We start from the raw sequence: 230,686 nt of genomic DNA on the forward strand, positions 1-230,686 counted from the left end.
CAACTCGCCCTGGATGAGGGTGCGAACGATCTGCGTACCCAGCCCCGAGCCGACCTTGCCCTCGGGCAGACCCACGCCGTTGTCGCGCACCTTGACCGTGAGCTGCCCGTCGGTGCGCTCGGCGTTGATCTCGACGTCGCCGTCGCGCCCGTCGAGGCCGTGCTCGACGGCGTTCGTCACGAGCTCGGTGAGAGCGAGGGCCAGTGGCGTCGCGTACTCGCTCGGCAGCGCACCGAAGCTGCCGGTGAACTTCGGCCGAACGGTGGTGTTGTGACTCGACGCGACCTCGGCGATGAGCAGCAGCACGCGGTCGAAGACGGTGTCGAAGTCGACGTTCTGGTTGAGCCCCTCTGACAGCGTGTCGTGCACGACCGCAATCGACGCGACGCGACGCATGGCCTGGTTGAGGGCGTCGCGGGCGACGTCGGTGTGAGTGCGACGCGCCTGGATGCGCAGCAGCGAGGCCACGGTCTGCAGGTTGTTCTTGACGCGGTGGTGGATCTCGCGGATCGTGGCGTCCTTGGTGATGAGCTCGCGTTCCTGGTGGCGCATCTCGGTCACGTCGCGGCACAGCACGACGGCGCCGACACGCTCACCGCGGTCGCGGAGCGGGATCGCCCGCAGCGACACGGTCACTCCGCGCGCCTCGATGTCGGTGCGCCACGGGGCACGGCCGGTGACGACCAGGGGCAGCGACTCATCGATCACGATCTTGCCGGCGAGCAGGCCCGTGGTGACCTCGGCGAGCGACTCGCCCTCGAGCTCACCCAGGAAACCCATGCGGTTGAACGCCGACAGGCCGTTCGGGCTGGCGAACACGACGACGCCGTCGACGTCGAGCCGCAGGAGGCCGTCGGATGCCCGGGGAGCCCCGCGACGCGGACCCGTCGGCGCCCCGAGGTCGGGGAAGTCGCCCGCCGCGATCATCGCGAACAGGTCGTTGGCGCACTGGTTGAAGGTGAGCTCCTGGCGGCTGGGGGTGCGCGCCTCGCTCAGGTTGGTGTGCCGCGTGATGACGGCGACGGGGCGCTCGCTCACGTCGGGGCGCGACGCCCCGAGACGGCGCAGCACGGGCACGGCGCGGACGCGCGTCGGCGTCTCCTCGTACCAGTCGGGCGCAGCCGAGTCGACGATCTGCGACGAGTCGAAGGCCTGCTGCACCTGGGAGCGCCACTCGGGGCGCACCTCCTGCCCGACGAAGTCGCGGTAGAACAGCGTCGCCGAGCTCGACGGACGCGCGTGCGCGACCGCCACGAAGCTGTCGTTCTCGGTCGGCACCCACAGCACCATGTCGGCGAACGCGAGGTCGGCGAGCAGCTGCCAGTCGCCGACGAGCAGGTGCAGCCACTCGACGTCCGCCTCACTGGAGCGGCCCTGGGCGAGAACGAGTTCACTGAGCGTTGACACGGGATCAGCCTATCCGGCCCCTCTGACAGGGCCGACCAGGGGCCCGGGTGACCCGAATTCAGGAGCGCAGGAACTCGAGTTCCTGCGTTCGTGACCGATAATCGACTCATGGACGACCACGCCGACCAGCCCTACAGGCAGTTCCTGACGGTCGAGCGCGTGGCCGAGATCCTCAGCGTGGGCCTGGACGACGTCGAGGCCCTGGTCGGCACCGGCGAGCTTCCTGCCATCCGGGTGGGCTCCCCCGGCTTCTGGCGCATCGAGGTCAGCGTGCTCGACGCGTACATCGCCGGCCGGTACGAGGAGGCTCGGCGAGCGGCCGTCTTCGACGGGTTCGACTTCGGGAGCGTCAGCGAGATCGATCCGCCGTCGCGCTGAGCCCATTTGCTGCGGCCGGCGGTCGCACCTCCCGGTCGGAACTGTTTGTCCACAGGTTTCGACAGGCGGGCGTGTCGCACCATACGAATGTCATATGTTGATGCTATGCCCGCTCGCAAGCGGCGCTCACACCGTTCACGAGCGAGAGCAACGACATGCCCCAAGCCGCCGCCGCGCCCCTGCGCACCTCAGCCGCCCCGATCGACGCCGACCCGTTCTTCGCACCGCAGCCGACACGTCGCGAGTCGTTGCCTGATCCGGCCCCGCTCGCCGAGAACCTGGCGCGGTGCGTCGTCGAGATCCTGGCCGGGGCGCGCGAGATCGAGCAGATCGCCCGCTGGGTGACCGACGACGTGTACTCGCACGTGCTCAAGCGAGTCGTGCTGGCGGCCCGGGCCCGGAGCGCCCGCGGCGAGGTACCGCATCGGCCGGCGTTCCGTGTCGGGAGCGTGCGGCTCGACGAGCCGTCCGACGGGGTCGTCGAGGCCGTCGTCGTGATCCACGGTCGGGCGCGCAGCCGCGCCGTCGCGCTGCGGCTCGAGGGCCTCGACCGGCGCTGGCGCGCGACGGCCGTGCACGTGCTGTAGGGCGGGCGCGGGCGCGCCGCCGATCCGGCGGGTTCGTTCCGATTCCGCGGGCTCAGCCTCACGGCCGCTCCCCCACGCGCGCCCGCACCCGCCAACACGGCACACCCCGCCGCTCATCCGGCGGGTCCGCGCCGATCCCGCGGGCCCAGCCCTACGGCCGCTCCCCCACGGGCGCCCGCACCCGCCAACACGGCACACCCCCGCCGCTCATCCGGCGGGTCCGCGCCGATCCCGCGGGCCCAGCCGCGCGGCCACTCCCCCACGCGCGCCCGCACCCGCCAACACGGCACACCCCCGCCGTCCGTCCGGCGGGTTCGCGCCAATCTGGCGGGCCCAGCCGGACGGAGGCTTCGCCCACGCCCCCGCACCCGCCGAAACGGCAGACCCCCGCCGCTCATCCGACGGGTTCGAGCCGATCCCGCGGGCTGAACCCCTCGGCACGGGCCGGCGCCTCGGGCCCGCACACCCCGCGTTCCGGCACCCGCCCTAGGCCGCGGCGTTGCGCGCACGCCGCATCGCGGGGTCCAACCCCGTCCTCGCCGCAGACACGCAAGGCGCCCCGCCCGCCGCCCACACGCACACCGGCCCCGCCCCACGCGAACGCGGAGACGGGGCCGAACGTGCAAGCGACGCGATGTCGCCCTGCGACTACTTGCGCTTGGCCTGCGAGCGACGCTCCGAGCGGTTCGCCGGCGGAAGCGTGTCCGTCGTCGACTGCCCGAAGGCGCCGCGACCGGCGGGCTTGCCGTCGCCGCCCGAGGCCTCGGGCGAGCCGGAGGTCGCGCGTGCGGCGGCGATCTCGGGGTCGGCGTTTTCCTCGACGAGCTGCTGCTGGCGCTGCGCGCGAGCCGTCTCGGCCTTCTCGATGCGGCCGCGCTGGTCGCGGACCTCGACCTCGCCCTCGGTGTTGGGGGCCGAGAAGTTCAGGACGGCGTCCTTGTTCTCGCCCTCGCCCAGGCCCTTGGCCGCGATGATCGGACCGTGGTCGTGACCCTCGTGGCCGACCTGCGACTGCACCTCGACCTCGAGGTTGAACAGGAACCCGATGGACTCCTCGCGAATTGCGCCCATCATGTTCTGGAACAGGGCGAAGCCCTCGCGCTGGTACTCGACGAGCGGGTCGCGCTGGGCCATGGCACGGAGGCCGATGCCGTCTTTCAGGTAGTCCATCTCGTAGAGGTGGTCGCGCCAGCGGCGGTCGATCACCGAGAGGACGACCTTGCGCTCGAGCTCGCGCATGGCACCGTCGCCCAGCGACTCCTCACGGCCCTCGTACGCGACCTTGGCGTCTGAGAGGATCTCCTTCGCCAGGAACTCGCGCGTCGCCTTGGCCTTGGAGCCCGCCTCGGTGATGACCTCATCGATGGTGATGGAGACCGGGTAGAGCGTACCCAGCTCGGTCCACATGGCGTCGAGGTTCCAGTCGTCGGGGTTGCCCTCGCCGGTGTGGGTGTCGATGACCTCGTTGACGACGTCGTCGAGGAACGCCTCGGTGCGGTCCTTCAGGTCGTCGCCCTCGAGGATGTGGCGGCGGTCGGAGTAGATCGCCTCACGCTGGCGGTTCAGCACGTCGTCGTACTTGAGCACGTTCTTGCGGATCTCGGCGTTGCGGCTCTCGACCTGCGACTGCGCCGAGCGGATGGCGCGGCCGACGATCTTGTTCTCGATGGCGAGGTCGTCGGGCACGTTGCCGCGACCCATGAGACTCTCGGCGGCACCCGAGTTGAAGAGGCGCATGAGGTCGTCGGTGAGCGACAGGTAGAAGCGGCTCTCGCCCGGGTCGCCCTGACGGCCGGAGCGGCCGCGCAGCTGGTTGTCGATGCGGCGCGACTCGTGGCGCTCGGTGCCGAGCACGTAGAGCCCGCCGGCCTCGCGGACCTTGTCGCCCTCCTCCTCGACGGACGCCTTCTGAGCGACGAACACGTCGTCCCAGGCGGCCTCGTACTCGTCGGGAGTCTCGACCGGGCTGAGGCCCCGCGAGTTCATCTCGGCAACCGCCAGGAACTCGGCGTTGCCGCCCAGCATGATGTCCGTTCCGCGGCCGGCCATGTTGGTGGCCACCGTGACGGCCCCGAGGCGACCGGCCTGAGCGACGATGGCGGCTTCGCGCGCGTGGTTCTTCGCGTTGAGCACCTCGTGCTTGATGCCCTTCTTCGCGAGCAGCTTCGAGAGGTACTCGCTCTTCTCGACGCTCGTCGTGCCGACGAGCACGGGCTGGCCGGCCTCGTGGCGCTCGGCGATGTCTTCGGCGACCTGCTCGAACTTGGCCTGCTCGTTCTTGTAGACCAGGTCGGTCTGGTCCTGGCGCTGCATCGGGCGGTTGGTCGGGATGGCGACGACACCGAGCTTGTAGGTCGACATGAACTCGGCGGCCTCGGTCTCGGCGGTACCGGTCATGCCCGAGAGCTTCTTGTAGAGGCGGAAGTAGTTCTGCAGCGTGACGGTCGCGAGAGTCTGGTTCTCGGCCTTGACCTCGACACCCTCCTTGGCCTCGATCGCCTGGTGGATGCCCTCGTTGTAGCGGCGACCCGACAGGATGCGACCGGTGTGCTCGTCGACGATCAGCACCTCGCCGTTGATGACCACATAGTCTTTGTCGCGCTTGAACAGGGCGTCGGCCTTGATGGCGTTGTTGAGGAACGAGATGAGCGGCGTGTTGGCCGACTCGTAGAGGTTGTCGATGCCGAGGTAGTCCTCGACCTTCTCGATGCCGGGCTCGAGCACGCCGACGGTGCGCTTCTTCTCGTCGACCTCGTAGTCGATCTCGGGCTGGAGGCGGCGGGCGAGCGTCGCGAACTCGGCGAACCAGCGGTTGGCCTCGCCGGACGACGGCCCCGAGATGATGAGCGGCGTGCGGGCCTCGTCGATGAGGATCGAGTCGACCTCGTCGACGATGGCGAAGTAGTGGCCGCGCTGCACCATGTCCTGTGCCTGCCAGGCCATGTTGTCGCGCAGGTAGTCGAAGCCGAACTCGTTGTTCGTGCCGTAGGTGATGTCGGCCGCGTACATCTCGCGGCGCTCCTGCGGAGTCTGGCCCGCGAGGATGCAGCCGGTCGTCATGCCCAGGGCGCGGAACACGCGGCCCATGAGCTCGGACTGGTAGCTCGCGAGGAAGTCGTTGACCGTGATGACGTGCACGCCGCGCGAGGCGATCGCGTTCAGATAGGCGGCGGTGGTCGCGACGAGGGTCTTTCCCTCACCGGTCTTCATCTCGGCGATGTTGCCGAGGTGAAGGGCCGCACCGCCCATGAGCTGGACGTCGAAGTGGCGCATGCCCAGGGTGCGGCTCGAGGCCTCGCGCACCGCGGCGAACGCCTCGGGCAGGAGGTCGTCGAGCGACTCGCCGGCGGCGTAGCGCTCGCGCAGCTCGGCGGTCTCGTTGTGGAGCTCTTCGTCGGTGAGCGTCTTGAAGTCGTCTTCGAGGTCGTTCACCGCCTTCGCATAGGCCTTCAGGCGTCGAAGGGTACGACCCTCGCCGACGCGAAGGACTTTCTCGAGAACGTTGGCCACGGATACTCCCGGTTGGTGATGAGCGGAACGCTTGGCGTTACCAGCCCGTGATGGTAGCAAGCCTAATAGCCGAACCCCTGGGAGGCCGCCACGCGGGCGGCGTCCCAGGGGTTCGGGTCGAGCGGTCGAGCGTCAGCCGACGAGGCCGCCGCGGATGGCCATCTCGGTCTCCTGGTGCGTGGGGGCGGAGTCGTCGAGCGCGATCACGCCGTAGTCCCAGCCCTTGCGCCGGTAGACGACGCTCGGCCGGCCGTCGTTGGCCGAGTCGGTGAACAGGTAGAAGTCGTGGCCGACGAGCTCCATGTAGTAGAGCGCGTCGTCGACGGTCATGGGCGTCGACGCGAACGTCTTCTCGCGGATCACGACGGGGCAGTACTCGTCTTCGGCGGGCTCGACGGCCTCGTCGACGGTGGCGATCGCGCCGGTGCGCACCTGCTCCAGCGTCTCGGCCGACGCCGGGATGATGCCCGCGCGGCTGAAGTCGGCGGCGGCGGCCTCGTGCAGCGAGGTGGGCCGGTGCTGGCCGCGATGCACCTTGCTCCGGTCCTTCGCTCGGCGGACGCGCTCGAGCAGCCGGGCGATGGCCAGGTCGAATGCGACGTACTTGTCGGATCCGCTCGACTCCGCGCGGACCAGCGGGCCGGGGCCGATCAGGGTGAGCTCGACGCGGTCGTCTCCCGACGTCGAACCGGATTTCTCGTTGTGCCTCGACACCTTGATCTCGAGCGCCAGTGCTCGGGTGGCGAGGGAGCCGACCTTCTCGGCTTTCTCGGTGGCGTACTCGCGGAATCGATCGGTGATACCCACGTTTCGACCCGTTACGGAAATGTCCATGACGTTCCTCCAGCCACTTCAGCGTGCCGCCGTTCGTGTAGGCGGTAGTGCTTTCACGCCTCGTAGGGCCACCGTAGTGACGTCGGCACCGCGATGTCACGACCTGTTCACCCATTCTTCGCACGCTCCTCGAATTCGCACCTGCCACGCAGGCGGCACCAATACGCTCGGGGTCCGCGCGTCGATTCCGCCAGGTGATCTCCCCTCACGATCCGGCGCTCGAAACGTCGTGGTCACGATCGCCCGCTCAGGATCGCCCACTCAGGGGCACGGCTGCCAGCGCGCACACCCCGACGACACGAGCCCCGGCCTCCCGGGCGGCCCGGCAGGCCTCGGTCAGCGTGGCCCCGGTCGTCATCACGTCGTCGACGATCACGACGCTCCGGCCCGCCCAGCGCGTCGAGCAGACGAGCCTTCTCGATCGGTGGCGCTCGGCCCGCCCGCGTCCTTTCTGCTGAGCGGAGCTCCCATGGCGCAGGAACTCGAGGCCCCGCCGCCCGGGCACAGCCCCCGCCGCTCGAAGAAGAAGCTCGACGGGGTCGCACCCGCGCCGTCGCCGGCCCGAGCGCGACGGGGGCACCGCGAGCGCCACGAGGGGGTGCGCGTCGTCGGGGGCCTCGGCCGCGAGAAGGGCCAGCGCGCGACCGAGCGGCGGAGCCAGAGGCCGGGCCAGGCGGAGGCGCCCGCCGTCCTTGAAGGCGAGCACGGCGTCGCGGGCGGAGCCGGCGTAGACGAGCCCGGTGGCGCATGGGGTCGCATCGGCCAGGGCGTCGAGGCGGGGCAGGGCGGCGGCGAAGCGCGCGCGGCAGCGGCCGCACAGGTCGATGTCGGGCGCACCGCAGCCGGCGCAGTCGACGGGGGCCACCAGGGCGAGCGCGCCACGGAGGGAGGGCGCGGCGCGGACCCAGAGGGCGAGGAGCAGGGGCAGGAGGGGCATGTCTCGATGGTGCCGGCCCCGAGTTCCTGCGCCCCGAGAAAGGGCCTGCCTGTGGACAGACGAGAGCCTGTGGACAGAGCCCGGCTAGCGCTGCGTCGCCAGGAGGTCGGCGCTGATGCCCGTGTCCTCCCAGCCGTTGCCACGCGGCTCGAGCAGGGTGCCCGACGCGGTCAGCACGCGGACGCCGTCGGCGCCGTTGCCCCCGACGAGGTTGACAGCCGTGCCGCTCGGGGTCCCGAGGTCGGTGCTCTCGCCGCCGACATCGTGCTCCGAGACCAGAGACGATCCGGTGCCGCTCGTCGACAGCGTGCCGATCGTGAGCTCGTCGACCCACGTGACCGAGACCGGGCTGCCCGCCGGCGGCGTCAGCTCGAGCGGGTTGCCGAGCGCGGTGGGCATGTGCTTGGCGTCGCGCTGGATCGACGCCACCAGGAGGCGGGTCGTTCCGGCGTTGTCGAGCAGGATCGCCACTCGGGTGCCGTCACGCGACACCGTGAAGCCGACGAGCTGCTGGTCGCTCGGCAGGTCGGTCGAGACCGGGTGGGCCACGCCCTCGGCGTCGTACGCGATCATCGAGCGCGGGTCGTCTGTCTGCGCGCTCCAGACGAGTCCCTGGCCGTCGAGCGTGGGCGCGGCGAGGCCCGACCTCGAGTCGACGCGGCGCGAGACGCCCTGGTCGGTCACGACGAAAGTGCCGTCGGCGGTGCCGACCGCGGCCGTCTTCTGGTCGGTCGAGAGCTCGACCGACGTCGGCTTGAGGGCGACGACGGCCTTCGACAGGCCCGCGACGGGAGAGACCGACGATGCACTGGCCCAGCCGAACGCGCCCTTCGACAGCACCAGCGGCCGGGCGTCGACCTGCGGGTCGGTGAGGGCCGCGCCGCCGGTGTCGTTGGGGATCGAGAGGTTTGCCCCGTCGGCCGAGATCTCGACCGCGCTCACCGTCGTGACCGTCGAGAAGCTCGCCACGAGCTGGGCGCGCATCCGCGAGCGCTCGGTCGCGTCGAGGCCCTCCACCCCGCTCGACAGGTCGACCCGGGCGGTGCCCGACGACACGGTCACGGCCCCCGGACCGAGCTTGGCCTTGGCCGGGAACGCCGACTCGACGGCTCCGTTGAGCCACGGTGACGGGCCGCCGAGAAGCGCCTCGACGATGTGCGTCGTCGGCGACGTGCGCGCCAGGAACCACCGCTCGTCGGGCACCAGGTAGGTGAACGTCGGATCGTAGAAGTAGATGGCGTGCGGCCGGAAGACGAGGTCGAAGTTCGCCGTCGACAGCACGATGCCCGACGGCGCCCGGCTGATTCGCCACTCGCCGCCGACCTTCTGGAAGGCGAACTGCAGGCTGACCGTGTCAGACGGCTGCGCCTCGGCGTAGTGCCCCTCGGCGTCGACCGACGCGACGCTCTGCACGGTGTAGGTCGCGGCGCCGTCTGTTCCGGCGGCGAACGTGCCCGAGCCCTGGCGGACGACGACGCCCGCACGGGGATCCCACTTCTTCGCCTCGGTGCTCGTGAGGTACTGCCGCGCCACCTTGTAGTCGCCCTGCGAGCCGGTGCCGGCCTCGATGAAGCCGCGAAGGATCCGCTCCTGGTCGCTGCCGGCGATCGGCCCCGACGGCAGGTACTCGATGTCGCTCTCGATCTTGTTGCTGATCGGGTCGCCGGTCTCGACCCCGCCGGTCGACGGGATCGTGGCGCAGCCGACGAGCACGACGACCGAGGCCGCCGCCACGAGCGCTGCCCGGACCGCCCGCATCATCCGGCCTCCTCCCCGCCCGGGAGCGTCAGCGGGATCGGCGCCGCTGCAGCGATGCCCACACCGGAGCGCCGCGGCAGCGTGACCACGAAGCGCGTGCCGACGGCGACCGCCGAGCGCACCTCGAGGCGGCCGCCGTGCAGCGCGGCGTCCTCGCGGCTGATCGACAGGCCGAGTCCGGTGCCGCCGATGGTGCGGCGGCGAGATGGGTCGGCTCGCCAGAACCGGTCGAAGACGCGCTCGGCGTGCTCGGGCAGCATGCCGGCGCCGTGGTCGTCGACCGCGATCGCCACCGCGTCGGAGTCGCTGTCGACGGTGATCTCGATCGACCGGCCCTCGCCGTGCTCGATGGCGTTTCCGACGAGATTGCGCAGGATCCGCCGAAGTCTGCGGGGGTCGACGTCGGCCTCGAAGTACCCGCCCCGGGCATCCACCGACAGCACGCTGCCGGCCCCCTCGGCCAGAGGCACGAACTCGTCGACGGTCTCGCGCACGAGCCGCACGATCGCCACCGGCTCGGTCTCGAGCTCGACCGCACCCGCGTCGAACCGCGAGATCTCGAGCAGGTCGGCGAGCAGCAGCTCGAATCGGTCGACCTGGGTGTGGAGCAGCTCGGCCGTGCGCGCCGAGGCCGGGTCGAACGAATCGCGGTTCTCGTAGAGCACGTCGCCGGCGAGGCGGATGGTGGTGAGCGGCGTGCGCAGCTCGTGCGAGACGTCCGAGACGAACAGCTGCTGCATGCGCGACAGGTTCGCCAGCTGCTCGATCTGCCGCTGCATGGCGTCGGCCATGCCGTTGAACGACCGGCCGAGGGTCGCGATGACGTCCTGGCCGGCCTCCGGAATGCGCTCCTCGAGCTGCCCCGCGGCGATCTTCTGGCTCGTCTCCGCGGCGAGGCGGATCGGGCCGACGACTATCCGGACGACGACGTAGGTGATCACGGCAATCAGCAGCACCAGTGCGATCGAGCCGATGGCCAGCGTCTGCTTCATGAAGTCGAGCGTCTTCTGCGCGTCGCTCAGGTCGGAGACCAGGTACAGCTCGTACTGGCCGGCCGTCGGCACCTGCAGGGTCGACCCGACCGCGAGTCCCGGCTGACGGCCGGTGCTGGTCGTGAGCGAGACCGGCTGCAGGTGGATGCGGTCGGTGTCCTCGGCGACGGCGTTCCGCAGCGCCTTCGTGATCGACGCGCTCGGGAAGTCGGGGCTGGCGATGTTCTGGATCGTCTGCGACGTCGACTGGCCCGGGGTCCGCAGGATGGCGATGCTCGTGCCGCCGGGGCTCGAGGTCGCCGAGAGGATCGCGCTCTGCGCCTGGTTCTGCAGCCCGTCGAGCTCGACCTGGTTGCCGCTGTCGGTCGAGGTCGCCGTGTCGAAGATGTTCTGCGCGAGCTGGGTCGCCCGCTGCGACTCCGACTCGATCTGCGTGCGGCGCTGGTCGTAGACGTTCGTGCCGATCGAGATCGAGATGGAGGCGCCGATGACCGTGACGGCGATCCCCGACAGCAGCACCGTGATCAGGATGGTGCGGAACTCGAGCGACTTGCGCCACAGGCCGAGCACCCGGCCCGGCCAGGACCGCCAGTCCGAGAAGGTCCGCCACGGCGCAGCCGGCATGACGGAAGCGCTAGACACTGGCGCCGGCGCGGTACCCGACGCCGCGCACCGTGCTCACGATCCGCGGGTTGTCGGGATCGTGCTCGACCTTGGCGCGGAGGCGCTGCACGTGCACGTTCACCAGGCGGGTGTCGGCCTTGTAGTGGTAGCCCCAGACCTGCTCGAGCAGCATCTCGCGCGTGAAGACCTGCTGCGGCTTTGACGCGAGGGCGAGCAGCAGCTCGAACTCCAGCGGGGTCAGGTTGATGACCGCGTCTCCGCGGCGCACCTCGTGCGCGGCGACGTCGACCGTGAGGTCGCCGACGGCGAGGGTGTCGCTCGACGGCTCGGCGATGGGGCGAAGCCGCGTGCGGATGCGCGCGACGAGCTCCTTCGGGTTGAACGGCTTCACGACGTAGTCGTCGGCGCCCGACTCGAGGCCCCTCACGACGTCGCTCGTGTCGCCCTTCGCCGTCAGCATGATGATGGGCACGCCGCTCTCGGCGCGCAGGAGGCGGCAGACCTCGATGCCGTCGATGCCCGGGAGCATCAGGTCGAGCAGCACGAGATCCGGCGTCGTCTCGGCGAACGCCTCGAGAGCCCCGCTGCCATCGGCGCAGAACGACGCCTCGAACCCATCGGCACGGAGCACGATGCCGATCATCTCGGCCAGGGCTGGGTCGTCGTCAACCACCAGGATGCGGGGGGTCATGGTCTCCACGGGTAAGAAGCGCCGCGCGATGCGGGTCGCTCCACAGTAGCGAACGGCGCTGGGATCGCCACAGGCAAGGCCATCGGAGGCGCTCAGCCTTCAGCTCCGGTGTCGGCGGCCTGTGGTTTCATGGTTCAAAGCACGGACGCACGCACCACGGGGGATCCATGAGCACGGACGCACCACGCAACGCCGACGAGGGCTCGCCCTGGGCGGCGCCGGGTGGCGCGTCGCCGCGGCCGAGGGGTGTGCCGGCGGTTCCGCCCGTTCCTGCGCCCGCCGCCCCGCCCGCGCCGCCTCCGGGCTACGGCCAGCCCGCGCCGCCTCCGGGCTACGGCCAGCCCGCACCGCCCGCCGGAGTCGCGCCTCCCGCCTACCCTCGGCCTGGCGGCATGCCGCCCGCCTATCCACGGCAGGGTCCGCCTCAGGGGCCGCCGCCCGGGTGGGCGCCGCCGCCGAAGCCGGGCCTCGTGCCGCTGCGGCCGCTCACGCTCGGCGACATGCTGGGCGCCGCGTTCCGGGTGTTCCGGCGGAATCCGCTGACCACGTTCGGCACCGCCCTGCTCTTCTCTCTCGGCTCCACCGTCATCGTCGCCGGTGTGGGCGCGCTCATCGTGGTAGGCGCGGTCGGCCGCTACCAGAGCGCCCTCCCCCAGGACCGCGACTCGATCCTTCCCGGCACCATCGCCGGCGGCGCGCTGGCGCTGCTCGTGCCCGTCTTCTTCCAGGTCGGGGTGCAGGCGATCCTGCAGGGCGTGCTCGTGCTCGAGACCAGCCACCAGATCGTCGGCGAGAAGATGCGTCTTCGCGGGCTCCTGCGCCAGGCCCGGGGCCGGATCTGGGCGCTGATCGGCTGGGCCGCGGCCATCAGCGGCGCTCTGCTCGTCGGGATCGGCATTCTGGCGGGCGTCGTCGTGCTGCTGGTCGTGGGGGTCGGCCAGGCCGCCGGCATCACCGCGGGCGTGCTGGTCGGCGTCTTCGGCAGCCTCGGAATCGTCGTGCTCGCCGTCTGGGTGGGCACCAAGACGGTGCTCGTGCCGAGCGTGCTGCTGCTCGAGCGCCTGGCCTTCCGCGCAGCGATCGCCCGGTCGTGGCGACTCACCCGCGGCAGCTTCTGGAAGACGTTCGGCATCATCGCGCTCGTCGCCGTCATCGTCTCGGTCGCGTCGAATGTCGCGAGCGCGCCGGTGTCCTTCATCGGCGGCCTGGCCGGCGGGCTCCTCGCCCCGAACGGCAGCGACGACTCCAGCGGCGCCGTCGTCTCGTACGTCCTCATCCAGGTCGCGTCGGGTCTCGTCGCGCTGGTGGTGGGCGCCATCGGCTCCGTGATCCAGTCGGCGACCGTGGCCCTGATCTACGTCGACCTCCGGATCCGCCGCGAGGGGCTCGACCTCGACCTCGTCCGCTACGTGGAGCTGCGCCAGCACGGCGTGACGCCGCTGCCCGACCCGTACCGGCCCCCCGGGGCCCCGACCGCTCCCCCCGGAGTCGCGTGAGCGCCCCGCTCTCGCCTGGTGCCGACGAGGCCCGCAGGCTCCTCCAACAGGAGCTCGCCAAGGCCGAGTACCAGAACGCCAAGCCGGGCCTGCTCGACCGTGTCGCCCAGTCGTTCTGGGACTGGGTCAACTCGCTCGAGTTCGGCTCGGTCAAGGGCGTGCCGGTGCTGGGCATCCTCGTCGTGCTCGCGATCGTCGCCGTCGTGCTCCTCGTGGTGTTCCGCGTGTACGGGGCGCCGCGACTGAACCGCAAGGCGTCGGCCGCGTCGACGCTCTTCGGCGAGAACGACGACCGCTCCGCCGCCGACCTCCGAGCCGCGGCCGCCCGCGCTGCCTCGGCCGGCGACCACGATCTCGCGGTCGTCGAGGCCTTCCGCGCGCTGGCCCGGGCGCTCGACGAGCGCGACGTCGTCTCGACCAGCCCGGGCACGACCGCGCAGGCGTTCGCCGTGAGCGCGGGCGAGGCGTTCCCCGACCTCGCTGGGCGGATCCTCGACGCGTCCGGCTCGTTCGACGGCGTCCGCTACCTCGAGCGCTCCGGCACCGCAGCCGAGTACGAGCGGGTGCGGGAGCTCGACGGGGCTCTCGAGACGGCCAGCCCGGCCCGGCCGATCGGCGTGCCCGCATGACCGACACCGCGACCCGGCCGCGCCGTACGGAGGCCCCCGGCCCGCGGGTGCCGGTCGTCGTCCGCACGCGGATCCTGCTCGGGCTCGGCGCCGCCGTCGTCGTCGCCGTCCTCGCCCTGCTCGTCGTCGGCGGTCTCGCCGGCACGACCGGCAGCGCCCTCGACGCAGCCAGCACGCAGCCGAGCGGCGCCAAGGCGCTGGTCAGCGTGCTTCGGGGTCAGGGCATCGACGTGACAGTGACGACGACGCTCTCGTCGACTGCGGCTGCCGCGGCGGACGACCCCGCCGAGACGACGATCTTCGCCCACGACTCGAACGGGTACCTCGACGCCGACCAGTGGCGGCGCCTCGCCGGCGCCTCGTCGCACCTCGTCGTCGCGGCCCCGGCGCAGACGGCCCTCGACGCCGTCGCACCCGGCGTCACCGCGTCGACGAAGGAGCTGACCGGCACGCTCGCGCCGAGCTGCGACCTTCCGGCACTCGCGCAGTCGAGCCGTGTCACCGGAGACGGCAGCCGCTACACCGTGGCCGCCGGCTCCGACGCCGACCGCTGCCTCCCCGCCACGAGCGGCGGCGGCTACGGCCTCGTCCAGCAGCCGTTCGAGGGCTCGACCGTCACTGTCGTCGGCACGACCTCGGCGCTCAGCAACGAGAAGGTCGCCGACCTCGACGACTCCGCCTTCGCGCTCGCGCTCCTCGGCGACTCCCCCACGCTCGTCTGGTACCTCCCCTCCGTCGACGATCTGCCGAAAGGCACCGGCACCCTCGCCTCGCTCACACCCGGCTGGGTCACGCCGAGCATCGCACTGATCTTCGCCGCCGGGATCGCGGGCGCGTTCTGGCGGGGCCGCCGACTCGGTCCCCTCGTCGTCGAGAACCTGCCCGTCGTCGTGCGGTCGACGGAGACGACCGAGGGCCGGGCGCGGCTCTACCAGCGCGGCGCCTCCCGGGTGCACGCCCTCGACCAGATCCGCGTCGGCGCCCTGTCGCGGCTCGCCCTCGCGGTCGGGCTCGGGCGGGGGGCCGACGTCGACCAGGTGGTGCGGCGGGTGGCCCAGTTCCTGCGCGTCGACCCCAAGCAGGTGCGCCACGTGCTCGTGGATGCCGTGCCCGGAGACGACGCCCACCTGATGGCCCTCAGCGACAGCCTGCGCGACCTCGAAGCCGCCGTCGCGCGAGCCGTGCGGCCCGGGGCGAGACCATGACGCGCCCGACCCGGCATCGCCCGATCCGAACCAGCACCCCGCCCCTTCGACGGAAAGACTCATCGGCATGACAACGACCCCCACGAACTCCGACCTGCAGCAGTCGTTCGCGCGAGTCCGCGAAGAGGTAGGCAAGGCCGTCGTCGGCCAGGACGGCGCCGTCTCGGGCCTCATCGTCACTCTGCTCGCGTCGGGCCACGCGTTGCTCGAGGGCGTTCCCGGCGTGGCGAAGACGCTGCTGGTGCGCGCTCTCAGCCACAGCCTCAGCCTGGAGACGTCGCGCGTGCAGTTCACGCCCGACCTCATGCCCGGCGACATCACGGGCTCGCTCGTCTACGACTCGAAGTCCGGCGAGTTCGAGTTCCGGCAGGGGCCGGTCTTCACGAACATCCTGCTGGCCGACGAGATCAACCGCACGCCGCCGAAGACCCAGTCGGCGCTGCTCGAGGCCATGGAGGAGCGCCAGGTCTCGGTCGACGGGGTCTCGCGGCCGCTGCCCGTGCCCTTCCTGGTAGCGGCGACGATGAACCCGGTCGAGTACGAGGGCACCTACACGCTGCCCGAGGCGCAGCTCGACCGGTTCTTGATGAAGCTGACGCTCGGCCTGCCCGCCCGCGACGCCGAGGTCGAGGTGCTCGCGCGCCACGCGGCGGGCTTCTCGCCCCGCGACCTCAGCGCCGCCGGCGTCACGCCGGTGATCGGCGAGGCCGACATCCTGGCGGCGCAGGCCGCGGTCCGCCAGGTCGGCGTGCGGCCCGACGTGCTCGCCTACATGGTCGACCTGGCCCGGGCGACCCGCGAGAGCCCGTCGGTGCGGATCGGCGTCAGCCCGCGCGGATCGACGGCCCTGCTCGCGGCGTCGAAGGCGTGGGCGTGGCTCACCGGGTTCGACCACATCACCCCCGACCACGTGCAGGCCATGGCCATGCCCGTGCTGCGCCACCGCCTGCAGCTGCGCCCCGAGGCCGAGCTCGAGGGAGTCGACGCCGACTCGATCCTTGGCTCCGTGCTGCAGCAGGTGCGGGTGCCGCTCTAGCCATGGTCGTGACCGGATGGTTCGTCCTGCTCGTCGCCCTCGGCGTGGTGCCGATCCTCGTCGCGCCCAGCCCCTGGGTGCTGCTGGCGTGGATCGTGCTCTGCGTCGTGCTGCTCGTCGTCGACGTGCTGCTGGCGGCGTCGCCGAAGAAGGTGCGGCTCACGCGCGACCTGCCGGGCTCGATCCGCCTCGGCGAGAGCGCCACGTCGACGCTCTCGGTCTTCAACGAGAACCGGCGCAGGATCCGCGGAACCATCCGCGACGCCTGGCAGCCATCGGCCGGCGCCTCGCCGTCGCGCTTCCGTGCGGGCATCGACCCTGAGCGCCGGGTCGTGCTGACGACGGGCCTCACGCCGTTCCGGCGGGGTGAGCGCCGCGCTTCGGCCGTGACCGTCCGCACCCTCGGCCCCCTCCGGCTCGCCGGGCGCCAGGCCACCCACCCCCTCGCCGGAGCCGTGACCGTGCTCCCCCGGTTCTCGTCGCGCAAGCACCTGCCGTCGCGGCTCGCCCGCCTGCGCGAGCTCGATGGCCGCACCAGCGTCATGGTCCGCGGCCAGGGCACCGAGTTCGACAGCCTGCGCGAGTACGTCCGCGGCGACGACGTGCGCTCCATCGACTGGCGCGCGACCGCCCGCCGGAGCGACCTCATGGTGCGCACCTGGCGGCCCGAGCGCGACCGCCGGGTCGTGATGGTCGTCGACTCCGGGCGCACCAGCGCCGCCCGCGTCGGCGACGAGCCCCGCCTCGACACGGCCTTCGAGGCGGCGCTTCTGCTCGGCGCCCTGGCGACGCGCGCCGGCGACCGGGTCGACCTCGCGATCGCCGACCGCCGCGTCCGCGCGAGAGTGCAGGGCGCGAGCGGGGCCGACCTCCTCTCGCAGATGGTCTCGGCCATGGCGCCGGTCGACCCCGAGCTCGTCGAGACCGACTGGGCCGCTGTGCCCGCGCTCGTCCGTTCGATCACGACGCAGCGGTCGCTCGTGGTCCTCTGCACGACGCTCGACACCCCTGGCGCCGCGCGCTCGCTCCTCGCCGCCGTGCCGCAGCTCGCCAGTCGGCACCTGGTCGTCGTCGCGAGCGTCACCGACCCGGCGCTGACCGCGCTGACGACGGCGCGCGACACCCGCGACGACGTGTACCGGGCCGCCGCCGCCGAGCGCGCGCTGCTGGACGTCGCTCGCGTCTCGGCCGCCCTGCGGCAGCTCGGGGCCGACGTCGTCACCGGGACCCCCGCCGACCTGCCGCCCGCCCTCGCCGACCGCTACCTCGCCCTCAAGGCGGCGGGCCGGCTGTAGCCGCGCCGCCGCCGCCGCACCGCGGCACCGCCGCCACGCCCGCCGCAGCCGCGCCGCCGAGATGGCCGTCGCCGTCGCCCGCGCCCACCCCACCCGACGCCCAGGGCCACCTCGCGCCGCGCGCCGCGCCGCCGCCGCGCCCGCCGCTGCCGCCGCAGCCGCGCCGCCGAGATGGCCGGCGCCGTCGCCCGCGCCTGACCCACCCGACGCCCAGGGCCACCTCAACGCCGCGCGCCGCGCCCGCCGCCGCCGCGCCGCCGCGCCCGCCGCCGCCGCCGCCACCGCCGAGATGGCACGCCTCACGGCAGGAGGGACGGATCTCGCCCCGACGTCAGCCGGAGACCAGCCGCCGCGCCCCCGCCTCGAACTCGTCCAGGTCGCCGGTCTGGCCGGCACGGTGGGCGCGCCCCCCGACGACCCACTGGTAGACGAGGAAGGCCGCGAGCGCGACGGTCCCGATCCCGATCTTGATGGCCCACGGCCACGGCTGGCGGGTGACGAACCCCTCGATCACGCCGGAGACCAGCAGCGACAGCATCAGGCCGATCGCGATGGTGAACAGGGCGCGGCCGTCTTCGGCGAGCGCCTGCCCGCGGGTCCGGGCGCCGGGCGCGATCCACGACCAGAAGATCATGAGCCCGGCGGCCATCGACACGAACAGGCTGTACAGCTCGAGCTGACCGTGCGGGGCGATGTACAGGAAGAAGTAGTCGAGACGCCCCTGGTCGGCCATGATGCCGGCGGTCAGCCCGACGTTCTGCGCGTTGGTCAGGAGGATGTACGGCACGAACAGGCCGGTGATGCCGAACGCGATGCTCTGGGCGGCGATGAACGCGTTGTTGGTCCACACCTGACCCGTGAACGACGATGGCGGGTTGTCGGAGTAGTAGTCCACGAAATCGCCGGTCGCGAACTGCCTGCGGAACTCCGGTGTGCCGAAGGTCGCGAGCACGGCCGGGTTCGACGCGGCCCAGGTCGCGAACAGCACGGCGACGACGACGGTGACCCCGGCGGTCACGAGCGACAGCCAGCGCACCCGGTAGAGCGCGGCGGGCAGCTGGGCGACGAAGAACGCGGGGATCTGGGCGGCGAGGTTGCGGCCGGCCCCCGTGAAGCGGAGGCGGGAGCGGCTCAGGGTCAACGAGAGGCGGTCGGCGGTGCCTGACGTTCCTGCGCTCGATTTCATGGCCGAGAGCTGGGCGGCGCCCGACTGGTACAGCTCGATGAGCCGGTCGGCGTCGTCGCCCTCGAAGCGGCGGCGCCGGGACAGCGCGTCGAGCTCCGCCCAGTCGGCGGAGTGGGCGCTTGCGTAGGCGTCGAGATCCATTCTGATTAGATACTAGGCATGGCTGGTCGTCGCGTCCGCAAGGACTCCCCCGTCGCGTTCGACGCATTCGCGCCCGACGACGACGAGCTGGTCACGGGCGAGGCCGTCGGGCTCGACGTGCGACCGGCGTCGTTCGTGCTGCGGCTGGCGGGTGTGGCCATCGACTACGCCGTGTACTTCCTGGGGCTCATCGGACTCCTGATCCTGCTGTCGCTCGCCGCCGAGAACAGCCTCGTCGACGACTCGACCGCCCAGGCGCTCGTGATCGTGTCGCTCGTGCTGGCCCTCATCGTCGCGCCGACGGTCGTCGAGACGGCCACGCAGGGCAAGTCGCTCGGCAAGCTCGCGGTGGGCGCCCGGGTCGTCCGACTCGATGGTGGCGCCATCGGGCTGCGCCACGCGTTCATCCGCGCCCTCGTCGGCATCCTCGAGATCGTCGCGACCACCGGCGGAGTGGCCGTCGTGGTGGGGCTCCTGAATTCGAGGTCCCGCCGCCTGGGCGATCTGCTCGCAGGAACGTACGCCCTCAACGAGCGGCCTCCGAAGGCCGGGCGCGTGGTCTACGCCGTCCCGCCCGAACTCGAGGCGTGGTCGCGGATCGCCGACGTGGCGAGGCTTCCTGATTCGCTGGCTCGGCGCATGTCGTCGTTTCTGCAGCAGTCCGGGGCGATGACGCCCGACAGCCGCATCCGCGTCGCGTCGGGTCTCGCCGCAGAGGCGTCGGCGTTCGTGTCGCCGCTGCCGGAGGTCGCGCCCGAGCTGTTCGTCGTGGCCGTGTCGGCCGTGCGCCGCGAGCGCGAGTCGCGGGCGCTGGCGGCCGAGGCCGCGAACCTCGAGCGCCTGTCGCCGGCGCTGACGGGGCTGCCGGCGGGGTTTCCGAGGCGCTGATCCCGGCCTTGCCCGTCCGGGCGCTATACCACGATCAGGACTCGGCACCATTCCACCAGCCCGCGACACCACGATCAGGACTCGGCACCACGCAATGCGGTGGTGTGGAGTCCCGATCGTGGTGCGGTGCCAGGGGGTCCGGGCCCATCGACGCCGCCGCGCGGCTAGAGAGCGCGCCGCAGCCGCAGGCTGTTCCCGACGACGACAAGAGACGACAGCGCCATCGCCAGCCCCGATACGACGGGATTGAGCAGGCCGAGCATCGCGATCGGCAGCGCCGCGACGTTGTACGCGAACGCCCAGAACAGGTTGACCTTGATCGTGCGCAGCGTCTTGCGCGCGACGACGAGCGACTCCGCGATCAGGCGCGGGTCGTCGCGCACGAGCGTGATGTCGCCGGCCTCGATCGCGGCGTCCGAGCCGCCCCCGAGCGCGATCCCGACGTCGGCCCCGGCCAGAGCGGCCGAGTCGTTGACGCCGTCGCCGACCATGGCCACCACGTGGCCCTTTGACTGGAAGGACCGCACGGTGTCGAGCTTTCCGCCGGGCAGGACCCCGGCGACGACGCGCTCGATCCCGAGTTCCTGCGCCACTCGCCGCGCAGCGCCCTCGTTGTCGCCGGTGACCAGCACCGGAGTGAGGCCGAGTGCGCGGAGGTCGGCGATCGCCTGGCGACTGGTGGGGCGCACGGTGTCCGACACCACGATCACGCCACGGGCGAGGCCGTCCCAGGCGACGACGACCGCGGTCGCGCCGCTCTGCTCGGCGGTGTCGACGGCATCCTGAATCGACGCGTCGAGCGTGACGCTCCACGCGTCGGCGATCCAGCCGGGCCGGCCGACCGCCACGAGGGTGCCGTCGACCAGAGCGTGGGCTCCCTGGCCCGGCGCCGACCGGAACTCCTCTGATTGCGGACGCAGGAACTGCCCGCCCTCGCCGGCCTCCACGATCGCGCGCGCCACCGGGTGCTCCGAGAACCGCTCGACCGCCGCTGCACGGGCGAGCACCTCGGGGTCGACCTCGTTGGTGACGGCCATCAGTCCCGTCGTCAGGGTTCCGGTCTTGTCGATCAGGACGGTGTCGACTGCGCCGGCGCGCTCGATGACCTCGGGTCCGCGGATCAGGATCCCGCGCGTGGCGCCGAGACCGGTGCCGACGAGCAGGGCGGTCGGAGTCGCCAGTCCGAGCGCGCACGGGCAGGCGATGATGATCGTCGCGACCGCCGCGGCCACGGCGACGGACGGCGCGGAGCCGGTGAGCAGCCAGAGCACCAGCGTCAGGAGGGAGAGCCCGATGACGACGGGGACGAAGACTCCTGAGATGCGGTCGGCGAGGCGCTGCACCTGCGCCTTGCCGGTCTGGGCGCTCTCGACGAGGCTCGCGATGCGGGCGAGCTGCGTGTCGCTGCCGACGCGCTCGGCGCGGACCGTGAGGTGGCCGCCGGCGTTGAGGGTTCCGCCCGCCACGACAGCGCCGGGGGCCACTTCGACAGGAACGGATTCTCCGGTGAGCATGCTCACGTCGACCGCCGAGGTTCCTGAGACGACCACGCCGTCGACCGGGATCCTCTCCCCCGGGCGGACGGCGACCACGTCGCCGACCTGCAGGGCCGCGGCGTCGACCGTGGTCTCGACTTCATCGCGCACGAGAGTCGCCGTACGCGGGGCGAGGTCGAGCAGGGCGTGCAGGGCGCGGCCGCTGGTGACGCGCGCCTTGGCCTCGAAGTAGCGTCCGGCGAGCAGGAAGACCGTCACGACCGAGGCGACCTCGAGGTAGACGTCTCCGCTGGCCGACCCGGACCGCCCGAACAGGCGCAGCTCCATGTGCATGCCGGTCATCCCCGCGTCGCCGAAGAACAGGGCGTAGACCGACCAGCCGTAGGCCGCCGTGACGCCGAGCGAGATAAGGGTGTCCATCCCGACGCCGCCGTGCCGAGCCTGGCGGACGGCCATCGAGTGGAACGGCCAGGCGCCCCAGATCGCGACCGGGCTCGCGAGGGCGAACGCGAGCCACTGCCAGTCGGCGAACTGGAGCGGCGGGACCATCGACAGCACGAGGACGGGCAGGGCCAGGATCGCCGACACCACGACGCGCTGCCGCAGGTCGTCGGCGGAGCCGTGGTCGTGCTCGCCGGAGGCGTGCTCAGACGCGGCGTGTTCGGGCGCGGCGTGCTCGGGCGCGGCGTGTTCGGGCGCGGCGTGTTCGGGCGCGCGGTCGCCGGACGTGCCGCGGCCGGGCTCGACGGGCGTCGAGGCGCCGCGGTCACTGTGGGTCGCGGTGGCCCCGCGATCCTGCGCCCGGCCGTCTCGGGTCGGCCGCGACGGAGCCCGCAGCACCCGCGCGCCGTAGCCGGCGGCGGCGACAGCGGCGAGTGCGACGTCATCTGGCGCCTCGGACGGGAGCTCGACGCGGGCGCGCTCGGTCGCGAGGTTCACGGATGCGGTGGCTCCCGGGATGCGGTTGAGCTTCTTCTCGACGCGAGCCGCGCAGCTGGCGCAGGTCATCCCCTCGATGCTCAGGTCGACGTGGCGGCGGTCGAGGTCAGGGGTGCTCGGCGTGGTGCCGTCGACTCCGGGCGTCACGACCGGGCCGCCAGGGCGTAGCCGGCCTCGTCGAGGGCGGCACGGACGTCGTCACCCGGGAGAGGGGCGGCGCTGGTCACGGTCACGGCGCTCGAAGCGCCGGGCTTCAGGTCGACGTCGACCGAGGCGACGCCGTCGAGGGCGCCGAGCTCGGACGAGACGGAGTGCACGCAGTGGGCGCAGGTCATGCCGTCGACGAGGTACGTGGTGGTGGTGGTCATTCGGGTCTCCTCCGAAGTGATGGGGTCGCGCGTCACGAGCGCACGAGGCGGGCGATGGCGGCGGACGCCTCCTTGACCTTCTGGTCGGCGATGTCACCGCCCTGGCGCGCGGCCTCGGCGACGCAGTGGGCGAGGTGGTCGTCGAGCAGCTGGAGCGCGACGGTCTCGAGGGCCCTGGTCGCCGCCGACACCTGGGTCAGGACGTCGATGCAGTAGGTGTCTTCCTCGACCATTCGCTGCAGGCCGCGGACCTGCCCCTCGGCGCGTTTGAGGCGCTTGATGATGAGCTCTTTGTCGCCGCTGTAGCCGACGTGCGCGCTGTGGTCGTGGGTGGTGCTGTGGTCCTGGGTGGTGCCGTCCATGTCGTTCCTCCATACCCCCTAGGGGTACCGCCACCCTACGCCTCCGCACCGTCGAACGGTACCCCCCGGGGGTACCTGCCACCGCCCGCCCTCCGAAATTCAAGGAGAAATGTGCGCGCGGCGCCGATGCGAGACGGATCGGCGGCCTCCGCCGCAAATATCTCCTTGAATTTCGGCGGAGACGCGGGCCCGACGACGAAGCCCCCGCCGACGGCGGGGGCTTCGGAACGACGCGGACCGCGCCTACGCCCGGATGAGCGCCAGCACTGCGTCGCGCACGCGCTCCATGCCCGCCGGCGTCGCCGCCTCGGCGTTCAGGCGCAGCAGAGGCTCCGTGTTCGACGGGCGCACGTTGAACCACCAGAACTCGCCGTCGTCGAACGAGCCCGAGACGGTCAGCCCGTCGAGCTCGTCGAAGTCGCCGACACCCGTGTAGGCATCGACGATGCGCGCGTAGGCCGCGGGTACGTCGTCGACGACCGAGTTGATCTCGCCCGACGCGGCGTAGGGCGTGTACCGGTTCGTCAGCTCGGAGAGGGGGGCGTCGCCGCCGCCGAACTCGGCGAGCACGTGCAGCGCCGCCAGCATTCCGTTGTCGGCACCCCAGAAGTCGCGGAAGTAGTAGTGCGCCGAGTGCTCGCCGCCGAAGATGGCGCCGGTCGACTTCATCTCGTCTTTGATGAGCGAGTGGCCGACGCGGGTGCGCACGGGCGTGGCCCCGGCGGCCTCGATGGCCTCCGGCACGGCGCGCGAGGTGATCAGGTTGTGGATGACGTTGATGCCCTCGGTCGGCGACGCCGCGCGGACGCGCGCGATCTCGCGGACGGCCACGATGGCTGCGACGGCCGACGGGGTGACGGCGTCGCCGTTCTCGTCGACGACGAAGCAGCGGTCGGCATCGCCGTCGAAGGCGAGGCCGAGGTCGGCGCCGTGCTCGACGACGGCCTTCTGCAGGTCGACGAGGTTCTTCGGCTCGAGGGGGTTCGCCTCATGGTTCGGGAAGGTCCCGTCGAGCTCGAAGTAGAGCGGCACGATCGTGATCGGCAGCGCGGGGAGGCCGGCGGCGGTCTCGAGCACGGCCGGGACGGTGAGGCCGCCCATGCCGTTGCCGGCGTCGACGACGATCGTGATCGGGCGGATCGTCGACAGGTCGACCAGCGAGCGGAGGTAGGCGGCGTACGACTCGAGGGCGTCGAAGGGGGTGACGGCGCCGGGCTCGGCGACTGGCTCGATGGCTCCCGCGCCCAGGTAGGCCGATGCTCGATCGCGGATCGAGGCCAGGCCGGTGTCGAGGCTGATGCCCTGGGCGCCCGCCCGCGAGAACTTGATGCCGTTGTAGGTGGCCGGGTTGTGGCTCGCCGTGAACATGGCGGCGGGGGCGTTCATCGAGCCCGACGCGAAGTACGTCTCGTCGGTCGAGCAGAGGCCGAGCAGGGTCACGTTCGCCCCGCGGGCGGTGGCGCCGCGGGCGAAGGCGGCGGCGAACTCGGGCGACGAGTCGCGCATGTCGTGGCCGACCACGATGCCGGCGTCGCCGAGCGTCGACGGACCGATCTCGTCGGCGAATGCGGCACCGAACGCCTCGACGATCTCGGGCGTGAGCTGGCTGCCGACGAGCCCTCTCACGTCGTACGTCTTCACGAAGGCGGAGAGGTCTACGGAGGCGTCAGATGTCATGCCCCAAAACTACATGCCGCACGACCTGCCACCCCTGCGGGGCCGACAATCTCTCGGCATGCACGGCGCACAGGTCGTAGCCGTGCGGCTCGACGGTGCCCGACAAGGGGCCCACCACCGCCATGGAGTCGGCGTAGTCGTAGGTCAGGGTGGCCACGGCCTCGTTCTGGCACGTGACCTTGCTGCAGGGTCGCCCGTTCATCGAGATCCAGGGTACTTGCCGCCGCCGACACTCGCCGACGGATGTCTCGCGACGAAGGCGGCGACTACCATGAGCGAATGGCTCGATCCCGAAGCGTCCGCGTCACGGGACGCTCCACGTTCCGCGACCGCCACGGGCGGGGCCTGCGGTCATCGGCGGCGGGTCCGCACCTGCCCTTCCTGCAGACGCGCATCGACCTCTTCGACGACATCGTCGGCGCGGCCGCGCAGTACCTCCGGGAGCTCTGGCCCGACGACCTCGCCGACGTGACCTTCGAGGTCGCGGGCCTGCCGGGCGAGGGGTCCGACGGCCTCGTGCGCTACCGCGTCGATGCCCGCCGCCGCAGCATCGTGCTGTACCGCCTGCCGATCGAGCGCCTCGCCAAGCCGCGCGAGCCGCGGGGCACGCAGGACGCTGCATGGGACCACCGCATGACGATCGAGGGCTACGTCTTCCGCGCCGTCGGCGAGCTGATCGGCAGAGACCCCTGGGACCTCGCGCCCGACCGCTACCGCGACCGCTGAGCCTGTCGCTGCGATCGCAGGCAGCGGGCGCAGGCAGCGCAGGAACCAGCCGATCCGATCAGGGGTAGACCGTGACCGGCCGCGACACCGCCGTCGGCGACTCGAGCGCGTACGACGCGATCTGCGTCGACGAGTTGAAGCTGATCGACGCCCGGAGCCCGTCTCCGTCGCGGATCGAGCCGACGGCTCGCGCGTTCACGGCGCGGGTCACCGATCCTCCGGCCGGCACTGAGAGCGTCACGGTCGCCTTGCCCCGCACTGCCAGCGACGTCGTCACGGCCCGCGAGGTGGGGTTGGCGAGCGTCAGCGTGGCCTCCGGGCCCGCCGGAACGGTGAACAGCGTCTCGCCGTCAAGGGCCGGGGCGGCCGCCGCCCACGAGAGGTCGGTGACTCCCCCGGCGCCGATGGTCGACGAGCGGACTCCGGCCACGATCGGCTGCGACGACTGGACCGTGGCCGTGTAGGTGCCGGTCTTCAGACCGTCGAGCGGGATGTCGTCGACCTGGCCGGCCTCGGCCGTCTCGGTGAAGGTCGCGCCCGTGCCGTCGGCCGTGCGGAGCTGGATCGAGAGGTCGGCGTTCGCGTCGCCGGGCACGAAGACGCGCAGGGCGGTGACGAGGTCGCCGTAGCCGTCCTCGGCCGCCTTGGCCTGGAGGGCGTCGCCACCGCGCACGACGATGCCGGGCACCGTCACGGTCGACGCGGGAGCCGCCGAGGCGCTGACGGTGTCGAGGCCGCCGGCCCGCAGGGTGCGGACGACGCTGACCTGGAGGTCGGCGACGATCTGGCCGCCGGTCGAGGTCACGTGGACGACGGGCGAGGTGAGCCCGGTCGCGAAGCCCGAGAGCGGCACGACCTTCTGGCTGTTGGGGGCGACGACGATGCCGGTGAGGCCCGGACCGTCGACCGTGCCCGACTCGCCGAAGACCGACAGGTCGACGGTGGAGTTCACGTCGGTGGGATTGACCAGCGAGATCAGGGTCGTGCGGCCGGTGTCCGTCGAACCGCCGACGAGCCAGGTCGAGCTGGTGGGCTCGGCGCACGACGAGGCCGCGAAGCCGGTGAGGTCGGAGGTCGCGGACGACGCGCTCTGAGCGGCGGCGACCAGGGGCACCGTCGTGGAGCCGCCGGACGCGGCCGTGACGAGCAGAGGGTCGGAGCCGGTGCCGTCGGCGCCCGCGAGCGTCTTCGTGGTCGGGGCGTCGCCGCCGCCGGCCGCCGTCACGGTCGCCGCGGTGCCCACGGCCGACACGGAGGTCGCCGACGCGCCGGAGTCGCCCGAGAGACGCAGGAGCGACCCTCCGCACACCCGCTGCTGGTCGAGCGCGACCGGCGTCACGATGCGCCCGGCGGGGGTCTCGCTCAGCGTCGGCAGCGGCACCAGGACCGCCGCCGCGACGACGGCGCCGCCGACGGCGAGCGCCACGACGCCGAGGCCCAGGCGGAGTCCGGTCGACTTGGCGGTTCGCCTACTCATCTCGCTCCTCGTCGAAGGTGGTCGCCGGCTGCTCGGCCTCGGGGGCGCCGGGGCGCACCCGCCGGCGGCGCGGCGCGGTCGGGATGGCCAGCAGCAGCGCCGAGCCGAAGATCAGCGCCCACGACGTGAGCACGATCGGGCGCAGCGGCCCGCCGGTCGGGTGCCGGGTCGTCCGCTCGGTCGCATCCACGTACCGCCAGAGCTGGCCGGACGACGTGTCGGCGGCCTTCAGCAGCAGGGCGTTGCTGCCGAGCACCTGGGCTGCGCGCTGGTTCAGTGCGGCGGCTGGATCCTGCTTGTTGGTGTCGTCGAGCAGGACGAAGCCGACGCCGAGCTCCTTCAGCACCGGGGCCGGGTCGTAGCCGCTGCGGCTGACCAGGTTGCCGGCGAGGATGGTCAGGTCGCGACTGGTCGACGAGAGCTGCTGCTGCGTCGAGTCGAGCGTCGACTGCTGGTCGAGGGTCTCGCCCTGTCCGCGCTCGAGCGACACGGCGAGCGTGCCGTCGGGCTGCGGGGTGAGCACGAGCGTGCCGACGTCGGGCTTCGCCACGGCCTCGGCTGTCACGTAGGCCGAGAGGATCCTGCCGTCCGAGGGATGGATCAGGGCCGTGCCGCCGAGCGTCGCGATCAGGACCGGCACCGAGGCGGCGACTCCGAGCACGGCGAACAGGAAGCCGAGCGGCGGCGTGAACCGCGGGATGCGGTCGAGGCTGACGACAGCGGCGCCGATCATGCCGAGGAAGTACAGGCTGAGGCCGCTGCCGGCCCAGACGCCGGTCGTCGAGCTGCCGACACCGGTGATCGCGAGGTGCGTCGCGGCGACCGCGGTGGCGTAGCCGAGGAGCGCGACGGCGAGGCACGCGATGGCACGGCCGCGGGTGGGCAGGAAGACCGAGACGACGGCGAGGATGCCCAGAGGCAGGAGCGCGAGCGCGACGAGGAAGGCCATCGTCGCACCGCTGATGCCAGCGCCGGCGACGAGAGCCGTCCAGCCGTTGAGGCCGGTCTCGGGCGAGCCGAGCAGGAGCTGCAGCGGCGACGCGGCATCGGCCCGCGACGGCGCGCCGGGGTCGGCGAAGAGCGCCCACCAGGTTCCGCGCGAGACCTGCGCGATGGCCAGCGGCACGAACAGGGCGAGGGCTGGCAGCGGGATCCCGAGCATGCGGTGCGTGCCGCGGGGGCGGGTCGCGATGGCGCCGAGCCACCCGATGACGAGGGCGGGCAGCAGAGAGGGGGATCCTGCCGCGATCAGGGCGAACAGGATCGACGCCGCCGCGCCCGCCGACCACGAGCGGTGCGACGCCACCATCGTGACCACCAGGAACGGCAGGAGCGCGTGCGCGACGAGGGCCCCGAGGTGGCCGGTCTGCATGGCCGACAGCACGGGCGGCGACATCGAGTAGACGAGCGCGGCGATGGTCGGCACCCAGGTGCGGCGCGTGATCAGACGGGCCGCGAACCAGGCGCCGAGTGCCGAGAGAGGCAGCGCGACGAAGTAGAACAGCACGATGCCGAACGACGGCGCCCAGAACGTGATCGTTCCGAGGATCGCCACGAGCCCGGCGAACGGGTCGGAGGGGCCCACGTAGCCGGTGCCGATCTCGTGCCAGCCGTAGCCGACCGAGTTCCACAGCGATGCGACCGTGGTGCTGACCGGGAGCAGCCCGCCTCCGGTGATCGCCTGCGCGCTCAGGAAGGGGAAGAAGGCGACGATGCCGACGACGGCGGCCAGCAGCGTGATCCAGAGGCCGCCCGAGCCGACGAAGCTGGCGCGGGGCGTCGCGGAGTCCTCGATGCCGGCGAGCTGCGCGTCGCGCTCGTTGACGCGTCGCTCGCGTACCTGCGTGACGGTTGCCCGGAGCGGCCGGATCGCCCCCCAGGAGGCGGTCTTCGTGCGCCGGAGGTTCGCGCGCGCCCGGGTGATGCGCGACCCGCCGAAGGCCGTCGCGAACGCGGTGCGGAACTCCCCGATCGCAGCACCCGGGTTCTTCACCAGGAGGTGCCAGAGCGAGCGGACGAAGGCCAGCGGCACCAGGCTCAGCCAGTGGAGCGGCAGAGCGGCGAGCGGCGCGTAGACGAGGCGGCGGTGCAGCTGAGCGGCACGGGTCAGTCGCGCCTGCCGGGCGTGGCCGCCGGGTTCGCGACCGAAGTCCTCCGGTGGCCCCGCCGACTCGACGCGGGCGGACGGCACGAGCACGACGCGGTGCCCGGCGAGGCGGGCGCGCGTCGAGAAGTCGAGCGAGGCGTCGATGTGCGGGAGGCCAGGATCGAAGCCGCCCAGGGCAGTCCAGACGCTCCGGCGCACGAGCATGCCGCCCGCGGCGACGCCCAGCACGTCGGCGTGCGAGTCGTGCTGCCCCTGGTCGAGCTCGCCCGCGACGAGCGGCATCGAGCGGCCGAGCACGGTGACGGTCTCGCCGAACTCCGAGATGACGCCCGGCTCGGACTGCCGCATGAGCTTCGGGCCTGCCACGGCCACGGACGGCGCGACCTCGACGGTGGCGAGCAGCTCGGCCAGCGCCACGGCCTCGGGAGCGTTGTCGTCGCCGAGGATCCAGAGCCACTCGTCGTCGCTCTCGGGAGCCGGACCGAGCACGCGGACGGCGTGGGCCACGGCGGCGCCGATCGAGGTGACGCCCGGCGCGGAGACCATCTGGGCGGCGCCGCTCAGAGCGAGGCGGCCGGCGTCGGAGTCGGCGGGCGATGCATCGACCACGACGAGCGCCTCGGGCGGTCGCGTCTGTTGCGACAGCCCATCGAGGGTTCTGTCGAGGGAGGCCGCACCGCTCGGCGCGACGAGGATCGCTGTGACTCTCGGCTGCATGACGGTGAGACTCTAAGTGCCCCGCAACGCCGGACGGCGCACCCGGTGGGCGCGCCGCAGCGATTCATAGGTGGGGATCAGCCCGGTCAGCCGAGTGCCGGACGACCTAGGCGCGCCGACGAAGCTTCCTGCGCTCGCGCTCGGACAGCCCGCCCCAGATTCCGAAGCGCTCGTCGTTCTGCAGGGCGTACTCGAGGCACTGGGCCTTGACGTCGCACGACGTGCAGATCTTCTTGGCGTCGCGCGTCGAGCCGCCCTTCTCGGGGAAGAACGCCTCGGGGTCGGTCTGTGCGCAGAGCGAGTCGGCGTGCCAGCCGAGCGGGTTGGCCTCTTCGTCGACGACCGAGGCGCGACGGACTCCGGGGACGCCGAGCGAGACCGGATCGACGTGCCAGTTGTCGGGAACGGTCGAGCCGGTCGTGCGGCCGCCTGAGAGGAGGGCGTCGGCCTGAGCCTCGAGCGACGGGACGGCCGAGAGACGAGCACCCTTGTCGTGCGACCCCTGGTCATGCAAGCCCTGGTCATGCGAGCCCTGGTCGTCTGAGCCCTGGCTGTCTGCCCTGTGGTCGTGGATGGCCATTGCTCATCTCCCCTCATGCTGCCACTCCCCCGCTGGGGTGACACCTGTAATTACACTCGTGTAACTAGGGGTACGTCAAGTCGAGCATCATAAAACCCTCGACCCCCGAATGAGGGTGATTTGACTCCCGGGCGTGTCGCGAGTCGCGAACCTCGGGCGTGTCGAACGGGGTACAGCCTGTTCCGGGGCGCGGCGCGCGATTCGATCGCAGGAACTGCCCGCGCCGTCGGCTCAGGCCGCCGCCTGCCTCGCCGCCCACGCGCTCTGCACCATCTCGAGAAGGGTGTGCCGCATCTTCCAGTCGAGGTCGCGCCCGGCGAGCACGCCCTCGGCCACGATGCGGTCGGGATCGCCCGGACGGCGCGCCGCGATCTCCGGGGTGAAGGCGATGCCCGTGCCCTCCGCCATGGCGTCCATGATCTGCTTCACGCTCGAGCCGTCGCCCGAGCCGAGGTTGTACGCCGCCTCGAGAGTCTCGCCGGCGTCGAGCCTCCGCGCCGCCGCCGCGTGCGACACGGCGAGGTCGGCCACGTGCACGTAGTCGCGCACGCAGGTGCCGTCGGGAGTGCCGTAGTCGTCGCCGAAGATCTTCGGCGCGCGGCCCTCGAGCAGCGCCTGGAACACCAGCGGGAACAGGTTGTGCGGGCTCGCGTCGTACAGGTCGGGCTCGCCCGAGCCGACGACGTTGAAGTAGCGGAGGCTGGTGTGGCGGAGGCCCGTCGCGACGCCCTGGTCGCGCAGCAGCCACTCGCCGATCAGCTTCGACTCGCCGTACGGCGACTCCGGCGACTTGGGCGTGCCCTCGGTCACCACGTCGGTCGGCGGCACGCCGTAGACGGCCGCGCTCGACGAGAAGACGATCCGGTCGACGCCCTTGGCCGCCATGGCGGCCAGCAGGACGGCCGTGCCCGTCACGTTCTGCTCGTAGGTGTGGAGCGGACGCTGCACCGACACCCCGGCGTACTTGTAGCCGGCCACGTGCACCACGCCGGTGACGCCGTGCTCGTCGATGGTGCGCTCGACCAGCGACTGATCGAGGATCGTGCCCCGGACGAACGGAACGCCCTCCGGCACGAACGACTCGATGCCGCTCGACAGGTCGTCGATGACGACGGGCGACAGCCCCTCCTTCGCGAGCGCTCGAACGACATGCGAACCGATGTATCCGGATCCCCCGGTAACCAACCAAGCCATGGGCCAAACCTATCGGTACCGCCGCGCCCGATGCATGTGGCAGGATGTGAACTCCCGACGAACATCCGCCACGCTCCCCTGGAGGCCCCGTGCTCCGCTCCGTCGCCGTCCTCGCCGTCGAGGGTCTTCCGCCGTTCGAGTTCGGCGTCGCCTGCGAGGTGTTCGGCATCGACCGGCGCGACACCGGCGGGCCCGCGTTCGACTTCCGCGTCGTCACGGCGCGGCCCGGTCGTGTGAAGACCAGCCTCGGGTTCGAGATGGTGATCGAGCGCGGGCTCGAGGAAGCGCGCGGAATGGACCTCGTCGTCGTACCCGCGCACGGGGTGGACGCTGTGGAGCCGGAGTACCTCGAGTTCCTGCGCCGGGTGCACGCCGAAGGCGCGATCATCCTCAGCATCTGCAGCGGCGCCTTCACGCTCGCGGCGACCGGCCTGCTCGACGGCCGCCGGGCCGCCACCCACTGGATGCACGCCGACACCCTGCACGAGCGCTATCCGCTCGTCAGCGTCGATCCCGACGTGCTCTACGTCGACGAGGGGTCGATCGTCACGAGCGCCGGCACCTCGGCGGGCATCGACGCGTGCCTGCACATCGTGCGGCGCGAGCTCGGCGTCGGCGCCGCCAACGCCATCGCGCGGCGCATGGTGATCCCCGCTCAGCGCGACGGCGGGCAGGCGCAGTTCATCGGCGCGCCGATCGCCGAGCGCTGCTCCGACTCGCTCGCCGCCGTCATGGACTGGATGCTCGAGAACCTCGACCGCGAGCTCACCGTCGACGAGCTCGCCCGCCGCGCGCTGATGTCGCCCCGCACCTTCGCCCGGCGGTTCCGCGCCGACGTCGGCACCACGCCCGGCGCCTGGCTCAACCGGCAGCGGCTGCTGCGCGCCCAGCACCTGCTGGAGGCCACCGACGACACCCTCGAGGCGATCGCCGGCGCTACCGGCTTCGGCTCGGCCGCCGTGCTGCGGCACCACTTCGCGCGGGTGCTGCAGACGACGCCCACGGCCTACCGACGGGCCTTCGGAGAGCGCCAGCTCGCCTGACCGCTCGCGCCCGCGCGCCGCCCGCCCGGCTCAGCCCGCCAGCCGCAGCACGTCGACGAGCACGTGCCGGACCATCAGCAGCACGAGCAGCGCTCCCGGCAGCGTGGCCCGGAGCAGCCACTTCCGCCTCAGCCGACGGCCTCCCGGTGCGACGACGACGCGCGGCACGGCTCCCGGCCGGGTGTCCGCGTAGCGCTCGGTGCGGCGGCGGGTCGCGCCGCCGACGCGCGATACGAGGTCCTCGATGGCGAGCAGCGTCGCCCGCTCTCCGACCCGGAACGCCGTCGGCGCCGACAGGAGCAGCGAATCGTCGATGAGCTCGACGTCGAAGCCGGCCGCCTCGTCGACGAGGAGCGCCATGAGGTCGGGCGTGAGCACGTACAGCAGGTCGGGGCCGTATCCGTCGGGTGCGTAGACGGTGAAGTACCGCCCGAAGTCTCCCTCGAGCTCGATGCGCTGGCCTGCCTGGTAGCCCGCCCGGCCGAAGCGGCGCGGGTGGGTCCGGCCGGCCCGGACGGACTCGAGCACGACGTGGGGCACCCTCCGGTCGAGCCGCACGCGGATGAAGCCCCAGGCGCGCCCCTCCCGCCGGATCGTGATGCTCTCGGGACTCAGGACGATGTTGCCGAACTGGAATCCGTGCGCCCGCTCGAAGTCGAACACGTCGCGGGTGTGGGCGGTCGCCCCCTCGTGCACGAGCGTGCCGGTGAGGCGCGGGACCGGCGCCCCGAAGGCATGCGCGCCCCCGTTCGCCTCGGCGAACCGCGCGAAGCGGACCCTCCGTCGCCAGTGGTTGCTGAGCCGGGTGTCGCGCCGGATCATTCCGACCAGCGCCACGATGAGCGCAGCGCACAGCGCTTCGACGATCAGGATGCCCGCCAGGCCGAGGAGGGCGTCGCCGAGGCTGCGCCCGACCCACCGGACGCCGGGGTCGCCGAACACCGCGACATCCACGAGCGCCAGCGCGAGCCCGGCGACACACGCGATGACGACGCACGCCACGAGGAGGGCCGGCACCGTGGCGATCATCGTCCGGAGCGGTACGACCGTATCGGGCCGGACGTGCCTGGTGCGCCGTCGGAACTCCCGCACCTCGCGCCGGGTGGGTCGCCGATCGAGCTCGCGGTAGTCGAACCGCGCCGCAGCCCTCTGATCGACCCCCGTCACCACCCCATCGTGCCGGGGCGGCGACTTCGCCGCAGGTCCCCGTTAGGGGTGCGGGCGCAGGAACTGCGGCTACGCCGCCGTCGCCACGAACGCCTCGCCCGTGCCCGTGACGGCGAGCCGCCACTCGTCGGGGGTGACGTACACCGACTCGCCCGCGCCGAGCTTGATGTTGCCGTCCTGGCCCTTGAGGTGCAGCTCGCCGCTCGTGACGAAGACGATCGACGGGCCGCCGAGCTGCACGACCGCTCCGGCGTCGCCGGGGGTCACGTGCAGCAGGGCGAAGCCGACCTCGGTGGGGTCGAAGCGCTCGACGCCGGGACCGACCGCGACGGGCTCGAGGGAGGGCGCCGGGAGCGGCTCGAAGTCGAGCACGCGCATCAGCTCGGGAACGTCGACGTGCTTGGGCGTGAGTCCGCCGCGGAGGACGTTGTCGGAGGGCGCCATCAGCTCGACGCCGAGGCCGCCGAGGTAGGCGTGGATGTTGCCCGCGGGCAGGAAGAGCGCCTGGCCGCGCTTCAGCGTGACCCGGTTGAGCAGGAGCGCCACGACGATGCCGGGGTCGCCCGGGTAGTCGGCTGCGAGGTCGGCCAGGGTCGCCACGGTGGGCGAGATGGCGGCGTGCGCGCCGGCGTTCGAGACGGCCGCCGTCGCCGCGGCGCTGACGGCCTCGATCAGGGCCGGGGCGTCGTCGCCTTCGAACAGCCACGCCACGGTGGCCTCGAGCGAGTCGGCGAGGTGGGCGCGGAGCGGCTCGAACGCTCCCGACGAGTCGTCGAGGGCGTCGACGTCGGCGAGGGTCTCGGCGACGGTGCGGAACCCGCAGAGCGCGTCGAACTCGTCGCTGAGCGCGTAGATGATCTCGGGCTTCGGAAACGGGTCCTTGTAGTTGCGCTCCGTCGCGATCAGGGGCACCCCGGCGCGGTTCTCTCGGTCGAAGCCCTCGCGCGCCTGCTGCGGAGTCGGGTGGGCCTGAATCGACAGCGGCTTGGCGGCCGCCAGGATCTTCATCAGGAAGGGCAGATGGCGGCCACCGGCGCCGAGCGCCCGCTCGGGCTGTGCCGCGATCCAGTCGGCCAGAGTGTCAGCGCCGTCGACCACCGCGGGGTTCACGACGATGCTCGGCGACCCGGGGTGGGCGCCGAGCCAGAGCTCGGCCTCGGGCTTGCCCGTCGGCTTGCGGCCGAGCAGGTCGGAGATCGCCGTCGTCGAGCCCCACGCGTAGTCGCGCGGGACGTTGGTGATGGCTAGGAACATGTCTGACCTCATCGAGACGGGGTGGTGGGCCATCGCTTGGCCCCCCTCTACAAACGGGCGCGACCGCGCCCACCTGGGCGTTGGACAAAACTACCAAGGCCGTTGGCAGTCGTCCTGCATCGGCCTATCGTCGCCTCCGGATCGGCCGACGAGGGCCGGCCGCCGACACGAGAGCAACGGAGCACGGATGTCCGACACGACCCTGACCCAGCTGGCGCCGCTCGCCAGCGATTTCTACGGCTACGAGAGCCTCCTCAGCGACCAGGAGAAGTCGGTGCTGGCCGAGCTGCGCCAGTACCTCGAGGCCGAGGTGCGGCCGCTGGTGAACGACTACTGGGCCCGCGCGGAGTTCCCGACGCAGATCATCCAGAAGCTCGCCGACCTGAAGCTGTTCGGCATGCCGTGGGACGAGACGAAGCCGTTCGAGAACTCGGCCGTCTTCCGCGGCTGGGTCGCCCTCGAGCTCGCTCGCGTGGATGCGAGCGTCGCGACGTTCGTCGGCGTGCAGAACGGCCTGACGATGGGCTCGATCGCCGTCTGCGGCTCCCCCGAGCAGCGGGCGGAGTGGCTGCCGCGGCTCGCGAGCGGCGAGCTGATCGGCGCGTTCGGCCTCACCGAGCCCCTCTCGGGCTCCGACTCGGCGCAGGGCCTCCGCACCGTCGCGACCCGTGACGGCGACGACTGGATCCTTAACGGCTCGAAGCGCTGGATCGGCAACGCCACGTTCAGCGACATCACCGTCATCTGGGCGAAGAGCACCGAAGACGGCCAGGTCAAGGGCTTCGTCGTCCCGACCTCGACGCCGGGCTACACCGCGGCGAAGATCGAGAACAAGCAGGCGCTCAGGATCGTGCAGAACGCCGACATCACCCTCGAGAACGTGCGCGTGCCCGAGTCGAACCGCCTCCAGAACGGCAACTCGTTCCGCGACACGGCCAAGGTCCTGCGCCTCACTCGCGCCGAGGTCGCCTGGGCGGCCGTCGGCAACTCGATCGGCGCCTACGAGGCCGCCCTGAAGTACGCGTCCGAGCGCGTCCAGTTCGGCAAGACGATCGCGAGCCACCAGCTCGTGCAAGACCTGCTCGTCAAGTCGCTCGGCAACATCACGGCCTCGCTCGGCATGGTCGTGCGCGTCTCGCAGCTTCTCGACGAGGGCACGCAGCGCGACGAGCACGCCTCGCTCGCGAAGTCGTTCACGACGTCGCGCATGCGCGAGACGGTCGGCTACGCGCGCGAGATCCTCGGAGGCAACGGCATCGTGCTCGACTACGACGTCGCCCGCTACTTCGCCGATGCCGAGGCCCTGTACAGCTACGAGGGCACCCGCGAGATGAACACGCTCATCGTCGGGCGCAGCATCACCGGCCAGGCGGCCTTCGTCTAGCCGGCTCGGCTCGCAGGGCGTCGGCGCCATGGGCCGACCCGGTAACCTGAGGCGCATGGCCGTCACCCAGCCCCTGCCGCGCGCCGACGTCGCGCCCCGCGGGCCCTCGGCCGAGCACACCGGCTTCGCCACCGTCGTCTTCGGCGTGCTGTTCTTCGGCGACGCGCTGCGCAACTCGGTCAACTGGGCCGGGTGGGCGGTCGTCTGCCTGGCCGTGGTCGTCTGGGCGGTCGCCCTCCTGGTCCGCAACCCCCCGCGTCCCAGCCGCTCCCCCGCCCTGCTCGGCCTGCTGCTGCTGTGGATGATCGCGTCGCTGATCTGGTCCGACTACCGGGCGGGGTCCCTGCTCGGCATCGGCACGCAGCTGATGACGACCGCTGGCGCCGTGGCGGTCGCGGTCACCGTGTCGTGGGAGGGCATCGTGAAGGCGCTCGGCCGCGCGCTCCGGGCGATCGTCGTGCTCTCCCTTCTCTTCGAGCTCGTCGTCGCGCTCTTCGTCCGGCAGCCGTTCTGCCCGATCTACGTCGACTGCTCGGGCTCGCACCCGGCCGCGTTCTACTGGACCCGCGACGCCCTCTTCACCGGTGGCCAGATCCAGGGGCTGCCCGGCAACAGCAACCTGCTCGCGATCTACGCCCTGCTCGCCCTCGCCGTCACGGCCGTGCAGTGGCACGCTCGCTCCATCGAGCGGCGCCAGGCCTGGGTCGGCATCGCCGCATCGGTGCTCGCGCTCGGCCTGACCCGCTCGTCGACGGTGTTCGCGTGCCTCGCCGTCGCCGCACTCGTCTTCGGCTTCGCGGTGCTGGCGCGCCGGGTGCGGCTCGGCCGGCGGTGGATGGTCGCGGTGCTGGCGGCGCTGGTGGCGGGAGCGCTCGCGGCGGCCGTGTCGGTCGGCTGGGGGCTGATCCTGCGCGTGCTGGAGAAGAGCCCCGACCTCACCGGCCGCGGCACGATCTGGAAGTCGGTCTACGAGCTCGCGATCCAGCGGCCGGTCGTCGGCTGGGGCTGGACCGGCTGGTGGCAGCCGTACCTCGAGCCGTTCAAGGGGCTCGCCGTGCGCAACGGGGTCGTCTACCTGCAGGCGCATAACGCCTACCTCGACGTGTGGTTTCAGATCGGCTGGATCGGGCTCGCGCTCTTCCTCGCCGTCATCGTCACGACGACGGCCCGTTCGTGGTGGTGGGCCACCGACCGGCGGATGCTCGGCCCGGGCCGCCCCGCCCCGTGGAACACGCTCGACCTGCTGCCGATGCTGCTGATGTCGATCATGCTCGTGCACGGCCTCGCCGAGTCGCGCCTCAACGTCGAATGGGGCTGGGCCCTGCTGGTCGTCGTCTGCTTCGCCACGCGCCGCGACAACTACCGCTGGTGGTCGACTCCCGCCCCCGACGCTCGATGAGCCAGGCCGCACCCGTCCGCGACCCGCTGCGCCGCTACCTGTCAGCGTGGATCGGCTTCTCGGCCGGCGGCACGTTCAGCCAGGCGCTGACCGTCGCGATCCTGCTCTATGCGCTCGGCATCCACACGGTCCGCGCGCTGATCGGCTGGCCGGGATCGATCGCCGTGCTCGCGACGCTCGTCGTTCTGGCGGGTCTCTCGCTCTTCGGGGCGCGCAACCGTATCGAGTGGCACGGGATCCTGCCGGTGTCGGTGCTCGCGCTGTTCGCCTACTTCGTCGTCTCCATCTTCTGGAGCCAGTACACCTGGGTCTCGATCGGCGGCGTCTTCTACGCGCTCGCGTTCGGCAGCCTCGGCATGTACCTGGCGCTCGGCCGCGACCTGGTGCAGGTGATCCGCGCCACCGGCGACACGCTGCGGATCCTGCTGACAGTGTCGCTGTCGCTCGAGGTGCTGTCGGGCATCCTGATCGACCAGCCGATCTCGTTCCTCGGCATCCAGGGCAACCTCGCGAACGGCGGGCCGATCCAGGGTGTCGCCGGAACTCGCAACTACCTCGGGTTCCTCGCCGCTCTGGCGCTCATCACCTTCGCGGTGGAGTGGTTCACCCGCTCGATCACGCTCGGCGTCGGCGTGGCATCCGGGGTCCTGGCGCTGCTCACCCTGTTCTTCGCGAGCTCGCCCGTGACGTCGATCGCCGTGCTCGTGCTCGTCGTCGCGGCGATCGCGCTGCGCTTCCTCCGGCAGAGCCCGCCCGAGCGGCGCGCCCTGATGCAGGGCATCCTCGCCTTCCTGGTGGTGCTCGGCGTGGTGCTGGCCTACGTGGGGCGGCACCGGCTCATCGCCGCGCTCGGCGCCACCAGCGACCTCGAGGTGCGGCTGGCCCTGTGGACGAGGATCCGCGAGCTCATCCCCTTCCACAGCCTCGTCGGCTGGGGCTTCGCAGGGCAGTGGCCGACCGACGTGTTCCCGTTCTTCCTCCTCACCGGGCCGACCGGCCGGGCATCCGAGACCGGGCTCGGCGCCTTCTTCGACACCTGGCTGCAGGTGGGGCTCGTCGGCGTCGTCATGCTGCTCGCCGCCGGTGCCCTCGCGTTCACCCGCTCGTGGCTGACCGCCTCGACGCACCCGATCGTCGCCTACACGTGGCCGGCGCTCGTCCTGCTGCTCATCGCCGTGACCGCCTCCGCCGAGAGCTACCCGCTGTTCGAGGGCACTCTGCTGCTGTTCGTCGCCATCGCCACGATCTCGGCGCGCAAGCGCTCGTGGCGACGGCACCTCACCCCGTCGTAGCCGGCGCCGACGCCGCCGACCCGCATCGGCGGCGGGTGATCGCCGCCGCGGCGGGGACCTTCTGCCGCCGATGCGGGTGGGCCGCGCCTAGCGGACGGTGACGGCGCGGCACACGCCGAGCCGCGGGTTGGTGCCGCCGGTGGTGTCGATGGCATAGGCGCACACGGAGTGCTTGCCGGCGGCGGCCGTGAGAGTTCCTGCGAAGCCGTGGAGGGAGGTGGGGAGCGAGTTCGCGCGCTTGACGTCGGGGCGGGAGCCGGAGGCCGTGAGGCGCGGCCGGGACGTGCCGTCGACGTAGACCGCGACCTGGATCGACGCCGCGGTGTCGTCGGGGTCGAACGCCCAGCCGGAGACGCGGATGCCGCCCTTCACCGCGGTGGCGGAGTCGAATCGCCCGACCGGCTTCTGGTCGGTCGTGACGGTGGCGCACCGGATCAGGGCGTTCTTGCCCGTCGAGCCGGGGGCGTTGAGCGCGTAGACGCAGACCGAGTGGGTGCCCTGCGTCGTCGGGACAGTCACCGAGTAGCCGTGCGACGCCCCGTAGGCCGGGTAGGCGCGGCCGATGTCGGCTCGGGTGAGGTCGGCGACGGAGGCGGTGACGCGCTTCTTGTCGACGTAGACGGCGACTCGGACCGGGTCGATCGTGTCGCCGTCCGCAGCCCAGCCGCTGACCGTCAGGCTCTTCGGCGTGAAGGAGACGCTGTCCAGGCGCCCGGTCGGGACGGACGGCAGCACGGAGACCGTGGTGCAGGCGCCGAGCTGCCGGTCGGCTCCCCGGCCGGTGTTGACGGCAGTGAGGCAGACCGTGTGCGCTCCGGCGGCGGCGGCGAGGGTGGCCGCGAAGCCGTGGTCGGAGCCGACGGCCGGGAACGCCTTGGCGACGTCGGGTCGGGCGGCCGACGCGGTGAGCGTCTTCGCGGCCGTGCCGTCGATGGTCACTCGGACGGGGATCGCCCCGGCGATCTCGGGGTCGGCGGCCCAGCCGCGCACGGCGACTCCGCCCGGGGCGGCCCGGACGGAGTCGACAGAGCCCAAGGGCGAGGGGTCGGCGACAGTCACCGGGGAGCACGAGATGAGGCTGGTGGCGGCGTTGGCCCCGATCGCCGTGGCGCACAGGTCGTAGGTGCCGGGATCCGCGTCGAGGGTGGCCGAGAAGCCGTGCTTCGAGCCCGAGCCCGGATAGGCGGATGCCACGTCGGCGCGGGTGGCGCCGGCGGTGACGGTCTTCGCAGCGGTGCCGAACGAGAGGGCGACCTTGATGGGGGCGGTGGTCGAGGTGTCGAGCGCCCAGCCGCGAACGCTCACCGTGCCGAGGCCGCCGGCGGCCGAGTCGAGGTGGCCGGCTGTCGTGGCGACGGGGCCGGTCGCGGTCGGCGAGCCGAACCACTTCGTGAAGTAGGTCCAGAAGTTGCGGTTGCCGTAGGCCGAGCAGCTGTCGCCGGTGCCGTACAGGTTCGCGAGGGCGGCCGCGTTGGGCGTGTACGGCGTGTAGTAGTACAGGTTGGCCGTCGCCTGGTTGGCGATCCTGACCTGCTTGGTGCCGCACGGCGACGACGGGCTGTAGCGGACGGCGACCGTCTTGCCGGGCGTGTAGGTCGTGAAGGCCGCCGAGGTGCCCGCCGGGTTGGCGTAGCGCTTGAACTGCCAGGCCGCCCGGTAGATCTGGTTGTAGATGCCGGCGTAGGTCGGGTCGCAGCCGTTGCCCGTGTCGGGGCACGCGTAGCCCATCGCCCGCTCGATCGCGTACGACGAGGGCGCCGTCGCTCCGACGAGGCCCTGCTCCTTCTGCAGGCTCACCAGCAGCACCTCGGGGTTGATGCCGCAGGCGATCGACACCTTCGCGATGATCGTCGAGACCTTCTCGTTCGGGGCCCCCTTGTAGGCCGAGCACATCGCGTCGGCGGCGCGCGACGTGGTCGTCGCCGTCAGCACGGTCAGGCAGCGCGAGTTGGCGCAGGTGCCGGTCTTGCCGGTCAGGAAGCTCTGGATCTGCGCCGCCGTCATGGCGTCGGAGTCGAAGAACACCTGGTCGCTGATGATGTTGCCCGCGTCGAACCGCGAGGCCACCGGAATGTCGGCCGTCGCGGGCTGCGCGGTCAGGAGCTGCCCGGTGAGCAGGGCGGCCACTGCGCTCGCTGCGACGGCGAGCGCGATCAGGCGGTTCGGCGGCCTCACTACGGCACGGTGACGGTGGAGCACTTCAACGTCGGGTTGGAGCCGTGGCCCGACGGGTCGATCGCGTACACGCAGACCTTGTGCGAGCCCTTCGACGCCGAGAGCTTCTTCGTGAAGCCGTGCTTCGTTCCGATGCCGGGATGCGCCTTGGCGACATCGGCGCGCGACGTGCTCGCCGTGGTGCGCACACCGCGGCCGTCGAGGTAGACCGCGACCGGGATCGACTTGGTCTTGACGTCGGGGTCGTACGCCCAGCCCGAGACCGTCACGGCGCCTTTCGACGGCGTGATCCTGTCGACGACGCCGACGGGCTTGTAGTTCACGACGACGGTCTTGCACGAGCCGATGCGCGAGTTGGGCCCGGTGCCGACGTTGATGCCGTAGACGCAGACCTTGTGCGTGCCCTGCGCGGCGGGCACGGTCACGGAATAGCCGTGGGCCGAGCCGTAGGCGCCGTAGGTCGTGCCCACATCGGTGCGGGTGGTGGATGCGACGGCGGTCTTGTGCGCGCCGTCGACGTACACGGCGACCTTGATCGAGGCGGCGGTGGAGCCGTCGATGGCCCAGCCGCTGGCAGTGACGCTGGTCGTCGTCGTGGCCACGGCCTTGTCGAACGAGCCGACCGGGTTGGTGCCGAGCGACTTCGCGGTGGAGCAGGAGGTGAGGAGCGCGTTGGCGCCCTTCGCGCCGGCGTTGATGCCGTAGACGCAGGTCTTGTACGAGCCCTTCGCGGTGCCGATCGTCACGTCGTAGCCGTGCGCGGCGCCCCACTTGGGCATCTGCGTGGCGACGTCGGGCCGCGACTTGTTCGCGGTCACGACGGTGACCTTCGACCCGGTGTAGACGTGCACCTTGATCGACTTGTAGGTGTCGGGGTCGATCGCCCAGCCGCGGACCCGGATGCCGCCGGGCACCGTGGTGACCGAGTCGACATAGCCGTTCGGCGACGACAGCAGCGTGGCCAGGGACGACGGGAGCGCCAGGCCCTTGAGCTCGTTCATGGTGCCGTTGAAGACGTCCGAGTCGCCGGCGAACGGGCCGGTCGAGGAGTACTGCCAGATGGTCCAGTCCGACCAGCTCGCGCCGATGCCGACGGGGCCCTGCGAGAGGTCGCGGTCGTAGCTCGGGACCATCAGGGCGTTGGCGCCGAAGGCCTTGCTGTTGCCGGTGCAGTCCTTCCACCAGTAGTAGCCGGCGTAGATCGCGGGCGCGCGGCCCGTGAGCGACTTCATGGTCGACGAGAAGGTCGAGATCCACGAGACCATCGCCGCCTGGCTGAGGCCCCAGCACTCGCCCTTCGCGCCGCCGTACTCGATGTCGAGCAGGGGCGGGAGCGTCTTGCCGTCGGCCGACCAGCCGCCGCCGTTGGCGACGAAGTACCTGGCCTGCGCCGCTGCCGAGGCGTCGGGGTGGGCGAAGTGGTAGGCACCGCGGAGCAGGCCAGCGGTGGCCGCGCCGGCGTACTGCTTGGCGAAGGTGTCGCTCTTGTAGGTCGTGTTCTCGGTCGCCTTGATGTACGCGAAGCGCGCGCCGTTCTTGTACTGCGTCGCGAAGTTGACGGTCGGCTGGTACGCGCTCACGTCGAGGCCCATGATGCTCGTCTTCGAAGCGCCCGAGACGGACGACGTGGTGACCGCCTTCGACTGCACCCGCAGCGACGAGGTCGGCGACGTCGACGCGCCCGGTGCGTTCGGCTCGCTCGGCTCGTTCTCGGCGATCGTCGAGCCCATGGTGTGGTTGCCCTCGGCGTCCTGGACCGAGAGCGACGGGTCGGCCGCGAGCGAGGAGTCGGCGGGGGCGTCCGCGGTGGCCGACGCGTCATCCGTCGGCTCGGCCGAGGCCGACGCGGACGGCGCCGCCGACGGCGAGTCGCTCGCCGGCGCCGAGGCGGTGTCGGTCGGCGTGGCCGAGGGCGACGCGGTGGCGGCGGGCGCGGCCGTCGCGGTGGCCGCGCTGGTCGGCGTCGGAGTGTCGGCGAGCGCGACGTCGAACCCGACGAGGGTCGACGCGGCCACCGTCAGCGCGGCGACGATGCCGAGCGCGGGGCGGAGCGTCGACCTCACCGGCGGTGCCCGAGCGTCGGCGCCCCGATGGGCGTGGCGGTGGGGTACGTGAACACGGTGGTGCCTCCCGAATGGCATCTGGCATGTAGGTCAGGCTCGGAAGAACCCCTGGTGATCCCAGTGTTCGACGCCCGAACGTCGACCTGCGAGGGGCTCTTCCGAGCACTTGACTTCTCCACCGTAAGTCACATCAGTCACAACCGCCAGGGCCGCGGCGTCCCCCGATAGGGGGCGAATCGGGGGACGCCCGCTCAGCTCGCGCCAAGGCTCAGCGCAGTCGGCTCTCCACCTCTCGACGGGAAGCTCGCAGGAACTCGGGGCGCTCACGCCCCCGCACCGACCTCGACACAAGGGAGGGCACCTCCCGCGCGATCCTCCCCCACGAAGCCCGCGGCAGATAGGCGCCCCCCGGTCCAACCAGGTCTTTCAGCATCCGGACGAGAGTGCGCACCGCGACCCGTCCCACCATCCCGGGGCTCCCGTTGCGCAGCACGACGGCCAGCCGGTTGCGCATGCTCTGCCGGCGGATCAGCTCCGAGCCGCTCGACGACGAGCCGGCGTGGAGGTGCACGATCCGAGCCTTCGGGGCGAAGCCGATGCGGTATCCGGCGAGCCGCAGGCGCCACGAAAGATCCAGGTCTTCGTAATACATGAACAGGGTCTCGTCGAAGCCGCCGACCTCGGCGAGGGCGGCCCGGCGGATGAAGGCGGCACCCCCGCTGAACCCGAACGGGTCGGCGTCCGGAGAGCCGTCGGCGGCGGAGACGTCGGCCACGGGGCGAAGCCAGTCGCGGTCGTAGCCGTTGCCGTCGCGGGTGAGCTCGACGCCGGTGCCGTTCATGAGGCTGAGGCCGGAGGGCAGTTCCTGCGCCCCGGCCCGTCTCCAGGCGGTGCCGTCGAGGCCGACCAGCACGTCGTCGCCGCGGCCGGAGGTGCGGACGAAGAGGCCCTCGAGCACGACGGCGGCGCTGACGGCGGCGACCTCGGGCCCGCCCGCATCGAGCGCCGCCAGCCCCTCGCGCAGGAAGGCGGGGTCGGGCACGGCGTCGTTGTTGACCAGCACGACGACCTCACCCGAGGCGGCGGCGATCCCGCGCGTGACGCCGCCGGCGAAGCCCGAGTTGGAGGCCTCCTCGACGAGCACGACGTCGGGGTGCGCCGCGCGGAAGACGTCGACGGCACCCGGCACCGCCTCGTTCTCGACGAGGACCACCTCGTACGGCTCGTCGATCTCTTGCGCCGCGAGGGCGTCGAGCGCCCGCAGGGTGAGCTCCGGCTGCTTCCAGTTGACGACGACGACGGAGGCTCGCATCCCCCCAGTGTGCCTGAGCCCCGTGCGGCGGGCGGACGACTCACGGGGGCGCTTGACTATAGTGAGACCGCCTCTCGGGGCCGATCCGTCTTGTTGTCAACGTGTTTGGGGCATCTCCTTGTCAGTATCCACTTCGAGTGTCGTCTCCGTCGTCATCATCAACTTCCGCGGCACCGACGACACGCTGGAGTGCGTCGCGCGCCTCAACGAGGTCGACTGGCCCGAGTCGCAGCTCGAGATCGTCATCGTCGAGAACGGGTCGGGCGACGACAGCGAGGAGCGACTCCGCGCCGCTCTGGGGGCGCAGAAGAACGTCACGCTGATCGTCTCGAAGGAGAACCTCGGCTTCACCGGCGGCTCGAACCTCGGCGCCCAGAAGGCGCGCGGCGAGTTCGTCGCCTTCCTCAACAACGACGCCAAGCCCAGCGTCGACTGGATCCGCGCGGCCCTCGGCCAGTTCGGCGTCAGCCCCAAGGTCGCCGCCGTCGGCTCGAAGGTGCTCGACTGGGAGGGCAAGGCCATCGACTTCGTCCAGGGCAGCCTCACCTGGTTCGGCATGGGCTACAAAGACAAGGTCACCGAGGTCGACACCGGCGAGTACGACACCCCGCGCGACATCCTCTTCGGCACCGGCAGTGCGCTGTTCGTCCGCAAGGCGATCTTCCTCGAGGTCGGCGGCTTCGACGAGCGCCTCTTCATGTTCTACGACGACGTCGACCTCGGCTGGCGCCTGAACCTGCTCGGCTACCGCGTGCGCTTCGCCCCCGAGTCGGTCGTCTACCACAAGCACCACGGCTCGATGAAGTCGTTCGGCGAGTACCGCGAGATGTACCTGCTCGAGCGCAACGCCCTGATCCTTCTGTTCAAGAACCTCGACGACAACAGCCTCGCGAAGTTCCTGCCCGGCGCCCTGGCGCTGCTCGCGCGCCGCGCCGTCGCCAAGAGCGGTCTCGACTCCGAGATGTTCGACATCCGCCGCTTCACCGGCGCGGCCGACGAGTTCGAGCGCGACACCCCGGTCAACAAGGACACTGTCGCGGGCCTGTTCGCCCTCGACCAGTTCGTGACCGAGCTCCCGTCGCTGCAGGAGACGCGCGACGAGCTCCAGTCGCAGCGCCAGCGCACCGACGGCGACCTGTTCCGCCTCTTCGGCGACATCTTCCGGCCGCTGTTCGCCGACAACTACTTCCTCGACGGCCTGCACTCGATCGTCGACGCGTTCGGCATCGTCGAGCACACCCAGCGCCGCCACATCCTCGTCATCACCGGCGACGCGATCGGCGAGAAGATGGCCGGCCCGGCCATGCGCGCGTGGAAGATCTCCGAGGCGCTGTCGCAGCACAGCGATGTGCGCCTGCTGACCTGGAACGTCGCGAACCGGCAGTCCGACAAGTTCGAGGTCGAGCGCGTCCGCCTGCAGAACGAGCGCGAGATGAAGGTCCACGAGGAGTGGGCCGACGTGATCTTCTTCCAGGGCCACGCGCTGCACCACTTCACGACGCTCAAGCACTCGAACAAGATCATGATCGCCGACCTCTACGACCCGATGCACCTCGAGCAGCTCGAGCAGGGTCGCGAGTGGGGTCTCGCCCAGTGGAAGAACCAGGTGCAGTCGTCGACCGACGTGCTCAACGAGCAGCTCCTCCGAGGCGACTTCTTCCTCTGCGCCAGTGAGCGCCAGCGCCTGTTCTGGCTCGGCCAGCTCGCCGGCCTGGGCCGAATCAACCCCGAGAACTACGCGGCCGACGAGAACCTCGAGAATCTCATTGCGATCGCGCCCTTCGGCATGGACTCCACTCCCCCGCAGAAGACCCGCAAGGCGATCCGCGGCGTCGTGCCCGGCATCGGCGAGGACGACAAGGTCGTCATCTGGGGCGGCGGCATCTACAACTGGTTCGACACGATGACGCTCGTCCGCGCCATCGCCCAGCTCGCCGAGCGCCGACCGAACGTCAAGCTGTTCTTCCTCGGCGTCGCGCACCCGAACCCCGACGTGCCCGAGATGGCAATCGTCTCGAAGACCCGCGAGCTGGCCTCGCAGCTCGGAGTGAGCGGCAAGAACGTGTTCTTCAACGAGCAGTGGGTCGCCCTCGACGACCGCCAGAACTACCTGCTCGAGGCCGACGCCGGCGTCTCGACGCACTACGACCACATCGAGACGACGTTCTCGTTCCGCACGCGCATCCTCGACTACATGTGGGCCAACCTGCCCATCGTCACGACGCGCGGCGACAGCTTCGGCGACCTCGTCGGCTCCGAGGGCATGGGAGTCTCCGTGCCCGAGCGCGACGTCGACGCCCTGGCCGCGGCCCTCGAGTCGATGCTGTACGACGACGCGGCGATCGCCGAGGCGCGCAAGAACGTCAGCCGCATCCGCGAGGAGTTCACCTGGGAGCGCGCCCTCGCGCCCCTCGTCGAGTTCTGCCGCGACCCGCACGTCGCGCCCGACCGCGCCGCCCTCGTGGGCGAGCCGCTGTCGGCCCCGTCGCGAGGCAGCGTGGTCCGGCCGGTCAAGGGCCGCTCTCCGATGACCAGCGAAGAGAAGTTCCACCGCATCGCCAACGGGCGCCACGGCCTCGGCCGCGACATCGCGCTCGCTCGCTTCTACCTCACCGACGGCGGCATCAGCGGCCTGCGGACGAAGGTCCAGACCCGGCTTGCCACGACCCGGGCCAGCAAGTACGGAAAGTAGCTGCGACCGCCTGAGGCGCTCCCGGTTCCCCGGCACAGGGGGCCGGGGTAGAGTTTCCAGGTTTTCCAAGGATGAGGTACGACCCATGACCACCATCACGCCCCGCCCCCCGAGGGTGTCCGAGGTGACCCTCTCGGCGGCTGCCCAGGCGGCCAGCCGCTACGAGAAGCTCAAGGCCGAGCCGATGGAGGTCGCCGGGCAGCCGACGGGAGCCTTCACCGGCTTCTTCGGCACGATCCGCGACGTGATCGCGCACGGGCGCCTGCTCGACCTTCTGATCCGCCGCGACCTCAAGTCACGGTACAAAGACTCCGCGCTCGGATTCCTCTGGACCCTGATCCGCCCGATCACGCAGCTCGCGATCTACTACGTGATCCTCGGCAACATCCTCGGCGCCGCTCGCGGCATCGACAACTTCGCCGTCTACGTCTTCTGCGGCCTGACAGTCTACAACCTGTTCAGCGACATCGTCGCCGGCTCCACCGGGTCCATCGTCGCCAATGCCGGCCTGATCAAGAAGGTGTACGTCCCGCGCGAGATCTACCCGCTTGCGAGCGTCGGATCAGCGCTGTTCAACTTCGGCATCCAGCTCGTCGTGCTGCTGATCGCGACCGTCGTCTTCGGCGAGTTCCCGGCGCACCTCGACCTGCTCTACTTCTTCCCCTCGGCGCTGCTGATCCTGATCTACGGCCTCGCCCTCGGCCTCCTGCTCTCGGCGGCCAACGTCTTCCTCCGCGACATGGGCTATCTCGTCGAGATCGTGCTCATGCTGCTCATGTGGGCCTCCCCCATCGTCTACGCGTGGTCGACGGTCGCCACCCGCCTCACCGGGTCGCGCGAGTGGCTCCTCCACATCTACACCGACAACCCCATCACCCTGGCCGTGCTCGGCTTCCACCGCGCCTTCTGGCTCGGCGGCGCCGAGAACGACTACCCGGCCGACATGCTCCTGAAGATGGGCGTCGCGGGCGTCATCGGGCTCGTGCTCGTGTACGTCTTCCACCGCGTCTTCTCGCGGCTCCAGGGCAACTTCGCGCAGGAACTGTAGGCACCCCATGAGCATCGACACCACTTCGAGCCGCCCGGCCTCGCGCACCCCGGCCTCGGCCGACCACCCCACCGTCGTCACGATCGAGAACGTCTCCAAGAAATTCGTGATCCGAAAGGACAACTCGCTCAAGGAGCGCATCGTCACGCTCGGCCGCACCGGCCGTCGCAACTCCGAGGAGTTCTGGGCGCTCAAGAACGTCAACCTGACGATCCCCGCCGGCTCGACGATCGGCCTCCTCGGCCCGAACGGCTCCGGCAAGTCGACGTTGCTCAAGGCGATCGGCGGCATCATCGAGCCGACGACCGGCTCGATCAAGCGCCGTGGTCGCCTCGCGGCGCTGCTCGAGCTCGGCGCGGGCTTCCACCCCGATCTCACCGGTCGCGAGAACGTCTTTCTCAACTCGGCGATCCTCGGCATGTCGCGCGAGGAGACCGAGGCGAAGTTCGACGACATCCTGAACTTCGCCGGCATCGGCGACTTCATCGAGACGCAGGTGAAGTTCTACTCGTCCGGCATGTACGTGCGGCTCGCCTTCGCCGTAGCCATCCACACCGACCCCGACGTGCTCCTCGTGGATGAGGTCCTCGCGGTCGGCGACGAGGCGTTCCAGCGCAAGTGCATGGACAAGATCCACGAGTTCCAGGAGCAGGGCCGCACGATCATCCTGGTGAGCCACTCGCTCGGCCAGGTGCAGGAGCTGTGCGACCGCGCCGTCGTCCTCGCGAAGGGCGAGGTGCAGTTCGAGGGCAGCGCGCGCGAAGCCGTCAAGAACTTCCGCGACATCCTCGAAGACCGCCGCGTCGCCGAGGCCACGGCCCAGGGCGAGGCCAAGGCCGAGATCACGCCGGGCAAGGTGCTCTCGGGCACCGTCCGCGCCGAGGGCCGCGCCGAGGGCGAGGACTTCCGCCCGGGCGACAACCTCATCGTCACGATGGAGTACAGCCACGAGACTCCGCTCGACCGCTGGAACGCCGGCTTCAAGATCGAGAACAATCTCGGCCAGCCGGTCTACGGCACGTCGAGCAAGTTCCTCGGGATCACCATGCCGCCGATGCGCGGCACGGCCACGGTCGAGTTCCGCCTCGAGAACGTGCAGTTCGGCGGGGGCGCCTTCTTCCTGCACGCGTTCTTCGCCGAGCCCGCGGGTCCGCACATTGCCATCAAGCGCGAGGCCGCGCGCTTCGTGATGGCCGACGACCCCGACGGCGAGGGCACCGTGCGCGTGAGTTCGTCGATGCGGCAGATCGCCGGCTGATCCGGTGACGCCGCCCGACCCTTCGCGCGACACGGCACCGGTCCTGCTCGACGCCACGTCCATCCCGCCCAACAAGGGCGGCGTCGCGCGCTACCTCGCCGGGCTGCTCTCGGGCCTCACCGACGCCGGCGTGCGAATCCACGTGGCGGTGAAGCGCGAGGACGTCGCGTGGCTGCGTCCGCAGGCGCCGGAGCACCACTACGTCGAGGTGCCCGGCATCGTGAGCGCTCGGCCGGTCCGCCTGGCCTGGGAGCAGACCGGCCTCCCGCGGCTCGCGGCCCGCTTGGGCGCGACGACGATCCACTCCCCCCATTACACGTTCCCGATCGCGGCCCGGGGGCGCCGAGTGGTGACGATCCACGACGCGACGTTCTTCAGCCGTCCCGACGATCACGGCCGCCTCAAGCGCGTGTTCTTCACGACCTGGATCCGGCTGGCCCGCCGCCTCGCCGACGTGGTCGTGACGCCGAGCCGCGCGACCGCCGACGAGATGCAGCGCTTCGCCGGCAGGGCCCGCCGCGTCGAGGTCGCCCTGCACGGCGTCGACCCCGAGGTGTTCCACGCGCCGACGCGCGAGGAGGTCACGCGCTTCGCGCGCGGGCTCTCGCTCGACACGGCCAAGGGCTGGATCGCCTTCCTCGGGACCGTCGAGCCGCGAAAGAACGTCGGTGCGCTCATCCGCGCCCACGAGGCCGCACGGCAGGCCGACCCCGGCGTGCCGCCGCTGCTGGTCGCCGGAGGCCTCGGCTGGGACGAAGACGCGGCGGCCCTCCTCACCGCCGCAGGCAACCAGGCCGCCGCGCCGGTCCGCTACGTCGGCTACCTCGACCTGGACGACCTCGCGGCGTTCCTCGGCGGCTCCAGCTTCGTCGTCTACCCGTCCAGCGCCGAGGGCTTCGGCCTCCCAGTGCTCGAGGCCATGTCGACGGGCGCGGCCGTCCTGACCGCTCCCCGCCTGGCGATCCCCGAGGTCGGCGGCGAAGCCGTCGAGTACGCAGAGCCGACCCGCGACGGCATCGAGGCGGGCATCCTCCGCCTCGCGGGCGACCCGGGCCTCCGGCGCAGCCTGTCGGCCGCCGGAGCCGAGCGTGCCAGACTGTTCACATGGAAGGCATGCGCCGAGGTTCACGTGCGGGCCTACGGAGTAGACCCTCATCTGACGACCACCCCCCGGCGGGTCGCGCGATGAACACCGCCTCCGTCGCCATCGTCACCGTGAGCTACAACTCGGGCCGGTACCTCGACGACTTCCTCGCCTCCGCGACCCGCGCGACCGAGACGCCCTGCCCGATCGTCGTCGCCGACAACGACTCCCGCGACCCCGACGAGGCGCGCCGATCGACCGAGGCCGTCGGCGGCACCTTCCTCGAGCTCGGAAGCAACGACGGCTACGGCTCCGCCGTGAACCGCGCCGTCGAGGCGCTGCCCGCCGACATCGAGTGGGTGCTCGTCTCGAACCCCGACGTGATCCTGTCGGAGGGCGTCGTCGACGCGCTCCTCGAGGTCGCGACGGCCGACGGCGAGATCGGAGCCGTCGGCCCCGGAATCCTCGAGACCGACGGCGAGTTCTACCCGTCGGCCCGGCGCGTGCCATCGCTCCGCACCGGCCTCGGCCACGCGCTCTTCGCCAACATCTGGACCTCGAATCCGTGGAGCCGCTCCTACCGCAGCGACGGCGACCACGAGTCGCGCCGCACGACCGGCTGGCTGTCGGGCGCCTGCCTGCTGGTCCGGCGTCCGCTCTTCGACCGCCTGGGCGGATTCGACGAGGGCTTCTTCATGTACTTCGAAGACGTCGACCTCGGCTACCGCATCGGCCGCGCCGGGTTCTCGAACGTCTACGAGCCCCGCGCGCGCGTCACCCACGTCGGCGCCCACTCGACGCGCGAGTCGTCCGACATGATGCGACGAGCCCACCACCGGAGCGCGTACCGCTTCCTCGCGTCGAAGTACCGCGGCTGGTATCTCCTGCCACTCCGGCTGGCCCTCCGGGCCGGGCTCGGAATCCGTGCCAGGATGCACGGACGCCCCAGCGCCTGAGCCTGCGTCTCGCATGCCGCCGGCGCCGGCGGCGCATGCAGCACGCGCTGCGGCAGCAGGCCGACAAGACACCACGCCAGCACAGGCCCTAGAGCGAATACAGGGAGCTCCGATGAAACTGGTCGTCACCGCCATGGTCCGCGACGAGGCCGACATAATCCGCCAGTGGGTCGACTACCACGTCGCCCAGGGGGCCGACGCGATCATCGTCACCGACAACGGCTCGATCGACGGCACGGCCGAGATCCTCCAGGGCTACGCCGACAGGGGGCTCGTCGACCTCCGCCACGACCCGGTGCAGCGCAAGCAGCAGGGCACCGTCGTGACGCAGATGGCGAGGGACGCGTACACGCAGCACTCCGCGGACTGGGTCGTGAACGCCGACGCCGACGAGTTCCTGCGCCCGGTCGATCGCTCGCTGACCCTCCGAGACGTGTTCGAGCGCATCGACACCGGGCTCGGATCGTTCACCGCGCCCGTCGTGAACATGGTCGGCTCCATCGCGGAGTCGGGCGCTGGCATCGACCGACTCGTCTGGCGCGACGAGCGCTCCAACGACGAGCTCAAGGAGCGCGGCGTGCTCGCCCAGCCGACGCACAATGCCATCCACGTCGGCGCCCCCGACATCACGGTCGTGCAGGGCAACCACTTCGTCAGCATCGCCTCGGGCGGCCAGCCGCCGGCCGAGCTCGCCGTCGAAGTCGTCCACCTGCCCTGGCGCTCGTGGAAGCAGCTGAGCAACAAGGTCGAGATCTCGGGCCGCGCCTACGAGGCGAACCCGACGCTGATGCCCAGCCCGAACCACCACGGCATGCTCGACTACCGCCGCTACCAGGAGGGCTCGCTCTTCTACTACTACGCCGCGCGGATGGTCACCGAGGCCGAGGCCGTGACGGGTCCGTTCACCCGCGACGAGAGCCTCGGCGAGTTCCTCGCCGGGCTGGACGTCGATCGGAGCGCCTACCCGGCCGACGTCGGGGCCTCCGATGAGCGGACCGGCCGGGCGAGCGCCGTGGGCGTGCTCCTCACGGCACGCGATGCCGCAGCCAGGCGCGATCGCGACCGCGCGCAGCACGCCTACGAGACGTCGTCGGCCCGGATCGCCGAGCTCGATGCGCACGCCAGGGGCCTCGAGCACGAGCTGGAGGTGGTTCGAGCCGAGCTCGCCGCCCAGCGCGCGAGAAAGGTCGTGCGCATCGTCGACCAGCTCGGGGATGCCGCGAGGCGCATCCGTCGCTGACCCCCATGTAAACTCCTTGAGGTTTACCCCGCAGCGATCGGCCGTCCACGGCCCCGCGATCGAGGCCGCGCCGCCGGCTCGCACCGAATCAGGACTCATACCCGCGTGAAACTCTTCATTCAGATCCCCTGCCTCAACGAGGAGACGACGCTTCCCGCCGTCCTCGAGTCGATGCCCACCGAGATCCCCGGCATCGACGAGATCGAGATCCTCATCATCGACGACGGCAGCACCGACCGCACCGTCGAGGTCGCCAAGTCGTACGGGGTGACCCACTTCGTGACGCACACGCGCAACATGGGTCTCGCGCGCTCCTTCCGCGACGGGGTCGACTACGCCCTGCTGCACGGAGCCGACATCGTCGTCAACACCGACGGCGACAACCAGTACCCACAGTCGATGATCCCCGAGCTGGTTCAGCCGATCCTCCGCAAAGAGGCCGAGATCGTCGTCGGCGACCGCCAGACGAAGACCATCGAGCACTTCTCGGGCTTCAAGAAGGCGATGCAGCAGCTCGGCAGCTGGGTCGTCAGCCGTGCGGCGGGCCTCGACCTGCCGGACGCCGCTTCCGGCTTCCGCGCGTACTCGAAGTACTCGCTGATCCGCCTCAACATCGTCACGCAGTTCAGCTACTGCATGGAGACGATCGTGCAGGCGGGCTACAAGCGCCTCGCGATCACGAGCATCCCGATCACGACGAACGCCAAGACGCGCGAGTCGCGGCTGTTCTCCAACATCTTCCAGCACATGTTCCAGTCGGGCTCGGCGATCGTCCGCGCCTACCTCATGTACCGCCCGGTCGCCCTCTTCATGTGGATCAGCGCCGTGCTGGCCGTCTGCGGCCTCATCCCGTTCATCCGCTACCTCGTGCTCCTCGCGACGCACGACGCCGGCCAGAACATCCAGTCGCTGCTCCTCGGCCTCCTGCTCATAGTGAGCGCCCTGCTCTCTCTCGTCATAGGCGTGGTGGCCGATCTGACGAGGATCAACCGGACCCTCGCCGAGGAGAGCCTCGACTACCAGAAGCTGCAGCGCTATGGCGACTGACAGGTCGCCCCGCTCCGAACGCCTCACCATCGCGGTCATCACCGCCTCCTTCGCGCTCCTGCTCGCCCTCTGGGCCGCCCTGACGCCGATGTTCCAGGCTCCTGACGAGTCGACGCACTACAACTCGGTCGTCCGCCTGGCTCTCGGCGAGGGCTGGCCGGCCCCCGGCGACGCCCGCGTCACCCAGGTCGTCCGCGCCATGGAGCAGACCGCGCCGAGCGTCGCGCCCGCCGACCGCCCGACGTTCAGCGAGCTGCAAGACCAGCACCCCGGCCTCACCAAGACCGTCGACCAGATGACGCAGCACCCGCCGACCTACTACGCGGTCGGCGCCGTGCTGCTCAAGGTCATCCACTTCGGCGACCTGCGCTGGGACATCAGCGTGATCGCGCTGCGCCTGATGGACTGCCTCCTGGTCGCGCCTCTCCCCCTGCTCATCTGGGCCACCGTCCGCCGCCTGACGAAGTCGCCGAAGATGGCGCTGGTCTCGGCGATGGCCCTGTTCGCCGTGCCCGAGCTGGCCTCCATCGGCTCGTCGATCACGAACGACTCCGTGCTGATCCTCGCCGGCGCGGTCGTCGCCTGGCTCGGCTCGCGCATCCTCACCGGCGACCTGCGCTGGCGCACCGTCGTCTGGCTGGGCGTCGTGCTCGGGGCCGCCGCCCTGGTCAAGGGCACCGCCCTGCCGCTCATCCCCTTCGCCGCCCTCGTCGTGCTGCTCGGGGGCCGCACCGAGCTGACCTGGGGCCGCCGCCTCCTGCGCGTCGTCGTCACCGGCGGGGTCACGGCGCTGATCGGCGCCTGGTGGTGGCTCCGCAACCTGCTCGTCTACCACTCGCTCCAGCCGTCCGGGCTCGATGCGGTGCGCCCCGGCTCGCCGTTCCCGGAGGGCCAGACACGCAACTTCGGCGCCTTCTTCAACATCCTCTGGAACGGCCTCTCGGGCACGTTCTGGGGCCAGTTTGGCAAGGCGCGCTACCCGATGACGCCGATCCTCGTCGACATCCTCACCGTGCTCGTGCTCTTCGGCATCGTGGCCTACGGATTCCGGCGCAGGACCTGGCTCACCTCGACCCTCCTCGCCCTGATGCCCGGCATCTACCTCGTCTCCCTCGTCGCCAAGTCGTGGGGGACCTACGGCCACACCCAGGGCATCTACGGCGTGCAGGGCCGCTACCTGTTCCCCGCGATCGTCGCCGGCATCGCTCTCAGCGCCATCGCCTGGCGGACGCTGGTCACCGAACCCCGCTCGCTCCAGCGTTTCGGGCGCATCGTCAGCGTGGGCTCCGTGGCGATCGGACTGTACGGCCTGTCGGTGGCGTATCGCGCCTTCTATCAGCAGACCAACCTGGGTGTGACGCCCACCGGTCTGAAGCACCTCTTCTACGTGACACCGGTCGGCCGGGTCGGCCTCGCCGCGATCCTGGTCCTGCTGTTCGTCGCCGGCGTGCTCGCCCTCGTCCGTGTCTGGCGCACCTGCGCCGTCACACCCCGCGCCCGGGCGGCGGCCGCGGCCGCATGAGCGCGCGGAGGGGGGCCGCGCGCGCCGGGGGGACGCTGGCCGAACGCCGCTCCACCCTCGCCGTGATCACCGTCTGCTGGGGCCTCGTGCTCGTGCTGTGGGCCGTGCTCACCCCGATGTACGGGGCTCCCGACGAACCCGCCCACGTCGACTCGGCCATCCGTCTCCAGGGCGAGCACACGTGGCCGGCCCCCGGCTCCGCCCACTACCTCTCCGGAGTGCGCCACTCGATCAACGACGAGATCGCCCTGCCGGCGGCCGACCGTTCGACGTTCGGCGAGCTTCTCACCGCGAACCCCGGCTACAGCAAGGTCGTCGACCAGATGACCCAGCACCCGCCGCTGTACTACGCGGTGGCCGGTCTGGTGCTCAAGGCGATCCACTTCGAGAGCCTGCGCTGGGACCTCGTCGTCACCGCGCTCCGCCTGTTCGACGTGCTCCTCGTGCTCCCCCTCCCGCTGCTCGTCTGGGCGACGGTCCGCCGCCTGACCCGGTCGCCGAAGCTGGCCGTCCTCGGCGCCATGGGCCTGTTCGCCGTTCCGCAGCTGCAGCAGATCGCCGCCTCGGTGACGAACGACGCGCCGATGATGCTCCTCGGAGGCGGCCTGACCTGGCTCGTCGCGCGGTACCTGACGGGCGCCCAGCGCTGGCGCGACGTCGTCGCGATCGGCGTCGTCCTCGGCGTGATGCTCCTCACCAAGGGCACGGGCCTGCCCGCCGTCCCGTTCGTCGCAGTGGGGATGCTGATCGCGGCTCCGATCGTCGACCGGTGGGGACGCAGGATCCTGCACGCCTTCGTCGCCCTGGCCGTCGCCCTCGTCCTGGGCGGCTGGTGGTGGCTCCGCAACCTGTACCTGTACCACGACTTCCAGCCCTCGGGCCTGGCCGACGTGCACCCGACAGCCGTCTGGCCTCCCGGCAAGGGTCCCGACCCGGGCGTCTTCCTCACCAACGTCTGGAACGGAGTGCCGGCCTCGTTCTGGGGCAAGTTCGGGCTGCTCCGGTACCCGATGCTGAACGTGGTCACCGATACGCTCACCGTCCTGGCGGTCGGCATCGTCATAGCGTTCGCGTTCCGACGGGGAGTGAACCGGCGGACGGCGCTGGCCCTGGCCGTCATGCCGACCGTCACGCTCGCGCTCCTGCTGTTCAACATCTGGCGGATCTTCGACCGCACGGCGCGCATCTACGGCACCCAGGGCCGCTACTTCTACGTCGCCATCGTCGCGCTGCTCGCCCTGAGCGTGATCGCCTGGTCGGCCGCCGTGACGAGCGAGCGCATGCGGCGCCTCGCCGCGCGGGTCGTGACCATCGGCGCCCCGGCCCTCACCCTCTACGGCCTGTCGGTCGAGTACCGCGGCGCTTTCGAGAAGTCGTACCTCGCCGTCGACTACGACGGCCTCTACACGTGGGCCTACTCGACCCCCGTCGGCCCCGAGGGCATCGTCCTCGTGCTCGCCCTCGTCGCCGTCGCCCTCGTCCTGACCATCATCCGCACGACGCGCGCCGCACTCGAACGACCGCGCCCCGATCTCCCGAGAGAGGCCCGGCCCGCTGTTGTCTGACCTGACCGACACCCGACCCACCACCAGCCGCCTGGCCCTGCGACTGCTCCGCCACGACCGCCGGGTCGCTATTCTGGGCGTCGCCTTCGTCGCCCTCGGCTACCTCGCGATCACCGGCTTCGCGACGATCACCATCCCGTGGATCGGCACCGGCGACAGCTACGACCACCTCGACTACGTCTACCAGGTGACGCTCGGCCACCTCCCCCAGCCCAACGGCCACCAGTGGACGCCCGGCAATTACCCGGGCGAGGGTGCGATCGGCCGCCAGTACGCCTCGGCGCACCCGCCCTTCTACTACTTCCTGATGTCGCTCCTTGCCGGCCAGCAGCTGGTCGACGGCCACTGGCACGTCGCGGTCGAGATGATCCGCCTCGCGAACGCCTTCTTCGGCCTCGTCGGCCTGGTCACGACCGCCTTCTTCGGCTGGATGATCGGCGGCCGTCTCCGCGTCCGCCTGGCGATCGGCCTGCCCGCCGTCGCCACTGCGACCTTCTCGTACCTGCGTTTCTCGTCCGACGTCTACAACGACCTGCTCGTCACGGCGCTCTCGCTCATCGCGCTCACGCTCGCCACGCGCACTCTGATGCGCGGGCCGTCGTGGCGGGTCACTCCCTTCCTGGCCGTGGTCGGCGCGCTGGCCATCGGCACGAAGGCGACCTATGTCCTCACGCTCGGCGTCGTCGCCGTGGCCATCGTCGCCGCGGCGCTCGTCCACCCCGCCGGCCGCAGCATCGGTCGGTCGATCGGCCGCATGATCGGCCACCTCGCCGTGATCGGCGCCGCTCCGATCGCCGCGTTCGGCTGGTACTTCGTCGCCAACTACCTGCGCTCCGGCGACTGGTACCGCTCGAGCGTGCAGACCGCGATCGGCGAGCGCTCCAACCGCACGCTGATGGACAACCTCACCGACCCGAGCTTCTACCTGATCGTGCCGCAGGGCCTCGTCGGCCGTGGGCCGGCCGCGTTCGTCGAGACGGCGCAGGCGTGGTCGATGGTCATCTTCTTCGCCGCCTTCGCCGTGACCCTGATCGTGACGGTCGTCGCCCTGGTGCGCCGCTCATTCCGCTGGAGCACCGTGCGCGTGCTGATCGTGATCATGCTGCTCGGCCACCTCGCCGGCTCGTACCTCCTGCAGCTCAGCCACTCGATCGGCTACGGCGCCTACAACTGGCGCTACTTCCTGCCGTCGACGATCTCGATCGGCCTCGTGCTCGGCATCGGCGTCATCGCGATCGGCCGCCGCAGCGGCGCGATCGCCGCACCCGCCCTCGTCATCGCGCTCTGGGTGACGAACTGCATCTCGTTCGTCACCTACTCGCTCGTGCGCGGCGACGTGCCCAAGACCGGTCAGGGCCTGGTGAAGGACGCCGGCGCGCTCGCATTCGCGAACGGATTCCCGGGCTGGACCCCCGCGGCCCTCCTCGCCGTCGCCGCGATCGGAATCCTCGGCGTCGGAGTCGTCCTCTGGCGCTACCGCGAGGCTCCCCTGCCGACCGACGAGGCCGTCGCCGACGCTCCGGCCGCCGCCCGGGCCGACTGACCGCAGCCCGGTGACCACAGCCGCTCCGACCGCCGCCGCGATGCGTCCGCGCGCCGCGCGCGACCGACGGCGGCAGCACCGCGCGGTCCTCGTCGGCGTGGCACTGGTCTCGATCGGCTACCTCGCGATCACCGGCTTCGCCAGCGCCACCCTGGCCTGGACCGGCACCGTGGACAGCTACGAGCACCTCGACTACGTCTGGCAGGTCCTCCACGGCCACCTCCCCGGCCCGCTCGGCCACGAGTGGACACCGGGCGCCTACGCGAGCGAGGGCAACGACGGCCGCCAGCTCGCCTCAGCGCACCCGCCCGTCTACTACGCGGTCATGGCCGTGCTCGCCGGCCCGTTGCTCGAGTCGAGCCACTGGCACGTCGCCGTGGCCATCATCCGCGGCGCCAACACGCTCTTCGGCCTCGGCGGCCTCCTCGCGGCCGCCTGGGTCGGCTGGATGGTCGGCCGCCGCCATCGGGTGCACCTCGCGATCGCGCTCCCAGCCCTGGCCGGGGCCCCCTTCGCCTACCTCCGCTACTCGAGCGACGTGTACAACGACACCCTCGTCGCGGCCCTGTCGATGGCGGCTCTGGCGATCGCCGTGCGGCTGGTCGTCGCGGGGCCGTCCTGGCGATTCACCGTGCTGCTCGCGGTCGTCGCCGCGCTGGCGCTGGGCACGAAGGCGACTGCCGTCCTGACCGTCGGGGTTGTCGCCGTCGCCCTCGTCGCCGCCTGCATCGTTCACGCCGACCGGCGCAGCCCTTTTCTCACGGCCCGCGCGGCCGTCATGCGGCTCCTGGTGCTGGGCGGCGTCCCCGCAGCCGCATTCGGCTGGTTCTACGTCCGCAACGCCGGGCTCAGCGGCGCCTGGTACCGCTCCACCGAGGTGAGCCAGGTGAGCGGCCGCACCCGCCGGGGCCTCGTCGACGTGCTGACCGACCCCGACTACTACCTGATCATCCCGCGCGGGCTCATCGGACACGGCACCGCGGCCTTCGGCGACATCGCCGACGCGGCCTCCCTGGCGGTGTTCGCCGTGGGAGCGGGGCTGACCGTGGCGGCGGTCGTGGCGCGCAGAAAGAGGGTGCCGGAACTCGGGGCGGCCCAGTTCCTGCTCATCATCATGTTCGCGGGACACCTGCTCGGGTCGTACCTGCTCCAGCTGAGCCACTCGGTGGGCTATGGCGCCTACAACTGGCGCTACTTCCTGCCGTCGTCGCTCTCGGTCGCGCTGCTGCTCGGCACCGGAGCCTCGCTCTTCGGGCGGCGCGTCGCCGCCGTGGTCGTCCCCGTGGTCGTCGCGGTGATGTGGGCCGGGAGCAGCATCTCGTTCGTGCTCTACGCGCAGGAGCGCGGCCATAAGGTCGCTCCGACCGGCCGCGGCTTCCTTCACGACGCCGGAGCAGCCGCCTTCGCGAACGGCCTGCCCGGCTGGCTTCCGACGCTGCTGCTCGTCCTGGCCGCCGCCTCGATCGCGGGCGTCGGTGCCGTACTGTGGCGCTACGCCGTCGCGCCGCACCCGGCCGCCGTGCCGGTTCGCGCCTCAGTCGTCTCGTAGCGCCCTCGCGGCACCACGATCGGGACTCCGCGCCAGTCTGCCGTGCCGTCGCACCACGATCGGGACTCCGCGCCAAGGAACATCGTGGCGCCCAGTCCCGATCGTGGGCGGCGGCGAGACGTCAGCGGCTCCGCTTGCCGCGGTGGTGGTCGGTGTCGCGGTCGTCGGCGTCGTCTTCCTGCCGTCCGCGCTCATCCCGCCGCGTACGGAGAAGTCGGCGCGCCAGCGGCCCACGATCGCGACATGACACCACTTCGAATCGTGGTGCCATGTCGCGATCGTGGGTCCGGGATTGCGCGACGGGGTTCCCAGCCGCCGGACGCGCGCCGAGGCTAGAGGCCCGCCCGCACCACGTCGGCGATGAGGTCGGCCTGCTTGAGCGAGCGCGCCTTCACCTCGGGCAGGTGCGTGGCCAGCTTCGCGGCGACGTCGTCCCGCGAGGCGAGCAGCGCCTCGTAGCGCTCCCAGAGGTGCGTTGGCGTCAGCTTGTCGTGGCCGAACGCCCACTCCTGCAGCTCGAACATCTCGAGCACCTCCTCGTACTTGTGGCCCCAGCCGATGACGAGCGTCGGCACCGCCATGGCGAGCGACGACACCATGGCGTGGAAGCGGCTGGCGACGAAGAACGAGCAGCGGCCGATGAGGTAGCGCAGCACCTGCGAGGGCAGCTCGCGGTCGATGAAGACCACGTTCGCCTTGTCGGCGACCTTCGAGTAGATCTCGCGGCAGAGCGGGAGGTCGTTGTTGTGGGTCGCGTCGGTGCCGGTGCGGACCGAGTGCGGCACGAGCAGCAGCTTCTTGCCCGACGCGGTGACCTGGTCGATGAACGTCACCATCTGGCCGACGTAGTCGCCCTCGCGCGCGTCGACCTTCTTCTGCAGCACGACGCTGGGGCTGAGGCCCACGACGGACTCGTCGAAGATCGACAGGTCGATGCCCGCGGCGACGGCGGCCGCCTCTTCCGAGCCGTCGAGCTCGAGCGAGAACGCGTAGTCGGCGCCGGCGAAGGTGTTGGTCAGGCGCAGCTTGTCGGCGTAGCTCTGCGTGATGCGACCGCGGGTCACGACGGTCGCCGCCTTGGGCAGGAACGTCCGGGCGACCAGCCGGTTGATGCGGTTGCGGAAGGGGCCGACGGCCTGCGCGCACTTGAACACCGGCGTGCCGACATTCAGGGCGGGCAGGATCGACGCCACGTTGTAGATCAAGAACTTCTCGCGCCCGTCGGTGAACGTGATGCCGCCCTGGTCGAGGAGCACCTGCGACTCGGCGAGGGCCTTGACGGCCTTCGAGCGGGACGTGATGAGACCGCGCAGCGGCGGCAGGAGGCGGTAGGCGAGGGCGGCCGAGTTGATGTTGACGCCGAGCGTGCGCGGGCGCGCATCGACGATCTCGAGGTTCGGGTACGTGTTCTGCTCGCGGTCTTCGCGCGGGTACATGCTCAGCAGGGTGAACTGCACGCCGGGCAGGCGCTGCTCGAGGGTCGCGATAGACGACTCGAGCATGGCGGCGGCGCCCTTGTTGCCCGAGAGCGCGGAGCCGATGACGGTGACGTGAGGGGTCGTGGAGGTCATGAGACAGATGGGCCTTTCGGGAGCGTGAGGCGCAGGGCGCCGTACTGGAGGGCGATGACGGCGTCGGCGACCGTCGACAGGAGGCGGCTGAGCACCGAGATGATGACGGCCTGGCCGCCATCGATGCCCAGGCCGACGAGGCAGACGTAGAGGACGGCCTCGCGCACGCCGATTCCCGACGGCACGAAGATGATCAGGATGCCGATGGCGCCGGCGAGGGCGTAGGCCGCCGCGAGCGGAAGCCACTGTCCCGGCGTGATGGCGGTGACGCTGGCGGCGCACAGGATGAACCCGATGCCGTTGATGACCCGCGGTGCGATGTAGGCCGCCGAGAACCCGAGGCTCTGGAGGGGGCGCAGGAAATACTGCTCGGGAAGCGGCGACTTGAGGAAGCGCTTCGACGCGATCGACATGATGCGGTGGAAGATCTGCGGCACCAGGATCGCGATCAGCGGGACCAGGACCACGACGACCCCGACCACCGTGAGCGCGTTGTTCTCGACGAGGGTCGGCCCGATGGCCAGGATCAGGATGATCGCGCTCGGCACGATCGACGCGATCTGGAGGAAGACGTTCTCGTAGATGAACGTGATCAGGATCAGCGTGCGCGGGAAGCCGTTGCGCTGCCCCCACGTGACCTTGCTCAGCACCGAGCCGATCTGCCCGGGCACGTACTTGAGCAGCCAGGACAGGTCGTGGACGGCCATCGACTGCAGGGGGCCGACATGGGCGCCCTTGTCGGAGAGCCGGTTGAGGATGGACCCCCAGAGCACGCCCGACACCGGGACCGCCAGGGCGAAGAGCACGATCGCAGCGACGTGCAGCCAGCTCAGGTGCAGGTGGGCCGCTTGGACGGCTGACCAGTTCTTCGACAGCGACCGCGCGAACAGCACGGCCACCACAGCGACCACCACGACCGTCAGAAGCCGCGAGAGGAGCTTGCGCCGCTTCTTCTTGGCCGCCTTGGCCGGATCGATCTCGGGAACGACGGCGCCGGTGGAGTCGGCCGTCACCGCGCGAGGTTGTTGTAGCTGCGGAACGTGTCGAGTTCTTTCTTCTGCGAGAACGGGACGAGTCCCTCGGGGTGCGCGTAGCCCACGGCGATCAGCATGATCACGCGGTCGGAGCCCGACAGGCCGAGGGTCTTCTGCATCTTGCGCTCGAGCGGCTCGAAGTCGGGCCAGTTGATGACGCTCGACGAGAGGCCGAGCGTCTCGAGGCCGAACATGAACGACATGGACGCGAGCGACGCGTCGACGTAGATCGCGTGGCGGTCGCGCGGGCTGAAGTAGCTCTCGAGCTTTCCGACGACGACCACGACCGTCTGGATGTTGTCGGCGTAGCCCGCGGTGCCGAACGGGATGTTCGAGACCCTCTTGACCATGGCCGGGTCGTCGAAGACACGGAACTCGTAGGGCAGGCGGTTGCACGCCGTCGGCGCCTGGCGGGCGACGAGGAGCGCCTTGTCGACGAGGTCGCGGGGCACCGGCTTGTCGTCGAAGAACCGGACCGAGCGGCGCTGGTTCGCGAGGTCGACGAGCTCGTCGTACGAGACGTTCGACGAGAGCTGCTTCGGGCGCGGCACGTTGCCGGTCGTGGAGGGCACGTAGTCGGTGCCCTCGAAGGAGGCGCGGGCGTCGTCGACGGCCTTGTCTTTTCCGGTGGCGGAGACGCGGAAGTACTCTTCGAGCACGTTGTGCGCCCAGTCCATCTCGGCGATCTCCATGGTGCCGGGCGACAGCTTGCACTGGTTGGCCGCAGCCTCGTAGAACTCGATGGTCTCGCCGATGTAGTCGCGAGCGAACACGTCTCGGCGGGGCCGCATGATGAGGCCCTTCTCGATGCGGTGGACGTTGCGGCGCAGCTCGACGCGGGTGAGGCGGTCGCGCTTCTTGTTGCGGTAGTAGTCGCGACGCCCCTGGAGGGTCGCGGCCTGCTCGCGGTTGAAGGTGATGAACGACACCAGGAAGAAGAAGTGCGTCAGGATGCGGCTCGACCCGAAGGTCTCGAGGAACGCGCGGTTGGTGTTCTCGTAGATGCGGCGGATCGAGCGGATCGCCAGAAGATCCTTGGCGATCTTCTTCAGTCTGTTCAGCATTCGTCTCCTTGAAACCTAGGCCTGCAGGAGATTCTGCAGGTAGACGCCGTAGCCGCTCTTGGCGAGCGGAGTCGCGAGGGCGGTGAGGGCCGCGTCGTCGATCCAGCCGTTGCGCCAGGCGATCTCCTCGATGCAGCCGATCTTGTGGCCCTGGCGGTCCTCGATGACGCGGACGTACTCGGACGCCTGCATCATCGACTCGAACGTGCCGGTGTCGAGCCAGGCGGTGCCGCGGTCGAGAACCTGCACCTGCAGCTCGCCGGCCTCGAGGTAGCGCTCGTTGACGGTCGAGATCTCGAGCTCGCCACGCGCGCTCGGCTCGATGGTCTTCGCGATCTCCACGATCTTGTTGTCGTAGAAGTAGAGGCCCGGCACCGCGTAGTTGCTCTTCGGCGCGGTCGGCTTCTCTTCGATCGAGACGGCCTTGAAGTCGTCGTCGAACTCGACCACGCCGTACGCCGTGGGGTCGGAGACGTGGTACGCGAAGATCGTGGCGCCCGAGACGTCGGTGTTCTTCGTGAGGCTCGTGCCGAGGCCGACACCGTGGAAGATGTTGTCGCCGAGCACCAGCGCGACGCTGTCGTCGCCGATGAAGTCCTCGCCGATGATGAAGGCCTGCGCGAGGCCGTCGGGCGAGGGCTGCACGGCGTACTCGATGCTCATGCCGAGGCTGGAGCCGTCGCCGAGAAGCGACCGGAACTGCTCGTCGTACTCGGGCGTCGTGATGACCAGCACCTCGCGGATGCCCGCCATCATCAGCGTCGAGAGGGGGTAGTAGACCATGGGCTTGTCGTAGATGGGCATCAGCTGCTTCGAGACGCCCTTGGTGATCGGCCAGAGCCGGCTGCCGGTGCCCCCGGCCAGGATGATGCCCTTCATCGGGTCTGCTCCTTCGGGGTGGTGAAGGCGGCGTTCAAGGACGCGTAGTACTCGCGCATGTCAGCCCACGTCGGCAGGAGCCCGGAAGCCGCCGCCTCGGCAAGCGACGGCGCGTCGGTGTCTTTCGGCGAGAGCAGGGCCTCACCGGCCTCCTCGGGGAAGACCAGGGCGATGTCGGCGTCGAGCGGGTTGATGCCGTGCTCGCGAGGTGCGTTAAAGACGTCGGTCACGAGGTAGCTGACCGTGGCGTCGTCGGTGAGCGCCACGAAGCAGTGGCCGAGGCCCTCGGAGATGTAGATCGCCTTGCGGTCCTTGTCGTCGAGGAGCACGGTGTCCCACTTGCCGAATGTCGGCGAGCCGACGCGGATGTCGATGACGTAGTCGAGCACGGCACCGTGCGTAGCGGTCACGTACTTGGCCTGGCCCAGCGGGACGTCGGCGAAGTGGATGCCGCGCACGACGCCCCGCTTCGATACGGACGTGTTGGCCTGCCGGAGGTCGATGGGGTGACCGACCACCTCGGCGAGCTTGTCGAAGCGGTACCACTCGAGGAACACGCCGCGGTCGTCGCCGAACTGCTTGGGGGTGATCTCGTAGCTGTCTGGGATCGTCAATTCGCGGATCTGCACCCCGGAAGCCTACCCCGACGCGCCTCCTGAACGCGGTTATCCACAGCCGCCGCACCGCACCGCTAGGGCAGGAGGTGCCCCGCGGCGGTGAACAGGCGGTACCACTCCTGACGCGTCAGGGGCAGGTCGCTCCCGGCGGCCGAGTCGCGGACGCGCCGCGGGTTCGTGGTGCCGAGCACGACCTGCATGTTCGCAGGATGACGCGTGATCCAGGCGACGGCGATCGCCTCGGGCGCGACCGAGTAGGCCGCGGCGAGCTCGTCGATGACGTCGTTGAGCTCGGCGTAGTGCTCGCGGTCGCCGAGGAAGACGCCGTCGAAGAAGCCCTTCTGGAAGGGCGACCACGCCTGCAGGGTGATGTCGTTGACGCGCGAGTAGTCGAGGATGCCGTTGTCGCGGTCGATCGACTGGTCGAGGCCGTTCATGTTGGCGCTGACGCCGGCCGCGATCAGGTTCGCATGCGTGATGCTCAGCTGCACCTGGTTCACGAGGAGGGGCTGCGTCACCGACTTCTTCAAGAGCTCGACCTGCATCGGCGTGTGGTTCGAGACGCCGAACGCGGACACCTTCCCTGCGGCCTTGAGCTCGTCGAACGCGGCTGCGACCTCGTCGGGCTCGACCAGGGCATCGGGGCGGTGCAGCAGGAGGATGTCGAGGGTCTCGATGCCGAGCGCCGTCAGCGACTGCTCGGCCGACTCGACGATGTGCTCGCGCGAGAAGTCCCAGAAGCCGTCGCGGATGCCCACCTTCGACTGGATGATGACGCTCTCGCGCTCGGACGGCGACAGGGTGATCGCGTCGCCGAAGCGCTGCTCGCAGACGTGCGGGGCGCCGCCGTACACGTCGGCGTGGTCGAAGAAGGTGATCCCGGAGTCGCGCGCGGCGCCCACGAGGGCGCGGATGTCGTCGTCGCTCATCTCGGTGATGCGCATCAGGCCGAGGATGATGTTCGATGCGGGGGCGGTCAGGTCGGGAAACGTCGTCGTCTTCATGTCGCCATCATGGCCCACCCCGCTCGGGGAAGGCGCAGTTCCTGCCCCCTATCATTGGACGGATCGACGCTCGCGAACCGAAAGTATTCACCATGCGCATCCTCGTCACCGGCGGAGCCGGCTTCATCGGCTCCAACTTCGTCCGGCGCACTCTGCAAGACGCCTACCCCGGCCTGGAGGGCGCCGAGGTCGTCGTCCTCGACGCACTGACCTACTCGGGCAACCTCGAGAACCTCGCCCCCGTGGCCGACTCGCCCCGCTACACCTTCGTCGAGGGCGACATCCGCGACGGCGCCCTGCTCGACACGCTCTTCCCGACCGTGGACGCCGTCGTCCACTTCGCGGCCGAGTCGCACGTCGACCGGTCGGTGCGCGACGCCTCGATCTTCGTCGAGACCAACGTGCTCGGCACCCAGCAGCTGCTCGACGCGGCCCTCCGCAACGACCTCAAGCGCTTCGTGCACGTGTCGACCGATGAGGTCTACGGCTCGATCGCCGAGGGCTCGTGGGCGGAAGACCGCCCGCTCGAGCCGAACTCGCCCTACTCGGCATCGAAGGCCGGCAGCGACCTGCTCGCGCGCAGCTACCACCGCACGCACGGCCTCAACGTGTCGATCACGCGCTGCTCGAACAACTACGGGCCGTACCACTTCCCCGAGAAGGTCATCCCGCTCTTCGTCACGAACCTGATCGACGACAAGCACGTGCCGCTCTACGGCGAGGGCAACAACATCCGCGACTGGCTGCACGTCGACGACCACACGCGCGGCATCGCGATGGTGCTCGTCTCGGGCGAGGCCGGCGAGATCTACAACATCGGCGGCGGCACCGAGCTGACGAACAAGGAGCTCACGCAGCTGCTGCTCGACGCCACCGGCAAGGACTGGTCGTACGTCGACCGCGTGCAAGACAGACTGGGCCACGACCTCCGCTACTCGGTCGACATCTCGAAGATCCAACGCGAGCTCGGCTACGAGCCGCAGGTGCCGTTCGAGCAGGGCCTGAAAGACGTCGTGCAGTGGTACCGCGACAACCGCTCGTGGTGGGAGCCCCTCAAAGAGCGCGCGGCGCTCGCGTGAGCACCCGGTCCCTCAGTGCTCGACCGATGAAGTACCTCGTCACCGGCGCCCGAGGCATGCTCGGCACCGATCTCGTCGAGGCCCTCTTCGGCCGCGACGTGACCGTGCTCGGCCGCTCCGACCTCGACGTGACCGACCGCGACGCCGTCTTCGCGGCCGTCGAGGGCCATGACGTCGTCTTCAACGCCGCCGCCTACACCAAGGTCGACGACGCGGAGGAGCACGAGTACGAGGCTCTCGCGGTCAACGGCGTCGGCGTGCGGCTGCTCGCCGAGGCGACCGCCGAGCACGGCGCGAAGCTGGTGACCATCTCGACCGACTACGTGTTCGACGGCACGGCCACCGAGCCGTACGACGAGTACACCCCGCTCGACCCGCTGAACGCCTACGGCCGCACCAAGGCCGTCGGCGAGACCGCGGCCCTGGCCGCGAACCCCGAGGGCACCTACATCGTGCGGACCGCCTGGCTCTACGGCCAGCACGGCCCGAACTTCGCCGCCACGATGCTGAAGCTCGCCGCCGGCCGCGACACGGTCTCCGTGGTCGACGACCAGGTCGGCCAGCCCACCTGGACGGCCGATCTGGCCGCTCAGCTGGTCGCGCTGGTCGACGCCGATGCTCCGGCCGGGGTCTACCACGGCACCAACTCGGGTCGTGCGTCGTGGTTCGACTTCGCCCGCGCCGTCTTCTCCGAGGCCGGACTCGATCCGGAGCGCGTGCTGCCCACCGACAGCGCCGCCTTCGTGCGCCCGGCCGCTCGCCCCGCCTTCAGCGTGCTCGGCCACGACGCCTGGGCCGCCGCCGGCCTCACGCCGATGCGGCCCTGGCAGGAGGCCCTGGCGCAGGCGTCGGCCGAAGGCGTCTTCGCCTCCTGACGACCGTGGTCGACGCGCGGCAGCACCCTCGGGCGGCCTTCCGGCCCGAGATCCAGGTGCTCCGCGCGTTCGCCGTGGCGGCGGTGGTCGTGTACCACTTCTGGCCTGCGCGCCTTCCCGGCGGCTTCGTCGGCGTCGACGTGTTCTTCGTGATCTCGGGCTTCCTGATCACGTCGCATCTGCTTCGTGAGCTCGCATCGACCGGTCACGTCCGGCTCGCGTCGTTCTGGGCGCGGCGGGCGAGGCGCCTGCTGCCGGCGTCCCTGCTCGTGCTCGCGGTCACGGCCCTGGCGACGCTCGCCCTCGTGCCGCGCGCCTACTGGCAGCAGACGTTCCGCGAGATCGTCGGGTCGGCGCTCTACGTGCAGAACTGGGTACTCGCCGGCGACTCGATCGACTACCTCGCCAGCTCGAACGCGGCCTCCCCCGTGCAGCACTTCTGGTCGCTCTCGGTCGAAGAGCAGTTCTACCTCGTCTGGCCGGTGCTCCTCCTGATCGTCGCCGTGTGGGCGGGGCGGGGTCGGCGGGCGGCGGGCCGCGAGCAGCGCGTCGTGTGGCGCGCCGGCGTCGTGCTCGGAGCCGTCGCGGTCGCGTCCTTCGCCTGCTCGGTCGTCCTGACCCGCAGCTCCCCCGGCCTCGCCTACTTCGCCACGACGACCCGGGCGTGGGAGTTCGCCGCCGGAGGCCTCCTCGCCGTGGCGGCAGCACGAGCTGCCGAACCACCGGTTGCAGGAACTCCGGCCCCCGCCGTCCCCCTCCGCACCGTCGCCGCCTGGGCGGGCGCGGCCCTCCTCGCGGCGTCCCTCGTGCTGATCGACGGAGCGACGCCGTTCCCCGGCGTCGCCGCCGCCCTGCCCGTGGCCGGCACGCTCCTCGTCATCGCCGCTGGCTCCGCCCCCTGGTCGCCGTCCGCGCTCCTCGCTCGCCGACCCGTCCTCGTGCTCGGCGACCTCTCGTACTCGGTGTACCTCTGGCACTGGCCGGCCCTCGTCGTGCTGGGGTTCCGGCTGGGTGACGGCCTCACCTGGCCGCTCAAGCTCGTCTGCCTCGTCGGAGTGCTGGGCCTCGCCTGGCTGAGCGCCCGGTTCGTCGAGCACCCGGCGCGCCGCGCGCGGTTCCTGACCACTGCGCGACCCCGGCGCACCTTCGCCGCCCTCGCGGTCGCCGTCGCCGTCGTGGCCGTCCCCGTGGCCGTCGGCGGCGCCGCGCTGCAGCGGCAGGCGACGGATGCCGTCGAAGCCGCGCAGGCGCAAGCGGGCGCCGGGAAGCCCTGCTTCGGAGCGGCGGCCCTCGACCCCGGGGCATCGTGCGGTGCGCCGCCGACGACGCTCAGCCCCGACCCGGCGCTGGCCGCCGACGACCTCCCGCCCGCCTACGAGCAGGGACGCCGCTGCCTGCCGCCCGAGTCGTCGACCGCCGTCGTGGCGTGCACCTCGGGCTCCGGGTCCGTCCGGGTCGCCCTCGTCGGCGACTCGCACGCCGCGAGCTGGGAGCCGACGATCCGCGCGGCCGGCGTGACGCGCGGCTGGTCGCTGACCACCTACCTGCACTCGGGCTGCCCGTTCACGACCATCACCGAGTCGAACCCGAACCCGACGTACGTCGCGGCGTGCACCACCTGGAACACGACGCTCGCGGCGACGCTCGCCGACGACGAGCCCTTCGACATCGTGTTCGTCTCGCACTCGCAGCACGTGCCCGATTCCGCTGCCGCGGCGGCGGCCGAGGTCCGCGGTTACTCGGAGGCGTGGCAGCCGCTGCTGAGCCGAGGAACCCGGGTGATCGTGATCGCCGACACCTCACGGGCTCCGGCCGACGCGCAGGCGTGCCTCGAGACGCACGCGACCGACCCGGGTTCCTGCTCTCTGAAGAAGGCGGACGCGTATCTCGCGCCGGACGCCATGCTGGCCTCCGTCGAGTCGACCGACGGGGCCGAGGCCATCGATCTGACCGACCGGGTCTGCCCCGGCGACACGTGTCTCACGGCGATCGGCGGCGTGGTCGTCTACCGCGATACGCACCACCTGACGGCCACCTACGCGCGCACTCTCGGGCCGGCCCTCGGCCGTGCGTTCGACCGGCTCGCGACCGGGTAGCGCCGCGCCACAGCAACCCCCAGGTTGGCGGTCGGCGGGCTGATACTGTCGACTCGCCCATCCCGTCGAGCGTCCTGAGGAGTTCGCCATGCTGACCCTCCGCGTCGTGGTCGACCAGATCCTGGCACCGGTGCCCGGCGGCATCGGCCGCTACACCGAAGAGCTGACCCGCGAGCTCATCGCGACCGCCCCGCGCGGCTGCGACGTCGAGGGGATCGTCGCTGCGCACCCCCAGGAGGCCTACGACCGGCTCGACGACAAGCTCCCCGGGCTCGCCGGCATGTACCGCTCCGTGCTCGGCCGCCGCGAGCTGTCGATCGCCTGGCAGACCGGCGTGATCGGCCTCCCCGGCCGTGGCATGGTGCACGGCACGAGCCTGATGACGCCGCTCTACAAGCACGATCGCGAGCTGGCGCCGGCCACCCAGACGGCCGTGACGATCCACGACACCGTGCCGTGGACCAACCCCGACACCCTCACCGCGCAGGGCGTCCGCTGGCACAAGGCCATGGCGAAGCGCGCGTACCGGTTCGCCGACGCGGTCGTCGTGCCGACCCACGCGGTCGCCGGCGAGCTGTCCGAGCTCTTCCCCTTCGGCGACCGGCTCCGCGTCATCGGCGGCGCCGTGTCGACCGACCTGGCCACCCCGCCCGATGCCGATGCGATCGCCGACGAGCTCGACCTGCCTGAGCGGTACATCCTGAGCGTCGGAACCCTCGAGCCGCGCAAGGGCGTCGAGCCGCTCCTCGAGGCGCTCGCCCACCCGGACGCCCCCGACGTGCCGCTGCTCATCGTCGGCCCTCCCGGCTGGGGCGATGTCAGCGTCGACTCCGTCGTGGCCCGACTCGGCCTGGCACCCGACCGCGTACGCGTTCTCGGCCGCGTGCCCGACGCGTCGCTCGCCGTGCTGCTGGAGCGCGCCTCCGTCTTCGTGTTCCCCTCGCTCGCCGAGGGCTTCGGCCTCCCGCTCGTCGAGGCGTTCAGCTTCGGCACGCCGGTCGTCCACTCCGACGCGCCCGCGCTCGTCGAGGTCGCCGCGGGCGCCGGGGTCATCGTGCCGCGCGACGACACGGCGGGGTACCCCGAGCGGCTCGCGCAGGCGCTCTTCCAGGTCGTCAACGACACCGACCTCGCCGCCCGTCTCGGGGTCGCAGGGCTCGACCGGGCGCGCGCCTTCAGCTGGCGCGACTCGGCCGAGAAGGTGTGGCAGCTGCACGCCGACCTCTAGGGGCGGCGCGGGGCTTCGCAGCCTAGAGCGACGCCTTCAACCGCGCGTTCTTCTCCTCGACGAGCTCCGCGAGCCCGGTCGCGTAGTCGGCGAGCCGCGCCGAGATCGCGGGGTCGAACGCCCCGAGGATCCGCGCCGCCAGGATGCCCGCATTGGCCGCCCCGCCGATCGACACCGTCGCGACGGGGATCCCGGCCGGCATCTGCACGATCGAGAGCAACGAGTCGAGCCCGTCGAGCTTCGCCAGCGCGACCGGCACCCCGATCACCGGAAGGGTCGTGAGCGACGCCAGCATGCCCGGCAGGTGAGCGGCACCGCCGGCGCCGGCGATGATGACGCGGATACCGCGGCCGGCTGCCTCGCGCCCGAACGACACCATCTTGTCGGGGGTGCGGTGCGCCGACACGACCTCGACCTCGAACGCGATGCCGAACTCCGTGAGGATGTCGGCGGCGGACTTCATGGTCGCCCAGTCGGAGTCGCTCCCCATGACGAGGGCGACGACGGGGGCTTCTGCGTTCATCTCAGGCACTCCCCCAGCCTACCGAGCCGCCCCTCCTCGAACTCGCTCGACGAGACAGAGCGCGGGCGCAGGAACTCCCGGCGCCGCCTACCCCTCGAAGTGCGCCGCGGCGGCCCGCGCCGCGACCACCACGTCGTCGAGCTCCGCACCGGTCGCCGTCACGTGACCCACCTTGCGGCCCGGCCGCGGCTCCTTGCCGTAGTCGTGCACCTTGGCGCCGGGTTCGTCGGCCATGAGCGCCAGCAGGCGGTCGGCCATGCTGCCCGTGGCAGGGCCGCCGAGGACGTTGACCATGACCGACCACGCGGCGTGCGGCGTCGTGTCGCCGAGCGGCAGGTCGAGCACGGCGCGCAGATGCTGCTCGAACTGGCTGGTGGTCGAGCCGTCGATCGACCAGTGGCCGGTGTTGTGCGGGCGCATCGCGAGCTCGTTGATGAGCAGGCGGTCGTCGGTGGTCTCGAAGAGCTCGACGGCGAGGACGCCGGTGACGTCGAGCTGGGCGGCGACGGTCGTCGCGATCTCGGCGGCCGTCTCGGCGACGCGACCGGTCGAGCGCGGGGCCGGGGCGATGACCTCGGCGCAGACGCCGTCGCGCTGGATCGACTCGACGACGGGCCACGCGACGATCTGTCCGCTGGGGCGCCGTGCCACCGACTGGGCGAGCTCGCGCCGGAACTCGACGAGCTCTTCGGCGAGCAGCGCGCCGCCGGTCGACAGGTCGGCGAGAGCGGCGAACCAGTCGGCGACCTCGTCGGGCGACGACACGACGCGGACGCCCTTGCCGTCGTAGCCGCCGCGCGCGGTCTTCACGACGGCGCGGCCGCCGTGCTCCGCCAGGAAGGCGCTGAGGTCGTCGGCCGTCTCGAGCCGGGCCCAGTCGGGCACCGGCAGGCCGAGGCCGGCGAGGCGCTCGCGCATGACGAGCTTGTCTTGCGCGACGAACAGGGCCTCGGGCTTCGGGTGGACGGCGACGCCGGCCTCGACGAGGGCCGCGAGCACGTCCTGCGGCACGTGCTCGTGGTCGAAGGTGATGACGTCGACGTCGCGCGCGAACGCGAGCACCGTCTCGGCGTCGTGGTAGTCGCCGACGGCGGTCGCCGCGAGGCGGGCCGACGAGCCCTCCGTCTCGGCGAGGACGCGGATGTCGAGGCCCAGGTGGACGGCCGGGGGCACCATCATCCGGGCGAGCTGGCCGCCGCCGATGACGCCGACGCGCAAGGAGGCAGCCACGGCTACGGGCGTCCCAGCCCGCGGACCTCGAAGCCGGCGGCGCGCCAGGCGACGGCGTCCAGGCAGTTCCTGCCGTCGACGACGCGCTTGCCCGCGACGACCGACGCCACGGCCGCGGGGTCGAGGTCGCGGAACTGCTGCCACTCGGTGAGCACCAGCACGGCCTCGGCGCCCTCGATGGCCTCGTCGACCGAGTCGACGACGGTGAGGTCGGGGTGGCTGCGGAGGGCGGTGTGCTTGGCCTCGGGGTCGTACGAGCGCACGTCGGCGCCCGCTGCGACGAGCTTCTCGACGACGTCGAGGGCCGGAGAGTCGCGCACGTCGTCGGAGTTCGGCTTGAAGGCCAGGCCCAGCACGCCGATCTTGACGCCCTGGAGGTCGCCGACGAGCTCGCGCGTCAGAGTGACGACGCGCTCCCGGCGGCGGAGGTTGATGGCGTCGACCTGGCCGAGGAACGACAGCGTGTCGGTCAGGCCGAGCTCGTCGCCGCGGGCGCGGAAGGCGCGGATGTCTTTGGGCAGGCAGCCGCCGCCGAAGCCGAGCCCGGCGTTGAGGAACTTGCGGCCGATGCGCGCGTCGTGGCCGATCGCGTCGGCGAGCTGGGTGACGTCGGCGCCGGTGGCCTCGGCGACCTCGGCCATGGCGTTGATGAACGAGATCTTGGTCGCCAGGAACGCGTTCGCCGACACCTTGACGAGCTCGGCGGTGGCGTAGTCGGTGACGATGCGCGGGGTGCCGGTCGCGAGCGCCGTCGCGTAGACCTCGTCGAGCACCTCGGTCGCCTTCTCGCCGGCGTCGCCCGAGGGCACGCCGTACACGAAGCGGTCGGGCGCCACGGTGTCTTGCACCGCGAAGCCCTCGCGCAGGAACTCGGGGTTCCAGGCGAGCGACGCCCCCGCCCCCGACCCCTCGACCACTGCCGCGAGCCGCGCCGCCGTGCCGACCGGCACGGTGGACTTGCCCACGACGAGGTCGCCCTCGCCCAGGTGCGGCAGGAGGCCGTCGACGGCCGCGTTCACGTACGTCAGGTCGGCGTTGAAGCTGCCCTTGGTCTGCGGCGTGCCGACGGCGACGAAGTGCACCGTCGCGTCGTCGGCGGCCGCCATGTCGGTGGTGAAGCGCAGGCGCCCCGTGGCGATGGCGCGCTCGAGCACCTCGGGCAGACCCGGCTCGAAGAACGGGGCCCGGCCGGCCTGGAGCTCGGCGATCTTGGCTTCGTCGACGTCGATGCCGACGACGTCGTGGCCCAGCTCTGCCATGCAGGCAGCGTGGACGGCTCCGAGATAACCACATCCGATGACTGAAATACGCACGCTACGACAGTACTGGACGTCCTCTGACAATCGCGTCAGGGCACCTGCGACGCGCTAGGCCGACGCCCGCTCGGCCCGACCTCCGCTACTGCCAGACAGGCGGACCGGCATGCGGCGCGGACTGCTCCTGCTGGCGCATGCGCGCGACGGCGCTGAGGTTCTGCTCCATCAGGTCGTGCAGGGTCGACTGCACGAGGTCGGCGGTGGGGACGTCCCACAGCACGACGGGCCGGTCGAGACCGGTGTTGATGAGCACGTCGCCCGAGCCGAACAGGCTCTGCACCGCGTTCTTGCGGACGGTGAGATCGTAGCCGCGCGTGTGCATGAGCTCCTGCCGGGTGCGCACGAACAGGCCGCGCCGGATCACGATCCGCCGCGTCGTGATCGTGTAGTGCCGGCCGAGCCACGCGAGCAGCGGCAGCAGCCAGACCAGCGCGATCAGCACCAGCGCGGCGATCGGCAGGGCGCTGTTCATCCACGGCTCGGGCAGGGTGCCCCCGAAGAAGCCCGTCGCGGCGCAGATCGCGATCAGCAGGACGGACGGCCAGAACAGCACGCGCGAGTGCGGCCGCAGGCGTGCGATGACCTCCTCGCGGGCCGGCTCGCCGGCGCCCTGCGGCTGCTCGCCCGACTCCGCGGGCGCGCCGAACGCCGCGAACGGGTTCGGCTCAGCGGACGACATGGGTCATTCATACCTCAGGTGCGTGACGTCCCCGGCGGCCACGGCCACCTCGGCGCCGGAATCATCCTTGCGGACGACGATCCGCCCCGTCTCGTCGAGACCGGTCGCGGTGCCGTGCATCATCTCGCCGCCGGGCAGCTCGACCCGCACCCGCCGCCCGACGGTGTCGCACTGGGCCTCGACGACGGAGCGCACGTCGCCGCCTCCGGCGAGCAGGTCGACGAGCCGGCGCAGCTCGATCAGGTAGGCGGCGAAGACGGCGTCGGCGATCTCCTCGGCGCTTCCGGCGGCGCCCTCGATCGCGAGCGACGTCGAGGTCGGCGTGGGCAGGGCGTCGGGAGGGATCGTCAGGTTGATGCCCGACCCCATGACGACTGCCGCAGGAACTCCGGACTCCCAGACGAGGTCGGCCAGCAGGCCCGACACCTTCCACCCCGACACCTGCACGTCGTTCGGCCACTTCAGCGTCACCGACCGCTCCGGCAGGAGGTCGGCCACGGCCGTCCGGAGCGCGGCGCCCGCGAGCAGCGAGAACCAGCCCCACGCGTCGACGGGGAGCACGTCGCCCGACGGCGTCCGCGGCCGCAGCAGGACGCTGGCGGCGAGGCTCTGGCCGGCGGGCGCCTGCCACGAGCGGTCGAGGCGGCCTCGGCCCGACGTCTGGGCGAACGATACGATGACGGCGAAGTCGGGGAGCCCGGGCGCGGCCTCGACGAGGTCGGCGTTGGTCGAGCCCGTCGTCGCGCGCAGGTCGACGACGGAGGCGACGCCTCGGGTGATCGGCAGGATCCCGCTCACGACGTCGCCCCGAACCCGCGCAGGGCGGCCTGCACCCGCGCGCTCCGCGTGACCGCCCCGGTCAGCCGCTGCTCGGCGGCGGTGCCGCGGTAGTCGTAGATCGCGAACCGCCCGCAGCGGACGATCTCCTTCGGCGTGCCGAGATCGGTCACGGTGTCTCCCCAGTAGTCCAGGTGGCCGTTGTCGTCGGGTTGCTCGGCCACGACCACGTAACCTACCCGGGCGCTCTCGGCGGGAGCCAGGTTGGCCAGCCATGGGTACACCGACAGGTCGGAGTTGACCTGCACCAGCTCGACCCCGTCGCCGGCGTAGGCCTGCAGCCCGCGGACCGTCCAGAACTGGCCGGCACCGGAGATTCCGTCGCGCGCGGCCCCCGAGGCCGTCGCCCACTGCGTGAGGCACGAGGCCCCCGGCACGGCCGGGTCGGCGGCGGCGCGGGCCACGGCAGTTCCTGCGCCTGCTCCCGTCGCGACGAGGGCGGCCGCCAGCACCCCGGCCCCGATGGCCCCGAAATTCAAGGAGAAACCAGGCCGGCGGCGCGCAACCACGGGCATCCCGGCCCGTCGCTGCAAAAATCTCCTTGAAATTCGGGAGGCGGGGCGGAGTGAGGCGGGGCGGAGTGAGGGCGGGCGGAGGGAGGCAGGGCGCGGCGCGGCGGCGAGCACGACGACCATCGCGACCAGCGGCACGACCACCAGCGGCTCCGCATACCGGGTAGAGATGCTGCCGATGACCAGCAGCCCCGCCGGCACCGCCGCGACGGTCGCCGACCCGATCAGCAGAGCCAGCGTCCGTGCCGACCGCTCGCGGCGCGCGAGGGCGACCACGGTCGCGACGACAGTCCCGGCGATCAGGACGGCCGCGAGCACCAGCTCGACGAACCCGCCGAGCGTCTGCGCCTGAGTCAGGAGGCTCTGCCGCGCGAAGGCGAGGCTCGCCGCCTGGCCGTCCCAGCGGAAGTACTCCTCCTTCTGCGCGATCAGGAACCTCGAGAGCGGAGTCCTGCCGGCGTAGCCGAGGCCGCTCCCGGCGATCAGGATGCCGGCCGCCAGCAGCGCGCGACGCCAGCGGCTGTGGCGCACGAGCGCGAATGCGGCGAGCGCGAGAATCATCGGCGCGGTGCCCCACAGCACGAAGAGAGGGTTCGAGAAGGTGGCGAGCGCGGCGACGATCAGGAGGGCGGCGGGCGGCCGGTTCCTGCGCCCGTGCCCCGCGCTGATCTGCAGCACGAGGCCGATCGCCGCCACCAGCGCCAGGAGCGTGCCCGAGTAGTAGGTGGTCGTCAGAAAGAGCGAAGCGATCTCTCCTGTGTTGCCGCCCGGCCGCGACTCGAGCAGGCAGGCCGCGGTGAAGACGGCGACTCCGGCGAGGGCCGCGAGCACGGCGCGAGGCCGCGACCGTGTCACCCGGCCCGCGACGAACCGCAGCAGGGCGTAGAGCAGCACCACGTTCAGGACGCCGTTCAGCAGCAGCGCACCCGCGACGCCCCGGGTGACGGCCGCCGACGCGAGGTAGAGCGGCAGTTCCGGAAAGGCGAACAGCACCGGCGACATGCCCCACTGGAACGCCTCGCCGCGCTCGACCGACCGCACCAGCAGAGGCAGCAGCACGCTGTCGCCATCCGAGAGCAGCAGAGCCCGCTTGGCTCCCGACACCGCGTGCCCGAGGGCGATCAGGGCGCAGGAACTCGCGAGAACGACACCGAGCACCTCGATCGCGGCGCTGCGCAGTCGGATCGGGGCCACCCCGGCACACTAGCCGCTCTGCCCGGCCGTCAGGCGCCGGTTGGTTAGAGTTGTCGCCGTGACCGACGAAACCCCCACGACCGACCGCCTCTCCTCCACCGCCGGCAGAGTCGCCGACCTCCAGCAGAGGTTCGACGACGCCGTCACCGCCCCCGAGGCGATCGCGCAGGAGAAGCAGCACAAGCGCGGCAAGAAGACGGCGCGCGAGCGCATCGAGGGCCTGCTCGACCACGGCTCGTTCGTCGAGCTCGACGAGTTCGTCCGTCACCGCACCACAGCCTTCGGCATGGATGCCAAGCGCCCCTACGGCGACTCCGTCGTCACCGGCACCGGCACCATCGGCGGGCGCCAGGTCGCGATCTACTCGCAGGACTTCACCACGTTCGGCGGATCGCTCGGCGAGGTCGCCGGCGAGAAGATCATCAAGGTCATGGAGCTCGCGATCAAGACCGGCGTGCCGATCATCGGCATGCTCGACTCGGGCGGCGCGCGCATCCAGGAGGGCGTCGTCGCGCTCGGCAAGTACGGCGAGATCTTCAAGCTGAACACCGCGGCCTCGGGCGTGATCCCGCAGATCTCGATCATCATGGGCCCGGCGGCCGGCGGTGCGGTCTACTCCCCCGCGCTCACCGACTTCGTCATCATGGTCGACAAGACCAGCCAGATGTTCGTCACCGGCCCCGACGTCATCAAGACCGTCACCGGGGAGGACGTCGGCTTCGAGGAGCTCGGCGGCGCCCTGACCCACAACAAGGTCTCGGGCGTCTCGCACTACCTCGCCTCCGACGAGGACGACGCGCTCGACTACGTCGCGGCCCTGCTGTCGTACCTGCCCGACAACAACCTCACCGACGCCCCGGTGTTCGACGTGGCTCCCGAGATGGAGATCACCGACGCCGACCGCACGCTGAACACGCTCATCCCCGACTCTCCGAACCAGCCGTACGACATGCTCACCGTCATCGAGCACATCGTCGACGACGGCGAGTTCCTCGAGGTGCAGCCGCTGTTCTCTCCGAACATCGTCATCGGCCTCGGCCGCGTCGAGGGCCGCTCGGTCGGCATCATCGCCAACCAGCCGAACGTCATGGCCGGCACGCTCAACATCGACGCCGGAGAGAAGGCCGCGCGCTTCGTGCGCTTCTGCGACGCGTTCTCGATCCCCATCCTCACGCTCGTCGACACCCCCGGATTCCTGCCCGGCACCGACCAGGAGTGGACCGGCATCATCCGCCGCGGCGCCAAGCTCCTCTACGCGTATGCCGAGGCCACCGTGCCGCTGGTCACCGTCATCACCCGCAAGGCGTACGGCGGGGCCTACATCGTCATGGGCTCGAAGCAGCTCGGCGCCGACATCAACCTCGCGTGGCCGACCGCCGAGATCGCCGTGATGGGCGGCCAGGGCGCCGTCAACATCCTCTACCGGTCGGAGATCAAGCGGGCGACGGACGCCGGCGAAGACGTCTCTGCCGTCCGCACCAAGCTCGCGAACGACTACACCTACAACGTGGCGTCGCCGTTCCTCGCGGCGGAGCGCGGCGAGCTCGACGGCATCGTCGAGCCGGCCGCGACCCGCACTGCCGTCATCAAGGCCCTGCGTGCCATGCGCACCAAGCGGGCGTCGCAGCCGGCCAAGAAGCACGGGAACATCCCACTGTGAGCGAGCAGCCCTCTCCGCCCGACGACCCGACCATCCGCGTCGTCTCCGGCAACCCGACACCGGAGGAGCTCGCGGCCGTCACGGCCGTGCTCAGCGCGTTGGCGGCCGAAGCCGAGGCCGAGAGCGCCGCGCGTCGTGTCCCGGAGGGCCAGACCGGCTGGGCCGAGTCGCAGCGCGCGCTCCGCGCGCCGCTGCGCACGGGGCCCGGGCAGTGGACGCGGCACAGCGCCTGATCGACACAGCGCCTGATCGACGACACAGCGCCCAGGTACCCCGTTTCGGTCGTCCCTGGCGATTTCGTACCCCGAAATTCGCATTCCTTTCGACCACGTGCGGCAGACATCCCCACAACGGGGGGCATCGGTTCGAAACGAACCGGACTGTCTGCCCCCCGGTGTCCCCCTAAATGACGACTTTTGGCAACACGCTCAGTTCGGCATTATTACTTGTGCTAGGTGTCTCTCTCAGAGTTACACCACCGAACAGGGGCCGCTACGCGGCCAGGGCTTACTAGGGTAAGCAAGCCTGTGACTGTTCGGGGGCGAGTCAGGGTGATATTCGGGTTGTCGCCCTGACTCGGGGGTTTTGCGAAGGGCCGGACTGGGTGTCCGGCCCTTCTGCAGTTAAGCGGCACGCTCGGGCGGGTGCCGCTTCGCGGGGTCCACCCCAGCCCCGCCGGATCGGCACAGCCCCGCCGTCGCCGCGCCGGGATCGTGCCGTTCCGTCGGGCTTACCGCCCGGTGGCGGCAGTGGCGGCGGGTTCGGGGCGGGCGGCGGCGGCGGTGTCCGGGGCGGCGCCGAGGTCGGCGGGGCTCCCGAGTTCCTGCGCGATCAGGCGTCTACGGCGTCAGCGGGCACGGACGAGCGCGGGATCTGCAGCCACAGGCTGACCTCGTCTTCGTCGTCGTCGTCTTCGTCGTCATCGAAGTCCTCGCCGTCGGCGTTCGACGAACCGAGCGCGCTCGACTGGAGGTCTTCGGAGCTGAGGCCGACGACGGTCACGGCGTACTCGCTGCCGGGAGCCACCGTGCGGATGATGAGGCGGTCGGCCGACGAGTCGCGGATCGCGCTGGCGAGGGCGGCGTGGACGCGGGCGAGCTCGCCGTCTTCGAGGTCGTCGATCCCGCCCTCGTCGAGCAGGCTGACGATGGTGCCGCGGCGGCGCGCTGCCATGACCTCGTGGCGCACGTCGTCGCTGAGCAGCCGGCGTCCGCGGATCTCGTCGCGGATCGCCCCCTCGAGGTTGAGGCACTCCTGGCGTTCGGCCTCGGTGAGGTCGCCACCCGCGGCGACGATGCGCTGCAGCATGGGGCGGGCGGTGCGGCCGGTCTGGAGCAGCCGGAACTGGCGCTCGTTGACGTGGGCCTCCTGAGCGGCCTGCCAGTCGGCGGCCTCCTGCTCGGCCCGGATGAACTCGCGGGTGTCCCGGCTGGCGCGGGCCAGGGTGACCTGGAGAGCGTGCGAGATGCCGACCCAGCTCACGCTGCCGACCACGCCGAGGCTGGCGACGTCGGCGAAGGTGCCGCTCCAGACAACCGAGTGCACGACGAGGAATCCGACGCCGGCCCAGGCGAATCCGTGACGGCGACGGGTCGACACGATGACCATGAGGGTGCCGACGGCGGCGACGTACCAGGTGGCGTAGCCGTTGCCGCCGGGGCGGTGCGGGTCGAGCTGCGACGCGACGGCGAGCGGAAGGATGATCGAGACGGCGAGGCACAGGCATGCGATCCACACCGGCATGGTGAGGCTCTTCGACTTGTTCGGGTACAGCGCGACGATCGTCGCCGCGGCGTAGAGCGCCATGCAGATGAGCACCGGCACCGGGTTGCGCGGCACCTCGAGCGACACGAAGGCCAGCAGCAGGTGGTATAGCGAGAAGATGCCGGCGAGGCCGATAGGCAGCCAGCGGGGAAGCTTGACGTTCACGAGATCTCCTGCTGGACGGTTGCGTGCTCGGGGATCGAGCGCTCGGGGATGGATTCGGCGGCGTCTGGCTCTTCGGCTCGCGGCGCCTGCCGCGGCCAGGCCAGGTCGATGACCGTGCCGGAGCCGGTCTTGGTGTGGATGGTGGCCTCGCCGCCGGCGTTCGACAGCCGCTCGGTGATCGAGACGCGGACTCCGAGCCGTTCGCCCGGGACGGCTGCCGGGTTGAAGCCGGAGCCGGTGTCGCCGACCTCGACTCGCACCCGGCCGCCGGCCCACTTGAGGCTCACCCACCGCGACACGTCGTCGCCGCCGGCGTGCTGGACGCTGTTGACCACGGCCTGGACGGCTGCCGAGTAGAGCGCCTCAGCGGCCCCGGCCGGGATGGAGTGGTCGTCGAGGCCTTTCGAGCTCACCTCGACCTCCGCGCCGAGCCCGTCGATCAGGACCTCGATGCGCTCCTGCATCGACGTCAGCGACGTCGACGACTCGTCGAACGGGGTGACGCTGGCCGAGGTGGTCAGGTGCGACATCGCGTTCCGGGCCATCGTCGTGGCGAGCGCCATCTCGTCGGGCGAGTAGGCGCGCGCCGCCGAGATGAAGGTCGTCAGGACGCTGTCGTGGACGATCGCGTCGACCTGCACGCGCTCGAGCTCGGTCGCGTGCTCGCGGATGGCTCCCGAGTACCGGGCGACCGCCATGTTCTGGGCTCCGTCCACTGCGGCGGACGCCTGCCGCAGCAGGATGATCAGGATCAGGACGGCGCCACCGAGGATCACCGAGTAGATCGTGTCGAGCGAGGCCCAGAACGGCAGGAGGCCGCCGCCCGACGGCGTGAGCTCGATGAGGCCGTAGATCGTCGGCGCCAGGATCAGATAGACGGTGGCGATCCAGCGCGAGAAGGCGATGGCGGCGGCCGAGGTCGCGACCGAGATGAGGTAGTACAGCCAGGGCGACTGGGGCAGGACGGTCGTCGGGTCGCGCACGGCGAGCGGCCAGGTCACGAGCGCGACCAGGAACGAGATCGCGACGAACGCGGCCGCGGTCTCGATGCCGCGCATGAAGACGCTCGCCACGCCCACGGCGAGGATGCCGCCGAAGACGGCGATCGAGATGATCCAGCCCCAGGCGGGCTGCATGCTGCCCTGCTGCGCGATCAGGGAGGGGATCGACTGGAGGCCGAAGACGATCCCGAGTGCGGCTAGAGCGCGCGCGAAGATCTTGTCGAGCAGCGGGCCGCTGATCGGGTTGCGTGTGGGCCTCGGTCGGAACGCAGGAACGGAGGAGGCTCCGTCAGCGGCCATCGCCGCCGTCCGCATCGAGCCCGGGCAGGATTCCGTCTTCGACGGCCCGGCGCAGGAGGTCGACCTTCGTCGGGGCCGGGCGGCCGACCTCGACGTACTTCACGCGGATGCGGTCGAGGTACTCGCGCGCGGTCGAGTAGCCGATGCCGAGCTGCTGGGCGGCCAGCTTGAGCGGCAGACCCGATGCATAGAGGTGCAGGATCTCGCGCTCCCGCCGCCCGAGCTGCGCCTTGGCGAAGTCACGGTCGGCGTCGATCGCGCTCGCCCACTCGAGGTTGTTCAGGACGTCGCCGCGGGCGACGGTCGCGACGGCGGCCATGACGGTCTTGGTCGCGGACGACTTCGGGATGACACCGGCGGCGCCTGCGGCCAGCGCCTCGCGGACCGATGCGACGCGGTCGGCGATGCTGTGGACGAGGACGGCCGAGCCGGTCGCCTGCACGCGCTTGACGTTCTCGGTGACGGTCGAGCCGTCGCCGAGGGAGAGGTCGAGCACCACGACGTCGACCTCGCGCCCGGCGAGGTTGTCGACGAACTCCTGGACGCCGGCCGCCGTGAGGATCACGGTGAAGCCCTCGTTCTGGCACGCCGCCTGAATGCCGAGGCGCACCGACTCGTGGTCGTCGACGATGGCGACGCGGACGGGAGCGGCGCTCCGGGGTGTGGGAGCGTTGCTCGGGTCAGTCGTGGTTTCTGGCACGATCATCCTTCGTTCGATGGACGCGTCGGGTCCCTGATTTCCCCGGGCGTCCACCCGGAATTCTATCGGGATCGGTCACTCTCGACGGGCGAGGCGCACCACGGTTTCAAGATGGTGGGTGTTCGGGAACAGGTCGAAGGCACGAATGCCCTCGACTGCGTAGCCGTCCTCCGCGAAGAGGGCGACGTCCCGAGCGAGCGCGACCGGATCGCAGGCGACATAGATCACCTGCGCGGGCCCTGCCGACGTTATCCGCCCCACCACGTCTTTCCCAGCCCCCGATCGGGGTGGGTCGAGCACGATCGTGGCCTTGGCCAGGCGGTCGCTCTCGCCCTTGCTGAGCTTCGTGGCGAGGTCGCGGATCCAGCGCTCGACGCGTCCGGTCTCGGCGGTGGCGCCGATCCACTCCTTGAGATTCTCGGAGGCGTGGTCGGTCGCCCGCGGGTCGCTCTCGACGCTGGTGATCCGGACGGCCTGGCCGAAGCGGTCGCCGACCGCGGCGGCCAGCAGGCCCACTCCCCCGTAGAGGTCCAGGTTCATGGCACGCGGGTCGAACAGGTCGGGGTCGATGAGGTCCTGGACGGCTGCGGTGAGCGTCGTCGCCGCTCCATGGTGCACCTGCCAGAAACCGCCGTCGTCGAGGCGGAACTCGCGATCGCCGACGCGCTCGACCACTGTGGTCCGCGCCTGCTTGCCGATGATCAGGCGGGCGCCGCCCTCGCTCGGCTCGAGCACGTCGACGTGCTCCTCGCCGGCGAACAGCTGGTCGAGAGGCGCGGCCTCCTCGACCGCCGCGGTGGCCAGGGGGAGGTCGTCGACGGCGACGACCGTGTGCGAGCGGGCGGCGTACGGGCCGGGTCTGCCCGCCTCGTCGACGTGCAGGCGCACGCGGGTGCGCCACCGCGTGCCCGAGACGCCGTCGTCGCCGGCGAGGGGCTCCACGACGACCTCGGGGGTGATCCTGCCCATGCGCTCGAGGGCGTCGGCGAGGACCTGGCGCTTCAGCTCGCGCTGGTGATCGAGGGTGATGTGGCCGAACTCGGCGCCGCCGGCTCGCTGCGACGGATCGCGATCGATGGAGGCCGCCGACCAGACGTGCTCCTGGCGGTGCGGCGACGCCTCGAGCACCTCGACGGCGTCGGCTCGCCAGAACGACTTCTTGCGGTCGTCGGTGATGCGGGCGCGCACTCGCTCGCCGGGGATCGCGTCGCTCACGAAGACGACCCGTCCGTCGAGCCGCGCGACGGAGATCCCGCCGTGCGCGATGGAGGTGACGTCGAGGTCGACGTCCTGGCCAGTGAGTTCACCCATGCCTCCTATTGTCCACGCGCGCCCCTCGCCGCATGCGCCAAGCTGGTCGCATGACGGTCCGCCTCTACCTCGCCAGCACCTCCCCCGCCCGCCTCTCGCTCCTGCGCGCCGCCGGCATCGAGCCGGTGCTGATCTCCCCCGGCGTCGACGAGGACGAGGCGGTCGCCGTCGAGTCGCTCCGGCTCGGCCGTCCCCTCGATGCCGTCGAGACCGTGTCTCTCCTGGCGCGCGCCAAGGCCGAGGCCGTGATCGGCGCCACTGTCGACGGCGAGCCGATCGACGGCTTCGTGCTCGGGGGCGACTCGGCGTTCGAGATCGAGGGCGACGTGCTCGGCAAGCCGCACGAGCCGGCCGTCGCCACCGCGCGCTGGGCGCAGATGGCCCGGGTCGGGCACGGCGTGCTGCACTCGGGCCACCACCTTCTGGACCATCGCGGCGGGGTTCCCCACCAGGGCGCGTCAGCCACGGCCTCGGCCCGGCTCACCTTCGCCGACGACCTGACCGACGCCGAGATCGCCGCCTACGTCGCCTCGCGCGAACCGCTCGAGGTCGCCGGCGCCTTCACCATCGACGGACTCGCCTCGGCCTTCATCACCGACATCGAGGGCACGCCGTCTGCGGTGGTGGGCCTCTCGATCCCCGTGCTCCGACGTCTCTTCCGGCAGCACTTCGGCGTCGAGTGGCACGAGCTGTGGCCGACGGACTTGTAGACCACCTCTTGTGCCGATTGCCCGTTTTTGTGCGGGGCATCCAAAGGGGGTGCATTCGGTACCCCTAGGCTTGGTTCTCATGCCGCGTATTACAAAGGTGCTCATCGCCAACCGTGGAGAGATCGCAGTCCGGGTCATCCGCGCCGCGCGAGACAGCAGCATCGCGTCCGTCGCGGTCTACGCCGACCAAGACCGCGACGCGCTCCACGCCCGCCTCGCCGACGAGGCCTACTCGCTCGACGGCACCACGAGCGCCGACACCTACCTCGTGATCGACAAGATCCTCTCGGTGGCCCGCCGCTCGGGCGCCGACGCCGTGCACCCCGGCTACGGATTCCTCGCCGAGAACGCCGACTTCGCCCGCGCCGTCATCGATGCGGGGCTCGTCTGGATCGGCCCCTCGCCCGAGGCGATCGAGCAGCTCGGCGACAAGGTGTCCGCTCGGCACATCGCCGAGCGGGTCGGAGCGCCGCTCGCTCCCGGCACCCTGAACCCGGTCTCCGGCGCCGACGAGGTGCTCGACTTCGTCGACACGCACGGCCTCCCGGTCGCCATCAAGGCGGCGTTCGGCGGCGGCGGTCGCGGTCTCAAGGTCGCCCGCACCCGCGAAGAGGTGCCCGAGATGTTCGACTCCGCGACCCGCGAGGCCATCGCCGCCTTCGGTCGCGGCGAGTGCTTCGTCGAGAAGTACCTCGACGAGCCCCGGCACGTCGAGACCCAGTGCCTCGCCGACCAGCACGGAAACGTCGTCGTCGTCTCGACCCGCGACTGCTCGCTTCAGCGCCGCCACCAGAAGCTCGTCGAAGAGGCGCCCGCGCCCTTCCTCACCGACGCCCAGCACGACGCCCTCTACGCCGCTTCGAAGGCGATCCTCCGCGAGGTCGGCTACGTCGGCGCCGGCACCTGCGAGTTCCTCATCGGCAAAGACGGCACGGTCTCCTTCCTCGAGGTCAACACCCGCCTGCAGGTCGAGCACCCGGTCAGCGAAGAGGTCACCGGCATCGACCTGGTGCGCGAGCAGTTCCGCCTCGCCGAGGGCGGCGTCCTCGACTACGACGACCCCGAGCCCGTCGGCCACTCGTTCGAGTTCCGCATCAACGGCGAAGACCCGGGCAGGAACTTCCTCCCGGCACCCGGCCCCGTCCACGTCTTCAAGGCGCCCGGCGGCCCCGGCGTCCGCGTCGACACCGGCGTGCAGTCGGGCGACGAGATCTCCGGCGCGTTCGACTCCCTCCTCGCCAAGCTCATCGTGACCGGCGCCTCGCGCGAGGACGCCCTCGAGCGCTCGCGCCGCGCACTCGACGAGTTCGAGGTGGCCGGCCTGCCGACCGTGCTCCCCTTCCATCGCGCGATCGTCTCCGACCCCGCCTTCGCCCCCGCGGGCGGCAAGCCGTTCTCCATCTACACGCGCTGGATCGAGACCGAGTTCGACAACACGATCCCCGCCTGGAGCGGCGAGGCCTCGGCCCCGTCCGTCGCCGGCGAGCGCTCGACGGTCGTCGTGGAGGTGGCCGGAAAGCGCATCGAGGTGACGCTCCCCGCGTCGCTCGGCACCCGCTCCGCCGACCCGGTCGCGCCGAGCAGGCGTCGCAGCGGCGCCCGCAGCGGTGGCGCCGTCGCCACCGGCAACGCGGTCAAGGCGCCGATGCAGGCTACCGTCGTCAAGCTCGCCGTCGAGAACGGGCAGAAGGTCGTCAAGGGCGACCTCGTGCTCGTGCTCGAGGCGATGAAGATGGAGCAGCCGGTCGCCGCCCACCGCGACGGCGTCGTGTCGGGCATCGACGCGACCGTCGGCGCGACGGTGTCGTCGGGACACGTGCTGCTGAGCATCGAGGACTGAGCGGGGCGCGGGCGGCGCGGTGCTGGGCGCTCGTGTGCCCGTTCCTGCTGTCGTGCCCGTTCCTGCTGTCGTGCCCGTTCCTGTCGTCGTGCCGGTCCTGTCGTCGTGACCGTTCCTGTCGTCGTGCCCGTTCCTTGTGTAAGGACGCCGCGCGCCTTCGCCAGGAGCGCGCGACCGTTCTGCACCGCCCACAAGGCAATCCGCCCCGTGTTCGTCCCTTCCCGAGGACGACCGTCGCGAGAGTCCTTGCGAACTGCCGTACTCACGACGCCACGTTCGCCACGGCATCCAGCACCATCCGCTCCACCCACGGCCACTGGTCGCGCACGTGCTCGGCGGTGAAGCGCAGCGTCACGATCCCCTGCGCAGCGGCTTCGGCATCCCGCCGTCGGTCCTCGCCGAACTGCGCCCGGCTGCCGTGGAACGCGAAGCCGTCCACCTCGACGGCGACGCGCGTGCCGAGCAGGCGCAGGTCGACGTGCCCGACCCGCGACAGCGAGGCCTGCCGCTCCACCACGTAGCCGAGCCGCTCGAGGCGCAGCCGCACGATCGTCTCCAGCCCGGACTGCGCGCCCGGCCGACACCGCTCGATCGCCCGCCCAGCTGACGGAGTGAGCCCCGATGCGATTCGATACACCGTCTCCTGCTCGACGAGACCCGTCGTGAGCGCGCTCTCGACGGTCGCGGTCGCCGTCTCGAGGTCCGCCCAGCGGAGCACCTGACGCAGGCAGCGCTCGGGCGACACGCGCCAGGCCCAGGCGACGTCGCGAGGGTCGTCGTTCCAGTGCACGACCACTGTCCGCCCCTCGATCGTCCGGACCGAGCGGAGCTGCTCGCGCCGCGTCTTCGGGACCATCGCCGAGTTCCGCGGCACGACCACGTGCAGCCGGTCGTCCCAGCCGTCCCACAGCCCGTACGAGGCCGCGGCTGAGAGCCCCGCCAGCCGGCCGCCAGCGCGCACCGCGAGCAACGCGGCCGGCGACGCGTCCGGCAGGGCGTAGAGGCCGCGCCGCACTCGCAGCAGCCGCCCGTCGGCCACGGCGGCCGCCAGGTGCCGCGGGGCGACGCCGCCGGAGAAGAGCCCGCGGGTCGTGGCGATGCCGCCGGCGGAACGAAGGATGCGCTCGAAGTTGTCCATGCCCCGAGCCTGCGGCGGCGGCTAGGCGCGGAACGAGAGAGGCGGCGCGCTGTGGAGAGACGACGGCAATTCCTGCGCCCTGTGGAAAACGATTCACCCCCGATATGGGGGTACCGACCGGTCGCGCGTGTCGGTGGCCCGACATAGGGTTTTGACAGGTCGAACCGGGGGCTCATCGACAGGGCTTCGCGCATGGCCGCGTCGAACGGATCTCTCGTGAAAAACACCCTCCATGCCCGAATTGCGGGTCTGGCCCTCGCCTCTCTGCTGGCCGCTGCGCTGGTGCTGGCCGTCGGCCTGGGCGGCAGCGCCGCGCCCGCGACGGCAGAGTCCGCCTTCGTGACGAAGTCGCCGACTGTCTCAGGCACACGGCAGGTCGGGAAGACACTGACCGTGACGGTCGCGACCTGGTCGCCGCGGCCCACCACGACGAACTACCGCTGGTATCGCGACGGTCAGCCGATCGACGGGGCCACCCACGCGTCGTACACCTTGACGAGCCGTGACTACGGCACGACCGTCGTGGCCAAGGTCGCGGGCCACCGCACCGGCTACGCGACCGCCGCTCGCGGGACGATCGTCGGCGCCATCGCCAAGGCGCCGGGTGCCGTGCTGACCAGCCGTCCGATCGTCGAGGGAATCGCCCGCGCGGGCGTCACGCTGACTCTGACGAAGGGCAGCTGGAGCCTGTCGAACCTCTCGTACGCGTACTCGTGGTTTCGCAACGGGGTCGCGATTCACGGCGCGACGACCCAGCATTACAAGGTCGGCAGCCTCGACATCGGGCAGCGCCTCTCCGGTCACGTGACAGTGCAGAAGACCGGCTACGCGGCGAGCGCGGCGGCGAGCGCCGAGACCGCACCGGGGGCCCGGGCTCTGGTCGCGTTCTCGGGCGACGGCGTGAAGAAGGTGGGGCGCGACGTCGCGCCCGGCGTCTACTACACCTACCCCGACCAGACCGGGATCTGCGACTACGGACGCCTCCGGTCGGCGACCCCCGGCGACTTCGTGAACGACGGCGACGGACTCCCCTTCGACACGTCCGTCCTCAACGGCCAGGCGCTGATGAACGTTCGAGCCAAGGACACCTACATCGAGACCACCGGCTGCGGCCAATGGCACCGGATCTCGTCCGCGGGGCCGGCTCGCTCGATCATCCCCGGTGAGGGCATGTGGAAGGTGGGCACGCAGATCACTCCTGGCACGTACCAGGTCACCGTGCCCTCGAACAGCTACGGCTGCGATTTCGGCACCCTCCACGACTCCGAGTGGAACGAGATCAACCACGAGGGATTCAAGCACCGCGGCTTCATCGCGACCCTGACGGTCAAATCGACCGACTTCGCCGTCAAGTCGTACGGCTGCGGCACCTGGACCCGCATCAAGTAACGGCGCATAGGGCCCCGACGAGGCCAGCGATCACCGCCGGCCGGGCCGGCGCCCTTCGTCGTACTCGCTGACATCCTGCGGCCTGTGGAGAGTCTCGACGAGGGATCCCCGACGGCCCCTAGAGTGGTTCGCATGTCTTCGACCACCACGAATCCCGTCGGCGCGAACCCGCTCGACGACCCGTCCGCCGACCCCGCCGAGATCGCGCAGACGGCCGCCGCCGAGATCGCGAGCGCCACCGGCGTCGCCCGCCACGACATCGCCCTCACCCTGGGCAGCGGCTGGGGCAAGGCCTCCGAGCTGCTGGGCGAGACCGTCGCCGAGGTGCCCGCCGCCGAGATCACCGGCTTCACCGCTTCGGCGGTCGTGGGCCACTCCGGCACGCTGCGCAGCGTCCGTCTGGCCGACGGCCGGCACGCGCTCATCATCGGCGCGCGCACGCACTACTACGAGGGGCACGGAGTCCGCCGAGTCGTCCACAGCGTCCGCACCGCGGCGGCCACCGGCGCGAAGATCATGATCCTGACCAACGGCGCCGGCGGCATCCGCGAGAGCTGGACCCCCGGGCAGCCCGTGCTCATCAGCGACCACATCAACCTGACAGCCGACTCGCCCCTCGAGGGCGCGACGTTCATCGACCTCACCGACCTCTACTCGAAGCGCCTCCGCGACATCGCGCGCACCATCGACCCGAGCCTCGACGAGGGCGTGTACTGCCAGTTCCGCGGGCCGCACTACGAGACCCCGGCCGAGGTGCAGATGGCCAAGGCGATCGGCGGTCACATCGTCGGGATGTCGACCAGCCTCGAGGCGATCGCCGCCCGCCAGTCGGGCATGGAGGTGCTCGGCTTCTCGCTGATCACCAACCTCGCCGCCGGCATCTCGCCCGAGCCGCTCAGCCACGCCGAAGTGCTCGAAGCCGGCCGCACGGCAGAGCCGGTGATCAGCGACCTCCTCGCCCGCGTCGTGGCGGCGCTGTGAGCCTGCCAGAGACCCTTCGCTCCACCGCCGAGGCCTGGCTCGCGCAAGACCCCGACCCCGAGACGCGCGACGAGCTCACCGCTCTGGTGACCGCGGCCGACGGCGGCGACGAGACCGCTGCGGCCGATCTCGCCGACCGGTTCGACGGACGCCTGCAGTTCGGCACCGCAGGGCTCCGCGGCGAGCTGGGGGCGGGCTCGACGCGCATGAACCGCGTGCTGGTCGGCCAGGCCGCCGGCGGTTTCGCGAAGTTCCTGCTCTCGAGGTCGTCGGGTGCGGGCACGTCCGGGGCCGAGGGCAGCGTTTCCTCCGGGTCGCAGGAACGGACTCGTCGGGCCCCGAGCATCGTCATCGGCTACGACGGCCGCACCAACTCCGACGTCTTCGCCCGCGACACCGCCGAGATCATGGCCGGGGCGGGTATCCGCGCTGTCCTGCTCCCCCGCGCTCTGCCGACGCCCGTGCTCGCGTTCGCCGTGCGGCACCTCGATGTCTCGGCCGGCGTCATGGTCACGGCCAGCCACAACCCCCCGCGCGACAACGGCTACAAGGTGTACCTGGGCGACGACGACCATGGGTCGCAGATCGTCAGCCCGGTCGACGGCCAGATCGCCGCATTCATCGACGAAGTCGCAGGCGGCTCGGTGCTCGACCTTGCGCGCTCCGACGAGTACGAGACCGCCGGCGACGACCTGGTGAGCGAGTACGTGCGGGTGACGGCGGCGATCTCCGGCACGTCGGACCCACTGGCGGAGCCCGCCCTCGTCGACACTGCGCCGACGGCGACGAGCCCTGCCCCGCTCCGCGTCGTCTACACAGCTATGCACGGCGTCGGTTGGGAGGTCGCGCGGCGTGTGTTCGCCACGGCGGGCTTCCCCGAGCCGATCCCGGTCGCCGAGCAGGTGGTGCCCGACGCCGCCTTCCCCACCGTGGCGTTCCCGAACCCCGAAGAGCCCGGCGCCATGGACCTCTCGTTCGCCACGGCCTCGCGGGTCGAAGCCGACCTGATCCTCGCCAACGACCCTGACGCCGACCGGCTCGCGGTGGCGATCCCCGGTGCCGACGGCGAGTCCACCAGCTGGCGTCAGCTCACCGGCAACGAGGTCGGTGCCCTGCTCGGGTGGCGGGCCGCGGAGCGCGCGACCGCTACCGGCGCGACCGCTGATGGTGCCGCCGCATCGTCCGATGCGGCGGCTGGTGCCGGCGCGACCGCTTCGTCGGCCTCAGCCGATTCGACGCCGGGCGCACTGGCCGCGAGCATCGTCTCGTCGCCGGCGCTCCGCGCCGTCGCCGACTCCTTCGGGCTGCCGTTCGTCGACACGCTCACGGGGTTCAAGTGGGTGTCTCGCGTGCCCGGCCTCGTCTACGGCTACGAGGAGGCTCTCGGCTACCTCGTCGACCCGGCCAAGGTCCGTGACAAGGACGGGATCTCAGCTGCGGTCGGCATGCTCGCCCTCGCGACCGAGCTCGCCACGAGCGGCAGCTCCCTGCGCCAGCACCTCGCCGACTTCGACGCCCGCTTCGGCGCCTTCGCGTCGTCGCAGGTGTCGTTGCGCGTGACCGACCTGGCCCAGATCCCCCGCATCACGTCCGCGTTGCGCGCGACGCCGCCGACCGCAATCGGAGGGCACCCCGTCGATCGGCTCGACGATTTCGCCGACGGGTTCGAGTCGTTCCCGCCCGGCGACATCCTGCGCTTCTGGCTCAGTGGTGACGAGAGCCACGACGGCTCCCGGGTCATCGTGCGACCCAGCGGAACCGAGCCGAAGCTCAAGGTCTACATCGACGCATGGAGCACGACCGGCGACGCAGCTGCGCGGCGCGCGGCGGCCGACGCCGTCGTGGCTGAGCTCGACGCCGGGGTGCGCGCGCTGCTGCACTGAGTGGGTCGGTTCGCAAGGACTCTCGGCGACGGCATCCTTGTCGGCGATGCAGAAAGGCGTCGAACTCCTCGTGGGGCGTGCACCGACGCCGCAGAATCCTCGTGAACACGCACGGCGTCCTCGGATGAGGATGACGGCGGGACGGCGCGACGGCGGCTCAGGGCACGCGCGCGATGACGGTGCACGTTCGCAAGGACTCTCGGCGACGGCATCCTTGTCGGGGATGCAGAACGGCGTCGAACTCCTCGTGGGGCGCGCACCGACGCCGCCGAATCCTCGCGAGCGCGCACGGCGTCCTTACCTAAGGACGACGCACACCGGGGGCGACGACGCGCACACGCACGCTGACGACGCGCGCCCACTCACCCCAGCGCCGCCACCAGCTTCTCGCGCAGCTCCTCGAGGTCGAAGTGGTTCACGACGACGATGACCTCGGCGAACGTCGGGCCGATGGCCTCGACGAACTCGGCCGACGTCAGGATCACCTGGGCGTCGTCGGCGACGGCGCGGATCGACGCGACGTCGGCGGCGACGACGTCGGCCTCGATGTCGAGGCCGGCGAGCACGCGCTCGGCGTTCACCTTGAGGATTCCGCTGGAGCCGATGCCGACGCCGCAGATGGTGACGATCTTCACGAGTTCAGACCGTTCATGAGCTGGGCACTCCCATCAGTCGCCGTACCTCGTCGGCGGAGGTCGCCGCCGCGAGACCCGGGATGATGCTCGGGTCGTTGAAGACGTTGGCGAGGTCGGCGATCGACTCGAGATGGCCGCCGACCGACTCGACGGCAAGGCCGAGCACGACGCCGACCGGGTCGTTGTGCGGGTGGCCGAAGGCGACCGGCGTCGCGAGGGTGACGACGGCGAGGCCGTCGGCGAGCACCTGGTCGTCGGGCCGCGCGTGGGCGAGGGCGAGACCGGGGGCGATCACGACGTAGGGGCCGTGCTCCTCGATCATGCGGATCATCGCGTCCGCGTAGCCGGGCTTGGCCGCGCCGGAGGCGACGAGCGCGGCTCCGGCGGCGTGCACGGCCTCGCGCCAGTCGGCGACCGTCGCCGCGATGACGATGGACTCGTCGGGAAGAGCGGGAAGCGTCATGAGTCAGGCCTCCTCGAAGCCGAGGGCGATGCGGTCGGCAAGCGCGTCGCGATCTTCGAGCGGGAGGAAGGCGGCGGCCGCGGCGTTGAGCTGGAAGACCTGGAAGTCGTTGAGGTCGTAGTCGAACGCCTGCGACAGGAGCGCGAGCTCGCGGCTGAGGCTCGTGGCGCTCATCAGCCGGTTGTCGGTGTTGACGGTCACGCGGAAGCCCAGCTGGTAGAGGAGGTCGAAGGGGTGGTCGTACATCTCGGTGCCCCAGAAGGCGATCGCCCCGGTCTGCAGGTTCGACGACGGCGCCAGCTCGAGGGTGATCTCGCGGTCGCGCACCCATGTGGCGATCGGACCGAGGCCCACGGTGGTGCGGTCGGTCTCGCGGCCGATCACGCTGACGTCGTCGGCGAGGCGCACCCCGTGCCCGAGACGCAGCGCCCGGCCGTCGAGGAGGGCGCCGCGGATGCTGTCGAGCCCGTCGGCCTCGCCCGCGTGGACGGTGACGGGCAGGAACTCGGTCGCGAGCAGGTCGAACGCCGCGCGGTGACCCGCGGCCGGGAAGCCGATCTCGGGGCCCGCGATGTCGAAGGCGACGACGCCGTTCTCGCGGTGGCGGAGGGCGAGCTCAGCTATGGCGAGCGACTCGCCGGTGTGCCGCAGCGCGCAGAGGATCTGGCCGATCGAGATCTCGTGGCCGCGCTCGGCGAGGTCGTCAATCGCGTCGTCGATACCCTGCTGGACCGCCTCGACCGCGGCGTCGAGAGTGAGGCCGCGGGTCAGGTGCTGCTCGGGGGCCCAGCGGACCTCCCCGTGGATGACGCCGTCGGCAGCCAGGTCGAGCACGAACTCGTGGGCGACCCGGGTGAGGGCCTCGGCCGTCTGCATGACGCCGACGGTGATCTCGAACGTCTTCAGGTACTCGACCAGCGAGCCCGAGTCGGCCTGGGCCGCGATCCAGGCGCCGAGGTCGCCCTCGGGCAGCTCGATGCCGGCTGCCGGCGCGAGCTCGGCGATCGTCGTCGGGCGGAGACCGCCGTCGAGGTGGTCGTGGAGCGAGACCTTCGGCAGCGCCGCGATGCTCGGCCCGCCGTTGGGCAGGCGGTACTCCTGGTCCGGTGCGCTCATACCGACAACCGTACTAGTGGCCGCAGTCGGCAGACTGAACGGCGACCACAAGCGGGCGGGGTGAATCTAGGAGATTCGCTCCACGACGAGAGACCGGGGCGCCGGGGCCGTGCCGCCGATGCTCCAGGCGCCCTCGACGGCCTCCAGCGCGCGGCCGAACCGCGATTCGTCCTCGCTGTGAAGGGTGAAGAGCGGCTGGCCGGCCGTGACCTGGTCACCGGGCTTCGCGTGCAGCTCGATGCCGGCCGTGGCCATCACCGGATCCTGCTTGCGGGCGCGTCCGGCGCCGAGGCGCCAGGCGGCGATGCCGAACGGCAGCGCCTCCTGCTCGATGAGGTAGCCCGACTCGGCGGCGGTGACGACGTGCGTGTGCGGCGCCACCGGCAGCGGGGCCTCAGGGTCGCCGCCCTGGGCGCGGATCATGCGGTTCCAGGAGTCCATGGCTCGTCCGTCGTCGAGAGCGGCCTCGACGTCGGCGTCGGGCTGGCCGGCGGCGGCGAGCATCTCGCGCGCCAGGGCCACGGTGAGCTCGCGGATGTCGGCCGGGCCGCCGCCCGAGAGGGTCTCGAGCGACTCGCGCACCTCGAGGGCGTTTCCGATCGTCTTGCCGAGCGGAACGCTCATGTCGGTGAGGAGCGCCGACGTGCGAACGCCCGCGTCGGTGCCGAGGTCGACCATGGTGTGCGCGAGTTCCTGCGCCCGTGTGAAGTCCTGGATGAAGGCGCCGGAGCCGAACTTCACGTCGAGCACCAGAGCGGCGGTGCCCTCGGCGATCTTCTTCGACATGATCGACGACGCGATCAGCGGGATCGCCTCGACGGTGCCGGTGATGTCGCGGAGCGCGTAGAGCTTGGCGTCGGCGGGGGCGAGACCTGTTCCGGCGGCGCAGATCACGGCACCCTCGTCGGCGAGGATCTCGCGCATGCGCTCGTTGGTGAGCGACGCCTGCCAGCCGGGGATCGACTCGAGCTTGTCGAGGGTCCCGCCCGTGTGGCCGAGGCCTCGGCCAGAGAGCTGCGGCACCGCGACGCCGAACGAGGCGACGAGCGGAGCGAGGGGCAGGGTGATCTTGTCGCCGACTCCGCCGGTGGAGTGCTTGTCGACGGTCGTCCTGCCGAGGCCGTCGAACGACATCGTCTCGCCCGACGCGATCATGGCGAGCGTGAGGTCGCGGATCTCGGAGCGCTGCATGCCGTTCAGGAAGATCGCCATGGTGAGCGCCGACATCTGCTCGTCGGCGACGTAGCCGCGCGTGTAGGCGTCGATCAGCCAGTCGATCTGGGCAGTGCTCAGCGTGCCGGAGGAGCGCTTGACGCGGATCAGGTCGACGACGTCGAAGGGTTCGATGGAAGTGGTCATTGTGAGTCCTTCTGGGAGGCCTCGTAGGCCTGGAGCTGACGGGGCCCGAACGCGTCCGGGATCACCTCGTCGATGGTCTTGAATCCGGAGACGGTGTCGAGCACCATGCCCTCGGCGGAGTGCTCGTAGAGCAGCTGCCGGCAGCGGCCGCACGGCATCAGCACGCCGCCGTTGCCGTCGACGCAGGCGAACGCGACGAGGCGGCCCCCGCCGGTCATGGTCAGCTGCGACACGAGCGAGCACTCGGCGCACAGCGTGAGGCCGTACGAGGCGTTCTCGACGTTGCAGCCCGACACCACGCGGCCGTCGTCGGTCAGCGCCGCAGCCCCCACCGGAAACTTCGAGTAGGGCACGTAGGCCTTCTGCATGGCCTCCCGAGCGGTGGCGCGCAGGCCGTCCCAGTCGAAGACGCTCTCGTGGTCGACGTCGGTCATGACTTCACGTAGGGCTTCCCCGAGGCGGCGGGGCCCCTCGACTGGCCGACGAGCCCCGCGACGGCGAGGATCGTGACGACGTACGGCAGCATCAGCATGAACTCGCTCGGCACCGGCGAGCCGACCGCGCTGAGCACGTTCTGCAGGTTGCTGGCGAAGCCGAAGAGAAGAGCCGCGAGCGTGGCGCGGATCGGATCCCAGCGCCCGAAGATGACGGCGGCGAGGGCGATGTAGCCGGCACCCGCGGTCATCGACTTCTGGAACTCGCCCAGGTCGCCGAGGGTGAAGAACGCGCCGCCCAGGCCGGCGATCGCGCCCGCCAGCGAGACGTTCCAGAAGCGGGTCGCGTTGACCCGGATGCCCACGGTGTCGGCCGCCTGCGGGTGCTCGCCGACCGCGCGGAGGCGGAGGCCCCAGCGGGTCTTGAACAGGCCGAAGAAGACGACCGCGACGGCGACGTACATCAGGTAGACGACGACGTTCTGCTGGAAGAAGAGCGGCCCGATCAGCGGGATGGAGCTGAGGCCGGGGATGTCGACCTGTGCGAAGCGGAGCCCCTGGTTGAGCTTCTCATTCGAGGTGAGCACCTCGGAGTAGAGGAAGCTCGTCAGGCCGGTGACGAACACGTTCAGCACGACGCCGACGATGACCTGGTCGACGAGGTAGCGGATGCTGAAGACGGCCAGGATCATCGACACCAGGGCGCCGGCGACCATGGCGCTGACGAGGCCGGCCCAGAGCGACCCGGTGACGCTGGCCACGACGGCCGAGACAAAGGCGCCGCCCAGCAGCTGGCCCTCGATGGCGACGTTCACGACGCCGACCCGCTCCGAGATGACGCCGCCGAGGGCGCCGAAGATCAGCGGAGTCGAGAGGGCGAGCGACCCGACGAGGAGGCCGGGCACCAGGATCGACTGGTCGGCGCCCGCCCAGGTGAGGAAGGCGACGAAGAACAGGACGCCGAACACCGCGATGAGCCAGATCGGCACCCGGCGGTACTGCGACACCAGGTAGGCGGCTGCGACCGCGATGACGGCGAGCACGATCGTGAGCACGACGTCGGTGCCGCGCGTCGGCAGGACGGCGTTGGGGAGCTTGACGAAGTCGGTCGCCGACGACAGGCGGAAGGTCGAGTCACCCGAGCGGCCGGCCACGAGGAACAGCAGGACCGACACGACGACGAACGCGCCCAGCGCGATCGGTGCCTTCCAGGAGCGCGTCTTCGCGACGGCGAGCCCGGGGGTCTCGGCGACGGGCACGGCCACGTCGGGGGTCAGGGAGCTCACTTGGTCACCACCGCGGTCTTGGAGGAGGACGCCTTGCGGATGCGGGGCGACCCGGAGCCGGTCTGCCGGATTCGGAAGATGGTCCGCACCAGCGGCGGCGCCGCCACGAACAGGACGATCAGCGACTGCACGACCAGCACGATGTCGATCGGCACGCCGTTCGCGGCCTGCATGGCGTAGCCGCCGGCCTTGAGAGCACCGAACAGGATGCCCGCGCCGAAGACGCCCCAGGGGCGAGAGCGGCCGAGCAGCGCGACGGTGATCGCGTCGAAGCCGATGCCCGCGTCGATACCCGACGAGAAGCCGGTGGTCAGCGTGCCGAGCACCTGCGTGGCGCCCGCGATGCCGACGAGCGCGCCCGACAGGACCATCGCCCAGACGTAGACGTTCTTGACGTTGATGCCGGCGGTGCGGGCCGCGTGGGGGTTCTCGCCCACGGCGCGGAAGCGGAAGCCGAGCGTCGACCGGTTGAGCAGCCACGAGCAGAAGATCGTCGCGGCGATCACGAGCAGGAAGCCGACGTTGAGGTTGAAGTTCGGGCCGAGCAGCTTCGGCAGGATCGCCGTGGGCAGCGTCGCCGGAGACTGCGGGTTCGTCGAGCCGGGTGCCTGGAGCAGGCCGGGCGTCCGGAGCATGAACGACACCAGGTACAGGGCGACGTAGTTCAGCATGATCGTCAGGATCACCTCGTGCGCGCCGGTGCGCGCCTTCAGGAAGCCGACGATGAAGCCCCAGAGGGCCCCGCCCGCGATGCCCGCGATGATGGCGAGCGGCAGGTGGATAGCCAGCGGCAGGTGGAACGAGAAGCCGACCCAGCCGGCGGCCGCGGCGCCCATCAGGATCTGCCCCTGGCCGCCGATGTTGAACATGCCGGCGCGGAACGCGAGCGCCACCCCGAGGCCCGCGACGATCAGCGGCATCGCGTAGTTCAGGGTCTCGGTCAGCGGGTGGATCCCGGCGGCGAAGCCGTAGGCGCTGAAGTCGATGACGCTGCCCTGGAAGATCGACACGTAGGCGACCGACACGGAATGCCAGACCGCCTGGATCATGTCGCCCGGACGGGCGAAGAAGTAGCCGGACGTCGACTGCACGGTGGGGTCGGTCGCTGCGATCAGGATGCCCGAGAGCACCAGCGCGAGGACGACCGCGAGGACGGACACCATCGCGTTGCTCTGGACGATGTCGCGGAGCAGGCGCGAGGCCTGCGCGTCGCGCGGAGGAGCCGGAGCCGGAGCCGGAGCGGGCGTGGTCGGGGTGGGGGTGCTCATGCTGCGTCCTCCGTCGAGGGGACCTCGCCGGCCATCATGAGGCCGAGGACGTCGCGCGGGGTGTCGGCGGGGACGATGCCGACGATCGTGCCGCGGTACATGACGGCGATGCGGTCGGCGAGCGCGGTGACCTCGTCGAGCTCGGTCGAGACCACGATCACGGGAACGCCCGAGTCGCGGGTCTCGACGATGCGCTTGTGGACGAACTCGATCGAGCCGACGTCGATGCCGCGGGTGGGCTGGGCCGCGACGAAGAGCCGCAGGTCGCGCGACAGCTCGCGGGCCAGGACGACCTTCTGCTGGTTTCCGCCCGACAGGCGGCCCACCGGAGTGGCGATGCCCTGGCTGCGGATGTCGAACTCGCGGACCTTCTCGGTCGCGAACTCGGCCAGCTCGACCAGGCGGAGCCAGCCTCGCTTCACGAACGGGCCGGACTGCGAGCGGTCGAGCATGAGGTTCTCGGCGATGGTGAACTCGCCGACGAGGCCGTCCTCGGTCCGGTCCTCCGGGACGAAGCCGACACCCGAGTCGAGCACCTTCCGGACGCTGAGGCCCTGGATCTGCTTGCCGTCGAGCTCGATCCGCCCCTCGACGCGCGGCTGGAGGCCGAGGATCGCCTCGGTGAGCTCGGTCTGGCCGTTGCCCTGCACGCCGGCGATGGCGAGGATCTCGCCTCGGCGCAGCTCGAACGAGACGCCGTCGACGACGAACTGGCCGATGGCGTCGATGACGCGGAGGTCGTCGACCACGAGCGCGACGTCGCCCGGCTCGGCCGGCGCCTTCTGCACGGTCAGCTCGACGGAGCGGCCGACCATGAGCGAGGCGAGCTCGGCGTTGGACGCCGTGGGCGAGGCCTCGCCGACGACCGTGCCGAGGCGGATCACGGTGATGCGGTCGGCGACCTCGCGCACCTCGCGCAGCTTGTGGGTGATGAAGACGATCGCGGTGCCGGCGTCGCGGAGCTGCCGCATGATCGCCATCAGCTCGTCGGTCTCCTGCGGCGTCAGCACGGCGGTCGGCTCGTCGAACACGAGCACCTTCGCGTCACGCGACAGCGCCTTGATGATCTCGACGCGCTGCTGCACGCCGACGGGGAGCTCCTCGACGATGGCATCGGGGTCGACGTCGAACCCGAACCGCTGCGAGATCGCGCGCACCTTCGCGCGCGCTCCCGGAAGGTCGAGGCGGCCGCCGAACGCGGTCTCCTCGTGGCCGAGCATGACGTTCTCGGCCACGGTGAAGACCGGCACGAGCATGAAGTGCTGGTGCACCATCCCGATGCCGGCGTTCATGGCGTCGCCGGGACCGGCGAACCGCTGGACGACGTCGTCGAGCAGGATGTCGCCCTCGTCGGCCTGGTACAGGCCGTAGAGCACGTTCATGAGGGTGGACTTGCCGGCGCCGTTCTCTCCGAGAAGCGCGTGGATCTCGCCAGGCTCGACGGTGAGGCTGATGTGATCGTTCGCGGTGAGAGCGCCGAAGCGCTTGGTGATGCCTTGCAGCTCGAGTTTCATGGGGTTGGGTTCTCCCTGGGGGGTCAGGCAGGCGTAAGGGCCCGAAGCGACGTTAGTCGCTCCGGGCCCTGTGGTGGGACGGCCGCGCGAGCGGCCGAGCCCGTGGCGCTACTTGCTGGCGGCCGGCGACTTGACCGTGATCGAGCCGTCGATGATGCCCGCCTTGATCGTCTTCAGCTCGCCCTCGAGGGTCGAGGGGATCTTGTCGGCGTAGTCGTGGAACGGGGCGAGGCCGACGCCGTCGTTCTTCAGGGTGCCGACGTAGGGGGTCGACGAGAAGTCGCCCTTGGCGGCGGACTCGATGACGGCCTCGGTCGCGGGCTTGATGCCCTTCTCGACGCTGGTCAGGAAGAGCGCCTTGTTGGACGGGTCGGTCTCGTAGGTGTCGGAGTCGACGCCGACGAGGACGATGCCCTTGTCGGCGTCCTTCACGGCCTGCGCGGCGCTCTGGTAGATCGGGCCGCCGACCGGCATGATGACGTCGGCGTCCTGGTCGATCAGGGTCTGAGCGGACTGCTTGGCGGCGGTGCCGGCCTCGAAGCCGCCCGTGAAGACGCCCTTCTGCTTGTCGACGTCCCAGCCGACGACCTTGACGTTCTTGCTCTTCTGCTCGTTGTAGTACGCGACGCCGTCCGCGAAGCCGTCCATGAAGATGGTGACCGTCGGGATCTGCGCGCCGCCGAAGGTGCCGACGACGCCGGTCTTCGAGTACGCGGCAGCGGCGTACCCGCCGAGGAAGGCCGCCTCGGAGGTGTTGAAGGTGATCGGCTGCACGTTGTCGGCCGTGATCGACGCGTCGTCGATGGTGGCGAAGTCGACGTTCGGGTTCGCCTTGGCAGCGGCCTTCGTCGCGTCGGCGAGCAGGAAGCCGACGGTGATGATCAGCTTGCACTTCTGAGTGACGAGGCTCGAGATGTTCGAGGCGTAGACGGTCTGGTCGGCGGACTCGACGGCCTTCGGCGTGACGCCGAGGGTGTCGGCGGCGGCGTCGAGGCCCTCCTTGCCGAGCTGGTTGAACGACTTGTCGTCGAAGCCGCCGGCGTCCGAGACCATGCACGGGAGGTAGCTCGACGCCGAGCCGCTCTTGGTGCTCGTCGCTTCGGGGGCCGAGCCGCAGCCGGCGAGGATCGCCGTCGCTCCGACCATGGCGATGCCGGTGAACACGGCCTTTCGCACGGAGATTGTCACTGTGTCCTCCAAGACGGGTTCTGCGCGATGCAGAGGGATTGTGAAGAAGTGGCCCAGCATTCGCCGCTGGGCGCGATGTCTTGCAGGTTACCCAAAGTTACGAGGGCTAATTGCACGTCGCCCCGATCGGGCGCGAAGCGTTACCGGACCGCGACCATCGTGAAACAGCGCCGTTACGCCGAATCTGATAGGGGTTCCGGGTTGTGCCCGCCGCTAAGGTGTGGGCATGACGACAGCACTCGACCGGTTCTACAGCATCATCCCGGCCGGCGGCATCGGCTCCCGCCTGTGGCCGCTGAGCCGCGCAGACGCCCCGAAGTTCCTGCACGATCTCACCGGGTCGGGCACCACGCTGCTTCGCGGAACCTGGGACCGCCTCGCCCCGATCAACGGCGAGCAGCGGATCATGGTCGTCACCGGGCGCTCGCACCGCGCCGCCGTCGAGGCCCAGCTGCCCGCCCTCGAAGACCGCAACGTCGTGCTCGAGTCCGAGCCGAAGGACAGCACCGCCGCGATCGGCCTCGCCGCCGCCATCCTCGCCAAGCGCGAGCCCGACGTGATCATCGGCTCGTTCGCCGCCGACCACGTCATCAGCGATCAGCGCGGCTTCGTGCGCGCGGTCAAGGAGGCCATCGTCGCCGCCGACGCCGGCTACATCGCGACGATCGGCATCACGCCGACCGAGCCTGCCGTCGGCTTCGGCTACATCCACTGCGGCCAGCCGCTCGCCATCGACGGCGCCCCGCACGCGGCAGCAGTGACCTCGTTCGTCGAGAAGCCCGAGCTCGAGACCGCCGAGGAGTACGTCGCCGACGGCAACTACCTCTGGAACGCGGGCATGTTCATCACGCGCGCCGACGTGCTGCTGCGGCAGCTCGGCGAGACGCGCCCCGAGCTGCTCGCCGGCCTGCTCGAGCTCGCCGACGCCTGGGACACCCCCGCGCGAGGCGCCGTCGTCGACCAGGTCTGGCCCGACCTCGAGAAGATCGCCATCGACTACACCGTGGCCGAGCCCGCCGCGGCCCTCGGCCGACTCGCCGTCATCCCCGGCGACTTCGACTGGGACGACGTGGGCGACTTCGCCTCGATCGCGAAGCTGCACTCGAAGGGGCGCGCCTCCGACCTGGCGATCCTCGGCGAGAACGCCCGCGTGCTCGCCGACTCGTCGTCGGGCATAGTCGTCAGCCAGGGCGACCGGCTCATCTCGCTCATCGGCGTCAGCGACATCGTCGTGGTCGACACCCCCGACGCTCTGCTCGTCACCACCAGCGCCAACGCTCAGCGGGTGAAGAGCGTCGTCGACGCGCTCAAGCTGTCCGGGCGCAACGACGTCCTGTAGCAGCTGCGGGCAGGTCGCCATTCGGCGTTCACTGCCCCGCCACTCCCCTGTCACACCCGACGCATAGGTTCGCCTCAGCGAGCGGGTTCTGTGCGCGGATGAGGTGGGATGATGCGAGTTGCCATCGTGACCGAGAGTTTTCTCCCGACCGTCAACGGGGTGACCAACAGCGTCTGCCGGGTGCTCGAGCATCTGCGCGACCGCGGCCACGAGGCCATGGTCATCGCGCCAGCGGGCAAGGGCCCCGACCGCTTCGCGGGCTTCGCCGTGCACCGCATGCCGAGCGTCGGCTACCGCCAGTTCCCGGTCGGGATCCCCGGCCCGGCGATGGCATCGCTGCTCGCCGGCTTCGACCCCGACGTGATCCACGCCGCGTCTCCCCTCGTGCTGGGTGCGCAGGCGATCACCGCCGCCCAGCGGATGGGAGTGCCGAGCGTCGCGATCTTCCAGACCGACATGGCCAAGTACGCCGGCCGCAACGGCTTCGGCGCCGCCGGAACCGCCCTCGTGTGGAAGCTCATCCGCAAGGTGCACCACAATGCGACCCTCACGCTCGTGCCCTCGGAGGCCTCCCGCCGCGACCTCGAGCGCATCGGCGTGCAGCGCGTCGCGACCTGGGGCCGCGGCGTCGACTCGGCGCTCTACCATCCCAACCGCCGTACCGAGCAGGCAGCGCAGGAACTGCGGGCCCGTCTCGCACCCGACGGCGAGGCGATCGTGGGCTACGTCGGGCGCCTCGCCCCCGAGAAGGAGCTCGAGCGCCTGCAGGCCCTCCGGCGCATCCGCGGCATGAGGCTCGTGCTGGTCGGCGACGGGCCCGCGCGCGCCTCGCTGGGCCGGCGCCTGTCTGGGCTCGACCCGGTCTTCCTCGGGACGCTCCGCGGCGAGGAGCTCGCCACGGCCTACGCCGCCTTCGACCTGTTCGTGCACGCCGGCACGACCGAGACCTTCGGGCAGACGCTGCAGGAGGCTCATGCGGCCGGGCTCCCGGTCGTCGCGCCGGCCGCCGGCGGTCCCCTCGACCTCGTCGAGCACGGGGTGGACGGCTTCCTGTTCGACCCGCGCCACGACCACTCGCTGCGGCGGGCCGTCCTCTCGCTGGTCGAGGACCCACTCCTCCGCGCCCGCTTCGGCGAGGCCGGCCGGCGCGCGGTGGTCGGCCGCACCTGGACCCACCTCGGCGACGAGCTGATCGCGCACTACGGGGCCGCCGCCGCGGCGATGCCGCAGCCCGTGGGAACTCTCTCGGCATCGAGATAATCCCCTCAGCGCTCTCCAAGGCGCTCAGGACGGGTGCCTAGGATGGTTCAGATACCGCGTCACACCCCGATCCGTTTTGGAGGGTTGCTCATGGCCGAGCAGACAGGGGTCCTCACCGGGCCTCCCGCGCCGAATGGCGACACGAAGGTGGCGCCTCCGCGCCCGAGCAGGTTCCAGGGCACGCTGTACCGGGGTCGCGAGGGCATGTGGTCGTGGGTCCTCCACCGGATCACCGGCGTCTCGATCTACTTCTTCCTGCTGGTGCACATCCTCGACACGGCGCTCGTCCGGGTCAGCCCGCAGGCGTACAACGCGGTCATCGGCACCTACAAGCACCCGATCATGGGCTTCGGCGAGACGGCTCTCGTCGCGGCGATCGGCTTCCACGCCCTCAACGGCCTCCGGATCATCCTGATCGACTTCTGGAGCCAGGGCACGAAGCACCAGCGACTCATGTTCTGGATCGTGATCGCCCTCTGGGTGATCCTGCTCGCCGGCTTCGTCCCCCGCCAGATGATGAACATCTTCTCGGAGTAGCGCATGACCTCCTCGACCATCGAAGCCCCCCGGAGCCCTCGCCCCGTCGCGCGTAAGCGCCGCGTCAACTGGGAGAAGTGGGGATGGCTCTACATGCGCGGCAGCGGAGTGCTGCTGATCGTGCTGATCGCCGCGCACCTGTTCACGAACCTCATCGCCGGCCAGGGCGGCGTCAAGGCGATCGACTTCGCCTTCGTCGGGGGCAAGTGGTCGAACCCGTTCTGGAAGGTGTGGGACACCCTGCTCCTCTGGCTCGCCCTGATCCACGGCTCGAACGGCATGCGCACCATCGTGAACGACTACGTGTCGAACCCGAAGGTCCGCAAGACCATGCTGATCGCGCTGCTGGCCTCCAGCGTCGTCCTCCTGCTCCTCGGCACCCTGGTCATCTACACGTTCGACCCGTGCCCGGCCGGCTCCCTCCCGAGCGACCTCCCGTCGTTCTGCCCGGCCCAGTAACGCCGTTCTCCTAGCGGCTCCCCCACTCTCGAAGGTTCCTGTGTCTGACATCCCCGACTCCTCCACCGCCCCGACCCGCACCATCGACGGCGTCCACTACCACCAGCACGACATCGTCATCGTCGGCGCCGGCGGCGCCGGGATGCGTGCGGCCATCCAGGCCGGCGCGGGCGCCTCGACAGCCGTCATCTCGAAGCTCTACCCCACGCGATCGCACACGGGAGCGGCCCAGGGCGGCATGGCCGCGGCCCTCGCCAACGTCGAGGACGACAACTGGGAGTGGCACACCTTCGACACCGTGAAGGGCGGCGACTACCTCGTCGACCAGGACGCGGCCGAGATCCTGGCCAAAGAAGCCATCACCGCGGTGCTCGAGCTCGAGAACATGGGCCTGCCGTTCAACCGGACGCCCGAGGGCAAGATCGACCAGCGGCGCTTCGGCGGCCACACCTCCGAGCACGGCAAGGCTCCGGTGCGCCGTGCCTGCTACGCGGCCGACCGCACCGGCCACATGATCCTGCAGACGCTGTTCCAGAACTGCGTGAAGCTCGGCATCAACTTCTTCAACGAGTTCTACGTGCTCGACCTCATCATGACCGAGGTCGACGGCGAGAAGCGCCCCGCGGGCGTCGTGGCGTACGAGCTCTCGACCGGCGAGCTGCACGTCTTCCAGGGCAAGGCGGTCATCTTCGCGACCGGCGGCTTCGGCAAGATCTACAAGACGACCTCGAACGCCCACACGCTCACCGGCGACGGCGTCGGGATCATCTGGCGCAAGGGCCTTCCGCTCGAAGACATGGAGTTCTTCCAGTTCCACCCGACCGGCCTGGCCGGCCTCGGCATCCTCCTCTCGGAGGCCGCCCGAGGCGAGGGGGCGATCCTCCGCAACAGCGAGGGCGAGCGCTTCATGGAGCGCTACGCCCCGACCATCAAAGACCTGGCGCCTCGCGACATCGTCGCGCGCTGCATGCGCACCGAGATCCGCGAGGGCCGCGGCGCTGGCCCCAACAAGGACTACCTCTACCTCGACATCACGCACCTGTCGCCCGAGGTGATCGACGCGAAGCTCCCCGACATCACCGAGTTCGCCCGCACGTATCTCGGCGTGGAGCCCTACACCGAGCCGGTGCCGGTGCTTCCGACAGCGCACTACGCCATGGGCGGCATCCCGACCAACGTCAAGGCCGAGGTGCTCTCCGACAACACCACCGTCGTGCCCGGCCTCTACGCCGCCGGCGAGTGCGCCTGCGTGAGCGTCCACGGCTCCAACCGCCTCGGCACCAACTCGCTGCTCGACATCAACGTCTTCGGCAAGCGAGCCGGCGACAACGCGGTCGAGTACGTCAAGACGGCCGAGTTCGCGCCGCTCCCCGACGACGCCGCCGAGTTCGTCAAGGGCCTGATCGACCAGGTGCGCGGAGCGACCGGCACCGAGCGAATCGCGACCCTTCGGCGCGAGCTGCAGGAGTCCATGGACGACAACGCCCAGGTCTTCCGCACCGAGGAGACCCTCATCGCGGTCACCGAGAAGATTCAGGAGCTGCGCGAGCGCTTCCTCAACATCTCGGTGCAAGACAAGGGCAAGCGCTTCAACACCGACTTACTCGAGGCCATCGAGCTCGGCTTCCTGCTCGACCTCGCCGAGGTCGTCGTCTACTCCGCGCTTTCACGCCAGGAGAGCCGCGGCGGCCACTTCCGCGAGGACTTCCCGAAGCGCGACGACGAGAAGTGGCTCGTGCACACGATGGCCTACCTCTCGGGCGACGCCCACTCGGCCGACGCGGGCGACCACATCAAGCTCTCGACCAAACCGGTCGTCATCACGAACTACCAGCCGATGGAACGGAAGTACTGAGATGAGCACCGTCCTCGAAGAGCGTCCGGCAGCAGCCGACGCGATCCAGAAGTTCACCGCGACGATGATGATCCGCCGCTTCGACCCCGATGTCGACACCGAGCCGCGCTGGCAGGAGTTCTCGGTCGAGATGCTGCCGACCGACCGCGTGCTCGACGCGCTGCACCAGATCAAGTGGGAGCAGGACGGCTCGCTGACCTTCCGTCGCTCGTGCGCCCACGGCGTCTGCGGCTCGGACGCCATGCGCATCAACGGCCGCAACCGCCTCGCGTGCAAGACGCTGATGAAAGACCTCGACATCTCGAAGCCGGTCTACGTCGAGGCCATCAAGGGCCTGCCGCTCGAGAAGGACCTCGTCGTCGACATGGAGCCGTTCTTCGCCTCCTACCGCGAGGTGCAGCCCTTCCTGCAGTCGTCGTCGAAGCCCGAGAAGGAGCGCCTCCAGTCGGCCGAGCAGCGCGCCCGGTTCGACGACACCACGAAGTGCATCCTCTGCGCCGCCTGCACCTCGTCGTGCCCGGTGTTCTGGACCGACGGGCAGTACTTCGGCCCGGCGGCGATCGTCAATGCGCACCGCTTCATCTTCGACTCGCGCGACGAGGCCAGCGAGGTGCGGCTCGACATCCTCAACGACAAGGAGGGTGTGTGGCGCTGCCGCACGACCTTCAACTGCACCGAGGCGTGCCCGCGCGGCATTCAGGTGACACAGGCCATCGCCGAGGTCAAAGCCGCAGTGCTCCGCGGCCGGCCCTAATCGGCGACGACACAGACAGCACCCATCCCGACGGCGAGCTGCAACGCCACCCGCACCCCGATCTCCCCCTCGTCGCTGAGCGGCGCCACGGCGTCGCACCACCACGTCGGCAGGTCGACGGCGGGGGCGTCCGGCAGAAGGCGCGCGACCTCGCCGGCAGTCGGCATGAGGCGGGGCGGGTAGACGGTCAGCACCGGCACACCCGTGGCGGTGGTCACCTGCAGCGCCGAGCCCCCGTCGATCTCGCGCACGGCCGCGGCACCCGGGATCGCCTCGGCGGCCTCGGCGAGCGAGAACAGGTCGTGGTCGCCGCGGGAGAGGATCGTGATCTCACGGGGCACCCGGGTGACCCCCTCGACTTCCTGCGCCCGTGTCGCCGGGCTTCCGGTCGTGCGGATGCGGCTCTCCGTGCAGGTCGAGGTCGCCGTGGAGGTCGTCCTCCCACGCCTGGAGCAGCGGCGCGGCCACGAGGGCGGTGAGGCGGTCGCCGCCAACGGAGTCGAGCGCATCGTGCAGGCGGTCCCAGCCGGGGTCGGTCGCCGTGCCGAGCGGCAGCAGGTAGGCGGGGCGCGACGCGCTGCCGACGACGACGACGTCCTGGTCGTCCGCGAAGACGCGCTCGTGCAGCGCCAGCCGCCGCACCGACGGGGCGCCGATGAGCAGCGCGACCGGATTCGGCGGCGGGTACTCGACCGGGCGGAACGTGCGATCGGCCTCCCCCACGCGCGCCAGCACCAGCGCGAAGGTGGGCAGGGAATGCACGGTCAGGATCGCGAGCGCCTCGCCCAGCCGCTCGATCGCCGCGTCCAGCCCCGCCGAACCGCCCGGCACGTCGGCGGTGATGGCGACCGTCTCCTCGATGCCGTGCCCGCCGAACCGAGCTGTGACGGCGGCCGAGAAGCCGTCGCCCTCGACCAGGAACCTCGACGCATCGGGCGCGCGATGCCGGGCGTCCTGCGTGAGCACCCAGCGGTCCCAGCCGTGCTCCAGAGGCTCGGCGAGGCCCCAGGCGCGTGGGCGCCCGCCCCCGATCGCCAGCGCCATCGTCTCGAGCGCGCCGCCGAGCATCACGTCGTCCGTCGGCCGGTGCAGGAGCGTCACGTCGACGCTGAGCTGGGTGGTGTGGGCGTCCGCCGAGGTGAGCGAGCCCGTCGGGAGGTCGCCGTCGGCGTCCGGGTCGTTTCCCTTCGCCGGGGCCAGCACGGCCTCGTCGAGGTCGGCGCGGTCGACGCCCGTGATGCCGTCGCGGAACCCGTTCGGCGTCTCGACGGCCCAGACCCCTCCTGCTGCGACCAACGCCGAGCGCAGGCCGATGGTGATCCGAGCCGACTCGGGCGTCACCAGCACCACCGTGCGATCGGCCAGCGGTGGCCGCGACAGCAGGTCGGCGAGGGGCGGGGTGAGACGCACCACTCGAGACCGACTGGCCACCCGCACGGCATGCGGCGTGATCGCGTCGATCAGCGGATGGCGAATCGGTGTGCCCACCCGGCCCATTGAACTCCCGGGGGGCCGGCCGCGACCGGGCGAGCTCTGCGGCGGCACGCAGTTCGTGCGCCCGTGGTCCGTGCGACACTCCTCGGCCCCCTCGCGCGCAGGCGCCACCCCACTCGCTACGCTCGGACCACGCCCTGCGACTCACCGAGCGAGGCGCCCGCCCCCTGCCCCGCCACGAGAGGCCCGCTGTGGACGCCGAGACCGACAACCGCCCCGATGAGCTCGCCCTGCAGAGAGAGATGGCGTCGGCCGTCGCCGCGTCGCTCGCCGAGGTCGAATGGGCTGAGGCGAGTCTCTTCTGGTCGGAACTCGCAGGCCGCCGACTCGAGACCCTCTCCGTCGGCGGTCACGCGTCCGAGCAGCCCGTGCCCCGCGCCGTCGACGAGCTCGGCCTCCGCCTCCGCCGCGACATGGCCGCCGCCGAACGCGGCACGTGGCTGTCGATGAGCCTCGTGATGGAGGCGGACGGCGGCTTCACCTGCCGGTTCAACTACGACCGACGCGTCTACGCCAACCCCGGCAGCCCGTTCACGGCGGGCCCCGGCGCCGCCGGGCCCGATGACGAGGCGTGGGCGCACGACCTGGCACGGTTCCCGCGCAGTCCGCGCTACACGCCGGCCTGGCTGCCGGGAGCTGGTCTCGGCATCGCCGCACCCTACGACGTGCTCGCCGATGCCTGGGGCTGGCCCGGCGTGTTCGCCAGCGTCGAGCAGCAGACGGATGCGGCCCTCGCCGCGAACGGCGCCGTGCCGCCGCTTGCGCCGGCCGACGCCGAGGCCGTCGGCCGGCTCGTGCTCAGCGCCGTCGTCGCCGACGTGCTCGAACCGCACCACCTGGCCACCCTGCTGGGGCTGCACCGCGAGGCGGTGGGGCGACGGCTGCTGCCCGATGTGCCGGGTGTCGACGGGCTCGACCCCGCGCTCCCGCTGCTCGAGGCGCGCGAGCAGTCGTCGCCGGCGCTGCTCGGCGTGGAGGCCGGGGTGTACGGCGTGATCGGCGACGTGGTGCGGGCTCGGCTGCGGGGCTGACGCTCCACCGGCAGAACCCGCCGAATCAGCACGAACCCGCCGAAGAGACGACGGGTTCGTGCCGCAACGGCGGGGCCGAGCACGAGCCGGCCCGCGGGCCGGATGACAGCTACGCGCGCGCCGCACCCACCTTGGCGGCGAACGGCGCCACCAGCGGGTGCGCCTCGTCGAGGCCCGTGATCGCCACGGCCAGCTCGACGTCGCTCCTCGACGCGTCGGCGAGCATCGCCTGGAGCTCGACGCTCTGCTCGTCGTCGGCCACGTCGAAGCGGAGGGCGGCGCCCATGGCCTCGAGCAGCGCGACCGGGGTCGTGCCGCGGTCGCTGAGACCTGCGGCCGGCGACACGAAGCGCTCGTCGCGAGAGAGCTTGCGGAGCGGCTGGCGGCCGACGCGCGCCGTGGTGTCGGGCAGGTCGGCGTTCTCGAACCGCTTGAGGATCGCCGCGACGTAGTCGCCATGAACGGCCGGGTCGAGGTCGTGCTTGGCGATCAGCAGGGCGCTCGTCTCGCCGAGGACGGCTTCGACGGCGGCACGCACCTCGGGCAGCGCGATGGCGTCCGAGATCTTGTCCGCACCCGCGAGGAAGCCGAAGTAGGCGGTCGTCGCGTGGCCCGTGTTGACGGTGAACAGCTTGCGCTCGATCGAGGCCTCGAGACCGTCGACCCAGTGCACACCGGGGATATCGGGCTCGGCTCCGCCGAACGGCGTCCGGTCGATGGCCCACTCGTAGTAGGTCTCGACGGTGACGTCGAGCCCCTGGCCCGGCGCCTGGGCGGGGACGATGCGGTCGACGGCGGTGTTCGCGAAGACGGCCCTGCCGAGCGCGGCGTCGTCGGCGCCGCCGGGCAGGTTCGCGACGATGAACTCCTCGAGTCGGTCGGTCGCGTTGAGCGCGTTCTCGCAGGCCATGACCGCGACCTTCGGCAGCGACGCGTCGCGAGCCTGGAGCCCGGCGGCGATCGCCGGAGCGATGAACTTGAGCACGTTCGGGCCCACGGCGCAGGTGACCACAGCGGCCGAGGCCACCGCGGCGACGACGGCGTCGGGATCGGCGGCGGAGTTGACGGCCGAGAAGCGGGTGACCTCATGGTCGGCAGCGCCCTCGCCCACCTCGTGGACGACGTACGAGTCGGCGGCCTTCAGCTCGTCGATCAGCTCGGCATTGACGTCCGAGAAGACGACCTCGTAGCCGGCTTCGTGGAGCAGGAGCCCGACGAAGCCGCGCCCGATGTTGCCGGCGCCGAAATGGACCGCGGTGCCAGCAGTCACTCGTTGACCGCTTCGAGCTGAGCGAAGATCTCGTCGACGCCCGCGGCGTCGCGGAGGGCCTGGACCTCGTCGTCGTCGGAGAAGATGATGGCGATCTTCGACAGGATCTCGAGGTGCTGGTTCTCGATGCCCGCGATGCCGACCACGAAGTGGACGGGGTTGCCGTCCCAGTCGATCGGAGTCGAGTAGCGGGTGAACGACAGCGCCGACTTCAGGATGGCGTCCTTGGCGTCGTTCGTGCCGTGCGGGATGGCGAGGAAGTTGCCCATGTAGGTCGACACGCTCTTCTCGCGCTCGATCATCGCAGGCAGGTAGTCGGCTGTGACCGATCCCGCCTCCAGAAGGATCTCGCTGGCTTCTCGCATCGCCTCCGACTTGGTCGTGGCGGTGCCTTCGGCTTTGATCTGGCTCTTCTGGAGGACGGAATCAGTCATGTCTCAGATGCTACTTTCTTTGGTTATTTCTGGTTCGCCAGCTGGTCGACGACCTGGTCGTACTGCGGAGCGTTCATGAAGTTGTCGACCGAGACGTGCTGGGCGCCGGGGTTCATGGTCTTCGCGCGGTCGGTCAGCTGCTGCTGCGTGATGATCAGGTCTTCGTCGCCCGTGAGGTTCGCGATGGCCTTGTTGACCACGGTCACACCCTCGATGCCGGCCTTCTTGATCTTGTTGCGCAGGACGCTGGCGCCCATGGCCGACGAGCCCATGCCGGCGTCGCAGGCGAACACGATGTTCTCGACGCGGGTGGCGGTGCTCGTGGTGGTGGCGCTGCCGACACCGCCGAAGGTGGCCTCGGCCTCCTCCTCCGTGGCGGGAGCGGTGGAGCCGGCGAAGACGCCCGCGGTCGCGGCGTTGGCGTCGCGGCCCTTGGCGGCCTGCATCTTGGCGAGGGCGTCCGACATGTCGCCGCCGCCGGCGGCCAGGTCGCGCTTGCGGGTCGCGATGAGGAAGAACGATGCGACGACACCCGACACTGCGGCGGAGAGGACGACCGAGGCGATGACGCCCAGGTAGCTGTCTCGCGAGGTGTTGGCGAGGACGGCGATGATCGAGCCGGGCGAGGCCGGACCGGTCAGGCCGGAGCCGAAGGCGACGTTGGTCGCGACACCCGTGGCGCCACCGAGGATGACGGCGATGAACATGATCGGCTTCTGCAGGACGAACGGGAAGTAGATCTCGTGGATGCCGCCGAAGAACTGGATGATGATCGCGCCGGGAGCCGAGGCGCGTGCCGCACCGACACCGAAGAAGGTGAAGGCGAGGAGGATGCCGAGGCCGGGGCCGGGGTTCGCCTCGAGGAGGAACAGGATCGACTTGCCCGACTCCTTGACCTGCTGGGCGCCCAGCTGGTCGAGCACGCCGTGGTTGATGGCGTTGTTCAGGAAGAACACCTTGGCCGGCTCGATGAAGAGGCTCGCGAGGGGCAGGAGGTGGGCGTTGATGAGGCCCTCGACCGCGTTGCCGAGGCCGACGACGATCACGCTGAAGAGTTTCGAGAGCCAGAAGAAGCCGGCCATGAAGAGACCGAAGCCCAGGATGCCCGCCGAGTAGTTGTTGACGAGCATCTCGAAGCCGGGCTTGATCTTGCCGTCCCAGAGGCGGTCCATCCGCTTGACGAGGTACGCGCCGAGCGGGCCGCAGATCATGGCGCCGAGGATCATCGTCGAGTCGGACCCGAGGATCACGCCCATCGTGAAGATCGAGCCGACGACCGCGCCGCGGATGTCGTAGACCATGCGGCCACCCTGGTTGGCGATGGCCAGCGGGATCAGGTAGGTCAGGATCGGGCCGACGACGCCCACGTTGGCGACGCCGTCGGTCGTCCCGAAGCCGCCGAGGACGCCGACCGGAGTCCATCCGGTCTCGATGAAGAAGGCCGTGATGAAGCCCCACGCGATGAAGATCGCGATGTTGGGCATCACCATGCCGGCGAGGAACGCGCCGAACTTCTGGACCCGGACGCGGCCGGAACCGGCCTCCCGGGTCGTGGCGCCTGCAGACGTCGTTGTCATGATCGTGTCTTTCTGTTCATGGTGGTGAGGGGGTTGTGTGGTGCTGGGGGGGTCTAGAGCGAGGTGGAGACGGAGGACGCCGCGGCACGAGCCGCTGCGGCCGACGGGGCGCGGAGCGCGGCCTGGGCCATCGCCTTCGCCTCGTCGAGCGTGTGGTTCAGGAGCTCGGCGCGCACGTCGGCGAGGGCCGCGGGCGTCATCGAGAGGGTGGTCGCGCCGAGGCCGACGAGCACGACCGCGAGCAGCGGGTCGGACGCGGCCTCGCCGCAGATGCCGACGCCCTTGTGCGCGGCGGCTCCGGCGGTGCCGAGCTGTGCGACGAGGCGGAGCACGGCGGGGTGCCACGGATCCTGGTACGAAGCCACTGTGCCGAGCATGCGGTCGGCGGCCATCGTGTACTGGGTGAGGTCGTTCGTGCCGATCGACACGAAGTCGGCGGTCTCGAGCACCTGGTCGGCCATGAGCGCGACCGAGGGCACCTCGGCCATGACGCCGGCCGTCGTGATGCCGAGCTCCTTGGCGAGGGCCACGAAGTACTCGGTCTCCTCGACGTCGGCGACCATCGGAGCCATGACCCAGAGGTCGGCGTCGGTCTCGGCGTCGGCCTCGGCGAGCGCCGTGAGCTGGTCGCGGAGGATGTTCTCGTGGGCCCGCAGCGCGCGCAGACCGCGACGGCCGAGGGCCGGGTTCTCCTCGCCCGCGTCGGTGAGGAACGGCAGCGGCTTGTCGGCGCCGGCGTCCAGCGCGCGGACGACGACCTTCTTGCCGGGGAACTCCTTCAAAAGAGCCACGTACGAGGCCTTCTGCGTCGCGACGTCGGGCGCGTACGGGGAGTCGAGGAACAGGAACTCCGTCCGGAACAGCCCGACGCCCTCCGCCCCGAGCTCGACGGCCGCGGCGGCGTCCTTCGGGGAGCCGAGGTTGGCGAGCAGCGGCACGGTCGTGCCGTCCGCGAGGGCGCCCGGCGTGAGCGGGGCGGAAGCGGCCGCGAGGCGCTCGGCGCGCTTCTGGTCGGCGTCGGCGATCTGCTCGTCGGTCGGGTCGGTGAGGACGGCGCCGGCACCGGCGTCGACGATCACGACGTCGCCGTCGGCGAGCTCGTCGGCCTGCGTCACGCCGACGATGGCCGTGATGCCCTTGGCGCGCGCGAGGATCGCCGTGTGCGAGGTGGGCCCGCCGTCGCGGGTGACGAGTGCGAGAACCTTGTCGAGGTCGAGGAGTGCGGTGTCGGCCGGTGCGAGGTCGCGCGCCACCAGGATGAACGGGGTGTCCGACTCGGGCACGCCGGGGGCGTGCACGCCGCGGAGCTGCGCGATGATGCGCTGAGCGACGTCGCCGAGGTCGGCTGCGCGCTCCCCCATGTATCCGCCCATGCCCGAGAGGATGTCCTGGAACGACTTGAACGCGTTGTAGACGGCGCGCTCCTCGTTGGTGCCGGCGTCGATCTGCGCGTGCACGTCGTCGAGGATCGACGGGTCCTGCGCCATGAGCGCCTGGGCCTCGAGCACGGCCTGGGCGTCGCCGCCCGCTGCGGCACCGCGCTTGCCGAGGTCGGCGGCGACGGCGGCCAGCGCCTCGCCGACCCGGGACTTGGCCGCGGCCGCATCGCCCTGGAGGGGCGACTGGTCGGGCTCGCCGAGCGGTTCGGCCATGCGGAGGACGGGTCCGGACGCGGTTCCGCGTCCGACTCCGACACCGGGCAGTTCGGGCATCCGAGACTCCTTCATCTGGGGCTGGCCTTGTCGGCAGTGCAGCTGGTTCGTGTGGTGCGTGTTCAACGAGTGCGCACCCATGTGTCCGGAGACGGGCGCTGGGAAGACCATACATCGATCTGAATTGACAAACAAACAAAATCAGAGCTAAAAATGCACCAACAGACATTTGTTTGCGCTTGGTTCTGCTTTCGTGGCCTGAGACAAGGCCCAGAATGCCCATTTCTCACCGATGAGGACCGATGTACGCCCCAGAACGCCACCTCCGCATCGTCGAGGAGGCCCGCCAGCACGGTCGAGTCGACGTCCGAGACCTCGCCGAGCTCCTCGAGGTCACCCCCGAGACGATCCGCCGAGACCTCACCAGCCTCGAGCGCCGCGGCCTCGTCCGCCGGGCTCACGGCGGCGCCATCCCCGTCGAGCGGATGACCTTCCACCCGGGCGTCGGCGACCGGGGCGGCATCAACACCGCCGAGAAGATGGTCATCGCCCAGGCCGCCGTCGACGAGATCCCCGAGAACGGGTCGATCATCATCGACGCGGGCACCTCCACGATCCTCCTCGCGCAGATGCTCCCCTCCGACCGCGGTCTGACCGTCGTCACCCACTCGCTCCCCGTCGCCATGGCCGTGGCGAACCGGCCCGGCATCGACCTCCACCTGCTGGGCGGCAGCATCCGCCGCGACTCGCTGGCCGGCGTCGGCACCTGGACCCACCAGCTCGTCGGCATGGTCTCGGTCGACGCCGCCTTCATCAGCGTCGGCGGCATCACCCCCGAGCGCGGCCTGACCACCCACAACATCTCGGAAGCCGCGGTCAAGTCGGCCCTCATCAAGGCCGCCCGGCGCAGCATCCTCCTCGCCGATCACACCAAGTTCGGCCGCGAGGAGTTCGGTCGCGTGGCGCCCATCGCCGCCATCGATACGATCATCACCGACCCCGCCGTCAACCTCGACCTCGTCCGCGAGGTGGAGGCCGCCGGCACCGAGGTCCTCTGGCCCGGCAGGAACTGACCAGCCTCCGCCCGTCCCCACCGACTACCGTCGTACAACGTCCGTCCACCGCCGTCCGCAACCCTCGCAAGGAGCAGCATCCATGTCCGAAGCCACCCGCACCGTGACCGTCGCCTCGTCGTCCGGCCTCCACGCCCGCCCGGCGTCCCTCTTCGTCCAGACGGTGACCGCCTCCGGCCACCAGGTGACCATCGCCAAGGGCGATAAGAGCGTCAACGCCTCCAGCATCCTGGGCCTCCTCGGCCTCGGCGTGAACACGGGCGACGAGGTCGTCCTCACCGTCTCGGGCGACGACGCCGAGACCACCGCCGACTCGCTGGTGGAGTTCCTGACCACCGACCACGACGCCGCCTGAGCCGCACCGTCCTCCTCCGCCGGCGCCCCGACTCGATGTCGGCAGGCGCCGGTAGGCTTTAACGCATGGGTACTCGTCTCCGCCTGGCCACCGTCAACGTCAACGGCATCCGCGCCGCCTTCCGCAAGGGCATGGGCGAGTGGGTCGACAGCCGCGACGTCGACATCCTGGCTCTGCAGGAGGTCCGCGCCCAGACCGAAGACATCGAGAGCCTGCTCGGTCCCGAGTGGAGCATCCTGCACGACCCCGCGACGGCCAAGGGCCGCGCCGGCGTCGCCCTCGCGAGCCGCAGGAAGGCCGAGATCCACCGCGTCGACCTGGGCGCCGTGAAGTTCGACACCGCCGGCCGGTGGCTCGAGGCCGACTACGACGTCGACGGCACGATCGTCACCGTCGTGAGCACCTACGTGCACTCGGGCGAGGTCGACACCCCCAAGCAAGACGAGAAGTGGAAGTTCCTCGACGCCATGTCGAAGCGCCTCCCCCAGCTCGAGAAGCACAACCCGCTCGCTGTCGTCGTGGGCGACCTCAACGTCGGCCACACTCCCCTCGACATCAAGAACTGGCGGGGCAACGTCAAGCGCGCCGGCTTCCTGCCGCGCGAGCGCGCCTACTTCGACCGCTTCTTCGGCCCCGCGGGCAAGAAGGTCGAGGGCGTCGACGGCACCAGCGGCAAGGGGCTCGGCTGGGTCGACATCGGCCGCGAGCAGGCGGGCGACGTCGACGGTCCGTACACGTGGTGGTCGTGGCGCGGCCAGGCGTTCGACAACGACTCCGGCTGGCGCATCGACTACCAGATGGCCACCCCCGAGCTCGCCGCCAAGGTCACGAGCTACTCCGTCGACCGCGCCGACTCGTACGACAAGCGATGGTCCGACCACACCCCCGTGGTCGTCGACTACGACGTCTAGCCCCTCCGCATCCGGGCACCCTCCTTTCTTCCGCTCCACCAGTTAGGCCACGCAATGACTCCTCCCCGCCTCTTCTCGGGCATGCAGCCCTCCGGCGACTCGCTCCACGCCGGCAACTACATCGGCGCCCTGCAGCAGTGGGTCGCGCTGCAGGACACCCACGACGCCCTGTTCTGCGTCGTCGACATGCACGCGATCACCGTGCCGCAAGATCCGGCCACCCTCCGTGCCACCACGCGCCGCACCGCGGCCCAGTACATCGCCGGGGGCATCGATCCCGCCAAGTCGATCCTGTTCGTGCAGTCCCAGGTGCCGGCCCATGCCGAGCTGGCCTGGGTGCTGAACACGCTGACCGGCTTCGGCGAGGCCAGCCGCATGACGCAGTTCAAAGACAAGGCGGCGAAGCAGGGCGCCGAGTCGGCCTCGGTCGGCCTCTTCACCTACCCGATCCTGATGGCGGCCGACATCCTGCTCTACGGCGCCGAGCTGGTGCCGGTCGGAGACGACCAGAAGCAGCATGTCGAGCTCACCCGCGACCTCGCCAACCGCTTCAACTCGCGGTTCGGCGAGACGTTCGTCGTGCCCGAGCCCTACATCCTCAAGGAGACCGCGCGCATCTACGACCTCCAGAACCCCGAGTCGAAGATGAGCAAGTCGGCGGCGACCGACAGCGGCATCGTGTGGATGCTCGACGAGCCGTCCAAGACGAGCAAGAAGATCCGCAGCGCCGTCACCGACACCGAGCGCGAGATCCGCTTCGACCGCGGCGCCAAGGCCGGCGTCTCGAACCTCCTGTCGATCCTGTCGGCCTTCACCGGCACGGCGATCCCGGCCCTCGAGGAGCAGTACGCAGGTCGCGGCTACGGCGATCTCAAGAAGGACGTCGCCGAGGTCGTGGTCGAGACGTTCGCGCCCGTGCGCGAGCGCACGCTCGAGCTCCTCGACGACACCGCCGAGCTCGACCGCGTGCTCTCCGCCAACGCCGACCGGGCGTCCGAGATCGCCGAGAAGACGCTGGCGACCGTCTACGACCGCATCGGCTTCGTCCGGAAGGTGCGCTGACGGCCGCGGCCGCCCTCGCCCCGCGACCATGAAGCCGTTCGTGCTGGAGTCCCCGCAACTCCGCCTCGAGGTGCCCCGCACCGCCGACACGGGCGCCATCTTCGACGCCTGCCAAGACGCGGTCCTGCAGGAGTTCACCACCGTCCCGGTGCCGTACACGTTCCAGGACGCCCAGATGTTCGTCTCGCAGATCGTCGAGCGCGGCTGGACCACCGGGCGCGAGTACACCTGGGGCCTCCGCGAGCCCGGCTCCAGCCTCCTCGTCGGCATGGTCAGCATCCGCCACCAGCACCGCGACATCGGGTTCTGGGCGGCTGCCGGAGTGCGCGGGCGCGGCCTCATGACCGAGGCCGTGCGGCTCGTCGCCGACTGGGCCTTCGCCGACGGCATGCCCGACATCCTGTGGGAGGGCTACGTGGGCAACCGCGGCTCCGCCGGCGTGGCCCGCCGAGCCGGGTTCACCTACGTCGGCGAGGGCCCCGGGCTGCAGCCCGACCGCGACCGGCAGCACCCGCCCTGCTGGAAGGCCCGGCTGGCGGCGGGCGACGACAGGGGCGAGAAGGCGGGCTGGCCCGAGGAGTCGATGCCCGGCGGCGGGCCGGAAGTTCCTGCGCCCTGAGGCTTTGGTAAAGGCTCTGTTACGCCACCTTTCCGGAATACGCCTCGGTGCACGGCGTTGGTTATGGTCGAACCACCGCTCCACTTCTCGAGAGAAAGCCCCCCGTGAGCCCCACCCCCGAACAGATCGTCCAGGCCATGCGCCACGCGCTGACCCTGGCATCGCGCGGACCGGCTCGCGGGTCGCACGCCTCGGTCGGCTGCGTGCTGCTCGACGACGCGGGGCGCACCGTCGCCGAGGGCTGGCACAGAGGCGCCGGGACGCCGCACGCCGAGGTCGACGCCATGTCGAAGCTGCCTGCGGGCGGCGCGCGCGGGCTGACCGCCGTCGTCACTCTGGAGCCCTGCAACCACTGGGGCCGCACCGGCCCGTGCGCCGAGGCGCTGATCGAGGCCGGCATCGGGCGGGTCGTGTTCGCCGTCGAAGACCCGGGAGCGCACTCCGGCGGGGGCAAGGAGCGGCTGCGCGCCGCCGGCATCCCCGTCGACGAGGGGGTGCTCGCCGCGGAGGTCGCCGAGTGGATGCGCCGCTGGCTGATCGCCGCGTCGCTCCAGCGCCCGTTCGTCACGCTCAAATGGGCGTCGAGCCTGGACGGCCGCGCCGCCGCAGCCGACGGCACCAGCCAGTGGATCACCGGCACGGCCGCGCGCCAGCACGTTCACGAGCAGCGGGCCGACCATGACGCGATCCTCGTCGGCACGGGCACCGTGCTCGCCGACGACCCCACTCTCACCGCCCGCGGCGACGGCGGTGAGCTGCTGCCACTGCAGCCTCTGCCGGTCGTCGTCGGCGAGCGCCCCGTCCCGATCGACGCGCGTCTGCGTCAGCACCCGCGCGGCCTGGTCGAGACCGGCACGCGCGACCTCCGAGCGGTGCTCTCCGACCTGTTCGCCCGCGACGTCCGCACCGTCTTCGTCGAGGGCGGCCCCACCGTCGCCGGCGAGCTGATCCGGAACGACCTCGTCGACGACTACCTCGTCTACCTCGCCCCGACGCTGATCGGCGGCCCCCGGCTCGCCCTCGGCGACCTCGGTGTAGACACTATCGACGGCCAGCGTCACCTCTCGGTGACCTCCGTCACCCCCCTCGGCGACGATCTCGCGATCCTCGCCCGCACTCAGAGCGGGAGCTCCCGATGACCGACACCCCAGCCGTGCGCCCGCACGTCACCTTCGAGGTCGAGACGACCGTCCCGACCACCCACGGGACCTTCCGGATGCGCGCCTACCGCGACCTCGACACCGGCGCGGATCACATCGCCATCGTCTCCGGTCAGCCCGGCGACGGCGCTATCGTCCGCGTGCACTCGGAGTGCCTGACCGGCGAGGCGTTCGGCTCGCTCAAGTGCGAGTGCGGACCGCAGCTCGACGCCGCGCTCGACACCATCCACAACCAGGGCGGCGTCGTCATCTACCTGCGCGGCCACGAGGGCCGCGGCATCGGGCTGGTCAACAAGCTCCGCGCCTACAAGCTCCAGGAGGAGGGCCTCGACACTCTCGACGCCAACCTCGCACTCGGCCTCCCCGCCGATGCGAGGGAGTACGTCGCGGCTGCCGAGATCCTGCGCGATCTGGGCTTGGAGTCGGTGCGCCTCCTGTCGAACAACCCCGACAAGCGGGCGCAGCTCACCGCGCACGACATCGAGGTCACCGAGATGGTGCCGCTGGTCGTCGGGGTCGGCGCCTTCAACGAGGCGTACCTCGACACCAAGCGCGACCGCATGGGCCACCAGCTGCCCGGCTCGCTCGACACGGGTTTCGATCCGGTCGGCTGAGCCGCCGTGCGTCGACTCCCTGGGAGTCACCCGCACCACCGGTCGACTCCAGCGCGGTGTCGGCGTAGGGTGTGGCGAGCGATGGCCTGTCTGGCCTCGCGGCGACCGCGGAGTGTCCCTGCCCGTGAAGCTAGCGTTCCGCCGGTCGTAAGGGCCGTACCTCGTCTTGAGAGGTGCGGCCCTTCTTGCGACGCGGCGGTCGTCACGATGCCGGCCTTGCGACGGCTCACGAGCCCGATTCCCTGCCGTGAAAGCCAATCGAGGGCCCGTGAGCCATCTGTGCCGGCCAAAGACTGGCAGACCCCTGCACTCTATGGGCCAGGTGGCTCCGCTTTCTAGGGCTTCACACGGCGATGATGATGCGGTACTTTTTCCCCAGGTCAACGGGCGTTTTACCTAGATGGCATAGGTAGCTTGTCTAGGTTCCAGCGGCGGGGTGCAGTCGGTGCCTCGGCCCCGACCGGGCCGCTCGAATCCTTGCCGGGCGGTTCGCCGTCTCGGGCGTGTCGTAGTAGCCTGTGAACAGGTCGTCACGAGCGGCCGACCACTTCCCCGGTGGCGATGACGCACGGGAGTTCCCGCGTCATCCTGCGCCGTCTCCCCGTTGCACTCGCTGCCAGCCCGCACCGTGTGCGCGCCGGCCCAGGCGTGCCCGTGCAATCCGTTCACGGAGAACACCCCCATGTCAACAACGACCGCCGCCGGCAAGGCGACCAGCCCCGCCCCTGTGAACTCCCGCGCTCGCGTGATCGTCGCCAGCCTCATCGGCACGTCGATCGAGTTCTACGACTTCTACGTCTATGCGACCGCAGCCGTCCTCGTGTTCCCGACGCTGTTCTTCGCGAACACCGACCCGACGGTCGCCCTGCTCGCATCGTTCGCCGTCTTCGGCGTCGCGTTCATCGCGCGCCCCGTCGGCTCGATCGTCTTCGGCCACTTCGGCGACCGCATCGGCCGCAAGAACACGCTCATCGCATCGCTGCTGACGATGGGCATCGCGACGTTCCTCATCGGCCTGATCCCCGCCGGCACCACGCCCGGCTGGAGCATCGTGGCGCCGACGTTCCTCGTGATCCTGCGCTTCGCCCAGGGGTTCGGCCTCGGCGGGGAGTGGTCGGGGGCGGCGCTGCTCGCCACCGAGAACGCCCCGGCGGGCAAGCGCGCCATCTACGGCACCTTCCCGCAGCTCGGCGCGCCGATCGGCTTCATGGTCGCCAACGGCCTGTTCCTGATCCTCAACGTGAGCATGTCGGCCGACGCGTTCGCCGCCTGGGGCTGGCGCATCCCGTTCCTCGGCTCGGCCGTGCTGGTGGCCGTCGGCCTCTACGCGCGCTTCAAGCTCGTCGAGACCCCCGCGTTCACGAAGGTCGTCGAGACCGGCAACGTGTCGAAGCTGCCGCTGGGCCGCGTGTTCCGCAGCAGCTGGCGCCAGCTGATCCTCGGCACGTTCATCATGCTGGCGACGTACACGCTCTTCTACCTGATGACCACGTTCACGCTGACCTTCGGCACGGCCGCCAAAGACGCTCCGGTCGCCGGCCTCGGTTACTCGCGCGAGAGCTTCCTGCTGATGCTGATCGTCGGAGTCGCGTTCTTCGGCATCTTCACGCTCGTCTCCGGTCCCCTGGCCGAGCGCTTCGGCCGACGTCGCCTGCTGCTCGCCGTCACCGCCGGGATCTTCGTCTTCGGCTTCCTGTTCTCGCCGCTGTTCTCGGCGGGCTTCGCCGGAGCACAGGGCCTGCTGGTGATCGGCTTCATCCTGATGGGTCTGACCTTCGGCCCGATGGGCGCCGTGCTGCCGGAGCTCTTCCCGGCGAACGTCCGCTACACCGGCTCGGCCATCAGCTACAACGTGGCGAGCATCCTCGGCGCGGCTGTCGCCCCGTTCATCGCCGTCGCGCTGTGGAAGGCGGCCGGAGGCAGCACCTGGCTCGTCGGCGTCTACCTGTCGGCGATGGCCCTGATCACGCTCGCCGCGCTGTTCCTGAGCCGCGAGACGCGCGACGTCGACTACTCCGACAACCTCAACTAGGCGATCCACCCCGAAGCCCCCGGCCCCGTCCTCCACGGGTGCCGGGGGTTTCGCCGTGGGCTCCTCTACAGGCGCCGGGGGTTTCGCCGTGGGCTTCTCCACAGGCGCCGGGGGTTTCGCCGCGCGCGGCGGCACGCGACTAAAATCGGGCGCAGGATCACCGCCCGAAGGACACAATGAGCTCCGACACCGCCGCACCTCCCACCACCGACGCTCCTCTCCCCGCATCCCCGGGCAAGGCGCGGGGCCGCTCCCGCAAGCCGAGGCCTCCGCGCCTCGACCGCAACGGCCGCCCGATCCCCGAGGGGCCGCGCGCGAAGTTCAGCCAGCTCCTGCCCTTCCTGTTCGAGCACAAGCCGATGCTCGCCGTCATCATCGGGCTCAGCGTGCTCGGCGCCGCGGCCTCGCTCGCCCAGCCGCTGCTGGTGCAGCAGGTCATCGGCTTCGTCCAGTCGAACAAGCCGCTCGGCACCCTGGTCGTCGCGCTGGTCGCGCTCGTCGTCATCTCCGGCCTGGTGAACGGGTTCCAGCACTACCTGCTCCAGCGCACCGGCGAGGCCGTCGTGCTCTCGAGCCGCCGCCGACTGGTCGCACGCATGCTCAACCTCCCCATCAGCGAGTTCGACGCCCGCCGCACCGGCGACCTCGTGTCGCGCGTCGGATCCGACACGACCCTCCTCCGCGCCGTCCTGACGCAAGGCCTCGTCGACGCCATCGGCGGCTCGCTGACCTTCATCGGCGCCATCGTCGGCATGGCGATCATCGACCCCGTCCTCCTCGGCCTGACCGTGCTGATCGTCGCGGTCTCGGTCGTCGTCGTCGTGACTCTGTCGCGCCGCATCCGCGTCGCGAGCCAGCGCGCCCAGCGCAAGGTCGGCGATCTGACCGCCGCCGTCGAACGCGCCATCTCGTCCATCCGGACGGTCCGGGCCTCCGGCGCGACCGACCGCGAGATCGCCGCCATCGACGTCGACGCTCAGGGCGCCTACGACCGCGGACTCGAGGTCGCCAGCGCCTCCGCCGTCGTCGTGCCGATCGCCAGCATCGCCATGCAGGTGTCCTTCCTCGTCGTGCTCGGCGTGGGCGGCTACCGCGTGGCCTCCGGCGCCGACACGGTCGCCGACCTGGTCTCGTTCATCCTGTTCCTGTTCCTGATGATCATGCCGCTCGGCCAGGCCTTCGGAGCCGTGACCAGCGTCAACTCGGCGCTGGGAGCCCTCGGCCGCATCCAGGAGATCATCGATCTGCCCGGCGAGACGAGCGCCGATCCCGCCGGCGCGAGCGCCGCGGCCGCACCGGTCGCTGCCGCCGCGCACTCGCTGTCGTTCGACGGCGTCGAGTTCACGTACCCGGCCGCACCGCCCGCCGACGACGAGCTCCTCTCTCCCACGGCGCCCCGCCCGTCGGCCGCGCACGACCTGACCGTCCTCCACGGCGTGAGCTTCCACGCCGAGCAGGGCACGCGGACCGCCCTCGTCGGCCCCTCCGGAGCTGGCAAGTCGACCGTCCTGGCGCTCATCGAGCGCTTCTACGATCCGACCGCCGGCGTCATCCGCCTCGGCGGAGAAGACATCCGGGCGCTCGACCGCGAGTCGCTCCGCGCCCAGATCGGCTACGTCGAGCAGGACGCCCCGGTCCTGGCCGGAACGATCCGCGACAACCTCGTGCTCGGCGCCCCCGACGCGACCGACGTGGACTGCCTGCGGGTGCTCGAAGCGGTGAATCTCACGAATGTGGTCGAGCGCGGTGATGCAGGTCTGGAGACCCAGGTCGGCGAAGACGGAGTGATGCTCTCGGGCGGTGAGAAGCAGCGACTGGCGATCGCGCGGACGCTCCTGGCCGCGCCGCCGATCCTGCTGCTCGACGAGTCGACGTCGTCGCTCGACGGCATCAACGAGCAGCGGCTGCGCGAGGCGATCGACGCCGTCGCGGTCGACCGCACTCTGATCATCATCGCCCACCGCCTGTCGACCGTCGTCGACTCCGACCAGATCGTCGTGCTCGACGGCGGGCGCGTCGTCGGCGTGGGCACGCACTCGGAGCTCGTCGTCTCGACGCCGCTCTACCGCGACCTCGCGAAGCACCAGCTGCTGGTCTAGCGGCCCCCGGAGGCGGGCGGTCGGCGCCGGCGCCGGCCAGCGCGCGAGATGGCCCCGCGCGTCGCCCACCCGGCGCGCCGCCGACGCGGCGGGCCACCTCACGAGATGGCCGTGCGCGTCTCCCACCCGGCGCGCCGCCGACGTGACGGGCCACCTCACGAGATGGCCGCGCGCGTCTCCCGCCGGACGCCGACACGACAACGACGGCCACCTCGCGGAACGGCGCCGCGCTCGACGCGGCGAGCCGCCCCACGAGATGGCCACGCGCGTCACCCACCGGGCGCGCCAACGACGCGGCGCGCCACCTCACGAGGTGGCCGTGCGCGTCACCCGCCGGACGCCGACACGACAACGACGGCCACCTCGCGGAACGGCGCCGCGCCCGACGCGGCGAGCCGCCCCACGAGATGGCCGCGCGCGTCACCCACCGGGCGCGCCACCGACGCGGCGCGCCACCTCACGAGATGGCCATGCGTGTCGCCCGCCGGACGCCGACACGACGACGACGGCCACCTCACGGAACGGCGCCACGCCCGACGCGGCGCGCCACCCCGCGAGATGGCCGCGCGCGTCGCCCACCGGACGCCGAAGCGACGACGACGGCCACGTCGCGGCGGCCCGGCGGCTACACGACGGCGACGCCCGCGGCGCGCAGCTCGGCGAGCGCGGCGGTGCTGCTCCGCGGCGCGACACCCGCGACGAGGGCGGAGAGCACGCGCACGCGACGTCCAGCGGCGACGGCGTCGAGGGCCGTCGCGCGCACGCAGTAGTCGGTGGCCAGCCCGGCGACGTCGACCTCGGTCACGCCGAGCCGATCGAGCACCTGGAACGCCGTCTCAGGAACGCCGTCCCTGACGTCGCGCGCCCCGTCGACCCCGGCAACGACCCCCTCGAAGAGCGAGTAGGCGGGCTCGCCCATGCCCTTGACGATGTGGACGTCGACGGCCGAAGCGTCGAAAGCGTCGTGGTAGGCGGCGCCGGGAGTTCCTGCGACGCAGTGGACAGGCCAGGTCTCGACGAAGTCGGGCGACGCGTCGGTCGCGAAGTGGCCGCCGTTGTCGCCCGAGGCGTCGTGCCAGTCGCGCGAGGCGATGACGACGGCGTAGCCCGACGAGTGCAGGAGCGCCGTCACTCCCGCCGCGACCGCCTCTCCGCCCTCCACGCCCAGCGCTCCGCCCTCGGTGAAGTCGTTCTGCACATCGACGACGAGAAGGGCGCGGCTCATGTCAACAGTCTGCCGCAGCGCGCAGCGCGCAGCGCGCAGCGCGCGAGCCGCGAGCCGCGTGAGGGGTCGCTGCTTGTCGACGAGGCCGCCCCGGGCAGCAACCAGCGACTCCTCACCGCCCTTGGGAGCAGGCAGCGCGCGCAGGAACTAGTCGTCGCTCAGATTCGCACCGCACGAGTAGACCGCCGTGGCGAGCGTGTCGAGGGCCTCCCGCGCCGTGCCGCTCACATTGCCGATCGCGTAGAACGCGAAGGTGAGCTGGGTCCCGTCTTTCGCGTCGACGGTTCCGGCAAGGGTGTAGGCGCTGTCGATCCAGCCGGTCTTGGCGTGGATGGCGCCGCGTGCGATGGCGTTGGCGCCGGTGAAGCGGGTGGAGAGGGTGCCGGACTGACCGGAGACCGGGAGCGAGTCGTAGAGGAGCTTGAGCGACCCCTCGCCTGCGAGGACCTTGCGCATCAGCGACGCCTCGAGGGCGCTGGGCACGCCGTTGTTGGCGCTCTCACCCGAGCCGTCGACGATCTTGATGGTGGAGGCGTCGAGGCCGTAGGTGCCTTTGAGGGCCTTCTGGTAGACGGCCGTGAGTGATGCCGCGGAGCCGTCGGAGCCCGACACCTTCGACGACACCCGGGCCATCATCTCGGCGAGCGTGTTGTCGCTGTTCGGGATCATCTGGCCGATGAGGGTCGAGACCGGCTGCGACTTGACCTCGGCGAGCACGTCGGTGCTCTTGGCGGTTCCGCGGGTGAGAGCGGCCGTCGAGGCACCCGAGACCTTGGCGGCGACGAGCGCCGTGCGGAACGCCTCGCCGGCGCGGCCGACGGGGTCGCTCGAGCGGGGGCTGACCGACAGGGTCGGGTTGGCGCGGTCGCCGTCGACCATCAGCGAGACGACGCGGGGCTGGTAGCCGATGGTGAGCTCGCTCGCCGGCCAGCTGGGGTCGTACGCGTCGGCGTCGCTCCAGTAGCTGTCGTCGAGCACGATGTTCGTGATCTTCTTGGTGCCGAGCTTCGCCTTCACCTCGGCGGCGAGGGTGCTCAGCTTCGGGGCGCCCGGGTAGATGCTCTCCGAGCCCGCCGGAGTGGCGCTCAGGGTCGCATCGCCGCCGCCGACGAGGGCGATGCCCGTGCCGGTGGTGGAGCCGACGACCTTGGTCGTGAAGCGGTAGTCGGCGCCGAGGTCGGCGAGCGCGACGGCCGTGGTGAGCGTCTTCATGACGCTTCCGGTGCGCGCGGGGGTCGACCCGCTGCGGTCGAAGAGCGTGGCGCCGGACTTGGCATCGAGCACGGTGCCCTCGAAGGTGCCGAGCCGGGCGTCGGACGCCGCGCCGGCGACGGTGCAGGTGCGCAGCGGAACGGCCGAGGGCACGGGCGAGGGGGCAGAACGCGCTGTGGTCTTCGGCGTCGCCTTCGACGTGGCCTTCGGCGTCGCCTTCGGAGTGGACGCGGCCGAGGAGGACGGCGCCGCGGACGCCGAGCGAGCGACGGCGGGAGCGCTGGTCGCGGGAGCGGACGTGGGCGCCGTAGCGGCACCTGCCGCGAGCGCGCCGCCGCCGAAGATCACGAGAGCGAGGGCTCCGCCGGTGATGGCGGTACCCCGCGGGTGGGTGCGGAAGAAGGCGCCGGCCCGGGAGAGCAGGCCGGCCCGGGTGGCCTCGTCGTCGGAAGTCATCGCGACCATCCTACGAAAGACGGGCGAGAAAGCGAACGGCGGCGATCACCCCCGTCCGGGCAGGCGTCAGCCCGCGGCGGGGCCGAGCCCGCCCGGGTAGGCGTCAGCCCACGGCGGGGCCGGCCCCGAGATCGGACTCTCGCGGGTACGACGACTGGGCGCCGATGCCGCGAACGGCGAAGCTGCCGGCGAGGGCTCCGAGTCGGACGGCCCCTTCGAGGTCGCTGCCCGCGGCGAGGCTGGAGACGAGGGCACCCGAGAAGGCGTCGCCCGCGCCGGTGGTGTCGACGACGTGCTCGACCCGGTTCGCCTCGACGTGGCCGTGCTCGCCGCGATTCGCCCAGACCGCGCCGAGCGACCCGAGCGTGATGACGGCGGAGAGAGCCCGCTTGGTGAGCGAGTCGACGGCGACGAGGGCCTCGTCGACGCTGGCGATCGAGAGCCCCGTCATCTCGGCGGCCTCGGTCTCGTTGACGATCACGGGGTCGGCGAGCGCGACGACGTCGGCGTCGATCTCGAGGTACGGCGCGAGGTTGAGCACGACGCGGGCGCCGGCGACGGCAGCCGCGCGCGCGGAGGCCTCGAGCACGTCACGCGGCAGCTCGCCCTGCATGGACAGGAGAGCGTCGTCCGAGGCCAGCCTGACGACCGCGGCGGCGGCGCGCTCGGCCGTCACCGTGCCGTTGGCACCCGAGACCACGGTGATCGAGTTCTCGCCGGTGTCGTCGATCGAGATCAGGGCGAGTCCGGTGGGCTGCCCGTCGACGATCCGCACGTCGTCGACCGACACCCCGTCTGAGTCCAGGGAACGCAGGATCCGGGCCCCGTCGTCGTCCCGACCGACCGCGCCCACGAAGTGCACGTCTCCCCCGAGTCGCGCCGCCGCGACGGCCTGGTTCGCGCCCTTGCCGCCCGGCTGCTTGGTCAGGCCGGTGGCCATGACGGTCTCGCCCGGCTGGGGTGCGCGGACGGTGCGCACCAGGTAGTCCTGATTCGCGGAGCCGACGACGATGACGCGCTTGGTGTTCACGCCGTAAGCCTTTCACACCTGGTGCGCACCTCCAGGCTCGATCGGGCCGTTCTACCCGCCGGCGTGCTGAAATAGGTCAACGCTCCGGCTCTGACGAACGCCGCTCTGCTCGCCGTAGGAGGCAGCATGCCCAGCACCGAGATCACGTGGGAGATCGACTTCGAGCTCGTCGTGCTCGACGGACTCGACGACACCGTGTCGTGCGAGTGGGAGGGCTGCTCGCACGAGGCCCTCTGGACGTGGACGCACGGCTGCGGCGAGGTCTGGCTCTACTGCGACCGCCACCGCGACGTGTTCGACGACAAGAACGCCGGGCCGGCCGAGCAGATCTGCAACGCGTGCGGGGTCAGCGTGCCGAAGCCCGCGCCCTGGGAGCGCCTGTAGCGCGGGGGCTACCGTCTACGCGCATGAGCACAGACGACGACAAGCCCACGCTTCCCTCCCCCTCCTCGGTCACCTCTCCGGCTCCCTCCTCGGCTCCGGACGGCGACGTCACCGAGCCGCTCGGCGGCGCCACCTCCGGCGAGGACGGCTACGTCGCCGTCAACGGCAGCGGCATCTCGGGCGAGCGGCATGTTCCCACCGCCGACGAGGAGATCGGACGCGGGTCCGCCTACGACCCCCAGGGCGAGCGGTACCCGTCCGAGGAGCACGGCGACTGACGCCGCGTCGTCAGCCAGCCAGATCGGGCGAAACCGAGGCGTCAGCCGCCGATTCGCGTGATTTCACTAGTCGAGGAGACGCGCCGGCCCCGCCTCAGTAGGCCTTTTTCGCCGTGCACGTCTCCTGCGCCGCGCTCTGGCCGGTGGCCGTACCCGGGAGCACAGCGGCGGTCTTGCGGGGCGCGGGCGCCTTGGACGCGCTCGACGACTTCGGCGTGGCCGGCGCGGCAGGAGCCGAGGTCGCCGATGACGACGCCGACGGAGTCGCCAGCTGCGCCGACTGGCCGAGGCTGCCCGGCGCGAGCGTGATCGCCTGGTTGCTGACGAGCGCGGCCTTCAGGGCGGTGACGCCGGCCGGGTCGGGGATGAGGCGGTTGGCGTCGGCGGGATCGTCGACGCTCGGGTACTGGAAGAAGACGATGTTGTCGAGGCCGATCGACTTCACGGCGACGCCGATCTTGACGAGCGTCGGAGCCGTGAGGCTAGACGACTTCTGCACGCTCTTCAGGGCCGTCGACGAGAGGTTGTACAGCTGCACGGGGTTGCTCAGGACTCCCCCGTTGACGATCTTGCGCATGAGCGCCGACATGAAGACCTGCTGGTTGCTGATGCGCGCGGTGTCGCCGCCGAAGCCGACGCCCTCGCGGGTCCGCAGGAACGCCCCGGCCTCCTTGCCCTTGAACACGTGCGGCCCCGCCGTGGGGATGTTCAGCGGCGGGTCGGTGTTCGGGTCGACGAGGGGCGTGGCCAGGCACACGGTGACCCCGCCGACGGCCGTCGTCATCTTCACGACGCCGTCGAACTTGACCATGGCGGCGTAGTCGATCTGCACGCCGGTGAGGCTCGCGACCGTCGTCGCCACGCACTGAAGGCCCATCTTCACGCCGCCGCGTCCGAGCGACGTGTTGAGCATCCCGAGCGATGAGGCGGGCGTCGTGCCGCCGGAGTCGTTCTTGCAGGCCGGCAGCGGCACCTCGAGGTCACGGGGCAGGCTGATGACGGCCATGCTGGTGTGGTCTTCGTTGATGTGGATCAGGAGGTTGGTGTCGTTGTTTCCGACGCCGGAACTCGCAGCCTGGTTCGCGGCATCATCGAATCCGGCGCCCTGACCCGTCCGGGTGTCGGACGCCACCACGAGCATGTTGACCTCGCCCGAGTAGGCCGTGATCTGCTCGGTCTTGTGCTGCGCCTTGCCCGACGGACCGATGGCGGTGAACGGAACCGACGGCTGGGCCTCGTGCACGACCGACCACGCGGCGATGCCGGCGACCGAGACCGTGCTGACGAGGGCGACGGCAGCGACGATGCCGACGGCCTTGAGCGCGACGATGGCCGGGCGGCTGCGGCGGAGACGTCCGTGCCGCGCGACGGTCGGCGCAGGCTGGCTCGAGGCCGCGGGCTCACTCTCCTGCGCGGATCGGCGACCCCGTCGGGGCTGGTCGTCGTTCGTCATCGGGCTCCCTGGTGCTCGGCGGCCGGGTGTGCCGCGTCCTGACGAAGACTACAAAGGTTGCGGTTCGCTAACAAACCGCTCGGCCGAGGCTAGTCATCGACCGAGAAGCGGATCGTCTCGTCGCCGCTCGTGAGGGTGAGCGTCGAATCATCGCGGGTGTACTGCATGGTGTGTGCGGCGAATTCGGTGGCCCAGTGCTCCTGGCCGCTCTCACGGGCGCGGCACCCCATCGCCGTCGCAGTCGCGCTGCCCGTGGGCACGAGATCCTCGCCACGAGCTCGAACGTCGACGGACACCGCGTTGCACGGCGTGTTCATCATCATCGTCAGCGTCCCGTTCATCCGCGTGAAGCTCATGGTGAGCGGCGTCGTCCCGAGCCACTCCACCGCCTTGCCGCCGTCCGTCCCGGACATCGACGTGTACTGCGCGTCGCCGAACGGATTGGCGATCGTCGCCTCCTCGATCGCCGCGCATCCGCTCAGGCTGAGGGCCACCATGCTGGCCGCGGCGATCGCGGCCGTTCGGAGAGCGTTCATCTGGTCCACACCTTCTGATCGTGAGTTGCACAGGTCGCCGGGTCGTCGGCGTACACGGAGATCGAGCGGGAGGGCCCCTCGCAGACCACGGCGTCGTCGAGCGAGCCGGCCGGGAGGCGGAGCAGTCGCTCGCAGGCGGTCGTCGGATCGCCCGAGAACTCCGCGCGTCCGGCGACGGCGGCAGCGCCTTGGCACGACAACGATCCGGCGGACGCGTTCTGCGGGACGCTTCCGTCCGCCGCCACGCCCCCGCTCGTCGGCGAGCTCTCGCCGGAGGTGCCGCCCGCCGACATGATGTCGCTCGACTGCGGCGCCAGGGCCGGAAGGGCGAAGCCGCCGACCACCAGCACCGCCGCGACGAGCGGCACCCCGACGAGCAGAGTCCGCCGTCGCCGACGTCGGGTGCGCTCGACGGCGTCGATGCGGCGGAGCACCTCGGGGAGGCGGGCCTGCGCCAGGCGGTCGGTCTCGTCGGCGGGGGGCAGGAGTTCCTGCGTCATCGGGGTCTCCTACTCGTGTCCGAGGGCGGCGCGGAGGCGCGCCCTGATCCGCTGGAGCCGCTTGCCGACAGCGGCCTCGGTCGTGCTGAGCGCCTGGGCCGCCTCGCGGTACGACTGCCCCTCGACGAGGCAGAGGCGGCACAGCTCCTGGTCGGTCGGGCTCAGCTTGGCGAGCTCGGACCGGACCCATGCGGCGTCTTCGGCCGTGTCGCCGACCGTGCCATCGCTGTCGCGAAGCTCGAGCGTCGCCCGGTTCGCATGCTTGCGGAGGTGGTTGCGGCAGTGGTTGCGGCTGATCGTCAGCAGCCACGGGAGCAGCGACTGATCGACGACCGTCGCAGACGATCGCTTCGTCCAGGCGACGACGAACGTCTCCTGCGCGAGGTCTTCGGCGGCGTGCTGCTGGCCGACCTTCGCCCAGCAGTACCGCAGGATCGCCCCGGCGTGCCTCTCGTACAGGCTCGCGAACGATCCGACGTCACCCTGCTTCGACGCGTCGAGCAGGGCCACGTCGGATCGTTCCGCTTGCTCCCCCATGTGGTCCTCCACCCAGGCAATGTCGTCAGGAGCCACATCCTGACATCCCGACCCGAATTTTCTCGGGCGCAGGAACTGCCCTCCGGCTCCGACCCCGCCCGGCCTTTGGCGATCTCGTCCTCCAGGCCGATGGCGGGGCCCGCCCGCGACCGCGACGCTGGGCGGATGAGAGCGAGTGGATGATCGTCGCGGCGGTGGTCGCAGTCGGGGCGGGCGTCGGGGGGCACGCCGTGGCGACGAGGGCCACGGAGGTGCGGGGGCCCGTTCCTGCGCCGTCGGCCCCGGTCCGAGACGTCGCGCTGGCGTACCTGCGCGCCGCGACGACGGAGGACTGCGGGCTGACGGACGCGCTGACCGTGCACGCGCCCGATGGTCCGGGCACGGGGACGTTCGCCTGGTGCCGCGACCCGCGCATGCTGGCGTTCTCAGGCGTCGGCAGGCCGGACCCGACGGGCGAGCCGGCGGGCGACTACTGCGTGCCGTTCACGATGCGGACGACGGCCAGCAGCGACGAGACGATCCAGGCGGGGACGCAGGACTGGATGCTGTGCTTCACGCGAACGTCGGCCGGCTGGCGGGTCCTAGACCAGGGCGACAGCTGACCCCCCGGCCCGTCGCGCACCCGCCGTCGGAGGAAACCGCCAGGCGCCGTCGCCCGTCGCACCACCCGCCGTCGGAAGGTCCCGCCAGGGCCGAGGCCGCCCCGCGGCCAATGGCCCCACCCTCCGTCGGAAAATTCCCGCCAGGGCCGAGGCCGCCCCGCGGCCAATGGCCCCACCCTCCGTCGGAAGATTCCCGCCAGGGCCAAGGCCGCCCCGCGGCCAAAGGCCACAGCGTCAAGGCCGCTTGCGGCCTCTGACGCGCGCGCCGAAGGCGCCAGACAAACACCGCGACCGCGGCATGCGAGCGGCGAGCGAAGCGAGACGCGAACAGCGAATGCCCAAGGGAGCCGCCTGTCAGAATCGAACTGACGACCTTCTCATTACGAGTGAGACGCTCTACCGACTGAGCTAAGGCGGCGTGATTTCGAGTGGTTGCTCGAACGCACAGTCAGATACATTACCCGATCGCGGAGCCTTGTCGTGACCACAGTGTTCCGAGCGTCGTGAAGCTGTGCTCGAGGTGTTGCCGGAGGGTGTGCTCGATCTCGGCGGCGCCGAGCTCGACCGGCTTCTGCTCGATCCACTCGGCCCAGGCGTGGCGGAGGGTCGCCATCACGACGAGGCCTGCGAGGTGCGATTCGCTGGCGAGGCGGTCGGCGTCGGCGGCCAGGCCGGGGTCGTCGGCGGCGAGCCGCCTGCCGACGAGGTCTTGGATCTGCGCTTCGAACTCGTGCATGGAGGCGTTGCGGCGGGCGAACAGCTCGGGGTGGTCGCGCAGGACCGCGCGGCGGGCGACGACGAGCTCGCGGTCGGTGAGGAACTCCTCGGTCGCGGCCTCGAGGATGCCGACGACGTCCGAGAGCACGAGGTCGCGGCCGCGGGCGCTGACGAACCGGTCGAGAGCCTCGCCGTCGGGCACGAGAGGCGGGTCGCCGACGACGGCCTCCTCTTTCGACGAGAAGTAGTTGAAGAACGTGCGGGGCGACACGTCGGCGTCGTTCGCGATCATGTCGACGGTGACGGCGTCGTATCCCCTGTCGCGGACGAGGCGCAGCACTGCCACCTGGATGGCTCGCCGCGTTGCGAGTCGTTTGCGTTCGCGAAGGCCGGGTTGCGGGTCGGTCATGCGACCATCTTGGCCTACGCGCTGGCGAAACTGCTGACCGTGCACCTATCGGGTGGAGTGACGGCTCACCGCGATGAGCATCGCCTCGAGGGCAAGCAGCGCGGCGACGTTCCGGTCGACCCGCTCGCGAGCCGTCTGCACGGCGTCGAGCACCCGCAGCGTCGAGGCCGCGGTCGACGACTGCGCAGCCTGATCGAGCCGGGGCCGGATGCTGTCGTTGATGGGCTCGTCGACGCCGCCCAGCTGAAGCAGCAGGATGTCGCGGTAGAGCGAGAGCAGGTCGACGAGGATGCGGTCGATCCCGTCGCGCAGCGACCTCGTGGCGCGGCGCTTCTGGTCTTCCTCGAGGGTCCGCATCTGCGAGCGCAGGGCCGGCGGGATCGTGCCGCCCGGTGCTACTCCGAGCGATCGGAGGGCGCTCTCCCGCTCCTGCTCGTCCCGCTCGGCGGTGAAGGCCTTGGCGTCGTCGCCGGCGACCGCGAGCAGCACGCCGGCGGCCACGACGGCGTCCGACACGGACCGGATCGACAGAACCGTGTCGAGGGTCTGGCGGCGTCTCGCGCGGGCCTCGGGGTCGGTCGCCAGGCGTCTCGCCATCCCGATGTGGCTCTGCGCTTCGCGCGCGGCCAGCAGCGCCGTCCCGGCGTCGATGCCGTCTCTCTCGCGGAGGAGCGTGGCCACGTCAGCGGGCGCAGGAACTCGCAGCCGCACTGATCGCACCCTCGACCGGATCGTCGGGATGAGGTCCGCCTCGCTCGGCGCGCAGAGGATCCAGACCGTGCTCGACGGGGGCTCCTCGAGCGCCTTGAGGAGCACGTTCGAGGTCTGCTCGGTCATGCGGTCGGCATCCTCGACGACGACCACGCGGTAGCGGCCGACCGACGGCGAGTACTGCGAGTTCCTGACCAGTTCGCGGACTTCGTCGATCTTGATGATGACGCGGTCGGTGCTCAGAACGGCGAGGTCGGGGTGCGACCGGGCGTGCACCTGGGCGAGAGTGGCGTCTTCGTCGGCCGGTCCGCGCGACAGCAACGCCGCGGCGAACGCGTAGGCGAGGTTGGAGCGGCCGGAGCCGGGCGGGCCGGTGATCAGCCAGGAGTGCGACATGGCGCGGTTGCCGGGCGCTGTCGACGCGGCCGCGCGGAGGGAGCGGATGGCGTCGTCCTGGCCGGTGAGGTGATCCCAGAAGCCCACGGTCAGCCCAGCAGCTCTCGGACGCGCGCCTGAATGACCGCGGCGATGTCGTCGCAGCTGCGGGTGGCGTCGATCACGAGGAAGCGCTCGGGCTCGGCATCGGCCAGGGCCAGGAAGGCGCGTCGGACCCGCGCGTGGAAGTCGGCGGCCTCGGCCTCGAGCCGGTCGTACTCCTTCGCGTCGGAGTCGAGACGGGCGCGGCTCGCGGTCTCGTCGAGGTCGAGCAGCACGGTCAGATCGGGCAGGAGGCCCTCGGCCGCCCAGAGAGACAGGTCGCGGATCTCGTCGCCGCCGAGCACCCGGCCGGCGCCCTGGTAGGCGACGGACGAGTCGAGGTAGCGGTCCTGGAGCACGACCTCGCCGCGCTCGAGCGCGGGGCGAACGAGCGTCGACACGTGATGGGCGCGGTCGGCCGCGTAGAGGAGGGCCTCGGCGCGCGGGGCGATGTGGCCGCGCCGGTGCAGCACCATCGTGCGGATCTCGGCGCCGAGGTCGGTGCCGCCGGGTTCGCGCGTGCGCACGACCGTCTGCCCCTGCTCGGTGAGCCAGGTCTCGAGCAGGGCGGCCTGCGTCGACTTGCCGACGCCGTCTCCCCCCTCGAGCGTGATGAAGAGGCCGGACACTACTCGGACTCGGTCGCCGCAGGCTTCGTGGCGGCCGCGCGGGCGGCCGGCTTGCGGGTCGTCGTGGTCTTGGCGGCGGCGGGCTTGGCGGCGGCGGGCTTCTTCGCGGCCGGCTTCTTGGCGGCCGGCTTCTTGGCCGGAGCCTTCTTCGCCGCGGGCTTCTTCGCAGGGCCCTTGGCGCGCTTGTCGGCGATCAGCTGCACGGCGCGGTCGAAGTCGACCTCTTCGACGGTCTCGCCGCGCGGGATCGTCGCGTTCGTCTCGCCGTCGGTGACGTAGGCGCCGAAGCGGCCGTCCTTGATCTTGATCGCCTTGCCGCTGACCGGGTCGGGTGCCTCGAAGTCCTTGAGGGCGCTCGACGCACGCCGGGCGCCGTACTTGGGCTGCGCGTAGAGCTCGAGAGCTCCCGCCAGGTCGACGTCGAAGATCTGATCCTCGCTGGTGAGCGACCGGGTGTCGGCGCCCTTCTTGAGGTAAGGCCCGTATCGGCCGTTCTGCGCCTGGATCTCGTCGCCCGACTCGGGGTCGACGCCGACGATGCGCGGCAGATCGAGCAGCTTGAGAGCGGTCGCGAGGTCGATCGAGTCGACGTCCATCGACTTGAAGAGCGACGCGGTGCGCTCCTTGGGAGCAGCCGCCTTCTTGGCGGGGGCCTTCTTCGCAGGAGCCTTCTTCGCGGGCGCCTTGGTCAGCGTCGTGCCCGATGCGGAAGCGGCCGCCGACTCGAGGATCTCGCCGGTCTCGGAGTCGGCCGCGATGTCGTCCTCGGGCACCTCGACGGGTCGCTCGGTGACGTAGGGTCCGAAGCGGCCGTCCTTCGCGACGACCTCCTTGCCCGAGTCGGGGTTGAGGCCGAGCACGCGGTCGCCGATCACCGGGGCGTCGATGAGCTCGCGCGCTTTGGCGGGGGTGAGCTCGTCGGGCGCCAGGTCTTCGGGCACGTTGACGCGGCGAGGCGTCTCGGGGTCGTCGCCCGGCGTCTCGAGGTATGGCCCGTAGCGGCCGATGCGAAGGGTCATGCCCTCGCCGAGGTCGATCGAGTTGATGTCGCGCGCGTCGATCTCGCCGAGGTTGTCGACGACCTTGCGGAGGCCGCGGTGCGACTCGTTGCCGAAGTAGAAGCCGTTCAGCCACTCGACCCGATCGGCCTCGCCGCCGGCGATGAGGTCGAGGTCGTCTTCCATCGACGCGGTGAAGTCGTACTCGACGAGATCGCCGAAGTAGTCCTCGAGCAGGCGTACCACCGAGAAGGCGATCCAGTTCGGCACGAGGGCCGTGCCGCGCGGCGTGACGTAGCCGCGGTCGACGATGGTTGACATGATCGCGGCGTAGGTCGAGGGGCGCCCGATCCCGAGCTCTTCGAGCGTCTTGACGAGGCTCGCCTCGGTGTAGCGCGGCGGAGCGGAGGTGTCGTGCCCCTTGGCCTCGACGTCGTCGATGACGAGCGCCTGGCCCTCCTTGAGCACGGGGAGCTTGGCATCGTCGGCCGGAGCGGAGTCGGACGAATGGCGCTCTTCGTCCTGGCCCTCCTCGTAGGCGGCGAGGAATCCGCGGAAGGTGATGACGGTACCGGTCGCGACGAACTCGGCGACGGTGCTCGAGGCACCGTCCTTCGCGATCCCGGTGACGGGCGACGCCGTGGTGGCCGCGACGACGACGGACGCCGTGGAGCCCTTGGCGTCGGCCATCTGCGAGGCGACGGTGCGCTTCCAGATCAGGTCGTAGAGCTTCCAGTCGTTGCCGCGGAGCGTGCTCTGCAGCTCGGTCGGCGTCTTGAAGGTGTCGCCCGACGGACGGATCGCCTCGTGCGCCTCCTGGGCGTTCTTGCTCTTGCCCGTGTAGACGCGGACCTTCTCGGGCACGGTGTCGGAGCCGTAGAGCTTCGCGGCCTGGGTGCGGGCCGCGGTGATCGCCTGCTGCGACAGCGACGGCGAGTCGGTTCGCATGTAGGTGATGTGGCCGTTCTCGTAGAGCGACTGCGCCACGCTCATCGTCTGGCGGGCCGAGAAGCGGAGCTTGCGCGCCGCCTCCTGCTGAAGCGTCGAGGTCGTGAACGGGGCGGCGGGCCGGCGCGTGTAGGGCTTGGACTCCACCGACTGCACGACCACGCCGACACCGGGCGCGTAGAGCGCTGCGGCGAGCGCCTGCGCCGACTCGGCGTCCAGCGCGGTGACGTCGCCTTTGATCTGGCCGCGGTCGTCGTAGTCGCGACCGGAGGCGACGCGGCTGCCGTCGACGCGGACGAGGCGCGCCGCGAAGGGAGAGCGCTCCGGCGTGGGCGAGAAGATGCCCGAGAGGTCCCAGTAGTTGGCGGAGACGAACGCGAGGCGCTCGCGCTCCCGGTCGACGACGAGGCGGGTCGCGGCCGACTGCACGCGGCCGGCGGACAGGCCGGGACCGACCTTGCGCCAGAGCACGGGCGAGACCTCGTAGCCGTAGAGGCGGTCGAGGATGCGGCGGGTCTCCTGGGCGTCGACGAGAGCCGTGTCGAGCTCGCGGGTGTTCTCCTGGGCCTTCTGGATGGCGTCTTTGGTGATCTCGTGGAAGACCATTCGCTTGACGGGCACCTTGGGCTTGAGCTCCTGCAGGAGGTGCCACGCGATGGCCTCGCCCTCGCGGTCCTCATCAGTGGCGAGGTAGAGCTCGTCGGCGTTCTTCAGCGCGCGCTTCAGATCGGCGACCGTCTTCTTCTTGGCGTCCGACACGACGTAGTAGGGCTCGAAGCCGTTCTCGACGTCGACCGAGAACTTGCCGAGCGAGCCCGTCTTCTTGTCGGCCGGGAGGTTCTTGGGCTCGACGAGGTCGCGGATGTGCCCGACCGAGGCGAGCACCTCGTATCCGCTGCCCAGATACTGGCCGATCGTCTTCGCCTTCGCGGGCGACTCGACGATGACCAGCTTCTTCGTGTCTGCCACGGGACTCCTTGGATGGTGGAAAAGACTGTCTGCGAATCGCGCAGACGGCTTGGTTGCGACGAGCTCGTGTCTCTGTCTTATAGAGGAGAGCGTGCGCCGGCCCGGATGCTCGACGGCATCATCGCCAGGCGATCGGTGCGTCGCCGTGTCGGTGCATCCGACAGGCACACCATACACACACAGCGCCCGGGTCTCGCCGTTCATTCCTCTGCGCCGACAGAGAGCGGGCCGTGGACCGGTGCGCAGCCGGCCGACCGCTCGGCCTGGCGGGGAACCCGGAGGCCCCGCAGTCGCCGTAGCCGTCAGATCGCCGAGTGCCCCCGCCCGGACGACGCGGACGGTCGCCACGACCCCTTCTATTGCGCAGGCATCGACGCGAGCCCGGTTGGCACTCGCCAGGCGCTCGGCCGCCGCGCAGGGAACACCCGGCGAACGTCCGGATGCCACATCAGCCGCGGCCAGGGCGGAGGCATCGGCCGCAGCGGCGAGGGCGTGACCGTCGATGAGCCGAGCGGCCACCGAGACCCCTGCGGCGGTCAGAACGGCCACGGAGGCGACGACGGCGACCAACGCGATCGACGCCGACCCGGTGTCCCCGACCACCGCCGAGACGCCCCGGGTCACTCGCCTCCGCCCGCCGCGCAGCTGCGGGCCTCCAACGGGACGAGCGCGCCGAGCAGCGGCAGCGGCGCCGTTCGCGACAGCCGGACGCACACCGGGTCGTCGCCGCTCACCTCCACCCGGGCGTCGGGCACGAGTCGCGCAACGGCGGACGCCGCGGCGACCTCGTCTCCTCTGCCCTCGGCCCGCGCGACCACGCCGGCCGCATCGGCGAGCGCGACGGCCCCGGCCAGCACGCCGAGCACGCTCGCCGCCCCGCCCAGCAGGAGCACGACAGCGGGTGCCACGAGAGCGAACTCGACGGTGACCGACCCGTCGTCACGCCACGGTGAGAGCACGCTGCACCAGATCGAGGAGGACCTGCTTCACCTGGCCCGAACGCAGGATCGTGACGAGCGTGCCGGCGAGCGCCACGGCGGCCATGATGACGATCGCGTACTCGACGGTCACCGCGCCGGTGTCGTCGCGGACGAACAGGCGAAGGCGGGTGCGGAGGCGAGAACGAGAACGGGAGAGAGTCATGCGATTCCTTTCACTGGGGAGATCCCAGCCTCGCCACCCGAGCGATGCCGCGGGTCCCGGGCGCCGCATCTGTGGACAACCCGCCTCACGCCCCGCCCCTGAGGAGAGCGATCCCCAGGGGGACCACCCCGACCAGCACGAACGCCGGCAGCACGCAGATGCCGAGCGGCAGCATCAGCCGCACGCCGAGCCGCTCGACGTCCGCGGCTGCCCGAGCGCGAGCCTCGCGCCGCAGCTCGTCGGCGGCACCCCGCAGCAGCGCCGCCCCCGGCACGCCGGCCCCGACCGACAGCGCCTCGATGTCGTCCAGCGCGGAGGCGGCCGCCAGCACCGAGGCAGCAGGTGCAGCTGACGCAGACCCCGGACAGAAGGCCTCCAGCGCCGACGCGGCGCAGGCCCGCGCCCTTCCCCACCCGCCGCCGCCCGACAGGCCGATCGCGACGAGGTCGAGCTCGAGCCCCGGGATGCCGTCGGGCGGGGCCGCGGCCCGGAAGAGCCTGGCGTTCCAGGCCCGGGCGGCGCCGACGAGCAGGCCCGCGCCGACGAGGCAGATCCACCCGGCCGGCGTGGCGAACAGCACCCGCGGCGCGTCGACACCCATGAGCACGGCGAGCAGCACTCCCACGGCCGGCAGTGCGAGCACGATTCGCGCCGTGACGCGAGGGCCGGCCGCCGCGACCGACGCCTCCCGCCGCGCCTGGGCGAGGTCGCGGGCGGCTTCGGCGCCGGCGCGGAGCGTGGCCGCCAGGGGTGCTCCGGTGGCCTCGGCGACGTGCCACGCCGCCGCGACCTGAAGCCACTCGGCGCGGGCGACCGCCTCGGCAGGCGCGCTCGCGACCGCCCGGGCGAGAGCCGACGCCCCGGAGCCTCCCGCGGCGGTCGCCTCGGCGGTGGCGGCCAGCATGCGGAGTTCCTGCGCCCCTCTCGCCCTGTCGGCCAGATGGCGCCACGCGACCGCGGGAGCCACGCCCGCCTCGAGCAGAGCGGCCAGCCGAGACATCGCCGGGCCGGCCGACAGGGCCTCGGGCGCAGGAACTCGGCGCCACCTCACCGATCCCTCCTCTCGCGCCGCGCCACCAGCCGTCCGCGCCCGTCGAGCTCGAGCGTCGCCGTGGCCTCGACCCGCCGCCCCTCGGCCGTCGCGGCGACGTGCACGACGACGTCGAAGGCCTCGACCGCCTGCCGTGCCAGGGCCTCGGGGTCGAGGCCCGCGAGCGCCCCGAGCGACTCGAGTCGGGCGGCGACCGCCTCCACCCCGCTGGCGTGGAGGGTTCCGGCGCCGCCGTCGTGCCCGGTCGTGAGGGCCGACAGCATCTCGCGCAGCTCGGCTCCGCGGCACTCCCCCACGATCAGGCGGTCGGGCCGCATGCGCAGGGCCTCGCGGACGAGCTGAGCGAGGTCGATGCGCCCGGCCCCCTCGACGTTCGCCTGGCGGGCCTCCAGCGAGACGACGTGCGAATGCGCGATCCGGAGCTCCGCCACATCTTCGATCGTGACCAGCCGGTCGGTCGGCGGCGCCTGGGCGAGCAGCGCGCCGAGCAGGGTCGTCTTGCCGCTGCCGGTGGCCCCCGTGATCAGCAGATTCGACCGCCTCCGCACATGGTCGGCCAGCTCGGCGCGCGGCACGATGTCGAAGAAGCCGCCGCGCTCGAGGTCGTCGAGGCCGAGCCGCGCCGTCGCCGGGACGCGGATCGAGAGCAGGGCGCCGCCGGGCGACACGGGCGGCAGGACGGCGTGGACCCGGATACCGTCGGCGAGTCGGACGTCGGCGAAGGGCGAGCTGTCGTCGACATGGCGCCCGCCGAGCCCGATCAGCGTGGTGGCGAGGCGCCTCACCTCGGCCGGGTCGAGGTCGGCCGCGCGAACCCGTGCGGCCCCGGAGTCGCCCGTCGTCCAGACCTCGCCGCCGGCATTCACGAAGACGTCGGTGACACCCTCGGCAGCCACCAGCGGGGTCAGCGCACCGAACTGACGGGGTACAGCACGACGTACCCCGAACCGTACCCCGATCTGATCGGTCGTCCCCCGAAGCACGGAGGCCGCATCGGCGGGTGAGGGCACGAATCGAACGGGTGACCCGTCACTCGTCGAGGGTGCGGGATCGTCAGGGGATCGGGGCTGTGCGCTGGCCATAGCCGACCGTAGGTCGGCGGAGCGGCCACGGCGGCGTCATCCCCAGGCGCCACCGCGAATCCGCGGGGATCTCGGGCCTGTGGAGAGGAAGACGGCTGAGTGGTCGTCCAGCCAATTCGCCGACATCCGGAGACGACCGAGCAGGACGCCGAACGGGTGAGGGACGAAAACCATCGGGTTAAAAAGAGAGGGGCGGCACCAGTTGGGGGGAACGGGTGCCGCCACGGCAGCGCGCGATTGGGGGGAATCGGTAGCGCCGCCAGCCGGAACGAATCCGACTGCATTGAGTGTACCCCAAACCGTCCTGCACGCAAGCGACATTCTCGACCGCCGTCCGCCCGGCACGGCGACCGCTTTCCGCGCGCCCCGGCGAGGTCGCAACTGAACGCATCCAGAGCCGGAGTAGCGTCATCCGGAGCACGCCGATCAGACCTCGCAATGATGCGAAAGGACGCCCATGCCCGACAACATCGACAACCTCCTCGTGGAGACCCGCCGATTCGCCCCCGACGAGGCCTTCACCGGGCAGGCCGTCGCGACTCCGGCGCTGGCCGAGCGAGCCGCCGCCGACCGTCTGGGGTTCTGGGCAGACCAGGCGCGCGAGCTCGTCACCTGGTCGAAGCCGTTCACTCGCGTGCTCGACTGGTCGAACCCGCCGTTCGCGAAGTGGTTCGACGACGGCTCTCTCAACGTCGCCTACAACTGCCTCGACCGTCACGTCGAGGCAGGTCTGGGCGACCGCGTCGCCATCCACTGGGAGGGCGAGCCTAGCGACACCCGCACCCTGACGTACGCGGAGCTCACTCGCGAGGTCAAGCGCGCAGCGAACATGCTGCTCGACCTGGGGGTCACGGAGGGCGACCGCGTCGTCATCTACCTCCCGCTCATCCCCGAGGCCGTCATCTCGATGCTGGCCGTGGCGCGTATCGGCGCGATCCACTCCGTCGTCTTCGGCGGATTCAGCGCCGAGAGCATCCGGGCCCGCGTCGACGATGCGGGAGCCAAGGTGGTCATCACGGCCGACGGCGGGTGGCGCAAGGGCGCGGTGTCGCCGCTCAAGCCCGCGGTGGACGAGGCCCTCGACGAGACGCTGCACGGCGCGAGCACCGTCGACACGGTGATCGTCGTCAAGCGCGGCGAGAACCCTGTCGACTGGCACGACGGTCGCGACCTCTGGTGGCACGATGCGATCGCACGGAGCGGCGACGACCACGTCGCACAGGCCTTCCCGGCGGAGCACCCCCTCTTCATCCTCTACACCTCCGGCACGACCGGGAAGCCGAAGGGAATCCTGCACACCTCCGGCGGGTACCTGACGGGCGCCGCATACTCGCACCGCAACGTCTTCGACCTCCACGCCGACACCGACGTGTACTGGTCGACGGCCGACATCGGCTGGATCACCGGCCACACCTACGTCGTCTATGGCCCGCTGGCCAACGGCGCGACCCAGGTCATCTACGAGGGCACCCCCGACAGCCCGGAGCCGGGCCGCTGGTGGGACATCATCGAGAAATACCGGGTCACGCTCTTCTACGCGGCCCCGACGGCGATCCGCGGCTTCATGAAGGCCGGCCGGCAGATCCCCGCGTCGCGCGACCTGTCGTCGCTCCGGCTGCTGGGCAGCGTGGGTGAGCCGATCAACCCCGAGGCGTGGGTCTGGTACCGCGACGTCATCGGCGGCGGCATCACGCCGATCGTCGACACCTGGTGGCAGACCGAGACCGGGTCGATCATGATCTCCGCGCTCCCCGGCATCACGACGCTGAAGCCGGGCGCGGCGCAGGTGCCGCTCCCGGGGGTCGCGATCGACGTCGTCGACGACCACGGCGAGCCGGTCGGCCGCGGCGAGGGCGGGCTGCTCGTCATCACCGAGCCCTGGCCGTCGATGCTCCGCGGCATCTGGGGCGACCCCGACCGCTACAGGGAGACCTACTGGGAGAAGTTCGCCGACAAGGGCTACTACTTCGCCGGCGACGGCGCCCGCAAGGACGACGACGGAGACATCTGGCTGCTCGGCCGCGTCGACGACGTCATGAACGTGTCGGGCCACCGCCTCTCGACCGCCGAGATCGAGTCGGCGCTCGTGTCGCACCCGCTCGTCGCCGAGGCCGCGGTGGTCGGCGCTGCCGACGAGACGACCGGCCAGGCCGTCGTGGCGTTCGTGATCCTGCGCACCTCTCAGGTCGAGTCGATGAGCCCCGACGACGCGGTCGCCGCCCTCCGCGCCCACGTCGGCCACGAGATCGGGGCGATCGCGAAGCCCAAGACCGTCATGATCGTGCAGGAACTGCCCAAGACGAGATCGGGCAAGATCATGCGGCGGCTGCTCCGCGACGTCGCCGAGGGGCGCGAGGTCGGCGATACGACCACCCTCGCCGACACCAGCGTGATGACGGTCATCTCCGCTGCCTTGTAGCGTCGTCCCGAGCCGCTGTCCTTCAGCGCGGCGACGCGCTCCAGCGTCGTCCCGAGCCGCCACCGATCACTCGATCTCGAGGATGATCTCCACTTCGACGGGAGAGTCCAGGGGCAGCACCGCGACGCCGACCGCGCTGCGCGCGTGCCTGCCCGCATCGCCGAAGATCTCGCCGAGCACGTTCGAGGCGCCGTTGATGACGCCGGGCTGGCCCGTGAAGGCGGGGTCGGAGGCGACGAACCCGGTCACCTTGACGATCTGCGTGACGCGGTCGAGGTCGCCGATCACGCTCCTGGCCGCAGCGAGCGCGTTCAGGACGGCCTGGCGCGCGTAGCCGTGTGCGTCCTCCGCGTCGACCTCGGCACCGACCTTGCCGGTGGCGGGCAGGGCCCCGTCGACGAAGGGCAGCTGGCCCGCCGTGTAGACGGTCGTGCCCACCAGGATCGCCGGAACGTAGGCGCCCGCCGGGGCGGCGACGTCGGGGATGGTGATGCCGAGCTCGGCCAGGCGATCGTCGATCGCGCCCATCAGGCGGCCTGCACGGGGCGCTTGAGATAGGCGACGAGGCCACCCTCGGGTGTCTGGAGAACCTGGACGAGCTCCCATCCCTCCGACCCGAAGTTGTTCAGGATGGCTGTCGTGTTGTGCACGATGAGGGGGGCTGTGAAGTACTCCCAGAGGACCATATTGGGTGTCCGTTCAGTCAGTTGTGTCGGTCGATCACTTACCCTGATCCTATGTCTGCCCAAAAAAAGAGGCCCACGTCTGTCGTCGGAGCCGTGTTCGGCTTCGTCGGTTTCAGCGCCCTCGCCGGCCTCCTCGTCACCATCGGAGTGACGCCGGCCCTCGCGGTCTCGAGCGTGACGGCGTCGTCGTCGATCGGGATCTTCGAAAGCCTCCCCGAGTACATCTCCATCGGCCAGCTGCAGCAGCGCAACACGCTGTACGGCGAGTCCGGCGGCAAGCAGGTGCCGTTCGCGACCATCTACTCGCAGAACCGCGTCAACCTCAAGTGGGATGAAGTGTCGCCGAACCTGAAGCACGCGGTCGTCGCCGGCGAGGACAAGCGCTTCTACCAGCACGGCGGCGTCGACCTCACCAGCATCGTGCGCGCGGGCGTCGGCTCGCTCAGCGGCGGACTCGGCGAGTCGGGCGGTGGCTCGACCCTGACGATGCAGCTCGTCCGCAACATCCGTCTCGCCCAGGCGCAGGACATCAAGGACCCCAAGAAGCAGGCCGCCGCCATCAAGGACGCCAAAGAGGTTACCGTCTCGCGCAAGCTCCAGGAGATGAAGTACGCGATCGGGCTCGAGAAGAAGTACTCCAAAGACGAGATCCTCCTCGCCTACCTGAACATCGCCTACTTCGGCGATCAGACGTACGGCGTTCAGGCCGCGGCTCAGCACTACTACAACAAGAGCGCCAAGAGCCTGACGCCGACGCAGGCGGCCAGCCTGATCGCGATCGTGCAGTACCCCGAGAGCCGCGATCTGTCGACGCCGAAGAACTACAAGAACAACGTCGCGCGCCGCAACGTGATCCTGAAGGCCATGGAGGCCCAGGGCTACATCACGGCCGACACGCTCAAGCGCGGCCTCGAGACCAAGGTCGGCGACTCGGTCAAGCTGACGCCGGCCGTCCAGGGGTGCGCCGCGGTCACCGCCGGCGGCGCCCAGCAGTTCTGCGACTACGTCACCTCCCCCGAGATGATCAAGTCGTACGCGTTCCTCGGCGGCTCGGACGCCGCCCGCACCAAGAACTGGAACACCGGCGGCTACAAGGTCCACACGACGATCAACCTCGATCTGACGGCGAACGCCAAGGGCCAGATCGACCAGTGGGCCCCCGCCACGTTCTCGCAGTTCCCGCTCGGCGGCGTCGTCGACTCGGTCGAGCCGGGCACCGGCCGCGTGGTCGTCATGACCCAGAACAAGAACCTCACGACCGACGCCAGCGCCTCGCTGACGGGCCCCAACACCTACCTGAACTACTCGGTCGACACGAAGTACGGGTCGTCGCAGGGCTTCCAGGTCGGATCCACGTACAAGATGTTCACGCTGCTCGACTGGCTCGAGAAGGGGCACGGCGTCAACGAGCTCGTCGACGCCACTCCGCGCACGTTCCCGACGATGACCGTCGACGGCGGAACCTACTCGACCGTCGACGGCGAGTTCCCGCAGGGCTACAAGCCGAAGAACGACGAGGGCTACATCTCCGGCTACATGACGGTCAAGACCGCCACGGCCGCCTCGGTCAACGTCGCGTACGCCAGCATGGCGCAGCAGCTCGACCTCGCCGACATCCGCGACGTCGCCCAGAAGCTCGGCGTGCACACGGCCACCGGCGCCGAGCTGAAAGACAACACGTCGTCGTTCCTCGGCACGAACAACATCGCACCGCTCACGATGGCCACCGCGTACGCGGCCATCGCCAACAAGGGCGTCTACTGCCCGTCGATCGTCGTCGACAAGGTGACGACGCCCGACGGCAAGTCGGTCGCCGGCCAGAAGAGCGACTGCCAGCAGGTCGTCGACCCCGACGTCGCAGCCACCGCCATCTCGGCGATGCAGGGCGTCTTCCAGGGCGGCGGCACGGCCTCGGGTGCACTCCCCGACGCCACCCCCGAGTTCGGCAAGACGGGCACCACCGACGACGCCGACCAGATCTGGCTGAACGGCTCGACCACGGCTCTGACCACGGTCACCTGGATGGGCGACACATCCGGCCAGCGCCACAGCCTGCGCCAGTACTCCAGCCCGGTCTACGGCCAGGGCACGCTGGCGACGAGCCGAAGCGGCCTCTTCAAGGCCGTCCAGGGTCTCAACAACACCGTCTACCCGGGCACGGCCTTCCCGATTCCGTCGGGCAACCTCGCGACCGGCAACGGCGTCAAGGTGCCCGCTCTGACGGGAAACAGCGTCGACGCGGCGAAGAACCTCCTGAGCGGCGTCGGCCTGAACTACGTCGACGGCGGCACCCAGGCGTCGAGCCAGCCCGAGGGCCAGGTCGCAGGAACGAGCCCGGGCGAAGGCAGCCTCGTGCCGAACGGCGGCAACGTCACCGTCTACACCAGCGACGGATCTCAGGCGGCCACCGTGCCCGAGCTCAGCGGCAAGAGCCTGAAGGACGCCCTCGGCGACCTCGAGGACGCCGGGTTCGACACCTCCAAGGTGACCACCGGGTTCGCCAAGAGCGACGACGACCAGAAGTGCGACGTCGTGTCGTCGAACCCCGGCGACGGCGCCTCAGCCGCGAAGGACTCCGCGATCGCACTGACCGTGGGCGGCGGCAAGAGCGGCAGAGACCCCGGGAACTGCTCGTGAGCCGCGCCCGCACGGCCGACCTCTCGCTGTCGGCGGCGACCCTCGCCGCCGTCGGGGCGGCCGGCGCCTTCGCCTACGGGGCCCTCGTGGAGCGCAACCGCTACGCCGTGCGTCGCGAGGTGCTGCCGATCCTGCCCGCAGGATCACGGCCCCTCGCCGTCCTGCACCTCTCCGACATCCACATGGCGCCGTGGCAGACCGACAAGCAGGAGTGGATTCGAGGCCTCGCGGGCCTCGAGCCCGACCTGATCGTCAACACCGGCGACAACCTCGGCCACGTCGACGCGTACGACGCCGTCGAGTACGCGCTCGAGCCGTTCCGTGACGTGCCCGGCGTGTTCGTGCACGGCTCGAACGACTACATCGCACCGAAGTTCAAGAGCCCGCTGACCTACTTCGGCGGGCCCAGCCGCGCCGGCGCCAAGCCGGTCGCCCTCGACAACGAGCGCCTCACGGGCTTCTTCGAATCGCTCGGCTGGCTCGACCTCGACAACACCGCGCGCGCCCTCGAGGTGAAGGGCAACCGCCTCGAGCTGTTCGGCGTGAACGACGCCCACCGCGACTGGGACCACCTCGAGCGCATCCCCGGAGCCCTCGACGACCTCCGCGAGAACGTCGGCTGGCAGGATGAAGACGGCCCGGCGCCGTTCACCATCGGCCTCACCCACGCCCCCTACCAGCGCGTGCTCAACTCGTTCGTCACCAACGGCGCCGAGCTGATCTTCGCCGGGCACACCCACGGCGGCCAGGTCTGCGTGCCCGGCTACGGCGCGCTCGTCACCAACTGCGACATCCCGCGCAAGCAGGTCGCCGGCCTCAGCACGTGGACGCACGCGTTCAAGACCGCCCAGCTGGAGGTCTCGGCCGGCATCGGGACCTCGATCTACGCGCCGTTCCGCTTCGCCTGCGCCCCCGAGGCGGTCCTCGTGACATTGACGCCTCCGAACATGGGCTAAAGTAGTGGAGTCCCTCGGGCCCCCGGGTTCTGAAGGGCGACACACACCATCGGGGTGTGGCGCAGCTTGGTAGCGCGCCTCGTTCGGGACGAGGAGGTCGTGGGTTCGAATCCCGCTACCCCGACGAAACAAAAATGGCTAGACCCTTGGGTCTAGCCGTTTTTGTTTCGGTGCTTGTCTGGCGCCTCTCGGCGCATGCCGTTGCTCGCTGGCGCTCGCTCCGGCCCATGGCGGTCATTCTCGGTGCCCTTCGGGCGGCGCGCCCGGGATTTCGCGCGGTGCTTGGCTGGCGCCTCTCGGCGCATGCCGTTGCTCGCTGGCCGCTCGCTCCGGCCCATGGCGGTCCTCACCGTCGCACGCGTGCTTTGCCCGCCGGCGCGTGGCGGTCGTGCCCGCGGAGCAGGTGGCCCCCGGACGCGGGCGACCCGGAGTGGGTCTGGGGCCGACGGCTGCCAGATGGTGGAGTAGGCGGGTTGCCCTGAGACGCGGGGCCGATCCGAAAGAGCCCGCCTTGCCTGCACGCCGCCGCCCCGCCACTCTGCTCGCCGTCCTCTGCGCGGGGGCCGTGGCGCTGGGCGCGATCGGCGCGGGGACGCCGGGCCCGGCGGCGTACGCCGCGACGACGGCGACCCCGACGCACACGGTCGACCTGTCGAACGACGAAGTGACCGTTCCGGCAGTTCCTGCGTCCCGTCTGAGCACGCCCAGGTCGACGACGCACAGCACCACGGACAGCACCAGCACCGGTGTCACCGTCGAGACCGTCTACGTCAGCCGACTCGCGGTGACCACCTCGACCAAGGACGACACGAACGGCGACGACGAGGTCGACGACGCCACCATCAAGGCGGCCGTGGCGTCGATGCACGACTACTGGTGGGAGCAGTCGTCGCACACCGTCGACATCCAGCTCGGCGGCATCGAGGACGACTCGCTCGGCCTCTCGACGTGCTCCGACCCGGGCGCCGCCCTCGACGGCGTCGCGAAGACCGCGTTCAAGGGCGCCTTCGCGAACTACAGCTGGCAGGGCACGCACAAGCACCTGATCGCCCTCAGCAAGGAGGCGTGCGGAACGCAGGCATTCGGCACGGTCGGCGGCCTCGGCGGCGAGATCTTCAGCGGCAACGGCGGCGATCAGACGTACGGGGTTCCTGTGCTGCTGCACGAGTTCGGCCACAACCTCGGCTTCAAGCACTCGGGTTCGGCGATCTGCCGATCCTCGACGGAGTTCGACGGCCTCGGCAGCGACTTCGCCTACGCCGACGAGAAGAACGACTCGGTGCTCTGCCCGGTGCTCGAGTACGGCGACTACTCCGACATCATGGGCTACTCGCTCAAGGGCGCCCGGCCCGGGCTCTCGAGCGTCCAGCGCTCGCTCGCGGGCTATCTCTCCGACGTGGAGGCCGACGACACCGCCGGCAGCACGCAGACCTTCACGGTGGCTCCGCTCAGCGGCTCGTCCGGCAGCCGGTCGCTGCAGGTCACCGACCCCGTGACCGGCGCCGTCTACTACGTCGAGTACCGCACGAAGGCGGGCGGCGACTCGACCGACGCCGAGTTCGGCGGCTACCTGCAGAACTGCGACAAGGCCTACGGCGGATACACGAAGTGCTCGCTCGGCAGCAGCGCGTCGACCGGCATCGTGCGGATCATGCGGACCCTCGACGGGTCGGCCCAGTCGGGCACGTACCCGGCGACGTTCGTCCTCGCCACCTCGCCCGACACCGCGAGCGACCCGAGCAGGCGCGACACGCGCCTCTACGCCGGCCAGAGCTTCACCGACTACGGCTCCGGCGTCACCATCGCCGTGAAGTCGCTGACGCCCGCGTCGGGTGCTGTCGTGACCGTCAGCATCGCGGCGCCGGAGATGCCGGGCGACGAGCCGGCTCCGGCAGACAAGACCTCCGCCCCCTCGGGCAGGCCGGGAGTCGCCGGCGTCGCGACCACGACGACACTGGCACTGAACCGCGCCTCGCAGACGTACGGGTCGACCACGACGGCGACGGCCACCGCGGCCGCGACGCTCGCAGACGGCAGCGGTGACGCCGCCCATGGCGCAGTGACCTTCTCCCGCAACGGCAGGACCGTGTCGACCGTGGCCCTCGACGCCTACGGACGCGCCTCGTACCGCCTCCCCTCGACCACTTCCGCCGGCACCCAGAAGGTGACCGCCTCGTTCACGCCTGCCGACGCCAGTGCGGAGACGTCGTCGAGCTCGGGATCGACGACCGTCACGGTGAAGAAGGCCGCGCCCAGCGTGCGATCGAGCCTGGCCGCGACGAAGGTCAGCCGCTCGACGACGCCGAAGCTGACGGTCGCCGTCTCCGCGACCGGTGTCTCCGCGCCGACCGGCACGCTCACCGTGAAGGCAGGCGGCAAGACGATCAAGACCTACACGCTGCCGTCGTCGAAGAAGGGACGGGTGATCCTGACCCTGCCGAAGTTCGCGAAAACCGGCCGCTACTCGATCAAGGCGTCGTACGCGGGCACGTCGAACATCTCGTCCGGGACGGCGAAAAGCCTGGTCCTGACCGTGAAGTGACCGCCGTCACGACACCAGGACTGGGGATGCCCGAGGCTCCCTCCCGCTCCCTACTCTGGTCAGACACACATCTCTGGGGGATCAAGTGACCGACACGACGACGACCGCTCCGCGGGCCGGCTGGTACGCCGATCCGAGCGCGGCCGCGGCCTACCGCTGGTGGGACGGCGCGCAGTGGACCGCCCAGACCCTGGACGCCGCACCGACCGCCTCGGCCCCGACCCCCGCTCCCGCATCGACCCCGGCGTCGGCCGAGGTCGAGGAGCACGCGGCCGCCGAACGGGAAGCGGCAGAGCGCGCCGCCGCGCAGCGCGCCACCACCCAGCCGCGCCCGCAGTCGCCTGCCCTCCCCAGCCGTCGCAGCCTCCGCAACCTCCCCTCGGTCGCCGTGGGCACTCCCCCGGCCGGGTCCGTCGAGCCGACGGTCGCCGCACCGGCCGCCGCCGCATCATCGCCCTACGTGCCGCTGAACCCGCTGGCCACCACCGCCACACCTCCCGCGTCGCCGAGCGACGGCTGGCACACGCCGGCCGCGTGGATCGCCAACGCGCCGGCCTCGCCGGAGCACGCCGTGTACGGCACGGGATCCCCTTTCGGAGCCTCCCGCCCCGGCGCCTTCACCCTCCAGCCCCGCAACAAGCCCGCGCGCCTCGCGCTGACGTTCATGCTGATCACGCTGATCACCGACGGCGTGTCGATAGCACTCACGACTCAGCGACTGCTCACCTCCCCCATCGCAGTCCTGGCGCAGCTGGGAGTCGGCGTCGTGGTGATCGGCCTCGTCATCGCAGCCGTCCCGCTGTCGATCGTGGGTCTCGTCCGTGCTTCGCAGATGAAGTCCTCCGGACTCACCCCGGTCGGCCGGCCCCACGCGGTAGCGGCCCTCATCCTCGCGCTGCTCTTCCTGGCGCTGTTCGGCCTGGCCCTCTCGGTGGGCGTCCTCGCCGGTCTGGAGCGCGCCGGGTCGCACACCACGACCTCGAGCACGACGGGCGCAGGAACGAGCACCTCCGCCATCGCCCACAGCGCCACCGGGGCCCCCACCCCGGTCATCGGCACGCCCCAGGCCGACGGAACCCTCCTCTACTCGCAGGCCCAGGCTCAGGCGGCGCTCACGGCCGCAATCAAGGGCGACACGAGTATCGCCGCCACGGTCGGATGCCCGGCCACCGTCGCCCTCTCGGTGGGAGCGTCGTTCGAGTGCCGTGTCACGCTGCCGGGCGGCAGCGCCACGGCGCACGTGAGCGTGCTCGACTCCACGGGGCGCTCCGAGATCCAGATCAGCACCCCGTAGCGCACGCGACTCAGGCCAGGCGCCCGCCGGACTCCTCGAGGTAGCACGAGCCGCACAGCGGCTCGTACGCGACCGTCGCGCCGTCGATGGCGACCTGGTCGCCGTCGAAGACGTACGCCCCGTCGATCAGCCGGGCGTTGAACATGGCCTTGCGCCCGCAGCGGCAGATCGTCTTGAGCTCCTCGAGCGAGTGCGACACCTCGAAGAGCCGCGCGGCGCCGTCGAAGGCCCGCGTCTGGAAGTCGGTGCGGATGCCGTACGCCAGCACGGGGATGTCGTCGAGCACGGCGATGCGCAGCAGGTCGTCGACCTGGGCGGCGGAGAGGAACTGCGCCTCGTCGACCAGGAGGCAGGCGAGTTCCTGCCCCGTCTCATCGCGGACGCCCTGTCTCGCGGCGCTGAACACGGCCGCCAGGTCGTCGCCGGCCCCGACCAGGAAGTCGGTGCGCCGGGTCACGCCGAGACGCGAAACGATCTGATCATCGCCGCGCGTGTCGGTGTCGGGCTTGGCGAGGAGCACGCGCTGACCGCGCTCCTCGTAGTTGTAGGCCGCCTGCAGGAGCGCGGTGCTCTTGCCGGAGTTCATGGCTCCGTAGCGGAAGTAGAGTTTTGCCACTCCGAAAGCGTAGCCGGACCGACGCGGTCGGCTGCTACTGGAGGTAGCCGTCTTCGGCCGCTCGCCTGATCAGCTCGGCCTTCTTCGACGCGGGGCGGTTCGCCTTCGCGTACTTCTCGCGGACGCGGCGCAGGTAGGTCTTGGCGGTCTCGTACTGCACGTTCATCTGCTGGGCGACCTCGTTGGTCGAGAAGCCCGACACGTACAGGCGGAAGGCCTCGGCCTCGCCGGCGCTGAGCTTGGGGCGGCTCTGGTTGGCCGCACCCACCGGGAGCGGGCGCCAGTCGCGCTGCGGGGCGTTGTCGCGGGCGACGCCCATGACCTGGCGGGCGGCGTCCATGACCTCGCGCATCGGCAGCGCCTTGCTGAGGAAGGCCGAGGCCCCGGCGTCGAGGGCGCGCTCGCGCGACTCGCGGGTGTCGAGGCTGGACAGCACGACGACCTTGGCTCCGGCGGCACGGCAGGTGCGCACTCGGGCCTCGATCGACACCGGCTCCTTGAGCTGGAAGTCGAGGAAGACCAGGTCGGTCGGGAAGTTGTCGCTGTGCACCAGCTGGAGCCAGGTGTGAGCCGTCAGCACGAGGTCGAAGTCGTACGCGTTGACGTTGATCCAGCTCGACAGGCTGTCGAGGAGCACCTCGTGGTCGTCGAGGATGGCCAGTCGCACTCGACGCTGCGAGGGCGCTTCGGGGGCGAGCGAGTTCCAGGAGGCGACGGGGAGGGGCCGCGACGAACTCGACCGGAGAGTGTTGCTGCCCGTCGGGTCAGTGCTGGTCATAGGAGAACCTTAATGTGAGGAAGGAGCCGTTCACATCGACCTGGAGGTCGCGGAACAGGATGCGGAGGACGGCGAAGTAGGGGGCGAAGTGCTGCCTGGCGGCAGCGTCCGTCGAGGTGCTCTCCACGCGGAGGAGCGCCCGGACGAGAGGGGCGTCGTCGTGGAGGACGATCCCCAGGCTGGAGGTGCGAGTGGCGTCGTCGACGGACATCGCGTTCACGATCGCGCGGACGGCTGTCCGCTGGTCGGTGGTCATGTGGTCGGCGAGCCGGGAGCGATCGACGACAGTGCCCGCCTCGCCGTTGGGGCAGACGTCGAGGAGGGCCTGCTCGAGCCAGCTGCGGTCGGCGTCGGCCACGATCCGCTCTCGGATCAGCGTGGCCACCTCGCCGGCGCGGCGGGTGTCGGCGTCGGTGACCTCGCCGCGCTCCACCAGAGACGTGAAGAACGGGACGACGTCGCGGTTGAGACCGGTGACGCGATCCTGCTGGACAGAACGGGCGATGCCCGAGCGCACCTCGGAGGCGCGCTCGGCGGTCAGGGACTCGGCGCGGTCGGTCCACTGGCTGACCTGCCGCACGAAGTTGGCCGAGTAGACGGCGCTGCCGACGCCGAGCGCGACGACCGGCGTGACGCCGACGGCGACGAAGACGAGGGCGGGCGCCTGCGTGGCGAAGGTCGGCGCCTCGAGGAGCACGACGATGCCGACGGCGACGGCCGAGACGACCGTGGCGACGAGCAGATCGCGGCCGGGGCGGTACGGGGCGCACGCCAGGATGAGGAGGCCGATGACGGTGCTCCCCCAGTCGTCGCGCACCATGACGTCGTGGCCCGCCGTGGCCACCGCGGCGAGCAGCATGCCGAGCACGCCGCAGGCGACGACGGCCACGAAGCGCGTGCGGCGGAGCGGGGCTCGGAGGGGGCTCGACGCGACGATGAGGGTCGCGGCTGCGATGACGACGAAGACGATCGACATGATCGAGAAGCCATCGCGCATGACCTCGTCGACCTGAGCCAGAGTGCGGCCTATCGCGAGGGCGACGGCGAACAGGGCGATGACGACCGTCACCGGACGCATGTTCAGGGCGCCCAGCGGATCGACCTGCTGGGCGGTGGCCTCGCGATCGCTCATGCGGCGTCCTCCGCCGAGCGGGCGATGATCGGGACGTCGCCGCTCGGCGCGGTGTCGGATGCCGCGGCGGGCTCGGCCGGGAGGTCGATCATGACCGAGGTGCCGCTGCCGGGAGACGACCAGATCTGGACGACCCCGCCGACGCGCTCGATGCGCGCGCGGATGGAGTTCTTGACGCCGAGGCGGTCGCGGGGCGTCTCGCTCTCGGTGAAGCCCACGCCGTTGTCGATGACCATGACCGAGACGTCGGAGCCCGAGCCGAAGACGACGACCTCGGCCCTGTCGGTGCCGGAGTGCTTCTGCACGTTGGCCAGGCACTGCGCGACTGCCAGCGCGAGGGCACGGCCCCGGACAGAGTTCAGGCGGGCCACGGCCAGCACGTCGCCGGTGACGGCGACGTCGAGACCGGCGTCGATCGACTTGCCGATCGCCGAGTAGAGCTCTGTCGCCTCCCAGTCCACCTGGGAGGAGGTGAGGCCGGCAGCGGCCTCGTTGAGCCACTCCTGACCGATGAGGACCTCGAGGTCGTGCTCCATCGCGGAGACGAGCTCGGGGTCGAGCCGGCCGGGCTTCGCCAGCGAGAGCGCGGCCAGGTGGCTCAGGACCGTGTCATGCACGAGAGCCGACGCCTGCTGCTCGATCTCGAAGCGGACCCCCGACATCTGCACGTCGCGGGCCGCGCGGTGGAGGTTCGGCTGCACCCGCTTTGCGCGCTCTCGGGCGACGAGGCTTCCGCCCATCGTCGCGACGATGAGGATGTAGCCGAGCAGGGTCGTGACGTCGACCTTCGGCTGGGCGTGCGTCTGCATCGTCGCGACCTGCGTGGCGATCTCGCCGGCGACCAGGCCGAACGTCGCCCAGAGCGGGCCGCGGCTGGCATAGAGGCCGCTGCCGCCGACCATGACGAGGGCGAGCTTGGGCAGCGAGAGGCTGAACGCGTCGGACGATTGGACGCTCGCGATCTGCGAGAGCACCGCGACAGCGTAGACGTAGACCGAGGCGCCGCCGATCACGAGGTACGCGACGGTCGACGCCGTCGACCGGACCTTCTCGATGAGCAGGATCAACGCGAACATCGGCGCCAGCGCCAGGAGCGCCGGCCACAGGATCAAGGCGGGCCGGGACAGCTGCACGGCACTCAGGACGACCGCCGCCGCGATGAGCAGCATCATGGCGATGGCGTGACAGGAGCGTGCGATTGCGCGACCCGAACTCTGAGGAGCGAGATGACTGGGTAGCCCGAGCAGCACGCATCCTCCTTCGTTCCGGCCCGCGTCAGCATGTCTGTGGACTGCAGGGGCCGCAGCGAGATCTGCGGCTATTCGAAGTATCGCAAAAGACGGCGGCTCCGTGTACCCCGGTTTCAGGGGACATAACGCGGGTGGACCACCCATACGGGGCTATTTGTGCCCCGAATGCGGTCCACGCAGATCATACTGCCGACGGGCGACACATGACGCCAACCCGGGCCGGTACAGACGGGGGTCAGGCGTGGATGCCCAGCGACTTCGCGGTCGACTCCATGGTGGCCGCGGCCTTCTTCTCGTCGTCGGCCAGCTGCTCGCCCACCGTCGGGATCATGGCGCGCAGTTTCGGCGCCCACTCGGCCTTCTTCGACGGGAAGCACCGGTCGAGCACGGTGAGCATGATCGGGACGGCCGTCGAGGCGCCAGGCGAGGCACCCAGCAGGCCGGCGATCGAGCCGTCGGCCGCCGAGACGACCTCCGTGCCGAACTGCAGCACGCCGCCCTTCTTGGCGTCCTTCTTGATGACCTGCACTCGCTGGCCCGCCGTGATCCGGTACCAGTCCTTCGGGTCGGCGTCGGGCATGAACTCGAGCAGTGCGTCGAACTTCGTCTTCTTCGACGCGGCCAGCTGGCTCACGAGGTACTTCAGCAGGTCGAAGTTCGACAGCGCGACCCGGATCATCGGGTACAGGTTGTGCAGCCGGATCGACTTGAACAGGTCGAGGTACGAGCCCGACTTCAAGAACTTGGGGCTGAAGCCCGCGTACGGCCCGAACATCAGGCTCGCGGTGCCGTCGACCACGCGGGTGTCGAGGTGCGGCACCGACATGGGCGGCGAGCCGACGGCGGCCTTGCCGTACACCTTGGCCTGGTGCTTCGCGACCACCTCGGGATTGTCGGTGCGCAGGAACTCGCCGCTCACCGGGAAGCCGCCGAATCCGGCGATCTCGGGGATCCCCGACTTCTGCAGGAGGCCGAGCGCCCCTCCGCCGGCGCCGACGAAGACGAATCGCGCCCGGACCCGGGTCGTCTCGGCGGTAGCGCCGCTCACCACGGTCAGCCCCCAGCCGGTGCCGGGCAGGCGGGTGAGGTCGGTGACCCGGTGGCCGAGCAGCAGCTCGGTGCCGGTCGAGGTGAGGTGGTCGAACAGGTTGCGGGTCAGCGCCCCGAAGTCGACGTCGGTGCCGGCCAGGATGTGCGTCGCCGCGACGGGCTCTCCCGCGGAGCGACCGGCCATGAGGGCAGGGGCCCACTCCGCGATCGTGCCGGGGTCGTCGCTGAACTCCATGCCGGCGAACAGCGGGTGCCCTTCGAGCGCCTCGTTGCGCTTGCGGAGGTACTCGACGTTCGCCGCACCCCAGACGAAGCTCATGTGCGGCGTCGAGTTGATGAAGCGGTCGGGCTCGGGGAGCGCCCCGGCGCCGATGAGGAACGACCAGAACTGGCGTGAGACCTGGAACTGCTCGTTGACCTTGACCGCGCTCGTGATGTCGATCGAGCCGTCGGCCTTCTGGGGCGTGTAGTTCAGCTCGCAGAGGGCCGAGTGACCGGTGCCCGCGTTGTTCCACGGGTTGCTGCTCTCCTGCGCGACGTCGTTCAACGACTCGTAGACCCGGATCGTCCACTCGGGCTGGAGCTCGTGAAGGAGCGTGCCGAGGGTCGCGGACATGATTCCGCCGCCGATGAGGGCGACGTCGATGGGCTCCGTTGCAGCAGTCACCCGTCGAGTCTATGGCTCGACGAGCGTCCGCGTTCTCGGGTAACGCTCGATGCCGAGCGAGACTCAGCCGGCGGCGACCGTGCGACGCGCCGCGACGATCTCGGCGATCTGCACCGCGTTCAGAGCGGCCCCCTTGCGGAGGTTGTCGTTCGAGATGAACAGCGCCAGCCCGCGGTGGCCCGGGGCGCCCTCGTCGTGGCGGATGCGGCCCACGAAGCTCGGGTCCTGGCCGGCGGCGGCGAGCGGAGTCGGCACCTCGGACAGCACCACGCCGGGGGCCGACGACAGGATCTCCGTGGCGCGCTCGGGCGTGAGGTCGTGGGCGAACTCGACGTTGATCGACAGCGAGTGGCCGGTGAAGACAGGAACTCGCACGCACGTTCCGCTCACGCGCAGATCGGGCAGCTCGAGGATCTTGCGGCTCTCGTTGCGGAGCTTCTTCTCCTCGTCGGTCTCGTTCAGACCGTCGTCGACGAGGCTGCCGGCGAACGGGATGACGTCGAACGCGATCGGGGCGACGTACTTGACCGGCTCGGGGAACGACACCGCGGCGCCGTCTTGGACCAGGCCGATGGTGTCCTGCTCGAGAGCCGCCCTGGCCTGCGTCAGGAGCTCCTCGGCGCCGGCGAGGCCGGAGCCCGAGACCGCCTGGTAGGTGCTGACCGTGAGTCGCTCGAGGCCGGCCTCGGCATCGAGCACCTTCAGCACGGGCATGGCGGCCATGGTCGTGCAGTTCGGGTTGGCGACGATGCCCTTGACGGCCTCGTCGATGGCGTGGGGGTTGACCTCGCTGACGACGAGCGGCACCTCGGGGTCCATGCGCCAGGCGCTCGAGTTGTCGATGACCAGGACGCCCGCGGCGGCGAACAGCGGGGCGTGCTTGCGCGATCCTGTGGCACCAGCCGAGAACAGCGCGATGTCGAGACCGGAGGGATCAGCCGTCTCGACGTCTTCGACGACGATCTGCTCGCCCTTGAACGGCAGGGTGGTGCCGGCGCTGCGCGCGGTGGCGAAGAACCGGATCTCGGCGATCGGGAACTCGCGCTCCTCGAGCAGCCGGCGCATCACGGCACCCACCTGCCCGGTCGCACCGACGACGCCTACGCGGAGGCCTTCAGCCATGGTCTTGTCCTGTTCTCGTGCCTGTGGGGCTTCGTGGGAGGGGCCGCGTCAGCGGCCGGTGCCGCCGTGGACCACGGCGAGGTCTTCGCCATCGAGGTCGAAGGCCGCGTGGACGACGCGCAGAGCGTCGTTGAGGGTGTCGGCACGGGTCACGACCGAGATGCGGATCTCGCTGGTCGAGATCATCTCGATGTTGATGCCGGCCTCGTAGAGCGCGGTGAAGAGCTTGGCGCTCACGCCGGCGTTCGTGCGCATGCCGGCGCCGACCAGGGCCAGCTTGCCGATCTGATCGTCGTACAGGAGGCCCGCGAACTGGATGGACTCGCGCTCGGACTCGAGGGCCTGGATGACGGTCGCGCCATCCGCCTTCGGCAGAGTGAACGAGATGTCGGTGAGGCTGGTCGCCGCGGCCGACACGTTCTGCACGATCATGTCGATGTTCGCGCCGGTCTTCGCGACCGTGCGGAAGATCTCGGCGGCCTTGCCGGGCTTGTCGGGCACGCCGACGACGGTGATCTTGCCCTCGCTCAGGTCTCCGGCGACACCGGCGATGATCGGCTCTTCCACGTGCTCTCCCTCTTTCGGGTTGACGACCAGTGTTCCCTCGTTGCCATTGAACGAGGAGCGGACGTGCAGGGTGACGCCGTGGCGCCTCGCGTACTCGACCGCGCGGATGTAGAGGACCTTCGAGCCGGCGGCGGCCAGCTCGAGCATCTCCTCGCTCGTGATGCGGTCGAGCTTCTTCGCTCTGGGCACAACGCGCGGATCGGCCGTGAAGATTCCGTCGACGTCGGTGTAGATCTCGCAGACGTCGGCGTCGAGCGCCGCCGCGAGGGCGACGGCCGTGGTGTCGGAGCCGCCGCGGCCGAGCGTCGTGATGTCTCCGGTCGAGCGGTTGAAGCCCTGGAAGCCGGCGACGATGGCGATCGCGCCCTGGTCGAGCGCCTCGCGGACGCGGCCGGGCGTGACGTCGACGATGCGCGCCTTGCCGTGCTGGGCGTCGGTGATCATGCCGGCCTGGCTGCCGGTGTACGAGCGCGCCTCGACGCCCAGGCCGCGGATGGCCATGGCCAGCAGGGCCATGCTGATGCGCTCGCCGGCGGTGAGCAGCATGTCGAGCTCGCGGCCGGCGGGCATCGGCGTGACCTCGTTGGCGAGGTCGAGGAGCTCGTCGGTCGTGTCGCCCATCGCGCTGACGGCGACGACGACCTCGTTGCCGGCCTTGCGCGTCTCGACGATCCGCTTGGCGACCCGCTTGATGCTCTCGGCGTCGGCAACGGACGAACCGCCGAATTTCTGCACGATCAGCGCCACCGGGTCACTCCATTCACAGCGGGCGGTCGATCGCCGCGCTTGACCCACGATTCTATGGGACGTTTCGAGCGGGTTACGGCGGGGGCGCCGCCCGCTGGCGTCCTTACGAGAGGAACGTGTGCGCGCTCATAAGGATTTGCGCCCCGATCTACGCACCCTGCAAGGAAACAGGGTCTCGCATGCAGGACTGACAAGGACGTCTACTGCAGGAGTCCTTGCGAGATCACTCGCTGACGAGCCGCCGGCCCTCGAACGCGCGCCCGAGCGTCACCTCGTCGGCGTACTCGAGGTCGCCGCCGACCGGGAGGCCCGATGCGAGGCGCGTGACACGCAGCCCGAAGGGCGCGAGCATGCGCGACAGGTAGGTCGCCGTCGCCTCGCCCTCGAGGTTGGGGTCGGTGGCGATGATGACCTCGGTGACGGTGTCGTCGGCGAGGCGCTGCACGAGCTGGCGGATGCGGAGGTCGTCGGGGCCGATGCCGTCGATCGGGCTGATCGCGCCGCCGAGCACGTGGTACAGGCCGCGGAACTCGCGCGTCCGCTCGATCGCCTGCACGTCTTTCGCCTCTTCGACGACGCAGATCGTGGCCGGCGACCGCCGCGGGTCGCGGCAGATCGAGCACGTGGTCTCTTCGGTGACGTTGCCGCAGATCTCGCAGAAGCGCACCTTGGTCTTCACGTCGACGAGCAGCTCGGCGAGCCGCGACGTGTCGAAGTTCTCGGTCTGCAGGATGTGGAACGCGATGCGCTGAGCCGACTTGGGCCCGATGCCGGGAAGCCGGCCGAACTCGTCGATCAGGTCTTGGACGATGCCCTCGTACATGCTCAGCTGCTCCCGTCGGCCGGCGGCCCGCTCTGCGGTGTGACACGCGGCGCGACGGTCTCTTCGTGGATGAACTGCGCGTTCAGGATCTCGCGCACGACGGCCTCGCCGTACCGCGAGTTCTGCGGCACGCCGCGGCTCGGTGCGGGTGTGCGCGGTGCCGACTGGGCCGAGGGCGCCGAGTGGGCGGGCGCCGCGGACCGGGTGGCAGCAGGTGCAGCAGCAGACGCGGCCGGGGTCGAGGCGGGGGCCGCGGGGCGGGCGTCGACCGGAGGCTCGACGTCGACCGGCGGGACTCCCCCGGGCGGCTCCGTCGAGATGTGCTCGGGCAGGTCCGGGCCGGGCTCGTCGGGGCCGAGCTCGTCGGGGCCGGGCCGGTCGGCCTCCGGCGGAGCCGACTGCGGGATCGGCGCGACGTCCCAGCCGGTGGTGGGCGCCGACGAGGCGGACGCAGGGCGTGCTGGCGCAGGGCGTGCCGGCGCAGGAACGTGCCCGCCCGCCGCCGGGCTCGACGCTGCCGTCGCCGCCGCGACCGTCGGCGTCGGGGTCGGCGCCGCCGCCGGTGCGGCCGGGCCCGCCACGGCCTCCGGAGCCGTCGGGCTCGGCGCCGCGGGCATCGTCGCCGCCGGTGCCGCCGAACCGCCCTCGTCGGGACGCTCCACCCTCGCGATGTACTTCACCCGCACGCCGAGCACCTGCACGATCGCGCGACGCAGGTGCTCGCTGACGCCCTCGCCGGAGGCTCCGGCAGGGCGCTTGAACTGCTCCACGTCGTTGACGCTGGGGAAGGTGAGCGTGAGGACCTCGTCGGCGAAGTCGCGGACCGTCGCGGTCATGGCGACCATCCAGGCCGAGAGCTTGTCGCGCTCGACGACCTCGAGCACTTCGGGCCAGCTGTCGCGGAGCTGCTGCAGCGTGACGGCGCCGACCGGCGCGGCCGGAGGCGGCGACGACGCGGCCGGAGAAGAAGTGGACGATGGCGTCGATGGTGCGGCCGGCGAGGGAGCTGACGGAGTCGTCGTGGCGGACGACACCGGCTCGTCCGGCGCCGGAGCGGCAGCGGGAGCCTGCGTGGGCGGGGCGGCCGGCGCTCCTGGCGCGACAGCGGCCCACGCATCGGCGGCGGCGGCGGGCGACGACGAGGCGGGCGCGGCGGCAGACGCGCCGGACGCGGCCGGCGAGGCACCGCGCGCAGCATCGCCCTGCGCGGCACCGCGCGGCGGCATTGCGGACGGAGCGGTGCCGCCCGAAGAACCGCCAGCCTGCGCAGCAGCACCCTGCCCCGCACCACCCTGCCCCGCAACGCCGTGATCTGCACCGCCCTGATCGACGCCGACCCGACGCTCGAGCCGCTCGACGCGGGCGAGAGCACCACGGCCGGTCTCGTCGCTCTCGGGCACGAGCACGCGGGCGATCATCAGCTCGAGGTGGAGGCGCGGCGACGTCGCGCCGGTCATGTCGGTCAGGGCGCGGTTGACGACGTCGGCCGAGCGCGAGAGCTCGGCGGCGCCGAACGCGTGCGCCTGGCGGCCGAGGTGCTCGAGCTCCTCGGGCGTGATGCCGCGCAGCACCGCGCCGGCGCCCTCGTTGGTCGCCCCGACGACGATGAGGTCGCGGAGCCGCTCGAGGAGGTCTTCGACGAACCGTCGCGGGTCTTGCCCCGTCTGGATCACGCGGTCGACGCTGGCGAACGCCGCCGAGCCGTCGTGGGCTCCGAGGGCGTCGACGACGGCGTCGAGCAGCGAGGCGTGCGTGTAGCCGAGCAGGGCGACGGCGCGCTCGTACTCGACGGTCACGCTGCCGGAGGCGTCGCCCTCCGACCCGGCGATGAGCTGGTCGAGCAGCGAGAGGGTGTCGCGCACCGAGCCGCCTCCGGCGCGCACGACGAGCGGCAGGACTCCGGGCGCGGCCTGGACGCCCTCCGTCTCGCAGAGGTGCTGCACGTAGTCGAGCATCTGCGCGGGAGGCACGAGGCGGAAGGGGTAGTGGTGCGTGCGCGATCGGATCGTGCCGATGACCTTGTCGGGCTCGGTCGTCGCGAAGATGAACTTGACGTGCTCCGGCGGCTCTTCGACGATCTTGAGCAGCGCGTTGAAGCCCTGCGGCGTCACCATGTGCGCCTCGTCGAGGATGAAGATCTTGTAGCGGTCGCGGGCCGGGGCGAAGATCGCGCGGTCGCGCAGGTCGCGAGCGTCGTCGACGCCGTTGTGGCTGGCCGCGTCGATCTCGATCACGTCGAGCGAGCCGGAGCCGTCGCGCGACAGCTCGACGCAGCTCGGGCAGACGCCGCACGGGGTGTCGGTCGGGCCCTCCGCGCAGTTGAGGCAGCGCGCCAGGATCCGGGCCGACGTCGTCTTGCCGCAGCCGCGCGGGCCGCTGAACAGGTAGGCGTGGTTGACCCGGTTCGTGCGCAGGGCGGTGCGCAGAGGATCGGTCACCTGAGACTGTCCGATGAGCTCGGCGAAGTTCTCGGGCCGATAACGGCGATACAGAGCGGTGACCACAGAGAAAGAGTAGTCGGAGCCGCCGACACTCGCCGCCGGGGTGGGGCCTCGCCCGCGAGTCCCCCGGACGGGGGCGATCTGACACTGGTCGAACCGGATTGTCTGGAGTACCCTCGAACGCACACGGACCGCCCGGCTCACCACCGGCGGAGGCCCAACCAGCTTCCCTCGCAGTCCTCGGATCAGGATCAGGAGACTCCATGTCGACCCAGTTGCCGACCCCGCACGCCCCCGCACCTCGAAAGAGGGGCCTCTCCCGCTCGGGCAGGGTCCGAGCGGTCCTCGCCCTCGGGGCCGTCGTCGGCCTCGGCACGGTCGCGACGCTCGCCGCGTGGTCCGACACCGGAGCCGCGACCGGCACGTTCAGCACCGGATCGCTCGACCTCAAGCTCCAGGGCCAGGACGGCACGGTCGCCGTCACGTCGCTCAGCATGGCGAATGCCGTGCCCGGCACGGTCGTCTACGCGAACCTCCCCGTGAGCAACGCCGGCACGGTGCCGTTCACGTACGGCTTCACGGTCGGGTCGACGAACGGCGCCGACGCCACCCCCCTCAACGCGAACCTCAACTGGGGCATCGTGTCGAACGGAACGTCGGCGACCTGCAACGCGACCACCTACACGTCGGCCGCCGGCGTGACCGCGACGAACATCTCGCCGACGACGACCCTGAGCGCCGCCCCGGCCGTCACCGGTCGCCCCCTGGCCGTGGGTGCCGTCGAGAACCTCTGCTTCCGAGTCGAGCTGCCGTCGAGCGCCCCCACCGGCGCCCAAGGCAGGTCGACGGTCGCGACGGTGTCGTTCACTGCCAACCAGTAGTCTTTCGACCTTCTCCAGGTCACTCCGGTCCCGGCCGAGTCGGGACGAGCGGGCGGTGGTTCGACCGGTTCCATTCGGGTGGACCGTGCGACCATCGCCCGCTTCTCTTCCCCACGATCGAGCAGAGCCGATGACATCAGCCCCAGCGACCGCCAGCCGCGGATTCCGCGCGGCCGTGGCGATCCGCGAGGTGATCCTCTGGATCGGCTCCGTGATCGGCGTGCTCTGCCTGCTCGTGGCGGCGGCCGCGCTGCTGTTCGGCGTGACGCCGCTGGTGTTCCGCACCGGCTCGATGTCGCCGCAGATCCCGACGGGGGCCCTCGCGCTGTCGAAGACGGTGCCGGCGGCCGAGCTGCAGCCCGGCGACGTGGTGAGCGTGATCCGCGGCGACGGCGAGCGCGTCACGCACCGCCTGGTGTCGAAGGCCGAGCGCCCGGACGGCGCCTGGTCGCTGGTCATCAAGGGCGACGCGAACGCCGAGGCCGACCCCGATCCGATCGTGACGAGGAGCGCCGACCGCGTCTTCTGGTCGACGCCGGGCCTCGGCTTCGTTCTGTCGGCCGTCTCGAAGCCGCAGGTCGTGTTCCCGGTCGGCGCGCTCTTCGGCATGCTCGCCGTGATCGGCTTCCGCCCGCCGCTCGACAAGCGCCTGCTGCGCGATCCCGAGGAGCTCGAGTCCCGCGACGACAAGCTCGAGGGCGCAGGAACTCGCCCCCCGCCACCGGCGTCGCCCTCCGACGCGACTGCTCCCTCGCCGCACCCCCGCCACCTGGCGGAATCCGACGCCGACCCCGCGCTCACCACCGCCTCCTTCTCCGACGCCTACGACGCCCGCCGGCACGCGAGCGCCGCGCACCACGCCCGCTGAGCACCCGCCGATCCACCCGAGGGGCCGCGAGCGAGGATGCGCTAGGAGCGCGGGGTGCGCCGGCGCGCCAGCATCACGACGGCGCCGATGCCGACGAGCGAGGCGCCGAGCAGGCCGGCCCCGGCGATCGTCGTGCCCGTCCAGGCGAGTCTCCGGTCACGGGGGTCGCTCCCGCGCGCGCTCGGGTCGGACCGCTCGGAAGACCCGGCCGCGGACTCGCTGCCATCACGGCCGTCGGAGCCGTCGAGAGCGGTCGAGCCGGAACCCGACGCCGACCCGGAGCCCGAGGCCGATCCTGCCCCTGATCCCGCTCCCGAGCCCGCCCCGGGCGACTGCCCGCCGCCGCTGGCCCCGCCGGCGCCGGATCCCGAGAGCGTGATGCCCGACGCCGTGACCTTCAGGTCGGCGCTCCCGGCCAGACCCATCAGAGAGTCGTCCGTGCGCGCGGCCGGCGTGTCGGCCATCTCGAAGACCAGCTGCACGTGCACGGTCGTGCCCGCTGCCACTCGGCCGAGCACGATGCCGTCGTCGAAGACGGGGTCGCTCAGCGGTGTCGTCGCCAGCACGGTCGTCTTCCGGGCGCAGGAACTCGAGGCGGTCCAGGAATCCCGACACGTCGCCACCGACAGTGCGAGCCCGTCGTCGACCGAGGTGAGGCCTCCGGCGGGCGCGACCCGCAGCTCCAGCCTCGCGTCGCTGCCCGGCGTCGCGTCGAGGCGCCACGTCTCCGCGTACCCGGGGCTGAAGCCGGCGAACTGGGGCTGGAGGCCCCGGTCGGCGCTGACGGCCACCGTCTCGCGCGCGGGAGCGGCCCCCTCGACGAGCGTGACGTCGACGGCGAGGACGACGATGGAGGCGAGGGTGGCCGCCGCCGCCGCGACCGCGACGATGCCCCAGCCTCGTAGACGGTGGCCGGTCACGCCGTGCTCACGGCCTGCAGGGCCCAGGTGGCGGTGGTCTGGGCGGCGGCGGGGAGTTCCTGCGCCCCGGGATCGAGGCCGACCTCGAAGCAGAGCAGGACCGCGTCGCCGGAATCGGCCGCGAGGGAGACCGGGCCGGACGCGGGGACGCTCGCCAGGGTTCCGTCGGCGAGCTGCTGCCCGCTGGCGATGGTCGCGGCCGAGCAGCCGGCGCCCGGGGCGAGGGCGGCGATGCGGACGTGGAGGCGTTTCCAGAGAGCGCTCGAGTCGGGGCCGGCGGCGCCCTCCGGCACAGGAGCCGCGACGGCGACCCGGCCTGCGAGCGAGCCGGCGCGGGTGCGGACCTCGAGCGCGGCGTAGACTGGGGCTCCGGCCTCGAGCACCTCGCCGGTGAACGGCAGGGCGGTGAGCGGGTCGGCCGCTCCGCCGCCCGTCCACTCCCCCGTGGTGCCATCGGTCGCCACCGCTCGCTGCTCGAAGCCGAACGAGGTCGAGACCAGGTCGCCGCCGTCGGGGCCCCGGGGGCCCAGGGAGAGGGAGTCGGTCCACTCGGCCGAGGTCGCGACGGTCCAGGATGCCAGGGCGGCGACGCCGGCCGCGAGCACGGCGAGGCGCACTCGCCCCGTCGGTCGTGCCGTCGTCGCCGTCATGGAGTCGCCGATCTCGCTCAGTCGATTGAGAGGAGAAGGGAGGCGACCCTCTCACACCCGAAGGAGAGGGTCGCCTCCGGCGCTAGCGTTTCCTCGCCCTGATCCTGCTCAGTCCGCGGGATGCACCCAACATCCCGAGACCCAGCGCGAGGATGCCTGCGCCCACGGCCGCCCAGGGAAGGACGACCGAGCCTGTGTAGGCCAGTCCGCGTTCGACCAGGGAGGTCGGGGCGGAGCTGGTCGTGCCGCCGTTGCCGGCGGGAGCGATGGTGCCGGAGCCGGTTCCCGAGCCGGTACCGCTGCCGCTGCCCGGGCCCCCGCCGGAGCCAGTGCCGCCGCCGGTGCCGCCGCCGTTCGTGCTTCCCCCGCTGCCGGCGGCCGGATCGCGCATCACGGTGAACGTGGTGGAGACCGGGTCGGACGTCATGCCCATGATCGACTGCGTCACGGTGTAGGTGTGCGCACCCGGTGCCACTCCCGCGAACGCGACGCTCCAGTTGCCGTCGGCATCGGCCACGACCGTCTTGGTGTCGCCGTTGTCGAGCATCACCGTCACCGACGCCCCCGGCTCGGCCGTCCCCATGATCGGGACGGTCGCCGTGCCGTCGCTGCCGGCCATGTAGGTCGAGCCCGGCGCCGGCGAGTTCACCTTCAGCGGGTCGAGCGCCATCAGGGTGAACGACTGCTGGGGAGCACTGGTCGACACGCCGGCCACCGTCTGCGAGGCGATGAAGGTGTGGTCGCCGTCGAGCACCAGCGGGAAGGTCACGCTCCATGTGCCGTCCGCGAGGACGGTCGTGGTCAGGATCGTGCCGTTGTCGAGATCGACCGTCACCAGCGCACCCGGGGTGCCGATTCCGCTGATCGGCACGACGTGGTGTCCGTCCCGGTCGAAGTCGGGGATCAGTGCGTTGTCTGACGGCTTCAGCACCGTGATGCCGCCGGTCGTCGTGACTGGGACGACCGTGAATGCCACGGACACGGGTGCCGAGGTGGCCACTCCGACCGTCTCGGTCGCCGTCACGGTGTGGCTGCCGGTCGCAAGCCCCGTCAGCGAGACCGACCAGGCGCCGTCGGCGTCGGCTGTGACCGTCTGCGCGGTGCCTCCGTCGAGGCGGACCCTCACGGTGGCGCCCGGCTCTGCGGTGCCCGTGACCGTCGTGGCCCCCGTGCCGCCGAGGCCGGCGGGCACGTTCTGCCCGGCCGTCGGGGCGGTGATCGCGATCGGGGCCGCCTTCGTGCCGGTCACCGTCACCGCGGTGGAGCCGGTGACGACGCTGCCGGTCTTCTGGGTGACCTGGATGGTCGCCTGCCCGTCGGGCACGGCTGTGACCGTGACCGACCAGGTGCCGTCTGCGCCGACCGTCGTCGTGCGGGTGAGGCCGTCGCCCAGGTCGACCGTGATGGTCGATCGAGGCTCGCCCGTGCCCGTCACCGGGACGTCGAAGAAGCCGTCGCCGTCGTCGTCGCGGACGATCTGTCCCGCGGACGGGCTCGTGATCGTCGGAGCGGCGACCGGATTCGCCTTCTCGACGACGGTGAAGGTGACCTTCGCGGGATCGCCGGCGACGCCGCCGACCGTCTGGGTCGCGGTGACGCTGCGGCTGCCGGGGTCGACCGCCGTGAACGTCGTGGTCCAGGTGCCCTGGGCCGTGACGGTCGCCGTCTGCGGGTCGACGCCGTTCAGCACGACCTTGACCTTCGCGCCGGGCTCGCCCGTGCCGGTCACCACGACGTTCGTCGCGGAGCCCGTCTGGACCTGGATCTGCTGGCCCGTCTGCGGAGCGGTGATCGCCACGGAGTTCGCCACGCGGACCGTCACGTCGGCGGTGACCGCGTCGGTGGGGCCGTCGGCGAGTTCCTGCGTCACCGAGATCTCATGGTCTCCTGCGGCGACGGTCGGGAACGTCACGGCCCACGTCCCGTCGGTGCCGGCAGTCACGACCTTCGGCGTGCCGCCGTCGAGCGAGACCGAGACCTGCTCGCCGGCCTGGGCCGTGCCAGTGACTGGCAGCGAGCCGCCCGCCGTGGGCTGCGTGACAGTGGTGCCGTCGGCCGGGGTCGCGATCCTCACCGGGTCGGCGACGTCGACCGACACCTTCGAGGTCACCGCCGGGAGGATCGCGCCGTCGCTGGTCTCGACGACCGAGACCGTGTGGTCGCCGACGGGGACGCCGTCGACCGTGGCACTCCACTTGCCGTTCGAGCCGATCGTGGCGGTGGCGGTGAGGCCGCCGCCGAGGTCGATCGCGATTGAAGCGCCCGGCTCGCCGGTGCCGGAGACCAGGAGGTCGGTGGTCGCGCCGTCGTCCGAGACGAAGACCGTGGAGCCGTCGACGGGGGCCGTGATGACAGCCGGGGCGACCGTGTCGGCCGTCACCGTGGCGCTGTCGGAGCTCGTCACCGTGCCGTTCGAGCTCTGAGTGACCACGATCGTGATCGGACCGACGGGGACGTCGGTGACCGTGACGGTCCAGGTGCCGCCGTCGCCGACGGTCGTGGTCGCCGTGTGGCCGTCGCCGAGGTCGACCGTGATGGTCGATCCGGGCTGGCCGGTTCCGGAGACCGGCACGTCGACCGTGCCGTCGCCGTCGGCGTCAGGCAGCACGTCACCCGCGGTGGGCGAGGTGATCTCGACGGGGGCCGCCGGGTTCAGGCTCGTGACCACCGAGAACGTGACGTCTCTCGGCGCCTGCGCGGTGCCGGCGACCGTCTGGACGGCTTCGATCTCGTGAGTCGCGGGCAGCGTGCCGACGCCGGGGAACGACACCGACCAGGTCCCGTTCGCCGCGACCGTGGTGGTCTTCGGCTGGAGGCCGTCGAGGGTGGCGGTCACCGAGGCTCCGGGCAGGCCTGTTCCCGAGACCGGCACCGTGGTGGTCTCGGTGCCCAGGGGAAGCTGGAACTGCTGTCCCGCCTGCGGGGTGGAAATGGTCAGGGCCTGTGCGACGCCGACCGAGAACGCCACCACGACCGGCGTCGTGGGCCCGTTGTCGAGGACCTCCACGACGCTGACGCTGTGGTCGTCCACGCCGACGCCGGTGAAGGTCGTCGACCAGGCGCCGTCGCCGTCGCTCGTGACGACCGCGGGGGTGCCGCCGTCGAGCGAGACCCGCACGGCCGTGTTCGGCTCGGCGGTGCCGGAGACCGGGACGCTCGTCGTGCTGCCGGCGGTCGCGACGGGGATGATCGCGCCGGAGGCCGGAGCGCTGACGACCACGCGGTCGGCCACGCTGACGACGAGGTCGCGCGTCACCGGATCGGCGTCGAAGCCGCCGATGGTCTGCACGACCGAGATCGTGTGGTCGCCGACCGGGACGTCCTGCACGGTGACCGACCATTTTCCGTCGTCGCCCGCCGTGGTAGTCGCGGTGAGGCCGCCGCCGAGGTCGACGGTGATGTCGGCTCCCGGCTCGGCGACACCCGAGACCGGCACGTCGACGGTCTCGCCGATGGTGGCGACCTAGAGGTCGGTGCCGACGACCGGAGTCGTGATCGTGACCGCGTCCGCCGTGCCGACGGTGATCTTCACCGTGGCGGGCTCGACCGACGTGGTCCCGTCGATCGTCTGGGTGACCGAGATCGTGTGCGGACCGGTCGGCACGTCGCGGAGGGTCAGCGTGTAGGTGCCGTCGCCGTTGGCGGTCGTGGTCGCGGCGATGCCGTCGGCGAGCTCGGCCGTGACCGTGGCTTGGGCCTCGGCCGTGCCGGTGACCTTCACGTCGGTCGTCGCCGAGTCGCTGGCGACGACGTACGCGTCGCCGTCGTCGGGCGTGGTGATCGTGACGAGGTCGCCCGCCTCGACGGTGACGTCACTCGTCACGGCCGCCGACGTCGTGCCGTTCACGGTCTGGGTCGCCGCGATGGTGTGCGGGTCGACGTCGACCGCGACGCCGGTGAAGCTCGTCGACCAGTTGCCCGAGTTGTCGGCCGTGACCGTCTTCGGCGTGCCGCCGTCGAGCGTCACGCGGACGCTGGCCCCGGCCTGGGCCGTGCCGGTCACGGGGATCGTCGCCGTCGCCACGGCATCCGCCACGGTCACGGTCGAGCCGTCGGCCGGCGTCGTGATGGCGACGGGGTCGCCCGCTGTGATCTTCACGGTCGCGGTGACTGCCGCCGAGACGGTGTCGCCGATGGTCTGAGTGACCGAGATGGTCGCGGTGCCCGTCCCGACGTCCGGGATGGTCGTCGACCAGGCCCCGGTGCCGCTGGCGGTGACCTCGCGTGTCGTCGTGCCGATGGTCACGTCGACCGTCGCGTTCGGAGACGCCGTCCCGGCGACCGGGACGCTCGTGGTCGAGTCGTCGTCGGCGACCGTGATGGTCGTGCCGGCGGCCGGCGTCGTGATGACCACCGCCGGGGCGGCTGCGACCTGGAAGGTCGAGGTGATCGGCGTCGACGTGGTGCCGTTGACCGTCTGAGCGGCGCCCACGGTGTAGGTGCCGGTCCCGAGCTGGCCGAGGTCGGCCGTCCAGGTGCCGCCGGCGGTCGCCGTCGTGTCGACGCTCGTCGAGCCGACCGTGACGGTCACGGGGGCGTTCGGCGCCGCGGTTCCGGTCGCGGTGACGTCGGTCGTCGAACCCGCTCCGGCGACCAGGATGGTCGAGCCGGACTCCGGGGCCACGACGGTGACGGCCGGGGCGGCCTTCACCGTGATCGTCCGGCTGATCGGGCCGGCGGTCGTCGAGCCGACGGTCTCGACCGACACGAAGGTCTGGTCACCGGTGCCGACTCCCGGGAAGGAGGTCGACCAGGTGCCGTTCATGCCGACCGTGACGGTCTTGGCGACGCCGGCGTGAGTGACTGCCACGGACGCGCCGACCTGGCCGGCGCCCGAGACCGGCACGGTGACCGTGCTGGCATCGTCGGCGACCGGGACGATGGAGCCGTCGAGGGGGGCAGCCACCGTGAAGGGGGTTCCGGCCGAGACCGTGAAGTCGGTCGTGGCCGGCAGCGTCGACGTGGTGCCGCCGACGGTCTGGGTGGCGCTCACCGGGTAGTCGCCGATGCCCAGGCCCGATCCGGTCCCGTTCGCCGTGCCGTCGAGCACGAGCGACCAGCGGCCGGCAGCCGAGGCGGTGACGTCGACGGTGCGGCCGTCGGCCGTGACGTGGACCACGGCATTCGCCTGCGCGGAGCCGGTGACGGTCACGGGGACCGTCTGCCCGGCGGCTGCCACCGTGTAGTCGGTGCCGGCGGCGGGCGAGGTGATCGTGACGGGGTCGCCCACCGCGATCGTGAAGCTCGTGCTGATGGCGGGGGACGACACGGCCCCGACGGTCTGGCTCGCCCCGACGGTGTAGGTGCGCGGCGTCAGGTTCGGGAACGAGACGCTCCACGTGCCGGAGCTGCTCGCCGTGGTCGACAGCGACTGGCCCGAGTCGAGGGTGACAGTGACGGCGGCCCCGTCGTCGGCGACACCGGAGACGACGGTCGACGGCCGGGTCGAGCCGGCATCGGCCACGGCGAAGACCGTGCCGCTCGCCGGCGTCTGGATGACGATGCCGTCGCCCTCGATGACCGAGAACGCCTGTGACGCGGACGCGGCACTCGAGCCGTTGATCGTCTGGGTGGCCGACAGCGAGTAGTCGCCGACCGCGACGTTCGGGATCGAGACCGTCCAGGCCCCCGAGGCGGAGGCCGTCGTCGCCGCGTTCAGCCCGGCTCCGAAGCCGGCCACCACTCGGGCGCCGGCCTGGGCGGTCCCGGAGACCACGACAGTGGTCGTGCCGCCAGCGCCGAAGACGGTGACGCTGTCGCCCGCGTTCGGCGCCGTGATGGCGACCGGGTCGCCGATCGCGACGGTCAGGGTCTGCGTGACGGCGGGCGACGTCGTGCCGCCCACGGTCTCGGCGACGCTGATGGTGTGCGTGCCGATGGCGACGCCCGAGAAGGCGTTCGTCCAGACGCCGGAGGCGCTGGCCGTGACCGTCGCGGTCTGGCCGCCGAGGTCGATCGTCACGCTGGCGTTCGGCTGGGCCGTGCCGCTGACCCTGACGTTCGCGCTGGTGCCGGCGCCGGCGACCAGGACCGTTGCCCCGGGAGCCGGAGCGGTGATGACGACGGGTGCGCCGGCGACGATCGAGTACGGGCGGGTGACCGGCACGGAGCTCGTTCCGTTCACCGTCTGCGCGGCCGTGATGGCGTAGTCGCCGACTCCGACGCCGGTGAACGTGGTCGTCCACGCGCCGGAGCCGTTCGCGGTGACCGTCGCGGTGTGCGTCGCGTCCAGGACGACGGCCACTGAGGCGTTGGGCTGGGCGGTGCCCGAGACCGTGACGCTGCGGGTCGACGTCGAATCGGCCACCGTCGAGACGGTGCCGGCAGCCGGGGCCGTGATGACGACATCGGCTCCGGCGACGACCGAGAAGGCGCGGGTGACGGCGGGTGAGGTCGCCCCGGCGACGGTCTGCGTCGCGCTGGCCGTGTAGTCGCCGACCGGGACGGCCGGGAAGGTCGTGCTCCACGCGCCGTTCGAGCCGGCGGTGACGGTCGCCGTGACGCCGGTCATGAGCTGCACGGTGACGGAGGCATTCGGCTGCGCCGTGCCGGAGACGGTGACCGGAGTGGTCGAGTTCGGGCCCGCGACCGAGATCTGCGCTCCCGCGGCAGGTGCCTGGATGACGACCGGCGACGCCGCGACGACAGTGATGTCGCGTGTGATGGCAGCGGACTGGGTGCCGGCCACGGTCTGGCGGACGCCGACCGTGTACGGCCCCGTGCCGACGCCCGAGATCGGGATGCTGTACGTGCCGTCGGCGGCCGCGGTGTCCGTGCCGGTGAGGCCCGAGCCGAGCGACGCGGTCACAGTCGCCCCGGGCTGCGCGGTACCGGTGACGGTGACGGTGGTCGTCGACGTGGCGCTCGGGACGACGATCCGGGTGCCGTCAGCGGGTGTCGCGACGGTGAGCGGGGCGCCCGCGGCGACCGAGAAGGAGCGGGTGACGGCTGCGGACGTCGTGCCGCCGATGGTCTGCGTGGCCGAGGCCGTGTACGGACCGACCGCGAGCGAGGGAATCGTCGCCGACCAGGTGCCGTCGGCCTGTGCCGTGGTGGTGCCGGTGATGCCCGAGCCGAGGTCGAGGGCGATAGCGGCACCCGGCGTCGAGGTGCCGGTGATGGTGACGGGCGTCGTGGCCGAGTTCGAGACGACGGTGAAGGTACGGCCGGCGGTCGGGCTCGTGATGGTCAGCGGAGCCTGGGCCACGACGGTGAAGGCGCGGGTGACCGGGCTGCCGGCGACGCCGCCGAAGGTCTGCGTGACGCTGGCGGTGACGGAGCCCACCCCCACGCCCGGGATCGTGGACGACCAGGTGCCGTCGGCTGCGACCGTGGCGGTGCCGGTGCGGCCGCCGCCGAGGTCGACTGCCACGCCGGCGCCGGGCTCGCCGGTGCCGCTGACGGTGATGGATCGGGTGGCGGTCGGGGTGGCGACGGTGAACTGCTGGCCGACCGTCGGCGCCGTGATGGCGACGGGTGCGATCGGCGTCGCGTTGACGGTCGAGGTGGCGAGGTTGACGGTCGCCGCGTTGAGGGCCGGCAGCACCGTCAGTCGGAGGGCGGAGACCGACTGGGAGCCCGCGTCGTCGCCGCGGGAGTCCCGGAATCCCGTCGTCGAGTCCTGCGCGTTCACGGTGATCGTCACCAGCTGGTTCAGGATGCCGGTGAGCGGCGCGAGGGTCGTGTTCACGAGACCGGTCGTGGCGGCGAGAGTAGAGGTGATCGTGCCGACGGTCGGGGCGACGAGACCGCGCAGCAGGGGCGCGACTGTTCCGTCCACGAGCGGCTGGAGCAACGGGTTGAGCACGGCGCTCGAGATGTTCAGCCCCAGGGCGCCGATCGCGGTCGCGCTGGCTGTCACCGTGAGGGGAGCGCGACCGGTCGTCTTGAGGAGGTTCGCGAGCGACGTCGTCATGTTCACGGTGAGGTTGGAGACGTTGCCGCCGAGCAGGCTGATCTTCGCGGTCAGGGTCGCGTTCAGCGTCGCGTTGCCGATCGCGGTCACGACGGCCGTGTTCAGCGCGGTCGGGATCTGCGTGACGAGGATGTCCTGGATCGCGGCGGTGACGATGCTCTGGAGGGCCGGCGTCGACAGCAGCTTCGTGTTCGGATCCTGGCCGTTCAGCGCCTGCAGCGTGTTCAGGTCGATGACGATCTGGCCCGTCGACGGGTTGATCGTCACCGGGCCCGACGTGTAGGTCTGCGCGAGAACCGGCGCCGTGACACCGGCGAGGTTGAGGCCGGTGATGTTCGCGGTGAGGGCCGTGCCGTTCAGGCTGAGCACGCCGAGGCCGAGCGTGTTGAGGGCCGACGTCAGGCCTCCCGAGGTGCCCGACACCACCGAGTTGAGCGCGGCCGGATCGGCCACCGCGTTGTTCAGGCTCGAGCCGACGCCGTTGACCGTCGTCTGCAGCGAGGTGTTGAGACCCGCCACCGCAGGGCTCGTGAGCTGGAACTTGGCGCCGGCGATTCCGTAGCCGGTCGTCGCCGCGCCCGTGGTCCGCTGCGCCTGGATGCGCGAGGCGAGGGCGCCGAGGTCGAGCTCGGCGCTGGACGCGACGGCCGAGGCCGCGCCGACGCGGCTCAGGAGCGGCGTGAGGTTGAGAGTCGACGGGGTGCCCGGAGTTCCTGCGCCCACTGCGATCGTGCCGTCGGAGCCGACGAGACCGGCCGCCGCCGTCGAGGTGGTCGCCGTCGTGGCGGCGTACTGGCCGGCCACGCCGAGCTGGAGGATCCCGTTCGCGCCGAGCAGCTGCACGCCGTTGCCGAGGTTCACGCCCAGCGCGTTGACGGCGGTGAGGTCGAGGGGGTTCGCGACGGTGCCGGCCGACGTCGTCGCATTCGTCGACGAGTAGGCGCCCTTCAGCTGGGCGATGGTGTCGAGGTTGACGATCCCGGACCCGGAGAGCAGCACGCCCTCGGCCTCGGAGACGTCGCCGGTCGCGGCCTGCGCGGGCACGACGGCCGACGCGGCGATGACCGCGCCGACGATGGTCGCGGCCGCGGCCTTGACGAGAGCACCCCTGGTGAAGTGGCGAGAGGTCGTGCGCGGGAGGCGGCCGAGGAGGGTGCGGCCGGGGGTCCTCTGGGAGTCCATGAGGTGTCTCTTCCTGACGGTGGGTGCCGTCACTGATCCGGAAACCCTCCGATGGTGGGGCGGAGGGGTGGTGCCGATGGTGCCGTGGAGCGGGTGGAGCCCGTGGTGCCTGCGGGTGCTTCGGCCCGTGGTGAGAGGGCCGGCGGTGCTGGTGAGGCTGCAGGTGGTGCGGTGAGGCTGGTGCTCGCGTCGTTGCGAGGGCGGGATGCGCGGTGGTGGGGCGCGCATCCCACCGGAGGTGGAGCGGGGCCGTGCTGGTCGACGCCTGATCGTCGATCGGTGGTGCACGACCTCTAGGGTCTGTGCGGCCTGCTTCGAGCGGCGCCACGGTGAAGCACGACCGAAGTCGTGGAGAGCCTGATCCTGGTGTGCGACGTCACGGTCGCGTCCTTCCGTGAGGGATGGAGTGCCGATGCCCTGGTGAGGGGCGACGGTGTTTCTGCGGCCATCATAAGCAGGTTGCGACGAACCGAACCGACTGGACGGTCTGGTTCGACCCCCCAGTTCGAGGGTATTCGACAGATGGAGGACAAAGGTGTCCTCCACAGTGCGGACACGCCGCTGCGTCGTCGCGCCGCGCCCGCCAGTGCGCGAAATGGCCCGCGTCGTCGCCTCGCCCCGCCCGGACCGACGGCGAGAGCCAGCTCGGCGGGCCCCAGTCCGTGATCCTCCGCGACTCGCATCGGGACCCACCTTCGTCCAGCCCACCCGCCGCGCTCCCGCGGGCCCCCACGTCGTCGCGCCGCGCCCGCCAGCGCGCGAAATGGCCCGCGTCGTCGCCTCGCCCCGCCCGGACCGACGGCGATGGCCACGTCGCCGTCGCCGAGCCGCGGTACGCCCCCGCCACGTCAGGATGCGAAGCATCCTGACCAACGAGCACTGTCTGCCGGGTGCGCCGAGGTTTTCTGCGCCAGCAGAAAACGAAAGACCCCCCACGCACCCGCCAGAGCCCGGTTACCCTTGCTGCATTTCTGCCCTGGGGGAGTTGGCCTGGATGGCGCCACGTGGGGAGCCGTCGACTACTTTACCTGCTGTGACGCGTCTTGCAGGACACCCGGGTTGGATGGACTCATGAGAATCGTCATCGCCGGTGGTCACGGCAAGATCGCCCTGCTCCTCGAACGCCTCCTGTCCGACGCCGGCCACGACCCGGTCGGGATCGTCCGCAACCCCGACCACGTCGCCGAGCTCGAGTCCGCCGGAGCCCGCGCCATCGTGCTCGACCTCGAGAGCGCCGACGTCGACACGCTCGCCGGCCACCTCGACGGCGCCGACGCCGTGGTCTTCGCGGCGGGTGGCGGCGGAGCCAGCGGCGCCGAGCGCAAGCTGACGATCGACCGCGACGGCGCGATCCTGCTCGCTGATGCGGCCGAGCGCGCCGGCGTCTCGCGGTACGTGCTGGTGTCGGCCATCCACACTGACGACTTCGACGCCGAGCGCGCAAAGCTCCCCGCGGCCGACGACGACGTGTTCCAGGTCTACCTGCGCGCGAAGAGCGAGGCCGACGCCGACATCCGCGCGCGCGATGGCCTCGACTGGACGATCGTGCGCCCCGGTACCCTCACCGACGATTCCCCCACCGGAGCCGTCGCGGTCGGCGCTCGCCTCGAGAACGCCTCGATCCCCCGCGCCGACGTGGCCGCTGTGGTCGCGACGGCCATCATCGAAGGCACGGCCGTCAAGACGCAGTTCGAGTTGACGAGCGGCGAGCTCGACATCAGCGATGCCCTGGCGGCCATCAAGTACTGAGTCCCTGTGGCACGACGGCCGCCGCGCCGGCCCGGCTGAGTCCTTTCGGCGATGCGGCAAGGCGTGAGCCGGCGGCGGCGGGGTGCGACCCGGCGGCGGCGGGCCGCTCACACGATGGCGGCGGCCTGACGCGCGATCTCGAGCTCTTCATCGGTGGGGACGACGAGCACGGCGACCGGCGCGCCCTCCTTCGAGATGAAGCGGGCCTCGCGGGAGCCCAGCTCGTTGCGATCGTCGTCGATGGTGATCCCCAAGAAGTCGAGGCCCAGCAGCGTGCGGCGCCGCAGCAGGGCGTTGTTCTCGCCGACCCCGGCGGTGAAGACGACCGCATCGAGCCCGCCGAGCTGGGCGATGTAGGCGCCGACGTAGTGGCGGATCCGGTGCCGGTACACCGCGAGCGCCGCCTCGGCCGTCTCGTCTCCGCGCGAGGCCGCGTCTTGCACGTCGCGCATGTCGCCGTTGCCGGTGAGCCCGAGCAGGCCGCTGCGCTTGTTGAGCATCGTCTCGAGCTCCTCGAACGACAGTCCCTCCTCGCGGTGCAGGTGGAACACCACGGCCGGATCGACGTCGCCCGAGCGCGTGCCCATCACGAGGCCCTCCAGAGGCGTGAGTCCCATCGACGTCTCGATGCTGCGTCCGCGGTCGATCGCCGTCGCCGAGGCGCCGTTGCCGATGTGCAGCACGATCATCTTCAACTCGCCGAGCGGGCGGCGCAGGAACTTCGCAGCTTGCTCCGACACGTACTTGTGGCTGGTGCCGTGGAACCCGTACCGCCTCACCGCGTGCTTCTTCGCCAGCGCGTCGTCGATGGCGTACGTGTAGGCCGCCGGGGCCAGCGTCTGGTGGAACGCCGTGTCGAAGACGGCGACCTGAGGCGAGTCGGGGAAGGCCTTGCGCGCAGCCCGGATGCCCTGCAGGTTGGCGGGGTTGTGGAGGGGCGCCAGCGCCGAGAGCCGGTCGATCGCCTTCTCGACCTCGGGCGTGACGACCGTGGCGGTCGCGAACTCCGAGCCGCCGTGAACGACGCGGTGTCCGACGGCAATCAGCGGGTGCTCGTCGAACGAGGGGCCGTGCTGCTCGAAGGCGCGGAGCATCGCCGCGAAGCCGGCCGCGTGGTCGGGGATCGGCGTCGAGTCGTTCGACGTCTCGTCGCCGGTCAGCACGTTCTTGTGCGTGGTGGCGCCGACCTCCTCGCCGATGCGCTCGACGAGCCCGGAGGCGAGGGTGCGCTCCCCGTCGAGCTCGATCAGCTGGTACTTGAACGACGACGAACCGGAGTTGACGACGAGGACTGCGCTCACGTGGGGTGCTTTCTGTTGAAGAGAGGGGGTGCAGGAACGGAGGCGGCCGCGGCCTACGCCTCCGTCCCGGCCTGGATCGCGGTGATGGCGACCGTGTTCACGATGTCGCTGACCAGGGCGCCGCGCGAGAGGTCGTTGATCGGCTTGTTGAGCCCCTGCAGGATCGGCCCGATGGCGACGGCGCCGGCGCTGCGCTGGACGGCCTTGTAGGTGTTGTTGCCGGTGTTCAGGTCGGGGAAGATGAACACCGTCGCGCGGCCGGCGACCGCCGAGTCGGGCATCTTCGTCGCGGCGACGGTCGGGTCGGCCGCGGCGTCGTACTGGATCGGCCCCTCGACGAGCAGGTCGGGGCGGCGCTCGCGGACCAGCTCGGTCGCTAAGCGCACCTTCTCGACGTCGGCGCCGGAGCCCGAGGTGCCGGTGGAGTAGCTCAGCATGGCGATCCGCGGCTCGATGCCGAACTGCACGGCCGTCTCGGCCGACGAGATCGCGATGTCGGCGAGCTGCTCGGAGGTCGGGTCGGGGATGACGGCGCAGTCGCCGTAGACGAGCACGCGGTCGGCGAGCGCCATCAGGAAGACGCTCGACACGACGTTGACGCCCGGCTTGGTCTTGATGACCTCGAACGACGGGCGGATCGTGTGCGCGGTGGTGTGCTTCGCGCCCGAGACCATTCCGTCGGCGAGGCCCATCTTGACCATCATCGTACCGAAGTACGAGACGTCGGTGACGGTGTCCATCGCCATGTCCATGGTCGTGCCCTTGTGGGCGCGGAGCGCGGCGTACTCGGTGGCGAACCGCGTCTGGAGCTTCGGATCGAAGGGGTCGAGCACCGTCGCGTCGGCGAGGTCGAGGCCCAGCTCGGCTCCCCGGGAGCGAACGCTGGACTCGTTGCCGAGCAGGGTCAGCCGGGCGACGCCGCGCTGCAGGAGCGACGAGGCCGCCTTGAGGATCCGGTCGTCGTCGCCCTCGGGAAGCACGATGTGCTTCTTGCTGCTGCGGGCGCGGTCGAGCAGCTGGTACTCGAACATGAGGGGCGTGACGACCTGCGAGGGCCCGACCTGCAGCAGGCGGAGCAGCTCGGCCCCGTCGACGCCGTTCTCGAACAGCGACAGGGCGAGGTCGTACTTGCGCGGCGACTCGGCGGCCAGCCGGCCGCGGGTCTGCGTGATGCGGAGGGCGGTGTCGTAGGTGCCGAGCTCCGACCACAGGATGGGCAGCGGGCTGTCGAGGCCGCCGATGAGGCGGACGACCTGGGGCGCGAGGTCGAAGCCGCCGTTGAGGACGATGCCGGAGAGCGACGGGAAGGTGTCGGACGCGTGGGCGAGCACGGTCGCCACCAGCACGTCGGACCGGTCGCCGGGGACGACCACGACGGCACCCTCGGTCAGGCGGGGCAGGACGTTCTCCATCGACATGGCGGCGACGACGACTCCGACGGCCTCACGGTCGAGCAGGGCGTCGTCGCCCTGGAGCAGGCGGGCCCGAGCCGCGGACATGACTGCGCGGAGCGTGGGGCTGACGAGGACGCGGTCCTCGGGGAGCGCCCACACGGGCACGGCCCCCTCGATCGCCTCGGTGATGCCGGACGTGACCTCGTCGATCAGGTCGGGCTCGACGCGGTTCGCCACGATCGCGAGCAGGCCGGCGTGCTCGGAGCGGAGCTCGAGGGTCGTGAGCTCGGCCACCTGGCGCATGTCGGCGCCGGTGCGCGGGCGGTCGCCGTCGGCGGTCCGGCCGCCGAGCACGAGCAGCACGGGGGCGCCGAGGTTGGCGGCGATGCGGGCGTTGAACGAGAGCTCGGTCGGGCTCCCGACGTCGGTGAAGTCGGAGCCGACGATGACGACGGCGTCGCACTGGCGCTCGACGGCGGCGAAGCGGCCGACGATGGTGGCGAGGGCGGCGTCGGGGTCGGCGTGCACGTCGTCGTAGGTGACGCCGATGCAGTCCTCGTAGGGGAGGTCGACGCTGTCGTGGGCCAGAAGCAGCTCGAGCACGTAGTCGGGCTCGCTGGTGGAGCGCGCGACGGGGCGGAAGACGCCCACGCGTCCGAGCTCGTGGCTCAGCGTGTCGAGAACGCCGAGCGCGACGGTGGACTTGCCGGTGTGGCCTTCAGCAGACGTGATGTAGATGCGTGTCGACACGATCCAACCCTAGAGGCGTCGCCTCCGAACCCGCCGTGTCGAGCGCTGCGGGCTCGCCGCGGAGCGAGAGCGACCCGGCGAGCACGCGAGAAACGGGAGAGCCCGGCCCCGAAGGACCGGGCACGATCAACCCAAATGGAGCGGAGAATGGGGGATTCGAACCCCCGAGGGCGTAAACCCAACACGCTTTCCAAGCGTGCGCCATAGGCCACTAGGCGAATTCTCCAGTGATCGGAACCATGAGGTGCCGTTCGACCTAGAGAACTCTACCGGGTTCGGGGACGGGTGACGAACCGTCCCCGTCGCCGTAGGCTCGGAGGATGGATTCGCCGGCCAGCGCACGGGTGGACGTCTGGTTGTGGGCGGTCCGTCTCTACAAGACCCGGTCGGCCGCCACGTCGGCCTGCCGAGCGGGTCACGTGCGCGTCAACGGCGAGCGCGTGAAGGCAGCTCACGCGATCCGCGTGGGCGACGAGGTCCGCAGCCGGTTGGAGGGATTCGACCGGATCGTGAAGGTCAAGGGCATCCTGCTGAAGCGCGTCGGGGCCCCGATCGCCGCGGAGGCCGTGATCGATCTGACTCCGCCGCCGCCTCCGCGAGCCGAGCTCGCCTACCTGCCCGTCCGCGACCGGGGTGCCGGGCGGCCGACGAAGCGCGATCGGCGGGAGATCGATCGGCTTCGGGGCCAGTTCCTGGGCGATGAGATCGTCTGGGAGGACGACCCCGACGCCTGACTGCGGGCCACCGCGTCAGGCTCCCGCGAAACATACCTGCGAGTCGGTTACCACCCGAACTGGGCGGTACGAATGTCGCCGGCCTCGGCTATCGTCTTGTCTGCGCGGCCGGTTCTTCAGGGGTGGAGGGCCTGCGGCGTCCTGAGGTTCTAGGGGGAACACACGATGTACAGCGAAATGACGCGGCCTGTGGGGGCCGCTCGAACAGCTCGCGAGAAGTGCCGCGAGTCGGTGGCCGACGTCCGCTCCGGCTCACCCGATGCGTCCCGCGCGTTCGTCCGGCCGCTGCCGGCGCTCGGCCGCACGGCCCTGGTGTCGGGTGCCTTCAGCCTCCTGCCCGTCTTCGCGGCGATCCTGTGGCTGACGCACGGCTCCTGGCTGCAGCCCGTCGCGGTCTTCGCCGAGGTCGTCGTCACGGCCGTCTTCTTCGTCGTCTACATCCGCTTCCGGCTCGTCTTCACGTCGGTCACCGCCACGCACTTCGTCAAGCAGCGCATGGTGCTCCCCACGACCGCCGTCGACCTGTCGCTCATCGACCGCGTCCTCGTGAACCGCGTCTACCGCGGCGGCTCGACCGAGGCCCTCACGCAGATGCTCGCCGTCGACGCGATGGGCCGGCGCCTGTTCGCTATGAACGCGCTGTTCTGGAGCGACGCCGACATCACGACGATCTCCGACGCCCTCGACGGGCAGACCACCGTCGACCTGTCGCCGATGTCGCGGAGGGAGTACTTCCGGGAGTTCCCGATGGCTCGAGGCTGGTACCTGAGCCGTGCGGCGATGATCACCTACGTCGTCAGCGCCTGCGTCGTCATCACGGCCGCCGTCGTGGCGCTCCGGGCCGCCTTCGGGGACTGAGCGACCAGGCTCGGCGCGCTCCGCACCGTGTCCGGGAGTGGCTGCCGCAGACCCCGCCGCACCGCGTCAGCGTCGCCGCAGTGTCCCGAAGATCCCCTTGACGACCTCGCCCATGATCTTCTGACTGCTCTTCGATCCGAGCAGCTCCCCCAGCAGGTCCGTCGACTGCTGGGCTCTCGGGCGCGCCCGGCTGCCCGTCGTCGACTTCGCGCGCCGCGCCCGGTCGGCCTTCTCGAACTCGCGCTGCTGCCGCTCGTACTCGGCCTGCGCCTTGGCCCGCTCCCGCTCGGCGCGCGCGGCCTCCGTCGCGGCGGCCTTGGCGGTCGCGGCCTGCTCCTTCGCGGCTGACGCGGCCGCGGCCGCGGCGGCCTTCGCAGTCGCCGCGTCGGCGACCGCCTTCGCCTCGGCGTCGGCGCGGGCGGCAGCCGCGACGGCTGCCCCCTCGAGCTTCGCCGTCAGGATCTCGCGGGCCGACTCGCGGTCGATGGCCGTGCCGTACTTCGCGATGAGCGGGCTGGCCGCGACGGCCGCCTCCATGTCGGGCGTCGGCGTGGGCGACATCGAGCCGCGGGGTGCCCGCAGGCGGGTCCAGGCGACCGGCGACGGCGCACCCTTCTCGTTCATGACCGTGACGACGGCCTCGCCGGTGGCCAGCGTGGTGAGCACCGCGCCCAGGTCGTAGCCGCTCGACGGATAGGTCGACACGGTGGCCTTCAGCGCTTTGGCGTCGTCGGGCGTGAAGGCGCGGAGCTGGTGCTGCACGCGCGAGCCGAGCTGGGCCAGCACCTCCGACGGGACGTCCTTCGGCGTCTGCGTCACGAACACGATGCCGACGCCCTTCGACCTGATGAGGCGGACGGTCTGCGTGATCTGCGCGAGGAAGTCCTTCGATGCGTCCTTGAACAGCAGGTGGGCCTCGTCGAAGAAGAACACCAGCTTCGGCTTCTCGAGGTCGCCGACCTCGGGCAGGTCGTTGTACAGGTCGGCGAGCATCCACATCAGGAACGTCGAGAACAGCGCCGGCTGAGTCGCGACCCCGGGCAGCTCGAGCAGGCTGACGATGCCGCGTCCGTCCGGAGCGAGTCGCAGAAACTCGGCCGTGTCGATCTCGGACTCCCCGAAGAACAGGTCGGCGCCCTGGTCGGCGAACGTGATCAGCTCGCGCAGGATCACCCCGACCGTCTGCGAGCTCAGCCCGCCGAGGTCGGTGAGCTCGGCCTTGCCGTCGTCGCTGATCAGGTACGTGAGCACGCTTCTCAGGTCGGAGAGGTCGAGGAGTGGAAGCCCCGCCTTCTCGGCGTAGTGGAAGACCAGCCCGAGGCTCGACTCCTGGGTGTCGTTCAGGCCGAGGACCTTGCTGAGCAGCAGGGGCCCGAAGCCTGAGACCGTCGCGCGCACGGGCACGCCGATCCCTTTGCCGCCGAGGGCGAAGTACTCCGTCGGCGCCGCCAGCGGAGACCAGTCCTGGCCGATGCCCCTCGTGCGGTCGAGCAGCTTCTCTGACGACTCCCCCGGGCTCGCGATGCCCGACAGGTCGCCCTTCACGTCGGCAGCGAAGACCGGCACGCCGGCGGCCGACAGCTGCTCCGCCAGCACCTGCAGGGTCTTCGTCTTGCCAGTGCCGGTGGCTCCGGCGACGAGACCGTGACGGTTCATCATCGCCAGCGGGATGCGCACCGGCACGTCGGCCCGGGCATCCCCGTTGACGAGGGCGCCCATCTCGAGCGCGGCTCCGGAGAACGCGTAGCCGGCGCGGATGGCGTCGACGTCGGTCTCTCCCAGAGGTCCTGGTGTCGCGATCGCGGGCGCAGGAACTTCCGACCCCGCTGCCGGAGCCGCCGCCGCGGGGGCCGTTGCCGCCTGCGCCGCCGCCTCGCCCGCCGCCTGAGCGTCGGCCGCCGTCTGCGCCTGCGCCGTCGCTGCCGCCGCGGCCTGAGCCGCGAGTTCCTGCGCCTTGGCCATCGCGGCCTCTGCCTCGGCCTGCGCCTTCGCGGCGGCGGCGACGAGCGCCTCGGCGTTCTGACGGGCGGTCTCCACTGCGTCGCTCATGGGGTCAGCCTAAGAGCCGGTGCCGCCGTCGGGAAGACCCGGCCGACGCCGCCTGGACACAGGGTCTACGCGCCAGCCGACGCCGATCGCCGCCGCTCCCGCAGCAGCCGCAGCGCGAACGGGGCCCACAGCACGACGGCCACTCCCCCGCCGACGAGGAGGCCGCCCACCGTGTCGGTGAGCCAGTGCGCTCCGAGGTAGGTGCGGCTCACCAGCATCACGACGGCGTACACGGCGCCGCCGATCCAGACCCGCCGCATCCCGAAGATGACGCCGAGGGCGACGGCCATGGTCGCGGCGTTCGCCACGTGCCCCGACGGGAACGACCCGAAGTCGCTCGTCACCAGGATGTCGGCGGGTCGCGCGCGCCCGAACGTGTGCTTGAGCGCCTGGACGACGCCGGCGCTGAGGATGGTCGCCATCACGAAGTAGAGGGCGCCCGCCCGGTGCCGCGTGATCAGCAGCCAGACGACGATGCCGATCGGAACGGCGAACACACCGAACCAGCCGCCACCGATGAAGTTCATGACGAGCGCCGGACCCTGCCAGATCGGAGACCGGTGCTCGACAATCTCCTCCATCCACTCGGCGTCGAGGAGGTCGGCGGTGCTCCGCACCGTGACGAGCCAGCCGATCAGAAGGGCGAGCCCGACGGCTCCGAGGGCGCTGATGACGGGCCAGCGGCGGCTGACTCCGAGCGCGACCCGGCGCTCGGTGGGGCCGGGCTCACCCGGTCGGGGTTCGGCGGCGCGGGGCTCGGTCGGCGTCGGCATCCATCCACGCTACCCACGCCACGCTGATAGACCCGCGTCAGTGCCCCAGCGGCGGCACCGTCCGCGGCCGCACCAGGATCCACAGGCTCAGGATCGCCACGGCGCTCGTGCACGCCATGACGGCGCCCATCGGAGCTGCGGTCGAGATGCCAATGACTCCGACGATGGGCGAGATGAGGCCGGCGAGCCCGAAGTTGAGGGCGCCGAGGAGGGAGGCGGCAGTTCCTGCCTCTTTGCCGTGGTTCGCCAGAGCGAGCACCTGCACCTGCGGGAAGGAGAAGCCGCACGACGCGATGAAGATCCACAGGGGCACGAGCACGCCGAGCAGGCCGACCTGGAGGGTGTCGAGAATGACGATAGTGAGGGCGGCGACCAGCATGGTGGCGGTGGAGCACGCGAGGATCCACTGCGGCCCGAAGCGCTGGGCCAGGCGCGCACTGATCTGCACGCCGACCACGATGCCGAGCGAGTTGACGGCGAACAGCAGGCCGTACTCCTGCGCCGAGAATCCGTACAGCGACTGGAACAGGAACGACGACGACGAGAGGTACGCGAACAGCCCCGAGAAGATCATGGCGCCCATGAGCGCGACGCCGACGAAGATGCGGTCGTGGAAGAGGATCCGGTACCGCTGCCGGAGCGTCGAGTGCCCCTGCTCGGCGCGGCGCTCCTTCGGCAGGGTCTCGACGATGAAGAAGACCGCCGCCACCACCACGAGCACCCCGTAGGCCGCGAGCACCGCGAAGATGCCGCGCCAGCTCGTGAAGCGCAGCAGCTGCGAGCCGATCACCGGCGCGAGGATCGGCGCCAGGCCGTTCACCAGTGCCAGGCGCGACAGCATGCGCACCAGCGGCTTGCCGCCGAAGAGGTCGCGCACCAGGGCCATGGCGACGACACCGCCCGCCGCCGCTCCCATCCCCTGCAGAACCCGGAAGAGGCCCAGGAACTCGATGTTCGCCGCCGTGGCCGCCCCCACGCTCGCGCACACGTGGAGCGAGCTCGCCACGATCAGGGGCAGCCGCCGCCCGACCTTGTCGCTCCACGGCCCGACCAGCAGCTGCCCGAGGCCGAACCCGATGGTCGTCGCAGTCAGCGTGAGCTGGACCGTCGCCGTCGTCACGCTGAAGTCGGACTCCAGCGCCGGAAACGCGGGCAGGTAGAGGTCGATCGTCGCCGGCCCCAGCGCCGTGAGGGCGCCGAGCACGACGATGTAGACCAGGCGCTGTCGCCGGGAGAGGGCGTCTCCCGGGTGCACGACGATTGTCACGGAGCTCCTTTGCGCGGGCGGCGGTACTCGGCCGCGGAGAAGGGCCGGACGCACGGCAGGACGTCGCGGACCGCTCCTGGATCAGCGGGAGAAAGATGGGGGTGATCGGCGACAACTCGACGGTCGTCGTCCATCCAGAGTAGTGGCGATCCGGATCGCACGACAGATGTCGGCGGGCGATCCTGCGTTAATTCTCGGCACCCGGCGTCTAGGCTCAGGGCCACCATAAAGCACCTGGAGGATCACATGGTTGATGCGAGAATCGTGCAGACGACGAAGTCATTGCACGCCGCCATCATCGAGCTTGCATCGGCTGCTCCCGTGTCGACGATCACCGTCGCCGACGTCACCCGCGCGGCGGGCATCAACCGGGCCACCTTCTACAGCCACGCGACTTCGCCCGGCGGGCTCCTCGCCGACGTGCTCACGCCCGAGCTCGACGCCATCCGCGAGAGCGACCTCGCCCTGCGCGAGGTCGGTGGACACTCGCCGGAGGAGATCTCGCGGAAGGGCATGGAGCGCGTCGTCGATCACGTGGTGAAGTACCGCGACATCTACCGGCTCGCGCTGCCCGACAACCTCGACGCGTCGACGCACCGGGTACTGGCTCGCCACTTCGAGGTGTCGTCGCTCCTGCACTTCGAGAACCGCATCTCGGACAGCCTGCCCGAAGCGATCTCCCCGCCCTTGGCGGCCGGCTTCATCGCTCACGGGCTCGTCGGCGTGATCGAGAACTGGCTCACCGGCAAGCGCACCAGCCGCAAGGTGCTCGTCGACAACATCATCCTGCTCCTGCCCGAATGGTGGGACTGACCGCAGGCGTCACTCGGCGAGACCACGGGCGTAGTCGGCCAGGGTGTCGGCCGCGAGCGCGGCTCGCACCTTCGACGTCGCCGCCGGATCGACCTTGACGATGGACTGCGTGCCCACCATGCCGGTGCCGCCCGTCGGCAGCGTGAAGAAGTCGAAGTTCTTCAGGTCGGCTCCGCGCAGGCTGTAGGCCAGCGCTCCGGACTCGCGGAGCGTGAACCCGGCATCGACCGTCACGGTGCGCGAGGTCTCCCGGACGAACTCGACCAGGCTGGCAGGATCAGCCAGCACGTCCCGGCTCAGCGCCCGGCTCACGATGCCCTGCAGGAGAAGCTGCTGGTTCGTGACCCGCTGGTAGTCGCCGGTCGAGAAGGCGTAGCGCTCGCGCGCGAACGTGAGGGCTCGCTCGCCCTCGAGAGTGATCGGGCCGGCGGCGAAGAACCGGTCGTCGCCGCGGCTCGCCGTGAACGGCGTCGGGTTGTCGACTACCACGCCTCCTAGAGCCGTCGTCATGGCGGACAGCCCGGCGAAGTCGATGATCGCGACATGGTCGATGCGCGCGCCGAGGAGGTCTTCGAGCGTCTCGATGAGCAGGGCCGTGCCGCCGTGCGCGAGGGCGGCGTTGACCTTGGTCTCACCGTGGCCGGGAACGGGAACCCACAGGTCGCGCAGGATCGACATGACTGCGACATGCTGCCGGTCGGCCGAGACGTTCAGGAGCATGATCGTGTCGGCGCGCTGATTGCCGGAGCGCCCCTCGAGATCGGGTCGGCGCGAGTCGGAGCCGATGAGCAAAATGTTCTTCGCCCCGGTCGAGGCGGCAGGCCGCTTGCCCGAGGGGAACGCGGTGTCGTCGGCGATCGTCGTCAGATTGCCGCCGACGACGTCGTGCACGAAGAGCGCGCCGGCGGCCACGGCACTGCCCAAGAGGGCGACGACGATCAGGAGGGCGACGAGGACCCGGCGACGACGGCGCGAGCGGCGCTTGGTCACGCCGTCGCGACGACGGCTGGAGCGGCTGGGGAGGATCTCGACTTCGGCTGTCGTCGGGCTCGGCGGGTTCTGCGGGCTCATCGGGTTCTGCGGGCTCATCGGGGTCAGTACGCCCCCACCGGCAGCACCACGGCTCGCACGGTGCGGGCGAGGATGACGACGTCGTAGCGGAGGTTCCAGTTGTCGACGTAGTGGATGTCGAGGTCGAGCCCGGCCTCCCATGAGAGGGTGCTGCGCCCGCCGACCTGCCACGCTCCGGTCATGCCCGGAACCGCTTCGAGGCGGCGGACGGCTCGGGCGCAGTACTCGTCGACCTCGCACGAGAGGGCCGGTCGGGGCCCGACCAGGCTCATGTCGCCGAGGAGCACATTGACGAGCTGCGGCAGCTCGTCGATCGAGAACCGTCTGAGGACGCGGCCCACCGGCGTGATGCGAGGGTCGTCGATCATCTTGAAGAGCGGACCCTCGATCGTCGTGCGCTTCTTGAGCTCGTCCAGACGACGATCGGCGTCGGCGTACATGGTGCGGAACTTGAGGATCTCGAAGGGGCGGCCGTCGAGGCCGATTCGCTCCTGCCGGTAGATGGCCGGACCGCGGCTCGTGAGACGGATGACCGCCGCGACGACGAGCATGGGGAGCAGCAGCAAGAGGAGTCCGAAGGCGGAGCCGGCGAGGTCGACGGCGCGCTTGGGCACGGAGTCGCTCGAACGGGAGGCCCTGTCGACGAAGCTGATCGGTGCGGAAGCGTCAGCAGGAGGGGCGGCGCTGATCGGGCGCGGAGCGCGGGTTGCGAGAGACACAGAAACCTCGAATCGAATGCGAAATATCAAATCCGAGACTAGGCCAATTCGCCCTCGATATCAATACCTGACATGTCGGGTTCGGATACGAAAAAGGGCCCGCTCACGAGGAGCGGGCCCAGGGGTGCTGCTGCGGGTCTCAGCCGAGGCGGCCGAGCGCCCCGTCGACGTCGGCGAGGAGGTCGTCGATCGACTCGATCCCGACCGAGAGGCGGATGACGTTCTCGGGGACGGCGAGCTCGGTCCCCTTCACCGATGCGTGGGTCATCTCGGACGGGTAGCCGATGAGCGACTCGACGCCGCCCAGCGACTCGGCGAGCTGGAACACCTCGGTCGACTCGGCGAAGGTGCGGGCCGCCGCGGGACCGCCGGCCAGCGCGACCGAGAGCATGCCGCCGAAGCGCTTCATCTGACGTGAGGCGAGCTCGTGGCCGGGGTGCGTCGCGAGGCCGGGGTAGAAGACGGTCTCGACGGCAGGGTGCTCCACGAGGGCCTCGGCGATGGCCTGCGCGTTCGACGAGTGGCGGTCCATGCGGACGCCGAGGGTCTTGATGCCGCGGATCGTGAGCCAGGCCTCCATCGGGGCCGAGATGGCGCCGACGCCGAACTGGATGAAGCCGATCTTCGACGCGAGCTCGTCGTCGTTCACGACGAGGGCGCCGCCGAGGGTGTCGGAGTGGCCGCCGAGGTACTTGGTCGTCGAGTGCACCACGACGTCCGCACCGAGGGCGAGGGGCTGCTGCACGTATGGCGACGCGAAGGTGTTGTCGACCACGACGAGAGCGCCGGCGGCGTGGCCGATCTCGGCCAGCCCCGCGATGTCGGTGATCTTCATCAGCGGGTTGCTGGGCGTCTCGACCCACAGGACGGTGGTCTCGCCGGGGCGGGCGGCGGCACGCACCGCGTCGAGGTCGCTCATGTCGACGGTCTCGAGCGTGACGCCCCAGGCCGCCCAGACCCGGTTCACGAGACGGTGGGTGCCGCCGTACACGTCGTTGCCCATCACCACTCGTGAGCCGGGGGCCAGGACGGCCCGCAGCAGGCTGTCCTCGGCGGCGAGGCCCGACGAGAAGCTGAACGCCGCCGAACCGCCCTCGAGGCTCGCGAGGACTGTCTGGAGCGACTCGCGCGTGGGGTTGGCCGAGCGGCCGTACTCGTAGCCGCCGCGGAAGCCGCCGATGCCGTCCTGGACGAAGGTGGACGTCTGGTAGATCGGCGGGATGATCGCGCCGGTCGTGGGGTCGAACGCCTGGCCGTCGTGGATGGCGCGGGTCTCGAAGTCGTGGCTCACAGGGGTACCTCGGGGTTCGGTCGAGCAGGAACAGGGATTATTCGGACAGGAAGGCGAGGAGGTCGTGACGCGTCACGACCGCGGCCGGTTTGCCGTCCGTCGTCACGAGCAGGGCGTCGTTCTTCTCGAGCGCGCGCCGCGCGACCGAGACCGACTCGTTGAGGCCGATCAGGGCGAGCGGCGGCCCGATGAACGTGGCGACCGGGTCGGTCATCTGGGCCTGGCCCGAGAAGACCTGCTCCAGGAGCGCGCGCTCCTCGACGGCGCCGACGACCTCGCCGATGACGACCGGCGGCTCGGCCGACAGCACCGGCATCTGCGACACACCGTACTTCGACATGATCTGGACGACGTCGCGGACGGTATCGGACGGGTGGGCGTGCACGAGGTCGGGCAGCTCGCCGCTCTTCGAGGCGATGAGGTCTGAGACGGTGGTCTCGTCGCTCTCTTCGCTGAAGCCGTACGAGCGCATCCAGCGGTCGTTGAAGATCTTGCCGAGGTAGCCGCGGCCCGAGTCGGGCAGCAGCACGACCACGATGTCGTCGGGTCCGAGCTCGCGGGCCACGTCGAGGGCGGCGGCGACGGCCATGCCGCTCGATCCTCCGACCAGCAGCCCCTCTTCGCGGGCGAGACGGCGCGTGATGTCGAACGACCGGGCGTCCGACACGGCGATGATCCGGTCGACGACGGAGCCGTCGTAGGCGCCGGGCCAGAAGTCCTCGCCCACTCCCTCGACCAGGTAGGGGCGACCGGTGCCGCCTGAGTAGACGCTGCCCTCGGGGTCTGCGCCGACGATGGTGATGGCGCCCTCGGAGGCCTCCTTCAGGAAGCGACCGGTGCCGCTGATCGTGCCGCCGGTGCCGACTCCGGCGACGAAGTGCGTGATGCGCCCGTCGGTGTCGCGCCAGATCTCGGGGCCGGTGGTCTCGTAGTGGCTGAGCGGGCCGTTCGGGTTCTCGTACTGGTTCGGCTTGAAGGCACCGGGGATCTCGCTCACGAGGCGGTCGGAGACGCTGTAGTACGACTCGGGGCTGTCGGGAGCGACGGCGGTCGGCGTGACGATGATCTCGGCACCGTAGGCGGTGAGCACGTTGCGCTTGTCTTCGCCGACCTTGTCGGGCAGCACGAAGACGCAGCGGTAGCCGCGCTGCTGGGCGACCAGGGCGAGCCCCACACCGGTGTTGCCGCTGGTCGGCTCGACGATCGTGCCACCGGGCTTCAGCAGTCCGTCTCGCTCGGCGGCGTCGATGATGCGCGTCGCGATGCGGTCTTTCGACGACCCGCCCGGGTTCAGGTACTCGACCTTGACGAGGACGGTGGCGCTGATGCCCTCCGTCAGCCGATTGAGCTTCACGAGCGGGGTGTTGCCGACGAGGTCGATGACGGAGTCCGCGTACTTCACCACTCGAGTCTACCGAGGGGTGCCTGTCGGCAGGGGGCTGTTACGCCGACGGACGAATCGCGAGCGTCGGCGCGTCCTCGATCGACGCGACTTCGGCATCGTGCGGTCACGCGAACGGCTCTCGGCACCACGGAGGACACCCAGCGTCCCGAAGGTCAGAGCGGGACGTTCGCCTGCTGCTCGTAGAGCTCCGTGTACAGGCCTCCGAGGGCGACCAGCTCGTCGTGCGTACCCCGTTCGACGATGCGGCCCGCCCGGACGACGAAGATCACGTCGGCCGCGCGGACGGTCGACAGGCGGTGCGCTATCGAGATCGTGGTGCGCCCGCGCGAGGCGTTGTCGAGCGCCGCCTGCACGATGCGCTCCGACACCGAGTCGAGCGCGCTGGTCGCCTCGTCGAGCACCAGCACTGCGGGGTCTTTCAGGAGCACGCGCGCGATGGCCAGCCGCTGCTTCTCGCCGCCCGAGAGCCGGTAGCCGCGCTCCCCCACGAGCGTCTCGTACCCCTCGGGGAAGGAGGCGATCGTCTCGTGGATGTTCGCCTGGCGCGCTGCGTCCTCGAGCTGCTCCTGAGAGGCGCCCGGCCGCGCGTAGCGGAGGTTCTCGGCGATCGTGGCGTGGAAGAGGTAGGTCTCCTGGCTGACGATGCCTATGTTCGAGACGAGGTCGTCCTGGCCGAGGTCGCGCACGTCGACTCCGGCGAAGCGCACGCTGCCCCCGGACGCCTCGTAGAACCGCGGGATCAGATACGAGACCGTGGTCTTGCCGGCGCCGGAAGGGCCGACGAAGGCGGCGAACTGGCCCGGCTCGATATCGAACGTGAGTCCGGCGAGGGTCCGGGCTCCGGGCTCGGCGTCCGGGTAGGCGAACGTGACGTCGTCGAACTCGACGCGCCCCAGCTGCGACCGGTCGACCCGCTCGGGCACAGCAGGCTCGCGGATCGCGGGCGTCAGGTCGAGGTACTCGAAGATCCGGGCGAAGAGGGCGCTTGACGTCTGGATGTCGAGCGCCACCCGCAGCAGCGCCATGAGCGGGAACGTCAGACGGGCCTGGACGGTGGTGAACGCGACGATCGTCCCGGCAGTCACGTCGACGCCGCCCTGGATCAGGTAGGCGGCGACGATGTAGATCACGGCGGGGATGATCGACAGGAAGATCTGCACGGTCGCGAAGAACCCCTGGCCGCTCATCGTCTGCCGCACCTGCAGGCCGATCTGCGTGCGGTTCTCGTTCGCGTAGCGCTCGACCTCGGTGCGCTGCTGATTGAAGGCCTTCGCGAGCAGGATCCCGGACACGCTGAGCGTCTCCTGCGTGATGGCCGTCATGTCCGACAGCGACTCCTGCGTCTGAGTGGCGATCCGCGCCCGGACCTGGCCCACGCGCCGCTGCGCGACGACGAGCACCGGCAGCAGGATCACGGCCACGACGGTCATCTGCCACGACAGCAGCAGCATCGCCACGAACGCCGCGATCACCGTGACCGTGTTGCCGAGGATGCTCGAGACCGTGTTGCTCAGGACATTGGCCACGCCGCCCACGTCGTTCTGCAGGCGCGACTGGATGATCCCCGTCTTGGTGCGGGTGAAGAACGCGAGCTCCATGCGCTGCAGGTGTCCGAACAGGCGGATGCGGAGCGCACCCATCACCTTGTTGCCCACGGTGGCCGTCAGGTAGGTCTGCCAAACGCCGAGACCGGCCGACAGGATCCAGAGGCCGACCATGGCGCCGACGAGGCGCATGAGCACGGGGATGTTCGGGCCGCCGGCCGGGAAGAGGCCCCTGTCGAAGGCCTGCTGGGTCAGGAGCGGGGGCAGGACGCTGATCGCCGCCGACACGAGCACCAGCACGACTGTCACGATGAGCGCCCGCCGATGCGGCTGGAACAGGCTGCGGATCCGCCGGAACAGGTCGGGGATCTTCGGGGCGTCCGCATTGGCCGCCTTCTGCGCCCGGGCATCGGCGGCCGATACTCGCCCGGGGCCGCCCGGTCGGCCGCCGCCGCCGCCTCGCATGCCGCCGCCCGAGGCGATCTGATCCATCCTGCTCACCGGCTCACAGTACGCCCGCTGCGATGACCCCAGTTCTGGCCGATGTGCGAAAAGCTCCCGGTGGAAAGAAATCTCAGTTTATGATGTTGTCGGGCAGTGGCCCGAAGCAGGGGGTAGATCGAGGTCTCTCCCGTCAGGACGATCCGCCCGAAGCACGATCGTCGCCTTCGGATCGCGTCCAACGAGCTGCATTCCCCGTCCCGACCGGGGAACTACCCGATGCAGCAGAGGTATTCCGTGAACTCCCGAAACGATACGACCGGCGAACCCGAAAACTCGACGGCGCTGCAACTCGACGGCCGCAACGCGCTCGACACGATCGAGACAATGTGGCCCCAGATCGCGCCCATCCAGGGTGCCCGGCTTCGCGACGCCATCCGCAGCATCCCCGAGAAGGAGTGGAGCGACCGCGCCCGCATCCTGCTCGCTCTCGCGGCCAGCTACCGCTCCATCGGCTCGACGTCCCGGAGTGCCGCGCTGCCCTGGTTCCGCGCCGTCGACAAGAGCATCAGGGCCGATCCGGGCAGTCCGCTCGACGTCCGCGTCGGCTACCTGATCCACTTCGCGGCTACCATGCGCACGATGGGCGACATCGAGCGCTCCCGTGAGAACCTCGAGACGGCGCGCACCATGATCGAGAGCGACGAGTCGCTCGACATCAGCCGCCGCATCGACCTGAGCGCCTCCTTCTCACTGCAGCTGGGCCTCGCGCGCATCCACACCGGCGCCTTCGACGAGGCCCTGTTCGCGCTGTCGCTGGCCGAGGGGCTCGCCAACGAGCACCTGTCGACCGCCGAGCGGGTCGAGTGCCACTCGGCGCTCGCCTACGTGGCGTTCCTGCTCGGCGACTTCGCCCTCGCCGACAGCCAGATCGACCTCGCCGCCCAGCACGCCGACGGAACCGACCTGCTGCGCTCGTCGTTCGGCGCGCTCGCGCAGGTGACGCGCTTCCACCTCCACATCGAGCGTGAGAGCGGCTCCGAACCGCACGAGGCGCTGCTCCGCGACCTGCGCATCGCCTGCCGCAACACCGACTGGGAGGCGCACTCGCTGTACGTCGAGGCCCTCTCCCGCTACGACGACGGCGCCTCGATCGAGGCGCTCGATCTGCTCGGCCGCGTCACACGGCTGCTCGCGCACTTCTCGGGCGCGTCGGCGCTCGATTCGGCGACACGGATCCTGCGCTCCGAAGCCCTTCGGTCGCTGGGCGAGGCATCGCAGTCACACGACGCCCTCGCCGACATCCCGGTAGGCCAGCACCACGTCAACTGCCCCGCCAGCATCACCGCACTCGCCTCGTTGACATTGGGCGACCCGCAGCAGGCGCTGGACGCGCTCGAGTCGTGCCTGGCGCTCGGCGACCTGCACTCGATGCGGTCGATGGTGCAGATCCACGCGATCGCCGCGGCCGCGCACGACGACCTCGGCAACGCGGTCGCATCGAGCATCGCCTTCGACCGATCGCTGCTCATGGCGGCCGTGAACGGCGTCGTCTGGCCGTTCGCCACGCTCCCGTCGGAAGTGCTGGAGCGCTTGCTCGGCCGCGCCGCCGGGCGCGTTCAGCCGGCGATCGTCGTCGCGATGATGGAGCGCCTCCGCACCGCCCCCTCGACGGACTCCGTCGTGCTCGTCGACCCGCTCAGCGAGCGCGAGCTGGTCATCGTGCGGCACCTGGCGACCGGCGCGACCCTCAGCCAGATCGGCGCCGAGCTCTTCATCTCGGTGAACACGGTCAAGAGCCACGTCCGCAGCATCTACCGCAAGCTCTCGGCGACGAACCGCCGCGAGGCGATCGCGCGCGCCGTGCAGCTGGGCCTCGCCGAGCAGGAGCAGTAGCAGTAGCAGTAGCAGTAGCGCTGCCCGGCGCAGGCGACGCTGGCAGCGCGAAAGCCCCGGACCTCTCGGCCCGGGGCTTTCGTGTCAGCAGTGGTGAGACTACTTGAGGGTGATCGTGGCGCCGGCGGCCTCGAGCTGAGCCTTGGCCTTCTCGGCGGTCTCCTTGTTGGCACCCTCGAGGACGGTGCTGGGGGCACCGTCGACGACGGCCTTGGCCTCGCCGAGGCCGAGGCTGGTGAGCGCGCGAACCTCCTTGATGACCTGGATCTTCTTGTCACCGGCGGCCTCGAGGACGACGTCGAACGAGTCCTTCTCCTCGACCTCTTCGGCCGGGGCGGCGGGGCCAGCGGCACCGGCAGCGGCGACGGGGGCAGCGGCGGTGACCTCAAAGACCTCTTCGAACTTCTTGACGAAGTCGCTGAGCTCGATGAGCGTGAGCTCCTTGAAAGCCTCGATCAGTTCGTCCTGGCTGAGCTTTGCCATTTGTTTCTCCTTGTTGGTAGTGCTGAAAGTGTGGGGTGGTGAGTACTGGACGACCGCTTACGCGGCGTCCTCCTGCTTGGCGCGCAGAGCCTCGACCGTGCGAACGGTCTTCGACAGCGGAGCCTGGAACAGGTAGGCCGCACCGAACAGCGAAGCCTTGAAGGCGCCGGCCAGCTTGCCCAGCAGCACCTCCCGCGACTCGAGATCGGCGAGCTGGTTGACCTCGGCTGCGCTCAGAGGGTTACCGTCGAAGTAACCGCCCTTCACGATCAGCTCGGGGTTCGCCTTGGCGAAGTCACGCAGGCTCTTGGCCACGGCGACAGGGTCTCCGTGGACGAAAGCGATCGCGGACGGGCCGACGAGTTCCTCGTCGAACGACGAGATCCCCGCAGCGTTCGCCGCGATCTTGGTGAGCGTGTTCTTCACGACGGCGTAGGTGGCGTCCTCACGGATACCGGTGCGCAGCGCTTTGAGCTGAGCAACGGTGAGGCCGCGGTACTCGGTGAGCAGGACGGCGGTCGAGCTACGGAACGACTCCGTGAGCTCGGCGACCGAAGCTTCCTTGTTCGCCATGTCGCTCCTAACGTGTGAAAGCTGGCAGCCCCTCGTGACTCTCTCGAGTCCAGTGCTCACACGAAAAAAGCTCCGCGCAGAATGCACGGAGCTTGAGCTTCGAACACCTGCGCGGGACGTCTCTCGGGAGAGAACCTTCGGCCAGCGCTTGCTCTTTCGAGCGGGCACCGACAACCAGCGGTCTTGGGCTTCGTTCACTATAGGCGACCGGCCCGAGTTCCTGCAACTCCCGCCGAAGACGCCGGGCATCGGTCACAGGCAGTGTCTGCAGGAACTCGGGGCGGTCGCTACGAGCGCACCGGCTCGGGCGCCGGCAGCGGAACCGGCCGACCCTGCGGTGCGCGCTCGAGCGGCAGCCGCACCGTGAAGACGGCACCGGGGTCGCCGTTCGTCGCGGTCACCGTGCCCCCGTGCGAGTGCACGACGGCATGGACGATGGCCAGGCCGAGACCGGTCGAGCCGGCCTTGCGCGACCGCGAGCTGTCGGCCCGGGCGAACCGCTCGAACAGCACCGGCATGACGGCGGGGTCGATCCCCGGACCGTTGTCCGAGACCGTGACGATGGCTTCGTGAGTCGTGTCGTCGCGCTCCAGGCTGACCCACACCTCGGTGCCGTCGGGCGTGTGGGTGCGGGCGTTGGCCAGGAGGTTCGCGACGACCTGATGCAGGCGCATCGGGTCGCCGAGCAGCGTGATCGGCACCTCGGGCACCGAGACGTCGTACTGGTGCTCCGTCGCCTGAACGTGCGTGTCGTGCACGGCGTCCAGGACGATGCGCGTGAGGTCGACCTCCTTCTTGACGAGGTCGGTGCCCTCGTCGAGGCGGGCCAGCAGCAGGAGCTCCTCGACCAGCGACGTCATGCGGACCGACTCGGATTCGATTCGGCCCATGGCGTAGACCACGTCTTCGGGGAGGTCCTTGCCCATGCGGCGGGTGAGCTCGGCGTAGCCGCGCACCGAGGCGAGCGGCGTGCGGAGCTCGTGTGACGCGTCGGCGACGAACTGCCGCACCTTGTTCTCGGACTCCTGGCGGGCCGTGAGCGCATGCGAGACGTGACCGAGCATGCGGTTCATGGCGGCGCCGACGCGTCCGACCTCGGTGCGGGTGTCGGTGTCCTCCTCGGGCACGCGGGCGTCGAGCGCGACCTCGCCGCGGTCGAGCGGCATCTCGGCGACGCGAGCCGCGGTCTCGGCCATGCGCTGCAGCGGTCCGAGGGCGTACTTGACGGTGATCATGGCGAAGAAGATCGCGGCGGCGATGCCGGCGGCCGCGATGATCGCGATGCCGGCGATGAGCTTGCCGACGGGGCCGGTGACGGAGTCTCGCGGCAGGCCCACGACGACGCGAGCCTGGACGAAGCTGCCGCTGGGAAGCTGCACCGTGACCGGCACCGCACGCACGAGATAGCTGCCGTAGCTCGAACCGAGCTGGATCTCCTCGCTCTTGTCGCCGGTCGCCACGTTCGAAAGGGCTGTCTTCGTGGCAGACGACACGGTGCCGACGCGTCCGGACTCGAGCACGAGACCGGAACCGAGCGTGCTGCTCGTGGCAGAGGCTGCGCTGCCCGAGTAGTAGATGGTCACGGTGCCCGGTGCCTGGTTGGGTCCGCCCGTGTCGGCACCCGACCCGCCGAAGCCGTTGCGGCCGTCCTGGCCTGAGGCGCGAGCGACGGCGGACGTGAGCTGCGCGTCAAGTTGGGCCGAGAGGACGCGCTGCAGGACGACCACGCTCAGGGCGCCGATCAGGATCGCCAGCAGAGCCGAGATCGCCACGATGCTCAGCACGAGGCGCCGGCGGAGCGTGAACGGACCACCGAAGCTCTTCGCCCATCCTCGCGCGACGGCTACGGGGTGGACCGTCATGCGACGGGCTTGATCACGTAACCCACGCCGCGCACGGTGTGGATCATGGGCTCTTCGCCCGCGTCGATCTTCTTGCGGAGGTACGAGATGTAGATCTCGACGACGCTGGACTTGCCGCCGAAGTCGTACGACCACACGCGGTCGAGGATCTGCGCCTTCGACAGCACACGGCGCGGGTTGCGCATGAGGAAGCGCAGCAGCTCGAACTCAGTGGCGGTGAGCTCGATCTCGCGACCGGCGCGCGACACCTCGTAGCTCTCCTCGTCGAGCACGAGGTCGCCCACGATGATGCGCGAGTCGCCGCCCTCGGAGACCATCGCGGCCGAGCGGCGGATGAGGCCGCGGAGACGGGCGACGACCTCTTCGAGGCTGAACGGCTTGGTGACGTAGTCGTCGCCGCCCGCGGTCAGGCCCGTGACGCGGTCCTCGACGGCGTCCTTCGCCGTGAGGAAGAGGATGGGGGTGTCGTCGCCGCCGGTGCGGAGGCGGCCGAGCACCTGGAGGCCGTCGATGTCGGGGAGCATGACGTCGAGGACGATCGCGTCGGGCTTGAACTCGCGGGCGAGCGTCAGAGCGGTCTGTCCGTCCGGTGCGGCCTTGACCTCCCAGCCCTCGTAGCGGAGCGCCATGGAGAGCAGGTCGGTGAGGCTGTTCTCGTCGTCGACGACGAGCACTCGGAGGGGCGAGCCGTCGGCGCGGGTGAGGCGCGGTGCGGCGGGGGCGGTGATGGGGGCTGAAGTGGTCACGCTCTCAAGTATCTGCCGGTTTCTATGAGCTGCCTGTGACGACCTGATGAGCCCGCCAGGGATTTGCTTCATAGGAATTTGACAAGGTCGCGATAACCCCGCCATATGCGCCGTCCGTACTGTCGCCATGTTCACAGCACCTTGCCACCACCCCGAGGAGTACCCCTTGTTCTTCACCTACCTGTACCGGGAGCTGAGCAACCGGCGCAAGCAGACGGCGATCATCGCCACCGGCATGGCCCTGGCCATCGCGCTCGTCATCATCGTCAACTCCGTCGCAGGCGGGGTGAAGGCGGCGCAGTCGACCGTGCTCCAGTCCGTCTACGGCGTCGGCACCGACATCACCATCAGCCAGACCGAGACGCCGTCGTCGACCGGCGGTCGGCCGACCTTCACCTTCGGCTCCGGCGGCGGAACGACCAGCGGCAACAGCACGTCGCTGTCGCAGTCCAGCCTGAGCGCTGCACGGGGCACGGCCACCTTCGCCGACTCCGCCCTCGCGAAGGTCGAGAAGACGACCGGCGTGAAGAGCGCCGCGGCGACCCTGTCGCTCCAGCTCAACGACTTCTCGGGCACCACGACGCAGCAGGGCACGTCGGGCACGACCGGAGGCACCGCCCAGCAGCAGGCCCCGACCGGCACGGCCACCGGCGCGCCGACCGGCGGCCAGGGCGGCGGCGGCTTCGGCGGCGGCTCGTTCAGCTTCGACCAGACGACGGTCTCGGGCGTCAGCGTCACGGCCGACGCCGTGGGCCCCCTCACGAGCGTCTCGCTCACCAAGGGCCGCACCTTCACGTCGGCCGACGCCGGCGAGCACGTCCTGATCGTCGACAGCTCGTACGCCAAGACCGAGAGCCTCGCGGTCGGCGACACCAAGAAGATCGGCTCCACGACCTTCACCGTGATCGGCATCGTCAAGTCGACCTCGTCGTCGGCGACCACCGGCTCCGACATGTACATGCCCCTCGACACCGCCCAGAAGGTCGCCGACCTCTCGGGCAAGGTCAGCACCATCTACGTCAGCGCCGAGTCGTCCAGCGACGTCTCGACGCTCAAGAGCGCTCTCGAGAAGACCCTCCCGAAGGTGACGGTCTCGACGGAGTCCGACCTGGCGTCCAGCGTCTCCGGCTCCCTGTCGACGGCTTCCAGCCTGGTCTCGAACCTCGGCACCTGGCTGTCGATCATCGTGCTGGCCGCCGCCTTCCTGATCGCGATCCTGTTCACGGTCTCGGGCGTCACCCGCCGCACCCGCGAGTTCGGCACGCTGAAGGCGATCGGCTGGTCGAACGGCCGCATCGTGCGTCAGGTGGCCGGCGAGTCGTTCGTGCAGGGCCTCATCGGCGGCGTCGCCGGCGTAATCGTGGGCATCGTCGGAGTCATCGTGATCAACGTCATCGCCCCGACGCTCTCGGGCGGCGCCGCGACGACGACAGCCGGAGGCGCAGGCGGCGGCACTCCCCCGGGCGGGGCGGCCGGCGGCACGGCGGGCGGAGCCGAGGGAGGCACGGGCGCAGGAACCGGCGCCACCGGCGCCCGCTTCGGCGCCCAGGTCGCCTCCACTGCAACCGAGGTCAGCCTCCACGCCCCGATCGCCGTCTCGATCATCGTGATCGCGGTCGCCCTCGCCGTGATCGGCGGCCTCCTCGCCGGTGCGATCGGCGGATGGCGCGCCTCGCGCCTCCGTCCCGCCGAAGCTCTCCGCAGCGTGGCCTGAGCCGCGACCTCCGACATCGACACGACAGGACTCCCATGTACTCCCTGAAAGACGTCACCAAGACGTACGTCCAGAAGAAGCGCACCGTCACCGCGCTCAGCAAGGTGAACCTCGAGATCCCGACCGGCCAGATGGTCGCGATCCAGGGCCCCACCGGCGGCGGCAAGTCGACGCTGCTGCAGATGCTCGGCGCCCTCGACAAGCCCACGTCGGGCGAGATCGTGCTCGGCACGAAGACCGTCTCGACCCTCGGCGACTCGAAGCTCGCCGACATCCGCGCCACCGACATCGGCTTCGTGTTCCAGGGCTTCAACCTGATCCCGACGCTCACGGCGCTCGAGAACGTGCAGACCGCGTTCGCCCGCTCGCCACTGTCCCGCGACGAGCAGAAGGCGCGGTCGATGGCCGCACTCGAGTCGGTCGGGCTCGCCGAGCGCGCCGACCACCTGCCGTCGGAGCTCTCGGGCGGCCAGCAGCAGCGCGTCGCGATCTCCCGCGCGCTGGTCAAGGAGCCCAGCGTGCTCCTGGCCGACGAGCCGACCGGCGCCCTCGACGAGGCGACCCGCGACGAGATCATGGACCTCCTGGAGGGTGTGTGGCGCGACCGCGGCCTGACCCTGGTGATCGTGACGCACGACTCGTCGGTGGCTCGCCGCGCTGAGCGCCGCCTCCATCTCAAGGGCGGTCACGTCAAAGACGCCTAGCCCGTCGCCGCGCCCGCCCGTGGGCACGGCCAGACCCTCTCGATCGGCCGAGACGCGCGTCCGCGGACCGGCGGAGACGCCGATCGGGAGGGTCTAGGCGTCGGCGAGAGGGTAGGCGACGCAGGCGAAGCGGCGCGAGTCGGGCGCCCAGCCCGCCACGTTGAGCGTGCCCTGGCCGCCGAAGAGGCGGAGCAGCTCGCGGTCGCCGAGCCCGTCGGGGTCGCCCCCGACGAGCGGGAGTGCGCGGATCGCCACGGGGAGGTTCTCGGGGTGGCCGCGAGTTCCTGCGTCGTAAGAGAGGTAGACCAGGCACGACCCGTCGGGCGCCGGGTGCGGAAACCAGTCGACCGTGTCGGAGTCGACCACCCGCTCGAGCTCGGAGCCGTCGGGGCGGACGCGCGCGAGCTGGGCGTGGCCGGGCTCGTCGGTGAAGCGCTCGGTGTTGAACCAGACCCAGCCGCCCGCCAGCTCGGCGCCGTCGTCAGGGTGCTCGTCGTCGGTCACCAGCGTCGTCGCACCGTCGGCGACCGCCACGAGCGCCAGGTTCGTGCGCCACTCGTCGAACGCGGACTCGGGCGTGGGCCGCCCGCCGACGACCACCGAGAGTGCGGTGCCGTCGGGCGAGACGCCGTGCAGGTAGTTCTTGTAGCCGCGGCCCTCCGGGTGCTCGCGGGTCACGCGCCGCGCGGTTCCGCCGGCGGCGGGCACCTCGTAGACGTGGCCGTCCTTCCCGCTGACGAAGATCGAGGCCCCGTCGGGCGCGATGACGTGATCGTTGTTGATCTCAGGAACTCCGCCCATCGCGATCGGCTCCAGACGACCGTCCGCGAGCCCGAGCCTCCACAGCAGCCCGTCGGCGTTGACGACGAGCGAGTGTCCATCCGGGTCCCAGTTCGGCGCCTCGACGAGCACGGTGTCGCTCTCGAAGACGGTCTCGGCGTCGCCGGTCGCGGGGTCGACGAGCAGCACTCGGCTGCTCTGGCCGGGGAGGAGGGTGCGGGGCATGCCCCCAGTCAACCCGACGGAGCGGGATGCGCCGTGCTGCCGCGCACGACAAGCGTCGTCGCGAGTTCCAGGCGGGTCGAGCGGAGCGCCGGCTCCTCGCGCAGGCGGAGCACGAGGCGCGTGGCCTCCTCCGCCATCTCGGTGAGCGGCTGCCTCACCGTCGTCATCGGCGGGCCGGTGAAGCGCGTCATGTGGAGGTCGTCGAAGCCGACGACCGAGAGGTCGTCGGGAATCCGGAGCGCGAGCGTGCGGGCCGCCTCGTAGACGCCCAGGGCCTGCATGTCGCTGGCCGCGAAGATCGCCGTCGGGCGGTCCGGCCGGCCGAGAAGCACCAGCCCCTCGGCCAGCCCCACCTCGAGCGAGAAGTCGCCGCCGCGCACGTAGCCGCCGTGCTCGGGGATGCCGGCCCCGGCGAGAGCCGCCCGGTACCCGGAGAGCCGCGCGGTCGACGCCATGAAGCCGTCGGGACCGGAGATGGTCGCGATGTCCCGGTGGCCGAGCCCGATGAGGTGGCGGGTCGCCATGAAGCCGCCCATCCAGTTCGCCGAGCCGATCGCCGGGACGTCGGGATCGGGGTCGCCCTCCGGATCGATGATGACGAACGGAATGCTGTGGCTGCGGAGCTGGTGCCGGTTGTCGTCCGAGAGGTCGGCGATGACGAGCACGACGCCGAGCGGCCGGCGCTGCAGGACCCCCTCGATCCAGCTCGCGTCGCCCGCACCGCGGTCCTTCATGCCGGTGACCACGACGCTCAGCCCGTTCTCGCGCGCGACGCTCTCGACGCCGACGACGACCTCGACCATCCACGGGCTGTCGAGCGCCTGGCAGACGAGCTCGAGCAGCGGCGCCGCCGCCTGCGTCGAGTTGCGCCGGTTGTAGCGCTGGTCGCGCAGGATCCCCGTGACACGGGCGCGGGTGTCGAGAGAGACTCCCCCGCGCCCGTTGAGCACCTTCGACACCGTCGAGATCGAGACGCCGGCGCGCTCGGCCACCTCCGACAGAGTGGCCCGCGAGGCGGGGCCGCTGTCGGCGGCCGAAAGCGCCGCAGTCCTGTTCGTCACGGTCGTCATCGTACTGATGCTCGCGTCTCGGTCCGGCGCGGCGACCTAGCGGCCGCTCACCAGTCCTCGGGGCGGGCGCCGAGCGGCACCGGCGCCGGGCGCTCGACCGTGCTCGACATCTCGACCACGCGCTTCTCGTCGCTCGAGACCAGGATCGCCTCCATCGCCTCCAGCACGTGGAACGCGAGCTCGCCGCTGGCGCGGTGCGGCCGGTCGGTCTCGATGGCGCGGGCCATGTCGGCGAGGCCGTAGCCGCGGCCGGCGTCGGCGTAGCCGGCCGAGACCGGCAGCTCGCGGAACTCGGGCTCGTCCTTCGTCGCGATCTCGCTCGGGTCGGAGAACCGGTTGGGGTCGGCGACGGCGATCGTGCCGGCGGTGCCGTAGACCTCGAACAGCGGCGAGCGGGTCGCCCACACCTCGAAGCTCACGGTGAGGGTGGAGGTCACGCCGGAGGCGTGCTCGATGAGGGCGGCGATGTGAGTGTCGACGTCGACGGGGATCGCAGTTCCTGCGAGGGGGCCCGTCTCGACCACGCGGTCGCGGGTGGAGCGCGTCGCCTGCCCGGTGACGCGGACGATGGGGCCGAACAGGGTGATCAGGCTCGTCAGGTAGTAGGGGCCCATGTCGAACAGGGGGCCGCCGCCGGGCTGGTAGTAGAACAGCGGCGACGGGTGCCAGCGCTCGTGCCCGGGCGCCGACCAGTGCACCTGAGCGCCCACGGGGGCGCCGATGAGGCCGGCGTCGAGGGCGTCGCGGGCGGTCTGGACTCCTGTCCCGAGCACGGTGTCGGGTGCGCTGCCGACGCGCAGCCCGGTCGTCTCGGCGAGCGCGAGCAGCGGGGCGGCCTCCTCGGTCGAGAGGCCGAGCGGCTTCTCGGCGAAGACGTGCTTGCCCGCAGAGAGGGCGCGCATGCCGACCTCGACGTGCGCTGCCGGGATCGTGAGGTTCACGATGGCGTCGATCGTCGGGTCGGCGAGCAGCTCGTCGACGGTCAGAGCGCGGACGCCCTGGGCCGCGGCGACCTCGGCCGTGCGGGCGGCGTCGATGTCGGCGACGGCCACGAGCTCGAGGCCGGGCAGCGACGGGAAGCTCGCGAAGTACTGCTCGCTGATCTTCCCGACGCCGATGATTCCTACTGTCAGCGGCTGGCCCACAGGAGCCCCCTCTCGATGATGGTGCGGACGTTCTCGTTCTGGAGGATGTCGACGTGGTGGCCGGGCGTCGTCACGAAGATGCGGCCCTCGCCCCACTGCCGGGTCCAGATGGCCGGGCTGGTGACCTCGCGGTTCCACGGGTCCCACGGCCGCACGGCCTGGGTCGTCGTCGCCAGCACATCGTTGTAATCGTCGTGCAGCACCCAGTACTGCTCACTGGTCAGCTCGAAGTCCGAGATGCCCTGCGTGATGGGGTGGTCCTTCGCCGCGTCCGTCATGGCCACGACGTAGGGCCGGTAGTTGTCGGACTGCTCGCCGATCCGCTCGTCCGGCGCCTTGCCGGGGTGGGAGGCGAACTGCCCGCCGATCAGGTGCAGGTAGTCGGAGTTGTTGCGGTACGAGTCGGCGATGCCGCCGTGCCAGCCGCCGAGGCCGGTGCCCTTCTCGACCGCCGCGCGGAGTCCTTCGAACTCCTCGCGCTCGATCGTCGACATCGTCACCGACTGCACGATCAGGTCGACCGTGTCCATGTACTCGGCGTCGGCGTAGATCGCGGGCGATTCCTCGACCCGCACCTCGGCGAAGTTCTCCTTGAGGAACGGCAGGAACAGCTCCGTCGCCTCCACCGGCTCATGGCCGTCCCATCCGCCTCGCACCACGAGGGCGCGCTTTGTCGTCGTCACGTCGGTATCTCCAGTCATCTTCGGTTCTTCGTCTTCTCTGGTCGTTCGATCAGGTCTTCAGGCGCTCGGCCAGTTGCCGGCGAGGTACTCGGCGACGCGGAACGCGTTCGCCACGATCGTGAGCGTCGGGTTCACGCTGCCGTTGGTGGGGTGGAGCGAGGAGTCGCAGACCACGATCCGTCGAGCGCCGTGCACCCGGCCGTACCGGTCGGTGGCACCCGTCGCGGCGTCATCACTCATCCGGGCGGTCCCGCAGGAATGCTCGCCGGCAGCCGATGCCGTCGCTCCGCCATGCGGGACGCGGATGTCGGTGGCTCCGGCCGCGGCCAGCCACTCGCGGCCCGCCACCGCCATCCCCATCTCGACCTCGCGCGAGGCCCAGTGGACATCCTTTCGGAGAGCTGCACCCGGCCGGCCCCAGCGGTCCCGGACGCTCGCGAGCGAGACCCGCGACGTCGGCAGAGGCACCTCCTGCCCCATGCCGAACACCCCGAACACGTGGCGGCGCCCCTCCCTCATCCACTCCTTGTGGCCGTCGCCCCACGCAGGAACTCCTTCGGCGCTCGGCGCCATCGCGGAGGTCAGCGGCAGCAGCCCCATCAGGTCGACGAGCACGCCGCCGCCCCACGGGATCGTGTCGCGGTGCACGTGGTCGAGCGTGGCGACCGAATGGCCCGGGCCGACGAACGGCTTGGCGGGCTCGGCGACGGTCGAGAGCACGGTCGTGAAGCGGTGGTCGTGCAGGTGGCGGCCCATCTCGTCGTTTCCGATGCCGCTGGCGAGCAGCAGCCGCGGTGTCTCGACGGCTCCGGCGGACAGCACGACGACATCGGCGTCGATGGCGAGGCTCACCGGAGCGCCCGAGGTGTCGGCCATGACGGTGACGCCCGCGCGGCCGGAGCCGTCGCGGACCTCGATCACCTCGGCGTCGAACAGGACGTCGCAGCGGCCGGTGGCCACGGCGCGCGGCACGAACGTGTTGTGGGAGCCGTTCTTCGCGTTGACGGGGCAGGCGTGGCCGACGCACTGCGGGCAGCGGACGCAGGCCGGACGGCCGTCGTTCGGAACGCTGTTGATGGCCAGGGGAATCGGCCCCCAGCCCCAGCCCAGGGTGTCGGCCGCGTGGCCGAGGAGCTCCCGCGCGGGCTCGGTGCCCATCGGGGGGAGGGGGTACCCCGACGAGCGCGGGGTGCGGCTCGTGAGGCCGCCCTCGGTGCCGGCGACGCCGAGTTCCTGCTCTGCGCGGGTGTAGTACGGCTCCATCTCGTCGTAGCCCACCGGCCAGTTCTGCAGCGAGGCGCCCTCGGGGTTGCCGTAGTGGTCGCGCATGGCGAAGTCCTCGGGCAGGAACCGCCACGCCATCCCCTGCCAGAGCCGGGTGCCGCCGCCGAACGCGTCGGCGTTCAGGCCGTAGAGGGCGGCATCGCCGGTGCCGTCGAGCTCGACGTCGCCGGTCGGCAGCTGGGCGATTCGGGGGTGTCCGGCTCCGGGGCCGGCCGACGGCGCGTAGACCGCGGCCCGCTTGCCGTGGAGGTGGTCGCCGCGCAGATCGGCGTTCGACAGCTGGCGCGCCCGCTCGATCAGGAGCACGTGGCGGCCGGCCTGCGCGAGCACCTGGGCGGCCACGCCGCCGCCGGGGCCGGAGCCGACGACGACCGCGTCGTACGAGCGGCGCACCTGCTCGGGGCGGATGCTCGGAACCGGGTCGGGCTCGATCGGGGCGACTCCCGGAGGGACGGCGTGGAAGCCGACCATGTCGAGGCCCGCCGGGCGGCGACCCGGGGTCGAGGCGTAGAACCCCTCCCAGCAGATGCGGCGCAGGGCTGCGAAGCCAGGGTCGCTCTCGGCTTCGAGGGTGTGGAGGATGGCGTCCTGCTCAGCCGCGGAGAGCTCGGCGAAGCTCTTGCCGAGGCGGACGTCGAGCGACCGGAGCGGCTCACGCGCCCAGTCGAGGTCGGAGCTGGCCGTCGACACGTAGTCGGCGACGCCGCCCGACCAGCCGGCCGGCCAGCCGTCGGCCGGGATGACCCGGTCGACGGCGGCGCGGAGGCGTGCGGAGAACTTCAGAGGTGCGGTGAACGGGGTGGCCTCAGCGGCCGGCAAGCGATCCGCCGATTCCGCCGACGCTGAAGTACTTGTTCAGGAACGTGAACAGGATCACCGGCGGGAGCATCATCACGACGGCGACGGCCATGACGAGACCCCAGTTGGTCGCGTTCTGCTGGAAGAACGTCTCCAGGCCGACGGGGAGCGTGTAGTTCGGGTCGGAGCGCAGGAACACCAGCGCGATCAGGTAGTCGTTCCAGGCGAGCAGGAACGAGAAGATCGCCGTCGAGAGGATTCCCGGAAGGGCGTTCCTGAGGACGATGCGGGTGAACGAGCCGAACAGCGAGGCGCCGTCCATCCAGGCGGCCTCTTCGAGCGCGATCGGGATCGAGTCGTAGTACGCCGCCATCATCCAGATCGCGACCGACATCGTCGAGCCGACGTAGATGATCGTGACGCCGGCCAGGTTGTCGACCAGGTTGAACTTCGCGAACAGGATGAACAGCGGGATGACCGCGGTCACGACCGGCAGCGACTGGACGACGAACAGGACCAGCGAGTAGCCCGAGACCAGCTTGTTGCGGGCCCGGCTCAGGACGTAGCCGGCAGGGGCCGCGACTGCGGTGGCGATGACGACCGTGATGAGGGTCGCCGTGAGGCTGTTCTTCAGCCAGGCTGCCACGGCGGTCTGCGAGAACACCAGGCCGTAGTTCTCGAGCGTGAAGTTGCCCGTGACCGTCGATCCGAGCGAGGGCGTGAACGACAGGCCGACGACCGCGATGATCGGGACCAGCACGATGGCCGTGATGATCAGGATCAGGACGAAGCGCCACCACTTGCCGCGCTCCTGGAGATCCTGCGAGGTGATTCGCTTGGCGACTTTCGTGATCTCGCCGGGCTCGGCGCCGATACGGGCCTTGCGGACGCTGAGGGTGCTCATTCGACATTCACCTTTCGGATCTGGCGGTACAGGACGACCGAGATGACGACCAGGACGAAGGTCATCAGGAAGGCGATCGCTACGCCGGGGCCGGTCTGGAAGTTCTGGAAGACGGTCAGGTAGGCGAGGACCACGAGCGACTGGGTCGCGTTGACGGGCCCGCCGCCGGTGAGAAGGAAGATGGTCGGGAAGTCGTTGACGCAGAAGATCGTCATCAGGATCCACGACACGAAGGTGGTGCGGGCGATCAGCGGCAGCGTGATCAGGCGGAACGACTGCCAGTTCGACGCGCCGTCGACCTTCGCGGCCTCGTAGACGTTGGTGTCGACCGAGGCGAGCGCCGAGGCCATCATCATCATCATGAAGGGGAACGAGATCCACACCTTGAAGATGCAGACCGTCACCTGAGCCAGCACCGGGTCGGCCAGGAACAGCACGTTCCCGAGGCCCAGGTGCGACGCGATGACCGGGAACGGCGACTGCGGGGTGGCGACCAGCCAGTTCCACGAGGTCGACGAGACGACGACCGGGACGATCCACGGCAGCAGCAGGAGCACCTTGAACACGCCGCCCGCGGGAATGCGGGTGCGGAGCAGGAGCGCGAACACGAGGCCGACGAGCCACGATCCGAACACGCCGACCACGGTGAAGATCACCGTGAACTGAGCAGCCTTCCAGAAGGCCGGCTCGGTCAGGATGTTCGTGTAGTTCTGGAGGCCGACGAACGTGCCGCTGTCGATCAGCGAGCCGCTCCGCAGCGACTGGATGCCTGCGTAGATGACCGGGTAGAGGTTGAGCAGAAGCAGCAGCGCCAGCGACGGGAGAGCGAACGCGAGGAGCGTCCACGTGCGGGCGGTGAACTTCTTGGACTTGCGGGTGGGGCGGGGCGCGCCCGACCCGGAGCCGGACATACCGACTCCGCGCCGAGCGCGCCTCAGGTTCTCTGCGACGCTACTGGCCGACATACTTCACTCCTTCGTGACAGAACGGGGGGATGGCGACCACGTCGCAGGGGGTCAGGCCGACTTCAGAGCGTTCTGAAGTGTGGTCAGGGCGTCCTTCGCCGAGACCTTGCCTCCGAGAATCGACTGCGTGAAGTTGCTCATAGCAGGGGTTCCGTCGGCGACGGTGACACCCGCGAACAGGGCGTCGCCACCCGGCGAGGCCCACGTCTTCGAGATGGGCTGCCATTCCTTGATGACCTTGACCGCATTGGCGTTCGCCTTGAACTCCGCGGTGTCGGCGATCGACTGGAGAACGGGCAGGCCGACACCGGTGTTCTTGGTCCAGAGCGGCGCCATGTTCTTGTAGTAGTACGTGAGGAACGCCTCCGAGCCCTTCTGGCTGGGGGTGTTCGTGTACATCATGATGTTGTTCGGGAAGTACAGCGCGCCCTTGCCGCCGTTCTGGCCGACGAGCGGGGTGCCCACGACGAGGTCGGTCTGGAAGTCGCCGCCGACGTTCTGGTTGAGCGCGGCGCCGTCGAAGCCCATGCCGAACTTCTTGGCCTTCCACTGCGCCTGGACGTTGGCGCTCGTGTAGGTCGCGGCCGCCGGGTCGGTGTAGCCGTTCTTCACGAGCTCGAGCATGAACTCCATCGCCTCGATGTTGTTCTGCGTGACCACGTTGGGCTTCTGGTTCTCGTCGAAGAGGCCTCCGCCGTTGTTGATCATGTGGCTGACCATCGTGTGCGAACCGGTGAAGTTTCCGGCGCCCGAGCCCTGGCCCCAGCCGTAGACGCCGATCGCCTTGAGCTTCTTGCAGGCGTCGATGTAGCTCTGCCAGTCGGTGGGCGCCTCGTCGATGCCGGCCTTCTCGAAGAGCGACTTGCTGTACCAGAGCACGCGCATGTCGAGGTTGTACGGAACGGCCGCGTAGCCCTTGTCGGTCTTCATCGTGTCGATGAGGCCGGGCAGGAAGTCGTCGTAGAGGCCGTTGGACTTCCACGAGTCGATGAGGTCGTCGGCGTAGGCGATCTTGCCCTGTGCGGCGTACTGGAAGGCCTGCGTTCCACCGCCGGAGGAGACAGCGGGGCCGGTGTTCGACGAGACAGCCGAAGCGAACGTCTGCGTGAAGTTGGCCCACTGGATGACCTGGTAGGTGGCGGCCCCGTTCGAGCCGGAAGGCTTGTAGCCCGTCGTGATGGTCTTGTCGAGCGTGTTGAAGGTCGTGTTGCCCCAGGGCATGTTCCAGAACTTGATGGTCTTGGAGCTGGTGCCGCCGCTTCCGCCCCCGGAGGAGCAGGCCGCGAGCACTGCGATCGAGGCGACGCCCGCTGCCCCGCCGAGGAATGCCCTACGGCTGAATGCGGAGCTGGTGATTTGGGTTGGCATGGTCAGTGTCCTTTCGCCGGCTGCGTTGCCTGGCGGTTCGTCGTTGAACGGATAAAACTTTCGAAGCCCCGCTGCTGTGTTTCAGTGGTTTGTGGCCTCTTGCAACCAATTGCTGGAGTCATCTTGACCCCTCTGGTTCGCTAAGTCAACGCACGATCGCCTGTTTTCCGGCGTTCGATGTCGACTCGTGATCTCCCCCTCGTCTTTCGAAAGTTGTGCGGATCGAACGAAACTTTCGCTTCGGTGAAGAGAAAACATCGCGAGGGAAAGCGGGCGGAAGGATGCACCATCGGAGAGGTCATCCTTGACCGAGTCACACATTAGGTGGACTTCTGTCGAGCGTCAAGCAAAAGACGAACGATTCTCGACGCCTTTGGTCACGAATCGATCACCGGGGTGGACGCCTGTGGTTTACTCCTCCTATGTCAGACGCGATGCGCACGTCTGTCCTCGGATCGACAGGGGCGGGCGACCTCTTCCAGCTGCTCCGCGACGGCCGTCCACGCACCCGCGCCGAGCTCGCCGCGGTGACCGGCCTCGCCCGTTCGACGATCGGCCTGCGCCTCGACGCGCTCACCTCCCTCGGCCTGATCGGGCCCGTCGCCGACGCCGCATCGACGGGTGGCCGACCGCCGTCGCGCATCGCCCTCAAGCCCTCCTCGCGCGTCGTGCTCGCCGCCGACCTCGGGGCCAGCCACGCGCACGTCGCCCTCGCCGACCTCATGGGCGGCGAGCTCGCCAGCCACACCGAGCGGCTCGAGATCAGCCTCGGCCCGGAGGTCGTCCTCGGCTGGATGGTCGAGCACGCCGATCGTCTTCTCGCCGAGCTGGGCAAGTCGCGGGCCGACCTCATCGCGGCAGGGATCGGCCTCCCCGGCCCTGTCGAGTTCTCGACCGGGCGGCCGGTGAACCCGCCGATCATGCCCGGCTGGGACGCCTTCGACGTTCCCGGCTGGGTGCATCGCCACATGCCGATTCCCGTGTACGTCGACAACGACGTCAACATCATGGCGCTCGGCGAGCGAACCCACTCCTGGCCCGAGGTCGATCACCTGTTCTTCCTCAAGGTCGCCACCGGCATCGGCTCGGGCATCATCTCGAGCGGCCAGCTGCAGCGCGGTGCCCAGGGCAGCGCCGGCGACATCGGGCACATCCCGGTGTCCCGCGGCGCCGGCATCCAGTGCCGGTGCGGCAACACGGGCTGCCTCGAGGCGATCGCCTCCGGTCCGGCGATCGCCGCCTCCCTCCGCCGCCAGGGCCGCGACGTCGCAACCGGCGACGACGTGGTCGAGCTGGTCCGTCGCGGCGACCTCGACGCCGTGCGTGCCGTCCGCCAAGCGGGCCGCGACATCGGCGAGGTGCTCACGACCTGCGTCAGCCTCATCAACCCGTCGGTGATCGCGCTCGGCGGCTCGATGTCGGAGGCCGGCGAGCATCTCCTGGCCGGCGTCCGCGAGGTCGTCTACTCGCGGTCGATGCCGCTCGCCACCGAGCACCTCCAGATCGTGCAGTCGCGAGCCGCCGACGACGCGGCCATCCTCGGCGCGAGCATGCTCGCCATCCACTTCGCGCTGGCGCCGGAGGCGCTCGACGCTCTGGCTGCCGCCGCTTCCTCCTCCGCTCAGTAATCTCGAGGAGAATTCCGCGCCGGCGGGCACCGATCGCTCCAAAACACCCGCCGCACGGCGCTATCTCCTCGAATTTCGAAGGAGAATGGGGGGATGACCCTCGTCCAGCCGATGCTCGCCCTCTGGGACGACGACGCGGACGACGCCAAGCGCCACCACGAGGCGCGGGTGCTCGCCGATTCGACCGATCGCGTCGCCTGGCTCCGCGCCCGCTCGCGCGGCATCACGGCGACCGACGTGGCGCGTCTCTCGGGCCCCGCCGCCATCCGCGGCGTGGTCACCGAGAAGCTCTTCGGCTCGGGCTTCACCGGCAACCAGTTCACCGACCACGGCCGCGCGCGCGAACCCGTCATCGCCCGCTGGGTCCAGCGCAACCACGCGATCCTGCCGTCGAGCAGACTGTTCCACGCCTACGGCCAGCCGCTCCACCTGGCGACACCCGACGGGGTCGCCGAGCGCGGCAACGGCGACGTCGTCCTCTGCGAGATCAAGACCACGTCGAAGGCCTGGACGTCGATCCCCCGGTCGTACCTCCGCCAGGTCTGGTGGCAGCAGTACGTGCTCGGAGCCGAGCGCACCCTCGTCGTCTGGGAGCAGCACGACGACTTCGTGCCGATCCCGGGGCCGCCGAGGTGCGAGTGGGTCGAGCGCGACGAGAGCCAGATCCATCAGCTGGTCGGGCTCGCAGACATGGTGATCGAGGCGCTCCGCGAGACGGTCCGCTAGAGCCGCCCTCTTCAGGGGCCGCAGCCTTCTACGGAGCACCGACCCGCAGGATCCGGTACCGGCTCAGCCAGATCACCAGGGCGCTCATCCCGCCGATGAACGCGGCGATGCCGACGCAGTACAGCAGCACGACCGGCCAGCCGAGCGTGGCGGTGTTCAGGAACGGATAGGGCACGAAGCTCTGCCCGCGGAGCAGCACGACGATCAGCCACACCAGCGGGTAGATCAGGAAGACCCCGAGGCGCTTCCAGGCGATCGGCCGTCGGTCGCCGACGAAGATCCAGTCGAGCACCGCGATCAGCGGGATCCAGCGGTGCACGATGTCGTTCGACCACGCGACCGTGAAGTCGGACGGCGGCACGTTCAGCAGGAGGGTGTTGTAGACCAGGCCAGTCGTGGCGATGTACGTCGCGGTGGCGCCACGCGCGATGAGCAGCCACTCGGGGTCTGCGCGCCCGCGTGCGAGCCACACGGCCCCGAGCACGAGCGTCACCATCACGAACAGGTTGCTCTGGATCGTGAAGTAGCCGAAGAAGTTCGGGATCGCGAACACCGGCGAACTCACTGAGCTGGCCAGCTGCGCGAGCACCGCGATCAGGATGGCGAGGGCGGCAGCGATGCGCACGACGACGACGGTGGTCTTCACCCCGCGAGCGTATCCATAGTTTCCGCATCCTTGACACTCCCGAAACACATCCGACTCATCGCCCCCGTTTACTGAGAGCACGCCAAGCGCCTGACCCGACAGCCGCTCCACCCACCAAGGAAGGCTCTCGATGACGACGACGACCGAAGGGGCCGTGATGACCCACACCATGCGGGCCATAGTGATCACGGAGAACGGCGGACCGGATGTCCTGACGCCGACGACGATCCCGACGCCGGGACGACAGGGGTCCGAGGTGCTCATCCGAGTCCTCGCCGCCGGCGTCAACCCGTTCGACGCGGAGGCCCGCACGGGCCTTGCCGGAACCTGCGGCTCGCCCGAGCTCCCGGCTGTCCTCGGCTGCGACTTCAGCGGAGTCGTCGTGGAGAGCCCCTACCAGGCCCACCCGCTCAAGCCCGGGCACGAGGTCTACGGCGTCGCCTCGGTGCCCCGCTCCCCCGGCAGCTACGCCGAGTACGTCAGCGTGCCCGCGCTGCAGGTCAGCCGCAAGCCCAAGAACCTCTCGCACGTCGAGGCGGCGGCGGTTCCGCTGGCGGCTCTGACCGCCTGGGGGCTCGTCGTCGACGTCGCCAAGGCGCACGAGGGCCAGCGGATCCTCATCCACGCCGGAGCGGGAGGCGTCGGCCACTTCGCCGTGCAGTTCGCCGCCTACTTCGGCGCCCACGTCATCACCACGACGTCGCCGCGCAACGCGTCCTGGCTCACCGAGCTCGGCGCCCAGCAGGTCGTCGACCACACGACGAGCCTCTTCGAAGACGAGGTCGCGCTCGTCGACGTGTGCATCAACCTGGTCGACGACGACGCGGTCGCCGAACGGTCGATCGGAGTAGTCCGCCCCGGCGGCCTTCTCGTGCACGTGCCGGTCAACCCGGTCGACGGCCTCGCCGAGCGCGCCGACGCCGCCGGGGTCCGCTTCACCGACTACGCGATGTCCCCCGACGCCACCTGCCTCGCCATCATCGCCCGCCTGCTCGACTCGGGCGACGTCACGGTCTACGTCGACGACGTGTACGACCTCGACGACGTCGCCGACGCCCACCGGCTGCTCGAGCAGAACCACACGCGCGGCAAGCTGGTGCTGAAGGTCGCCGACGAGTAGGGGGCGCAGGAACTCGGGTCTGCCGCGCTGGGCGCGAGTTCCTGCGTCTCGATCGCGGCCCGGGGTACGACGAAGGGCCCGCGTCCGAAGACGCGGGCCCTTCTCATGCAGTTCTAGAACTGATTACCGAGTTCTAGAACTGGTTACCGAGTTCTAGAACTGGTTACCGAGTTCTAGAACTGGTTGATGTCGAGGGGGATGCCAGGACCGAAGGTGGTCGAGACGGTGCCCTTGGTGATGTAGCGGCCCTTCGACGAGGACGGCTTGAGACGGACGACCTCGTCGAGGGCGGTCTCGAGGTTGGCCCCGAGCTGCTCCTCGGTGAAGCCGGCCTTGCCGATCACGAAGTGGACGTTGGAGTGCTTGTCGACGCGGAACTCGATCTTGCCGCCCTTGATGTCGTTCACGGCCTGAGCGACGTTCGGGGTGACAGTGCCGGTCTTGGGGTTCGGCATGAGGCCGCGCGGGCCGAGGACCTTGCCCAGACGACCGACCTTGCCCATGAGCTCGGGGGTCGAGACGGCGGAGTCGAACGACGTGTAGCCGCCGGCGACCTTCTCGATGAGCTCGTCGCCACCGACCTCGTCGGCACCCGCGGCGATAGCGGCCTCAGCGGCAGCACCGGTCGCGAACACGATGACACGGGCGGTCTTGCCGGTGCCGTGCGGGAGGATGACGGTGCCGCGCACCATCTGGTCGGCCTTGCGGGGGTCGACGCCGAGCTTCAGCGCGACCTCGACGGTCGAGTCGAACTTCTTGGAGCCGGTCTCGCGAGCGACGGCGACGGCCTCGGTCGGAGTGTAGAACTTGCCTGCCTCGATCTTCTCGGCAGCGGCGCGGTACGCCTTGGACTTCTGAGCCATGTGAAATCTCCTGATTTCGAGGGCGTGGTTACGAGCCTGGCCGGCTCTCCCACTGGATGTCTAGAGGGGTGGGAGGACGCTTACGCGTCGACCGTGATGCCCATGGAACGAGCGGTGCCGGCGATGATCTTGGCCGCGGCCTCGATGTCGTTGGCGTTCAGGTCGGACTGCTTGGTCGTGGCGATCTCGCGGACCTGGTCCATCGTCAGCTTGCCCACCTTGACGGTGTGCGGCGTCGCAGAGCCCTTGGCGAGACCGGCGGCCTTCTTGATGAGCTCGGCGGCCGGGGGCGTCTTGAGGATGAACGTGAACGAACGGTCTTCGTACACGGTGATCTCGACGGGAACGACGTTGCCGCGCTGCGACTCGGTCGCGGCGTTGTACGCCTTGCAGAACTCCATGATGTTCACGCCGTGCTGACCCAGAGCCGGGCCGATGGGCGGGGCGGGGTTCGCGGCGCCGGCGTTGATCTGAAGCTTGATCAGACCCGTGACCTTCTTTTTCGGTGCCATGTGTTTCTTCCTTCTTGTGGGTTCGAGCTCGTTGCGGTTGCAACGTGCTCTCCCGGAATGCCGTGCGGCACGATCCGGTGGTCTAAAAAATGGGGGCTACAGCTTGGTGACCTGGTCGAAGCTGAGCTCGACCGGCGTCTCGCGCTCGAACAGCGAAACGAGCACGGTGAGCTTACCCGATTCGGGCTTGATCTCGTTGATCGTGCCCGGAAGACCCGCGAACGAGCCCTCCTTGATGGTGATCGTCTCGCCGATCTCGAAGTCGACCTCGGCGGGGATGACGCGCTGCGCCGCCTTGCCGCCGCCCGACTTGCCCTTGGCGGCCGGTGCGGCCTCCTGCACCTGGACGAGGCTCTTCAGCATGTTGAAGGCCTCTTCGAAGCGCAGCGGCGTCGGGTTGTGGGCGTTGCCCACGAACCCGGTGACGCCCGGGGTGTGGCGGACGACCGACCAGGAGTCTTCATTGAGGTCCATGCGGACGAGCACGTAGCCGGGGATGCGGACGCGGGTGACGAGCTTGCGCTGCCCGTTCTTGATCTCGACGACGTCTTCCATCGGGACCTCCACCTGGTAGATGAAGTCCTCCATGGTCATCGAGACCATGCGGTTCTCGATGTTCTGCTTCACGCGGCGCTCGAAGCCCGCGTACGAGTGGATGACGTACCACTTTCCGGGCTTGCCGCGCAGGTCGTAGCGGAAGGCCTCGTACGGGTCGACCTCGGCCTCGTCGGCTTCTTCAGCCGCCTCGGCCTCGTCTCCGTCGAGCTCCTCCTCGTCTTCGGTCGCCTCGAGGGCTGCCTCGGCCTCGTCGGCGCTGTCGATGTCGAGAGCGTCGTCGACGACGGCGTCGGCCTGTTCGTCTTTCGCGGCGTCGAGCGTGTCGAGAAGCTCGTCGAGACCGGTCGTGTCGGACTGGTCGTCGCCTTCGACGTGAAGCGCCTCGTGCTCGGCGGAGTCGACGCTGTCTTCGTCAGCGGTCTGCGTCGAGCCCTCCTGGGCCTCTTCGACCTCGGAGGACTGCTCGGCGGCAGTAGCGAGGTCGATGTCGTCGCGCTCGTTCTTCGGCAAGGGTTCTTCTTCCGTTGGATGGTTCGGGTCGTCGTCGGGATGCTGGACGCCCGGATCGGGATTGTCGTGGGTCTGGACGGGGTGGGCTTCGACAGCTCGCTACCGGCGTCCAGACTGCGAGTTGCGGCTGGAGGCGGCCCGAGCGGCCTCGAGATGCCGCCGACGGGCTGCGCCGACTGCGCTCTAGCCGGCACTGACTCCGTTGCCGAAGACGTACTGGACCGCGAAGCCGAAGAGCGTGTCGAGACCGAACACGAGCGCCATCATGATCACGACGAACACCAGCACGACCAGCGTGAAGCTGACCAGCTCTTTGCGGGTCGGAGTGACGACCTTCTTGAGCTCGTTGATGACCTGGCGCAAGAACAGCATGATGCGCGCGAAACGACCGCGACGCGCAGCCCCATCGGCCTTCGCAATCGCGACGACGTCCTCATCGGGAACGTCTACGTCTTTTCTCGCCACTTGGTTCGTGCCTTTCGAAGCGTCTGCCCGCCCCGGCCCCGAGCCGAGCGAGGTGCTGCTCGGCCGTCAGCCTGGATCAGGCGTGTCGTCCAGCCCGTGCGTCTGCACGGACAGGGCTGCAGGGCGGACAGGACTTGAACCTGCAACCTGCGGTTTTGGAGACCGCTGCTCTACCAATTGAGCCACCGCCCTTTGGATACCGGAATCCGCTCCCCCGCCGCGACCCCCCTGAAGGCGCCGCCCCGTTGCTCAGATTTTCGCCTGGACGATGGGCATGGAAAAGCTTGGTGGATTCCACCACCGCAGACAAGTGTAGGCGACGCCTCGGGGCAAGTAAAGTTGAGACCCTCCGGCGGCATGTCGCCGGGTAGGGTTGGGGCCGTGAACAGGACCGACGCTGCCAGCACCGACACGACCATCAAGCCCCGACTCGCCTCGCGCATCGCCGCGATCGCCGAGTCCGCGACGTTGAAGGTCGATTCGAAGGCCAAGGCGCTCCAGGCCGAGGGCAAGCACGTCATCAGCTACGCCGCCGGCGAGCCCAACTTCGCGACGCCCGACCACATCGTCGAGGCCGCCGTCGTCGCCGCCCGCGACCCCAGGAACCACCGCTACACGCCGGCCGCAGGCCTCCCCGACCTGCGCGAGGCGATCGCCGCGAAGACGCTGCGCGACAGCGGCACGGCCGTGACCGCATCGCAGGTCATCGTCACCAACGGCGGCAAGCAGGCCGTCTACCAGTCGTTCGCCGCCATCGTCGACGACGGCGACGAGGTCATCCTGCCCACCCCGTACTGGACCACCTACCCCGAGGCCGTGAAGCTCGCCGGCGGCGTGCCCGTCGAGGTCTTCGCCGGTGCCGACCAGGACTACCTCGTCACCGTCGAGCAGCTCGAGTCGGCCCGCACCTCGCGCACCAAGGTGCTGCTGTTCGTGTCGCCGTCCAACCCGACCGGTGCCGTCTACTCGGCCGAGCAGACTCGCGCCATCGGCGAGTGGGCTCTCGAGCACGGCATCTGGGTCATCACCGACGAGATCTACCAGAACCTCGTCTACGACGGCGTCAAGGCCGTGTCCATCACCGAGGCGGTCCCCGAGCTCGCCGACACGACGATCCTCGTCAACGGCGTCGCGAAGACCTACGCGATGACCGGCTGGCGCGTCGGGTGGATGGTCGCGCCTGCCGATGTGGCCAAGGCGGCATCGAACCTCCAGTCGCACCTCTCGTCGAACGTGTCGAACGTCTCCCAGCGTGCGGCCATCGCGGCCCTGACCGGCTCGCAGGACTCCGTCGAGACGATGCGCCAGGCCTTCGACGTGCGTCGCAAGACCATCGTCGCCGAGCTGAACGCGATCGACGGCATCGTCACGCCGACCCCCGAGGGCGCGTTCTACGTCTACCCCGACGTGTCGGGCCTGCTCGGCCGCACCTGGGGCGGCGTCACGCCGACCACGTCGCTCGAGCTCGCCGATCTGATCCTCGACCAGGCCGAGGTAGCGACCGTGCCCGGTGAGGCGTTCGGCCCCAGCGGCTACCTCCGCCTCTCGTACGCGCTCGGCGACGACGCCCTCCTCGAGGGCGTGCGCCGCCTGCAGCAGCTCTTCGCCTGAGCCCGGGCGCGCTGGCTAGAGGACCAGGCCGAGGAGCACCGGCTCGGGGTGCAGCACGACGCCGAACTCGGCCGCGACCCGCGACTGCACGAAGCGGGCCAGCTCGGCCACGTCGTCGGCTGTCGCACTCCCGCGGTTCGTGATGGCGAGGGTGTGCTTCGACGAGATCGCGGCGCCGGAGCCCGGCAGGCGGAAGCCGCGAGCGACTCCGGAGTGCTCGATGAGCCAGGCGGCGCTGAGCTTCACGCGGCCGGGCTCGGACGGGTGCGGCGGCGCCGGCGTCTCGCCGAGCGGGACGGCCTGGGCGCGGGGTTCCTGCGCGCTGGTCTCCCACCGGGGCGCGTCGGTGGGGAGGGAGTCGAGCACAGCGCGCTCGACGATCGGGTTGGTGAAGAACGAGCCGCTCGAGAAGGTGTCGCGATCGGCGGCGTCGAGCACCATGCCCTTGGAGGCGCGGAGCTCGAGCACCCGCGCCCGGACGTCGGCCACGGGCACGCGCGCGCCCAGGTCGACGCCGAGGGCGCCCGCGAGCTGGGGGAAGGCGATGGGCTGCGATGTTCCTGCCCCGTCGATCAAGGCGAACTCGACGGCCGTGATGACGCCCACGCGACCGGTCTTGAAGACGCTGGTGCGGTAGTCGAGACCCATGTTGGCTTTGGGGATGCGCAGGAACTCGCCGCTCTCGGCGTCTAAGAAGTCGACGCTGATCAGGCTGTCGCCGACCTCCTGCCCGTAGGCCCCGATGTTCTGCACCGGTGCGGCGCCGGTCGACCCCGGGATGCCGCTGAGCGCCTCCATGCCCGACCAGCCGTGGGCGACGGTGAGGGCGACGAGGTCGTCCCACGGCTCGCCGGCCTGCACCCGAAGCCGCACGGCCCCGGATTCGGCGGGCAGGAACTCCACGCCCCGCGTCGCGACCCGCACCACCGTGCCGGCGAAGCCCTCGTCGCTCGCCACGAGGTTGGAGCCGCCGCCGAGCACGAACCACGGGTCGCCGCCCGCGATCGCCTCGCGGACCGCCGCCAGCAGCTCGTCGGAGGTCGTCGCCTCGACGAGGCGCTCGGGCGTGCCGCCGACGCCCATCGTGGTGAGGTCGGCCAGTGACACCGTGCCGGGAGACGTCACGCCCAGGCCACTCGCACCTGGGCCTTGCCCAGGACGGTCTCGCCGCCGAACGTGACCGTGAGGTCGACGCGCGCGGTCTTGGCGTCGGCGTCGAGCTGGCCGACCTTCGCGACGACGGTGACATCGGCGCCGGTCTCGGGGTCGACGAGCACGGGTCGCGTGAAGCGCACCTGGTAGTCGGTGACCCACGCGCCGATGCCGGGCCCGTCAGCGCTCTCGAGCCAGGCGACGACCGGCTGCACGGCTGTGCCCATGGTGAGCATGCCGTGGGCGAGCACGCCCGGCAGCCCGACCGAGGCGGCGACGTCGTCGCGGTAGTGGATCGGGTTGAAGTCGCCGGAGGCCCCGGCGTAGCGCACGAGGGAGTCGCGGGTGAGCGTGTACGTCTTCTCGGCCACGACCTGGCCGACTTCGAGGGCGCTCACTCGTCGCCTCGCACGACGAGGGTCGAGATGGCGGTGACGACGTGGTCGCCCGCCCCGTCGACCATGACCGACTCGGCGGTGACCATCGAGTGGCCGCCCAGCGACTTCACGCTCGCGACCGTCAACGTGGCGGTGAGCTCGTCGCCGGCGACGATCGGGCGCGTGTAGGCGAAGCGCTGGTCGCCGTGGACCACGCGCGAGAAGTCGATGCCGGCGTCGGGCTCGGAGAGCAGCTGCTGGAGCGTGTGCTCCTGCACGACGATCGCGAACGTCGGGGGCGCCACGACGTCGGCGAACCCGGCCGCACGGGCCGCTTCGGGGTCGAGGGCGAGAGAGCTGGTCGACGAGGTGGCGCGGGCGAACTCGCGCACCTTCTCTCGCCCGACGAGATACGGACTCACGGACGGAAAGGACCGCCCTTGCAGTTCAGGGTTCACAGGCACGGCGACAAGTCTACGGGCGGCCTCCGACGCCGCCGGGAGCGAGTTGCGACTGCCCCCTTTCCGGCGGGGATATCGCGGCGTATAGTCCGTGTCACGTCTGGGATGGTAACTCGACGTACGTGCCCCGTTCTGACGGCACCGCAGCGCTCGGTACTGATCCACCACGGACTCCGGAGTGAGTCCACGGTGCTGCGAGGCCGTCCGGCGCACAGGGTGTGCCCCGCCGGGCTACTCGGCGGGGCACGCTTCATGACGTCGGTGCCGCGGGCGTCCCCTAGGCTGGGGCGATGCTCAGCCGGGCGAGGCAACTCGCGCTCTCGTCGCACCCCGGCCCCACGCTGGCCGTCACGGCGCTGGCGGCGCTGCTCGCGACGAGCCTCGGCTTCGCCCCGGCGCGGATCGCCGTGCTGGCCGTCGCGATCCTGCTGGGCCAGCTCTCGATCGGGTTCTCGAACGACTGGATCGACGCGCCGCGCGATGCCGCCAGCGGCCGGACCGACAAGCCGGTGGCGCAGGGGCTGATCCCCCGGGCGACGGTGTTCCGCGCGGCCGTCTCGACGGCGGTGATCGGCATGGCGGTGTCGATCGCGCTGGGACCGGGTGCTGCCGCCTGCCACTTCGTACTCGTCGCCGCCGGCTGGGCCTACAACGCCGGACTCAAGCGCACGCCCGTCTCGGTGCTCCCGTTCGTCGTGGCGTTCGGCCTGCTGCCGAGCGTCGTCACCCTCTCGGCGCAGGAGGGCACGCCCGCCGCACCCTGGGCGACGGCCGTCGGCGCGATCTTCGGCGTCGCCATCCACTTCACGAACGTGCTGCCCGACCTGGCCGACGACGCGGCCACGGGCGTTCGCGGTCTGCCGCACCGGCTCGGGGCGCGCACCTCCGGTCTGGTGGCGTTCGGCGCCCTCGTGCTGTCGTCCGTGATCGTGGTCGCAGGAACTCGGGCTTCCGCGGCCTCCCTCGTCGGCCTGGTCGTCGCCGTGGGCATCGCGGCGTGGGGCACGAGGCTGCTCGTCACCCGGCCGCCCGATCGCGTGCTGTTCCGGCTGGTCATCGCGGCCGCGGTCGTGCTCGCCGCCGAGCTGATCGCCGGCGGGGCCCACCTGGCCGGCTAGGTCCAGGCCATCGAGTAGGCGCGCGCCAGCGTGCGCCGGGCGGGTGTCGCCAGCACGGCGCTCAACGCCGTGTCGCGCACGACGCGTCGGGCCGCGCCCACGGGCCTGCCCAGCGCCATGTTCGCCTCCGCCTGCCCGGCCGCGCGCCGCGCGGCCCCGAGCCGCCGCGCCCCCCAGGCCGTGAGCGCACCCTCATCGACGGCGCCCTTCGCGACGGCCGCGACGATCAGCGGCGCGAGCTCGAGCGCGTCGAGCCAGCCCAGGTTCATGCCCTGGCCGCCGATGGGGCTGATCTCGTGCGCCGCGTCGCCCACCAGGGCGAGCCGGCCGCGCACCGTCCTGTCTGCGATGCGCCGCCGTGCCACGAAGCCGCTGAGCATCGTGTTCGTCGCGGGATCGACCGGCGACCCGGTGCGCTCGGAGACGAGGCGCGCGACGTCCTCCGCCGTCGCATCCTGCAGCCGGGTGCCGGTGTGCACGACGAAGCGACGGGCGCCGCCCGGGAGCGGGAACGACTCGACGACGCCGTCGCCCTCCAGGTGGACGACGGCGTCGTCGCCCGACCCGGTGTCGTCGCGGAAGTCGCCCATGACGTACGGGTCGGGGTAGCTGCGCAGGGCCGCGGCGACGCCGAGGTGGCCCCGCACCGTGCTCCGCGGGCCGTCGGCCCCGACGACGAAGCGGGCCACCTCGGACGACTCGACGCCCGACGCCCGCGCGACGAGCCGCACGCGCGACGGGTCGGCGTCGTCCACGGCCACGAGCTCGACCCCGCGCTGGAGCGCCCCGGGCGCGAGCTCGGCCAGCCGCGCCTCGAGCATCGCCTCGGTGCGGAGCTGCGGAAGCGCGGCGACGAAGTCGAAACGGGGGTGGACGCCCGCGAACGGGACGACGCCGAGGGTGCGGCGGCCGCTGCGGGCGATGCCGCGACGGACGCGCACGGCCTCGGCGGCGACGGCGTCGGCCACCCCGACCCGGTCGAAGGCGGCCAGAGACGGCGGGTGGATGCCGATGGCCCGCGACGACGCCCCCGGGGCCTCGCGGCGCTCCCACACGGCGACGTCGAGCCCGCGTTCGGCGAGCAGCGCCCCGAGGAAGAGCCCCACGGGCCCGCCGCCCACGACGACGACGTCACGCACGGGGCGGACCGGGTGGCGCGAACGACAGGAGCAGGCGCCAGGGGCGATGGCGGGTGACGGTCCAGGCGGCGGGGGTGGCGGCGGCGAGTTCCGGCGCCCGGTAGCTCCGTCGGATGGAGAGGAGGCCGTCGGGGTGGATGAACGAGCCTCGGAAGGTGCCGACGGTGGCGGCCCAGTAGGCGGCGTAGGCGAGGGCGCTGCGGCGGATGTCGTTGTGGACGACCAGGCGTGTGGCGAGACGCTCGCTGTCGCCGAGCACCTCGGCGAGCGCCGCGGGGTCGAGGTGATGGAGCACGTGGTTCGAGACCACGACGTCGAACCGGCGCCCGTCTGCCACCAGGTCCCCGCTCGACGCGCACTCGAAGTGGACGCCCTCCGAGCCGGGGCGCGACGAGGCGTAGCGGAACGCGCGCGGATCGGGATCGATCGCCGTGACCTCGAGGTCGAGGCCGTCGCTCCGCGCCCATGCCGCGAGGGCCCGCGACACGTCGCCGCCGCCCGACCCGAGGTCGAGGACGGTCAGGGTTCCCGGCACCACCTGCGCCAGCGGGCGGATGCGGGTCGTGTACACCGACCGCCAGCCCGCGACGAGGCGGTTCACGAGCGCGAAGTGGCCGTACGTGCGGTCGAGCGCGAGCGGGTCGCAGTCGGGGTCGTCCATCAGCTCCGCGGCCGCCGTCTCGCGCACGGCGAGCGGCATCACGATCCCGCGCGCAGGGTGAGGAGCGCCGTCTCGACCGTGAGCCCGGGGCCGAACGCGACGGCGGCCACGCGCCCGGGCGCCGACGGGGCCAGGGCCGTCGGACGAGGGGCGGGCTCGCCGAGGGCGGAGGCGCCGACGGAGGACGTCGTGGTGGCGAGGGCGAGTTCCTGCGCCCGGTGCCCGTCGCCCTGCTCGTGCAGCAGGTCGCTCAGGATGAACAGCACGGACGCGCTGGACATGTTGCCGAACTCGCGGAGCACCCGGCGCGACGGGGCGAGCAGCTCGTCGTCGAGGCCCAGGGCCGACTGGACGCGGTCGAGGATGCTGCGTCCGCCCGGGTGGACCGCCCACGCGTCGACATCGCCGACCGCCAGCCCGGCGCCGGCCAGCAGAGGCTCGAAGGCGGCGCCGATGTTGCGCTCGACGATCTTGGGCACGTACGACGAGAGCACCATGTCGAAGCCGTGGTCGCCGATGGTCCAGGCCATCTCGCCCGCGCCCTCGGGCACGATCGTCGACTCGAAGGCGTCGAGGTCGAGCTGCGGGCCGGATCCGCCCTGCGCCGTCACGACGGCCGCCGCAGCGCCGTCGCCGAAGACCGAGGCGGCGACGATCGCGTCGGGATCGTCGACCACGTGCAGGTGCAGCGAGCACAGCTCGACCGACACCACGAGCACCACGGCCGACGGGTCGGCCTCGCAGAACTGCGCCGCCATGCGCAGGGCCGGGAACGCCGCGTAGCAGCCCATGAACCCCAGGTGGAACCGCTGCGTCGAGGGTCTCAGCCCGAGCTCCCGCACCAGCACGTAGTCGGGGCCGGGCGCGTAGAAGCCGGTGCACGACACCGTCACCACGTGCGTCACGTCAGCCGCGTCGAGGCCCGGTGCACCCGCCAGCGCCTTGCGCGCCGCCTCGACGAGCAGCGGCTTCGAGTACAGGGCGTACGCGTCGTTGCGTGCGGCCGTGCCCGGGTCGGCGAGGCGCCGCGACGAAGCCTCATACAGCGCAGGAACGCGGGGCGGCGCGTCCGACCCGAGCTCCTCCAGCACGGAGTGGCGCGTCTCGATGGCCGACCCGTCGAAAGCCGCCGAGATCACGCGGCGGCCGAGCGGGCCGTACACCTCCTGCTCGTGGAGGAGGTCGCGGAGAGCGGCCTGCCCGACGATCGTCGCCGGCACAGCTGTCTCGATGGAGCGGATGGCGGCGGGCATGCGTCATGCTACTTCCGCCGTGGCGGCGGCGCTCAGGTGCGCGGCGTCCTGATCGGCCCTCTCGCGTACCCCGAAACGGCAACGACCACACCCGATGAGGTTGAATCGGCTTCAGAGACCGAGTCCGGCGGCAGAGCGCCGCACATGAGAGGTGGGTCCTGTGAAACGAATTCTCTATGCTGGCGGCTCGTTGGTGACGACAGACGGATTGGTCGACGCCGTCGTGGACTACGCCACCCGTCTCGGCCAACGCGGAGCGACGGACTCGCTTCAGATTCCCTCGATCAGTCCGGATGGGATCGTGGGCGAGTCGACGATCCTCATCGGGCCCAGCAGCGAGCTCATGGCCGAGCCTGCAGGCTACGACGACGCCGACATCGTCGACGGGCCCGCGATTGCGGACCTCCGGGCGAGGACCGCTGCCCTCGGCGACGTGAAAGCAGCTCCGCTCACCGAGCCCGGTCCGGGCTCCGGCGCCCAGGGCGGCATTCCGTTCGATGAATTCGACGAGTGAACACGACCGGAAAGGCGGCATAGGCGTGGGGACCTTGTTCTACGGCGACAACCGGTTCGCGATCGGGATCGACGACCGGGCGCTGGCGCACCTGCAGCTCGTCATCCTCGCCAAGCTCCGGCGAAATGAGTCGTTCTCGTTCACGTGGCAGAAGGGCGCCGACGGCGACGCCCCTCAGTCGACGATCTGGCTGCATCCCTCGATCCCGTTGAACTTCGACTACGAGAATCGGCTCATGCCGTCGATCAGTCGGGCCTGGATCGAGATCCTGACCGCGGCGGCGAACTCCAACCCCGGCCTGGCCCTCATTCCGGAGCCACAGGAATCGCAGCCGGATCACGTGATCTAGCGGCGGCGTCGGCTGGAGCGCCCGAGGTCGCCGGCAGGACAGGCCACTGATCACATCTCGAGAAGCTGGGCGTTGCGGGCCTCGATCGCCTCGGCGGTGTCGGGGAAGATCATGGGGAGGCCGAACTGCTCGGTCTCCGTCTGGATCTTCTCGGCGGTCGGCCGGAAGCTCCGCTCGTACTCCGCAAACGCGATCTCGATGTCTCCCCCGGCTGTGACGAACGCGTCGTGCAGGGCGGTCGCCCCCAGAATGGCGACGGAGCCGCCCATCCCGGCGGCGGGCGACGGGCAGTAGGCGGCGTCGCCGACGAGAGTGACTCGGCCGGACGACCACCCGGGCAGCCGGATCTGGCTCAGCTTGTCGAAGTAGAAGTTGTCGGCGCCGAGGGCCTTGTCGACGATGGCCTCGCTGAACGGCTCGCCGGCGTCGGCGAAGTGGTCGCGAATCAGCTGCTTCTGCTCGTCGACGTCGTGGTAGTCGTACGCGATCTCGTCGTCGGATTGGAAGACGAGGACGACGTCGGTCGTGGTGTCGTAGGAGTTCAGAAGCAGAGTGCGGCCAGGTGTGTTCTGGATCCTCGATGTCCAAGGGGCGATGAGCGCGCCGTCGACCACTGTCACGGACGTGTAGTGGTGCAGGAAGTGGCTGTACTCCGGTTCGGGGCCGAAGCGGAGGCCGCGGACACCCGAGTGGTTGCCGTCGCATCCGACCACGAGCGCGAAGTCGCGGACGGGACCGCCGCGGAACTCGGCTCGGACACCCTCAGACGTGTCGGTCAGGGCCGCGATGGACTCCCCGAAGAGGATCTCGGCAGTCTTCTCGACCTCCGCGAACAAGATGGCGAGGAGGTCGTCGCGGTGGATCTCGACGTCGTCGTGGCGGTGGATCTCGTAGTCGTCGACCACGATCGTGTCGGCCGTGGGCTCCGGCCCCATGCTCGCGATCGGGGTGCCGTCGACGTGGGCGAACTCGGTCGAGCGGGCGGGTAGCGCCCTCGCCCGGACCGCCGGAAGCAACCCGAGCCTGTCGAAGATCATCATGGCGTCGTTCCGCAGGTCGACGGGGGTGCCGCCCTTCCGGAGCCCTGCTGCCCTCTCGACGATGGTGACCCGGTACCCCAGGCGCTGCATCCAGATGGCCGTCGTCAGCCCGGCAAAGCTCGCGCCGGAGATCAGGACCTCCCCCGTCGTCTGCGTCTTCGTGTTGTTCATGAATCGTCCTCTCTCAGCCCGAGCAAATTGGTAGGGTAACCCCATCGATTTCACGCTAGCACGAAGGTGGAGTAACCCCAACCACTGTGGGAGAATGATCGGCGTGATCGAGGAGCCAGGGCGCCGAGAGCGGAAGAAGCGCGAGATGCGCGAGCGCGTGGCGGATGCCGCCGCTCGGCTCTTCGCGGAACACGGGTACGACGCCGTGTCCATGACGAGCGTCGCGGCCGCGGCCGGGGTCGCGGAGCAGACGGTGTACAACCACTTCCCCACCAAGCCCGATCTCGTCCTCGACATGGCCGACGACATGCTCGAGCGCTCCCGTCGCGCTGTCGCCGACCGGGATCCGTCTCTGACCCCCGCCGATGCGCTTCGCGACCTGGTGCACGCCGACATCGACCACTTCGCGACCGAGGATCCCCTCCTCGCTCGCGGAGAGTATCCGGCCCAGTCGATCGAGAGCGACGTTCTGCGGCGCTACGCCCTGCAGTTCCGCCATCGGCAGGGCGACGCGCTGGCGGAAGCCATACGGGACACCGACCCCGAGCTGAACCCCCTGGTCGCCCGGGCCCACGCAAGTGCTCTCATCACGGTCGTCCAGGCGATCACGGACAGGGTCGGAGCGGCGATCCTCTCGGGAGGTGACCTCGGCGTCGTGGCTCAGTCGCTCCACGACGACGCTGAGATGACGCTCCGCGACGCCGCCGCCAATTTTCGCGCCGCGAAGGCGAGAGCCGCCGGGAGCATCTAGCAGTCGCGCCGCTGCCGGACACACCGATCAGAGGACAGCTCCCTCGCCCGCCCGGGTTCGTCCATCTCGGCTGGGCGACCTGGTCCAGTCCCGGAACGGGTGCTCTGAGGTGCGTCTCGGGACGCTGAAGGTCTTCGAGACGTCTCAATCGCCGGGTCAGGGGCCTCGCAAGCCCTGAATTCGAGAGCCCCGCGCCGTCTCGAAAAGTCGTTCCCGCCGCAACGCTAGCTAGGCAGTCCTTTTGAGGGTTTCCAAGACAAAGCCGCCATTCCCGAATGGCGATCGAGTCTCCGAGACTTCACGCGTGAAACGTCGAACGGCTCTGCTCGAGTGCTTTCTGCCACCTTCGGGCTTCGACCCTTGTCATGATCACCAGGAAAACCACGAGGCCCGCAATGACGAGTGGCCACGGCCACCCGAGGTACAACGATTCCGAAAACAGGAACAAAACAAGCCCGACTAGGGAGGGCAGCACTGCTCGGTTGTTTATCCGCGCGTTGGCGATGAGATCCGGCACGATCTCGCGAGAATGCTCGGTTGGCGGGATGCGTCCGCGAAGGTGCCGGGCCAGGGAGCGACGCTCTTCGGGGAGTAGCGGCGAGAGAGGCCACTCGGCTCGTGGTGTCGGGATCTGCGGCAGGAGGCGGCCACCGCGTTTTGCCCGGGCATAGCCCACACTGCTCACAGCAAGCGCCGCGGCGAGGAGCAGGAACTGGCCGACCGCAGCAGCGCTCAGAGGCTCACTAAAGCGGGCCACGACGCCTAGGCCGCCAACGAGAACGATCAGAAGGAGAAGAGCCAGCTGGTTCGATATCACCCGCACGCGCGGCCCATGCTCCATCTGCTCCCGGACGCGCCGAGAAGCCTCAGCCCACCGGCGATCCTCGTCACTGGCCGCCGGCAGTGCATCGGAGATCGAACTCATGCTGCCCGTGTTCCGCCGATTGCTTGC

General features: G+C 70.7%; 194 protein-coding genes, 4 tRNA genes, 1 other RNA gene and 2 pseudogenes (1 of these 201 only partly in view). 77 read left to right on the plus strand and 124 right to left on the minus strand.

Annotated elements, in window-relative coordinates:
- Window positions 1-1,407 carry the 5' portion of a sensor histidine kinase gene (locus EDF46_RS15540; RefSeq protein WP_123507233.1) on the minus strand. 90 nt of this gene lie to the left of the window's left edge, so 1,407 of the gene's 1,497 nt are visible here — the first part of the coding sequence; the start codon lies at window positions 1,405-1,407; its stop codon lies off the left edge, out of view.
- A gap of 108 nt (window positions 1,408-1,515) precedes the next feature.
- On the opposite strand from EDF46_RS15540, the gene EDF46_RS15545 reads away from it, so the two are divergent.
- Together EDF46_RS15545 and EDF46_RS15550 are read left to right on the plus strand one after the other, a co-directional pair.
- Window positions 1,516-1,785, plus strand: coding sequence for a helix-turn-helix domain-containing protein (locus EDF46_RS15545; protein ID WP_123507234.1), 270 nt, complete (start codon window positions 1,516-1,518; stop codon window positions 1,783-1,785).
- A 155-nt stretch (window positions 1,786-1,940) separates the two neighbouring features.
- Window positions 1,941-2,372, plus strand: coding sequence for an Rv3235 family protein (locus EDF46_RS15550; RefSeq protein WP_123507235.1), 432 nt, complete (start codon window positions 1,941-1,943; stop codon window positions 2,370-2,372).
- A gap of 648 nt (window positions 2,373-3,020) precedes the next feature.
- On the opposite strand, the gene secA is transcribed toward EDF46_RS15550, so the two are convergent.
- The 6 genes from secA to mtrA form a co-directional block, all read right to left on the minus strand.
- Window positions 3,021-5,882 carry a preprotein translocase subunit SecA gene (gene secA / locus EDF46_RS15555; RefSeq protein ID WP_123507236.1) on the minus strand — a complete coding sequence of 954 codons (2,862 nt, stop codon included), beginning with the start codon at window positions 5,880-5,882 and terminating at the stop codon, window positions 3,021-3,023.
- Between the two features lie 132 nt (window positions 5,883-6,014).
- On the minus strand, window positions 6,015-6,716 hold the full coding sequence (gene hpf / locus EDF46_RS15560; protein ID WP_123507237.1) for a ribosome hibernation-promoting factor, HPF/YfiA family: 702 nt from the start codon (window positions 6,714-6,716) through the stop codon (window positions 6,015-6,017).
- Between the two features lie 247 nt (window positions 6,717-6,963).
- Entirely contained in the window at window positions 6,964-7,653 is a 690-nt protein-coding gene (locus tag EDF46_RS15565) for a ComF family protein (protein WP_123507238.1), read from the minus strand.
- A gap of 84 nt (window positions 7,654-7,737) precedes the next feature.
- Complete coding sequence (locus EDF46_RS15570) at window positions 7,738-9,411, minus strand: GerMN domain-containing protein (protein ID WP_158614276.1); 1,674 nt, start codon at window positions 9,409-9,411, stop codon at window positions 7,738-7,740.
- On the minus strand, window positions 9,411-11,027 hold the full coding sequence (gene mtrB, locus EDF46_RS15575) for an MtrAB system histidine kinase MtrB (protein ID WP_123507240.1): 1,617 nt from the start codon (window positions 11,025-11,027) through the stop codon (window positions 9,411-9,413). The genes EDF46_RS15570 and mtrB overlap by 1 nt, the downstream gene beginning before the upstream one ends.
- A 10-nt stretch (window positions 11,028-11,037) precedes the next feature.
- Window positions 11,038-11,718 carry an MtrAB system response regulator MtrA gene (gene mtrA / locus EDF46_RS15580; protein WP_123507536.1) on the minus strand — a complete coding sequence of 227 codons (681 nt, stop codon included), beginning with the start codon at window positions 11,716-11,718 and terminating at the stop codon, window positions 11,038-11,040.
- Window positions 11,719-11,885: 167 nt separating this feature from the next.
- Here mtrA and EDF46_RS15585 point away from each other — a divergent pair, with 167 nt between their 5' ends.
- The 5 genes from EDF46_RS15585 to EDF46_RS15605 all read left to right on the plus strand — a co-directional run bounded on the left by EDF46_RS15585 (window position 11,886) and on the right by EDF46_RS15605 (window position 17,379).
- Window positions 11,886-13,214 (plus strand): hypothetical protein, encoded by a 1,329-nt coding sequence (locus tag EDF46_RS15585; protein ID WP_148061235.1) that lies wholly within the window; start codon window positions 11,886-11,888, stop codon window positions 13,212-13,214.
- Complete coding sequence (locus EDF46_RS15590; protein WP_123507242.1) at window positions 13,211-13,843, plus strand: DUF4129 domain-containing protein; 633 nt, start codon at window positions 13,211-13,213, stop codon at window positions 13,841-13,843. Before EDF46_RS15585 ends, EDF46_RS15590 begins: the two co-directional genes overlap by 4 nt.
- Window positions 13,840-15,048, plus strand: coding sequence for a DUF4350 domain-containing protein (locus EDF46_RS15595; RefSeq protein WP_123507243.1), 1,209 nt, complete (start codon window positions 13,840-13,842; stop codon window positions 15,046-15,048). The genes EDF46_RS15590 and EDF46_RS15595 overlap by 4 nt, the downstream gene beginning before the upstream one ends.
- Window positions 15,049-15,115: 67 nt before the next feature.
- A complete protein-coding gene (locus EDF46_RS15600; RefSeq protein ID WP_123507244.1) occupies window positions 15,116-16,084 on the plus strand; it encodes a MoxR family ATPase in 969 nt (322 codons plus the stop codon).
- A 2-nt stretch (window positions 16,085-16,086) separates the two neighbouring features.
- Window positions 16,087-17,379 (plus strand): DUF58 domain-containing protein, encoded by a 1,293-nt coding sequence (locus EDF46_RS15605; RefSeq protein WP_123507245.1) that lies wholly within the window; start codon window positions 16,087-16,089, stop codon window positions 17,377-17,379.
- Between the two features lie 331 nt (window positions 17,380-17,710).
- Here the strand turns inward: EDF46_RS15605 and EDF46_RS15610 are convergent, their stop codons facing one another.
- On the minus strand, window positions 17,711-18,706 hold the full coding sequence (locus EDF46_RS15610) for a stage II sporulation protein M (RefSeq protein ID WP_123507246.1): 996 nt from the start codon (window positions 18,704-18,706) through the stop codon (window positions 17,711-17,713).
- Window positions 18,707-18,724: 18 nt separating this feature from the next.
- Here EDF46_RS15610 and EDF46_RS15615 point away from each other — a divergent pair, with 18 nt between their 5' ends.
- Window positions 18,725-19,594 carry an RDD family protein gene (locus tag EDF46_RS15615; protein WP_123507247.1) on the plus strand — a complete coding sequence of 290 codons (870 nt, stop codon included), beginning with the start codon at window positions 18,725-18,727 and terminating at the stop codon, window positions 19,592-19,594.
- Between the two features lie 164 nt (window positions 19,595-19,758).
- On the opposite strand, the gene EDF46_RS15620 is transcribed toward EDF46_RS15615, so the two are convergent.
- The 5 genes from EDF46_RS15620 to EDF46_RS15640 all read right to left on the minus strand — a co-directional run bounded on the left by EDF46_RS15620 (window position 19,759) and on the right by EDF46_RS15640 (window position 24,638).
- Window positions 19,759-22,176 carry a cation-translocating P-type ATPase gene (locus EDF46_RS15620; protein WP_255410972.1) on the minus strand — a complete coding sequence of 806 codons (2,418 nt, stop codon included), beginning with the start codon at window positions 22,174-22,176 and terminating at the stop codon, window positions 19,759-19,761.
- Entirely contained in the window at window positions 22,173-22,397 is a 225-nt protein-coding gene (locus EDF46_RS15625; protein WP_123507540.1) for a heavy-metal-associated domain-containing protein, read from the minus strand. The genes EDF46_RS15620 and EDF46_RS15625 overlap by 4 nt, the downstream gene beginning before the upstream one ends.
- 32 nt (window positions 22,398-22,429) lie before the next feature.
- Window positions 22,430-22,759 (minus strand): metal-sensitive transcriptional regulator, encoded by a 330-nt coding sequence (locus EDF46_RS15630; RefSeq protein ID WP_123507248.1) that lies wholly within the window; start codon window positions 22,757-22,759, stop codon window positions 22,430-22,432.
- 243 nt (window positions 22,760-23,002) lie between these two features.
- Window positions 23,003-24,436, minus strand: a complete 1,434-nt coding sequence (locus tag EDF46_RS15635) for a phosphomannomutase/phosphoglucomutase (protein WP_123507249.1) — start codon at window positions 24,434-24,436, stop codon at window positions 23,003-23,005.
- Window positions 24,426-24,638: a DUF3499 family protein gene (locus EDF46_RS15640; protein ID WP_123507250.1), complete on the minus strand. Its 213-nt coding sequence runs from the start codon at window positions 24,636-24,638 to the stop codon at window positions 24,426-24,428. The genes EDF46_RS15635 and EDF46_RS15640 overlap by 11 nt, the downstream gene beginning before the upstream one ends.
- 77 nt (window positions 24,639-24,715) lie before the next feature.
- On the opposite strand from EDF46_RS15640, the gene EDF46_RS15645 reads away from it, so the two are divergent.
- Complete coding sequence (locus EDF46_RS15645) at window positions 24,716-25,162, plus strand: metallopeptidase family protein (RefSeq protein WP_123507251.1); 447 nt, start codon at window positions 24,716-24,718, stop codon at window positions 25,160-25,162.
- A gap of 58 nt (window positions 25,163-25,220) precedes the next feature.
- On the opposite strand, the gene EDF46_RS15650 is transcribed toward EDF46_RS15645, so the two are convergent.
- The 4 genes and pseudogenes from EDF46_RS15650 to galE all read right to left on the minus strand — a co-directional run bounded on the left by EDF46_RS15650 (window position 25,221) and on the right by galE (window position 31,237).
- Window positions 25,221-26,639: a DUF5719 family protein gene (locus EDF46_RS15650; protein WP_123507252.1), complete on the minus strand. Its 1,419-nt coding sequence runs from the start codon at window positions 26,637-26,639 to the stop codon at window positions 25,221-25,223.
- Window positions 26,632-29,463, minus strand: a complete 2,832-nt coding sequence (locus EDF46_RS15655; protein ID WP_123507253.1) for a glycosyltransferase — start codon at window positions 29,461-29,463, stop codon at window positions 26,632-26,634. The genes EDF46_RS15650 and EDF46_RS15655 overlap by 8 nt, the downstream gene beginning before the upstream one ends.
- A gap of 106 nt (window positions 29,464-29,569) precedes the next feature.
- Window positions 29,570-29,875: pseudogene (locus EDF46_RS18965) on the minus strand (WhiB family transcriptional regulator); the annotation flags it as partial.
- Window positions 29,876-30,274: 399 nt separating this feature from the next.
- Window positions 30,275-31,237, minus strand: coding sequence for a UDP-glucose 4-epimerase GalE (gene galE, locus EDF46_RS15665; protein WP_123507255.1), 963 nt, complete (start codon window positions 31,235-31,237; stop codon window positions 30,275-30,277).
- 89 nt (window positions 31,238-31,326) lie between these two features.
- Between galE and EDF46_RS15670 the strand changes: the two genes are divergently transcribed.
- Window positions 31,327-32,280 (plus strand): helix-turn-helix domain-containing protein, encoded by a 954-nt coding sequence (locus EDF46_RS15670; RefSeq protein ID WP_123507256.1) that lies wholly within the window; start codon window positions 31,327-31,329, stop codon window positions 32,278-32,280.
- Between the two features lie 30 nt (window positions 32,281-32,310).
- Here EDF46_RS15670 and EDF46_RS15675 read toward each other — a convergent pair whose 3' ends face one another.
- Window positions 32,311-33,447, minus strand: coding sequence for a hypothetical protein (locus EDF46_RS15675; RefSeq protein WP_148061236.1), 1,137 nt, complete (start codon window positions 33,445-33,447; stop codon window positions 32,311-32,313).
- A 69-nt stretch (window positions 33,448-33,516) separates the two neighbouring features.
- The gene (manA, locus tag EDF46_RS15680) at window positions 33,517-34,701 is read right to left on the minus strand and encodes a mannose-6-phosphate isomerase, class I (RefSeq protein ID WP_123507542.1); all 1,185 of its coding nucleotides are present in this window, start codon (window positions 34,699-34,701) and stop codon (window positions 33,517-33,519) included.
- Window positions 34,702-34,888: 187 nt separating this feature from the next.
- Between manA and EDF46_RS15685 the strand changes: the two genes are divergently transcribed.
- The 3 genes from EDF46_RS15685 to EDF46_RS15695 are packed head-to-tail and all read left to right on the plus strand — an operon-like array spanning window position 34,889 to window position 38,776.
- Entirely contained in the window at window positions 34,889-36,085 is a 1,197-nt protein-coding gene (locus EDF46_RS15685; RefSeq protein WP_123507258.1) for an acyl-CoA dehydrogenase family protein, read from the plus strand.
- Window positions 36,086-36,140: 55 nt separating this feature from the next.
- A complete protein-coding gene (locus EDF46_RS15690) occupies window positions 36,141-37,484 on the plus strand; it encodes an O-antigen ligase (protein WP_123507259.1) in 1,344 nt (447 codons plus the stop codon).
- The gene (locus tag EDF46_RS15695; protein WP_123507260.1) at window positions 37,454-38,776 is read left to right on the plus strand and encodes an exopolysaccharide production protein; all 1,323 of its coding nucleotides are present in this window, start codon (window positions 37,454-37,456) and stop codon (window positions 38,774-38,776) included. The genes EDF46_RS15690 and EDF46_RS15695 overlap by 31 nt, the downstream gene beginning before the upstream one ends.
- 87 nt (window positions 38,777-38,863) lie before the next feature.
- Here the strand turns inward: EDF46_RS15695 and EDF46_RS15700 are convergent, their stop codons facing one another.
- The 3 genes from EDF46_RS15700 to EDF46_RS15710 all read right to left on the minus strand — a co-directional run bounded on the left by EDF46_RS15700 (window position 38,864) and on the right by EDF46_RS15710 (window position 44,326).
- A complete protein-coding gene (locus EDF46_RS15700) occupies window positions 38,864-40,951 on the minus strand; it encodes a hypothetical protein (protein ID WP_123507261.1) in 2,088 nt (695 codons plus the stop codon).
- Window positions 40,951-43,014, minus strand: a complete 2,064-nt coding sequence (locus EDF46_RS15705) for a GH25 family lysozyme (RefSeq protein WP_148061238.1) — start codon at window positions 43,012-43,014, stop codon at window positions 40,951-40,953. The genes EDF46_RS15700 and EDF46_RS15705 overlap by 1 nt, the downstream gene beginning before the upstream one ends.
- A gap of 268 nt (window positions 43,015-43,282) precedes the next feature.
- Window positions 43,283-44,326, minus strand: a complete 1,044-nt coding sequence (locus tag EDF46_RS15710; protein ID WP_123507263.1) for a glycosyltransferase family 2 protein — start codon at window positions 44,324-44,326, stop codon at window positions 43,283-43,285.
- A 118-nt stretch (window positions 44,327-44,444) separates the two neighbouring features.
- Between EDF46_RS15710 and EDF46_RS15715 the strand changes: the two genes are divergently transcribed.
- The 11 genes from EDF46_RS15715 to EDF46_RS15765 all read left to right on the plus strand — a co-directional run bounded on the left by EDF46_RS15715 (window position 44,445) and on the right by EDF46_RS15765 (window position 59,830).
- Window positions 44,445-47,018 (plus strand): glycosyltransferase, encoded by a 2,574-nt coding sequence (locus EDF46_RS15715; protein WP_123507264.1) that lies wholly within the window; start codon window positions 44,445-44,447, stop codon window positions 47,016-47,018.
- A gap of 85 nt (window positions 47,019-47,103) precedes the next feature.
- Window positions 47,104-48,066: an ABC transporter permease gene (locus EDF46_RS15720; RefSeq protein ID WP_233580070.1), complete on the plus strand. Its 963-nt coding sequence runs from the start codon at window positions 47,104-47,106 to the stop codon at window positions 48,064-48,066.
- 7 nt (window positions 48,067-48,073) lie between these two features.
- Window positions 48,074-49,324 (plus strand): ABC transporter ATP-binding protein, encoded by a 1,251-nt coding sequence (locus tag EDF46_RS15725; RefSeq protein WP_123507265.1) that lies wholly within the window; start codon window positions 48,074-48,076, stop codon window positions 49,322-49,324.
- Between the two features lie 4 nt (window positions 49,325-49,328).
- A complete protein-coding gene (locus tag EDF46_RS15730; protein ID WP_123507266.1) occupies window positions 49,329-50,513 on the plus strand; it encodes a glycosyltransferase family 1 protein in 1,185 nt (394 codons plus the stop codon).
- A complete protein-coding gene (locus tag EDF46_RS15735; RefSeq protein WP_123507267.1) occupies window positions 50,510-51,364 on the plus strand; it encodes a glycosyltransferase family 2 protein in 855 nt (284 codons plus the stop codon). The genes EDF46_RS15730 and EDF46_RS15735 overlap by 4 nt, the downstream gene beginning before the upstream one ends.
- A gap of 112 nt (window positions 51,365-51,476) precedes the next feature.
- Window positions 51,477-52,604 carry a glycosyltransferase family 2 protein gene (locus EDF46_RS15740; protein ID WP_199738299.1) on the plus strand — a complete coding sequence of 376 codons (1,128 nt, stop codon included), beginning with the start codon at window positions 51,477-51,479 and terminating at the stop codon, window positions 52,602-52,604.
- Between the two features lie 105 nt (window positions 52,605-52,709).
- Window positions 52,710-53,651: a glycosyltransferase family 2 protein gene (locus tag EDF46_RS15745; RefSeq protein WP_123507268.1), complete on the plus strand. Its 942-nt coding sequence runs from the start codon at window positions 52,710-52,712 to the stop codon at window positions 53,649-53,651.
- On the plus strand, window positions 53,641-55,173 hold the full coding sequence (locus EDF46_RS15750) for a DUF2142 domain-containing protein (protein ID WP_123507269.1): 1,533 nt from the start codon (window positions 53,641-53,643) through the stop codon (window positions 55,171-55,173). Before EDF46_RS15745 ends, EDF46_RS15750 begins: the two co-directional genes overlap by 11 nt.
- Window positions 55,170-56,738 carry a DUF2142 domain-containing protein gene (locus EDF46_RS15755; protein ID WP_123507270.1) on the plus strand — a complete coding sequence of 523 codons (1,569 nt, stop codon included), beginning with the start codon at window positions 55,170-55,172 and terminating at the stop codon, window positions 56,736-56,738. The genes EDF46_RS15750 and EDF46_RS15755 overlap by 4 nt, the downstream gene beginning before the upstream one ends.
- Window positions 56,731-58,281 (plus strand): hypothetical protein, encoded by a 1,551-nt coding sequence (locus EDF46_RS15760; protein ID WP_123507271.1) that lies wholly within the window; start codon window positions 56,731-56,733, stop codon window positions 58,279-58,281. The genes EDF46_RS15755 and EDF46_RS15760 overlap by 8 nt, the downstream gene beginning before the upstream one ends.
- Window positions 58,282-58,291: 10 nt before the next feature.
- Window positions 58,292-59,830, plus strand: coding sequence for a hypothetical protein (locus tag EDF46_RS15765; protein WP_123507272.1), 1,539 nt, complete (start codon window positions 58,292-58,294; stop codon window positions 59,828-59,830).
- 332 nt (window positions 59,831-60,162) lie between these two features.
- On the opposite strand, the gene EDF46_RS15770 is transcribed toward EDF46_RS15765, so the two are convergent.
- From EDF46_RS15770 to EDF46_RS15795, 6 genes are all read right to left on the minus strand, one after another.
- Complete coding sequence (locus tag EDF46_RS15770; RefSeq protein ID WP_123507273.1) at window positions 60,163-61,401, minus strand: polysaccharide pyruvyl transferase family protein; 1,239 nt, start codon at window positions 61,399-61,401, stop codon at window positions 60,163-60,165.
- The gene (locus EDF46_RS15775) at window positions 61,398-62,414 is read right to left on the minus strand and encodes a lysylphosphatidylglycerol synthase domain-containing protein (RefSeq protein ID WP_123507274.1); all 1,017 of its coding nucleotides are present in this window, start codon (window positions 62,412-62,414) and stop codon (window positions 61,398-61,400) included. Before EDF46_RS15775 ends, EDF46_RS15770 begins: the two co-directional genes overlap by 4 nt.
- Entirely contained in the window at window positions 62,411-63,499 is a 1,089-nt protein-coding gene (locus EDF46_RS15780; protein WP_123507275.1) for a nitroreductase family protein, read from the minus strand. Before EDF46_RS15780 ends, EDF46_RS15775 begins: the two co-directional genes overlap by 4 nt.
- Window positions 63,500-63,514: 15 nt before the next feature.
- Entirely contained in the window at window positions 63,515-64,378 is an 864-nt protein-coding gene (gene rfbA / locus EDF46_RS15785; protein WP_123507276.1) for a glucose-1-phosphate thymidylyltransferase RfbA, read from the minus strand.
- On the minus strand, window positions 64,375-65,007 hold the full coding sequence (locus EDF46_RS15790; RefSeq protein WP_123507277.1) for a dTDP-4-dehydrorhamnose 3,5-epimerase family protein: 633 nt from the start codon (window positions 65,005-65,007) through the stop codon (window positions 64,375-64,377). The genes rfbA and EDF46_RS15790 overlap by 4 nt, the downstream gene beginning before the upstream one ends.
- Before the next feature lie 62 nt (window positions 65,008-65,069).
- Window positions 65,070-65,999, minus strand: a complete 930-nt coding sequence (locus EDF46_RS15795; RefSeq protein ID WP_123507278.1) for an aldo/keto reductase family oxidoreductase — start codon at window positions 65,997-65,999, stop codon at window positions 65,070-65,072.
- 92 nt (window positions 66,000-66,091) lie between these two features.
- On the opposite strand from EDF46_RS15795, the gene rfbB reads away from it, so the two are divergent.
- The 4 genes from rfbB to EDF46_RS15815 all read left to right on the plus strand — a co-directional run bounded on the left by rfbB (window position 66,092) and on the right by EDF46_RS15815 (window position 71,277).
- A complete protein-coding gene (gene rfbB, locus EDF46_RS15800) occupies window positions 66,092-67,078 on the plus strand; it encodes a dTDP-glucose 4,6-dehydratase (protein ID WP_123507279.1) in 987 nt (328 codons plus the stop codon).
- 26 nt (window positions 67,079-67,104) lie between these two features.
- Window positions 67,105-67,953: a dTDP-4-dehydrorhamnose reductase gene (gene rfbD / locus EDF46_RS15805; protein ID WP_123507280.1), complete on the plus strand. Its 849-nt coding sequence runs from the start codon at window positions 67,105-67,107 to the stop codon at window positions 67,951-67,953.
- Window positions 67,954-67,958: 5 nt separating this feature from the next.
- The gene (locus EDF46_RS15810) at window positions 67,959-70,049 is read left to right on the plus strand and encodes an acyltransferase family protein (protein WP_158614277.1); all 2,091 of its coding nucleotides are present in this window, start codon (window positions 67,959-67,961) and stop codon (window positions 70,047-70,049) included.
- Window positions 70,050-70,137: 88 nt separating this feature from the next.
- Window positions 70,138-71,277: a glycosyltransferase family 1 protein gene (locus tag EDF46_RS15815; protein ID WP_123507282.1), complete on the plus strand. Its 1,140-nt coding sequence runs from the start codon at window positions 70,138-70,140 to the stop codon at window positions 71,275-71,277.
- 22 nt (window positions 71,278-71,299) lie between these two features.
- Here EDF46_RS15815 and purE read toward each other — a convergent pair whose 3' ends face one another.
- From purE to EDF46_RS18570, 6 genes are all read right to left on the minus strand, one after another.
- A complete protein-coding gene (purE, locus tag EDF46_RS15820) occupies window positions 71,300-71,800 on the minus strand; it encodes a 5-(carboxyamino)imidazole ribonucleotide mutase (protein WP_123507283.1) in 501 nt (166 codons plus the stop codon).
- 87 nt (window positions 71,801-71,887) lie between these two features.
- The gene (locus EDF46_RS15825; RefSeq protein WP_255410975.1) at window positions 71,888-73,030 is read right to left on the minus strand and encodes a 5-(carboxyamino)imidazole ribonucleotide synthase; all 1,143 of its coding nucleotides are present in this window, start codon (window positions 73,028-73,030) and stop codon (window positions 71,888-71,890) included.
- A 2-nt stretch (window positions 73,031-73,032) separates the two neighbouring features.
- Window positions 73,033-74,343: a UDP-glucose/GDP-mannose dehydrogenase family protein gene (locus EDF46_RS15830; protein ID WP_123507284.1), complete on the minus strand. Its 1,311-nt coding sequence runs from the start codon at window positions 74,341-74,343 to the stop codon at window positions 73,033-73,035.
- A gap of 85 nt (window positions 74,344-74,428) precedes the next feature.
- A complete protein-coding gene (locus tag EDF46_RS15835; protein WP_233580071.1) occupies window positions 74,429-75,025 on the minus strand; it encodes a PH domain-containing protein in 597 nt (198 codons plus the stop codon).
- Between the two features lie 3 nt (window positions 75,026-75,028).
- Window positions 75,029-75,823: a biotin--[acetyl-CoA-carboxylase] ligase gene (locus tag EDF46_RS15840; RefSeq protein WP_199738300.1), complete on the minus strand. Its 795-nt coding sequence runs from the start codon at window positions 75,821-75,823 to the stop codon at window positions 75,029-75,031.
- Window positions 75,820-77,568, minus strand: a complete 1,749-nt coding sequence (locus EDF46_RS18570; RefSeq protein ID WP_199738301.1) for a hypothetical protein — start codon at window positions 77,566-77,568, stop codon at window positions 75,820-75,822. Before EDF46_RS18570 ends, EDF46_RS15840 begins: the two co-directional genes overlap by 4 nt.
- 58 nt (window positions 77,569-77,626) lie before the next feature.
- Here EDF46_RS18570 and EDF46_RS15845 point away from each other — a divergent pair, with 58 nt between their 5' ends.
- Window positions 77,627-79,228, plus strand: a complete 1,602-nt coding sequence (locus tag EDF46_RS15845) for an acyl-CoA carboxylase subunit beta (protein WP_123507286.1) — start codon at window positions 77,627-77,629, stop codon at window positions 79,226-79,228.
- Window positions 79,225-79,461, plus strand: coding sequence for an acyl-CoA carboxylase subunit epsilon (locus EDF46_RS15850; protein WP_123507287.1), 237 nt, complete (start codon window positions 79,225-79,227; stop codon window positions 79,459-79,461). The genes EDF46_RS15845 and EDF46_RS15850 overlap by 4 nt, the downstream gene beginning before the upstream one ends.
- A gap of 598 nt (window positions 79,462-80,059) precedes the next feature.
- Here the strand turns inward: EDF46_RS15850 and EDF46_RS15855 are convergent.
- The 4 genes from EDF46_RS15855 to EDF46_RS15870 form a co-directional block, all read right to left on the minus strand.
- Window positions 80,060-81,157 (minus strand): hypothetical protein, encoded by a 1,098-nt coding sequence (locus EDF46_RS15855; protein ID WP_123507288.1) that lies wholly within the window; start codon window positions 81,155-81,157, stop codon window positions 80,060-80,062.
- A complete protein-coding gene (locus EDF46_RS15860) occupies window positions 81,154-82,458 on the minus strand; it encodes a sensor histidine kinase (protein ID WP_158614278.1) in 1,305 nt (434 codons plus the stop codon). Before EDF46_RS15860 ends, EDF46_RS15855 begins: the two co-directional genes overlap by 4 nt.
- Window positions 82,448-83,158, minus strand: coding sequence for a response regulator transcription factor (locus EDF46_RS15865; RefSeq protein WP_123507550.1), 711 nt, complete (start codon window positions 83,156-83,158; stop codon window positions 82,448-82,450). The genes EDF46_RS15860 and EDF46_RS15865 overlap by 11 nt, the downstream gene beginning before the upstream one ends.
- Before the next feature lie 75 nt (window positions 83,159-83,233).
- Window positions 83,234-84,469, minus strand: a complete 1,236-nt coding sequence (locus EDF46_RS15870) for a class I SAM-dependent RNA methyltransferase (RefSeq protein WP_123507290.1) — start codon at window positions 84,467-84,469, stop codon at window positions 83,234-83,236.
- Window positions 84,470-84,519: 50 nt separating this feature from the next.
- Here EDF46_RS15870 and EDF46_RS15875 point away from each other — a divergent pair, with 50 nt between their 5' ends.
- A complete protein-coding gene (locus EDF46_RS15875) occupies window positions 84,520-85,179 on the plus strand; it encodes a nucleoside triphosphate pyrophosphatase (protein ID WP_123507291.1) in 660 nt (219 codons plus the stop codon).
- A gap of 79 nt (window positions 85,180-85,258) precedes the next feature.
- Window positions 85,259-87,019, plus strand: a complete 1,761-nt coding sequence (locus EDF46_RS15880) for a biotin carboxylase N-terminal domain-containing protein (protein WP_123507292.1) — start codon at window positions 85,259-85,261, stop codon at window positions 87,017-87,019.
- A gap of 262 nt (window positions 87,020-87,281) precedes the next feature.
- Here EDF46_RS15880 and EDF46_RS15885 read toward each other — a convergent pair whose 3' ends face one another.
- Complete coding sequence (locus tag EDF46_RS15885; protein WP_123507293.1) at window positions 87,282-88,157, minus strand: type IV toxin-antitoxin system AbiEi family antitoxin domain-containing protein; 876 nt, start codon at window positions 88,155-88,157, stop codon at window positions 87,282-87,284.
- A 216-nt stretch (window positions 88,158-88,373) separates the two neighbouring features.
- Between EDF46_RS15885 and EDF46_RS15890 the strand changes: the two genes are divergently transcribed.
- The 3 genes from EDF46_RS15890 to EDF46_RS15900 all read left to right on the plus strand — a co-directional run bounded on the left by EDF46_RS15890 (window position 88,374) and on the right by EDF46_RS15900 (window position 92,410).
- Window positions 88,374-89,546, plus strand: coding sequence for an immunoglobulin domain-containing protein (locus EDF46_RS15890; RefSeq protein ID WP_148061239.1), 1,173 nt, complete (start codon window positions 88,374-88,376; stop codon window positions 89,544-89,546).
- Window positions 89,547-89,678: 132 nt separating this feature from the next.
- On the plus strand, window positions 89,679-90,527 hold the full coding sequence (locus tag EDF46_RS15895; RefSeq protein WP_123507295.1) for a purine-nucleoside phosphorylase: 849 nt from the start codon (window positions 89,679-89,681) through the stop codon (window positions 90,525-90,527).
- Between the two features lie 2 nt (window positions 90,528-90,529).
- Entirely contained in the window at window positions 90,530-92,410 is a 1,881-nt protein-coding gene (locus EDF46_RS15900) for a phospho-sugar mutase (protein WP_123507552.1), read from the plus strand.
- Between the two features lie 362 nt (window positions 92,411-92,772).
- On the opposite strand, the gene EDF46_RS15905 is transcribed toward EDF46_RS15900, so the two are convergent.
- From EDF46_RS15905 to EDF46_RS15945, 9 genes are all read right to left on the minus strand, one after another.
- Entirely contained in the window at window positions 92,773-93,045 is a 273-nt protein-coding gene (locus EDF46_RS15905; protein ID WP_123507296.1) for a PTS sugar transporter subunit IIB, read from the minus strand.
- 13 nt (window positions 93,046-93,058) lie between these two features.
- Window positions 93,059-93,508, minus strand: coding sequence for a PTS sugar transporter subunit IIA (locus EDF46_RS15910; RefSeq protein WP_123507297.1), 450 nt, complete (start codon window positions 93,506-93,508; stop codon window positions 93,059-93,061).
- A 3-nt stretch (window positions 93,509-93,511) separates the two neighbouring features.
- On the minus strand, window positions 93,512-94,624 hold the full coding sequence (locus EDF46_RS15915; protein WP_123507298.1) for an adenosine deaminase: 1,113 nt from the start codon (window positions 94,622-94,624) through the stop codon (window positions 93,512-93,514).
- 66 nt (window positions 94,625-94,690) lie between these two features.
- A complete protein-coding gene (locus tag EDF46_RS15920; protein ID WP_123507299.1) occupies window positions 94,691-95,983 on the minus strand; it encodes a thymidine phosphorylase in 1,293 nt (430 codons plus the stop codon).
- The gene (locus EDF46_RS15925) at window positions 95,980-96,417 is read right to left on the minus strand and encodes a cytidine deaminase (protein ID WP_123507300.1); all 438 of its coding nucleotides are present in this window, start codon (window positions 96,415-96,417) and stop codon (window positions 95,980-95,982) included. The genes EDF46_RS15920 and EDF46_RS15925 overlap by 4 nt, the downstream gene beginning before the upstream one ends.
- The gene (locus EDF46_RS15930; protein WP_123507301.1) at window positions 96,414-97,703 is read right to left on the minus strand and encodes an ABC transporter permease; all 1,290 of its coding nucleotides are present in this window, start codon (window positions 97,701-97,703) and stop codon (window positions 96,414-96,416) included. The genes EDF46_RS15925 and EDF46_RS15930 overlap by 4 nt, the downstream gene beginning before the upstream one ends.
- Entirely contained in the window at window positions 97,700-98,971 is a 1,272-nt protein-coding gene (locus EDF46_RS15935; protein ID WP_123507302.1) for an ABC transporter permease, read from the minus strand. The genes EDF46_RS15930 and EDF46_RS15935 overlap by 4 nt, the downstream gene beginning before the upstream one ends.
- Complete coding sequence (locus tag EDF46_RS15940) at window positions 98,968-100,485, minus strand: ABC transporter ATP-binding protein (protein ID WP_123507303.1); 1,518 nt, start codon at window positions 100,483-100,485, stop codon at window positions 98,968-98,970. The genes EDF46_RS15935 and EDF46_RS15940 overlap by 4 nt, the downstream gene beginning before the upstream one ends.
- A gap of 108 nt (window positions 100,486-100,593) precedes the next feature.
- Complete coding sequence (locus EDF46_RS15945; RefSeq protein ID WP_123507304.1) at window positions 100,594-101,673, minus strand: BMP family protein; 1,080 nt, start codon at window positions 101,671-101,673, stop codon at window positions 100,594-100,596.
- A gap of 226 nt (window positions 101,674-101,899) precedes the next feature.
- On the opposite strand from EDF46_RS15945, the gene EDF46_RS15950 reads away from it, so the two are divergent.
- The 6 genes from EDF46_RS15950 (at window position 101,900) to EDF46_RS15975 (ending at window position 107,877) form a co-directional block, all read left to right on the plus strand.
- Window positions 101,900-103,012, plus strand: a complete 1,113-nt coding sequence (locus EDF46_RS15950; protein WP_123507305.1) for a mannose-1-phosphate guanylyltransferase — start codon at window positions 101,900-101,902, stop codon at window positions 103,010-103,012.
- Between the two features lie 111 nt (window positions 103,013-103,123).
- The gene (locus tag EDF46_RS15955; RefSeq protein WP_123507554.1) at window positions 103,124-104,272 is read left to right on the plus strand and encodes a glycosyltransferase family 1 protein; all 1,149 of its coding nucleotides are present in this window, start codon (window positions 103,124-103,126) and stop codon (window positions 104,270-104,272) included.
- A 90-nt stretch (window positions 104,273-104,362) separates the two neighbouring features.
- A complete protein-coding gene (sdhC, locus tag EDF46_RS15960; protein WP_123507306.1) occupies window positions 104,363-104,809 on the plus strand; it encodes a succinate dehydrogenase, cytochrome b556 subunit in 447 nt (148 codons plus the stop codon).
- A 3-nt stretch (window positions 104,810-104,812) separates the two neighbouring features.
- Window positions 104,813-105,268, plus strand: a complete 456-nt coding sequence (locus EDF46_RS15965; RefSeq protein ID WP_123507307.1) for a succinate dehydrogenase hydrophobic membrane anchor subunit — start codon at window positions 104,813-104,815, stop codon at window positions 105,266-105,268.
- Window positions 105,269-105,308: 40 nt separating this feature from the next.
- On the plus strand, window positions 105,309-107,123 hold the full coding sequence (gene sdhA / locus EDF46_RS15970) for a succinate dehydrogenase flavoprotein subunit (protein WP_233580072.1): 1,815 nt from the start codon (window positions 105,309-105,311) through the stop codon (window positions 107,121-107,123).
- A 1-nt stretch (window position 107,124) separates the two neighbouring features.
- Window positions 107,125-107,877: a succinate dehydrogenase iron-sulfur subunit gene (locus EDF46_RS15975; RefSeq protein WP_123507308.1), complete on the plus strand. Its 753-nt coding sequence runs from the start codon at window positions 107,125-107,127 to the stop codon at window positions 107,875-107,877.
- Here EDF46_RS15975 and EDF46_RS15980 read toward each other — a convergent pair.
- Window positions 107,874-108,218: a hypothetical protein gene (locus EDF46_RS15980; protein ID WP_123507309.1), complete on the minus strand. Its 345-nt coding sequence runs from the start codon at window positions 108,216-108,218 to the stop codon at window positions 107,874-107,876. The two genes, EDF46_RS15975 and EDF46_RS15980, sit on opposite strands and share 4 nt — an antisense overlap.
- Window positions 108,208-109,374 (minus strand): DUF6177 family protein, encoded by a 1,167-nt coding sequence (locus EDF46_RS15985; protein ID WP_233580073.1) that lies wholly within the window; start codon window positions 109,372-109,374, stop codon window positions 108,208-108,210. The genes EDF46_RS15980 and EDF46_RS15985 overlap by 11 nt, the downstream gene beginning before the upstream one ends.
- Before the next feature lie 188 nt (window positions 109,375-109,562).
- Here EDF46_RS15985 and EDF46_RS15990 point away from each other — a divergent pair, with 188 nt between their 5' ends.
- The gene (locus EDF46_RS15990; protein ID WP_123507311.1) at window positions 109,563-110,402 is read left to right on the plus strand and encodes a hypothetical protein; all 840 of its coding nucleotides are present in this window, start codon (window positions 109,563-109,565) and stop codon (window positions 110,400-110,402) included.
- Window positions 110,403-110,511: 109 nt separating this feature from the next.
- Here EDF46_RS15990 and EDF46_RS15995 read toward each other — a convergent pair whose 3' ends face one another.
- Genes EDF46_RS15995 through ptsP form a run of 4 tightly spaced genes read right to left on the minus strand, consistent with a single transcriptional unit; the run spans window position 110,512 to window position 115,395 of the window.
- Window positions 110,512-111,672, minus strand: a complete 1,161-nt coding sequence (locus EDF46_RS15995; RefSeq protein ID WP_123507312.1) for a mannitol-1-phosphate 5-dehydrogenase — start codon at window positions 111,670-111,672, stop codon at window positions 110,512-110,514.
- Window positions 111,669-112,106, minus strand: coding sequence for a PTS sugar transporter subunit IIA (locus EDF46_RS16000; protein ID WP_123507313.1), 438 nt, complete (start codon window positions 112,104-112,106; stop codon window positions 111,669-111,671). Before EDF46_RS16000 ends, EDF46_RS15995 begins: the two co-directional genes overlap by 4 nt.
- A gap of 23 nt (window positions 112,107-112,129) precedes the next feature.
- Entirely contained in the window at window positions 112,130-113,683 is a 1,554-nt protein-coding gene (locus EDF46_RS16005) for a PTS mannitol transporter subunit IICB (RefSeq protein ID WP_158614279.1), read from the minus strand.
- 53 nt (window positions 113,684-113,736) lie between these two features.
- Window positions 113,737-115,395, minus strand: a complete 1,659-nt coding sequence (ptsP, locus tag EDF46_RS16010) for a phosphoenolpyruvate--protein phosphotransferase (RefSeq protein ID WP_123507314.1) — start codon at window positions 115,393-115,395, stop codon at window positions 113,737-113,739.
- 242 nt (window positions 115,396-115,637) lie between these two features.
- Between ptsP and EDF46_RS16015 the strand changes: the two genes are divergently transcribed.
- The 9 genes and pseudogenes from EDF46_RS16015 to EDF46_RS16055 all read left to right on the plus strand — a co-directional run bounded on the left by EDF46_RS16015 (window position 115,638) and on the right by EDF46_RS16055 (window position 125,260).
- Entirely contained in the window at window positions 115,638-116,408 is a 771-nt protein-coding gene (locus EDF46_RS16015; protein WP_123507315.1) for a DeoR/GlpR family DNA-binding transcription regulator, read from the plus strand.
- 82 nt (window positions 116,409-116,490) lie between these two features.
- Window positions 116,491-116,763 (plus strand): HPr family phosphocarrier protein, encoded by a 273-nt coding sequence (locus EDF46_RS16020; RefSeq protein ID WP_123507316.1) that lies wholly within the window; start codon window positions 116,491-116,493, stop codon window positions 116,761-116,763.
- 65 nt (window positions 116,764-116,828) lie between these two features.
- Window positions 116,829-117,674, plus strand: a complete 846-nt coding sequence (locus EDF46_RS16025) for an exodeoxyribonuclease III (protein WP_123507317.1) — start codon at window positions 116,829-116,831, stop codon at window positions 117,672-117,674.
- A 54-nt stretch (window positions 117,675-117,728) separates the two neighbouring features.
- Entirely contained in the window at window positions 117,729-118,736 is a 1,008-nt protein-coding gene (trpS, locus tag EDF46_RS16030) for a tryptophan--tRNA ligase (protein WP_123507318.1), read from the plus strand.
- Between the two features lie 40 nt (window positions 118,737-118,776).
- Window positions 118,777-119,355, plus strand: coding sequence for a GNAT family N-acetyltransferase (locus EDF46_RS16035; protein WP_158614280.1), 579 nt, complete (start codon window positions 118,777-118,779; stop codon window positions 119,353-119,355).
- 137 nt (window positions 119,356-119,492) lie between these two features.
- Entirely contained in the window at window positions 119,493-120,494 is a 1,002-nt protein-coding gene (gene ribD / locus EDF46_RS16040; RefSeq protein WP_123507560.1) for a bifunctional diaminohydroxyphosphoribosylaminopyrimidine deaminase/5-amino-6-(5-phosphoribosylamino)uracil reductase RibD, read from the plus strand.
- Window positions 120,495-120,520: 26 nt separating this feature from the next.
- A pseudogene (ribA, locus tag EDF46_RS16045) lies at window positions 120,521-121,129 on the plus strand (GTP cyclohydrolase II); the annotation flags it as partial.
- A gap of 682 nt (window positions 121,130-121,811) precedes the next feature.
- Window positions 121,812-123,161: an MFS transporter gene (locus tag EDF46_RS16050; protein WP_123507321.1), complete on the plus strand. Its 1,350-nt coding sequence runs from the start codon at window positions 121,812-121,814 to the stop codon at window positions 123,159-123,161.
- Window positions 123,162-123,337: 176 nt separating this feature from the next.
- A complete protein-coding gene (locus tag EDF46_RS16055) occupies window positions 123,338-125,260 on the plus strand; it encodes an ABC transporter ATP-binding protein (RefSeq protein WP_123507322.1) in 1,923 nt (640 codons plus the stop codon).
- A 326-nt stretch (window positions 125,261-125,586) separates the two neighbouring features.
- On the opposite strand, the gene EDF46_RS18845 is transcribed toward EDF46_RS16055, so the two are convergent.
- The 4 genes from EDF46_RS18845 to EDF46_RS16070 form a co-directional block, all read right to left on the minus strand.
- Entirely contained in the window at window positions 125,587-125,721 is a 135-nt protein-coding gene (locus EDF46_RS18845) for a hypothetical protein (protein ID WP_255410976.1), read from the minus strand.
- 164 nt (window positions 125,722-125,885) lie between these two features.
- Window positions 125,886-126,485, minus strand: a complete 600-nt coding sequence (locus EDF46_RS16060; protein ID WP_123507323.1) for an isochorismatase family protein — start codon at window positions 126,483-126,485, stop codon at window positions 125,886-125,888.
- Between the two features lie 147 nt (window positions 126,486-126,632).
- Window positions 126,633-128,153, minus strand: a complete 1,521-nt coding sequence (locus EDF46_RS16065; protein ID WP_123507325.1) for a D-alanyl-D-alanine carboxypeptidase/D-alanyl-D-alanine-endopeptidase — start codon at window positions 128,151-128,153, stop codon at window positions 126,633-126,635.
- A gap of 103 nt (window positions 128,154-128,256) precedes the next feature.
- Window positions 128,257-129,183, minus strand: coding sequence for a ribokinase (locus tag EDF46_RS16070; RefSeq protein ID WP_123507327.1), 927 nt, complete (start codon window positions 129,181-129,183; stop codon window positions 128,257-128,259).
- A 126-nt stretch (window positions 129,184-129,309) separates the two neighbouring features.
- Between EDF46_RS16070 and EDF46_RS16075 the strand changes: the two genes are divergently transcribed.
- Both EDF46_RS16075 and EDF46_RS16080 read left to right on the plus strand, forming a co-directional pair.
- Window positions 129,310-129,567: a hypothetical protein gene (locus EDF46_RS16075; RefSeq protein ID WP_123507329.1), complete on the plus strand. Its 258-nt coding sequence runs from the start codon at window positions 129,310-129,312 to the stop codon at window positions 129,565-129,567.
- 23 nt (window positions 129,568-129,590) lie between these two features.
- A complete protein-coding gene (locus tag EDF46_RS16080; protein WP_123507331.1) occupies window positions 129,591-129,845 on the plus strand; it encodes a hypothetical protein in 255 nt (84 codons plus the stop codon).
- A 94-nt stretch (window positions 129,846-129,939) separates the two neighbouring features.
- Here EDF46_RS16080 and EDF46_RS16085 read toward each other — a convergent pair whose 3' ends face one another.
- The 4 genes from EDF46_RS16085 to EDF46_RS16100 all read right to left on the minus strand — a co-directional run bounded on the left by EDF46_RS16085 (window position 129,940) and on the right by EDF46_RS16100 (window position 132,844).
- Complete coding sequence (locus EDF46_RS16085; RefSeq protein ID WP_123507333.1) at window positions 129,940-131,298, minus strand: LCP family protein; 1,359 nt, start codon at window positions 131,296-131,298, stop codon at window positions 129,940-129,942.
- A gap of 89 nt (window positions 131,299-131,387) precedes the next feature.
- Window positions 131,388-131,834 (minus strand): META domain-containing protein, encoded by a 447-nt coding sequence (locus tag EDF46_RS16090; protein ID WP_148061241.1) that lies wholly within the window; start codon window positions 131,832-131,834, stop codon window positions 131,388-131,390.
- Window positions 131,831-132,334 carry a hypothetical protein gene (locus EDF46_RS16095; protein ID WP_123507337.1) on the minus strand — a complete coding sequence of 168 codons (504 nt, stop codon included), beginning with the start codon at window positions 132,332-132,334 and terminating at the stop codon, window positions 131,831-131,833. Before EDF46_RS16095 ends, EDF46_RS16090 begins: the two co-directional genes overlap by 4 nt.
- 9 nt (window positions 132,335-132,343) lie before the next feature.
- Window positions 132,344-132,844: an RNA polymerase sigma factor gene (locus EDF46_RS16100; protein WP_158614281.1), complete on the minus strand. Its 501-nt coding sequence runs from the start codon at window positions 132,842-132,844 to the stop codon at window positions 132,344-132,346.
- A 206-nt stretch (window positions 132,845-133,050) separates the two neighbouring features.
- On the opposite strand from EDF46_RS16100, the gene EDF46_RS16105 reads away from it, so the two are divergent.
- Entirely contained in the window at window positions 133,051-133,473 is a 423-nt protein-coding gene (locus EDF46_RS16105; RefSeq protein ID WP_123507341.1) for a hypothetical protein, read from the plus strand.
- 345 nt (window positions 133,474-133,818) lie between these two features.
- Here the strand turns inward: EDF46_RS16105 and EDF46_RS16110 are convergent.
- The 9 genes from EDF46_RS16110 to EDF46_RS16150 all read right to left on the minus strand — a co-directional run bounded on the left by EDF46_RS16110 (window position 133,819) and on the right by EDF46_RS16150 (window position 142,535).
- A tRNA-Thr gene (locus EDF46_RS16110) sits at window positions 133,819-133,891 on the minus strand.
- A gap of 39 nt (window positions 133,892-133,930) precedes the next feature.
- Window positions 133,931-134,599 carry a TetR/AcrR family transcriptional regulator gene (locus EDF46_RS16115; RefSeq protein WP_123507344.1) on the minus strand — a complete coding sequence of 223 codons (669 nt, stop codon included), beginning with the start codon at window positions 134,597-134,599 and terminating at the stop codon, window positions 133,931-133,933.
- A gap of 45 nt (window positions 134,600-134,644) precedes the next feature.
- Window positions 134,645-135,793 carry a DNA polymerase III subunit delta' gene (locus EDF46_RS16120; RefSeq protein ID WP_123507346.1) on the minus strand — a complete coding sequence of 383 codons (1,149 nt, stop codon included), beginning with the start codon at window positions 135,791-135,793 and terminating at the stop codon, window positions 134,645-134,647.
- Window positions 135,794-135,795: 2 nt separating this feature from the next.
- Window positions 135,796-136,416: a dTMP kinase gene (gene tmk, locus EDF46_RS16125; RefSeq protein ID WP_123507348.1), complete on the minus strand. Its 621-nt coding sequence runs from the start codon at window positions 136,414-136,416 to the stop codon at window positions 135,796-135,798.
- Window positions 136,416-139,331, minus strand: coding sequence for a type I DNA topoisomerase (gene topA, locus EDF46_RS16130; protein WP_123507350.1), 2,916 nt, complete (start codon window positions 139,329-139,331; stop codon window positions 136,416-136,418). Before topA ends, tmk begins: the two co-directional genes overlap by 1 nt.
- A 620-nt stretch (window positions 139,332-139,951) precedes the next feature.
- Window positions 139,952-140,290 carry a TadE family protein gene (locus tag EDF46_RS16135; RefSeq protein WP_123507352.1) on the minus strand — a complete coding sequence of 113 codons (339 nt, stop codon included), beginning with the start codon at window positions 140,288-140,290 and terminating at the stop codon, window positions 139,952-139,954.
- Entirely contained in the window at window positions 140,271-140,474 is a 204-nt protein-coding gene (locus EDF46_RS16140) for a DUF4244 domain-containing protein (RefSeq protein ID WP_123507354.1), read from the minus strand. Before EDF46_RS16140 ends, EDF46_RS16135 begins: the two co-directional genes overlap by 20 nt.
- Before the next feature lie 85 nt (window positions 140,475-140,559).
- Complete coding sequence (locus EDF46_RS16145) at window positions 140,560-141,525, minus strand: type II secretion system F family protein (protein ID WP_233580074.1); 966 nt, start codon at window positions 141,523-141,525, stop codon at window positions 140,560-140,562.
- Entirely contained in the window at window positions 141,522-142,535 is a 1,014-nt protein-coding gene (locus EDF46_RS16150) for a CpaF family protein (RefSeq protein ID WP_233580075.1), read from the minus strand. The genes EDF46_RS16145 and EDF46_RS16150 overlap by 4 nt, the downstream gene beginning before the upstream one ends.
- A gap of 529 nt (window positions 142,536-143,064) precedes the next feature.
- On the opposite strand from EDF46_RS16150, the gene acs reads away from it, so the two are divergent.
- Window positions 143,065-145,026, plus strand: a complete 1,962-nt coding sequence (gene acs, locus EDF46_RS16155) for an acetate--CoA ligase (RefSeq protein ID WP_123507358.1) — start codon at window positions 143,065-143,067, stop codon at window positions 145,024-145,026.
- A gap of 66 nt (window positions 145,027-145,092) precedes the next feature.
- Here the strand turns inward: acs and EDF46_RS16160 are convergent, their stop codons facing one another.
- Window positions 145,093-145,554 (minus strand): RidA family protein, encoded by a 462-nt coding sequence (locus tag EDF46_RS16160; RefSeq protein WP_123507360.1) that lies wholly within the window; start codon window positions 145,552-145,554, stop codon window positions 145,093-145,095.
- Complete coding sequence (locus EDF46_RS18575) at window positions 145,554-145,712, minus strand: hypothetical protein (RefSeq protein ID WP_199738302.1); 159 nt, start codon at window positions 145,710-145,712, stop codon at window positions 145,554-145,556. Before EDF46_RS18575 ends, EDF46_RS16160 begins: the two co-directional genes overlap by 1 nt.
- Window positions 145,713-145,763: 51 nt before the next feature.
- On the opposite strand from EDF46_RS18575, the gene EDF46_RS16165 reads away from it, so the two are divergent.
- The 5 genes from EDF46_RS16165 (at window position 145,764) to EDF46_RS16185 (ending at window position 153,141) form a co-directional block, all read left to right on the plus strand.
- Window positions 145,764-148,349 carry a transglycosylase domain-containing protein gene (locus EDF46_RS16165; RefSeq protein ID WP_123507362.1) on the plus strand — a complete coding sequence of 862 codons (2,586 nt, stop codon included), beginning with the start codon at window positions 145,764-145,766 and terminating at the stop codon, window positions 148,347-148,349.
- Complete coding sequence (locus EDF46_RS16170; RefSeq protein ID WP_123507364.1) at window positions 148,346-149,305, plus strand: metallophosphoesterase; 960 nt, start codon at window positions 148,346-148,348, stop codon at window positions 149,303-149,305. Before EDF46_RS16165 ends, EDF46_RS16170 begins: the two co-directional genes overlap by 4 nt.
- 50 nt (window positions 149,306-149,355) lie before the next feature.
- Window positions 149,356-149,429: transfer RNA gene (locus tag EDF46_RS16175), tRNA-Pro, on the plus strand.
- A gap of 387 nt (window positions 149,430-149,816) precedes the next feature.
- The gene (locus EDF46_RS16180; protein ID WP_123507366.1) at window positions 149,817-151,847 is read left to right on the plus strand and encodes an Ig-like domain repeat protein; all 2,031 of its coding nucleotides are present in this window, start codon (window positions 149,817-149,819) and stop codon (window positions 151,845-151,847) included.
- An 85-nt stretch (window positions 151,848-151,932) separates the two neighbouring features.
- Window positions 151,933-153,141: a DUF2510 domain-containing protein gene (locus tag EDF46_RS16185; RefSeq protein ID WP_123507368.1), complete on the plus strand. Its 1,209-nt coding sequence runs from the start codon at window positions 151,933-151,935 to the stop codon at window positions 153,139-153,141.
- A gap of 10 nt (window positions 153,142-153,151) precedes the next feature.
- Here EDF46_RS16185 and EDF46_RS16190 read toward each other — a convergent pair whose 3' ends face one another.
- The 9 genes from EDF46_RS16190 to EDF46_RS16230 form a co-directional block, all read right to left on the minus strand.
- The gene (locus EDF46_RS16190) at window positions 153,152-153,757 is read right to left on the minus strand and encodes a thymidine kinase (RefSeq protein ID WP_123507370.1); all 606 of its coding nucleotides are present in this window, start codon (window positions 153,755-153,757) and stop codon (window positions 153,152-153,154) included.
- 34 nt (window positions 153,758-153,791) lie between these two features.
- On the minus strand, window positions 153,792-154,535 hold the full coding sequence (locus tag EDF46_RS16195; RefSeq protein WP_123507372.1) for a response regulator: 744 nt from the start codon (window positions 154,533-154,535) through the stop codon (window positions 153,792-153,794).
- The gene (locus EDF46_RS16200; RefSeq protein WP_123507374.1) at window positions 154,522-155,667 is read right to left on the minus strand and encodes a hypothetical protein; all 1,146 of its coding nucleotides are present in this window, start codon (window positions 155,665-155,667) and stop codon (window positions 154,522-154,524) included. The genes EDF46_RS16195 and EDF46_RS16200 overlap by 14 nt, the downstream gene beginning before the upstream one ends.
- Window positions 155,664-156,839 (minus strand): sensor histidine kinase, encoded by a 1,176-nt coding sequence (locus EDF46_RS16205; protein WP_123507376.1) that lies wholly within the window; start codon window positions 156,837-156,839, stop codon window positions 155,664-155,666. Before EDF46_RS16205 ends, EDF46_RS16200 begins: the two co-directional genes overlap by 4 nt.
- Window positions 156,840-157,152: 313 nt before the next feature.
- Complete coding sequence (locus EDF46_RS16210; protein WP_233580084.1) at window positions 157,153-158,583, minus strand: malate:quinone oxidoreductase; 1,431 nt, start codon at window positions 158,581-158,583, stop codon at window positions 157,153-157,155.
- A 114-nt stretch (window positions 158,584-158,697) separates the two neighbouring features.
- Window positions 158,698-159,756 carry an aspartate-semialdehyde dehydrogenase gene (locus tag EDF46_RS16215; protein WP_123507380.1) on the minus strand — a complete coding sequence of 353 codons (1,059 nt, stop codon included), beginning with the start codon at window positions 159,754-159,756 and terminating at the stop codon, window positions 158,698-158,700.
- Window positions 159,757-159,804: 48 nt separating this feature from the next.
- On the minus strand, window positions 159,805-161,070 hold the full coding sequence (locus EDF46_RS16220) for an aspartate kinase (protein WP_123507382.1): 1,266 nt from the start codon (window positions 161,068-161,070) through the stop codon (window positions 159,805-159,807).
- Between the two features lie 223 nt (window positions 161,071-161,293).
- The gene (gene recR, locus EDF46_RS16225; protein WP_123507384.1) at window positions 161,294-161,893 is read right to left on the minus strand and encodes a recombination mediator RecR; all 600 of its coding nucleotides are present in this window, start codon (window positions 161,891-161,893) and stop codon (window positions 161,294-161,296) included.
- Window positions 161,894-161,895: 2 nt separating this feature from the next.
- Entirely contained in the window at window positions 161,896-164,397 is a 2,502-nt protein-coding gene (locus tag EDF46_RS16230; protein ID WP_123507386.1) for a DNA polymerase III subunit gamma and tau, read from the minus strand.
- A gap of 200 nt (window positions 164,398-164,597) precedes the next feature.
- Between EDF46_RS16230 and EDF46_RS16235 the strand changes: the two genes are divergently transcribed.
- Window positions 164,598-165,215: a SipW-dependent-type signal peptide-containing protein gene (locus EDF46_RS16235; protein ID WP_123507388.1), complete on the plus strand. Its 618-nt coding sequence runs from the start codon at window positions 164,598-164,600 to the stop codon at window positions 165,213-165,215.
- A 130-nt stretch (window positions 165,216-165,345) separates the two neighbouring features.
- Window positions 165,346-166,083 (plus strand): signal peptidase I, encoded by a 738-nt coding sequence (locus tag EDF46_RS16240; RefSeq protein WP_123507390.1) that lies wholly within the window; start codon window positions 165,346-165,348, stop codon window positions 166,081-166,083.
- 41 nt (window positions 166,084-166,124) lie between these two features.
- On the opposite strand, the gene EDF46_RS18580 is transcribed toward EDF46_RS16240, so the two are convergent.
- The 5 genes from EDF46_RS18580 to ffs all read right to left on the minus strand — a co-directional run bounded on the left by EDF46_RS18580 (window position 166,125) and on the right by ffs (window position 177,767).
- Window positions 166,125-167,003, minus strand: coding sequence for a hypothetical protein (locus EDF46_RS18580; RefSeq protein WP_199738303.1), 879 nt, complete (start codon window positions 167,001-167,003; stop codon window positions 166,125-166,127).
- Entirely contained in the window at window positions 167,000-167,653 is a 654-nt protein-coding gene (locus EDF46_RS16250; RefSeq protein WP_148061243.1) for a hypothetical protein, read from the minus strand. Before EDF46_RS16250 ends, EDF46_RS18580 begins: the two co-directional genes overlap by 4 nt.
- 82 nt (window positions 167,654-167,735) lie before the next feature.
- Window positions 167,736-171,089, minus strand: a complete 3,354-nt coding sequence (locus EDF46_RS16255) for a hypothetical protein (protein WP_123507394.1) — start codon at window positions 171,087-171,089, stop codon at window positions 167,736-167,738.
- 27 nt (window positions 171,090-171,116) lie between these two features.
- A complete protein-coding gene (locus EDF46_RS16260) occupies window positions 171,117-176,750 on the minus strand; it encodes a choice-of-anchor G family protein (RefSeq protein WP_123507396.1) in 5,634 nt (1,877 codons plus the stop codon).
- Window positions 176,751-177,670: 920 nt separating this feature from the next.
- Window positions 177,671-177,767: signal recognition particle sRNA small type (gene ffs / locus EDF46_RS16265), an RNA gene on the minus strand.
- Between the two features lie 54 nt (window positions 177,768-177,821).
- Here ffs and EDF46_RS16270 point away from each other — a divergent pair.
- Window positions 177,822-178,499: an NAD(P)H-binding protein gene (locus EDF46_RS16270; RefSeq protein WP_123507398.1), complete on the plus strand. Its 678-nt coding sequence runs from the start codon at window positions 177,822-177,824 to the stop codon at window positions 178,497-178,499.
- A gap of 107 nt (window positions 178,500-178,606) precedes the next feature.
- On the opposite strand, the gene EDF46_RS16275 is transcribed toward EDF46_RS16270, so the two are convergent.
- The 3 genes from EDF46_RS16275 to EDF46_RS16285 all read right to left on the minus strand — a co-directional run bounded on the left by EDF46_RS16275 (window position 178,607) and on the right by EDF46_RS16285 (window position 182,170).
- Window positions 178,607-179,800 carry an acetate/propionate family kinase gene (locus EDF46_RS16275; protein WP_123507400.1) on the minus strand — a complete coding sequence of 398 codons (1,194 nt, stop codon included), beginning with the start codon at window positions 179,798-179,800 and terminating at the stop codon, window positions 178,607-178,609.
- Window positions 179,801-179,853: 53 nt separating this feature from the next.
- Window positions 179,854-181,944, minus strand: coding sequence for a phosphate acetyltransferase (gene pta, locus EDF46_RS16280; protein ID WP_123507402.1), 2,091 nt, complete (start codon window positions 181,942-181,944; stop codon window positions 179,854-179,856).
- 141 nt (window positions 181,945-182,085) lie between these two features.
- Window positions 182,086-182,170: transfer RNA gene (locus EDF46_RS16285), tRNA-Ser, on the minus strand.
- 94 nt (window positions 182,171-182,264) lie between these two features.
- On the opposite strand from EDF46_RS16285, the gene EDF46_RS16290 reads away from it, so the two are divergent.
- Window positions 182,265-182,678, plus strand: a complete 414-nt coding sequence (locus EDF46_RS16290; RefSeq protein ID WP_123507404.1) for an RNA-binding S4 domain-containing protein — start codon at window positions 182,265-182,267, stop codon at window positions 182,676-182,678.
- Between the two features lie 231 nt (window positions 182,679-182,909).
- Window positions 182,910-183,536, plus strand: a complete 627-nt coding sequence (locus tag EDF46_RS16295; protein WP_123507406.1) for a hypothetical protein — start codon at window positions 182,910-182,912, stop codon at window positions 183,534-183,536.
- Between the two features lie 66 nt (window positions 183,537-183,602).
- Here EDF46_RS16295 and EDF46_RS16300 read toward each other — a convergent pair whose 3' ends face one another.
- From EDF46_RS16300 to EDF46_RS16310, 3 genes are all read right to left on the minus strand, one after another.
- On the minus strand, window positions 183,603-185,585 hold the full coding sequence (locus EDF46_RS16300; RefSeq protein ID WP_123507408.1) for a helicase HerA-like domain-containing protein: 1,983 nt from the start codon (window positions 185,583-185,585) through the stop codon (window positions 183,603-183,605).
- Window positions 185,586-185,650: 65 nt separating this feature from the next.
- Window positions 185,651-186,358 carry a phosphatase PAP2 family protein gene (locus EDF46_RS16305; RefSeq protein WP_123507410.1) on the minus strand — a complete coding sequence of 236 codons (708 nt, stop codon included), beginning with the start codon at window positions 186,356-186,358 and terminating at the stop codon, window positions 185,651-185,653.
- Window positions 186,359-186,395: 37 nt separating this feature from the next.
- A complete protein-coding gene (locus tag EDF46_RS16310) occupies window positions 186,396-187,625 on the minus strand; it encodes a multidrug effflux MFS transporter (RefSeq protein ID WP_123507412.1) in 1,230 nt (409 codons plus the stop codon).
- A 246-nt stretch (window positions 187,626-187,871) separates the two neighbouring features.
- Here EDF46_RS16310 and EDF46_RS16315 point away from each other — a divergent pair, with 246 nt between their 5' ends.
- Entirely contained in the window at window positions 187,872-188,438 is a 567-nt protein-coding gene (locus EDF46_RS16315) for a TetR/AcrR family transcriptional regulator (RefSeq protein WP_148061245.1), read from the plus strand.
- 9 nt (window positions 188,439-188,447) lie between these two features.
- On the opposite strand, the gene EDF46_RS16320 is transcribed toward EDF46_RS16315, so the two are convergent.
- The 5 genes from EDF46_RS16320 to EDF46_RS16340 all read right to left on the minus strand — a co-directional run bounded on the left by EDF46_RS16320 (window position 188,448) and on the right by EDF46_RS16340 (window position 194,960).
- Window positions 188,448-189,527: an LCP family protein gene (locus tag EDF46_RS16320; protein WP_158614282.1), complete on the minus strand. Its 1,080-nt coding sequence runs from the start codon at window positions 189,525-189,527 to the stop codon at window positions 188,448-188,450.
- A gap of 5 nt (window positions 189,528-189,532) precedes the next feature.
- The gene (locus EDF46_RS16325; protein WP_199738304.1) at window positions 189,533-190,228 is read right to left on the minus strand and encodes a sugar transferase; all 696 of its coding nucleotides are present in this window, start codon (window positions 190,226-190,228) and stop codon (window positions 189,533-189,535) included.
- 139 nt (window positions 190,229-190,367) lie between these two features.
- The gene (locus EDF46_RS16330; RefSeq protein WP_123507420.1) at window positions 190,368-191,519 is read right to left on the minus strand and encodes a cystathionine gamma-synthase; all 1,152 of its coding nucleotides are present in this window, start codon (window positions 191,517-191,519) and stop codon (window positions 190,368-190,370) included.
- Between the two features lie 37 nt (window positions 191,520-191,556).
- Entirely contained in the window at window positions 191,557-192,921 is a 1,365-nt protein-coding gene (locus EDF46_RS16335) for a cystathionine beta-synthase (protein ID WP_123507422.1), read from the minus strand.
- Window positions 192,922-193,076: 155 nt separating this feature from the next.
- Window positions 193,077-194,960: an ABC transporter ATP-binding protein gene (locus EDF46_RS16340; RefSeq protein WP_123507424.1), complete on the minus strand. Its 1,884-nt coding sequence runs from the start codon at window positions 194,958-194,960 to the stop codon at window positions 193,077-193,079.
- Window positions 194,961-195,206: 246 nt separating this feature from the next.
- On the opposite strand from EDF46_RS16340, the gene EDF46_RS18785 reads away from it, so the two are divergent.
- Window positions 195,207-196,805, plus strand: coding sequence for a LuxR C-terminal-related transcriptional regulator (locus EDF46_RS18785; RefSeq protein WP_233580076.1), 1,599 nt, complete (start codon window positions 195,207-195,209; stop codon window positions 196,803-196,805).
- Between the two features lie 99 nt (window positions 196,806-196,904).
- On the opposite strand, the gene rplL is transcribed toward EDF46_RS18785, so the two are convergent.
- The 4 genes from rplL to EDF46_RS16365 all read right to left on the minus strand — a co-directional run bounded on the left by rplL (window position 196,905) and on the right by EDF46_RS16365 (window position 200,481).
- Window positions 196,905-197,288, minus strand: coding sequence for a 50S ribosomal protein L7/L12 (gene rplL / locus EDF46_RS16350; protein WP_123507426.1), 384 nt, complete (start codon window positions 197,286-197,288; stop codon window positions 196,905-196,907).
- A 57-nt stretch (window positions 197,289-197,345) separates the two neighbouring features.
- Window positions 197,346-197,861 carry a 50S ribosomal protein L10 gene (gene rplJ, locus EDF46_RS16355; RefSeq protein ID WP_123507427.1) on the minus strand — a complete coding sequence of 172 codons (516 nt, stop codon included), beginning with the start codon at window positions 197,859-197,861 and terminating at the stop codon, window positions 197,346-197,348.
- Between the two features lie 287 nt (window positions 197,862-198,148).
- Entirely contained in the window at window positions 198,149-199,723 is a 1,575-nt protein-coding gene (locus EDF46_RS16360) for a cell wall metabolism sensor histidine kinase WalK (RefSeq protein WP_123507429.1), read from the minus strand.
- A complete protein-coding gene (locus EDF46_RS16365; RefSeq protein WP_255410980.1) occupies window positions 199,720-200,481 on the minus strand; it encodes a response regulator transcription factor in 762 nt (253 codons plus the stop codon). Before EDF46_RS16365 ends, EDF46_RS16360 begins: the two co-directional genes overlap by 4 nt.
- 115 nt (window positions 200,482-200,596) lie before the next feature.
- Between EDF46_RS16365 and EDF46_RS16370 the strand changes: the two genes are divergently transcribed.
- Together EDF46_RS16370 and EDF46_RS16375 are read left to right on the plus strand one after the other, a co-directional pair.
- On the plus strand, window positions 200,597-202,183 hold the full coding sequence (locus EDF46_RS16370; protein WP_233580077.1) for an ABC transporter permease: 1,587 nt from the start codon (window positions 200,597-200,599) through the stop codon (window positions 202,181-202,183).
- Window positions 202,184-202,218: 35 nt separating this feature from the next.
- Window positions 202,219-202,887: an ABC transporter ATP-binding protein gene (locus EDF46_RS16375; protein ID WP_123507435.1), complete on the plus strand. Its 669-nt coding sequence runs from the start codon at window positions 202,219-202,221 to the stop codon at window positions 202,885-202,887.
- A 93-nt stretch (window positions 202,888-202,980) separates the two neighbouring features.
- On the opposite strand, the gene EDF46_RS16380 is transcribed toward EDF46_RS16375, so the two are convergent.
- Genes EDF46_RS16380 through EDF46_RS16415 form a run of 8 tightly spaced genes read right to left on the minus strand, consistent with a single transcriptional unit; the run spans window position 202,981 to window position 212,109 of the window.
- Window positions 202,981-203,892 carry a biopolymer transporter Tol gene (locus EDF46_RS16380; RefSeq protein WP_123507437.1) on the minus strand — a complete coding sequence of 304 codons (912 nt, stop codon included), beginning with the start codon at window positions 203,890-203,892 and terminating at the stop codon, window positions 202,981-202,983.
- A gap of 8 nt (window positions 203,893-203,900) precedes the next feature.
- Entirely contained in the window at window positions 203,901-204,962 is a 1,062-nt protein-coding gene (locus tag EDF46_RS16385; protein ID WP_123507439.1) for a LacI family DNA-binding transcriptional regulator, read from the minus strand.
- Between the two features lie 47 nt (window positions 204,963-205,009).
- Window positions 205,010-206,107 carry a Gfo/Idh/MocA family protein gene (locus EDF46_RS16390; RefSeq protein WP_123507441.1) on the minus strand — a complete coding sequence of 366 codons (1,098 nt, stop codon included), beginning with the start codon at window positions 206,105-206,107 and terminating at the stop codon, window positions 205,010-205,012.
- Entirely contained in the window at window positions 206,092-206,808 is a 717-nt protein-coding gene (locus tag EDF46_RS16395) for a ThuA domain-containing protein (protein WP_199738305.1), read from the minus strand. The genes EDF46_RS16390 and EDF46_RS16395 overlap by 16 nt, the downstream gene beginning before the upstream one ends.
- A 39-nt stretch (window positions 206,809-206,847) precedes the next feature.
- On the minus strand, window positions 206,848-208,893 hold the full coding sequence (locus EDF46_RS16400) for a GMC family oxidoreductase (protein WP_123507443.1): 2,046 nt from the start codon (window positions 208,891-208,893) through the stop codon (window positions 206,848-206,850).
- Window positions 208,880-209,776 (minus strand): carbohydrate ABC transporter permease, encoded by an 897-nt coding sequence (locus EDF46_RS16405; protein ID WP_123507445.1) that lies wholly within the window; start codon window positions 209,774-209,776, stop codon window positions 208,880-208,882. Before EDF46_RS16405 ends, EDF46_RS16400 begins: the two co-directional genes overlap by 14 nt.
- Window positions 209,773-210,741, minus strand: coding sequence for a carbohydrate ABC transporter permease (locus tag EDF46_RS16410; protein WP_123507447.1), 969 nt, complete (start codon window positions 210,739-210,741; stop codon window positions 209,773-209,775). Before EDF46_RS16410 ends, EDF46_RS16405 begins: the two co-directional genes overlap by 4 nt.
- A gap of 51 nt (window positions 210,742-210,792) precedes the next feature.
- Window positions 210,793-212,109: an ABC transporter substrate-binding protein gene (locus EDF46_RS16415; RefSeq protein ID WP_123507449.1), complete on the minus strand. Its 1,317-nt coding sequence runs from the start codon at window positions 212,107-212,109 to the stop codon at window positions 210,793-210,795.
- A gap of 422 nt (window positions 212,110-212,531) precedes the next feature.
- On the opposite strand from EDF46_RS16415, the gene EDF46_RS16420 reads away from it, so the two are divergent.
- Together EDF46_RS16420 and EDF46_RS16425 are read left to right on the plus strand one after the other, a co-directional pair.
- On the plus strand, window positions 212,532-213,737 hold the full coding sequence (locus EDF46_RS16420; protein ID WP_233580078.1) for an ROK family transcriptional regulator: 1,206 nt from the start codon (window positions 212,532-212,534) through the stop codon (window positions 213,735-213,737).
- A gap of 111 nt (window positions 213,738-213,848) precedes the next feature.
- Window positions 213,849-214,463 (plus strand): YqaJ viral recombinase family protein, encoded by a 615-nt coding sequence (locus EDF46_RS16425; RefSeq protein WP_199738312.1) that lies wholly within the window; start codon window positions 213,849-213,851, stop codon window positions 214,461-214,463.
- A gap of 28 nt (window positions 214,464-214,491) precedes the next feature.
- Here EDF46_RS16425 and EDF46_RS16430 read toward each other — a convergent pair whose 3' ends face one another.
- A complete protein-coding gene (locus tag EDF46_RS16430; RefSeq protein WP_123507455.1) occupies window positions 214,492-215,109 on the minus strand; it encodes a Pr6Pr family membrane protein in 618 nt (205 codons plus the stop codon).
- Between the two features lie 130 nt (window positions 215,110-215,239).
- Between EDF46_RS16430 and EDF46_RS16435 the strand changes: the two genes are divergently transcribed.
- Window positions 215,240-216,229, plus strand: a complete 990-nt coding sequence (locus tag EDF46_RS16435) for an NADP-dependent oxidoreductase (protein WP_233580079.1) — start codon at window positions 215,240-215,242, stop codon at window positions 216,227-216,229.
- A 173-nt stretch (window positions 216,230-216,402) separates the two neighbouring features.
- Here EDF46_RS16435 and rplA read toward each other — a convergent pair whose 3' ends face one another.
- The 5 genes from rplA to EDF46_RS16460 all read right to left on the minus strand — a co-directional run bounded on the left by rplA (window position 216,403) and on the right by EDF46_RS16460 (window position 219,329).
- Entirely contained in the window at window positions 216,403-217,092 is a 690-nt protein-coding gene (rplA, locus tag EDF46_RS16440) for a 50S ribosomal protein L1 (protein ID WP_123507457.1), read from the minus strand.
- An 80-nt stretch (window positions 217,093-217,172) separates the two neighbouring features.
- Window positions 217,173-217,604, minus strand: a complete 432-nt coding sequence (rplK, locus tag EDF46_RS16445) for a 50S ribosomal protein L11 (RefSeq protein ID WP_123507459.1) — start codon at window positions 217,602-217,604, stop codon at window positions 217,173-217,175.
- A 96-nt stretch (window positions 217,605-217,700) separates the two neighbouring features.
- Window positions 217,701-218,672, minus strand: coding sequence for a transcription termination/antitermination protein NusG (gene nusG, locus EDF46_RS16450; protein WP_123507461.1), 972 nt, complete (start codon window positions 218,670-218,672; stop codon window positions 217,701-217,703).
- Window positions 218,673-218,855: 183 nt separating this feature from the next.
- Window positions 218,856-219,137, minus strand: a complete 282-nt coding sequence (gene secE / locus EDF46_RS16455; protein WP_123507463.1) for a preprotein translocase subunit SecE — start codon at window positions 219,135-219,137, stop codon at window positions 218,856-218,858.
- 119 nt (window positions 219,138-219,256) lie between these two features.
- Window positions 219,257-219,329 (minus strand) — tRNA-Trp (locus EDF46_RS16460).
- Window positions 219,330-219,554: 225 nt separating this feature from the next.
- On the opposite strand from EDF46_RS16460, the gene EDF46_RS16465 reads away from it, so the two are divergent.
- The gene (locus EDF46_RS16465; RefSeq protein ID WP_370454130.1) at window positions 219,555-220,748 is read left to right on the plus strand and encodes a pyridoxal phosphate-dependent aminotransferase; all 1,194 of its coding nucleotides are present in this window, start codon (window positions 219,555-219,557) and stop codon (window positions 220,746-220,748) included.
- 15 nt (window positions 220,749-220,763) lie between these two features.
- Here EDF46_RS16465 and EDF46_RS16470 read toward each other — a convergent pair whose 3' ends face one another.
- Genes EDF46_RS16470 through EDF46_RS16480 form a run of 3 tightly spaced genes read right to left on the minus strand, consistent with a single transcriptional unit; the run spans window position 220,764 to window position 222,741 of the window.
- The gene (locus tag EDF46_RS16470) at window positions 220,764-221,873 is read right to left on the minus strand and encodes a UDP-N-acetylmuramate dehydrogenase (RefSeq protein ID WP_255410977.1); all 1,110 of its coding nucleotides are present in this window, start codon (window positions 221,871-221,873) and stop codon (window positions 220,764-220,766) included.
- Window positions 221,870-222,298, minus strand: a complete 429-nt coding sequence (locus EDF46_RS16475) for a MaoC/PaaZ C-terminal domain-containing protein (protein ID WP_123507467.1) — start codon at window positions 222,296-222,298, stop codon at window positions 221,870-221,872. The genes EDF46_RS16470 and EDF46_RS16475 overlap by 4 nt, the downstream gene beginning before the upstream one ends.
- Complete coding sequence (locus tag EDF46_RS16480; RefSeq protein WP_123507469.1) at window positions 222,295-222,741, minus strand: MaoC family dehydratase N-terminal domain-containing protein; 447 nt, start codon at window positions 222,739-222,741, stop codon at window positions 222,295-222,297. The genes EDF46_RS16475 and EDF46_RS16480 overlap by 4 nt, the downstream gene beginning before the upstream one ends.
- Window positions 222,742-223,028: 287 nt before the next feature.
- On the opposite strand from EDF46_RS16480, the gene EDF46_RS16485 reads away from it, so the two are divergent.
- A complete protein-coding gene (locus tag EDF46_RS16485; RefSeq protein ID WP_123507471.1) occupies window positions 223,029-223,856 on the plus strand; it encodes a UbiA family prenyltransferase in 828 nt (275 codons plus the stop codon).
- Here the strand turns inward: EDF46_RS16485 and EDF46_RS16490 are convergent.
- The 3 genes from EDF46_RS16490 to EDF46_RS16500 are packed head-to-tail and all read right to left on the minus strand — an operon-like array spanning window position 223,853 to window position 226,909.
- Window positions 223,853-224,995: an NAD(P)/FAD-dependent oxidoreductase gene (locus tag EDF46_RS16490; protein ID WP_123507473.1), complete on the minus strand. Its 1,143-nt coding sequence runs from the start codon at window positions 224,993-224,995 to the stop codon at window positions 223,853-223,855. The genes EDF46_RS16485 and EDF46_RS16490 overlap by 4 nt on opposite strands.
- Window positions 224,988-225,695, minus strand: coding sequence for a class I SAM-dependent methyltransferase (locus EDF46_RS16495; RefSeq protein ID WP_123507475.1), 708 nt, complete (start codon window positions 225,693-225,695; stop codon window positions 224,988-224,990). Before EDF46_RS16495 ends, EDF46_RS16490 begins: the two co-directional genes overlap by 8 nt.
- Window positions 225,695-226,909 (minus strand): type III polyketide synthase, encoded by a 1,215-nt coding sequence (locus EDF46_RS16500; RefSeq protein WP_123507477.1) that lies wholly within the window; start codon window positions 226,907-226,909, stop codon window positions 225,695-225,697. Before EDF46_RS16500 ends, EDF46_RS16495 begins: the two co-directional genes overlap by 1 nt.
- Window positions 226,910-227,117: 208 nt before the next feature.
- Here EDF46_RS16500 and EDF46_RS16505 point away from each other — a divergent pair, with 208 nt between their 5' ends.
- Both EDF46_RS16505 and EDF46_RS16510 read left to right on the plus strand, forming a co-directional pair.
- Window positions 227,118-227,423 carry a hypothetical protein gene (locus EDF46_RS16505; protein WP_123507479.1) on the plus strand — a complete coding sequence of 102 codons (306 nt, stop codon included), beginning with the start codon at window positions 227,118-227,120 and terminating at the stop codon, window positions 227,421-227,423.
- A 25-nt stretch (window positions 227,424-227,448) separates the two neighbouring features.
- Window positions 227,449-227,772, plus strand: a complete 324-nt coding sequence (locus EDF46_RS16510; protein ID WP_123507481.1) for a hypothetical protein — start codon at window positions 227,449-227,451, stop codon at window positions 227,770-227,772.
- 50 nt (window positions 227,773-227,822) lie between these two features.
- Here the strand turns inward: EDF46_RS16510 and EDF46_RS16515 are convergent, their stop codons facing one another.
- Window positions 227,823-228,983 (minus strand): FAD-dependent monooxygenase, encoded by a 1,161-nt coding sequence (locus EDF46_RS16515; RefSeq protein WP_123507483.1) that lies wholly within the window; start codon window positions 228,981-228,983, stop codon window positions 227,823-227,825.
- A 103-nt stretch (window positions 228,984-229,086) separates the two neighbouring features.
- Between EDF46_RS16515 and EDF46_RS16520 the strand changes: the two genes are divergently transcribed.
- Window positions 229,087-229,734: a TetR/AcrR family transcriptional regulator gene (locus EDF46_RS16520; RefSeq protein ID WP_158614283.1), complete on the plus strand. Its 648-nt coding sequence runs from the start codon at window positions 229,087-229,089 to the stop codon at window positions 229,732-229,734.
- 298 nt (window positions 229,735-230,032) lie between these two features.
- Here the strand turns inward: EDF46_RS16520 and EDF46_RS16525 are convergent, their stop codons facing one another.
- Window positions 230,033-230,659: a hypothetical protein gene (locus EDF46_RS16525; RefSeq protein ID WP_123507487.1), complete on the minus strand. Its 627-nt coding sequence runs from the start codon at window positions 230,657-230,659 to the stop codon at window positions 230,033-230,035.
- Window positions 230,660-230,686 lie beyond the last annotated feature (27 nt).

It is taken from the genome of Frondihabitans sp. PhB188 (assembly GCF_003752365.1).
In the GTDB taxonomy this organism is placed as follows: domain Bacteria; phylum Actinomycetota; class Actinomycetes; order Actinomycetales; family Microbacteriaceae; genus Frondihabitans.

Coding starts and splice junctions, on each gene's coding strand:
- EDF46_RS15585 (WP_148061235.1), top strand. CDS start 11,886: ATGAGCACGGACGCACCACGCAACGCCGACGAGGGCTCGCCCTGGGCG.
- EDF46_RS16075 (WP_123507329.1), top strand. CDS start 129,310: ATGCCCAGCACCGAGATCACGTGGGAGATCGACTTCGAGCTCGTCGTG.
- EDF46_RS16060 (WP_123507323.1), bottom strand. CDS start 126,485: ATGAGCCGCGCCCTTCTCGTCGTCGATGTGCAGAACGACTTCACCGAG.
- EDF46_RS15610 (WP_123507246.1), bottom strand. CDS start 18,706: ATGGATCTCGACGCCTACGCAAGCGCCCACTCCGCCGACTGGGCGGAG.
- EDF46_RS15550 (WP_123507235.1), top strand. CDS start 1,941: ATGCCCCAAGCCGCCGCCGCGCCCCTGCGCACCTCAGCCGCCCCGATC.
- EDF46_RS15860 (WP_158614278.1), bottom strand. CDS start 82,458: ATGGCCGCTGACGGAGCCTCCTCCGTTCCTGCGTTCCGACCGAGGCCC.
- EDF46_RS16235 (WP_123507388.1), top strand. CDS start 164,598: ATGTCGACCCAGTTGCCGACCCCGCACGCCCCCGCACCTCGAAAGAGG.
- EDF46_RS15920 (WP_123507299.1), bottom strand. CDS start 95,983: ATGACCACTTCCATCGAACCCTTCGACGTCGTCGACCTGATCCGCGTC.
- EDF46_RS16485 (WP_123507471.1), top strand. CDS start 223,029: ATGCTCAGCCGGGCGAGGCAACTCGCGCTCTCGTCGCACCCCGGCCCC.
- rplL (WP_123507426.1), bottom strand. CDS start 197,288: ATGGCAAAGCTCAGCCAGGACGAACTGATCGAGGCTTTCAAGGAGCTC.
- rfbB (WP_123507279.1), top strand. CDS start 66,092: ATGCGCATCCTCGTCACCGGCGGAGCCGGCTTCATCGGCTCCAACTTC.
- EDF46_RS16000 (WP_123507313.1), bottom strand. CDS start 112,106: ATGACTGATTCCGTCCTCCAGAAGAGCCAGATCAAAGCCGAAGGCACC.
- ribD (WP_123507560.1), top strand. CDS start 119,493: ATGCGCCACGCGCTGACCCTGGCATCGCGCGGACCGGCTCGCGGGTCG.
- EDF46_RS16305 (WP_123507410.1), bottom strand. CDS start 186,358: ATGCCGACGCCGACCGAGCCCCGCGCCGCCGAACCCCGACCGGGTGAG.
- rplK (WP_123507459.1), bottom strand. CDS start 217,604: ATGGCACCGAAAAAGAAGGTCACGGGTCTGATCAAGCTTCAGATCAAC.
- EDF46_RS16210 (WP_233580084.1), bottom strand. CDS start 158,583: ATGTCCGCGACCCTCGGCACGCTCCTTCACGAGCTCCAGCCCGAGTGG.
- EDF46_RS15570 (WP_158614276.1), bottom strand. CDS start 9,411: ATGCGGGCGGTCCGGGCAGCGCTCGTGGCGGCGGCCTCGGTCGTCGTG.
- EDF46_RS16095 (WP_123507337.1), bottom strand. CDS start 132,334: ATGACGCAGGAACTCCTGCCCCCCGCCGACGAGACCGACCGCCTGGCG.
- EDF46_RS16395 (WP_199738305.1), bottom strand. CDS start 206,808: ATGACTGGAGATACCGACGTGACGACGACAAAGCGCGCCCTCGTGGTG.
- rplA (WP_123507457.1), bottom strand. CDS start 217,092: ATGGCTCAGAAGTCCAAGGCGTACCGCGCCGCTGCCGAGAAGATCGAG.
- EDF46_RS16320 (WP_158614282.1), bottom strand. CDS start 189,527: ATGAGCCCGCAGAACCCGATGAGCCCGCAGAACCCGCCGAGCCCGACG.
- EDF46_RS16515 (WP_123507483.1), bottom strand. CDS start 228,983: ATGAACAACACGAAGACGCAGACGACGGGGGAGGTCCTGATCTCCGGC.
- EDF46_RS16140 (WP_123507354.1), bottom strand. CDS start 140,474: ATGACTCTCTCCCGTTCTCGTTCTCGCCTCCGCACCCGCCTTCGCCTG.
- EDF46_RS16405 (WP_123507445.1), bottom strand. CDS start 209,776: ATGAGCACCCTCAGCGTCCGCAAGGCCCGTATCGGCGCCGAGCCCGGC.
- EDF46_RS16055 (WP_123507322.1), top strand. CDS start 123,338: ATGAGCTCCGACACCGCCGCACCTCCCACCACCGACGCTCCTCTCCCC.
- EDF46_RS15780 (WP_123507275.1), bottom strand. CDS start 63,499: ATGCTGAACAGACTGAAGAAGATCGCCAAGGATCTTCTGGCGATCCGC.
- EDF46_RS16360 (WP_123507429.1), bottom strand. CDS start 199,723: ATGACGGTCCACCCCGTAGCCGTCGCGCGAGGATGGGCGAAGAGCTTC.
- EDF46_RS15595 (WP_123507243.1), top strand. CDS start 13,840: ATGACCGACACCGCGACCCGGCCGCGCCGTACGGAGGCCCCCGGCCCG.
- EDF46_RS16200 (WP_123507374.1), bottom strand. CDS start 155,667: ATGAGCGATCGCGAGGCCACCGCCCAGCAGGTCGATCCGCTGGGCGCC.
- EDF46_RS18575 (WP_199738302.1), bottom strand. CDS start 145,712: ATGGTCCTCTGGGAGTACTTCACAGCCCCCCTCATCGTGCACAACACG.
- EDF46_RS16435 (WP_233580079.1), top strand. CDS start 215,240: ATGACGACGACGACCGAAGGGGCCGTGATGACCCACACCATGCGGGCC.
- EDF46_RS15975 (WP_123507308.1), top strand. CDS start 107,125: ATGAGCACCGTCCTCGAAGAGCGTCCGGCAGCAGCCGACGCGATCCAG.
- EDF46_RS16500 (WP_123507477.1), bottom strand. CDS start 226,909: ATGCCCGCCGCCATCCGCTCCATCGAGACAGCTGTGCCGGCGACGATC.
- EDF46_RS15740 (WP_199738299.1), top strand. CDS start 51,477: ATGAAACTGGTCGTCACCGCCATGGTCCGCGACGAGGCCGACATAATC.
- acs (WP_123507358.1), top strand. CDS start 143,065: ATGCCCGACAACATCGACAACCTCCTCGTGGAGACCCGCCGATTCGCC.
- EDF46_RS15895 (WP_123507295.1), top strand. CDS start 89,679: ATGTCTTCGACCACCACGAATCCCGTCGGCGCGAACCCGCTCGACGAC.
- EDF46_RS15685 (WP_123507258.1), top strand. CDS start 34,889: ATGTCCGACACGACCCTGACCCAGCTGGCGCCGCTCGCCAGCGATTTC.
- purE (WP_123507283.1), bottom strand. CDS start 71,800: ATGAACGCAGAAGCCCCCGTCGTCGCCCTCGTCATGGGGAGCGACTCC.
- EDF46_RS16090 (WP_148061241.1), bottom strand. CDS start 131,834: ATGAACGCTCTCCGAACGGCCGCGATCGCCGCGGCCAGCATGGTGGCC.
- rfbA (WP_123507276.1), bottom strand. CDS start 64,378: ATGAAGGGCATCATCCTGGCCGGGGGCACCGGCAGCCGGCTCTGGCCG.
- EDF46_RS16165 (WP_123507362.1), top strand. CDS start 145,764: ATGTCTGCCCAAAAAAAGAGGCCCACGTCTGTCGTCGGAGCCGTGTTC.
- EDF46_RS15955 (WP_123507554.1), top strand. CDS start 103,124: ATGCGAGTTGCCATCGTGACCGAGAGTTTTCTCCCGACCGTCAACGGG.
- EDF46_RS16065 (WP_123507325.1), bottom strand. CDS start 128,153: ATGACTTCCGACGACGAGGCCACCCGGGCCGGCCTGCTCTCCCGGGCC.
- EDF46_RS16300 (WP_123507408.1), bottom strand. CDS start 185,585: ATGAGCGACGCAGTGGAGACCGCCCGTCAGAACGCCGAGGCGCTCGTC.
- EDF46_RS16025 (WP_123507317.1), top strand. CDS start 116,829: ATGGGTACTCGTCTCCGCCTGGCCACCGTCAACGTCAACGGCATCCGC.
- manA (WP_123507542.1), bottom strand. CDS start 34,701: ATGTTCCTAGCCATCACCAACGTCCCGCGCGACTACGCGTGGGGCTCG.
- EDF46_RS15565 (WP_123507238.1), bottom strand. CDS start 7,653: ATGCCCCTCCTGCCCCTGCTCCTCGCCCTCTGGGTCCGCGCCGCGCCC.
- EDF46_RS15640 (WP_123507250.1), bottom strand. CDS start 24,638: ATGAACGGGCGACCCTGCAGCAAGGTCACGTGCCAGAACGAGGCCGTG.
- mtrB (WP_123507240.1), bottom strand. CDS start 11,027: ATGCCGGCTGCGCCGTGGCGGACCTTCTCGGACTGGCGGTCCTGGCCG.
- EDF46_RS15940 (WP_123507303.1), bottom strand. CDS start 100,485: ATGAAACTCGAGCTGCAAGGCATCACCAAGCGCTTCGGCGCTCTCACC.
- EDF46_RS15795 (WP_123507278.1), bottom strand. CDS start 65,999: ATGAAGACGACGACGTTTCCCGACCTGACCGCCCCCGCATCGAACATC.
- EDF46_RS16050 (WP_123507321.1), top strand. CDS start 121,812: ATGTCAACAACGACCGCCGCCGGCAAGGCGACCAGCCCCGCCCCTGTG.
- EDF46_RS15655 (WP_123507253.1), bottom strand. CDS start 29,463: ATGCAGCCGAGAGTCACAGCGATCCTCGTCGCGCCGAGCGGTGCGGCC.
- EDF46_RS16115 (WP_123507344.1), bottom strand. CDS start 134,599: ATGACCGACCCGCAACCCGGCCTTCGCGAACGCAAACGACTCGCAACG.
- EDF46_RS15725 (WP_123507265.1), top strand. CDS start 48,074: ATGAGCATCGACACCACTTCGAGCCGCCCGGCCTCGCGCACCCCGGCC.
- EDF46_RS16375 (WP_123507435.1), top strand. CDS start 202,219: ATGTACTCCCTGAAAGACGTCACCAAGACGTACGTCCAGAAGAAGCGC.
- EDF46_RS16250 (WP_148061243.1), bottom strand. CDS start 167,653: ATGACGGCGACGACGGCACGACCGACGGGGCGAGTGCGCCTCGCCGTG.
- hpf (WP_123507237.1), bottom strand. CDS start 6,716: ATGGACATTTCCGTAACGGGTCGAAACGTGGGTATCACCGATCGATTC.
- EDF46_RS15770 (WP_123507273.1), bottom strand. CDS start 61,401: ATGACCTCCACGACCCCTCACGTCACCGTCATCGGCTCCGCGCTCTCG.
- EDF46_RS16380 (WP_123507437.1), bottom strand. CDS start 203,892: ATGCCCCGCACCCTCCTCCCCGGCCAGAGCAGCCGAGTGCTGCTCGTC.
- rplJ (WP_123507427.1), bottom strand. CDS start 197,861: ATGGCGAACAAGGAAGCTTCGGTCGCCGAGCTCACGGAGTCGTTCCGT.
- EDF46_RS16410 (WP_123507447.1), bottom strand. CDS start 210,741: ATGTCGGCCAGTAGCGTCGCAGAGAACCTGAGGCGCGCTCGGCGCGGA.
- EDF46_RS16205 (WP_123507376.1), bottom strand. CDS start 156,839: ATGATGCTGCTCATCGCGGCGGCGGTCGTCCTGAGTGCCGTGCAGCTG.
- EDF46_RS15965 (WP_123507307.1), top strand. CDS start 104,813: ATGACCTCCTCGACCATCGAAGCCCCCCGGAGCCCTCGCCCCGTCGCG.
- EDF46_RS15870 (WP_123507290.1), bottom strand. CDS start 84,469: ATGGGTGAACTCACTGGCCAGGACGTCGACCTCGACGTCACCTCCATC.
- EDF46_RS16315 (WP_148061245.1), top strand. CDS start 187,872: ATGGTTGATGCGAGAATCGTGCAGACGACGAAGTCATTGCACGCCGCC.
- EDF46_RS15885 (WP_123507293.1), bottom strand. CDS start 88,157: ATGGACAACTTCGAGCGCATCCTTCGTTCCGCCGGCGGCATCGCCACG.
- EDF46_RS15750 (WP_123507269.1), top strand. CDS start 53,641: ATGGCGACTGACAGGTCGCCCCGCTCCGAACGCCTCACCATCGCGGTC.
- EDF46_RS15545 (WP_123507234.1), top strand. CDS start 1,516: ATGGACGACCACGCCGACCAGCCCTACAGGCAGTTCCTGACGGTCGAG.
- EDF46_RS15690 (WP_123507259.1), top strand. CDS start 36,141: ATGGCCGTCACCCAGCCCCTGCCGCGCGCCGACGTCGCGCCCCGCGGG.
- EDF46_RS15935 (WP_123507302.1), bottom strand. CDS start 98,971: ATGAGCACCCCCACCCCGACCACGCCCGCTCCGGCTCCGGCTCCGGCT.
- EDF46_RS16080 (WP_123507331.1), top strand. CDS start 129,591: ATGAGCACAGACGACGACAAGCCCACGCTTCCCTCCCCCTCCTCGGTC.
- EDF46_RS15735 (WP_123507267.1), top strand. CDS start 50,510: ATGAACACCGCCTCCGTCGCCATCGTCACCGTGAGCTACAACTCGGGC.
- EDF46_RS15630 (WP_123507248.1), bottom strand. CDS start 22,759: ATGGACGGCACCACCCAGGACCACAGCACCACCCACGACCACAGCGCG.
- EDF46_RS15605 (WP_123507245.1), top strand. CDS start 16,087: ATGGTCGTGACCGGATGGTTCGTCCTGCTCGTCGCCCTCGGCGTGGTG.
- EDF46_RS16015 (WP_123507315.1), top strand. CDS start 115,638: ATGTACGCCCCAGAACGCCACCTCCGCATCGTCGAGGAGGCCCGCCAG.
- EDF46_RS16215 (WP_123507380.1), bottom strand. CDS start 159,756: ATGGCTGAAGGCCTCCGCGTAGGCGTCGTCGGTGCGACCGGGCAGGTG.
- ptsP (WP_123507314.1), bottom strand. CDS start 115,395: ATGCCCGAACTGCCCGGTGTCGGAGTCGGACGCGGAACCGCGTCCGGA.
- EDF46_RS16260 (WP_123507396.1), bottom strand. CDS start 176,750: ATGGACTCCCAGAGGACCCCCGGCCGCACCCTCCTCGGCCGCCTCCCG.
- sdhC (WP_123507306.1), top strand. CDS start 104,363: ATGGCCGAGCAGACAGGGGTCCTCACCGGGCCTCCCGCGCCGAATGGC.
- EDF46_RS16385 (WP_123507439.1), bottom strand. CDS start 204,962: ATGACGACCGTGACGAACAGGACTGCGGCGCTTTCGGCCGCCGACAGC.
- EDF46_RS16415 (WP_123507449.1), bottom strand. CDS start 212,109: ATGCCAACCCAAATCACCAGCTCCGCATTCAGCCGTAGGGCATTCCTC.
- EDF46_RS16425 (WP_199738312.1), top strand. CDS start 213,849: ATGCTCGCCCTCTGGGACGACGACGCGGACGACGCCAAGCGCCACCAC.
- EDF46_RS15615 (WP_123507247.1), top strand. CDS start 18,725: ATGGCTGGTCGTCGCGTCCGCAAGGACTCCCCCGTCGCGTTCGACGCA.
- EDF46_RS16160 (WP_123507360.1), bottom strand. CDS start 145,554: ATGGGCGCGATCGACGATCGCCTGGCCGAGCTCGGCATCACCATCCCC.
- recR (WP_123507384.1), bottom strand. CDS start 161,893: ATGTACGAGGGCATCGTCCAAGACCTGATCGACGAGTTCGGCCGGCTT.
- galE (WP_123507255.1), bottom strand. CDS start 31,237: ATGGCTTGGTTGGTTACCGGGGGATCCGGATACATCGGTTCGCATGTC.
- EDF46_RS15720 (WP_233580070.1), top strand. CDS start 47,104: ATGACCACCATCACGCCCCGCCCCCCGAGGGTGTCCGAGGTGACCCTC.
- EDF46_RS15880 (WP_123507292.1), top strand. CDS start 85,259: ATGCCGCGTATTACAAAGGTGCTCATCGCCAACCGTGGAGAGATCGCA.
- EDF46_RS15910 (WP_123507297.1), bottom strand. CDS start 93,508: ATGACGCTTCCCGCTCTTCCCGACGAGTCCATCGTCATCGCGGCGACG.
- EDF46_RS15835 (WP_233580071.1), bottom strand. CDS start 75,025: ATGTCGTCCGCTGAGCCGAACCCGTTCGCGGCGTTCGGCGCGCCCGCG.
- EDF46_RS15815 (WP_123507282.1), top strand. CDS start 70,138: ATGCTGACCCTCCGCGTCGTGGTCGACCAGATCCTGGCACCGGTGCCC.
- EDF46_RS16370 (WP_233580077.1), top strand. CDS start 200,597: ATGTTCACAGCACCTTGCCACCACCCCGAGGAGTACCCCTTGTTCTTC.
- rfbD (WP_123507280.1), top strand. CDS start 67,105: ATGAAGTACCTCGTCACCGGCGCCCGAGGCATGCTCGGCACCGATCTC.
- EDF46_RS15925 (WP_123507300.1), bottom strand. CDS start 96,417: ATGACCGACGTCGACCACGAGAGCGTCTTCGACTGGGACGGCCTGCGC.
- EDF46_RS15645 (WP_123507251.1), top strand. CDS start 24,716: ATGGCTCGATCCCGAAGCGTCCGCGTCACGGGACGCTCCACGTTCCGC.
- EDF46_RS15650 (WP_123507252.1), bottom strand. CDS start 26,639: ATGAGTAGGCGAACCGCCAAGTCGACCGGACTCCGCCTGGGCCTCGGC.
- EDF46_RS16105 (WP_123507341.1), top strand. CDS start 133,051: ATGATCGTCGCGGCGGTGGTCGCAGTCGGGGCGGGCGTCGGGGGGCAC.
- EDF46_RS16525 (WP_123507487.1), bottom strand. CDS start 230,659: ATGAGTTCGATCTCCGATGCACTGCCGGCGGCCAGTGACGAGGATCGC.
- trpS (WP_123507318.1), top strand. CDS start 117,729: ATGACTCCTCCCCGCCTCTTCTCGGGCATGCAGCCCTCCGGCGACTCG.
- EDF46_RS16085 (WP_123507333.1), bottom strand. CDS start 131,298: ATGACGAACGACGACCAGCCCCGACGGGGTCGCCGATCCGCGCAGGAG.
- EDF46_RS16495 (WP_123507475.1), bottom strand. CDS start 225,695: ATGCCGCTCGCCGTGCGCGAGACGGCGGCCGCGGAGCTGATGGACGAC.
- EDF46_RS16005 (WP_158614279.1), bottom strand. CDS start 113,683: ATGACAACGACGTCTGCAGGCGCCACGACCCGGGAGGCCGGTTCCGGC.
- EDF46_RS16340 (WP_123507424.1), bottom strand. CDS start 194,960: ATGGATCAGATCGCCTCGGGCGGCGGCATGCGAGGCGGCGGCGGCGGC.
- EDF46_RS15600 (WP_123507244.1), top strand. CDS start 15,116: ATGACAACGACCCCCACGAACTCCGACCTGCAGCAGTCGTTCGCGCGA.
- mtrA (WP_123507536.1), bottom strand. CDS start 11,718: ATGACCCCCCGCATCCTGGTGGTTGACGACGACCCAGCCCTGGCCGAG.
- EDF46_RS15755 (WP_123507270.1), top strand. CDS start 55,170: ATGAGCGCGCGGAGGGGGGCCGCGCGCGCCGGGGGGACGCTGGCCGAA.
- EDF46_RS15635 (WP_123507249.1), bottom strand. CDS start 24,436: ATGACATCTGACGCCTCCGTAGACCTCTCCGCCTTCGTGAAGACGTAC.
- EDF46_RS15710 (WP_123507263.1), bottom strand. CDS start 44,326: ATGCGAGCCTCCGTCGTCGTCGTCAACTGGAAGCAGCCGGAGCTCACC.
- EDF46_RS15985 (WP_233580073.1), bottom strand. CDS start 109,374: ATGGGCCGGGTGGGCACACCGATTCGCCATCCGCTGATCGACGCGATC.
- EDF46_RS16020 (WP_123507316.1), top strand. CDS start 116,491: ATGTCCGAAGCCACCCGCACCGTGACCGTCGCCTCGTCGTCCGGCCTC.
- EDF46_RS15915 (WP_123507298.1), bottom strand. CDS start 94,624: ATGAGCGCACCGGACCAGGAGTACCGCCTGCCCAACGGCGGGCCGAGC.
- EDF46_RS15875 (WP_123507291.1), top strand. CDS start 84,520: ATGACGGTCCGCCTCTACCTCGCCAGCACCTCCCCCGCCCGCCTCTCG.
- EDF46_RS16420 (WP_233580078.1), top strand. CDS start 212,532: ATGTCAGACGCGATGCGCACGTCTGTCCTCGGATCGACAGGGGCGGGC.
- EDF46_RS16290 (WP_123507404.1), top strand. CDS start 182,265: ATGGATTCGCCGGCCAGCGCACGGGTGGACGTCTGGTTGTGGGCGGTC.
- EDF46_RS15950 (WP_123507305.1), top strand. CDS start 101,900: ATGACGACAGCACTCGACCGGTTCTACAGCATCATCCCGGCCGGCGGC.
- EDF46_RS16195 (WP_123507372.1), bottom strand. CDS start 154,535: ATGACCAGCACTGACCCGACGGGCAGCAACACTCTCCGGTCGAGTTCG.
- EDF46_RS16270 (WP_123507398.1), top strand. CDS start 177,822: ATGAGAATCGTCATCGCCGGTGGTCACGGCAAGATCGCCCTGCTCCTC.
- EDF46_RS16240 (WP_123507390.1), top strand. CDS start 165,346: ATGACATCAGCCCCAGCGACCGCCAGCCGCGGATTCCGCGCGGCCGTG.
- EDF46_RS15625 (WP_123507540.1), bottom strand. CDS start 22,397: ATGACCACCACCACCACGTACCTCGTCGACGGCATGACCTGCGCCCAC.